Consider the following 230,686-nt stretch of genomic DNA (forward strand, 5'->3'; position numbering starts at 1 on the left):
ACCCGACAGGCTACGGCTATTGGTCCATTGCCAACAGGGTATCTTACCTTTTTGATTTCCAAGGGCCGAGCATTGCCGTTGATACAGCCTGCTCCTCTTCTTTGACTGCCATTCATCTGGCGCTTGAGAGCATATACAGCGGTTCAAGCGAATGCGCGATTGCCGGGGGCGTAAACATAGTGACCGACCCGATCCATTATATGAATCTGTCAGTCATGAACATGCTTTCCGCAGGCGGCACGTGCAAATCGTTCGGAGACCGCGCGGATGGTTTTGTCGACGGAGAAGGGGTGGGCGCGGTCGTGTTAAAGCCGTTAGACCGAGCGATTGCCGACAACGATCACATTTACGGTGTGATTAAAGGAAGCACCATTAACAGCGGAGGCAAAACGAACGGATACACGGTTCCGAATCCGAATGCGCAGGCCGCCTTAATAAAAGAAGCTTTCGAAAGGGCAAACGTCCCGGCGCGCACCGTCAGTTATATTGAAGCCCACGGTACGGGGACCGCATTAGGAGATCCGATTGAAATCGCCGGATTAACGAAAGCATTTGAAGAGGATACAACAGACAAACAGTTTTGCGCCATCGGCTCCGCAAAATCAAATATCGGCCATTGTGAGAGCGCCGCGGGCATTGCGGGTCTGACAAAAATATTATTCCAGCTCAAAGACCGCCAAATTGCGCCGTCCCTGCACGCGGAACAGCTGAATCCAAATATTGATTTCGCGTATACGCCGTTTGCCGTTCAGCAGGAGCTCGGTGAGTGGAAACGTCCCGTCATCGGCGGCAAAGAGCTTCCGAGAAGGGCGGGGTTAAGCAGCTTCGGCGCGGGAGGAGCAAACGCCCACCTCGTCATAGAAGAATATACGGCAGACAAAGAGCCTGATGAAACGCCGGCAGATCAGCCCGCCATCATCGTCCTGTCTGCGAAAAACAGCGAACGGCTCACTGAAAAAGCAAAACAGCTTAGAGACGCCATCCGTGAAAAAAGATACAGCGGCAGCGACCTTATGAGCATAGCTTTTACTCTCCAGACGGGCCGGGTGCCGATGGAAGAGCGTCTCGGCTTTATCGTTCATTCACTTCATGAACTTGAGGAAAAACTGAATGGATTTATCGCCGGACAAAACAGCGCCGGACTGCACCGTGACGGCACGGAAGAAAACAAACGGATGCTTGCCGTATTTTCGGCGGATGATGATATGGAAACAATCATAGACGCTTGGATCAGCAAACGGAAATATTCTAAGCTGCTTGAGCTTTGGGTAAAAGGATTGGACATCGATTGGGCGAAATTATACGGAGACCGTCCTCCGGCCCGCATCAGCCTGCCTGCTTATCCGTTTGCGAAAGAACGCTTCTGGCATCAGCAGCCTGTACAAAGCAAGGCCGCGCCCGTTAACGCGCCGGCTGATGAAAGTGATCCGGCGGAACAATTTGAAGTAATGGCTTTTAGAGAAGTTCTTAAAGAACAGGCTTTGCCGGCTGCCGGAGAAAAGCAAGTCAAAACGGTGATTTCTTTCTTATCTGATCAGAAGAAGCAGCAGGAAGCCGTCTCTGTGGTCAAATCGTATGACAGTGACATTGACGTTATTTTTATCGCTCAGGGAGACCGGTATGAGGCTTTGTCCGCCGGCCGCTGCCAAGTGGTGCGGGAAGATCCGCAATCATATGTGAACGCTTTTGCGGATATTCAAAAAGAGTACGGTGAGGCTTCTGCCATTTTGTATTTATGGGCGCTTGAAGATAAAAGCTGCATCGAAGATTATTCATGTATCGTCCATATTCTCAAAGCAATGGCTGAGACCGGTCTGCAGCCGGAAAGGCTGTTATTGGCGGGGGAATATGCATCCGGTCTGGAAAGGTGCTACTTGGAATCATGGATCGGCTTTGAGCGTTCGCTCGGCATTGTTCTCCCGAAAACAAGTGTTACCGGCCACTTCAGAAAAGCCGGTGCGGCCATAACGGACTGGGTGAGAACCATTTGGGACGAGCTGAAAGCTGAAACAGACCATACTGTTTTCTTGGAAGAGGGAAAACGATATGTCTATCACACCGAACCAACCGGACTAACGAAAGAAAACAGCAGGATCAGAACCGGCGGAACATATCTCATTACAGGCGGATTAGGAGGGCTCGGCTACTTATTTGCCCGCCATCTCGCCCGGAACTACCAGGCAAATGTCATTCTCACGGGGCGGTCGCCGATCAATGAAGAAAAGAAAGAAAAAATGAAAGATCTGGAAAATCTCGGTGCGGGTGTTCTTTACGCCGAAGCCGATGTTTGTGATCCGATCGGAATGGGCGACTGCATCAAGCGCGCGAAAGAACGATTCGGAGCCATTCACGGCGTCATTCATGCGGCGGGCATCGAAAGCAGAACATCCGTCTTTGAAAATGAAATCGGGAATTTCCGCAGTACGCTTGAACCGAAAATAAACGGAAGCCTGCTTCTTGACGAGTGGCTGAAAAACGAAACGCCTGATTTCATCTGCTACTTTTCATCCACATCGGCTGTTTTAGGGGATTTCGGCTGCTGTGATTACGCGGTCGCGAACAGGTTCCAAATGGCGTATGCCCGCTATAAAAACGAACAATCCGAAAGCGGAAACGTTTTTGTCATAAACTGGCCGCTCTGGAAAAACGGCGGAATGGCCGTCGGCGGTGAAGAGACGACGGGCATGTACCTGAAATCAAGCGGTCAGCGCCTGTTAGAAACAGATGAAGGCATTGAGCTTTTTGAGCGCATCATTTCTCAAGACAACACCCAGTGCCTTGTCATTGCCGGTGAAAGAAGCCGTGCCGAACGATTTTTAGGCATACGGCGGGACGATTCATTAAAAACGGATGCGCTTTTGGAAACCGTGAGCCGCCGCATCCCGGAAGAAAGCGCGGAAAAACGGCTCGAAGCGGATTTGAAAGAGCTGATACACAGTCTGCTGAAAATATCTAAAGATAAACTCGTCCTGCATAAAAACTGGGCGGAATTCGGATTTGATTCCATCTATTTAGCCAAATTTGCCGCTCTTTTGTCGAGTCATTACGGCATTGAAGTCACTCCGGCGTTATTTTACAGCTATGCCACGCTCGGAGACGTCATCAGCTATTACCTGACAGAACATAAAGAAACGATCGAAACGTTTTACCGAACGGAAGAAACCGAAACAGAAGCCGCCGCTCCGGATAACAAGGAGTATACGGATCAGGAGATCATCGCCATGATGAAACAGGTCTCTGAGGGGACATTAGATTTTAAAAGAGTGCAAGACATCATAGAAGGGAGTAAGACCTATGAATCATAAAGAACTTCTCGATGCCTACAGATCAGGAACGCTCACCATCGCTGAAGTAGAACAAAAGCTTCAGGCTTCTAAGCGGACAACTGCAAAACGTCCGCTTTCAGAAGGCCAGAAAGGTTTGTGGATGCTTCAGAAAATGTTTCCGGAGATGAGCGCATATAACATTCCGTTATGCTTTCGTTTTCAAAAGCTGGATGTCGAGACATTCAAAAACGCCCTTTTGTCCGTGCAGCGCCATCATCCTATTTTGACCAGTGTGATAAAAGAGGAAAACGGCCTTCCGTATCAGATAGAAGATACGGATCGGCATTTTCCGATTGAAGAAATGGATCTTTCCGAATTAAGCGAGCGTGATGCGCTTACGTTTATTAAAGAAAAAGCAAAAGAACCGTTCGCGCTTGAAACCGGGCCGCTCCTGCGTGTTCAAGTATTCCGGCGGGCGAAGCGGGAGCCGATTGTGTTAATCACCATTCACCATATCATTTTTGACGGCGTCTCTCTTATGACGTTTATGTCGGCGCTGCTGGACGCTTATGTAAAAGCAAGTGAAGGCAAAGAACCTGTCATGCTTCAGCAGGCCGCAGATTATCATGACTTTGTGAAATGGGAAAAAGAGCTGCTGGAAAGCGAAGCGGGAAAAACGCATCTGTCTTATTGGAAAAAGCAGCTGAAAGGACCGCTGCCGGTGCTTGAGCTTCCGTCGGATTATCCGAGATCATCGGTTCAAACGTGCAGGGGGCAGGCGTATCAGTGCTTGCTTCCTGATGAACTGAACCGGCAGATTAAAGTTTGCGCCCAAAAACATAATGTCAATGAATCCGTTGTGTATCTCGCTATTTTTAAAGGACTGCTCTATCAATATACGAATCAGGAAGATGTCATCGTCGGCATGCCGACGATGGGGCGTTCTGAGGCTCAATTTGAATCTGTCATCGGATACTTTATTAATATGATCGCGGTCAGAAGCAGGGAGACGGGCGCCAAATCTTTTACGTCGTTTTTGAAGGAGCTGCAGCTGACACTGGCAGAAGGGCTGGACCATGCCGCGTATCCGTTTCCCGCGCTTGTCAAAGAATTGAAGACGGAACGCTCGCCTGCGGTGTCGCCTGTTTTTCAAACCGCGTTTTTCTATCAAAACTTCTTCCGGACGGAAGGAGCGGAAAAGCTGGCGGAACTATATCAATCACTCGGCATTGAAATGATAGAAGACATTCATCAGGAAGGCGAATTTGAGCTTGCGCTTGAAGTCTATAAAAAAGAAACGGGAACGGTCCTGCAATTTCTGTACAACCCGGATGTCTACAGCCCTTCTTTCATCGAACGAATGGCGGAGCATTATATGAAACTGGCGGAGAAGGTGCTTTCTGATCCGGAGATCGCTTTTGAAGCCTGTTCCGGCCTGCTCAATCAAAAACGGGATGAAAGCCGTTCATCCCATCAGCCGAATGAGCGCTGCATTCATGAAGTGTTTGCGGAAAAAGCCGGCCGCCATCCTGACAGAGAAGCCGTCATATTCGGTGAAAACAGTCTTACATATCGCGAATTAGATGAACGAAGCACGGCGCTCGCTGTGTACCTGCAAGAAAAGGGTGTCACACCGGAATGCCCGGTCGGCATTTGTACGGAGCGTTCTTTTGAGATGGTCATCGGCATCCTCGCCATTTTAAAAGCGGGAGGCGCGTATGTGCCGCTGGACCCGGCTTTTCCAAATGAACGGATGGCGCACGTGTTGACTGACAGCGGCGTGTCAATCGTATTAACGCAGGAAAAGACGCGCGGCATGATTGAACAGTTGGCCATCGGCGGTGTGAGCACGGTGGAAATTGAAAACAGCGGACGTTCTGTCAGCGGGGCAAAACTGACGCCGCGTTCAAAATCGCATCATCTCGCTTATATTCTATATACGTCCGGAAGCACGGGAAAACCGAAAGGCGTCATGGTTGAGCACAGGGCCATCATGAATACGCTGCAGTTTTTGGAAGCTGAGTATCCGGTCGCACAAGAGGATGCCTATTTGTTAAAAACGAATTACGTATTTGACGTTTCGATTTCTGAATTATTCGGCTGGTTTATCGGAAACGGACGGCTAGTCATTTTGCCGCCTGGCGCAGAAAAAAATCCGCAGCTTTGCATGGAATATATTCAAACCCACCAGGTCACGCATCTGAATTTTGCGCCCGCCGTGTTTAATGTATTTCTGGAAACGGTAAAGCGGCATACGGCATTTACAGAAGACGGCCCTGTGAAGTATGTGATGGTGGCCGGTGAGGCGTTTCCGAAAGATTTAGTCAAAAAGTCAGTTTCCATCTTCAAACATGCCAGAATTGAAAACATATACGGCCCGACGGAAACATCCATTTATGCCGCTTACTACAGCTGCGGCCAAAAGGAAATCACAAGCAGGAATACGCCGATCGGGAAACCGATTCACAATACGCGGCTTTATATCGTCGATGAAAAGCTCAGCCCCGTCCCTGACGGTGTGGCCGGGGAGCTTTGCGTGGCCGGCGCCGGTCTGGCCAGAGGATATTACAATCAGCCTGAGCTGACGGCGGCATCATTTATTGATAATCCGTTTAGTGAAGGAGAAAAACTTTATAAGACAGGTGATTTGGCCAGATGGCTGCCTGACGGAAATATAGAATATGCCGGCCGGATTGACAGTCAGGTGAAAATTCGCGGCTTCCGCATCGAATTGGGAGCAATTGAAACGAAATTGAGCGAACATCCGGATATCCTTGACCAGGCGGTTGTTGTTCAGGAAAAGAACGGACATAAAAAGCTGATTGCTTATTATACGGCCCGCGCCGGTCATACGGCCGACGAAAAAGCGCTCCGCAACCATCTTTTATCGAGTCTGCCGGATTATATGGCGCCTGCCCATTTTATCCGCCTGGATGCACTGCCGTTAACACCGAGCGGAAAAGTGAACCGCAAAGCCCTAAAACAGCGCAAGGTAATCGTTCACCGGTCTGAAAAGACGGGCAGACTGCCGTTATCAGAAGCGGAAGCGAAAGTGACCGCAATATGGGAAGACCTGCTGAATACGGCGGGCATCAAAATCGAAGACGGCTTTTTCGATGTGGGAGGCGACTCGCTTCTGGCTGTTGCGGCGGCAGAACGCATTAAACAGGAGCTGGAATGCGATTTTACCGTCACGGATTTATTCGAACACTCTACCATTCAGGCGATCAGCCGATTTATTGTTGAAACAAAACAGGCGGCTGATTCAGAGGCGCCCGGCCAAGATGAGAGAGAAATAGAACAAATACCGCAAAACGGGGTGCCGTCTTACTTTGATAACAGTGTGGCGATAGTGGGGATTTCCTGCCAGTTCCCCGGCGCGAAAAATCATCATGAGTTTTGGAAGCAGTTAAGAGAAGGAAAGGAAAGCGTCCGGTTCTACTCGGAAGAAGAACTTCGGGAAGCCGGCGTGCCTGAAGATTTGATCGAAAATCCCGACTATGTGCCTGCATTATCGACAATAGAAGGAAAAGATCTCTTTGACCCTGAGTTCTTTCACATTTCTCCGAAAGACGCAGAATTTATGGATCCTCAGCTTCGGCTTCTGCTGCTTCATTCTTGGAAAGCCGTCGAGGATGCGGGATATGTATCGAAAGAGATTCCGAAGACAAGCGTATATATGTCGGCAAGCAATAATTCGTATCGGTCGCTTTTGCCGGAAAAAACAACAGAAGGCCATGATTCTCCCGACGGCTATGTGTCATGGGTGTTAGCGCAGAGCGGCACGATTCCGACGATGGTTTCCCATAAGCTCGGATTAAAAGGGCCAAGCTATTTCGTTCATTCCAATTGCTCATCATCATTAGTCGGTCTTTATTCGGCCTACAAAAGCATAACGAGCGGAGAATCGGAATACGCGCTCGTCGGCGGAGCAACTCTGCATGCAGCGACCGGCATCGGCTATGTGCACCAAAACGGATTGAATTTTTCAAGCGACGGGCATGTCAAGGCATTTGACGCTTCAGCCGACGGTATGGCGGGCGGAGAAGGAGCGGCCGTCATTCTGCTGAAAAAGGCGTCACAAGCCGTTCAGGACGGAGATCACATATACGCCATGCTCAGAGGCATCGGTCTGAACAATGACGGAGCGGATAAAGTCGGTTTTTACGCACCGAGTGTAAAAGGTCAGACTGACGTCATCCAGCATGTTTTAGACAGCACGAATATTCACCCGGAGACGATTTCCTATATCGAAGCGCACGGCACAGGAACGACATTGGGTGATCCGATTGAAATGTCCGCGCTGCAGCAAGTGTATAAACGTTACACGGACCGGGAGCAGTATTGCGGGATCGGCTCCGTAAAAACGAATATCGGACATTTGGATACAGCAGCAGGTCTGGCCGGGTGCATCAAAGTCGCCATGAGTTTATATCATCGGGAGCTGGCGCCTACCATTAATTACACGTCACCGAATCCGAATATCAAATTCAGCGGTTCGCCGTTTTATGTGGCGGATAAGAGAAAACCGCTTCCGGAGAGAGAGACGCCGCACCGCGCAGCGTTAAGCTCATTCGGACTCGGAGGAACAAACGCACACGCCATTTTTGAACAGTATGAAAACAAAACGATCAGCGGATCAAATGACGGACAGCCGCCTTACATCGTTCCGCTGTCAGCGAGAAATAAGCAGCGTCTTACTGCCTATGCATCCTGTTTATCCGGCTTTCTGGATGAAGCCGAAAACGATGTTTCCTTGCATGATCTGGCATTTACGTATCAGACCGGACGTGAAGCGATGGAAGAGAGAGCCGTTTTTATCAGTCATGATCGTCACGATTTGAAGCGTCAGCTGCAGGATTTCATCAATGGCAATGACCAAAACATCTTACGGGGCGAAAAAGTGAGAAGCAGAGAAGTGTCAGCTCAGGAGATGGAAGAGCTTGCGGCATGTCAGACACGGGATGAAAAGCTGAAAGCACTGGCGGCACTCTGGGTTGAAGGAGCGCGTGTCGATTGGGGCTTATTGTATCAGGATTCCGCGCCGCAAAGAATCAGTGCGCCGACCTACCCGTTCGCAGAGGAGCGCTTCTGGCCGGAGGAAACGGTGAAGCAAACGGATACCAAGCTTTTGCATCCGCTGGTACATCAGAATACATCCGTCTTGCAGGAGCAGCGGTTCAGTTCGGAATTCACGGGAAAAGAGTATTTTATTGCCGAGCATATCATTAAAGGAATGGCGATCGTGCCGGCTGCCGTTACCCTTGAGATGGCACGGGCCGCGGCGGAGAAAAGCATCGGCGGGGCAACAGAGGAATCTCTGGGCCTGCGCTTAAAGAATATTGTATGGGTCCGTCCGGTGATAGCCGATCAGGAGGCTGTCCGTGTCCATATCGGACTTTATGAAGAAGAGGACGGACAGATTCAATACAGAATGTACGGGGATAACGATTCTATCGGTGAAGAAGCTCCTCTTTATAATCAGGGCATCGCTGAAATCATCCGGAAGGAACCGGAGGAAGCGGCGGATATTGAGCAGCTGAAGCGCCGGTGCACACAGGGAACAATCGAATCTCAAGCGTTTTACAAAGGAATGATCGGTGCTGATTACGGGCCGGGTTACAAAGGGGTGCAGCTTGTATACAAAGGCGAAGACCGGCTGCTTGCTAAATTGAAGCTTCCTGAATCCGTCTCTCATACAAAAGCTGATTATATCCTTCATCCGAGTATGATGGACGGTGCGCTTCAGGCCGCCGAATATTTGCAAAACGTGACGAGAGCGCTGCTTGCAGAAAGCGGGGAACCATTCAAAGCCGCATTGCCGTTTGCTTTAGAGGAGCTGGACGTTCTGAATCCGTGCGCTGATGATATGTGGGTGCACGTCACGTTCAGTGCGAACAATAAAGCCGGCGATCCTATCCAAAAAGCCGATATTGATTTATATGACAATAACGGCGGGCTTTGTGTGCGGATGAGAGGTTTCTCAACACGGATCATGGAAGAAAACGCGGGTGCAGGCGATCCTGTCAGCCGTACGGACACATTGCTCGCTGAACCGGTCTGGAAAGAGCAGCCGGAACCGGCCGATCACGAGCCTTCGTATGAAGAGCATATTATTTTCCTTTGTGAGTACGATGAAGCCGTAAAACAGGCCGTGGAAGCAAAGCTTGAACATGCAAGCGTCATTATCTTGGACGATCGTCCCGCATCTATTGCAGAGCGGTATCATTCTTATGCGGGCCAGCTGTTTGACCATATCAAAACCATAATGAAAAGCAAGCCGAAGGGCCGCGTTCTTTTTCAGGCTGTTACGCGGTCAGCAGGCTTACAGCGGGTTTTCTCAGGCATTACCGGACTCTTCAAAACCGCATGCCTTGAACATTCCAAGCTGATCTGTCAAATGATCGAAGCCGAGGAGGAAGAAAGTGCTGAAGGCATAGCGGAAAAAGCGTCCGAAAACCGTATGCATGCCGAAAGCGTCCATGTGAAATATGAAAACGGCAAGCGCTTTGCCGCTGATTGGGAAGAGATGGATATTTCTCAAGCGGAGCCGGACATTCCGTGGAAAGACGAAGGTGTTTATCTCATTACAGGAGGTGCGGGAGGTTTAGGTCTGATCTTTGCAAAAGAGATCGCAAACTGTACAAAAGACGCCGTCATCATACTAACCGGCCGGTCCGCTCTCAGAGAAAAGCAGAAAGACATGCTGGAAACAGTACGTGCTGCCGGCGCTTCTGTTTTCTACGAGCAGACCGATGTCACGGATGAAGCAGAAGTATACCGATTGATCCGCAATATCCGCAAACGGCATGGCAGGCTGGACGGGATTGTTCACAGTGCCGGCATTATAAAAGACAACTACATGGTGAAGAAGACGGCAGAGGAATACCAACACGTTCTCGCTCCGAAAGTGAAGGGCCTTGTGTATCTTGATGAAGCGTCACAACAGGAGAAATTAGATGTCTTTATTGTCTTTTCATCCTTATCAGGTGTGCTTGGAAGCGTCGGCCAGGCTGATTATGCGTCTGCAAATGTCTTTATGGAGATGTATGCCGAGTACCGCCGTTCTTTACAAGCCGCAGGACAAAGATACGGAAAGACGCTTTCTGTCAGCTGGCCGTTATGGAAAGAAGGCGGAATGCAGGCAGGAAATCAGACGGAAGATATGCTGATGCAGGAGGCGGGAATCGCACCGCTCGGCACAGATGCCGGCATCAAGGCTTTATATCAAGGCTTGATGAGCGGGACAGCCCGGATGACGGTTGTTGAAGGAGATGTGAAACACATGAAAGCAAAACTGTTCCGCAAAGAGAATGATCATCCGGAAGCAGAGACCGGCGTACGTCATGACATTGATGCTGACAGCCTGCTTGAAAAAGTGAAGCATCTGTTAAAACAGCAGACGGCCTCACTGTTAAAAGTAAACATTGACAAAATTGATCCTCATGAAGAAATGACAAAATACGGGCTGGATTCTATCTCGATGACTGAGTTTACGAACCAGTTAAACAAAACGTACCGGCTTACGTTAACGCCGACGATTTTCTTTGATCATCCGACAATCCATGAATTTGCCGTTCATTTAATCAGTGAATACGAAGAGGAATTTGCCGGACGGTTTGCGGTAAATACAAAAACGGTTCAATCGGCAAGACCGGTAAAAGAGACTCAAATCACGCGCCCGGCCGTTAAGCGACGACGCACTCTGCCTGAGACACTTCCGCAGACAGTGCAGCGGGGCCAAGGGCCGGAACCGATCGCAATCGTAGGCATCAGCGGGATTTTCCCGATGGCAGAAGACATTGAAGCTTTCTGGCAGAACCTGAAAGAAGGCAAAGACTGCATGACCGAGATTCCGAAAGACCGCTGGGACTGGCGGGACTATTACGGGGATCCCGCAAAAGAAGCCAATAAAACAAACGTCAACCAAGGCGGGTTTATTGACGGGATTGCTGAATTTGATCCATTATTTTTCGGGATTTCACCCCGGGAAGCGGAGCAAATGGACCCTCAGCAGCGCCTCTTGCTGACGTATGCGTGGAAAGCGATCGAAGATGCCGGGTATGCGTCAAAGAGTCTCTCAGGCACAAAAACAGGTGTGTTTATCGGGACCGGAAATACCGGCTACGGTTCTCTTTTAGCCAATGCCGATGCGGAGATTGAAGGGTCATCCGCGGCGAATACAAGTCCGTCTGTCGGACCGAACCGTGTCAGCTATACGCTCAATCTGCACGGGCCGAGCGAACCGATTGATACCGCCTGCTCAAGCTCGCTCGTTGCCATACACCATGCCGTTTCTTCAATTGAAGAAGGAACGTGCGACATGGCTTTGGCGGGAGGAATCAATACGATTGTTCTTCCGGATGTGTATATCAGTTTTGACAAAGCGGGCGCGCTGAGTAAAGAAGGAAGATGCAAAACGTTCTCTGATCAGGCTGACGGTTTTGCCCATGGTGAAGGAGCAGGGCTCTTTTTCCTCAAAAAGCTGAAAGCCGCTGAGGCGGATGGGGACCATATTTACGGCGTCATTAAAGGAAGCGCGGTGAATCACGGCGGCCGCGCGGCATCTTTAACAACGCCTAACCCGAAACAACAGGCGGAAGTCATTAAAGCCGCATACAAAAAAGCGGGCATTGATCCGAAAACAGTCTCTTATATCGAAGCGCACGGCACCGGAACAGAACTGGGAGATCCCGTTGAAGTTAACGGACTGAAACAAGCGTTCAGCTCGTTTGCAGACGGAAAAGAGAAAGCGGCCGGCTATTGCGGCTTAGGGTCGGTCAAAACGAATATCGGCCATTTATCCCTTGCCGCGGGAGCAGCGGGCATTATTAAAATTTTGCTGCAGATGAAGCATCGGACACTAGTAAAAAGTCTCCACTGTGAGACGGTAAATCCGTACATTCAGCTTGAAGACAGCCCGTTTTATCTGGTGCGGGAGACAATGGAATGGAAGACGCAGACGGACGAACGCGGAAACGAACAGCCTCGCCGCGCGGGCATCAGCTCATTCGGCATCGGAGGCGTAAATGCCCACGTCGTCATCGAAGAATACATTCCAGAAGACAGAGAGGAAGCAGATGATTTTCATATCGACCCATGTCTTTTCGTTCTGTCCGCCAAAAATGAAAAACGCCTGAAAGAGCAGGCAAAACAGCTGAAACGTGCGCTTACTGAAAAACGGTACGATCAATCCTCCCTCGTTTCTATGGCATATACCCTCCAAATCGGAAGGGACGCCATGGAAGAACGCCTGGCGGTTATTGCCGGATCTGCAGAAGAACTGCAGGAAAAACTGTCACAGTTTATCACTGGAGATAAGCACGCGGACTTGTACAGAGGAAGAATAGACAAAGGCACGCTGCAAATGCTGACGGAAGATGAAGAAATTCAAGAAGCCGTTGAAAAATGGATGGCACGCGGCAAATACGCGAAGCTGCTTGAATTATGGGTCAAAGGGCTGAACGTCGATTGGGCGAAGCTGTATGGAGACCGTCGGCCTAAACGCATGAGCCTGCCATCGTATCCTTTTGCAAAAGACCGCTATTGGGCGTCAAAAAGCACCGGAAAACACGAAAAAACAAGCACTGTATCTGCCGGAAAACAAGACGCGCTTCATCCGCTTCTGCACAGAAATACTTCAAACCTTGCAGAACAGCGGTTCAGTTCAATCTATACAGGAAAAGAATTTTACCTTGCGGACCATGTTGTAAAAGGCGTACCGATTTTACCGGGAGTGGCACATCTTGAAATGGCGCGCGCAGCAATGGAACAGGCATCTGAAGTTCCGGCCGGACAAGGAAGCGTCAAGCTTAAGAATACGGTTTGGGTGCGGCCGATCACCATTGAAGACGAGCCGGTTCATGTCAACATCCGTCTCATTCCTGAAACGGCAAATGACGTTCAATTCGACATTTACAGCGGCCGGGAAACAGATCAGCCGTCCGTTTACAGCCAAGGGGCAGTATCAGTCCGCCCTGATGCAAAGGCACCGGTCATTGATCTCCAAAAGCTGAGATCACAATCCGCCGAGACACCGTTTTCTGCAGATGAAGTGTACGATATGTACCGCAAAATCGGTTTTGATTACGGCCCGGCTTTCCGGGGTGTCAAAGCGATTTATACAGGTGATGATTTCGTATTGGGCAGACTGTCACTTGATGCGGCTTGTGCGGGCACAGTACAGGAGTATGTCATGCATCCGGGCTTAATGGACTCTGCATTGCAGGCATCAAGCATATTAACCGGAACAAATGATGAAAAACTGATGCTTCCGTTTGCGGTTCAGGAGCTTGAAGTATTCAGCGCATGCGCTGCCGAGATGTGGGTTTACGCCAGACTTTCTGAAGACCACAAAGCCGGCCAGATTGAAAAACGTGATCTTGATATTTGTGATGAAAACGGCAAGGTGTGCGTAAGGCTGAAAGGTTTGTCATTCAGAACGGCTGAAAAAGAACCTGAGAAAAAAGAAAAAGCTCCGGAAACGCTCATGCTTGAGCCGGTATGGAGCCGAAGCGATAAAACCGCCGTTCAAACGGAACCGGTTTTTGCCCGGCATATCGTGTTGCTTTGTGACACAGACGCCGGATTGAAACAAGCCGTTGAAGCCGCGGGAGCTGAATGTATTGAAATGACCTCCCAGCATGGGAAAGCGGCGGCGCGCTTCCGTGATTATACAGGACGGATATTGGAGACGCTGCAAAAACTGCTGAAGGAAGAGACGGATGGAGACGTCCTCATCCAGACGGTTCTCTCTAAAACTGATAAGCATCAGCTGCTCTCAGGGATTTCAGCTCTGTTAAAAACAGCCGGCCTGGAACATGTAAAACTGAAAACCCAGCTGATTGAAATAGAACCGGCGGAAAACGGAAGAATCACAGACATCATCAGAGAAAATAAAACACGGGCTGATGACAGCCATGTCAAATATGAAAACGGCATCCGATACAGCGCAGATGTCAAAGAAACGGCCGTGTCCGGCGGCAAAATACGCATTCCGTGGAACGACGGAGGCATTTATCTCATTACCGGAGGAGCCGGGGGCTTAGGCTTTATTTTCGCGAAAGAAATCGCCCGCAAAGTCAAAGAGCCGACACTGGTTTTGACAGGCCGTTCCGCTTTAAGCGAGAATCAGCGGATGCAGCTGCAATCGCTTGAATCACTCGGAGCAAAAGCGGAATACAAGCAGGCTGACGTAACAGACGCTCAAACTGCGGCAGACCTGGTCAAAACAATTGAAACGGAATATGGCGGCCTTCACGGCATCATTCATAGCGCGGGTGTGATGAAAGATCAGTATATCGCAAAGAAAACAACCGAAGAGTTTTACAGTGTATTGGCTCCTAAAACGGACGGATTTGTCAACCTTGATGAAGCAACCGAGCATTTAGCGCTGGACTTTTTCATTGTTTTCTCATCCATTTCCGGCGTCACCGGGAATGCGGGACAGGCGGATTATGCGGCGGCAAACGCATTTATGGACAGCTATGCGGCATACCGCAACGCGCTGGTTACGGCAATGTACCGCCACGGACATACATTGTCGGTCAATTGGCCGCTTTGGAAAGACGGCGGAATGCAAGTCAATGAAGAAATGGCGAAGCTCACCGAAAAAAGAACCGGTGTAACGCCGATGCGCACTGAGACCGGAATAGAAGCTCTTTACAAAGCATGGAGCACGGGGAAAACAAGCGTGCTCGTCATGGAAGGAAACCGCGCCGTAATGCGGGAAAAGCTGCTTCAAAAGACTCCTGCAGCCGCTTTTGCACCGGTTAAGAAAACGGATGAAACGCCTGCGCCGAAAGACCTGACGGCAAAACTTCAGGAATTGCTGGCAAAAGAGGTTTCCGGGCTTCTGAAAATAAACATTGAAGAAATCGATATCGAATTGGAGTTTAATCAATACGGATTTGATTCCATTACGCTGACGGAATTCGCCAACAAGCTGAATGACACTTATCAGCTTGATCTGACACCGACCGTATTTTTTGAATATGCGACGATTCAAGCCCTGGCGCATCATTTAGCAGAAGACTATCAAACACAATTTGCCGGCAGCACACAGCCAAAAGAAGAAAAACAAAGCGGCGTAACTGATGATGGCGGCATCAGACTGGCAGGGAACAAACGATTTGCAAAAACTGCCGTACAGCCTGTTCAGACTGCGGCTGAACATAAACCGGAACCGATCGCTATTGTCGGCATGAGCGGAGTGTTTCCGAAGGCCGCAAATATTGATGAGTATTGGCGCAACTTAGAAGAGGGAAAAGATTGTATAACAGAGGTTCCGGCGGATCGCTGGGACTGGCGTGAGTATTACGGTGACCCGCTTAATGAAGCCAACAAAACAAATGTAAAGTGGGGCGGGTTTATCGACGGAGTTGCGGATTTTGATCCGCTGTTCTTCGGAATTTCACCGCTGGAAGCCGAACAGATGGATCCCCAGCAGCGCTTGTTAATGATGTATGCGTGGAAAGCGATAGAAGATGCGGGATATTCCGCTAAAAGCCTTTCCGGCACGAAAACAGGCCTGTATATCGGCACGGGGAATACCGGATACGGCTCACTGTTTTCCGACCTGGATATCGGCGGTGCGTCAGCCGCAAATATGAGTCCGTCAGCGGGGCCGAACCGCGTCAGCTATATGCTTAATCTGCACGGGCCGAGTGAACCGATCGACACGGCTTGTTCCAGCTCGCTGGTCGCGATTCATCACGCCGTATGCGCCATTGAAAACGGGAACTGCGATATGGCGATCGCCGGCGGCGTGAATACCGTCGTCACTCCGCAAGGCCACATCGCTTATGACAAAGCGGGTGCGCTGAGCAAAGAAGGGAAATGTAAAACGTTCTCCGACAGGGCGGACGGATTTGCCGTCAGTGAAGGTGCCGGAATTCTGTTTTTGAAAAAGCTGTCAGAAGCGGAAAAAGCGGGCGATCATATCTACGGTGTCATCAAAGGCAGCGCGGTCAACCACGGCGGACGCGCGAACTCCTTGACGACACCGAACCCGAAAGCCCAGGCGGAAGTCGTCAGAACGGCTTATGACAAAGCAGGCATTGATCCGAGAACCGTCACTTATATAGAAGCGCACGGAACCGGAACGGAGCTTGGCGATCCGGTCGAAATCAACGGCCTGAAATCCGCCTTTCAAAAGCTGTACGAAAAAACAGGCGATTCCGCCGTTTACGCGAGTCACTGCGGTCTGGGATCGGCCAAAACCAATATCGGCCACCTGTCACTGGCAGCCGGTGTCGCGGGTGTGATCAAAGTGCTGATGCAGATGAAGCATAAAACACTTGCAAAAAGCCTCCACAGCGAGGTCATCAACCCATATATCAAGCTGAAAGACAGTCCGTTTTACATCGTACAGGAAAAAAGAGAATGGACGGCATTAAAGGACGAAAACGGCAATCATCTGCCGCGCCGTGCGGGAATCAGTTCTTTCGGCATCGGCGGCGTAAACGCCCATGTCGTCATTGAAGAATATATCCCGAAGGAAGAAAGAAAAACAGCTGTTTTCACACACCCTCAAATCTTTGTGCTGTCGGCCAAAGAAGAAGAGCGTCTGCAGGAACAGGCGCAGCAGCTGGCGCAAGCTTCTTTTACGGATGCGGATCTTGCCAATGTTGCTTACACGCTTCAGCAGGGACGTGACGCGATGGAAGAAAGAGCGGCTATTATCGCTTCCTCGGCCGAAGAACTGCGGGACAAGCTAAAGAGCTGTGCGAAAGGACGTTATGATATAGCGGGCATTTATAAAGGAAAAGCGGGTAAAACCTCCCTGAAATCCATTCTGGCAGGCGCAAACGGCGAAGCGGATATCGAAGAGCTGATAAGCCGCCGAGAGAATGATAAGCTTGCGGAATTATGGGTGCAGGGCGCGGATATCAAATGGGACGGCTTATATTCAGATATCAAGCCCCAACGGATGAGTCTTCCTGCTTACCCGTTTGCGAAAGAGCGGTACTGGATCACGGACAATCGGCCGAAAGCAGAGAAACCGCAAGCTGTGCCGACGTCGCGGGTGCTGCACCCGCTGCTTCACGAAAATGTATCAGATTTAACAGAGCAGCGGTACCGATCCGAATTTACGGGACAAGAGACGATTTTCACCGATCATCTTATTAAAGGCAAGCCGGTTATGCCGGGCGTCGCCTACTTGGAAATGGCTAGGGCGGCGGTTGCTCAGGCAGTCAAAGGGCAAAAGGAACGTCCGTCTGTCACCCGCCTGAAAAACATCGTTTGGGTTCGGCCGATCGAAGCGGGAAACCGCCCGATTGAAGCGCAAATCAGCCTGAACCCGAGGGAAAACGGTGAAATCGTGTATGACATTTACACGGATTCACAAACAGAAGCAAGCGGCAGGCAGATACACTGTCAGGGGGCTGCCGGCATTCTCAGCGCCGGGGAGGCTCCGCACCGTGATATAGGCGCACTGAAAGCTCAATGCGGCCTCAGTATACTGACTTCTGAACAGTGTTACGGCTTATTCAGCAAAATCGGCATTGACTACGGTCCAGCACAACAAGGAATTCAGCACATTCATATCGGAAGCAATCAAGCATTAGCTGAGCTCCGGCTGCCTTCCTTTCTCGAAGAAACGGCAGATCAATACGTTCTTCACCCGTGTATGCTTGATTCAGCTTTGCAAGCGACAATCGGTCTGAAGCTGCACGCAGATGATAACCAGCTGTCACTGCCGTTCGCCCTTGAAGAACTGGACATTTTCAGCCCGTGCACGACAAGCATGTGGGCGTACGTCAGCTCCCGGGGAACGGATGAAAAAATACAGCGTATGGACATTGACTTATGCGATGAGACCGGCCGGGTCTGTGTCAGAATTAAAGGGATTTCTTCCAGAATGATGGAAGGCTCCGCGCCGGAAACATCATTAAATGGAGCAAACCTTCTGGCTCCGGTGTGGGATCTCGCGGAATTCCGTGATCAAAGCCCGGCATATAAGACGGAAGAGGTTGTCTTTATCGCGGGGGATGAGGAAAGCGCGGCTTTTCAATTGCATCATCCTTCTGCGAGAAGGCTCCATATCACCCCGGAGGATGAAATAGAGGCTGTTGCGGCTGAACTGAAAGCAACAGGGTCTTTCGGGCATATCGTATGGATCGCTCCTTTTCACAGCGCTGACGACATGGTAAAAGCTCAGGATGCGGGCGTCATCCAGATGTACAGAGTGATTAAGGCAATGCTTGCTTTAGGATATGGAGGCAAGCGAATCAGCTTGACTGCAGTCACAATAAAAACACAGTCCGTACAGCCGGCGGACATTATTGATCCGGCTCATGCAGGCATTCACGGTTTGGTCGGCTCGCTCGCAAAAGAGTATCCGAACTGGCAAACAAGGCTGATTGATGTCGGATGTCCGGAAGATGTTTCAAAGGCGGAGCTGTTCTCAGCGCCGTTTGATGAGCAAGGCAATACATGGGCGTACCGGAACAATCACTGGTACAAACAGCGCCTTATTCCTGTACAGCAGCCGGTGTCAAGCCGGCCCGCTTACCAACAAGGCGGCGTTTATGTCGTCATCGGCGGTGCGGGGGGCATCGGCGAGGCATGGAGCGAATATGCCGTGAAAACATATCAGGCGCGAGTCGTTTGGATCGGCAGACGAAAACATAACAGCGCCATCCAGGAAAAAATCGACAGACTCAGCCAATTCGGCCCGGCGCCGATTTATATTGAAGCTGACGCGGCAAATCCGAATGAGCTCACACGGGCGTATGAAACGATCAAACGCACGCACCCGCAAATTAACGGAATCATCCATTCCGCAATTGTTTTAGAGGATCAGAGCCTGAAAAATATGCCGGAAAGCCGTTTGAAAAGCGTGCTCGCTGCAAAAGTCAATGTCAGCGTGAATATGGCCCGCGTGTTCCAAAATGAGCCGCTGGACTTTGCTTTGTTCTTCTCATCTGTACAATCATTTGCACGAGCGGCCGGACAAAGCAATTATGCTGCCGGATGCAGTTTCAAAGATGCCTTTGCCGCTCATTTGGCTAAAACGCGGCCGTATTCGGCGGCAGTGATGAATTGGAGCTACTGGGGCAGTGTCGGAATCGTATCATCTGCCGAATATCAAGAACGGATGAAACAGGCGGGAGTCGGATCAATTGAAGCGCCGGAAGCAATGGCGGCGCTTGAACGATTGCTCGGCGGCCCGTTGAATCAGTTCGTCATGATGAAACAGGCGGAAGAGCCGGAGGAAAAACCGGAAGAAATGATAGAAGTATACCCTGAACATCACGGCTCGGCGATGCAAAAACTGCGAAGCTATCAGCCTAAAGTAACAAGACATGTACAACAATTGAGTTAAGGAGGGGACGGCTTTGCAAAACACTGAAGATCTTCTTTACAAACTATTGGCAGGCCAGCTGAAATCTGTCGGATTTTTTACGGAAAACGAAACGCAGCCTGTCATGCAGGGGTTTTACGGCAGGTGGCTGGAAGAAAGCATCTCCATCTTGGTGCAAAAAGGCTTTTTGAAACAGTCAGGCAGTACGTATGTGTTAACGGGTCCGATAGAGCGTGCGGACGTTCTGTGGCAAGAATGGGATGAAAAGAAAGCTCCTTTACTCAAGGACAGCAGCAAACAGGCGATGATCACCTTAGTGGAGACCGCTCTCAGAGCTTTGCCGGATATTTTATCCGGCAGAGTTTCTGCCACTGATGTTCTGTTTCCCGATTCCTCAATGGAATTGGTGGAAGGAATCTATAAAAACAATGAAACGGCAGACTACTTTAATGAGGTGCTCGCTGACACATTGGCGGCTTTCATTGAAGAACGCCTGAAAGAAGACCCGAACGCGGAAATCCGGATATTAGAGATCGGAGCGGGGACGGGCGGGACAAGCGCGGCCGTTTTCAAAAGATTAAAAGAGTACAAACATCATGTGAAAGAATATTGCTACACCGATCTGTCAAAGGCCTTTTTCATGCATGCTGAAAAAGAATACGGTCCCGACAATCCGTATTTGACTTATAAGCGGTTTAATGTGGAAGAGCCCCCGGCTTTGCAGGGTATAGAGGCGGGCGCATATGACGCGGTAATTGCGGCAAATGTGCTTCACGCGACAAAAAATATTCGGCGGACGCTTCGCAATGCCAAAGCGGTGCTTAAAAAGAATGGGATTTTGCTATTAAATGAGATTAGCAGCCATTCGGTTTATTCTCATCTGACATTCGGTCTTTTGGAAGGCTGGTGGCTGTATGAAGACGCCAAACTGCGCATTCCCGGATGCCCGGGGCTGTATCCTGAAGCGTGGCAGTCTGCGCTGGAAAGCGAGGGATATCGGTACGTTACATTTATGGCGGAATCGTCACATCACCTCGGCCAGCAGATCGTGGCGGCAGAAAGCGACGGCGTCATCAGGCAAAAGCAGCCGAACGCGCAGGCGGTTGAAGAAACTGCGGCTTCCAAAGAGCCGGCTGATGTCACAGAACCGTCTTTCTCAGTCACAGACCGGACTGTGCAATTCATAAAAGAAACGTTAGCCAAGTCCATAAAGCTTGCTCCCGAGCGCATTCAGCCGGAAACCAGCTTTGAAAAATACGGCATCGACTCCATTTTGCAGGTGAATTTTATCCGCGAACTGGAAACATTGACGGGCGAGCTGCCGAAAACGGTCTTATTTGAACACACGAATACGAAAGAACTTGCCGAGTATTTGCTGGAAACTTACCCGGATAAGCTGCAACAGGCATTCGGAGCCGAACAAGCGCCTCCTGAAACAAAGCATCCGGAACCTGCAATGAATGAACCGGTGCCGCTTGTCACGGAAACGCGGCGGTTTATCACTGAACAAATAGAGCCAAAAGCGCCAAAGCCGGAAACAGAAACCGTCACCGTTAATCGTTCTGATCGTGACGACATTGCCATTATCGGCATCAGCGGCCGCTATCCCGAGTCTGAAACCCTCGATGAGCTGTGGGAGCATTTAAAAGCCGGAGACAGCTGTATTACGGAAGCTCCGGAAAACAGATGGAAATCCGGTCTTCTGAAAACAATGGCAAAAGAAACACGAAAAGAAGAACGCAAAACACGGTACGGCGGATTTCTGCAGCATATTGACGCTTTTGACCATCACTTGTTTGACATCCGGGAAGACCATGTGATGGAGATGACGCCTGAGCTCCGTCTAAGCTTAGAAACCGTATGGGAAACATTTGAAAACGGCGGTTACTCGTTAGAAAGAGTAAACGAATGGCAGGAATCAGACAGCGGCATCGGTGTATTTATGGGAAGTATGTACAATCAATATTTCTGGAATATCCCGTCGTTGGAAAAATCTGCGCTCAGCTCTAACGGAGGGGATTGGCATATCGCCAACCGCATTTCCCACTTTTTCAATTTAACGGGCCCGAGCATGGGCGTTACGACCGCATGCTCCAGCTCACTGAGCGCCATTCATCTCGCCTGTGAAAGCCTGAAGCTTAACAGTTGTTCCATGGCGATTGCCGGAGGGGTCAATCTCACGCTTGAACCGTCTAAATATGATGCGCTCGAACGGGCGAATTTGCTTGAACAGGGAAGTGAAAGCAAAAGCTTCGGAACCGGCACGGGCCTGATGCCGGGAGAAGGAGTCGGGGCGGTGCTCTTGAAGCCGTTCTCTAAAGCGGTTGCCGACAAAGACCATATTTACGGGGTCATTAAAAGCAGCGCGTTGTGCCATAGCGGTGGAAGGCAGATGTACACGGCTCCGGATCCGAAACAGCAGGCGAAGCTCATGGCGGCTTCCATCGACAAGGCCGGAATCAATCCGGAAACAATCAGTTATGTTGAATCAGCGGCAAACGGCTCTGTATTGGGAGATCCGATTGAGGTCATTGCCCTGACAAATGCGTTCGCGCAATATACTGATAAAAAACGTTTTTGCGCGCTTGGATCCGTCAAGTCAAATCTCGGGCATTTAGAGGCGGCTTCCGGCATGTCCCAGCTCGCGAAAGTGCTGCTGCAAATGGAGCGGGAAACATTAGTCCCGACGATTAACGCAAAACCGCAAAATCCGAATATCGCGCTTGAACAAACGCCTTTTTACCTGCAGGAGAAAACCGAGTATTGGGAACGTCTGAAGGATGCCGAGACGGGAGACATCATACCGCGGAGAAGCATGATCAATTCCTTCGGGGCAGGCGGGGCATATGCAAATCTCATCGTAGAAGAATATATCAGACCGAATTCCGATCAGGCCCGTCACGGCGATGAGGAATATATTTTCCCTGTGTCAGCGAAAACAAAATGGAGTTTTGAAGCCTATCTTGACAGACTGGCGGCCTTTTTAGAAAAGACGCCATCTCTTCATCCGGCCGCCATCGCATCCGCGCTGCAAAAAAGAACGCATCATTCGGAGTATCGTGCGGCATTTACGGCTGCTTCCGTTCTGGAACTGCTGGAAAAGCTGGCCGCTTACCGCATGGATCAGCGGAATCTCAATTTCTCCGATTCTGATATTGGCCGGCGTGCGCGGCAATGGGAAAAAGGAGAGAATATCGCGTTTGATCAGTTGCGGCAGGAGCACGCCGTTCATCTGCCGGCCTACGCTTTTGACCACGGGACTTCTTTTCAATTCGGTGAATCAGAAAACGCTGCCGGCGTTCAGGCGGTATACAGTGATGTCGACCCATACGTGAAAGGGCATCAATTCAGCGGAGAACCGGTACTCGTCGGCGCTACATATAACAGTCTGGCAGTCGATCATTTTTGTGATCTTTTTCCTGAAGCGGAAGGAGGACAAATTAAAAAACTGAATTACGCGAGCCCCATTACCGTAAAAAAAGGCGATCGCATCGAGCTGAAAACTGAATCGAAACAAAACGGGGATGGATTTGAACTGAGCATAATGCACCGCAGCCGCACGTCTCCTGATTGGAGCATAGCGGCGTATGCCGAGTGCAGCCCCTATCCGTTTCAAAAGCAGCACGCGGATCTGGCGGCCATTCAGCGCTCTTACCGGGAAGTGGGCCGGATAGATGAGTTATACGGAGACGGAACGGGAACCGTCGTGTGGGGAGAAGAATTTAAAACGATCACCCGCCTGTACAAAGGCTCTGATGCCGTTTTAGCGAAAGTGAACCTGAACAATAGCGACTCACAACAAGCGCATCATTATGCCGTAAATCCGTTCATCGCCAACAGTGCTTACTTGGCCTCGCTTTCTTTATTGGATCAAACGGAGGCGGAAAGCTATCTGCCGTTCGGCATTAATTCCGTCACCTTCAGCAGCCCGGAAGATCTTATCGATTGCTGGCTGCACATCAAGCTGGCCAAACAAACGGGGGAAATGATTCTGATTAACGCAGATGTCATCAGCAGCCGATCGGAAGTGGTGATGCGTTTTGAAGGCTATGCCCTGAAACGGTTCCGCCCGAAAACCGAACAGATAAATCAGCCGGCCCGAACGGCTGTGAAGAATGCGGGAGCACCGATTTCTGCCGGCAGTCTGACAGATGATATCCGCAGCTACGTCCTTGGCAAGCTCGCCAAGATGATGGATGAACCCGCGCCATCTCTCCCGTCTGACGCGAATATCATGGAATTGGGACTTGATTCAGCGAGCCTGATCGGGCTGACAAAAGAGATCGGCCAAGAGGCGGACATCGATGTGAATCCAACATTGTTTTTCGAGTATCCGACCGCGGAGGAGCTGACCCGCCACTTCGCGTCAGCATATAAGAGCAAGTTTTCTCAACTGCTTGCCGATCATAAGCATTCAGAAGAGGCCAGGGTCACGGAAACAGAAGAGCGCACTTTACCGAAGAAACAGCATCCGCCTTGTGATAACGCCGATATCAAGCAAGGAATCGCGATTATCGGTATGTCAGCTCAGTTTCCGCAATCCCCGGATATCCAGTCTTTTTGGGAGCACATCGTAAACGGGGATCACTGTATTACCGAAATTCCGGCGGACCGCTGGGACTGGCGCCGTTACGCCGGTGATGAGAATGACACGAGTCTCAGATGGGGCGGTTTTATTGACGGTGTCGGCGAATTTGACCCGCTCTTTTTCGGAATTTCCCCTAAAGAGGCATCACAAATGGGGCCGGAGCAATTTCTGCTTTTGATGCATACATGGAAGGCAATGGAGGATGCGGGCCTGACAAATAAGGCGTTATCAAGCAGACCGACAGGCGTTTTCGTTGCCGCGGGCAACAGCGATCCGAACAATGGAACAGCCATCCCGTCCATCATTCCGAACAGAATATCATATGCCTTGAATTTACAAGGACCGAGTGAATATTACGAGGCTGCCTGCACGTCAACGCTGGTGGCATTGCACAGGGCGGTTCAATCAATCCGTCATAACGAATGTGAGCAGGCTGTCGTGGGGGCCGCCAATATTCTGCAATCGCCGAAGGGCTTTATCGGTTTTGACTCAATGGGATATTTAAGCAAAAACGGCCGGGCGAAATCGTTCCAAAAAGATGCCGATGGCTTTGTCAGAAGCGAAGGGGCGGGCGTGATCATCATCAAACCGCTTGAGGCGGCAATTGAAGACGGCGATCATATTCACATGGTCATTAAAGGAACAGGAGTGTCTCACGGCGGTAAAGGCATGTCGCTTCACGCACCGAATCCGGCGGGAATGAAGGCCGCGATGAAAAAAGCGTACGAAGACACCGATATTGATCCGCAAACCGTCACTTATATTGAAGCGCACGGCATTGCCTCCGAAATGGCAGATGCGCTGGAGTTTAATGCAATCAAAGCGGGTTACGGCGAGTCTGCAAATCAAGGGGAAAGCGCGCCTTGTTATATCAGCACCGTGAAACCTTGCATCGGGCACGGCGAACTCGCTTCCGGACTGGCCGCCCTTATAAAAGCGGCGATGGCCATGAAGCATCATACCATCCCGGGCATTCCCGGATTTACAGCTGCAAATGAGCAAATGGCCATTCAGAAAAGCCGCTTCCGTTTCACCGAAGACAATCAGGAATGGACACAGCTCACCGACCATACGGGCAGACCGATTCCGCGCCGGGCCGCAATTAACAGCTATGGCTTCGGCGGCATGAATGCGCATGTCGTCTTGGAACAGTACAGCCCGAGCCATAAAGACAAAGAATCTGCGTGTGAACCGCAGCTTATCGTGCTTTCTGCTAAGAGCGAAGGACGTCTTAAGGCGGCCGCAGGTCAGCTGGCTGATTTTGTGCAAACTGGAGATACTCCGTCATTGCGGGATATTGCTTATACGCTTCAGACCGGCCGTGAGGCGATGAACTGCCGCCTGGCACTCGTTGCCCGCAATCAAGATGAATTGCTGGAAAAACTGAAAGAGTACAGAGCATTTTCCGAAGAAAGCAATGGAATGAAAAGCTTCTTTACAGGCAGTCAGCAGACTGGATCAGGAGATATCGGCGTTTTACTGGAAGGGACTCTCGGTACAGTCGTCACGGAGACGCTGTTGGCTGAAAACAATCTGGAAAAACTTGCATTTTGCTGGGTGAAAGGTGCGGATATACCGTGGGACAGACTCCACCAAGGCAAATCTGTTCAAAGAGTGCCGCTTCCGACATATCCTTTTGAAAACCATAAGTATTGGAACGGCGGTCAGTCAGAAGACATCAGCCTTGCACCGGTATCACAGAATCCTCAGATCCGCTGCGAGAGCGCGGCTGACATTGTGGCAGACATTTTGGGGATGGAGCCAGCGGAAATTGATCAAAATAAGCCGCTGACTGAATACGGCTTCGATTCAATCTCCTCTATTCAGCTGTTGAAGAAACTTGAGGACGGAGACAGCCGCATCAGTCTGGAGGCTCTTCAGAAATGCAGCACTGTTCAGGAGATTAGCATGCTGTTAAAAACGAACCAATCGCAGGAGGCGGGCCGAAATTTTCCAGAACTCGTCAAGCTGAATGATAGAGAAAAAGGCCGTCCTGTTTTTTGGTTTCACGGCGGAACGGGAGGCGTTGAAGCATACCAGCCATTCGCCAAAAAGAGTCAGCGACCTTTTTACGGCATCCAGGCAAGAGGTTTGACAGGGAAAGAGCCGCTGCAAGGAATCGAAGAGACGGCCGCTTCTTATATGAGAATCATCCAAGCGGTACAGCCGAAAGGCCCTTATGACCTCGGCGGATATTCCTTAGGCGGAATGCTTGCATACGAAACCGCGCGCCTCTTGCAAGAGGAAGGTCATACGGTAAAAAGCGCCGTCATGATCGACACCCCGTACAGTGAAAAATGGAAAGAAAGAAAACCATCTGTTAAGTCGGTCATGCTGCAAACGATCAATACGATGCTTACAGCATATCTTAAGCCTGAAAACCTTGAAGAGGCATTAATCAGCAGAGAAGACATTACCGTCCAGGCTGAGGAAGAAGAAGTATTGAAAGAATTGATCGGCCTTGCCAAAAAGCGCGGTCTGCCAAAATCCGAAGAAGCGATCCGGATGCAGCTGGAGCAAATGATGAAGACGCAGCTCGCTTACGGAATGGAAGAGTATGATATGAAGCCGCTGCCTCATCCGGAAGCGCTGCAATGCTACTACTTCCGTAATAAAAGCGGTTTGTTCCTCGGAGATCTTGAACGTTATCTGACAGCAGAGGAAGAACAAATCCCGTTAGACCATGATGCGTATTGGAAAGAATGGGAACGCCAGATGAAACAGTTTCACCTGCTGGACGTTCACTCTTCCAATCATGTCACAATGCTGTCGGAACCAAAGCCGCAAAACGCCATTAAGGCATTCTGCGAAAAACTGTACGCAAACAAAGGAACGATCAGCGCAAATTTCCTTAAATCTTTCAGAAAAAAGCTGGACGAAACACATGAGTTGGTAAAACGGTAATAGAGAACGGCCGGAGCAATCCGGCCGCTTTTTTTATCTATATAGAACTAAATTCACTATGTACTAAATATTCACTACTGTATTGATTTCCGTTTATAAGACATTAAAAAAACCCCCGAAACAGGGGGGCGATATTAAAATCTGACAGGCAATGTTTCAAGCCCTCTCAAAAACACATTTTTTCTCCATGTTACATCCTCGGGTGCGCCTTTCAGCTCTATATTCGGAAACCGTTTTAAAAGCGCGGTAAAGGCAATAGATGCTTCCATCCGGGCGAGCGGAGCCCCGAGACAAAAATGAATGCCGAATCCAAAAGAGATATGACGGTTCGGTGTTCTCGCTATATTTAATGTATCAGGATCATCGAAATATTCCGAGTCCCGATTGGCTGAACCGATGCCGATAAATATCATATCACCTTTTTTAATAGAAACATCTTTATAGGTGAAATCTTCAATCGCCCATCGATTTGCCATCATGATGACGGGAGAGGTATAACGCAAAAGCTCTTCGACCGCCGTCTGGATATTTTCCGGCTGCCGCTTTATCTTCTCCATCTGGTCTTTGTGCAGAAGAAGCGCCAGGGTGCCGGAGCCGAGAAGGTTAACCGTTGTTTCAAGCCCGGCAACGACTAACAAAAACAGCATGGAATACAGCTCTGATTCACTCAGCTTTTGGCCGTCCTCTTCAGCGTAAATAAGCTTGCTTGTCAGATCTTCAGCCGGATGTTTTCTTTTTTCTTCGATCAGTGTTTTCATATATTGTTTAAATTCTTTGAGAGCCTGGTTGGTCGCATCTTGTCCGCTTTCTGACGTGTCGACCATTGCGTTTGTCCACACTTGAAATTTGGCGCGGTCCTCTTTCGGAATCCCGAGCAGTTCGGAAATGACGATAAACGGAAGCGGTGCGGCGAAATCTCTCATGATATCAGGGTCTGCTTTTGTTTCCATTTCATCCAGCAGCTCTTCTGTGATCTGCTCTATCCCGGTGCGAAGCTGCTCAATCATCCGGGGAGTGAACCCCTGATGCACCAAAGATCGAAGACGTGAATGATCCGGAGGGTCTTTTGCCAGCATATGCTCTGAGACAAAATCGATATCTTCACTGACATTCAGCTTCGCGATCAGCTCCTTCGGCATGACCCGTTTTACATCTCTCGTAATTCTGCCGTCTTTTAAAAACGCCATACAATCATCATAACGCGTGATGAGCCAAGCCGGAAAGGTGCCTCCGAAACGCTGCAGTTCGAATTTATGTATGGGGTCCTGCTCTCTGAATCTGCTTAAAACCGCAAAAGGGTTTTCGTGAAACTCGGGTGAGTGTGGGTGAAACATTGTTTTTTCCATCTGGATTTCCCCGCCTTCATGTTTTTGAAAAGACATAACAAACAGCCGGTGCCTGCCGACCGGACGGCATTCCTCCTTTTATCTGCCGAAGACACTGATCACAACGGCTCATAAGTATGACTAAAATATATAAGGAAACAGAAGCCGGTTCAATAGACAAATCGTAAAGCCGCCATTTTCGTTGATTATCAACAAAACAGCAAACTTTTTTTTCCATTTCATCATGTGTGTTAAATCCGGCTAATATACATATTTACGCTTCATATCAACTTCTTAAGGAGGATGTGAATGAATGCGTTTATGAAATGGGCGGCAAGTCTGCTTTTGGTGATCTCTCTTCAGGTCGGCCTTACGGGCGCCGGCATCCATTCGGACAGTGCTGCTCGTGCCGCATCCCGATACGATCAGGTGCTGTATTTCCCGCTGTCAAAATATCCGGAGACGGGAAATCATATAAAAGACGCCATTTCGGCAGGTCATTCTGAGATTTGTACAATTGATCGGGGCGGAGCGGAGAATAGAAGGAAAGAATCATTGAAAGGAATTCCGACAAAGCCCGGGTTTGACCGTGATGAATGGCCCATGGCAGTCTGCACAGAAGGCGGGGCGGGGGCTGATATCAGATATGTAACCCCGTCGGATAACCGCGGGGCCGGTTCATGGGTTGGAAATCAAATGAGCGGATACTCCGACGGCACGAGAGTACTATTTATCGTTCAGTAGCTTCTCCGGTTCGCCGGAGTTTTTTTATGCTCTGAAAAAGCGGCACGCCGGCTGGACATATGAAATGGCAAAGAGTAAACTTATATGTTGGAATCAGCATGAGAAAGGATTGGATCACATTGACAGTGACTACATACCGAAATATTGCACTTTTACTTCTTTGTTTAACAGCGGGAATTGTGGATGTGATCGGTTATTTAAGCCTGGGACATATCTTTACCGCCAATATGACGGGGAACATCGTTCTGTTCGGCCTGGCGATCGGCAACTCATGGCACCTTGCCGTACTCAAATCATTAACCTCGTTAATCGGATTTATTGCCGGCGTTATTGCCGCGGCCCTGCTTGTGGGCAATAAAAAGAAATCATTCTGGCCCTCTGCGGTAACTGCCGCTTTAGCTATTGAAGGAGCCGTTTTGCTGCTGTTTGCTTTGTTCTCCTGCTTTTTTGCAGACGCCATTTCTGTTTATGTGCTGATTATGCTGCTCAGCTTCGCAATGGGAATGCAGACGACAGCCGCGAGAAAACTTGGTGTAGCGGGGATTTCCACGACCGTATTAACGGGAACGCTCGCTAATTTTTTTGAAGATCTCACCGCAAGGTTTTACAAAGCGGACAAGCGGAAGCAGTTTACGAGAGATGCTGTTTTGCGCGCGCTTGCCTTGGTTCTGTATTGCTTTGGGGCGGTCATCGGCGCTTTTGCCGAACCGGATTATAAGTTTGCCGTGATCTGGCTTCCGATTATCATTATTTTAGGCATTATGCTTTGCGCATTCACGATGTTCCACGGATATTCTGAAGAAAAAAACCAATAAAAAAACGCCGCTGGTTCAGGGCGTTTTTTCTTTTTATTGCTCTTTCCGGGTCCCGATTGTATACACGGCCCGATCTGTATGTACTTTTAATCCGTCTTGCTCCTTTTGGATGGTAATATCGCCGAGCAGAGGGATTTCATACGCATCTTGAGGAAGCGGGACATTTCCTTCCTCCGTATAGGTTGTGCCGTGCCCTTTTAAGACGAGCTCTTCGTCCGCTACATAGTCATCGGGATGGTTTGTCCGGCGGACGAGAACATCATCAAGGTGAAGCATGATCTGGTCCATATCAGAAATCTCGTTTCGGCTGTCTGTCAGCTCTCCTTTTCTGATATCAAGCGTTTGTCCGATCTGTTTTTGCAGCCATTCAGACAATTCGGTGTTTGTAAGTGCCATTGTGATTCCTCCTTTTATCTACACCATACTTATTCCCTATTTTTTTAGAAATACACTGCCTTGATTGATCTTTTTTTCTGACAGCCGGTTCTGAAGCATTCCGAGTTCCTTCATTATAAATGTTTCATCTGTTCACCTGAAAAACGGAGTCATCTGCAGGTTTAGACGACCCCGTTCTCATGATAAAAAGATTACTCTTTCGCCACGGCGTTTTCAGCGTTTACTGCGCCCGCTCCGTAAATGTTCGGATCTTCATTTGTCCATTGATCCGGACTTTGTTTGATCAGTGTTTTCACTTCGTCAGGCGAAAGCTGCGGGTTCTGCTGAAGGATTAAGGCGGCAATGCCAGCACAGATCGGAGTGGCCATGGACGTGCCCGACAGACTGAAATACAAGGAGCCTACACGGTTTGATTTCTGTAATTTGTCAAGATATGAACGCGGAGAACGGAGAGATACGATATCGACCCCGGGTGCAAGAATGTCAGGCTTCTCTTTTCCGTACACCGTCGGGCCGCGGCTTGAGAATGAAGCGACCGTATCGTCCTCATTGCCGGCCGTATTATTGTCATCATAGGCGCCTACCGTGATGACCTTCTCGCTGACACCGGGGCTTGAAATCGTTTGAGCTTCCGGACCGGAGTTGCCCGCGGCGACGCAGACGACGATTCCTTCATTCCATGCCTCTTCAACGGCCTTGACGAGCGGATCGTCCGTTTCTTTATCATATCTGAGCGCATCTCCGCCCAGTGACATGCTGATGATTCTGATCGGATTCTTCGTGTGTTCTTTATTATATTGTATGCACCATTCCACACCTTCAATGATATCAGCCAAGGTTCCTGATCCTGATTTGTTTAAAACCTTGACTCCGATCAGATCGGCTTCCGGCGCCGGCCCCTGATATTTACCGGAAGATGAAGCGCCGCTGCTTGCAATATCACCGGCGCAATGGGTGCCGTGCCCGTTGTCGTCATACGGTTCTGTCTTTTGGTTGACGAAGTCCGCAAATCCGATAACTCTGCCTTCTAAATCGGGATGCTGATAGATTCCGGTATCAATAACGGCGACGGTTACGCCTTTTCCTGTTAATACGGTGCCGTTACGGGTCACTTCTTTTGCATGAGACGATTCAGCTGCCGTATCAAGGAGCGCTTTTACTTCACGGTTTAAATAGATTTTACGGATATCCCGGCATTGCGAAAGAAGCATGTGAAGGGCGGACGGAGTGACTTCGGCGCTGCAGCAATTGATTGTTTGAAACTGCTTTTTTATGGTGCAGCGTTTTTCTTTTGATAAGACCTGTCCTGTGCTGTGAAAACCGGATTCATGACAGCCCTCTTCAAATTCAATGATGACTGACATTTTCTTTCTGTTTTTCACCTTTTTTTCGAAAAACTTGTGTAAAAAGCAAGGTGTCCATTTGAAAGGTTTATATAACTGTAAGACGTTTTCTCTGAGCGGCCAGTCCAGCTTATGAGCATTTGACCGCACCATTTGTACCATTGAGTAACCAAACATATATACTTTTCCTCCCATTCTGGCGATTCTCTCTATACCATATGAACAGGCCGTATGTTCGGTCAGTTTGTTTGTCCTTCAGGAGAGCTGGTTACTTGCGGCTTTTTCAGGAGAAGAAACCGAGTTGAAACGGAACGCGTTTATAATGAAGCCGGCGGAAGGAGGTATATACATGAACATAATATTGAGACATTCCTTGGAAAAACAGCTTCCGATTGATATTATATATATGAAAAAAGACGGCTCCATTTCAAAACGGACCATTATTGTAAAAAAAGGGGATGAGCGGGCTGTAACGGCATTTTGCTGTACAAAAAGGCAGATGAGAACTTTTTTGACGGGCTCCATTCTGTCCTGTGCATTTGCTTCGGGAGGCGGATATTCATTTTTAAAAGCGTATTCTTGATGCCGTCCGTTTCCGGCCGTGAATCTCCCGCCCCTGAAAATTCGGGCGTTCCTCCCTTTTTTTTTGCCCTCTCTCAACCTTTTTTCACTGATGCCCGGCATTTGAGCGCTTGAACCGTGACAATCCATTGATTTTTCGAAACCGGGAAGTTTTTCACTGATGATAATGTTAATAGAATGTTAAGATAAGACCTATTGACAAAAATCCATATAATGAACATGTCATTTTTCAGAAAGGAGCAAAGAAGGAGAGCTGATGAAAAGAATTTTACTTAATGTCATCATTATCGTAGCAATGGTCTTACTAATAAGATGTGCTCATTATGCGTCAGACCCTGATCCCTCGAATTCTTCTGATACATACACAGATTTTAAAGATCTGGCTGAACACGAAGACCCCGATGATTATCATATATCGTACAATAAGCGAAAGGGGAGCCCCGTATTGATCATGTCGCCGCACGGAGGGAGAATTGAGGGCGGGGTGAGCGAGATCGTCCGCTCTTTCAGGGATGATTATTCAACCTACCTGTTTGAGGGATTAAAAGCGCATGATAACCAGACTCTTCATATTACGAGCACCAAGTTCGATGAGCCTTCAGCAGTCGAAAGTATTAAGCAGCACCATTATGTTATCGCAGTTCACGGTTATAAAGGCGACGAGAAAAATACTCTTGTCGGAGGAAGCGACCGGAAGCGGGCGAAAAAATTGGTGAGAGCTCTCGAACGAAACGGATTTTCTGCAGAATTGGCAACCTCAAAAACCGGTCTGGCCGGGGTTGACACCGAAAATATCAATAACCAGGCGCAAACCGGGCTGAGCATACAGCTTGAGATCAGCAGAAAACAGCGGGAAGCGTTTTTTGATAATTTTGATTACCGCGAAAGGGAATTCACAAAAACGGAGGAATTTTACCGGTTTGTCCGTACGATAAAAAGAGTGATCAATCAAGAGTATTCGTGAGCTTAAAAAAAGACAAACCAGTGAAAGATGAGTAAACTGAAAAAAAGGAGGTTTGTCCCTTGGCAAAACATCACTTTTATTTAAAAGCAAATTGGCCCGGAAATCGCAACGACGTCGGCGATATTAAAAGCGGCCGGCTGGAGACGGCTGTGTCCATTCCTAAGGAAATGGACGGACCCGGAGAAGGCACAAATCCTGATGAAATGCTGCTTGGAGCGGCCGCGACCTGTTATATTATAACGCTTGCGGCGATGATGGAAAGAAGCGGCCTGGATAAAGAAGATCTACATATGGAATCTGAAGGAATTGTAGACGTCACGAATGGTGTGTTCACGTACCAGAAAATCATTCACCGCCCGTTTATATTATTAAAGCCGGATGCAGCCGAAACGGATTTTACGCTCGCCAGGAAGTTAGCGCAAAAAGCGGAGTCCTCATGTATGATTTCACGAGCGGTCCAAGGAAACGTGGAGATGGAGCTTGAGGTTGAAGTAAAAGCTGCCCGCGCTTGACGAGTTCAAACGGTCAGCTCCGGGCCGTTTGATTTTTTTTAGCTTTTTGAGACTTGGAACGGTTCAGCAGGATGACGCCCGTGATGACCAAAACAAGCCCGATCATCATTTTGACTGTCATGGCCTCCTTAAAAACAAAAAAGCCGACAATTGCCGTTAAAGCGGTGCCGACACCTGACCATGTCGCGTATGCGGCGGATAAATCAAGGCTTTTCAATGAGAAGCTCAAAAACATAAAAGAGGCTCCGATTCCGGCAATGACGCCGAGAGCGGGCCACAGGTGCGTAAAACCGTCCGACAGCTTCAGCATCGTGCTCCCGAACACTTCTGATACAATGGCTAATGCCAGGCAGAGTAATCCTTTCATCAGCATGCCTCTCCTTTCTACCAATTCATCAAAATGACACCGGCCAATAAGAAAAAGAGTCCGATGACGGCCTGCTTGTCCAGTTTTTCATGAAACCATTTCGCTCCGATAATGGATGCGAGCACCGTTCCGGCTCCGCTCCATGTTGCATAGGATAAGCTGAGCGGAATGAGATTCAGTGTCAGTGAAAGCATATAAAAGGCCAATGAATAGCCTGCCACTACAAGCGCGCTCGGCAAAAACCGCGTAAATCCGCGGGAGACTTTCAGCATGGCCGCGCCGATTGACTCTGATAAAATAGCAATTGTGAGGAAGATATAACCCAGAATCATATCAAATCCCCCTCTCATCATAATCCTTATGCCTTTTGTTTAAGGCAGTAAAGTAAAATAATATCCGAACTTTGCCCGCCAAGTCAAGACATTAGACCTATACAAAAAGGCCCCCGGGGAGGAGCCTTTTTGATTCGTCAATAGAAATACGGATAGCCGTAGCCGTAACCCCCGTACAAGTACGGATTGAATAAAGCGCTTCCGACAAGCCCCCCGACAAGCCCTCCGAAAAACGGTCCGCCGTAAAAACCAAACGGCCGTCCGAATCCATAACCAAACCAAGGCCGGCCAAATCCAAAACCAGGCCGTCCGAATCCAAATCCGAATCCGGGCCGTCCGAATCCGAAGCCCGGCCGGCCGAACCCAAATCCAGGCCGCCCAAACGGTCTCATATCACTATCTACTGCGTATGTGTATTCTTCATTCATAATTAAGGTACCTCCAAGAATAAATTTGAGATGATAACAGAGTATTCAGCCCACCAATTTTTGATTGGGCGTTTATCAAAAAAATAAAGGAGTGAGCTTTTGTGGGTCTGTATCAGTCCGATTGGTCAAAAAAACCTCCGCACACACACGCATACCGGGCGGTTACGGATGTTGTGCAGGGGCATTACCATTTGATCGAAGGCTTTTCGCAGCCGGAGAACGGCAGCAATACAGATGAGCATACACATTTCTATACGGGCATCACCTCGTTTGAAAACGGCCATTTTCATAGGTATTACGGCATTTCCGGCCCTGCCATCCCGAGGGTTGACGGAACACATTACCATGAGCTTTCAGAGACCACCTTTGCCGCCTACAATGAGCCGATTCAGATCCAGCACGGCGGCGTCGTTTACGATCCGCGGGAGGAAGGACGGAAAACGCACCGCCATACACTCAAAGGAAAAACGAGAGAGGTTGTCGGAAACGAGCCGATCGGGTGGTAGTGGACGTTTAGCGCTCAGGAAAAAGGGCAAAATGGATAGGTGCCTGAAGAAATGAATGCTATAATTAGGGGGAGATTTATAAAAGAGAGTGATACATATTGAAAAATAAAAAACAGCCTGTCGTCATACTCGTCGGACCGACGGCAGTCGGAAAAACAAAACTAAGCATCGGACTCGCGAAAATGCTGAATGCGGAAATCATCAGCGGAGATTCCATGCAGGTATATAAAGGGATGGACATCGGAACGGCCAAAGTCACCGAAGAAGAGACAGAAGGCGTACCGCATCACCTGATTGATATTTTGGAGCCGTCCGACACTTTTTCAACGGCGGATTATCAAAAAATGGTGAGAAGAAAAATCACCGAGATTGCCGATAGAGGAAAGCTGCCGATGATTGTCGGGGGGACGGGTCTGTACATTCAGTCCGTGCTGTATGACTATACGTTCACGGAAAACTCCGGCGACCCTGTATTCCGGGAGCACATGGAGAAACTGGCAGCTGAAGAAGGGGCGGAAGCGCTTCATGCCAATCTTGCGGCAGCCGACCCGGAAGCGGCGGCAGCCATTCATCAAAACAATACGCGAAGAGTCATCCGCGCGCTCGAAATCCTGCATGTATCGGGAAAAACAATGTCAGAGCATCTTAAAACCCAAAAACGGGAGCTGCTTTACAATGCGGTTCTTATCGGTCTTACAATGGACAGAGAAGTGCTGTACGGCCGGATTAACGAGCGCGTTGACCTGATGCTGGAAACCGGCCTTCTTGACGAAGTAAAGCGGCTGTATGATATGAATATCCGGGACAGCCAATCGATTCAGGCGATCGGCTATAAAGAGCTGTATGAATATCTTGATGGAAAAGTGCCGTTCCCTCAGGCTGTGGAGCAATTAAAACAAAATTCTAGGCGATATGCGAAACGCCAGCTGACCTGGTTTCGCAATAAAATGCCCGTTTCATGGACAGATATGACGCCGCCTGTTGATATTGAGCAGAAAAAAAAGGAAATTTTCGAGTGCATAGCAGGAAAACTGGAAATTTAATCGAAACAGTATTGTATTGAGAACCAAGGAGGACGAAACATGAAACCGATTAATATTCAAGATCAGTTTTTGAATCAAATCCGAAAAGACAATACGTTCGTCACGGTGTTTTTACTCAACGGCTTCCAGCTTCGCGGCCAGGTAAAAGGCTTTGACAACTTTACCGTTTTGCTCGAAACGGAGGGGAAGCAGCAGCTTATTTATAAACATGCCATCTCCACGTTCGCCCCGCAAAAAAACGTCCAGCTTGAGCTTGAATAGACTTTTTGAAAAAGACCATGAACAATGGTCTTTTTCTATGCGCATCTGTATATTGCAGGCTGTATATCGGAAACATAAAAGGGGGTTCGGAAAATCGTGTTCGAAAGTGAAAATGAACTGAGAAGAATCAGGATTACGCTCGTTTGGATCGCTGTTTTTTTGCTGTTTGGAGCTTGCAGCAATCATGAGACGGTGGTGACGGATGATGACGGCGGCTTGGCGGATACCGAACCGCAGACAGAAGGCATGGTGCAGCTGGAACATAATCGTTTCGGCATCGTTGAGGACGGTTACTTAAAAATATACCGCTATGATGAAAAAACGAATAAAATCGAACTGAAAAAAGAAACGGCGCTGGATGAGCTTGAATAAATTTCACAAGCGTTCGAATTTACAAAGCGGGCCGCACAAGCTACACTAAGTACTGACATTGATCATGCAGAGGGTGAGACGATTGAAACACAAGGTGATAATCAACCATTGGGAAGAAACTTGTGAAGATGATTCCTGCTATGAATATGGAACCAGCATCATCGTTGACGGCAAAGAACTGATCAGAGAGGCTTCCATCACAAGCGCTCTGAAAGCCGTGCTGAAAGAAATCGGTGCTGATGTGGAGATTGAAGAAACCGTTGAAAGCGAAAAAAAATGTGATTCTTACAAAAAATAAGAATAAAAGTCTAGACTACTAAGCAGTTTTTTTTCATGTTATGATAGACATCGGCTTACACATGACACCTTGAGTAGGATGAGAGATGATTCTCGTTCTGCTCTCTTTTTTGGGCGTTAATCGGGCCAGAGCCAAAGTCCGCTCTTTCAAAAATATGAATTTTTTATAAATCGATCTCAATATGTTGTGTTTTTCTGAGAGGTTAGTATACTATATATAGTGTTAAGAGATTCATTATTTTTGATAGGTCGTGATAAGGATGGTTCAAATCATATTTGATTCAAAGACAGGGAATGTTCAGCGTTTTGTGAATAAAACAGACTTTCAGCTGATCCGCAAGGTGGACGAAACGGACCACGTGGACACTCCGTTTGTTTTGGTCACCTACACGACAAACTTCGGCCAGGTACCGGCATCAACACAATCATTTCTCGAAAAATACGCCCATCTCTTATTAGGAGTCGCTGCGAGCGGCAACAAAGTATGGGGCGATAACTTTGCAAAAAGCGCCGATACCATTTCAAGACAATATCAGGTGCCGATCTTGCACAAATTTGAACTCAGCGGCACATCTAAAGACGTTGAATTGTTTACTCAGGAGGTAGAAAGACTTGTCACAAAATCAAGTGCCAAAATGGATCCAGTTAAATAACGAAATCATGATCCAACAAGATGGAAAATTCCAGTTTGATAAAGATAAAGAGGCTGTACATAGCTATTTTGTTGACTATATCAATCAAAACACAGTTTACTTTCACGATTTAAAAGAGAAGCTGGATTATTTGATTGAAAACCAATACTACGAAGAGGAATTCTTAAGCCTTTACTCTTTTGAAGACATTAAAGAAGTGTTTAAGACAGCTTACGCAAAGAAGTTTCGTTTTCCTTCCTTCATGAGTGCGTTTAAATTTTATAATGACTATGCTTTGAAAACGAATGACAAGAAAAGAATTCTCGAGCGTTATGAGGACCGAATCTCAATCGTCGCGCTGTTCTTCGCAAACGGCGACACTGAGAAAGCAAAAGAATATGTAAACCTGATGATCAACCAGGAATATCAGCCTAGTACACCGACATTTTTGAATGCCGGCAGAAAACGCCGCGGAGAACTGGTGAGCTGCTTCTTGCTCGAAGTCAATGATTCCTTAAACGATATTTCACGGGCGATCGATATTTCCATGCAGCTGTCTAAATTGGGCGGCGGGGTTTCTCTTAATCTGTCCAAGCTTCGCGCGAAAGGCGAAGCGATTAAAGATGTTGAAAACGCCACAAAAGGTGTTGTAGGCGTCATGAAGCTTCTTGATAATGCGTTCCGTTACGCTGACCAAATGGGCCAAAGACAAGGCTCAGGCGCGGCGTATTTAAATATTTTCCACCGCGATATCAATGATTTTCTTGATACGAAAAAGATTTCTGCGGATGAAGATGTGCGCGTCAAAACGCTTTCTATCGGTGTCGTCATTCCGGATAAGTTCGTTGAGCTTGCGCGTGAGGATAAAGCGGCTTATGTATTCTATCCGCATACGATTTATAAAGAATACGGCCAGCATATGGACGAAATGGACATGACGGCGATGTATGAAGAGCTTGTCGACAACCCGCGTGTCAAAAAAGAAAAAGTGAATGCGCGCAAATTGCTTGAAAAGCTTGCCGTTCTCCGTTCTGAGTCAGGTTATCCGTACATTATGTTCCAGGATAACGTAAACAAAGAGCACGCGAATAACCACGTATCAAAAGTGAAATTCTCGAACCTTTGCTCTGAAGTGCTTCAGGCGTCACAGGTTTCGGCTTACACAGATTATGACGAGGAAGACGAAATCGGCTTGGACATTTCCTGCAACCTTGGTTCATTAAATATACTGAATGTCATGAAACATAAATCGATTGAGCGCACGGTGAAACTCGCGACGGATTCCCTGACTCATGTATCTGAGACGACGGATATCCGCAACGCGCCGGCAGTCAGACGCGCGAACAAAGCGATGAAGTCAATCGGTTTAGGCGCCATGAACCTTCACGGCTACCTGGCCCAAAACGGCATCGCGTATGAAAGCCCGGAAGCAAGAGATTTTGCGAATACGTTCTTTATGATGGTGAACTTTTATTCCATCCAGCGTTCAGCTGAGCTTGCGAAAGAAAAAGGCGAAACGTTTGAGCATTATGAAGGCTCCACTTATGCAACGGGAGAATATTTCAATAAATACATCGAAAAAGAGTTCTCACCGGCATACGAAAAAATCGCTGCGCTCTTTGAAGGCATGCACATTCCGACAATCGAAGACTGGAAAGAGCTGAAGGCGTTTGTCGCTGAAAACGGCATGTACCACAGCTACAGACTGTGCATCGCGCCGACAGGCTCCATTTCCTACGTCCAATCCAGCACGGCGTCCGTTATGCCGATCATGGAACGGATCGAAGAAAGAACATACGGAAATTCAAAAACGTATTACCCGATGCCGGGGTTAGCGTCTAATAACTGGTTCTTCTACAAAGAAGCTTATGATATGGACATGTTCAAAGTGGTGGATATGATCGCGACAATCCAGCAGCATATCGATCAGGGAATCAGCTTTACCCTGTTTTTGAAAGATACGATGACAACTCGTGATCTGAACCGTATTGATCTGTATGCCCACCATAGAGGCATCAAAACCATTTACTATGCAAGAACGAAAGATACCGGGCAGGACAGCTGTCTTTCTTGTGTCGTTTGATTAAAGGAGAGTTTACAGTGACAAAAATTTATGACGCAGCAAACTGGTCAAAGCATGAAGATGATTTCACCCAAATGTTTTACAACCAAAACGTAAAGCAGTTTTGGCTTCCGGAAGAGATCGCATTAAACGGCGATCTTCTCACTTGGAAGTATTTGGGTAAAAATGAGCAGGATACGTACATGAAGGTGCTCGCCGGCCTGACACTGCTTGATACAGAGCAGGGGAACACGGGCATGCCGATTGTGGCCGAGCACGTCGAAGGCCATCAGCGAAAAGCGGTTCTTAATTTCATGGCGATGATGGAAAACGCGGTGCACGCAAAATCATATTCAAATATTTTTATGACGCTTGCTCCGACTGAAACGATTAATGAAGTATTTGAATGGGTTAAACAAAATAAATATTTGCAGAAAAAAGCGCAAATGATTGTCGGGCTTTACAAAGCCATTCAAAAAGATGATGAAATTTCACTGTTCAAAGCGATGGTTGCTTCCGTCTATCTGGAAAGCTTCCTTTTCTACAGCGGTTTCTATTATCCGTTATATTTCTACGGACAAGGAAAACTGATGCAAAGCGGTGAGATCATTAACCTGATCCTTCGTGACGAAGCGATTCACGGCGTGTATGTCGGTCTCCTTGCTCAGGAAATTTATAATAAACAGACAGAAGAGAAAAAAGCAGAGCTTCGTGAATTTGCGATTGACCTTCTGAATCAGTTATATGAAAATGAGCTTGAATATACAGAGGACTTGTACGATCAAGTCGGACTCTCACACGATGTAAAGAAATTCATCCGCTATAACGCCAATAAAGCTTTGATGAACTTAGGGTTCGATCCTTACTTTGAAGAAGAGGATATTAATCCGATCGTATTAAACGGATTAAACACCAAAACAAAATCACATGATTTCTTCTCCATGAAAGGGAACGGCTACAAAAAAGCGACGGTAGAACCGATTAAGGACGAAGATTTTTATTTTGGCCAAGATGAAGAGCAGATATAATATCTGCTCTTTTGGCTTGAATGGAGAGGTAAGACAGGAGGAACGGGCATGAATAAAATGGATGAAATCATCTTGGCTGCACCGCGGAGTGACGTCTTTCAAAACGAAATGCTGACATTTCAGGGAGTCAACAGCGAGGATGAACGTATCGTAAACATTATGGCTCAAATTGAGGCGCATTTTTTTGAAATCAGAAGAGGCGACGCGGAAGAGGACCCGCGATTTAAACAGCCGATTCCGTATGTCGTCATCCGCCGCGATGATGAGGTGTTTGTGTATGAACGGCTTGCGGGCGGAGGGGAATCGCGCCTCCATAATAAGCTTTCTCTCGGTTTCGGCGGACACATGAACCCTATGGAAGGGGCGGCTTCATTTTCGGAAGTACTGAAACAGAATACCGACCGGGAGCTGGCGGAAGAACTGTACATTCGCGAGGAGGACAAACAAAACATTGTCACACTCGGCCTGATCAATGATGATGAAAACGATGTAGGGAAGGTGCATATCGGCATCCTTTCTGCGCTCCAGTTAGCGTCTGCGGCACAAGTCGAAGTGAAAGAAAAAGATCAAATCGCCGGGCGCTGGATGAAACTGAGCGAACTGAAAGAGGAAAATGTGTATCAGCGTCTTGAAGCTTGGTCTCAGTTTGTCGCCGATATACTTTAATAACAAAAAACCCCCGTTCGTCCCAAAAAAGGGAGAGCAGGGGTTTTTTCATTTAGTCTTGCACAATGAAGGCATCAAATCCGGCTTTTTCGGCCCGTGCTGCCAACGCTTCAGCATTATCTCTGGAAGAGAATGCGCCGATCTGCACTTTAAATAAGCCGCCTTTTGGAAGCACAATCGCGTCAAAACCTTTAGACACCGCATCGGCGGCAAGCGCATCAGCATTTGCTTTCACTTTGAATGCACCGATTTGCACTTTATATAAGTCAGCCTTTTTTTTTAGACCGAAAGCTTGCTCCAAGCCCTTAGCATGTCCTCTTGCAAGGCTTTCAATAAAACTGGCTGTTTTCAGTTTGTTTGCATCAGCTGACGTATCAACAAAACCATTCTCCGTCAAAATCGCCGGCATACTTGTCTCCCGCAGCACATGGAAGTTGGCTGTTTTTTTTCCTCGGTCATTAAAACCTGATGCTTGAATCACTTGCGTGTGGACGGCTGATTGGTAAGTCGAGGTCGGCGCTCCGACACCGGGGTAAATATAGCTTTCGAATCCGGTTCCGCCTCCTGAGTTAATATGAATGGATAAAAAATAATCTGCGCCCCAGCTGTTGGCGGCATCCGTTCTTTCCGTCAGGCTGACCGTCTTATCGCTTGTCCTGCTCATCGTGACAGAAACTCCTTCATACTCATTCGTCAGAATCGTGCGCAAAGCCAGCGCGATCTCCAGCGTGACCGCTTTTTCCTGAAGTCCGTTTCCGGTTGCACCTGAATCAGTTCCGCCATGACCGGGGTCTATAAAAATTTTAACCATTCTCCATCACCTCATTACAGCATATGATGATATTCAAAAGGTGCTTGTACGGCTGTCATTCATGAAAAAAATGAGAAATATACCCAACATTTCCCGGAAAATAAAAATAAATGGTTTGTCCTCCCGTTTCTGCTGAATACAATAAGAAATGAAAAATATTTCTCGGGAAAGCGCAGGATTCAACATCATTCCCGAAGAGAACGGAAAAAGTGACAGATAAAGAGGAAAACAGGTCTCATGATGATAGGCGGATGTCACGGAACCGCTTCATCATGAGTAAGATAAAGAGAGAACAGAGAGGTGAGCATGTTGGAGCGCGCTGTAACCTATAAAAATAACGGACAAATTAACATCATTCTTAATGGCCAAAAGCAAGTGCTGACAAATGCGGAAGCTGAGGCGGAATATCAGGCCGCCCTGCAAAAAAATGAAGCCAAGCACAGCATTCTGAAAGAAATTGAAAAAGAAATGAACACATTAGTGGGTATGGAAGAAATGAAACGCAACATTAAAGAAATTTACGCGTGGATATTCGTCAACCAAAAACGGGCCGAACAAGGGCTGAAAGTCGGAAAACAAGCTCTTCATATGATGTTCAAAGGGAACCCCGGCACCGGGAAAACCACCGTCGCGAGACTGATCGGCAAGCTTTTCTTCGAAATGAACGTGCTTTCCAAAGGACATCTGATCGAAGCGGAACGTGCCGATCTGGTCGGTGAATACATCGGACACACGGCGCAAAAAACGAGAGATCTGATTAAAAAATCGCTCGGCGGCATTTTATTCATTGATGAAGCATACTCACTTGCAAGGGGCGGAGAAAAGGATTTCGGTAAAGAGGCGATTGATACGCTTGTCAAGCATATGGAAGACAAACAGCATGAATTTATTCTGATCCTGGCAGGGTACTCGAGAGAAATGACACATTTCCTGTCATTAAATCCCGGCCTGCAATCGCGTTTCCCTATCAGCATCGATTTTCCGGATTACTCTGTCACTCAGCTGATGGACATTGCAAAGCGCATGATAGCAGAGCGGGAGTATCAATTAAGCCAGGAAGCCGAGTGGAAGTTAAAAGATTACTTAATGACAGTGAAAAGCACGACAAGCCCCATTAAATTCAGCAACGGGCGCTTTGTCAGAAACGTGATTGAAAAATCGATCCGCGCTCAGGCTATGAGACTTTTAATGGGAGACCAATATTTAAAAAACGATTTAATGACGATCAAGAGCCAGGATTTACTTATAAAAGATGAGGCGGCAGCTCACGAATAGGCCTCTCAGCCGGTCTGAGGGGTCTCTTTTTTATTTCTCTCTTTAAAACCCGCCGGATGTGTGGTATACGCCCTGCGGGTTTGGTATGATAGTACTACTGCCCAATACGACACAGAAAGGAACATCCATTTGAACGAACAGGAAGGAAAAAAAGAAACGGTCATTTTGGTCGGCTGCCAGCTTCCGCACATGACAGATGAGCACTTTGAACATTCCATGGAAGAGCTTGCTTCATTGACAAAAACGGCTGACGGAACGGTGCTGACCCGGATTACGCAAAAACGGAACAGAGCGGATGCCGCTACATATATAGGCAAGGGGAAAGTAGACGAGCTGAAGGCGCTGTGTGAAGAGCTTGAAGCGGATCTGGTCATTTTTAATGATGAACTGTCACCGAGCCAGCTTAAATCACTCGCCACTGCAATTGAAGCGAAGATCATCGACCGCACGCAGCTTATTTTGGATATTTTCGCAAAAAGGGCGAAGACGAGAGAAGGAAAGCTTCAGATCGAATTGGCCCAGCTTCAATACGCGCTGCCGCGTCTGAGCGGACAAGGAATCAATCTCTCAAGACAAGGCGGCGGAATCGGGACGAGAGGGCCCGGTGAGACAAAGCTTGAAACAGACCGGCGCCACATTAGAAACCGCATACACGAAATTAACGTGCAGCTTTCAACGGTTATCCGCCACAGAAGCCGTTATCGGGAGAGACGAAAAAAGAACGGCGTGCTTCAGGCTGCACTCGTCGGGTATACCAATGCCGGAAAATCAACATGGTTCAATCAATTAACGAGCTCAGACAGCTATGAAGAAGATCTGCTGTTTGCAACACTTGATCCGATGACGAGAAAGATGGCGCTCCCAAGCGGCTACAGCGTCCTTTTGTCTGATACGGTCGGCTTCATTCAGGATCTGCCGACGACGCTGATTGCCGCTTTCCGCTCAACGCTTGAGGAAGTGAAGGAAGCAGACTTGATCATTCATGTCATTGATTCATCCAATGAAGATTATGCCGGACATGAACAGACGGTCCTCGATCTGTTAAAAGAGCTTGAGGCAGATGATATTCCGGTGCTGACCGCTTATAACAAACGTGATGAGACACTTCCTGACTTCATCCCGACAGCGGGAGAAGGCCACATCATGATCAGCGCCAGAATCGCCGGGGATGAAGCAAAACTAAAAGCGGAAATCGAATCTTATTTGCGCCGGGAGCTGATGACGCCGTATGAAGTTCATGTGCCTGCCGCCGAAGGCAAATTGATGTCACGCATCAAATCAGAGACCATGATCGACAGCCTTTATTTTAATGAAGAAAATGAACGCTATGAAGTCTCAGGTTATGTACAGGAAGAACAAAGCATACTCGGAGAACTGAAGAAATTCATGTAAGGAAGGTATACACAACATGTTTGACACACTGACCCACGGCGCTCTTTTACAAAAAACCGCCGAAGAAACAGAAGCGGAAATCTCCGCCGTTCATAAAAGAATAGAAGAAATCAGTGAACGGAATGAATGGAGAGTCCTGCAAAGCTACAGAAAACATAAAGTAAGCGATACGCATTTTACGCCTACAACCGGATACGGTTATGACGATATCGGACGAGATACACTGGAGAAGATCTATGCTGATGTGTTCGGAGGAGAGGCGGGACTCGTGCGGCCTCAAATCATTTCCGGAACGCATGCGATTTCAATCGCGCTTTTCGGTGTGCTGAGACCCGGGGACGAATTGCTTTATATTACAGGCAAGCCTTACGATACACTTGAGGAAATCGTCGGAGTAAGAGGCGGGGAGTATTCAGGCTCGCTTAAGGAATTTCAAATCGGATACAATGCAGTCGATTTAACATCAGAAGGCAGAGTGGACTTTGAAGCGGTCCGGGCTGCAATCCGGCCGAATACAAAAGTGATCGGCATCCAGCGTTCAAAAGGATATGCGAATCGTCCGTCTTTCAGAATAAATGAAATTGAAGAGATGATTCGTTTCGTAAAGGAAATCAAAGAAGATGTCATTGTTTTTGTGGACAATTGCTACGGAGAATTTGCAGAAGAGCGGGAACCCTGCCACGTCGGAGCGGATCTTATGGCCGGCTCCCTGATTAAAAACCCGGGCGGCGGCCTTGCTAAAACGGGCGGCTATCTTGTAGGGAAAGCCAAGTGGATTGAGGCCTGCTCTTACCGGATGACCTCCCCGGGAATCGGAAGTGAAGCCGGGGCTTCGCTTTATTCACTGCAGGAAATGTATCAAGGTTTCTTTCTCGCTCCGCATGTAGTGGCGCAAAGCTTGAAGGGAGCGGTATTTACCGCCCGTTTTCTTGAAAAGCTCGGCTTTACGTCAAACCCTGCATGGAATGCGCCGAGAACGGATCTGATTCAATCAGTTGAGTTTCAGGACCCTGAAAAGATGATCGCTTTTTGCCAGGCGATACAATATGCTTCACCGATTAATGCGCATGTGACGCCTTATCCGAGCTATATGCCGGGATATGAAGACGATGTCATTATGGCAGCGGGCACTTTCGTACAGGGAGCAAGCATTGAATTATCAGCAGATGGACCTATCAGACCGCCTTATGTTGCGTATGTCCAAGGAGGATTAACCTACGCGCACGTGAAAAATGCGATTTGCAGCGCCGTAAATGCTTTAATGGAAAAAGAACTGATCTAGGCCGTTTGCAATTTTCAAAGAATTTGATGTTAAGATTCCTCACATTGTGTTGACACAAAATATAACATCACCTATAATGAGACTAAGATAAGAAAAGGAGGAAATTGAGATGAGTGATAACATTCGCCGCTCAATGCCTTTATTTCCAATTGGGATTGTCATGCAGTTAACAGAACTTTCTGCCCGGCAAATTCGATATTATGAGGAAAATGGATTGATATTTCCAGCGAGAAGCGAAGGAAATAGACGATTATTTTCATTCCATGATGTAGATAAACTGTTAGAAATCAAAAATCTGATTGAACAAGGCGTCAATATGGCGGGGATCAAACAAATTCTGGATAAGGCATCTGCCGAACCGGAAGAAAAATCCGAAAAAACCGCCAAACCGATGAAGCACGATCTGTCTGATGACGAACTCAGAAAGCTTCTGAAAAACGAACTGATGCAGGCAGGCCGTTTCCAGCGGGGAAATACTTTCCGCCAAGGTGACATGTCCCGATTCTTTCATTAATCCGTTAGCAACTGTTTTGCTATATACATTTACCTTTTAGAGGAGGAGTTTTACGAAATGGCAAAGTACACAAGAGAAGACATCGTAAAATTAGTAAATGAGGAAAACGTAAAGTATATCCGCCTTCAGTTCACAGACATTCTCGGAACGATTAAAAACGTGGAAATTCCTGTGAGCCAGCTTGAAAAAGCACTTGATAATAAATGCATGTTCGACGGTTCTTCCATCGAAGGTTTTGTCCGTATCGAAGAGTCTGATATGTACTTATATCCTGATCTGAACACATTTGTAATCTTCCCATGGACTGCTGAAAAAGGTAAAGTAGCACGCTTCATCTGTGACATTTACAATCCGGACGGCACGCCGTTCGAAGGTGACCCGCGTAACAACCTCAAACGGATTCTGAAAGAAATGAAAGAACTCGGTTTCAGCGATTTCAATCTTGGACCTGAGCCTGAATTCTTCCTGTTTAAATTAGATGAAAAAGGCGAACCGACGCTTGAATTGAACGATAAAGGCGGATACTTCGACCTGGCTCCGACTGACTTGGGAGAAAACTGCCGCCGCGATATCGTGCTTGAGCTTGAAGAAATGGGCTTTGAAATCGAAGCATCTCACCATGAAGTTGCTCCGGGTCAGCACGAAATCGATTTTAAATATGCCGGTGCCATCCGTTCTTGTGACGACATCCAAACTTTCAAACTGGTTGTCAAAACGATCGCCCGCAAACACGGTCTGCATGCGACATTCATGCCAAAACCGCTGTTCGGCGTAAACGGTTCCGGTATGCACTGCAACCTATCACTCTTTAAAGATAGCGTTAACGCATTCTTTGATAAAGACGCTGATCTTCAGCTGAGTGAAACAGCAAAACATTTCATTGCCGGTATCGTAAAACACGCGACAAGCTTTACGGCTGTTACAAACCCGACAGTGAACTCTTACAAACGCCTTGTTCCGGGCTATGAAGCACCTTGCTACGTGGCATGGAGCGCGCAAAACAGAAGCCCGCTGATCCGTATCCCGGCTTCCCGCGGCATCAGCACGCGTGTTGAAGTCCGCAGCGTAGACCCGGCGGCAAACCCGTACCTGGCGTTAAGCGTATTGCTTGCAGCAGGCCTTGACGGAATCAAAAACAAACTTGAAGCACCGGCTCCGATTGACCGCAACATCTACGTCATGAGCAAAGAAGAGCGCATGGAAAACGGCATCGTAGATCTTCCGGCGACACTGGCGGAAGCTCTCGACGAATTCAAATCAAACGAAGTCATGGTTGCAGCGCTCGGCGAGCACCTGTTCGAACACTTCATCGAAGCAAAAGAAATCGAATGGGATATGTTCCGCACACAGGTTCATCCGTGGGAGCGCGAACAGTATATGTCTCAGTATTAATCTCTCAATCCCTTGGCACTATTGGTGTCAGGGGATTTTTTGGTTTTGGTCATAAGGGGTAGTTGGAGGGTTGGTGGTCAACTTGTCCACTATTTGACCACCAAAAATACTAAAAAAAATTAAGACAAAAGAGAGTTCATATATTCTTCATAACCGTCAACTGACGAATTTTCAAGTTTCTCTGAGATATGAGAGTACACGTCAGAAGTGATGGTTATATTTTTATGCCCAAGTCTTTCTTGTACAAACTTCATTGTTGCACCAGATTCAAGAAGAAGAACAGCGTGAGTATGTCTTAAACCATGTATAGGCATTTTATTAAGCCCAGACTTTTTAAGAATTCGATTAAGTGCATTGAAGAGGGTGGATTTCGGTAATGGTTTGCCGTCCTCTCTGCAAAAAACAAGGTCTAATTCATGCTCATATACTTCATTAAAAACTATTCTATTATCATTTAAATATTTCATATGAGCTGTTAATTCCTTCGCCAAAGAATTGCTTATTTTAATACGTCTCTCGGATTCATAAGTTTTTGTTTCTCCGAATCTTTCTTCGCCTTCTTTAACTTGAAAGTCTAAAGATTTGTTAATATGGATGTAATTATTCTTTAAATCAATATCCTTTCTTTGTAATGCAGCAGCTTCCCCCTTACGCATTCCAGTTTCAAGTAGAGTTTTAAAGAAAATGTAGTAAAGATAGTTATCCTGTCTTGCAATTTTGAGGAAGAAGGAGATGTCGTCTGAGTTAATGTACGCCAGTTTTTCTTTTTTCTTAGGTATCTTTGGGATAGTTACTCCTTCACAAGGATTCTCCTCGAGTTTCTTTAATGGTTTTACAGCAGTAGATAAAGCATTAAACATTGTCCCGTGAATGATCTCGATCGTTCTCTTACTGTAACCTTGTTCTGCTAAATGATTGATGAATTTTTGGTATCTCAAAGGCTTGATATCCTTAAGCTTAATATCCTTAAAATAGGGCAAGATCTTTGTTTTAACATTACGTTCATGAAGGATATATGTGTTTTTCCTAACAGTTCCTTGTTTATATTCAGTGAGCCAATCTTTAAGATAGTGTTTTAAAAGAACGTCACCTCCATTGATTTCTAAATCGCTATTCAGCCTCAGTTCTTCTTGTCTTGCTGCTAGTTGTGCTTCTTTTTTTGTTTTAAATCCGCCTTTAGAGACCTCAATTTGTTCATGAGTCAAAGGGTCTTTATGCTTTATTCTGTATTGCCAAGTACTACCTCTTTTTCTGAAACTGGCCATCTTTACTCCACCTTTCTTAAATTAACATATCCCATTTTAGCACTTAGTTTTTCGGGGGACAATCAAAAATTTCAGATAATTGAAAGTTAACGTTATCAAAAAATACTATAAGTTTGTGTTTATTTTCTGCTCTTGATATAAGATAATTGAAATTGTGGTGAATTATGGAGTGGGGGCAAACTTAAAATTTTATGGTCAAATGGATTTAAACATTCTCGTATAAAGTATAGTGTAGTCATAAGGGGCTGTAACATATGAAAAAGAAGAAAATGATTATTTTTTTCGGGATTGTGGCTATAGCAATAATAGCATTGTCTATAACAATTCCAATGTACATAAACAGGCTAGATACAACCAATTTAGATGCTATAGCTACTAAAGTAAAAGAAAACAAAAAATTAAACAAACACTTTGATTCAGTATGGTTGCGTAAAGTAAAGGATACTAAAAATCAATTTGATTTATCTTTAAAAGCTAAACCAGCATTTACTACTTTATCCGACAAAGAAAAATTGCTTTTGGCTGGAAAGGTGATGGAAGTTGTACAAGAGAATTCCCATTTAAACGAAATTAAATGTGGAAGGAATAAAACATGTTCTATTAATGAGATTTTTATTTTGCCGAGCGATGAAGACGATAAGACGTCCAGTTATGAAGTTAAATATAGTCCATTAAATCATCCAGAAGAGAACGTTTTAATCGTAAGTGAATACCAAAATGATGACCCTAATTCTCATATGCTTGAAACAAGAGAAGTGAAGTACCAAGAAGACGGGGACGAAGGTGTAGACACTCTAGACGAAGATTATCAGGGGAAGACAATTGCAATTGGCATGACCAAGCATGAAGTTATCCAACTTAAAGACTGGGGTAGGCCTAAGTCTATTCATAAGACAACGACAGCATCAGGGATAAATGAACAATGGGTTTACGGTATTAGCAGATACCTATATTTCGATAATGGAGTATTAACAACAATACAAGAATAAAATTATTAGCCCTTCAATCCAAACATTAAATAAAATCCTCATTTTAACGAAACATTTTAGACCAACTTGCTTATTAGTCTAATTTAAAGTATCCTAATTGATGTATCATAGGGGTTTAATCAGCCACTATAGACCACAGAGCTCCCTCACATGCTCTGTGGTTTTTTGTTTAGACAGGAATATACCCAAATAAAAAAGAAGCCTCAGAGGGCTTCAAAATGATTAATTCTTCTCGCATGCAAAGTTGTCATTATCCCTATCCATCTTAGATGTATAGGCAGGGTGAGTGCTTGGTACACCATGTGGATATTTCTTTCTCAGCTCTGTGCAGTTTGCAAAGTGCTCTGTTCCTCCAGAAGAAGGGGAGGCTTGTGTAGAGTTAGAAGAGCTACTTGATGCTGAACTACTTGAATGTGAACTGCTTGAGTTCGATTTATGTGTCTCAGATTGGTGTGTTGTAACTGACTTTTGAGCCGGCTTAGATACACTTACTGATTTCTTCGGTTTCGTTACGCAGCCATTAAATCCTTTATCAGTCGCATATCCATTCTTACTCCAAATCTTCAAGTCCTTATCTTTCGCGGCTTGTTCATCCTTCTTATACGTGTCTAAATACTTTGTGTTTGGCTCATATACATAAGCTACTCGTGCTAATCCTTCTTTAAGCAGTGTTTCTTGTACTGATTTGCCATCTGCATAAACATAAGCCAGCATTCTGCCATACTTGTCTGTACGATCTCCTTTATCAAACTCCAGTTGAAGTTTTCCCTTGTTAACCAGCTGTTTATTTCTTGCTGAAGCATCCTCACCATATGGTTGTACGCAAGAGTTTGGCTTTTTAGTTTCAGGAGTGTCAACAAGCAAGTAACGAACAGTTTTGACTTCGCCTTTATAGTTAACTTTAATCGTATCCCCATCAACTGTTCTGTTAAGTGTTACATCGACCAGCTTTTTCTTCTTGTCAGATGCCTTTTTATCCGACGAATCCTTCTTTGAATCATTTACGGCTTTTTCACTCTTATCATTATTGCTTTTGTCGTTTGATTGAGAGTCTGTCTTTGTCTCTTTTGTATCCTTTTCTTCTTGCTGCGTTGTTTTAGCCTTATCTGAATCTGTTTTATCTGTAGAAGCAGAATCAGACCCACATGCAGCCAAAGAAAAGCTTAGAGATAATGCGCCAATACCTAATAACCATTTCTTCAATGTAATTCCCCCAAATTTGTTTATTCTGTCTTTATATCGGACAAACCTTCCTAATTATAATTATAGAACCAAAGATTGTAAAATTAATTTTAGGTAAACATCTGATTTTGAAAATCGAAGAGCCTAAAACTATGGTAAAATTTAGAAGAGATTAAGTGGAAAGGAGACAGATATGAAAGTATTTGAAGCATCCTCGTTAATCTCAGCAGCGGAGAAACGAGCAAAAGAATACGATCAGATTAGAGAACAATTTATCAATCTCAGAAAAGCGTTTCAGGGAATGGCTGACTTAGACGATAGTGAGTTTTCAGGTAAAGGTGCTGACAACATCAAAGCATTCTTTCAAGATCACGCCGGTGTTACTGACAGCTGGCTTGATCTAATAGATATGAAGATTGCGTTTCTTAACAGCATTTCTGGAAAAGTATCTGATGCGGGATTAGCCGATTCGTTTGTGGAAGAGTCATTTTTAGAACATGAGCTGATTCATGCGAAGAATAAATCAAAAGCCATCATGCAAGAGCAACGTAATGAAATGAGGGATATTCTTAATGAGATAAGTGATATCATTCATCTTGATGTTTTCTCTACAGAAGATGTCGATCAAAAGCTGGATTCAGCAGACAAGAAACGGGACAATACCATACATAAGCTCGGTAAGCTCGATCATGATCTAACGAAGGAATATGCAGAAACCGAGGCAAATGAACATTTCATTCAGGCTGACTTTCAGCAGCTCCAAAATGCTACAGGCAAAGGAAAAAACGCAACACCACTTCACTATAACGCCAAGGCATACAGGGAAAGCGACATCCATAAGAAAAAAGGCGAGATTGCAAGACATTCGGATGCTTATTTGACGATTAAAAAGGAAGAAGCGAAAGAGCGGGAAATCAAGGATCTGAAGAAAAAGCTCGCTGATGGAGTAACTGATCCTGATGAATACTTGGAGATTGCGAAGAAGATCGGCTATGAAAACCTTGAACCTTCCCAGCAGCAATATGTCATTCAGCTTGAACAAGCAAAACAGCTGGAAGAAGCCGGAGAAGTGACTTGGGATATTTTAAAAGGAGCTGGCGTTGGTTTATATGATGTCGGGAAAGACACGGTAACCGGCTTATGGCAACTGATCAGCAAGCCTGATGAAGTTGTCGAAGGTATCATAGGGGCAGTTGCTCATCCAATTAACACGTATAATGCCATTTCAACAGCTATTGAGGAATCGTACCAAAAAGACATGGTGAATGGAGATGCGTATTCCCGATCAAGATGGGTGACATATGCGATAGGTACAGTAGTTACCTCTGTAGTAGGCACAAAGGGAGCCGGTTCACTTACAAAAGCAGATGTAGCTGGAAAAGTCACCTCTAAAGTCAGCAAAGCAGGGCAAAAGCTGAAAGATGCCTCAATTGCTGATTTATTGCCTTATAATCCACGTTACGATGTTGTTCCAGCTGGAGGAGTTCCTTATAATGTAGTTAACAGTGGAGGATTGAAAGACAGTATATTAAACTTTGCCAAAAAACAAAACAGTATCTTCGGCACTTCCCCGACTGGTAGAAGGCTCCCAGTACCTAAAGTACCTCCTGTAACTGTTAAATACGGAGAACATTATGCGAAATGGTCGAGAAGAAAGACACTAAAACCCAATGTTATTTATAAAACAAAAGAAGGCTATTCCTATAAAACCGACAACTATGGCAGAATTACAAATGTTGATGCTGATTTGCAATTAGGTGAGGGAAAAAGAAATCAATATGCTCAGTCCAATGTAGGTAAGCCTCAAGATAGATTACCAGATGATGATGGAGGTCATTTGATTGGCAGTCAATTTAAAGGATCAGGAGAAATTGATAATCTAATAGCCCAAAACAGTCAAGTTAACCGTTCTGGCGGGGAATGGTACAAAATGGAGACTGAATGGGCAAATGCATTAAAAGAAGAACCTCCAAGAAAAGTTAAAGTGAAAATTTCACCTGTTTATAAAGGAGATTCACTAAGGCCAGATTCTTTTGAGATAATGTACCATATTGAAGGAAAAGGGTTTTATGAAAAAATTATAAAAAATAAACCTGGAGGTTGAGCACGTTGGAGACAAAACTAAACAATCTATATAAAGAGATTGCAGAAACAATAAATGAAATGATCCCCGAGCAATGGGAAAAGTTTTGGTTTTATGCACAAGTTTCGGAAACAGGAGGAGGAACTTATTTTTATTACAATACTCCTGACGAGCCACAAAATTACAAGTATAGCTTAGAAGTACCTTTTATTTTTACAATTGATGAAGATGACTTTACTGAGAAAAAGAGAAAGTTGTTTGACCTGAGTGAGAAGCTACGAGAAGTATTCGAGGAGAACGACCAAGAATTATGGTATTCGTTTACGCTAAGCCTTGAAAGAACAGGCAAATTAAATATCAGTTTTGATTACACTGATTGGTTCAGCACTGATTATAGCTTCAGTGATCAACACATCATATGGAAACATAAGTATCTAGGCGAGGAACCGTCTGATGTGTCTCTAAAAGGGATAATTGAGAAATATAAAGCTGATTATCCTGAAAACCCGATCTAAGTGGGGATTTTGGAATGAGCATACACATATCACTGAAAAGATGAACAAATTTAATGATTTTAACGCCATGCTAGCTGATGCATTGAAAGTTAGTTTAGACAACTAAACAAAAGTATTGCAATTGTATGGGATGATGAAAGAGTAAGCATTCGCAATCAAAATAAAATAATGGTTTTATCCATAAACAAAGTTTTGCAAATCATTTCAATGGTTTCATTTAATGTGCTATAATCAAACTGTAATATACAGAATGGTTACAGTGTATTTCTTTAACCAGAAATGCATAAAATAAAAAGACCAGGGTGCTACCAACACCCCGGTTCTGTACAAAAAGCTACCCATCAAAGGGCTTGCTCAGCGGTTATTCGTGATAGACCTGTCCCTTCAGGATTCCAGTCTCAAGGGAGGTCTATTTTTTATTTATATACGTCAACAGGGCAATTATAAACGACCCGAATGCAAGCATTAACATTAATGCCTGAAATGTTGACATAAGCATCACCCCCTTTCGTAGGGGATGAGCAAGACTCCCTTGAGTGAGCATGCTTTAATGTGCAGGAATCATTATACACTAATTCCAAATATATGTCTGTGATTATAGGAATCAGATTACCAAGCTGAAACAGTCAATTGAAAATCAAAGTTTGATGATTAAGACAATATCATGTAATCTTTATTGTGTAAGTGCATCATGGCTCTTATGATTTTAAATTGTTGAAATTAACTAAGGGAGAATCTGGCGTTGGAATTTACTTTAGCTAAACAGGTTTTAAAGTTTTCATTAACAAGTGGAAAAAGGGCAGAAATAAATGTGCCACCAGTGCTCAATAAACAAGACATTAAGATATTAAAAAGCCAATTAAGTGTTATGGAGATGCAAACAAAAATATCTAATGAAGATATGAAAAGAAAAAGGATTAGAAAAACTAAAATAAGCAGGATATAAAAAATAGCCCGTCATTTGCGTGATCCGAAAGAAAAGGAACACTTTGTGCCGGAGTTTTTAAGTGTGAAAATAAATTACTATGTCCCCCCTTACAAGCATACATTGTGATATGTAAGGGGGGATTTTTCTTGCCTAGATACCGGAGAGCTCTTCGCAAGAGAGGGCCTTTGCCTTTTCGGTATGTGCTTCTTCTGTCGTTTTCTTTTTTTATCATATCGACGGTCATCAGCCTCTGGATGATCAACTCCTCAATCAAACCGGTGCTGATGAACATAGGAGAAATGGAAACCAAACGGGTGGCGACAGAGGTCATTACGGAATCCATTGAAGAATACATGTCTCACAGCGACAATGTGAAAGATATGGTCGATATGAAAACGGATGAAAACGGAAAAGTCACAACGATGGATTTTAATACACAAATGGTCAACAGCATGAAGGCGAAAGTGACAAAGCAGCTTCAGGCTCATTTGAAGGAAGCGGAGTCGAACAATAAGCAGCATGAAACGGAGAAAGGCGCGAAAACGGCCGATGAAATTATGATTAACATCCCTTTAGGGCAGGTCACGGGAAACAGCATTCTCGGAAATCTGGGGCCGAAAATCCCCGTGCGCTTTAACCTGATCGGTGATGCGTTAACTGATGTGAAAACAAAAATAAAGCCGTACGGCATTAACAATGCCCTGATCGATATCAGTATTTTTGTGGAAATTAAAGTGAAGGTCATTATTCCGTTTGCCAGTAAGACATCAGTCGTCACAAATAATATTCCGGTCTCCATTAAAGCGATTCAAGGAGAGGTGCCGCAGTTTTATAACGGAAGCGGCGGATCAGGTGTGACGCCTTCCATTCAGCTACCGAATGAAAAACAAGAGAAACCCGGAGCTGATAAAGACAAATAAAGACACACAGCTGCCAGAAAAGAATGCGGCTGTGTGTTTACTTTTCCTGCGGATTTCTTTTTGTTTCCATGCCTATTGGAGAGAATTCAATGTCTCGACTAGAGTAGACCATAAGGATATTTAATGAATAATCATTTCCAATAATTACATCGAACGATTGTTCCTGTTTATATTGAATAAAGAACGTTTGTTCTGTTAATATTAGATCAATAAAGGAGTGATTCAAAATGCTTAGAGATCGAGGAGCGATCAAATGGACTTCCATGATGCTTCCAGAACATTTAACGCAACTAAAACAAGACTTGTTAGATGTTTCAAAAATAAAGAGACCGTCTTTAGATGAACAACAAATTGAGGAGATTGACATCTTGGTTTCTGAAGCAATGGCGTTGAATAAAGAATTGAAGTTTAAGCTCTTTAAAGAAGGGGTTGCTGAGGATTTAATCGGTACAGTTCAATATCTCAATTACGAACAACACAAATTACATGTAAAAGATCATCACGATCAAACCGTATACATCACCATGAATGACATCATAGGAGTTGCTTACAATGATTGATTACTCACAGTTTCCACGTAAAAATATACTTTGTGTAGATATGAAATCCTTTTATGCTTCAGTATCGGCTGTAACAATGGGATTGAATCCAATGACATGTTATCTCGCTGTAGTCGGAAACACGGATAGACAGGGAAGTGTTGTCTTAGCAGCGTCTCCTGCACTTAAAAAAGATTATGGAATCAAGACTGGCTCCCGGTTATTTGAGATTCCAGATGATCCAAGAATTCACATAGTTAATCCGCAAATGAAACTTTTCATCAGAGTTTCAACTGAAATAACTAAATTGTTTTACAGGTTCGTTCCTGAAACATGTGTACACACGTACTCAATTGATGAATCTTTTTTAGATGCAGGAAAAGAAAATCCTGAAGTCATGGCAGAAGCAATTCAGAGCAGTATGAAGAGAGAGTTCGGCTTAGTTTGTACTGTTGGCATTGGCGACAATATGCTGCTGAGTAAGTTAGCTCTTGATTTAGAGAGCAAGAAAACAAAGACTGGGATTGCACGGTGGAGGTATGAAGATGTTCCGAAAAAACTTTGGCGTGTTCATCCGTTATCTGAAATGTGGGGAATAGGAGGGAGGATGGAAAGGAATTTAAACCGAATGGGGATTGCGACTGTTGGCCAATTAGCCAATTATCCATTAGAGCTGCTTGAAAAACGTTTCGGCATTATGGGGAATCAGCTTTATTATCATGCCCATGGAATTGACCTTTCTGAAATTGGAGCTCCTTTAATGCAGGGGCAAATAAGCTACGGGAAAAGCCAGATATTACTTAGAGATTATACGAAGAAAGAGGATATCAAAGTAGTCCTCTTGGAGATTTGTGAAGAGGTTGCACGAAGAGCACGAACACATAACAAAGTAGGGCGTACGATCAGCTTAGGAATTGGTTACAGTAAAGATGAGTTCGGCGGTGGCTTTCACAGATCTAAAACAATTGATTTACCTACAAATATCACAATGGATATTTATCGATATTGCTTGATGCTTTTTGATAAATTCTATACAGGAAAAACAGTAAGAAGTATTTCAGTTACCTTATCCAATATTGAAGATGATGTAAATCAACAATTAAGTCTGTTTGAAAAGGATAATGAGAAGAGAAGAAAGCTTGGATTTGTTATGGACGGGATAAGAAACAAATACGGATCTAAAGCGATCTTACGAGCTGTTTCCTATACACCTGGAGGCACGGCATTGCATAGAGCAGGTTTGACTGGTGGACATAAGTCATAAAAAATACCCCCTTTATGGGGGTACCAAAACATTTATGCGGTTTGCCCTCTACGTTCCACTGAGAAGTCACTATGGTGATCAAGAGCAATTTGGATACTGGCTGTGTGGCCTCTTCGAGCTTCCTTTAAAACCTTGTGGTCGTCAAGAAAGTGATGTCCAACAATGCCAAGTAAGATAACTAAAAAGATAAAAGCTGATGGAAATTTAAATTTCATAAAGACAATCCCCTCTCTGAATTTGTTTTCGGGCATAAAGCACTTTCTCATAAAAGGCGGTAGCTACTTTATGGTCTTCATTTACATTATAATACATTGCTGCATCAGTCGCTAGGTCTTCCACATCTGAAAGCATAGCTTTTGATTCTAAGTAATCTAAGATTTTAAAAAGTCGGTCTTTGTCATTCCCAACGAATAAACCCATAAGAAAATCAAACATTTTTCCTAATACTTCATCGTTCAATTCCTTTGATAGCATGAGACCTTGTTCACAAACCTGTTTTCCCTCAACCATGTTGAACAATTTAAAGTGCGTTTTTGCCAACATTAGAAGTATGTCTAGTAGTCGACTATAATTGTGAAGAGAATTACTTTGATAAATTGAGACGCCTTCTTTAAAATACTCCAATGCTTTCTCCATATTTCCTGTTGTAAATGAGCATAAACCGAGATTGTACAAAGAAGAACCTATTAACCGTGGCATATCAATTTCTTGTGCTTGTTTTAATGCATTCATGAAATGCGGTATTGCTTTTTCTGGATACTCCATGTCTAAATAATTCAGACCGATGACGAATGAACATTGGATTACTCTTATTGAGTACGTTTCGTGTGCTTTGTAGGTTTCTATTGCTTGAACGATATGATGCATAGACATGTGGGTTTGCTTCATGTGATAGTACACTTCAGCAACTTTATAGTGAAATTCAGCTCGCTCTATTTCATCTGGGACAACGGCTAACTTCTTTTCAGCTCGGTTGTAAAAACTTATTGCCTTAAGATATTCGTATTGTTCAAATTCATACATCCCATGAAAAAAGTTAAAATAATATTCAAGAATTCCTTTTAGATCATTTTGTTTACTTTCGATCTTTTCTAATAAGTCTGAAACTTTCGGGCGTTCTTCATTCATGGTTTTTGGTTCAAGATAATCAAGCATTAATTGATGTCTAAAACACATGAGCGAATAGTACAACAATAAATCTTGATCTTCTTCCATATGCTCTATTTCTTGTTCAACTTCATCCTTTAGAATTTCTGCATCTGCAACACTGAACAATCTTATGTATTTGTACCATTCATTGATTTTTAAGCCAACTTTTGAAGAAGAGATCAATTGCTCCAAAAAAATCACCCTCCTAGCATTTCGTCTGATTATGTAATATTTTATCATAATGTAATAAGTTGGGAAGGGTGTTTTTTCTTATTTATCAATTTAGATATGAAATGCGAAAAAAATACCCTCCTCGTTAGAGAAGGGATATGATCAGTTTGCTGTTGCTTTAAGAGAAGCAAGCCACTCATCTAATGTTCCAGTGAATCCTTGTTGAACAGCTAATTCATATGCTGATTTTCCATCTTTACCTGCAGCACCAGTAGCTCCTTTAGCACCGGTTGCACCAGTATCACCTTTGTCTCCCTTAGCACCAGTGTTGCCTTTTTCACCTTTTAATGATGCTAGCCATTCCTCTACAGTTCCTGAAAAACCATTGTCCACTGCAATATCATAAGCAGACTTCCCAGTGACAATTGAGACATTAACCATCGGATTGAAGAAACTCATTTATGCGCCCCCAAAAAATTATATGTTATTCCTGACTCAGAAATTTTGAAGCTTGTGATAGGTGAATCGTGAGCGTCCATTTGAAAGCCTTGTCCTGCTCTTAAATAGATAGGATTTCCACCATTGATTGATACGTGGCATTCCTGATCATTTGAAAAGCTGAATTTATAGAAAGAATATTTAATCGTCCAGGTTGCAGGTGGGGAAGGGATCACTTCATGGTTAGATTCTGACTTCTCAAGCATTGGACTCCCGATATATCCAGATCCTATTTGCATGACCAACAATCATTCCTTTCTTAATTAAAAATGAAAAAAAGGGGAGATGAACTCCCCCGAGTTATTTTGGTTCTGTGTATTCCATTGCTTGATCACTATCTGAGATACCTGTAGTGGTTGGATCCACTACAATTCCCATGGCAGTTAAAAATGTCAGCAGTGCATTAAATTTCTCTGTGAGATCATCACTAAACACAGAAATATCGTATCCAAAAGCTGATGCAATTGCTTGTGCAAACAAAAGAGTTGCAGAGAAGATTGCAACCAGGAATGTTTTCTTTTTAAGTCTTACTTTCCAGTTAATTTTAGTCATTAAATCGTCTCCTTATAAATTAGCTAATTTGGTGATATCAACACCAGCAATCTCTGCGCCAAGCAGTATGAGGATAATTAAAACTAAAATCTTTAATGTCTTGCCAAAGGTTCCTTCTAACAAGCTCTGAAGCCATTTTGTTTGCGACTGATTAACTTGCTGAAATTCATTTCTTAGTCCAGCTATCTCAGTGGTGAACAAATTTTTTGTTTCAACAAGATTTTTTTCTTGGTTCTCAACAACAGTGGTAAGCCTAATAAGTGATTCACTTGTTGTTTTTTGTGTTTCCAACATGATTTTTCTATCTTCTGCTTGTTCTTTAAGACGTTCTTTTATATGAGCGACCTCAGTCTTTAAAACTTCATAGTTTTCTTTTTCAGCCACAATGCAATCATCCTCCATAAAAAATAGGAGGTAATGTCACATCACCTCCTAAATAATCATTGATACACTTTGAGCTACACTCATCCTCAAAAATATTTAAATATATTTAGATTTTTGAGCCAAATTGTCCTGAAATGTAGCCGCGTTTACCTTTGTAGATAACTTCCCAGTAACCCTTAGCATTGTTTGACCCTTTCACTGAGCCAGAAATGCTGACGGTATCACCTAGCTCCACAGTGCCGAGATTCTTCGCTTTGTTTTTATCAGGTCTGTCCATTACGATAGCAGCGCTTTTTACTCCGACAACTTTAATCTTGCCTACAGATTTGATTCCACTGTTATCAGGCTTAGAAGTGGGTTTAGGCTTTGGGGTTGATTTTCCAAGCTCAGCATCACTTTTAATGTATTTCACATTTACATATCCGCTGTATGTAGCACCTTTAGAATTGGTGTATTTAATATAACCCCAACCATTTTGAGTTGATCCTTTTTGGTATTGGACAGTGGAGCCTTTAGGAAGAGCAAGTACAATAGAGGAGTTTGCATTGCGTTGGGTTCTCACATTAAGACTGTCAGCTATAACTGTGTTCTTAACATAAGAACCATTTGTTTTAACTACTTTTGTTGGCTTTGAAGATGAGGAAGATGTTTTTCCGCCGAGTGCTTTTAATTCTGAAGCAATGGCCGCTTTCACTTCATCCCAGCGGCCTTCAGACAAAATGCGGTGCGGGCAGTACTTTCCGTTCCAGTCCTGATGCTTTCTGATTTTGTCAACGCCCCATCCGCGCTCTTTGAGAAGTTGCGCCACAAACTTGATAGCCAGCGCTTCTGCTGCGCGGTACCGCGCGCCACCTGACTTGCTGTAGCAGATTTCTACTGCGATAGACTTACGGTTACCGGTTCCATTCCTTCCATCGCCAGAGTGCCAAGCGTTCCGATCCAGCGGAATCCCCTGAATGACTTCTTTATCATCGATGGCAAAGTGATAGCTTGTCGATTCGCTGTTTCCCGTCATATAACTGATTTCATTGGCGGCTGATGCGTCGTTTGCTGTGTTATGAATAGTGATATACTCCGGTGTCATTGGGTTCGGACATTTCAGAGCGTATTTTTCACTTGGAACTAATCTCTTTTTCACTGCAATTGTCATATTGAGCATCTCTCCTAAAAATTAAATTTGAGCACAAAAAAGAGAGAAGGGGGTAAATTCCAATCTCTCTTTATCTCACGTATGCTCTTGTTATCTCTGTTTTTGAATGCTGTAAATTGAATAAAATTTATATTTTAACTAGAACATAACCACCTCCTTTAATTTTGAGGGATTACTTAATTAAGCAGATGGCAATGCCATAGCCAAGCTTGTCTGAATATGGGGTTACAATCTCCATAGCCTTCCAAGAGTAAAACCTGTCTTCTGTTTTTGTGCCGATGCCATAATTACCTTCAATACGATCTCCCACAGAAACAGTGCTGTCCACTTTCACATAAACCTGTCCAAGTAAGCCGACTATGTTCCATTCAGGGCGTTCTTCACGGGGGACGTAATCTATTTTTTCAATCCATTCAGGGTTTACTTTAGGCAGTTTCTTAACATCACCGGTTTCTGGGTTGACTACATCTTCATATATGTATCCACCAAATTCATTCTTTAAATATCTACCTTGCCAGTGAATATCAGCTCCGCCTAAAATAGTTCCTGCAGTTTCGGAGATTACTCCGTGTACATCTTCACCTTTTCTCGCTGGGCGAATTTTAGCTCCTTCAAGAGTGACAATTGTTCCTGTCGGAATTGCTTTTCCGTCAAGGCTTTCAAAATATTCAGCGTAATCACTGAAAGTGGCTCCACCATTCATCTTGCCGGTAGATGTTATATCTCCGTTCATGGAGTTTAGCATCCATTTGATATTCGCTCTTGATGGGGTAGAACCATATCCACCAACCACCATATAGCGATCATTTGTACCGAGTTTGACTCCTCCCGAAGATAAGATAGTTCGTGAGACATTATCGCCTTCAATGTGGGATTCGTTTGAAGACATGACTGTGCTACGCGAACCGCTAACGGAACTTGCTCCGGAAGAGGAAAATACTCCTGTTCTGACCCCAGTTGCTTTTGCTCCACCTGTGGTGCCTATAACAGCAGAAGCTTCACCTGATACTTCAGGCTGTCCAGTAGATGCTGCTATTAAGCCTGTGCTAGATTTGGGTACTCCAGAAGAGGTTGCAACCTTTGTCCCGCCTTTTATATTATTTGGTACAAAAGTGTAATCAACTCCTGAAATTCTGGCAGCCTTTTTGTATTTTTCCACTGAAATTCCCATTAGGCTTGCCTGAGAATTAGAACAATACACACCAATACTGTCAGCTTTCCCGTCACCTATCAAACTTGCATTAATAAGCTTTACATTTTCTGTGCCACTGCCAATACGCACACCAATTCTCGCCGATTCAAAACAATTTACATTTGAAATATTTACATTATCTGATTTTTGATCCCCACCGTATACATAAATGTCAGCTCCAGCTGTTTTGAAGTTAGAAATAGAAAGATTGTTTAAATTAATGTTTCTTGATTTAAATTGCGTAGCGATTGCGGGATTTCCTTTGTAATCATAAGAAGGGTCTCCAATTGCGTTAAAGTTTGAAATGTTAACATTTCTGTAAGCTGAGATTACTAGTGCTCGTGGGCTCAACTCTTTATAAAGGTCACTAAAGATTGGAGACTTCGCAGTACAGTTAACAGCATTAATGTCGAATGCACTAGTGGAAATTTTATCAGAAGCACGATGAAAGCCGATGTGTCTAAAATCAAATGCACGAATGTCATTCTCTGAGTAGCAGTTGATTAAATTAACATTTCTTGCTGCAGGCGCTCTATTGTGGGCTTTAACTTCAAAACCTCTGCAGTTTTTCTGACTGTTGCAGTTCACCAGCCATACGTTTCTAGAACCGTCATCAATTTCAAAACCATTTGAATTTGATGAGCCTTTGTCATGAGCAGACCCATTGGCATTGTATGCGTGACAGTTAGTGAAGTAGATGTATTCAGAATAGTGAGTTGTGAAGCCATCGTCACCGAAATTAGTTGCAGTACAGTTTTCAATCCAAACATATCTACTGCCCTTCGGTTGATAATAATCAGCACCATCTGAAGAAGTGTTCCAAATAGGAGAGCTTACATCAAAACCATGAAGACCTGGATTTCGAGCATTGACGTTTCTAACCCGAACAAATTTAGAGTTAACAATACCCACACAGTTTGCATTTGTTCCATTTGTAATGGTGTTGTCCTTTTTGTCTAAATTCCAATCGAGGTCTAAGTCTTCAATTAAGATATATTCATTTCCGTTTGTGTAGTCGCTATTGGTTAACACACAAGATGTTCCGGTAGCAGTTGGGTGAAGCTTGATAATAGATCCTGATCCAACACCGTAAAGTCTGACATAAGAAGGGATATGTAATCCTTGAACCATATAAATACCTGCGGGTACAAAAACTTCTCGCTTCCCGCTGGAAAAAGCAGCTTTGAAAGCTTCAGTGTCATCAGTAACACCATCACCCTTAGCCCCAAAATCCTGAACATTGACACTTCGTCTGATAAACTCATTTAAGACTTTATCAACAATTGTTGCACCAGCTGCAGGGATTTTTGAAATATCTCCAATAGTGTTTGTGATATCTGTTAAACCAGAATCGACTGTGCTTATTACGTTTTTAATATCCTTAGAAGCTTTATCAAAAGCCTCTTGAATATCGTCTGCAGTATATCTGATATTATTTGATTTTAACCCTATAGCATCAATGGGTATCCATTGCTCTGTTTCTTCGTCCATATAACCCATTGTGTTTACGGGAATTAAATTGTCGCTCAATATATACTCCTCCTTATCCTTTTCTAATCCAAACCATACTTCCGTCAGGGGGTTCTGCAGAAGGTTTTATCCTCATCTTTTTGGGAGCATTGTTCGTTCTCAACCATACTGATCTGATGTTGTAAGGCTCTACATAGCTAGAAACAATGTTGAAACCGTCATACTTATCTGAGACGCTAATATTTATCCAGTCAAAACCATCCCATCGATATTCAATTCCTGTTTCTTTTACAGTGACAGTCCAACCAATTTGAGGGGAAGGATAAGTGTTTAATAAATCCTGATAGGTGTACACAAACGGCAAGTAAATCTTTCTAGTGTTCTCAACTACATACTCATAATCTGATGTTGCTTGTCTGCACCAATTTGTTATTTCAATACATCTCTTGGTGACACGTTCACATTCAGCAATACGTTCGTTGATACGAATAATGGCATCTTCAGCATCATCAATTAAGCCTTGAAGTGTTTCAATGACCATATTTCCTTGCCGTTTAATCCAAATCCTTGAGGCAGGGAAGAAGGATGCACCTTCTCCTTGATATGTAAAAGTAAGTGATTTACCTTCATTCGAATCATTGAAAAAGACAACCCCCATAAGGTATTCAACCTTAAAGTAGTTGTCTTCTAATTCACCATCTTCAATTTCTCGCCATTCCTTACTGTCACCACTAACTATAACTCTGTACTCGGGGTTTGGTATTTCAGTAAGTACGGCTCGGCCGTTATAAACGGTTAAAGTTTCACTATAACTTAAATAAGGATCATCGTTTGAACCTTTCCTTTTTCGAGAAAGGATAGGGTTGTTATAGAGCTGAGGAAAATCCAAACTAAATTCACCGCCCTTTCTTATTGTGTAATTGATTTGAGCAATTCTTCCAAGTGCGCGACTATCTCTTCTTTCTCTCTAAGCCTTTTTCCATGTGCTCCTAACAATTCCCATGATCACTATGTATACAATCGCAATACCAACAGTTACACCCTCAATTTTTATAAAAAAACTATTCAAAATTATTAATAAAAGCGCTAGTACTGACGCAAACCAGTGTATAGATTCATATTTTTTTTCACTCATCGATGATCCCCTCACTCTTTCTGTTAAACACTTTATATACCAAAATCCATCATGACACAACTTCTAATATGGAATCAAGTGGTAAAGTTTTTTATAATTTACAAGGTATTTTTAAGTGAAAAAGGGGTGTTATCGTATGAAAACGGTCAAGTGTTTGCATAAAGTAGAATTTTATTTAGAAAGAAAGTTGAAATAAAAAAAGACGCATCCAATAAGGGTACGCCTGTTTATTTTACATGCCTATATACTTCCCAGATGTACTTTGTATTTAATTTATTCCCTCTTTGATTGCTATCTGAGCCTGTTATAAACCCAAGTTCGTTTATACTTCCGTATGTAGAGTTTCCCCCAACCAGGGATATTCCTATTTCATTTATCTGATACGTATAACCCCCTGTCTCATCAATTAATAGCATAGAATCATTAGGAGACACTGGCCACACTTTCACATGTGTTGGAGTGAAAGGCAGCAATATTTGTTTGCTAATTGTTCCATCGCCCACATACGTTCCTTTAGCTATCTGAGGAACATCAGAGGATAGCGCATATTCTGAGTGTGGTTTACCGCCAAGAAACTCAGCGTTTCCATCTATGGAACCTGTAATGATTCCCTGGTCATTACGTACAGGTATTGAATTAGGCGTGGATAGCGTTGAAGTCGTGTAACCATTTAATGAATCAGCCGAGCCCGCAGAAGACACAATCCACTCTTCACCATTAAAAAGCTCTTGTTTATTAGTCTTTGAATCAATCCAAATCGTTCCTGCATCTGGCGAAATAGGCTTTGTTTCGGTGGATATTGTATAAAGCCCGTTAACTTTTCCGCTTAGACTTCCTTTCACTTCAACAGAATTAGAAGGGAGGTAGGGGTTTTCTGAAGGGGATTTAGGCTGTACAATATCAGATAGTATTCGACCACTGCTATCAATGGATGTCTCTACTGTGCGATAGGCTTGTACTCCAAATGTATAGTGTTTATTTGAAACTTGACCGGTTAATGTTGCAATTCGTTTATCATAACTAACTGATAAATATTGTTCAGATGACATCTTTGAACCAAAAAGATAGGTATCATCTGATGTGTCGGAGTAGCAATGGATAAGGAAACCATCGATATTGTATTTATCCTCATCGGAGTCTGGAAAATCCCATTCAATTGATACATCTACAGATCCATTATCATTTACAACGTGAGTTATAGCAGTCCCGTCATTTCGGATAGTTGGGTTTGCTACGGGTGCAGATATACGATCATTTCGTGCATTGTAATTGGTCAGTAGGGTATCATAATCAATCTTTTTCTTATTGAATTCAGTTGATGCTTTCTTAGCAGTATACAATGAGCGTGCAAAGTCTTGTTCTATCGTAGTAGCTCTTTTTCCATTCGAGAGTGTTACTTGTATACTTTGCTGCTCAAAATCAAAATTCATTCCTGTAAGTGTTGCTTTGACATCAGTTCTAAAATCGTCATTAACTAATCTGATTATATCTCCCAGGTAAATTCTACCCCAAAAATCCTTTTCTTTGTTGACAGTAAATAAGTTGACAATGTTTGTTCTGATGTCTACCGGAGGTGTATTTTTCTCCCCAAGTTCCTCAAGGCCTTTTTCATACAGCTCTGTTTCATCAAAAATGTTGTCATTAGACCAATCATCTTGACGGATAAAATAAGACAACTTTTTCATTAGCTTTTCACCGAGAAACTTATCCATAGATAACCGATCTTTTAACACTGCTATTTCTTCAGTTATCTTGGAAATCTGATTGGCAGTGGTGGATATTTCAGCTTTCTTTGATGTAACTTCAAGTTGTTTGGCATCTCTTTGCTTGATAAGGTCTTTCGTGTCATCTCCAGCTTTTTTTGCTACTGTGATCTTATCTAAGATTTGTTGTAATTCAATTTTTTCTAGGGTGAAGAGGGTATTCTCCTGTGTTGTTTTTATTGCTTCCAGATCTTTTTTCTGATTTAAAAGGAGGTAAAAAGAAGAGCCTTCATTATTTACAAGTTCATTGTAATCTAAAATTGCATGGCACAAATCATCATCCATGTAATCACTATGCTTAATTACATTTCTCTTTTCATCACGTTCAAAAGGGTAGAGGAAATAAGAGAAATCATCCAAGTAACTCTGTCCAGTAGGATTGACTGAATTAATAACAATTCCATCTTTACCGGTAATGTCTAATCGTGTTACAACTTCATCAATATCAATGGTATCTTCCATATCAATCATGAACCTTTTAGGAGAGAATTGGACACCTTTATACTTGGACACAGTTTCTTTTTTATAAAATGATACTGTGTTGTTAACAGTATCAAATATAGGCACAGCCTCAAAAGTTTCTCCAATGTTCTTTAAAAACTCATATCGGGTAGAGGTAACATCAAAGGAGCGGCGTTTTTCATTAAAAGAGGGGTCAATAAAGTCTACAGTAAAGCAAGTTCCTTTAAGACAATCTGTGGCAACTTCCAACAGATTTTTAGAGATGCCTTCATATGATTTGATTTTGCTTTTATGAAGAATGTAGGGAAGCCCTTGAGCTCTAACTTGTATTGTTTGTTCCTCATTTTCTGACTTTGTCAATCCGGTTATTACAAACCATTCAACTCTGTTTAAGAACTCTGCCTTAATGAGATACCAGCCTTTTATGAGCTCTGCCACATGGTTTGACTTCATCTTGAAATTATATCTTGCTTTAAGTGGGATATTAAAAGTTAGATCGTGGAGTTCAACAAAATTCAAATTTAGAGAGGCGTTAGAGAAATCTACTATATTAGCGACTTTCTTTTTATTTGGTTTTGCTAAAGAAAGTTTGAGATGGCCTGGTTTAAAATCGTAAATCAATAAAACATCCCCTTACAAATACTTATATCTGTATATAAACCGGATATAGCATTCGCCCGTTATTTTAACTCTGTTTATCCCTCTTGTTAAAAAAACATACTGCTCATTGACTTGATCATAACACTCATACCCAGTAACACTGGAGGTGATCAGCTCTTTATTGGCATCTACATTAATAACTTCCTGATGTTTAATTGATGTGAATTTTAGAGGTTCTTTGTAAGATGTCAAGTTTTCAATTGTGATGTCTCCATCACCAATTTTTTTGAATTCAAGAGAGAGTGGGATATCTAAATCCCCTATATTATTAATTTCTATATTATTAGAACCTGATGATATGTCATACCAATGGGTAGTTGTTTCTCGTCCATACCTATAAGGAAAAACTTTCATTGTCAGCTTCACATATCCGTCATTAGAGCAGTTGTGTACCAAATCTGTTGCATTCACTGGCAGAGCAAAATAAATGATATCTAAATTACTACTGAATGAAAGAGGCTTATAATCATCTACATTTAGCCAACGTGCAACTCTTCGAATATTTTCTTCATCTAAATGATCTTCTATGTAAAAGTTTAAAGGGATCTCATAGGGTTCACGTTTAACACTGTCTACATATGGCTCAGAAGCTGATCGTGTATATGTTTCATTTACTGTTCTATTCGCTATGAATGTCTCTTCCATTAGTCCGCCATCTGTGTTTACATTCACTGCCCCAATTTCATAAGAGGGGATATCATCGAACATGAAATATTGACTTTCTCTAATCATAAAATTCCACCCTTACCAATCAAAAAGCAAGCTGAAGAGCCTGCATTATACAGACTCTTACATGCTTCCATTTAATTTTATAACTTCTTTCTTGATGGTTTCGAGCATTGTTCTTGCTCCAGTTTCCCCACCTGTAAGTTTATCAACATTGAAAATAATTGGTGTGTTAATTGTTTTATCACCATTAGAATTAACGGTTGTGGTAGGAGGGAGGCTAGTGGTTTTAACATTTGGTATCAAACTATTAGAAAGACTCGATTGATTAATATTCGGAATTATTGATGGAATAGAGGTAATCCCTTTGTTAATCAAAGCTGCTAATTTCCCACCTTGCCCCCATTTAGGTGTTTCATTATTCAAATCGTTATTAGACAGATTGCGAACTTGCTTTACAGTTTCAAGCATATTTTCAGTATCTGTTTTATTTAGGATAAGCTCTTTATCATGAAGGAAGGCGAGCTTACCAGCGCCTAGTCCTGTTCCTGTATATCCGCCCGATGCAAAAGAAGATACCTTTTTCCCAGTTTTATTACCCTTGGTCACAGTATTAAGGGCATTAGAAGCTTCTTTAAGCTTATCGATAAGGTTATTAGAGATGCTTTTCCCAATGGACTCCATATTGCTGTTAATGAACTTAGAGAATTCATTCAGTTGTTTAGCAATATCAGTAATCTTCCCATCCATTAGCTTTTTCTCAAGTTCCTTAAATCCACGCTCATCATTGACGAGATCATCATATTTCTTGTTAATTGAATCTTCGTCTTTTTGAAGCTGATCTTGCAACGCTTCTTTTCGTTTGCTACTTTCACGATCTTTAAGAAACTCATCTAAATCTAACTGTTCCTTTTGTAGCTGCTCAGTCAATTCCTTAACCTTTGACTTGCCAAATTCTGAGTCATCAAGAGAATACTGATTAATTTGATCAGTGAGTTTTTGGATACTGTCTTGCTTCTCTTTTAACTGTTTTTGAAATTTAGCTTCATCATCAGTTTTATCAATCTCATCAATCAAGTCTTGTGTAGCTTTTTGGTGCGCTTTTAATTCGATATCACGCATCTTTTCGTACATCTCTTTGTAGATAGAGACAACTTCATCAGCAAGAGATTTATACACATCTTTGATTGATTTCTTTGTGTTGTAAAGCTCTAGGTTGTAATCCTTCTGCTTATCTTTCCAGTTCTCGATCTCTTCAGTAATTTGTTTCTGAATATCCGGGAACCCTTTAGCAGCTTTCTTTTGTGCTTCCAACTGTTTGATGTACTTCTTCGCTTCAGTCTGTTGTTGCTGAATAAGCTTAATCTGTTGGCTATAATATTTAACCTTGTCTTTATCTTCCTCGGTCATGGATATTTTGTTGCTAACATCTTTTAGCTTGGATTCAGTTTTCTTGGTTGATTTCTCAATACCGTTAAGCGTTTGATCAACCTCAGACTGAATGAGCTGTCCTCGAAGTTCTCTTACTTCTTCTTGAAAGTTGATGAGATCAATCTTAGCTTGTTTTAATTCCTCAGCAAGCTGTGCTCTTTGAGCAGCATTCAAAGTTTTGTTTGTTTTGATTTCTTTTTCAATAAAAGAAACCTTCTGACTCTGAATCTTTTGCTGTTCAGTTAAAGCTTTTTTCTGATCATTTGTATACTTACGGAACTCTTTACTGTCGCTCAGATAATGACTTGCGAGTGCTTTGTCTTTAGCGATTCTTACATCAAAATCACCAATACGTTTGTCATATTCATCAAGTTTCGACTGAACGATTTCATATCTGAGTTCTTGGATCTGATCGTTTACTGAGTCAATGTCGCCTTGGAGGGAGAGGAGGTCGGATTTAGCTTGTGCGATTGCTTGCTGTCGCTCTGCTTCAGCTTGAGATGCATCTGAAATAGATGTACCGACACCTTTTAAATACTTCTCAGGGTCAATCGTCTTTCCGTTTTCCTCAATTTGAAGATGAAGGTGATTTCCTGTTGAATTACCCGTACTGCCAACTTTACCAATGGTCTGGCCAGCTTTAACAGTTTGACCGGCTTTAACAGAAGGGGTATCAAGCATATGCATATACTTAGCAACTTTTCCATCATCCTGTTGAATGACAACCCAGTTACCGGCAGTTTTACTATAGCCAGCAATTTGAACTTTTCCACTTTGCAAAGACTTAATTGCTGTACCGGCTTTTGCGGCAAAGTCTGTCCCTTTATGTGGAGTTGATCGGTAAGCGCCATCTTTCGCATTATATTTAGAACTTATTCTAAACGCACTATTCTTCGTGTAGTAGCTTGCAATGGAGGAATTAGCAGAAGTCATTGACTTAGTGTAATTTGACATGATCTTCTGAACATAATTCTGAGTTTCCTTGAAAGGAGGGACGCCACCATATTTAATTACATTACCAGGCCCTGCATTATAAGCAGCAAGTGCTTTCTCAACATTGCCGCCAAATTTGCTTAGTTGTTGGGCTAAATATTTCGTGCCACCCATAATGCTCTGATAAGGATCATAAACATTGCTTACACCCAAACTCTTAGCTGTGGATGGCATCAAGTAGAGTAAGAACCCGGCGCCTTGGCATATCTCTATGCTAGGTTTCCAAGAACTCCTCTCCGAACCGTACGTACACCTCTCGATGTATACGGCTCTCCACTTATCAATCTAGCTTTCCGTTGTGCAATTTGAGATGACAGTCTTTACAAAGCGCCATGGTTTTACGTTTTCTTTCAACCATGCGCTTTTCCCATCTTTTCTTGCCTTTTAGGTCTTTTAGCTTCCTAACGTGATGAATTTCAAGTGGCACGTTTGTACTATTGCACCATTCGCATTTTTCCGCTAAAAGTCTATCAATCAAACTGGTTCTATTATAAATAATTCCTCGTCCCATCGGGACGGCGTCTATAGAGATATCTTTGGAAATTTCGGTTTGCTTTCTAAACCCATCATTGTAAAAGTAGGAAATTCTTTGCCCATTCTTCGTCTGATACCTTACGGCAAATTTGCCATTCACACTATACTTACTGATGATTTTGCTAACGCTTGATTTGTACTTACAAGCAAATGTTTTGTACATGCTGTATTCCATAATGTAACTAAAGCGATGAAGCTTGTATGCATTATTTGCTAAGCGATAATAGTTGTATAACCCTCTGATTTCAGCATTGTATATCGCAAGGATCTCTAAGTCATCATTTTGAAGAAGATGGGATCTGTGCATTGATTTCCATTTCTGATTCTTCGAATCTATTCTTATCGCTTTGTATTCAATAAGCTTGTTTCTCCACGCTTCATGAGGGACAAGAAGTTCACAAACCATTGATCTGGTTCGTTGCTTGTGTCCACTACTGGTGCGTTTTGAAGTTAAAGGATCATGACTGACCTTTATGTCATATCCCAAGAATCTTGCTCTGTTGGATGAGTGGGTGATTAGTGTTTTCTCTTGAGATAGCTCGACTTTGAGCTCTTGGATAAGATATTCTGTGATGTCTTTTTTAATTCTTTCACAGTCCTCTTTGCTACCAATAACACCGATAATGAAATCATCAGCATATCGCACGTATTGCAACCTTTTAAAACCATCGTCCATAGGGTCTTTATATGGTAATTCCATCATTTCATTTTTAAGTTGTTTGAGGTGAACTATTGCATCTTCTTTTTCTTGTTCGTTCATGTCGTCCCAATTGTTTTTGTATTTATTTCTCGCTCGGAAGAGCCGCGTTTCTTTTGTGCGGTACTCTGTCAATCTCTTGCGAGAATTACCTTTGTCGAAAGATGTTTTATATTTCTCGATGAACTGATCCAGTTCATTCAAGTAGATATTCGACAGTATGGGGCTTATGATCCCACCTTGAGGTGTTCCACTGTAAGTTTTACGATACACCCAATCTTCAAGAAAGCCTGCTCTGAGGAATTTCCATATGAGACTAATAAAGTTTTCGTCATTAATTTTCCTTCTGAGAATGTTTATAAGGATATGATGATCTATGTTGTCAAAGAAACCTTTTATATCGCCTTCTATGAACCACTTAGTACCAGTGAATTTATTTTTTGCCTGGGTTAGAGCAGTATGACAACTTCGATTAGGCCGAAACCCGTGGGACACTGTGGAAAACGTTTTGTCATAGATGCTTGAAAGAAGCATTCTCACTACTTCCTGTAGCAACTTATCTTCGAATGATGGTATACCCAATGGACGTTTTTTCCCGTTCTTCTTTGGGATATATGTTCGTTTCGATGGTTTTGGTTGATAGCTGTGATCTTTAAGACTGTTAATCAAATTCTCAATGCGTTCTAGGCTCATACCGTCGATAGTTTGACCGTCGGCACCTTCTGTCATATTTCCTTCTTTAGAATAGATGTTTGAATAGGCTAAGAGATAAAATTCCGTGTTGTACAAATTTCTATATAGACGTTTAAATTTATAATCCGAACGAGTTGTTTGTCTCGCTAGACTGTCTAACACGACTTGTGGACTTCTCATAGAGCCTCACGCTCCTTTCCATTTTTGTGTAAGACATGATAAGCTGTTTCCCTTCGCCATGTGGTAGGCTTTCCCTACCTCGGACTACTACGGAAACTCCGTTACCTTATTGGATATTCAGGCACTAAATGCCATAGCTATTAAGCATTCCAACTTAGGTAATCACCGTTTAGCACATGTAAGAACAAGCGCGTTGTAATTTCGGATGCGACGTTCGTCCTTTTCTTCTTATTGAAGACGGTCAACCTTTAGATCACTCCCGATTGACATGCAATTAATCAATAGGGTATTGGTTGTATAACGTTTATAAATACCTTCCGTTATAGATGGCCCTTTAATCACCTCGGACTATCGTTTAAGCAGTTTAGCTTTCATCCTTGTTTACAACTTTTCATCTTGCCATTCAGTCGTACCGTGGTATTTCGATAACTTATGGCTTTCTCAACATGCTACACTCCCCGTTCAGTTTCCTTCCCGGATAAGTTGAGTGATGACAGGAGACGTGATCGTACCTGTTTCTTGCTAAAGAAAATTTCTTACATGACCTTACGGTCGCACCTGCATCAAACCAGCAGCTCCGGCTCCAGAACGAGCTCTTGCATTGAATCCTGATTCTTGTTGGATTACAGCTGCAATTAGAGCTGGATCAACACCGTATTTACTTGCGGCAGAATTAATGTAGCTGGAGTATTTACCGGAGTAAGACCCGCCACCCGAAGTGTAAGAACTACCAGAAGATGAACCAGTGGAGAGGGAAGAGGTTACGATACCGTATTGCGCAATGTTCCCTGACTTAATTTGATCCTTGAGGAGTTTTGCTTGCTCCTGCATAAGCTTTTTCTTTTGTTGGAGTGCTTTAATTTCTTTCTGCAGGGCATTTCGATAACTTTGAGAATACTTTGGATAATCGTTTACCTGCTTATTGTACTTTTCGACTTCAGCATTAACTTTCTCTAGAGCTTCCTTGTATTTATCAGCCACGAACATGGACGTTTTGGTTTCTTCATTTGCTTTCTCTTGCTCGTCTGTCCATTTTTCAAGGGAAGTACCTGATTCTATTAACGCTTGTTTGTTTGTTTCCTGAGTAGATGTAGCTTCTTCTGATGCTGAGATATACGATTTAAGAGCAGCTCTAACGCTATCCATTGCAGAGATTTGGCTGTTAGAAAATCCACCAGGTTGCAACATTTTTTCTTCAATCTTATGTAATTCTTTCTTCGCATCAACTACATTATTAATTGATTTAACTTCGAGCTGAGACAATTCTGCCTCGGATATATCGAGCTTACGCTCTTTCCGAAGCTTTCTAAGGCTGTCAATTCGTAAAGAATCAGCGTTTAAGGTTTTAATGGCATTATTGACTTCAGTTTTCATTAGCTTATTACTATATTGAACCATGTCATTATATGCATCGAGCTTAACTTTTCGCTGACGAATTACTTCATCTCGGTTAACCTTTATAACACCATTTTCATAACTTATTGCTTTGGCTAATTCTTTATCTTTTTGGATTAGAGCATTAGCTTCATTGGCAGAAATGCTCTTTCCTTCAGCCATCTTTTCTAAAAGTTCATTTAAAGGAGCAACTTGTTCTTTAGTGTTATTAAAAATATCCCCGTTAAGAATGCCTTGAACAGAGTCAAACTGCATTGATTCTGACATGCCTTTGATTACATCTTTAATCTGACTGATATCATTTGCGTCGAGTGCTTCTTTGAGCTTTTGACCAAAATCTTCAGCTTCGTTACCTGCCTCAGCAAGAGTTTCCCCTAAATCACCAACTTCAGATTTAACAGAAGAAATGGCTTTGTCGCCATCTTTAATGTTCTTTTGTGCCTTATCAAAACTCAACTTAAAGACATCAATTGATGAACCAGAGTCAGCATAGGTCTCTAAAAGAGTTTGCAGGTCTTTTTTTGCGTTATCAAATGCTTTTTCATCGTTTGAATTCAACGCCGTTTGCATTTTCTCTTGGAGTTTACCCAGTGCAGAAGAGAATTTATCGAGATCATCAGGATTCAAATCATCTTTTAAAGTGAGTTTACCTACAATATCATTGATACTCGTCTTTAAAGTGTTGCTGATATCTATAGAACTGTATGCTTGGGCGATTGAGAGGACACTGTCTCTAACCTTTGCATTTCCACTTGCTATATCAGACTGCGCTTTAAGCATTCCTTGTTTCGCTTTGTCAGCTGCAATTTTATAATCGTCATCATCAGCAAGGAAGTCCCATTTTGGTCTACCTTTATCATTATAATCAGCGATTTGTTTGTACTGCTTCAGTTCATCCTTAGACTTTTTGATTTCTTTAGCAGCGTCTTCGAATGTTTTCTTAGAGCTATCTTTAGTTTCCGTCTTTTTAAGTTCAAGATATTCTTTAGTATTTGCAATAGCCTCTTCTAAAGCTTTATTACTTTTTAAAATAGCATTTCCTTGAGAGTCATAACCTTGAATTAAAGCGGGGAAGGTCTGAGCCAATTGCTGAGTAACTTGAAGGTATTCTTGTTCTTCGTCTGATGAAAGGGTTCTTGATTCCTTAGCTTTTTGAAGCTCTTTGTACTGTTTGATCAGTTTATCTGTGGAGTCTTTGCTGGTTGTAATTGCTTCAACATTAGTCTGTTGACTCTGTTCAAAATCATCTTTAGCTTTTTTGGCATCTGCGAATGATGAAACTACGCTTTCTAAAGCAAAACCCAGTGCAACAAATGCAACCCCAACCACTGAGGAAACCAGAAGCCCTCTAAGAGCAGTTTTCAAAACCCTTGATGCAATAGCAGCGCGGGTCATACCTGCTTCTAATCCGATGCTAGCTAATGCTTCTTGTCTCATTGCTTTTGAGCCAAATATAAGAGTAGTAGCTAAAGTTCGAGTGTTTTTACTGAGTAACAATGTAGCGGTGCTAATCGTTACAAAAAGAGGGGGGAGGAAACCAACAGTGTTTATTATTCCAGTAGATGCTTTTAACAAAGAACCCAGAGCTTGAGTGAACTCAATCAATCCGTCGCTAATAAAGGCATCCGATGAAGCTATAGCCAATTCGGTGAAATTGTTTTGAAGTTTATTTAATCTTGCTTGTAAGCTATCTGCGTATTTCTGTTGTTCGCTCCAAGCGCTACCTGCAGAATTAGAAGCAGTTGTTGCGGCATTTTGGGCGATAGAGAAGTTGTTCATTAAGGCATTAAATCGAGACAATTGATGGATATTCGCAACGCCAATAGAAGTGTTTTGTCTTTGAGCATCAGTTAATGTGTTCCATTTGGCTGCTACCTCATTAATCAACTCACTCGCAGATTTTGCTTCTCCACCTGCAGTCTTTACAGAAATTCCGATTTCATCCAACGCTTTGATTGCGCTTCGGTTGTTTCCTATCCGGGCAAAAATAGTTTTAAGTGAGTTACCAACAACGTTTCCTGATTCACGAGTGGTACTTGCAATTGCTGTAGTATAACCAATCAGATCGTTTAATTCAACGCCGAAAGTCGAAGCGGTGCTTCCTGCTTTCCGAATAGAATTGGCCAGATCAAGAGTAGTTACTGCGTAATTGTTATCCACTTCATTTAGCTTGTCTGCAATTGAAATTGTATCATTGGCTGCAATATTGAAGTTTAACATGGCGGCAGTTAAAGTGTTAACTGTGTCATCAGGAGTTAAGTCAGAGACGTTTTGTAGAACCTGGGCGGTTTTTGTTAGAGTGGACAATTCACTTTCATCGAAGCCCATACGCCCGAAATCACCGGTCATTTGGAGAATGTCAGTGATTTTGTTTGAAAGTGTGTCACCTAAATCGATTGACTCTTGAAGAAGTTCATTGTACTTGTAATCAGGCTCATTCATCACACGTCTGATGTTTGTCATTAGAGTATCAATTTCAACAGCCTGAGATACCATTTCCTTGAGTCCAGATATAGCGCCGTAGAACAAAGAACCAGAGATTAAATATGTAGACATACTTTTGAAAGCTTGTGTTAGCTCCGCGCCGAAAGAAGAGGCTTGACTAGCTGCTGATTGCGCATTTGAAGCCAATTCCCTGAATTGCATGTTCAAGCTTTGCATTTGAGATCTGATATTGCTTCCGCCGACACTTACGTTAAGACTATTAACTGCATTCAGATATTCTTGGATAGCTTGTCTACTTCCAGCGCCCATCGTATCGCCATAACGCGTATTAAGGTTTTGTACGTTTACCTGCGCTTGCCGTTGATAAAGCTCAATAGTTTTTCGGAGTTCATTATTTTTAGCTACAGCAGCAGACTTATCATCGAGCATTTTAATTCTGTTTTGTAATGCTTCAATTTGTTGAGCTGTTTGAGCAGTGTTTAATTTCCGTCCAAGAGAAGAGAGGGTGGTGTCAGTTACAATTCCTTGCTGTCTAAGTTTTTCTAAATCTAGCTTTAATTGTTCAATAGCTTTTCGTTGTTGATCATAATTCGTTGTTACTTTTGACGTAGTAGCGTTTGTTTTTGGATCAGTCGTATATGTTATATCATCGAACCCATTGCGGTTCTTTTGAGTAACCCTCGTTGTTTGTCCTTGAGAATTCTTCTGTTCTGTTCTTTTCTGTACCTGACCTAGTTTTTCAGTCGCTTGAGCAAGCCTGTTAACTTCTTGCGTTTGTTCTCGTAATGATTGATTGCGATTGTCTATGGTCTTTGTTTCACGCTGAATGATTTCGCCATTTTTCTTATACTGCTGCGTAAGTTTTTCAACAGTGCCATCAGCATTTCTGGTAATCATTGTAGTTTCTTTAATTGTTTGATTGAAGGATTTGAGATGTTTTTGGTAAGTGTCAACCGCAGAGGAGAAGTCGTTGAGAGTCTTTAAAGCAGAGGCATCAATATTGGTCTTTAAATTAAGGGAATTAAGCTTTTTCTCTAAAGATTTAATTTGCTGATTTAACTGTTCGACAGTCTTTGAGGAGGTATCAGCTTTTGGGGTCAATATTATTTTTAAATCTTGACTCAAAAATAAGTCACATCCTTTCAAGTGGGGCTAATCAGAGCAAATAAAAAAGCCACTCAAATTATTGAGCGACTGTACTTGTTTTCTTGATAATTACATCCATAACACTTTGCCAATATTCGGCGTTTTTCAAAGCCTGTTGAATTATATTACCGTCTTTTTTATAACCTTGAGGTTCATATCCATCATCCTCACGAGAAGGAAGGAAGTGGATATAGTGTATAGGATTTTTGAGGTTTTCGACTGTAATTTTAAGCGTAATTGACTTCACCATTTCTGTTTGAGTAGAGGAGGCTGACAAACCGCCAATTGCTGCACCGATTCCACCACCTAATAATCCTCCAGCAATAATCCCTGATTTGGCAACCTTCGAAATCACCTGATCATCCAGTGAGATTTCAGATTGAATAATTTGGTCAAAAGGGATAACATGCTCGTTTATTTCTTCGCCATTAAGCTGATATACCTTAAGAATACCCTTATCTTCATTATAAGCAATTTTGGTTTTATAAGTGCTAAAGAAATTATCAGGATTAAATTCGCTATCGTAGGCCTTTAGCATTTCAGCATTTTTTCTAATCTTATCTGCAAGTGCTGCGGATTTTATCCTGTACGGTTCAGTAGCTAATATAAGTAAGCCTAGGATTGTCAAGCAAACTCCCAGAGGTTTCCAACCATCCATTAAACAGAAGAAAAGGCTGAATAAAAAATAGCCGCCATAAGCCATAATCTTATAACCCATCCAACCACCACCAGTATTATTTTCCTACATTATATCATGGTTTCCAGTAAGTTAGAATAACTCAACATTAATCCTTATCTGACTTAATTTGAATCAACAATTCCTTGAAAAAGCTTGCCGTTACTACTTTTTTTCTTTCTTTTTGCATACTTAATAAGAATGATAAACACACAGCCATAGCCAACAAAACATAGTACAAAGCGTTAAGATAGTTGTCTTTATCTATTTTTGTTATATTCACTTTTAATATGATTTGTAGAGCAATAAAAGAGGTGGCTACTAATAAACTTCCAACAGGCCAAAGTTTGGTGTGATCGTGTATATTTTCAATATTGGTCATTCTAGCTATTGCTAAATTTAATTCTGTGTCATCTAAGGTGCTCAGTGCCTCTATTTTTTGTTTGTAAGTATTATAAGAACTGATAGGCTTTCTAGGGAATTCTTCTTCGATAAATTTAAGGAGCTCTTCATTACTGGAGCATATTAATTTTTCAGCAAATTTATGTTTATAAATATTCTTATAGGCCTTAACTGCTTCCATACAATCACCTCTCCATATTATCGTCAAATATGGAAACATGTTTAAGTTTTATCCATAAGCAAAATCCCTCAATTGAAGGATTTTGATTCTGAATAAAGGAGGGATTTCATTTACACTTCAAATTTTGCTTTCTTGTCTTGAATAGCATCTTTGTTTACTTCTAGATAGTGATTCTTTGTTACGTCAGTGCCTTTATGGTTCAATAATTGAGACACGTCCTCTAGACTCATGCCACTGTGATAAAGAAGGTTACTACCACTGTGCCTTAAATCATGACAGTGTAATTCAGGAATCTCAATTATTTCTCCGATTCTCTTTATCCAATACCCTTGCAGAGTTCCAGTTTCAGCTTTCTTCCATGTGCCTCCGTACTTTGTTATGAAAAGGTATTCGCATTCAATTCCGTTTTCGGATCTGTACTCCAGCCATTCCTTAACAAGATCAATAGCTCTTTGAGAAGGGAAGAGGGTGACTTTGTATCCTTCTTTTTCAATGACATCTTCCACCCGAAGTCTTTCAAAGTCAATTTGTTCAACTTTAACGTTGCTTATGGCATTAGCTCTGGCCATCGTGGAGAGACCGAATTCAAAGAAGAGCTCTAACTGAATATTTTCCTTCTTTTTAAGTCCTTTTCTGATTCCTTCAACCTGTTCTTTTGTTAGGAAGGTCTGTTTAATTTGAAGTTTTTCACCAGTTCCGGCCTTAGGTCTGTCTAAGAAGTCAACGGGATTTTCTTTGATCTTACGTTTTTTCCTTAAAAATAAAAAGAATGAGCTAATGCTACTCATTCGTCTCTGAATTCTTCGTTCATTATTGCCTAGAATACTGGTACAGAATGCAACAAAATCTTCAATTAAATCAACCATATCATCAGGATCCTCTTTAATAATATCCACAATGTGCCGATTATTGTAATTCTCTAAAATGTATACCAGCCATTGATTGAAATCTGATTGATACCCAACTTTACTGGATTCCGAAAGGTTCATGTTTTTAAAGACAAAATACTTCCGGATTAATTCCGCATTTTTGGGGTTAATTTTGTTGACCTTTTCTTTTGTTGCATATGCTATCTTTTTTCTGGCCATTAATACACCACCGTTATTCTGTTTTAATACCATTTGCATTTAAATCTTTTTTCATAGCAGCAACTAATCGTCCATCTTTTAAGGATTCAGCAGTATTCTTCATGACTGGGCGAGGTTTTCCGTAACCATAACCGTATTTATCTGGATACGTGTATCCTTGACCAGTCTCAACAACCGTGGCAACATCCTTACCGTTGTCTTCACGGGTATTGTCTAATGAAATTCCGTTAGATTCGTTTTGAACGACAAAGGAGTCCTTCAAAAGAGATGTACGTTCATATTCAAGGGGATCGTATTCCTCATATACATCAGATTGCACATGCTCTTGACCAGTTTTAATCATTGTATTTTTTGTGCTTGATTGTTTTTGTACGGCTTGCTTCGCGGCAAATTCAATTAGTGCTGCTATTTCTTTTATATTCTTGGCCATTATTCAGCCTCTTGTTCATTTTCAATCTCATCGACTTTATTAAGGATGAGGTTATTTATTTCTTCCTGAGACATATTTGAAAGTTTGTCTAAATTCTCTTGCATCATCTTTGTTGCTTTTCCAAATTTCTTCATACTTTCTTCGGGAAAGCTGTTAATAATCAAAGGGAAAAATTCAGAGTCCACAAGTTTAACAAACCACTTAACTTTGTTTTTAATATCACTTGGAATACCCAATTCTGTAAATTCCTTAATTAATGAAAAGAATCCCCATTGAACAGGATTAATATCTTCAAACTTAATTCTTGCTTCTTTTGCCTCTTCTTGATCCGTAATAAATTCAGTAAGCATTTTGGTCAAGCGGGTAGGGGAGAAGTAAGGGTAAATAAAAACATGAACGTCATCAGTAAGTTGTACTCGTTCTTTCTTGTCATATTTACTTACACTTTCTTCAATCAACCCAAGATTTAATTTTTTCGATGCCATCTCATTTCCTCCTTATATATCCTCTGCACACATTAAAAAAGACACCTCAATAGGGGAGAGGTGTCTAAATAAAACTTGTATTTTATTTATAATCTTCTTTTAGAACTTTCTCTGTATAAGCTGGGTTATTTGTAAATAGTCCATCCACTTTCAACTTAAGCATTTTGGATGTGAGTGCTCTTTCTTTATCAGCGTTAAAAAACACATGTACTTTCATATTGTTTTTGTGGACTAAATCAACAAAACCTTTATCAACAAATTTTGCATTAGGGCCAACAACATTAGAATATTTTTTTATTTCGTTTAGCTTTGATTTGCTCATCGGCTTAATGTCTTCATCTTTCAAAAGTTGAACAAGAGGAACATCACTGTTTAGCTTATGTAACTTCTTTAGACTTTTGTCACTAAATGACTCTAAAACAACTTTGTTATTAGCGATTAGTTTATTTTTAGAGAGTATGTCAATTAACTTTTTCTCCATTACCAATTTGCCTTTGTTGTTTGTTCTAGTCTCGATATAATACTTTGTTGTTTGTCCAAACTTTTTAATGATTTCTTCAATCGCTAAGATCTTTTGTCCTTTTCCAGTACGCAGCTTTTTAATCTGATCTAATGTAAGATCTTCAACTTCCCCTTTACCGTTTGTGGTTCGATCAACAGTCTTGTCATGGTTTGCGACTAGGTGACCGTCTTTGGTTTGTCGTAAATCAATTTCAATGTAGTCTGCTTTGTCTTTTATTGCTCGTTCATAGGAGAGTAGGGTGTGTTCTGGCTCAATTTCCGAGGCGCCTCTGTGTGCAATCATTAGCGGCTCGTATTTTTTACTGCTTCCTTTCCCATAGCCTAAAGCTGATGAATCAACTTCGTTAAATGAACATCCTCCTAGTATGACTAAAGCAATAGTTAATGTTATCAATTTTATTTTTTTCATGATCTAAAATTATCATAATTAGGTAGTTGGTTCAATATATTTCTTTCCAACAATTTCTTCGTACTGTTCTGGTGTAATTTTTCCTTTTACTACAGCTTGCGCTACTCGATATTCATCCCACACGCCATTACCGTCGTTGTAATAATCTTTTATAAGTTCATACCAATTCATTTAAAGTACACCATCCATCATTAGTTGATATGTTAAGTCACTTAATTGTTTTTTAACCTTTTCAGCTTCCGATGGCTCGGGGTCAAGTGGTTTTAAGCTGTCAATGTATTCTTTCGATGCTGACTCAATCCATTTTTTTGTTTTAGGGTTGAATTTGGGAATATAAAGACCATCGGATGGAGCTATTATAGTGCAATTATCAGGAATTGGACTATCGTCTTCAAGCACAACAGGGGATTCATAAATATAATTTTCGTCATATTTGTATACTTGCATCATAATATTCTCCCTACACGGCCTTAAAACTAAAGCCGAAACTAATGTAATCATTGGGTTTGGAGGTATTTGTACAACTTTCTATAATAACTCTTCCTTCAGTATCAACAAGCGTTCTGTGAGTCTGAGGTATTCCTGACATTCCTGCTTGGGAAGCTACACCAACCCATTGAAACGCTCTTCCAGGCCTGTATCCTTCAGGCAAAGTGAATGCTGCCACTCCAAAACCAATCGTTCCTTTTGCTATAGCTCCCTCTACAAAAACAGTCCCCGTTGCATCCTTTGTATACCGAGTTTTAAACACTGTTTGGTCTGTTGAGTTAACATCTGTGTAATTAACCCATCCATTCTGTAAAGTAGGAGTGTACCATGTTATTGAGGAAAGCTTGGTATCAGTATAGGTTTTAGCTGAGTTGAGTGCAGCAGTAGCTCGGGTCTGTGCTCCGTCAGTCGTTTCATGTGTTTGCCACGTAGTCCAAGTTAAATCGCTTTTCCTAAATCGGAAATAAGTATGTGTTCCGTAATATGCTTCTAAAGCAAATTGGGCTACTGAATCACCATAATTCATGACAACTAAATAGACATTGGACAAGTTAGCAGGGGAGTGAAGACCCTGGTTGGCGATTAAATAAAACCCGGTGGTAATCAAATCGTTGTATTCGGTTTTTTCGGAGCTACCTTTGTAGAATACTTTCCCATCATCGGCAGTGAGTTTGAAAAGTTGAGCAGCGTCCCATCTATCCCGATCAGATTTATTGATATGGACATTAGTGTCATTTAGGTGATCATCAAAATCACTTTTAGCAGCTTGTTTTACGTTGACTACATTCCCAAGCCCAACCTGTTCAGCAGTAACCTTATGAGGATTTGATTGATCGTTAGTATGTTCAGCTAAAATGGACTTTGACCTTTCATCAGAGCTGTTCCAATAACTGCGCTCATCCTTTGTGATATGTCGATCGAGGTCTGCATTGTGAGCGTCAAAATCAATTTTTGCTGCTTGTTGAACATTATCAACCTTAGACAAACCAACTTGGCTTTTAGTAACTGCATGAGGATTTTTCTTATCGTTAAGATGGTCATCAAAAGCAACTTTTGTGGCTTGCTCTTCATTTATTACATTTGATAATCCGACTTGTTCTTTAGTCACATGATGTGGATTCTCACTGTTTTGAATATGCATTTTTAAATCAAAATTCTGCTTTTCCATAAACTCATCAACTTTGTCATTCAAGCGTTTTTCATGATCAGACATATGAGATTCAGTTCTGAAAAATTGATCTTTAAGATTATTAATTTGCTCATTGTTTTGTTTGAGCTGACCTACAAATTTACTACTACTCATTAACTCACCGCAATTCCTTTAATCGTTACATCTCCATTTACGGAAACAACCTCAACCATGAATTTGAAAAGCCCTGCAATATCAAAATCCCAGATTTCATTTGTATTCAATGTGCCCGTACCTAATTGAAAATCAGTTTTGTTTGTTCCAGCAATTTCTGTCTTTTCGCCATTTTCATCTACAGCAAAGAATTTTATTTCTCTTGAAGTTGAGGAACCAGAGATCTTAACAGTAATATCCCGATAATGTGATACTACAAATTCTTCACCTTCAGACGGGTCAGTTGTTGCTTCGTGGAATATAAAGGTTGCTTTATCTGGAATGGTTTTTAAAATAGTTTCATCGGTTTCTGTCAACAACTCCACCTCCTAAATCTGTTTAAAAACTGACTTTTATTTAAAAAGGAGAGGGGAAGTATCCCCTCAAATTATTTAGCTTCAAATACTCTTACATCTCTGTCAGTACCGTCATTAATCACATAGACATAAAGTGTTTTGCCAGCAGCAACAGGCACCGAAAAAGGTTTGTCGTCGGCTGTCAATGGGATACCTGTATCAGCGGTCACAGTAGAGTTTCCAATGTAAATCGTGCCTTCTGCAGGAGGGTAAATAGTAAGTGCTGTTCTGTCAGTGATACCGGCGGTAACTTTTTGAGCTGTTGAAGTGACAGTAAATTTATCCGTCTTAAAAGAGGAGAAACCGGGGTCTCTTTCATTCAAGGTCACGGAAGGGGATTGTACTTGGATCCCTTTGATAGCATCCAACCCAGCTTGAGGGAAGTCAACTTGTAGAGGCTTTTCTTGTGATTTGAGATGAATGTCAGTTACTAAACCGCCGTTTCCATCATCTCTAGCTGAAGATTTTACGCCATCGAAATCATTAAGTTTTGCTGCCATTAAAAATCACTCCTGTAAAATTAATTGCCAACGTCTACGGATTTAGTTTGTGTTTCTGTGTCAGGGTCAGGATCTGGAGTGGTTACATTATCATCTCTGCTCGCTTCAATAACAACGGCCATCTCGTCTGTGTCAGTGTCGGCTAGTGCTTCAAATTTAATTTCTGGAGCTAATGCATTACCGTTTTCGAGAGACATTTCAAACTCACCTGAAGGGGATACGTTAGGGAATTGAATGTAGATATCGCTATAGACCTCTTCGGTATCAGGGTTATACGCAATTGTGCGGTATCCAACTTCATATCGCTCAGAGAATTTACTTGCTTTAATAGCGAGCCGTCTGCCGATTTTGTTAATCTGATATACGGCTGTTAATTTCTCTTTCGTACCAGCAAAGCCAGTAGGAATTAAATATGTGCCATCTGTAGATACAGGCGTCTTATAAGTTAATCCTTTTTTGTTGAAGAAGGTTACATCACTTACCGGTTTACCTTTAAGAGTAACCGCATTTTTATCATCAACAATTAGACCATGTTCACGGTCGAAAACCTGAACTTTTGCTTCTTCTTCAATTGTTTCACCTTGTGTCATTGCTAACCACTCTAAGTCGAAATATGCATTCTTGACAGTAAGATTGATTTCTTTTTCAGACTTCAAGATATAAAGTGGTTTATTTCCGATACCACCACGAAGTTTTTCTTCGGAGATGGCTTGGGAGAATGAAGCTGTTTGTGCTTCTGCTGTGAATACAAGCTGACCATCAGATTTTCTTCTGAAATAAACATCAGCTGTATCTTGAATAACTGTTTTCATCTATAGATTTCCTCCTTAAAATAAAAAAGGAACAGCTATTAGCTGCCCTTAGAAAAACCTTTGGTCTCTTTCATAAATTTATCTCGGCTTATGTAATGTTTCTCTTCCTCAAATAAATCAATGTGTTTATCCCAGTTCACAATGTTTTTACCTGCTTCTGGTGAAACTGTGGCAAAGAGGGTAGAAGTGTCATATTGCTTGAATTGAGCAATCCGGTGATAAGTCATATAAAGTTGAAACAGGGTCATGTCATTAATGTCTTTATAAAGGTAGCCTGTATAAGTCGACACTGTGCTAATGATATCCGCCATATTAACTGGATCCACATCTTGACTCTTGACTCTTTTGCTTCGCTCATTAGCTTTTTGAATCTCAGGATTGGAACTTATTTTTTCTTCCTTCAAACAACACATTTTTAATACAAGTTCTCTAATGGAATCGAAGTTGTCTGGAGTAAGCTTATCCAGTATTTCTTCTCCATTGAACATTTTAGAAAACACTGTGCTATAGGCTTCTTGAAAATTAGGAAGGGTACCCGAAATTTCATAAAGAGTCATTTTTTTTAATTCAGCAATAAGCTCATCAAGTTCCCCAAAACGATTAACATCTTCTTTGCTATAAACATAAATGATCTCTTTTTTGGACATTTTGATTAGCCTTAAATAATTGGCTAACTGACCGTACTCTTTAACTTTAATGAATCTGCATTCACCAAGTTCTGTAGAGATAGGTTCTCCAGTAATGAAAAACTCCATATCAATCATTTCATAATCAATCATTTCATAGCTCCGAAAGTGAATATTAATTTGTATCCCAAATACCCTTCAGGTGCGTTCGATATGAGCAATCTTGTGTATTTAACATTTTTACCGATACCAGCAAAATTTTGATTGAAGAGCATGTCACAAATACGATCAGTAATTTTCAGGTTCCTGAATTCGGTCTCCTCATAAGTGTTAATGTGTGTATAAACATCAATCATCAAATCTTGATCTAGCAGCATCACACTTTGGGTTGAGGGTTTAGGGATTCCATTGCCAAGATAAACACAAAGTCTGCATATTGGTTGATCGGTTAAATCATCAGTTTTGGGAGCACGTTTAATTATTGAGCTTAATATTGATGGGGAATCATCAACTGGATCATAGTAATTTTCCAACGTCTGAACGTCAGGGAGAGAAGAGGAGAGAGGGTCATCCTTATAATATAAAAGACGATTCAATTCTGTATCATTCATAATGGTTCTGAATACAGCTGTCATATGTTCGACCATCATACTCATTCGCTATCACCTCCAACTTTCTTTTTGGCTATAAGTCTAATTGTTCCGGTGTCTCCATAGACCTTGGAATAGTCTATATCATCAACACGGAATTCCTCGCCATAAAAAGAAAGAAAAAGACCCTTCTTTAATTTTTCATGTTTTAAAAAGGGGATGGTGACATGTGCTTGTCCTTCAGGAATGTTTATGGCTAATTCGGATCCAATTATTGAGGTTGTGCGCTCAAAGACACATGGAATTTCAAGCTTTTCACCAGGAACTGTAATCATAATTGGTTTTCCTGTAATTTCATTAATCTTTCCAGATGGAATTTTACGATCAGATGATGTTAGTGAAATAGATGAGTTACATAATTTAGCCTTGGCTATGGGATAAAGTCTGTTTGTATCAAACTCTGTAATAAGAAAAGGGGAATCGTTTATCTCCGCAATAGCTCCCTTATGGGATTCATAATCAGGTCGAAACAGTAATGTTTTATCTTCGGAGGTTTTCCCCTGATTTATTATTACATCGGTTAATTCACCGTTGATCGGAATGCTCTCAGAGAAGAGTGAAGAATCAAATGACTTATTTATTGTGTCTTTCGTGTTATTAATTATAACTTCATCAGGAGTAGAGCCGTATGCAAGTAACCTCTTTTTATATGTTTCAAAAGAGTTCAATGTTCCATTCTCCCCATTATTTTTTCAATGGTTGCAAGAACTTTAAACACTTCTTTTCTAACGACATGAAAACTGTAGTCATGTGATGAAATATTCAATCGAATGGACTCTAGAGTAGCAAGCATTACAACATAATCAGAGCAATCATGTGCAGATTTAATAGTATCCTGAGCTCCATATAATTCGAAGATTAGTGAACTGACATAATTATTAATACCATAATTACTTTCTTCTAGGAGGGGAATGATTTTAAAGATGCGTGACTTTAAAAAGTTGAAGTATGCTAACTGAGTTTTTGAATCTGTTATCATCTTCATGATCTAAAGCCTCTCATACTTATATTTGAGTATGTATATTGCACCATTAAATCTTCAGCTTCTTTTTTGATTAAATTACGTAGCTCTCTAATCTCCTTAATATGGTTCGCTTGCGAATACAATTTGAAGTCCTTAGAGCTCAGAGTTTGATGTAAAAGGTCAGCAGTAACTATTTTGGGAGTGAGATATTCTACAACCATAAAGCAGGCTAGAATTTCTTTTTCTTCATCAGATAGATCTTCATTGAATTGTTTGAGTTCTTGATCCCTGTCAGTTAAGTCCTTTTTACACCTTCTAAATTTAATAGATGACGACCTTAATAAAGGCTCTAAGGTATCAGCCAAATCTTGGTCGGAAATGTTTAAAAATGAGTAATCAGTTAACTTAGGAAGGAAAAACCCGTAGATTTCTTCAAAAGGAGTAGGCAAATATTACGCCTCCTAATCTGCTAATGAAAGAATGTCCAAATGGAGCTCTTTTTCCAATAGCTTAAGAAGCTGAAGATTATTAAATTCTCCACTTTCAACACCTTTTCTAGCTTTGTCAGCAATCAATTCCTTCATTCCTCTAGGTAATTTAAGTAAGATATCTTTGGCATCTGTGACTGAAAGATTGAAGAATTCTTCAACTTCATCAATAGGAATAATGTGTTGATAAACCTTGGTTAAACCTAAGTAATGTACAACTTCCTCATCATCGATAAAAATCCAAGGCTCTGTTAGAAACTTAGGCTGAGACGATTTCATTGTTAACAATTCAGATACCTCTATGTATTCTTCATCTCCATACGCACTCCATACAGTTTCTAGCCCAGTTTTTTTTGAGATGTATTTCAAACTTCCATTCGTAACATTGAAACATGACACCAACTGATTACGATTTATTTGTTTCTTTTTCTTAACTGTTTTCTTTTTTGGTGCTTCTTTTTCAGTAACCACTTCATTAGATTCAATTGCAGTTTCTTTTGTTGCCATTTAAAACTCTCCTTTTTCATCAAAAATATATGAGGGCTATTTAGCCCTCATATTATGCAAATTGATACATGCCGTACATTACGTTAAATACTGTGTCCACTCCGTATTGAGTAATGAATTTGTACTCCATAGACATATCTTGGTTGGTTGTACCATCGGATACTTCTTTAATAAAAGGAGTTCCTTCTTTGACAACCTTAATAGGTTTGGCGTTGGCTGGTAGAACCATCAAACGATCATTTGCAATTTGGAATTCAAAAGTGTTTGGTTTGTGGCTTTGAGGGATAGGAAGGAGGGAGTATCCGTTCCAAACGGAGAGAACACCGTTTTTGTTAATTTGATCTTTCATATTTTCACTCATGAGAGTAGTAGCACCGGATAGTTTAGACAATGCTGTGCGTGTTCCAGCAATAATGATTTGAGATCCTTGGTTTGCTGCTTGAACATGCTCTGCCTGCTCAATTAGTGTTGCGTCATTATAGGTGCCAGTCTGTTTGAACTCAGCAGGTAAGTATGCCATAGAAGCCATGAATTCAGTATAGATACGTGAATTCAACTCCTGAGTGAATGCTTCACTTACTTTTTTGATGAAAGCGTCCCAATCAATGCGACCGGCTAAGAACCGTTTGAAGTCAGTGTAAATTGCAATAGCATACGGCTCAGTTTGTACAGTAAAGGTATCCCCAATATTCAATTTTTGCCGTCTGATGCTCCAATGGTTACCTGAATGGCGCGCTGCTACCAGCATTGTTCTATCTTCAACATAAAATTCATTGGTATCACCAAGAGCTAAATCACGGTAATCCACGAATTGTTCGAAGAAAGGGCTGGCAATCATACCATCGGTAATTGTTTGGTCAAGTACCTCTTCAATAATTTCGAAGATATCATTCTTATAGCGTCTAAATTGACTAAAGTTTGGTTTGTCAGTACCGATAATCTCTACAAATGCTTTACGGATAACATCATTTGCCTGATTATTTGAGTAATCCGTAACTCTGTTTTTATATAAATCAATACCCAATTTCACAAGATCTTGTTTCATTAATTAACCTCCAAGTTATGATTATTAGTTTTGTTCTACTCTGATAACGACTAAATCAAGCATTCCGCCCACATAACCAGGTTTCCCGGTTACTGTTTGAGTGCCAATCTTTTCGATGGCTTCGATTCGCCCTACAAATCTTTGATCGGCTACATCTGCCTCTGCAATCTCTTTATATTTGAAAGAATTAGCTTGTAAGGTGACCTTATTTCCAATTACAACTTGTTCACCAAGAGCATCAATTAGGTCTGGTGAAACAGAAAAGATGTCGCCTTCAACAAGGTCGTATACTCTAAAAATTTGACCGGCGTCAATTTTGAAATACTTTAAATTGTTTTGTGATCTGCGAGTCTGGTCATACATAATCTCATCTTGTGCTACAATAGCAGCTTTTTCTTTGGCTGGATCTGTAGCTCTTTTAAATAGGCGCAACTCTCGTTCACCTTCATACGGAACTCCAACCACACCAACATTACCATTTTCAACATTAAGTTTTGCTTTTACAGAATGAATATGGGCGCCGCCGTATACGGCAGCCAAATTATCTAAACGAACAACTCCTGACATTTAAATGCCTCCTCCAAATGTTATTTAGTTTGAAAACTTTTCGAACAACCCGCCATAAACCAGTTGTGTATCATCATTTTCTTTATTAAAAGGTATTTTCACAGTTGTATCTTTTTCTTTTTTCGAAGATGAAAAATTTGCTTTCTTTTTTCCTAAAAGAGTGAAGAGTTTCTCTTCAATCTGTTGAATAGATAAACCTTCAGAAATCGCTTTAACTGAATTGATATCATCTTCAGATAGTTCAAGATTGAACTTTTCATAAAGCTCTTTTTCTTTTTCCTTACGTTGTGAAGAAAGAGTGTCAGCTTTAAATTGTTTGAGCGCCTCATTTTCTTCTTTAACCGACGCGTAAGTATGTTCAACCTCTTTTTCCATTGCTTCAAGTTCATCTTTTAGTTTTTCAACAGGCACCACAGAAAATTTTGATTCATTGCCTTCGATAAAATCTACAATTTCAAACTTCTTTCGGTGTTTTGTTGAAAAATCAATTGCCACCTTGTCTTCTGAAATGGAGAATTTGAAGCCATACAGTAATCCGTCTTCTTTGTTATCAAATGCAAAAACTTCATCGTCTTTTTGATCTGCGTAGTAATAACGAATGCGCTCTTCAGATTCACCCCAACTATAAGTTTTCACAAACTTTTCTTCACTAAGGGCACGTTTTAATTCAGCTTCTAACTGATTAGCTGACAAGGAAAAGCTACTGTCAACTTTGTATGCTGTTTTGAGTTTTTGATTTAACTCTTCATATGAAAGTGCTTCAAAATTGATTCCGTTTGCGTCTAACTCTTCTTTAGTAACAGAGAATTGTTTTAAAAGTTCTGTTTTATCCAAAGTCTTTATACCTCCTTTATCAGTGTTGATGGATTTAAACAGTTCCATTTTTTCTTGAATACCTTTGAACATTTTGTCTTCTGAGAATTGAGTTTCGATAGTTGCAGACTGCATAGCAGGGAGGACATCAGTTCCTAATGCACAAGCACCAAAAAAGCTAAATTTAGTGAAATGGAACACTTCATCAATCCATTCCCCTTCAAAATCATCATGGAGTTCCATGGACTGTGACTTCACGCTGTTTCTGTTGAATATTTCGATTGGATCGTCCCATTTTTGCCATACAAGTCCTTCGCAAGTAAGGAATTCTCTTTCTATTCCGTCATCACAAACTCGTTTTTCAAACTTTGCATTGTTTGACTCAGGAATGAGCCCGATAGCTTGTCCGATATACTTAACTTTAAAGTGACCATCCTCTTTAATTAAAACCATGCGGTGGTCTGAAAAATCAATATCCCCATCAGAGTTCTCTTCTATGTAGGATAAAATAGGAGTATTAGCAAGAGAGGGGATAGCGGCTTGAACTGCTTCTTTATTAAAATAGCTTCCATTTAGGTTTTCCCCTAAATGCATCAGCCAAATTTTCACCTTTAAGAATCGAGTGTCTTCTGTTTCAAATGAATCCAAGCTCTGAAAGAGAAGAGGCACATAATTATCTACCGTTTTGTCCAAATTTTCACCTCCTTTCAAAAATCATTTGATTACTCTCGATTAAGGTTTCCTTCATTTTCCCTCGTTTCAACACCTTTATCGGACAGAGCATCTTCTTTTTTCTTTGGGGCGCCAGCGGATTTAACGCTTTGTGTGTGAGAGCTGGACAAAGGTATTAAATTATCTGGCAAATTCATAATTTCATTCTCAAGAAATGCCATGTTGTTTAAATTGCTCTGTGTAACACCCAATGTAGAAGCTAATGCAGACTTAACAGGCATTCCATATTGAGCTGCTTGCAACAAACTGTCTCGTACAGTTTCAACATTCAATTTTGTAGTTTCTAATAGCTCAATTCTAAATTTATATTCACTATCCATTTTTTTGAGCTTCCTATTTAGCCATCGTTCCAATTGTTTTAACACTCTAAAAGCGACTTGTTCATCTGTGATTATCGATTTAGATAGGCCTGTTCCACTCATTCCATCACTGTTGAATAATATTTGACTGACTCCGGCCGCATTATAATAATCTCTTTCAGCTTTTGCGACAGCATCCGCATCATTGCTTTTTCTTTCAAGCTTAATTGCTTCAATTTGCATAGGAGAGGTTACTAGACCAACTTCTTCTGGCAGAGCATTCATTGCCATATTGTGAAAATCAATGGCTGTTTCCATGTTCAATAAAAGCTTGTCTGCTTCTCCAGATTTCTCATCCATGGGGATTTTTTGTGTTAGGATCATATAATTGTCCATCTTGTTTTTCACATTGCGAAGTCTTTTGGTTTCATCTATATCAAGAACTGATTCAAAAACTGAAGAGAAGGGGGGAAGTAGATATTCAAGTTCCTCATTTACCTTGATACATATAGTGTTTTCGGAGCTCAGTTCTTGCCACCTTAAGCCTGTTTTGTCTTTGGTGTATTTCAGATACTTAACCCTAAATTCTTTAGGATAATCCTTTAAGATGTCCTTATTAGAATCAAAATAAGCAAAGTCAAAACTGTAGTTGAAAACTCCATCTTCAATGGAACTTATCCTACAATAATCTGGGTCAATTTTTTGAATGAAATACGAATCAGATGTTGTATGCTCATATCCATAAAAGACGTCTTCTTTAAAGGCAATTAGCAATAGTTTTGTGAATTCGTGCTGAAGATTCATTGTTTCAATAAGTTTTAATATGCTGGAATATTGATCTTTAAAGGGTTTTTCTTTGAATTTTTCTATATTTAAATCGAAAGGTTTGATTATGTAATCAAAGCGGAGCATAGTTGCAAAATATTGAACCAGGCGTTTATAGTTAGGCGAGGTGTTATATAAAAAACGGCTAACTCTTCTCAATTCTTTTTGGCTTTTTTGAGGGTTTTGAAGGTACATAATGATATTTTCTTTAGTGAATTTTGAGGAAATAGCTGATTTGTTATTATTTAAGCTCATGTCGTTGAGAAGTAGCTTGGACAGCTGCGCAAAACTTATTAATTGTTGATCCATTTGTTACAAATTCAACTCCTTTCTTTTAAGAAATTTGCGGTTGTTTAAACAGGAACATTTTATTCATATCAATTTTGGGATGCTCTTTTTTTGTTATGTTTTCACGTCTTAGTTGCTTTAAGTACCAAGCAAGCATTGCAATTGTATATGCACGGTCGTCGTGAACTTTACTTTTCTTATCAGGAGGCAAGTCATACCTTACTTTGCTACTACTCCCAGAAGAAAATTTATAGATGCTGACAAGCTCTTCTTTTGCTAAATCAATATTTGTTAAAGACAAAATTTCTTCATCGGTTAGCTTGTACTTTTTTCCTTCACCGTTATCAGTAGGTAAAGTGATTTCTCCCTTATAATCATAGGTTTCAGTAAAAGATATTAAGTTTAAATCCATCATCTCAATTAAAGATTCAAACATGTCGCTTTTTAGTTTTTGAGGTGAGAGGAGGGAGAGTTTGTCACTGGCGTTTGGATACTTGGAAATGTAAGATTTGTACTCTTCGTGTTGTTTATCAATAAGACCCCTGTGTTTAACACCCTTAGTATCTGTCCAGTCCTCCAGTAAACCATCTGCCCAGGCATTCATACCGCCACCGCCAGCACCGGCATCTAAGAGAATTCTTTCGATATTTTCATAATCAGCTGCCTTTGTTCCATTGTAATTTAGAAGCATCCTTTTAAAATCCTTAACTTGATCAGGAGTCTTAATTGGGGTTTTCTTTTTCTTTTCTAGATCAGTCCAAGAAACATTATTAGAAATTTCAAGCCGGTAGCCTACATTCTCATCATTAATTAGCTCTGCAACTGTGCATACTGAGTTGTCATGGTTTCTTGCAGGGTCGATTGCCATTAAAAATTTTCTGGAGCCATCATTAGCAAGAACAGGGGGGCGCGTTACAGAATTTCTGATAATCATTGCACGTTTGATGATTTGATTGTCTGATCCCTCGGTGGTGAATATGTTCTTATATTCACGCATAGCTTTTTCTTTGTTATCTCTCATTGCTGCATCCACAGTTTCTTGGGATAGCAAAGACACAGGGTACAGTTTTCCATTAAAGGTGGCATTTATAACAATGTCTGAACTGATATCTGCGACAAAATATCTTTTGTCTCCTAAGAACATCTTTTTAGCAAAATCGCTATATTTTCGATAGAAGTAGGTATCTGTTGAAGAGGCTGACGAGGCATAAATCAGTTGGTTGGGCATTTGTTTAGGAAATAGAGTGACATCAACATCTCCACCTAGTCTAAAATCACTGTTCTGAACAGCAAACGGTTCAGAAGTCGTAAAAAGCTCATCAGGAGCAAAACCACTTTCATCATAGAAATTTAGATTAGAACGCTTCGAGCGGTTGTTGTCAAAGGATCCGTTTAATGAATTTACAATACTTCCGTTATAAAGTTTGTATTGAAATGATGCGGGGTTGTGGGTGAAGCCATCAGTGTTTGCTGCACTCTTAACGGTTTCGTTATAAAAAATGTCTGTAAGGCCGGTAAAGGACGCAATCTCTCTTTTCGCTATTTTTTCAATTTTTAAGAACATCTCTTGCGATTGTGAACCAACACCAGCCAAGATATACGCTTGGAAATTGGGGATCAGGAGACTTTTGGCCATAATAAAAGGGCTTCCCAGTGTTGTTTTTCCTGAGTTTCGCCCCATGCACCAAAGAACATATTGCTTGTACCAACTTTCAGTAAAAGCGTACTTTTGATAATCTAAAAGTTCCATGCCGAAGAATCTTTCTACAAATTTGACCGGGTTTTTTCGCCCCCACTGAATGACTTCGGCAAGCTTAATAAATCCATCTATTTTCCGTTGAGACATATTAGCTTTAGTCATTTGTCAAAGTTCCTTCTGTTTTTCTCAGGCTAAATAATTCTTTCTTAAGCTTCCGGTTTTCTTCTTCAAGAGTAATTGTTCTTGCATCTAAGCTCTGAATAATTTCTCTTTGTTCCATAATCATTGAAGTATAATCATTCTCGTCGAATTGCAATTGATCCATAATACTTTTATTGCTTAAATCAGCTACTTGTCTTATCCCTTGTGCTGTTTCAATATCAAATTGATTAACTTCTCCTTCTTCAAAGCCTTTCTCCTGAAGTGTTTTAATAATTCCAGAAAGAGTCCCGGCACCTTTGCTTTTATTGTTGTTATGGTTTACCGAGATACCATTGTCTTTAGCTAAAGCCAGCATGGATTTGAGAATCTTTTCTTTGGAGTCAATTAAGGATTTAATGCCGCCTGCCTGATTAGACATATTAGCTACGTCACTTGTAATTGTCGCAATTGCTCGGTTTATTTTATCAATTTGATTAAATCCTTTTACAATTTCAATTACAGCGGGTAGTTTGAAATTGTCCTCTAATGTTCCTTCGTCAAGGAAGTTGACTAGGTTATTGTAAAGAAGACGTTTATCACTCTCAATTTCTCCTTCGAACGGATCATATCCCAACATCCTTAATACATCTTTTTTATTGGTATCATCTAACTGAATGCCATCATCTTTAGATGGATGATCTGCGTTTATTTCTTGCTGTGTTTTCGTGCCATCTTCGTCGAACTCACTGTCTTGCCATGTTTTCATGCGGTTATGTCTTAGACCTAAATTCTTCATGTAAATTGAAAATAAATGCCTATTTCTATTTGCTGCTTCTTCAATTGAAGAAATCCAGGTAGTGTGTAAGTATGGTTTATCAAGCATTCGTAAGAGATTTTGTATATGGATAGGACTTTCTATGTCTGAGTCAGCAATTTTTAATAAGCATTGTTTACAGACGTGTAGCTTACCTGTTGCAGCGTGAAAAGGGGAGGCAGAGGCGTAATATTGCCCTGCGTCTCTTTCTTTTCCACAACAGGAGCAAACAATTTTTTCAATATTCATCTACTCACCTCCGTTAATTTCTAAAAACACGTTTTATAAAACGCCCAGCAATAGAGCGGAAGGGGGTACCGCAATCATCCTGGGCGTTCTAAAAAGGTGTTTAAACTAAAGAAGAGAGGACTTCATCATGATGAAATCCTCCTTTGATCTCAATTCCTAATTTTTTAATTGTTTTGAGTTGATCTTTAGTAACAGTACTGTCGATATAAACGCCATTCGGAAAATGGTTACCTTCTAAATAATTGGCTGAGAAAATAGTACAACTAATTCCTTTTTCTTTGGCTAAGTCTTTGTAAACCTTTTGATGAGCACCTACAAGTAAAGGAATATTATTCTCTTGTGATAGCCTAAGAAGAAGAGTTGTTTTACCTTTACCTCTCTGAGAACCATTTACCAGCAGTATTTTGGGTGCATTTTTATGAAATTTTTCTTGTAGTGATTTATCCACGTCATTAAAAACAACTTTCATTCGCTTGGATGGAGGTTGGATTTTCTCTCCAAAAATAGTTAAATGAATAGCTTCTAATACACGCTTAATCTCAGAATCGCATCTGTATCCAGACTGTTTTAACTCTGAGAGGGTTTCTAAATGTTTATTTAAGTATTTAAAATCTTCATTCGTCATTTTTCGTCTTCATCCTCAATCGTTTTTTGTATTACTTTAATAAACTTTCAATAGCTCCTAGGCTCACAACTGTCTCATAAGGTGAATAGTGTTTTGCTGCCACACTCATGTTTCTTAAATCATCTATGGCAATTCTTTTATTTATAAAAGCTTCTCTATGAGTCTCAATAACATATTTAGGATCAGCAAATGGCTTACTTACAGTATTACAAGTCACTTCTTCATAAACAGCAGGAATTGAATCCAACAGATACTTATAATCACACAGCTCTTTCATTAATTGTTCTTTGTTAATATTTCCTGTTCCATCTTCAATGATTTCCTTCCAGAAAGACTCGTAAACATCTTTGTAATCAGTCACTTACACTGCCCCAATCCGAATAAAATTAAAGTTTTATCAATAGTGAATTTTAAAGAATTCGTTATCTTGTGGGTTTACTTTGAAAATCAAATCTAAACCTGAAACTTCTCCACTAACACCTTTAAGTTCTGCTCTAGAAATAATTTCGACATTGTTAAATTCTAAAGTAACCTTGTGTGACTTTGTTGTCTCAATATGGCGACCAATTGTTTCAGCTAATAGTTTGAATTCAGAGCGAGGAGTTTCTTTTAAAACTGAAATATATTGTTTCTTCCCTAACTTTGATTCAAAGGAGGTAGGGGCTTTATAATCGCCTAAAAATTTAAGTACATCAAAGTTTAACAGAGCGTTCTTTGCAAAAATCAAATACGTTTCATGTTCATCGCTATAAAAGATTTCAACATCTTGAAGAGATGTTAAATCAATTAAAGATTCCTCAGTTGTTTTATCATACAAGTGAAGGTTATAAACTTCGTGCATTGCTAATTCCAAATTTATTCTCTCCTTTGAAACAAAGACTCAGTAATTGTCCTCTTAAATTCTTCCGAAAATTGATCCCAATGAATAGACAATTCGTTAATAAATGAAGCAGCGCTCAATATTTAACCCCCTTTTTTAACGGATTATGCAGTTCCTCAATAAACAAAGTTAATAGGAGCCTACATCGAGGCTCCCTTAGTTGAAAAAATAATGTCCTAATACTTCGATTAGGCTCTGTTGTGTGTATCATTCTTAAAGCGAATTATGTATGTAGCCTCAATACCTGCATCATCAAAAACCATAAATTTTTGAGAAGGTTTTGTTCCGAACCGACCTTGCATAGCATAATCATCCGCACCGACAAGCGCTCCGTTTACTACAACTGTTGTGCTGCCATACTCTTTTTCATAATTGTGATGAATATGACCACCGAATATGTAAGAAGGGATGTAGCCAAGTAATTGAGGCAATCGTGTTACACACTGATCAACACGATCGTAGTGTCCGTGTACAAACACGACTTCCTGATTGTTGATTTTAGCGGGGATGAAACCGTCTTGCTCAGGTTCAATGGAGATGTTCTTTATGTTCTTCAATCTGGCTTCGAGGTACCAATTAATGAGGTATTCAAAGTTTTCTTTAATCCCTACATCATTTTTAGAAGGGGAGAGGCGACCGTGATTTCCTGCCACGTTGTAGAACTTAACCTCTTGAAACTCACTTGCCAACATAGCTAGCACTTCTGCAAGCGTTTCTGATACATATTTAATTTGTTCTACAGCATCTTCATTGGCCTGAACTCTTGTAGACACATGAATAAGACCTCCGATTAAATCACCGAGATTTGCTACGTGCAGTGTGGAAACATGATTCTGTTTACCATACTCAATCACTTTGTTGGTTAGATGTTCTACACGCTCATTGAAGATTTCTTTGTTGAATTTATTAATGCGGTTATCGATTTCCATTCCGAAGTGCCAATCACTGAATAGAGCAAGTCCATGTTTTTCAGCAATAGCGGGGGATGGGAAGGTGAAGCGAAGGGGTCTTTTTGACTCTAGAGATGCAATAGCTTGAACAACATCATCTTTAATTTGTTCAAACCGTGCTTGATTGGCAATGAATTTCCGGAATTCTCTTTTTTGATCTCGTGCTTTGATTGTTTGTTTTTCGGATTCAATGCGAATTTCTTCATGTTTTTGTTGAACTTCTTTGTTCATATTCTTTGAGATAAAGTAATCGTGCCAGCGCTCAAATTGTTTAAAGTCTTTACGCCATTTGCTTTCATCATAGTTGGTTCCCTGATCTTTATTTAATAGTGTAGCAATTGTTTTTGTGTCAATGTGATAAGTATCTTTGTTTTTGAAAAGTCTAATATGATAATCAGTAAATGATTCGTCTTTTTCTCGCTGTAAAACAGTATCTAAAATAGCTGTCATTCAGTCACCACCTACTCATTGATTTGTGGAAGTTCGTCTTCTTCGGTAATAGAAATCTTCACTTTCCGACCGTCAAATGATTTTAAAATTGAATTCAGATCATAACGCTCGATGTCCGTTTTTGTTTCTTCTTCAATAATCCCATCAATGTAAGTATAGTTACCTTTTAAATTTACTGTATGAACTTTCTTAGCCAAATTAAATTCCTCCAATATGTGTTTTATTTTCGTTCAATAAGCTCCTTCGGAAGCCCGATGATCCGAAGCATCGGTAACGTCCGAAAAGGGGATATAAAGGAGATGAAAAGATAAGTCGGATAGGCGTTGGGGAAACGCCCGAAGGAGATTATTGATAACTTGCGTACCGGAAGGCTCTTAAGCACATTCCGGCTGATCGGTAAAGTGAAACGCAAGCACAAAAAGACCTCCGCCGTAGGGTGCGGAAGCCTCGTTCTGATTGCGTTTGGTAGTTGCAAATCTTAATTATTTGATTTGAGTGAAAAGATTATTAAGAAAAACAGGATAATCCAAAGGGTTGACAAAAAAGAAGCACAAAGAGATGCTAACCAGAAATTTAAAAGTATCATAAGGGAATTACTAAAACTTCCGTTTAAGCAAAATAACACAATCAGGGACAAGAGTGATAAAATAAACATATAGGCAATAGCTGTCATTAGCCAAGATATGATTTTTTTATTTGTTCCTAACGCAACTAAATGTTTATAGAATTTGCTTATATTAGATGTCTGTAATATCGAAACACTCGCAATAAAAAAACCAACGGAAGTTGACCCAAATGCGATTGAACCTAATAAAACATCCTTTAAGTTCACAATTTTGTCGTAACTGGGATGGATAATAAAAGCTATAATCAATGGTATTACAAAAAGAAAAATTTTAATAATAAACCCACCCAATTTAACACCGCCTTATTGTTAATTATTCGTCGCTGCTTATATACATTGTCTCTATTAATGTTTTTTGCTTTGAAAAGATGGTCTTTAAAGATTCCATTATCAAAGTAGCTGTTTCTTTTTGATTCTTGTCTAACTTTACACGAATAAAATCAGTAAAACGATCACTTAGTAAATCAAGCGGCTCTGTGATATCTCCATGCTTTGATACTGCTTTAAGGGATGATACATTTTCACCTAATTTAATCAGGTCATTGATTTTCCTAACAGTATCAAACACTTTCATGCCTTGTTCTTTTGCACTAACAGTAACTTTAACCCGTTCTCCACCAAGGAAATGGGCTAAATACATATCGCCTAAAATTGGTCTATTCTCTAACTTTTTAAAGTTTAAATTTTTTGGAAGGGAGAAAGAGTACTGAACTTCTTCAATTCCTTTTGCATTCGAAAGTCTTAATAGCTTTTTAGCATCGGGCACTACATCCATTTTAAACTTGTTATGCTGAGAGCATATGCCAGTATGCTTTAGAAGCTTTCGAATAAAAACTCCAAAAGTTTTGTCATTAACTCCACCATGCTTTTTATGAAGTAAAAGGGTTTTAGTAAGAGGATAATACAAAAAACCTGTATTAACGATAGTTCCTTCATCAGGCCCATCAGCATATTTTGTTCTTGTACCATCAAGTTTGGCTATTTCGCCTTCAGAAGTTACATCAAGCTTTTCTAATACCCCCACCCAAAAGTGACGTTGAGATGCTTCATTTTCTTTGTTTTTTTCTAAAAAAGTAATCCGTAAAACATTTCCACCCGCCTCTATATTATCTACTTTTTGCTGATCGATAATTCCTTTCTGATGTTCAAACAGCTTGTCTATTCCATTTTCTTCGCCGTTTGGTTCGGAAAAGTTAAAGAAATTTCCTCTAATAGTTATTACTTTAGATGACAAAAGACTCACTCCTAGTTTATATTCAACTAGGATATTTCGACACGAATGCCATTTTTCCTTCATAAATAACAAAAATTGAAATAATTTAATTTGCTTTTTGAGTTGGTATTGTCTTAAGACAAATAAACATCATGATTATTAATAGTTGGCAATAGTATGACAAAGCAAAAAAGCTTACAAGGGCATTATTTAAAGGGAAGGAAGACGCATCTTCCTTCCCTAAGTGCAAGCCGAAGCAGTACACCGCAATTAATATTCAAGCTACATGTCACCCATAGTAAGACTGTGATGGGATTCACCCTACATAAACAGCAATTTTTCAGCTTGAGTAGCAATGGTCTTACCGACATTTTTAGCCCGATAATAGCCATTTACCTGTCTCTTTTTAGATACAGACATGCGAGTTAACCTCGAACCCTCATAAGTGACCATTATCCGACTAACCACAATGTCCAGTTGTAGCTGTAAAGTCGAATTTAATGCTTTTGTTTGTATGAAAGTGAGAATAGACATTTTTAGAAAAAGCTTCATCCACGATGGGGCAACACCCCGCTAATATCCACTTATCCGAAACCCTGGCATTCCAAGTCCTCAAACAAATGAATATTAGCCGAGAACTGATATCCCACATATCAGTAAACAGCTTATTATTGACGACACCCCCATGCCATCAATAAAAGAACTCTAATTAATTAACCTGGAGCTGAACACATGCGGAAAGAGGAGAGGGCGACAATTTCCTCCACAACATCTAACTCTGCCACTTTTAGGAGCATAAGCTCTATGTGACATGACAAAGCGTGCAGGAAGCCTTTCCTGTCGTCCTCATTAATTTTATTAAGCTTTTACTGCGTCTTTTAGTGCTTTAGCAGGCTTAAATTTCACTACTTTTGAAGCAGGGATTTCGATTTCCTCACCAGTTTGAATATTCCTCCCTTTACGAGCTGCACGTTCACGAACTTCAAATGTTCCAACTCCAGGAATCTTGATTGATTCACCTTTTGCCAATGTTTCTGAAAGTACTTTAAACACTCCATCTACATTAGTCGTAGATTCTTTCTTAGTAACTCCTAATTTTTCTGCAACTTCTCCTACAAATTCTGTTTTGTTCATGTTTTAATTCCTCCTAGTGATATTGTTTATTTTTGTGTTAAAGTATAATTACGGTAACGTTTATGCTTCTTTTGAAAAACGGGAGAGGTACTCACCCTTATATGTGGAAATTAGCTTTCTTTCTCCCTTATGGCGATTATCTCAAAAGGGGCTTTCAGACCAGTCATATCAAGGGTTCAAGGCACTTTTTTTGTTAAACTTTTTCCGGTAAAATCGCTGTACCCCTTGGGGGAGTAAGGCTCAAGGCACTTTCTATTTTATCGCTTTTTTGCTTTATACTTTTTATCAGCTATTCTTCTTTGCTCCCTTTTGGCATTTTGAGCACACTTTTCGCAATACTTTTTCTTATTGGACTCACTTCGCAAAATCTTGGAGCATCGAGCACATAATCTAAGTGTGGCTTGGTTTTTAATTAAGTTATTTAAAATAACATTTCCAAAGCACTCCCACAATGTTGATTTGAATTTGCTTTTCTTTTTATATAAATGCTTAACCAAAACATCGGCAACATATTGCTCGTCTTCGTGTATCTTCAGCAATCTGTCTTTGATAACCTTATAAACATAAAGTTTTTGTCCAGGCTTAATGTCTTCATCATTCATGAGCCATTTCTTGTGTTGGTCTAATCGTTTGTACTCACTAATAATTGCCTCGTCCAACTTAATCTCTTTGTTCTTGAGCAGGAAACGATAATCGAACTTTCCTGCAACAGCTGCGAAATTAATTCGGTCAGAAGGGATAATGGAGTCTAACTTGTTTACTGTGCTTTCATTAATTAACTCAACGCCATGTTCTTCTTTATCCTTTGCATTGATGAAGAAGTGGGGTACTTTATTTTTTATGTAATCTTTGATTTTTTCATCGACATGATCAGGTCGGGTAGGCATGAATAAGGTTTTTGCGAACTTTGATACCCTCGGTTTCCCGATATTTTATTAGGGAATAGACCATATCATCATCTGTGCTAGACAGATGGTCAGCGCTTCATAATAAGGAATTTCACCTTATTATTACTCCATAAAGGATGGTCGTTGCACCTTCATTTACAAGTGCTTCCCAGCATGATGTAAACGCTTGGCACAGGGTTATCGTATCGATAAGGACTTAGAATTCCCCTGTTAGCACACTCATTGACGATCATTTCCTATCGCTGCTTTTCGCTGAATGCACACCCTAGATTTCTAGGTTCACTGACTTTTCATCCGCATATCGCTATGCGACGCGACTAAAAATTTAATCGATAGTAAAGTTATTTTCCATACATAGCCATTTGATCACGTCCATATTTATGTTGTCACTGTTCCATATCTTAGTGATGTTGTTGCTGTACTCCCCGATATTGATCCCATAAGCAAGAGTTAGTGCTTCATAGATGTTTTTGCTATTAATCTCTTGTTTCTGAGCTACAGACATTTCATAATACAACGGAACGATGTTTTCCATATTACGTTTGGCAATATTAACGATTAACTCATCAGCAATAATTAAGGCCTTATCCCCGTCATTATCAAACTGTAGCAACTTAGATATCGGATCATGAATGCTTGTGTAAACACCTGGGGTAATGAACCACTTTTCATATTTCTTATCTTTTTTGTTCCACCTAACACCATGCTCTCTGAATAGGTGAGGGGAGCGGAGGATGTCAATATACCCTTCATCATATAAAGAACAATGGACATCATTTCCTGAAAGCAGTCCTTTTGGATTCTGGATATTCAGAAATAATTTTTCGCAGAAAGCATATAGATCAGGGCATAAGTATGTATAACGAGCACCATCAACAAGCAATTTTCCTGATTTGGCATCTTTAATCATGCTTTTCTTTTTATTTTTAATAATTTCTTTCGTGTGATCATCGTTAAGAAGTTCTGGATATAGAAGTAAAGCGTCCTGAAGAGCTGTCCGATGTTTCTTTTTCTCCGTAGCTCCAAGAACTCTTAACATGGTTTCTTTGTCAGTTCCCAATGTGGTAATCTCTTTTACAGTCTTTGAGCTCATTTGAATTAATTCTTCATCGGAGATATCTGTAAGTGTCTGGAGCATTTGATAAGTGAGTTTACCTTCAACAGAAGGATCTTCTTCGTTGAGTTTTGCCCCTAAGCATCCATATTTTTTATAATTGTATTGATATTCTTCCCACGATGAATAATACTTCCACATTTTAAACTGGCTTTTAGTGAAGATAATTTGAACATCATCTTTCACTACGTCCCATTCCTTGCCGTATATATCAGTTACTTTAAAAGCTTTGTTTTCCTCAGCAAATTTACGAAAATCAAAAGGGACTAATAAACCCTTTACCCATGGGAGCCTTACCATGAAGCTTTTACGACTTAGAGTGGGGAGTATCATTCCGCAGCCATCTGTATGTTCAATGGGAATGTTCATTGTTTTTCGTGTGATCTCGTATGTGTCTCGATCAATGTAGTCAACGAGACTCGACACATCAGTTTCTAAGTCGTTGACAACAATAGCTTTATCAATATCAATCTCCCAAGGACTGCTGGCGCTGTTAGATAAGGCCATATAGCTATTCCATTTGTTAATGCTGCTACCACCAAGGGAGTTAATCTTTTCAATACTCAAGCCGCATGTCAAAGCATCCTGATACTTATCGTAGGTGCTTTTTTTAATGAAACATGACTTCTTTGTACGAATTTGACCGGCGCTGCTCGTGAAATAAACGTATTTTTCATTGTTATGTAAAAATCCCTGATCAATAATGTCCTTCAATACTTCAAAATGGTAAGTCTGTACAACCATGATTTCCTCAGAAAGAGTGTTTTCTTTAATTCCTAATGTTCGGGTCAACACTGAATCAAATAAAGAAATCACTTTATTGTCCCTTAAACTGTCAGTTCGAAGTGTTCTTATGTTACTATGTTCTCCGAATGCGGAATAGAGGCATTCTTTAAGGTATGTAATTCTTTGTGATATGTATTTCTTATGTTTATTATTTACATTGTCTAATGTCTTAAGATAATCTCTATATCTATAAGACTTCAAAATCTTATTATGTAATGAGTTTTCTTTGTCATTATAAAATGCTGATGTATCCACACTGTAAATGTGAACTTGCTTAGACAGTCCATCCTTTTTTCTTTTCAATCAATCCCCTCCGTTTAATACTTATATTTCACTTTTTAATATTAATAATTACTCCTTAAATATTTATAAACCAGTCTTTTATATGTAATCGATTCTTTATCAATAGTACCGAAGAGTTTGAAGTCCTCATAAAGCTCGCATTCGCTTTGTGTAGCCCAATCATTTTGCACAATTGATTCTAGAAATTCAATTACGTGAGTAGTCATGTATGTTTTCCGCATATCACACCTCCTTTTTCTTGTTTATATTATATACTTATATTTTATTTTTGTCTATGGTTTTCTGAGCCGAAAAATTAATTCAGCTCAATAAGCTCAAAAATTTCTTTGATGTCGCAATCCAAGACTTTTGAAATGACAAGAGCATATGAAAGTGAAGGGGTATACTTACAGAAACCACTCTCATCATTTTTAGACCATCTAGAAATCTGCTGTTTTGTTACACCGGTTTTTTCTGCAAGCCAAACTTTTTGAATACCTCGTTCTTTTAAATAAGGTTCTAAATTGGTTTTTATTTTGTATTTCAATAATAACCATCCTTTCTTATTTAAAAGATACAACACTAATACCTTCATCTCAATCGAGTTATTGATTTTTTAAATGTAATGTTCTTTTTGTAATCATTAATGATTACAAAAGTTGCAGAAAATGATTACTTCGGATATTATCATATTGGGTAATCTTTTATCCAGAAATATCAAGCCTGATCATTTTGTGGAGGGAGTAATTTTGGGGAATTATTTTGAGTTGATAACTTCCAACCTAAATTTTGATGACTTGTCAATTTTGACTTTTCTTTCGGAAAGGGGAGCAGACATTAAAGTTAAAGCAATTTCCAAAAATGAAATCAAAGATATAGCTATTGAAGCAGGTACGCCTTTGACAGAAGCAGCTTTAAGAAAGGCATTATATCGGCTTGAAGCTCTTATGTTTATAAAAATTGTGGCTGGGGCGAGATCCCACAAAGTAATGTTAACTGATTATGGATACGAAGCTTTGAGATATCAATTAGAAGGGGAGAGGGTTTAATGTTTGGATTTATTGGAGTAGGTCAGGCAGGTGGAAGTGTTGCAGATGAAGCGATGAAGAGAGGATTTCATTCTGTTGCAATAAATTATTCACTTTCAGACCTTAATTCATTGGTCAATATTCAAGATAAGCTGCATTTGGTCGGAACAGAAGGAGTTGGCAAAGAAAGAAGTGTAGCAGCGAAACATATGAAAAACAACTGGGAATCTTCTATTGAGTTTATAAAGAACACAATGGAAAAGCCTTCAGTTCAAGTCATTTTTGTTGTTTTCTCTGCAGCTGGTGGAACCGGTTCAGGGGTAGCTCCTATATTATTAGAATTGTTAAACGAATACCTTGCTCATAAAACCATAGTCGCTGTTCCAATCCTTCCTGACAACAATGAGGTACTGGTTAACCAGATGAATTCACTGGAGTTACTAGATGACTTATCTATGCCAGAGACATGTGTTTTACCTTTGGATAATCAAATGGTTTTGAGTAAATACGAAGGAAAGATTTCAGAGAGCAGGCTTTACAAGGAGACAAACAAGCTGTTCTTGGATTTAATCGAAGTCTTACTCAATTACACGGACAGAGGATCAAAGATCAGTACATTAGACAGGAAGGATTTAAATCAGCTTTTTGATACACCAGGAATTATGACTATTGCTCAAACAGACCTCAATGAATTTACAAATGAGGGCAAGTATTTTGATAAACTGCATGACGATATACAAAAGTCTTGGAACAAATCAATTTTCACACCAGTTGAGTTTGAAAATGTGATGAGAGCAGGAGTTATTCTGGATGTTCATGAGTTCTTAACGGAGCATATATCGTATAATGAGCTGTTTAATATCTTTGATAACAAGATGCCCCTAGATTTATTTAAAGGACATTATGATAAAGGGAATAGGGCGATAACGATTCTTAGTGGATTAACCTGGATCAATGAACGGATGAAACAATTAGATGATTTAATTGAAAATGGGAACACTGAAGTTAAAGAAACAACTGTTTATAAAGCTAAGAATCGACGTAGAGAGGATTTATTTAAACCGAAGAAACTGGAGAACAAGGAATCGAAAAAGACCTCGTATATGGAGGCACTGAAGAGACTAAAGCGCTAATTTTAAAGGAGGCTGCCTACTAAGGTGGCTTTTTTATTTTGATTTTTTATAACCCCCCTTGGTGATCGTGAGTTAAAAAAGTGCTTATCGTAAATGAAGGTCGGAAAGGGTTATTTAGTTGATATAGCATTGTTTTAGAGCTGTCAAAGGGGATAATAGGTGTTTTGTGATCGTAAAACGTAGACAGGAGAGAGGAAAAGTGGTCGTTGAGTTAAAAATCTAATGAAAAAGGGGAGAATGAGGGGTGGAAAAACATTGATATTATAGGCTTTTACGATAGCGATTACGATATGAAAATAGGCTGAAAATGTGAAAGTGAAAAAATAAGTTGGGTGTGGAAATGGAAGTGCTAGGGGTACATTTGTTCCTGTTTTTTGGTCTTTAGATGTTAATATACCCCCATATACTGGTAATATAATACACGTATAATATCCGTTATACCTGCATTTGATGATTTCAGCCGTTAAACTGAGTCTTTACCATGATTGCAAGCGAAAAACAAGATTAATTTTTTAAAAATTAAATAAGAGTGGTTTTGAATATGAATGACCGTTCATTAAAAATAATCGTGTGTATAACGAGAGGAAGCAAATCGAAGTCTTATATTTTTTATTCTTCATCATAATACTCATTCCAATTCTCCGCATTAATCACATTCATAGTCTTCCTTCATCCTGTTTCCACTCTCACATATCCATTACTGCAAATTATCCTATATCATTCCTAACCTTTCCACTATCACAACTCACCAACATCTCTTCAGAAGCATTCTAATCCCTTTCTCAGCCTTCCTATTTCGGTTCTAATGTCATAAGTCTACTTAACTCCACATCCTCATATACGCAATTATAATGGACAATACGCTATTCACTAATACGATATAAAAATAAAAAATAAGTATAATAATTGTATACATTTAGTATGGAAAATGTTATAATAGATACATAGGGAAAGGAGGTGTACATAAGTGCTTGAGAAAGTGGGTATAGCAATTGCTTTTCTTATTCCTATCACGGTTTTGATCATCAACTGTTTAACAATAGTTGAGAAATTCCAAAACATAAAGAAGAATAAGAAAGGCGAAAGAGATAGACAAAAAAAATAAAGCGTATACGCAAGCGTCTCCGACCAAAGAGACAACGCAAACGTACACGCAAATAACATCTCTAAAGGGGATTAATTTCCCCTTTAGTTGCTACCCATATTATAACATGATCAAGCACTTTGTAAACATGAAACGATTCTCATTGTGGTTTACGAACATTACATTTGTTATTTTATTCTTATTGTTCCTCTTCATCAAAGATTACTTCAGCAACGGAATACAGTCGCTTATTACGATTGTCTTTATAGTAACGTGTATCATCATCATTTTGTTATGGATCATTTACTTTGTTTTACGCGGAAAGAATGTAGACAAGTCCAACTAACATCCCACTATACGGTGCTTATTAGAGATGAGCGGGACAAATAAATGGACTGCCACAAATGTACCTGGAGAAATTGCATCTATGTTGTTATTATAAAAAGTGATCAACAGTGCAATAATGATTCATTTTCTAGGCTGGAAGGATACTTTAATGATCTTAAAGAGAGAACTAACAATTGAATTTAAGACATAAGAAGGGGCGGTAAATTGTTTATCGTTCCTTTTTTAAAAAGAAAATATAAGGAGGATAAATGAAAAAGATTAAAGTGATTGATTCCATTATGGGATCTGGTAAAACAACATACATTATTAAAATGATGAATGAGGCGCCAAAAGATGAACACTTCATATTCATCACACCTTATCTTGACGAGGTAACAAGGATAAAACGGTCATGTACCAATAGAAAGTTTTATGAACCGAAAATACATAGTGAGGAGGGCGAAACACTCTATAAACTGGACTCATTGCACAAACATTTAGCGGATAACAATGACATTGTGACAACTCATGCTTTATTCAGTATGGCTAATGAAACAACTAAAGAATTGATTTATTCGGGAAATTATACGCTTATACTTGATGAAACAATGGAAGTAGTAAAGAAATTAAATATATCTAATGATGATTTAGATATGTTGTTTCAAAATGAATGGATTAAGAATCAAAACGGAATAATCATATGGAATGATGATCAAGAAAAGAATCTTAATAGGGAGTATAGAGGAGAATTCCAAACGCTTAAACAGTTAGCCAAGAGTAATAATTTAATTCTGCACAATGATTCCGTACTTTTTTGGCAATTCCCAGCTGACATTTTTACTCAATTTAAGCAAGTATATAACCTTACATATTTGTTTGATGCGCAGATACAGAAATATTATTATGATATTCATGGAATTGAATATGAACTTTATGCCGTAGTTAAAGACAATCACAGCTACAAATTGATGCGATACAATAAGCAGTTTGATAAAGCAAAGAAGGATAAACTTAAGAATAAAATTAGAATATATGAAGGTGATTTAAATAAAATCGGTGATGACTATTACGCATTATCAAAAACGTGGTTTGAAAAACGGTCAGTGTTACATAAAAGACTAAAGAATAACATACTTAATTATTATCAAAACATCATTAAATCAAAGTCTAAGGACAATCTATGGACAACGTTTAAATCACATAAGAGCAAGCTAAGTGGTAAAGGATATACAAAAGGGTTTTTAGCCTGTAACATCAAGGCAACAAACGAATACAGCCATAAGAAAACATTAGTTTATTCAATAAATAGGTTTGTCAATCCTGCAATTGACGATTACTTTAGATCAAAGGGAATTAATATCGACGAAGATAATTTTGCACTTTCTGAAATGATTCAATGGATATGGAGATCAGCAATAAGAAATGGTCAAAATATCGACATTTATGTTCCTTCATCACGAATGAGAAAGCTGTTAAAAGATTGGCTTGAAAACAAGATATGAATAAGACGTATGAAAAAAAAAGCAATAAATCGTTTTTGAAACCCTTGATGCGTAAGGGTTTAAAGGGGGTATCTCGTAGAAGAAAAGAGGTAAATAATTTTAATAAATAAAATAAGAGAATGGGGGTGCTGCTAATTGTTCAAAACGGTTCGTTCCTCACCTGAACAATTTTTGCTCACACCACCCCCAAACCCCCTCATGAGCAACATATTTGATAATATTAAAAATAAAAAATAAGTATTATATATGTTGATTTATTAAAGTATTCAAGGTATAATGTAATTAATAAATATAAAAAATATGTATTCTGAAATGGAGAGATTGAAAATGACAGCTGTTTTAAGAATTAACGAAGAGTTAAACGGAATTGAACTTTATTTTGATAGTAAACCAGAACAAGAGGTTTTAACTCATCTTAAATCAAACGGTTTTCGATACTCTGGATTCAAAAAATGCTGGTGGAGCAAACGGACAGAAAAATCAATGCAGATCGCTAATGGTGTTACTAAACAAGAAATCTCATCTTCTAAAACAATCACTAAAACCAAAAAGAAAGCTAAGGGTGTAAAAATGAGTCTGTGGGATGCAGCACAATGGAGTGAATTAGAAGTAAATAAGGAACAAGAAGTAAAAGAAATGGCAAAGGAAATAAGAAAGCATTTGAGACAACGTTTCCCACAATGCAAATTCTCTGTTACTACTGGGGGAAGCTATTTACATAGCACTATTAACATTAAAATTAAATCAAGTCCTTATGAAAAAGGCTCAGCTTATTTGACTGCGATTTATGATTATTGCAACAGTCTTTTAAACAATTATCGCCATTGCTACAGCCCAGCAGATACATATACTGATTACGCAGGTAGCTACAACTTTTATGGTCATGTTTCATTAGATTGGGAATATACAGTGACAGAACAAACAGAAGAAACTAAAGAAGATATGGCACTGTTTGATTCAAAGATGGAAGAATTCGAAGAAGCCGAGAAAGCGAGAAAAGAAAAAGAACTTCAGGAATATTTAAACGAGCAAGAGCTCAAAAATGCTAAATATAAGAGACAACAACAAGAAGAAAAGGAACAAGTCGAAAATATCTATAGCAGCATTGTAGTAAAACAACTGTATGAAGATCAGGAGTATTTTGTTATTGATGCACAGTTTGCCAACTTAAACAAAAATCAAACACTTGATCAATATAAAGACGAGGTTGCTAAAGGTGACTACAGACTTGAAAATGTGAAAATTACAAAAGAAGTACATTTCAATACTGAAGAAGCTTTAAACAACTTTTCTAACTTGCTTTTGAATGATTTTGATTTTCTTGCGGAAACCGGTGGAAGCTTTACCGAAGACAACAGAATTAACTCAATGATTGATTATTACAATATGGACGATTTAGAAAAGAACACAGTTAAATGGAATTTATATGGCGTAGGAGTGTACTACGATGGGAAATTGCAATTTATTGTAGATGCTCAAGGCTATTCTTATGCAAGGTATGTTGGTTTAGTGGACAATGCAAAAATTGAAAAGTCAATTTCTCATAAACAAGCGATAAAAGAAGGAGAATTAGACGAGTTAAAATATCAAGCGGAAAAAATAGAAGATCTTTCTAGCTCAGTCATTGAAGAATTAAATATATTTCTAACCTGGAATAATGAAGACTGGGACAATTATAAAACTTCACTCAAAGAAAAATTGAAATTGAATAATTTAAATTTGAGTAAAAAGGTTATCCAACGAGCAGATACAGAAAAATTAAAAACTGCTTTATACAGAATTCTCCATGAAGTTGACAGCATTCAAGAACAATTTAAAAGTGCTGATCTTGAAAAAGGTGAAAAATATACTCTGTTTTACATATCTGATCTCGGATCTTTAATTACTGAAAAAATAAAGTATGACAGTTGCCAGTCAACTAAATATGCTCAATATGATAATGCAGTGAAGTTAACATACAGGCCTGAAAATAAAAGAAAGTTATATTACCGACACTTCTATTCAGAATTATTGATGTTCAAAGGGTGGCACTCGCTGCCCGAAACAGTATTGAATAATGTAGAGGTTAAACCAGATGGGACTAAAATAATTCACAGTAAGTACTACTCGTGTGACAAAAGACAATTTGACGAGGTTTTAGGTTACTTAAATAAAAAAAGCTTCAAACCAATAATCAACACATATAAGCCTAATCTATAAACTAATGAGGGGATGGGAAAACATCTCATTCCCTAAAAAGGGGAGCTCAAAATGCTTAAAGATAATCCGGATTTTTATCCAACACCACCACAGTTAATCCGAAAAATGACATCTAAAGTAGAATGGAAGTACATAAACTCTGTTCTGGAGCCGTCAGCAGGCAAAGGGAACTTAGTAGAAGCCATTTACACTCAATTTAAAAACACCAGCAACTATAGAAGGAATTCGAAATATGACATTGATACAATTGAACAAGATGAAAACTTGAGACACATACTTAAAGGAAAAGAGTACAGAGCAATAGCTGATGATTTTCTGACGTTTAGAACATACAAGAAATACGATTTGATTTTTATGAATCCACCTTTCAGCAGCGGCGTTAAACACTTATTAAAGGCGATTGAATTAATTGAGGGGCAACAAAGATCAGGTCAAATTGTTTGCTTATTGAATGCCGAAACATTAAAAAATCCGTATTCAAACGACAGGAAATTTCTCATACGTAAACTAGAAGAAATAAATGCAGAAGTCGAATACATTCAAAACGGTTTCCAGGGTTCAGAGCGAAGTACAGAAGTTGAAACAGCACTAATTTACATAAGCATTGAAAAACAGGAATATAGCAGCGTTCTAATAGAAGAATTGACAAAAGATGAGTCCCATAAAATCAGTGCCGATTATAAAGCAACACAGTTAGTGAATGCAGACTTTATAAAAGGAATTGTAGAACAGTTCAATTATGAAATCAAAGCGGGTTTAAAATTAATCAATGAATACAACAGTTTAAAACCATTAATGCTGGATAGTTTCAATGATAACAGTGCTCCAATATTGAAGCTTCAGATTGATAAGAATACCGAAGAAAATGATATAGAGAATGCATATATAAAACAAATTAGGGCGAAGTATTGGGATACGTTATTTAACAATGATCAATTCATGGGGCTCTTCACAAGCAATCTGAAACAAAAGTATTTGCAGCATGTCGAGGAATTAAAAGATTATGATTTTTCTTTGTTCAATATCTATACATTAAGAATTCAGATGAGCAAAGAAATGACACAAGGCGTAGAAGATACAATACTTAATCTTTTTGAAGAATTTAGCCACAAGCATTACTATGATGAATCATCAAAAAATGTGCACTTATATAATGGGTGGAAAACAAATAAATCATACAAAATAAATAAAAAAATTATTATTCCGTTGAATGCGTATAGCTGGCTAGATGGCAGGTATAATCCAACAGACTATAAGGTCTTAGAAAAGTTGAAAGATATCGAAAAAGTTTTCAATTACCTTGACAATGGGTTAACAGAAGACATTAACATAGATGAAACTTTAAAGCTGGCTGAGCATTACGGCGAAACGAAAAAAATAGAATTAAAGTACTTTTATGTAACTTTCTATAAAAAAGGAACATGTCACATCGAGTTCAAAGATATGGAAATTCTAAAGAAATTTAATATCTTTGGTAGCCAAAAGAAAAATTGGCTTCCTCCTTCATATGGCAAGGTAAACTATCAGGATATGACGGCAGAAGAAAAAGACGTAATCAATGATTTTGAGGGTGCGCAATCTTACAGTGATACGGTAAATAACGCTTCTTATTATATCTTGGATACATCGAAGCTTCTCATGCTTACATCATAACACTAGTGCGGGGGAAGCAATGCTGTATTTTTAGTGAAAAAATAAAATAAAATGCATATTTTAAACAGAATGGAGGGCGTTTTAAACAGATGGCTTCCGTACCAAAAAGAAGAAAAGAACGTGTGCAATTCTTAATCAACAAGTTTGGAGAAAAAACAGTTTCAATCACTATAGCTGTCATGACTGATCGGGAAGTTAAAAGTTTCTTTGATGAAATGTATCCTTTATACAAAGATAAAGAAGATTATTCACCTCCTGATTACCAAACCCCAATTTGTTTAGTTTGCGAAAATCAAACATTTATACAGTGGGATTGCAACTGTGGGAACGCTATTATTGACGAGACTGATCCAACTCTTCAAGAGTTAAAGAACAGTGGAGAATATGAAAAAATAAGAAAACAATATTTAAACGGAATGGAGAGGTTAAATAATGCTGGAAAATTTATATAAAATTATTAATGGGGAATGGAAGGGTTACTATGGAGTATTCCAAAAAATAGGAGCAAGCGGTCAAATGATCAAATTGAATATTTATGAGACAAACCCTGATACCCCAATAATGATTTCTTGGTTTAACTTGAATGATGTAGAACAGGTCGGATAAAACAACAATACTTTAAACAGAATGGAGAGATTTAGATGGCAAACGAATTAAAACTATTAGAAGGAACAAAAAAAGATAGAGATAAGTATATTAAAAGAACTGATGTTTTGGATAAAGTTAAAAAAGTCATCTTACTTAAAGACGGTGAGCATATGACTGTTAAAATGGTGGCCGACTTTTATGAAGTTGAATTGAAAACCATACAGTCAGTAATGAATAGAAATAAAGCTGAACTTGAATTTGATGGTGTTGAAACCCTAAAAGGTCAAGGATTGAAAGTGTACAAATCAACATACCTTCAAGGTGAAGGTATGTATAAAAAGATTGCCAGATTAAATATTATCCCAAGACAAGCAGTTTTAAGAATAGGAATGTTATTAACTGAATCTGAAGTGGCTAGCAAGGTAAGAAATTACTTATTAGAGATAGAGAAAAATACTGCTCGAAAAGTTAAAGAGAACACACTGAAATTCCTGGGAACTTGGAACAAAGAGTTAGACGACTTCGTATTTAACCATATTCAAACAGGAATTAAAAATTCAATCCCAATTCGTAAGTCAATGAAAGAGTTGTCTTCCATACTAGAAGTCAATTATGGTCTTTTACATTCTAGGTGGTATACAGGGGATAAAATATTAAAACCACTGCGTCATCGTCTCGATAAACAAACTTTAATAAAGGTATCCAAAGGTGAGCATCTGAAAAATAACAATCAATATACCTATGATTGTTTCAATCATTCAAGTAGGGTTAATGAGCAGATAGCTAATTCTAACGAACAATATCAAGAATTAAAGCAGGTGTGCAACAAACTATTGAAAGGGATTAACTCTATATATAGTCAAAATGAAAGGAACTATGCTAGAACAGTCAATATTTATAAGATAATTAATCAAATTAAAACTACTCAAGAGCAACATAGCAAATCCTTTGATGAGATTCATAAGAAAATTGACCATATTGAAGAATCACTCGACGAAAGAAAAGAAGATAAAATTATCGAACTTAATAAAGAACTACATAAAGTTAAACAGAAGCTTAAAACAGCTAATAAAGATAATAACAAACTTTCTATGCATATTTCTCGGCTTACAATTTTAAATGAAAATACTAACTTTCAAAAAGACATTAATTCATCAGCTTTCAAAATGGAACGCAATGGGAACTTAACTAAGATGTAAATGAGGAGAGATTAGATTGACTCAAGAGGAAATTATTAACATCGGACAACTTTTGAAACAGCAAAGAATATCAAAAGATATTACCGGAGCTAAGTTAGCTGAGTGCTTAGGACTGAGTCAAGGGACTGTATCTAACATTGAAAACGGGAAGTTTGGGCAAAGAAAAAACAGTTTGCAAACTATGAAAAGAATTGCCGATTTTCTCGGTTTAGATATTGAATTACCAACAGAAAAAATGTTATATGTATTTTCTTGTGATTTTGGGAAATTAACCAGAGGGGAAATTAGAATCAGTGCTGTAAAAAGAGAAGAGGGTTTACAAAACAGCGAAGATTCAGCGTACAAATTAGAATCCCATTGGATAGAAAAGGCCATTAAAGAATGGCTAGATGAACAAAAAACAGACTTAAAAAAGTATGTAGAGAATTACATAAAGAACGAAGTAAAGAAGTTATTTAGCTATTATGAGAGTCGAGTATGAATATAGCGGAGGGGGAAATGTTTCGGATGAATCAACTAAATTTCAAAAATTTAGATGAGTTAAAAGACTACATTAGAGTAATGAGAGCTTATAAAAACATTAGCTCAACAAAGCTCTCTGAAATGATTGGAAAAAACAGAGCATATATCAGCCAAATTGAAAATGGACATAATAAAAATCCTGAATATGAAACAATGTTCAATATGCTTAAAATTTTTGGGGTTGATGAAGAAGAAATTGACAATGTTTTAGGGAATTATGGAATATGCTCCAATCGGCATATTACTAAGCAAGTAAAGGTTCATAATAAAATAGAAACACATTTTTTGTCTCAAGAAGATATGGAGTCAATAAACCAAAGATTAAAAAATGATGCTCAAAAGATAGCTCAAGAGCTTGAAGGGTTAAACGGTACATCTAAAGGATATCTCATTGAGCTTTTACAGGAACAGCTATCTAAATAAAACAACAATTTTAAAGAGAGGAGAATAAAGCATGACAAAATCAAAATTAAATGAAAACATCCTTCAATTCTTACTGGACAACGGCTTTAAACTAAAGGAATATGAAGATCAGGGGTTGACATTTTATTCTAAGGAAATAAAAGACGGTCAAACATTGAAAAGATTAATTGAACATCATTATGAACTCGAGGAAGATGAAGAGATTAATACAAAAGGAGTAAGCTTTACTGTAGAGATACAGACAAATGGGGAGTCACCTCAATGGGTCTTTACTGGTAGGCATGAAATGTTTGGCATTCTTGAAGGTCAACAGCAGTTTTTTGAATATGTAAAAGAAATTAAGCCATTAATTAGTTAGGCAACTGAGACTAAGGAGAGATGAACAATGGATGAGCTACTGATCAAGTGTGAAGAGTGTGGGTATAAATGGATTGGCGATGACTTTGATGAAGACTGTCCATCTTGTGAAAGCGAAAATATCAAAGCTATTTGATGAAACGTTAGTATTCCAAAGCCTATTTTAAATAAAAACACCATTTCATGCTAAACAGGATTCGGGCTGCCTACATAAGAACAGCCCTTGCAGTTAGCTCGCAATCCTTGTTTTGACTGGTTTGTTTTTCTTGATATTACGTAATTTAAGAGCGGGTTTTTCCACTATTCTGTACGAAAGAAATGCGGATGCAGCAGTAACAGCAATTAGGGCTATGATCAGCGGGTAATCAGACAATGTTTTATTAATTCCAGTGTATAAGAAGATGTTGATGATCACCATGTGCCATATGAAAATCCCCATACTGATATCATCTAACCGGTTCAGTTGCCACAATATCTTCGGCCCATTGTACCCGAACCAAATAATTGCATAGCTCAAAGGAATGAACCATAAAAAGCTCCATAATGTGTTGTTTATTGAGATGAGATGTAGAAGATCAAATTTAAAGAATAAAAATAAAATTATAGAGCAGAAAAATAAAACGATATGCTGCGGTGACTTGCTCCATGCCTTAGCCCAGAAGATGCCCAAAGTGAAATAAAACATCTGCGGCAGGAAAGAATGTAGGTAAAGCCCACCGATTACACTGCCTTGTGCGAACTTTAAAATTATGAAAGAAACCAACACACTGAGGGTGCAACAGCAAAAGAGCAAAGAATCATATTTTGGAATCCGAAACGTTTATAAAACCAATAAATTGCGGGTAACACCAGGTAAAAGCTAATCTGAACAGGAATTGTCCAAAGTGAATCGTTAAGGCGACCTGTACCAATGTGATGAAATATATCAGGGAAGTATTGAGGATATAACATAAGATTGCTAAGAAGCCATATCCAGTAATCTTTTGTAGTGAATACTGTTAATGAAAGAGCTCCTAGAACAATTAGCAGTACAGTGGAGGCAATAGCATAGGTGTATATTGCGGGTGCGATCCTGATAATTCGGCTCCAATAAAAATCAGTTACATTATTCCCTTTAAGCTTGGATCTTTCATAGGAAGTGAAAAGAAAAAATGCACTTAGAAAAAAGAAGATTGATATGCCGGTGTGAAATATTGCTTTGCTCTCTGGGGTATAACCAAAGACAGAAATATTTAGATCTCTTGTAGCATGACCAATCAACACACAAAGAGCAGCAAAAAGCCTGACAACAAAGAAACAATTAGAGTGTTTTACATTCATTAAAAGAACCTCTTTCCTATACCATATGGCGAATAAGCAGTAAGGCTGCCTATAAGCAGTGATGATTATATCATAAAAATGGAAGATTTGTTCTTAAAAATGAACTAAAATAAATATTTTTGTTCTCAATAGGACATATTCGTGTGATATATGGAAATGTAGATATGTATAAATACATGTAGATATTCATAGATGCATGTATATCTAGCTTTATCATGAAGAATACAGATAAAGAAGAAGTTTCATTTTCTAGGCTAAGTGTCGATATTAACCATGGAAAAGAAGCATTAAGGACAAATGTATAAAAATATAATGGGAAGGTTTTTAAGATGCAATTATTTTAATTGCATCCAGAAGGCGTTAAAGATTAGGAGTTAAAAAAATAGGAATAAATATAAAATAAGAAGTTGACTATTTAAAGTGTTTGGTGTATACTTAATTTACAGGATAAAAATAAAATTATCGAATGGAGCGGTTAACATGACAAAATACAAACTTTTCTATGGTGTAGGCGGTTCAATTAACGATATCACAAGAGATGAGGAAGCTTTTGATTTTGACAGTTATGACGAGGCTATTAATATTGCCAGGCAGCAAGCCTTTGAAGCGTTTGAAGATTACGAAGTGATTTGCAGAGTATTAAGTGTTGAAGAAAGAATGCAGCAAGAAGGTTTAACGGAAGAAGTAGCCATTGCTGAGTACGAAGAAGATGTTGAGTCTTTTATTGAATATGGCGCAGAGGAAGTAGAATAAAAAAATCTCAATGATGACATCATAATATAGACTGCCCCCTTTTTGGATGTAGTATAATTTGGAAGAAGGGGGTAGGGGAAATGAAGAAGTTAATCGTACTGACTTTGATTTGCGCAGGTTTCTTATTGAGTTTTACCACACCAAGGGCTGAGGCGAAGCTTACATTAGACTACAAAAATGTGAATTTTCACATGAGTGAGGATTCAGAGAGTTTTTCAATGGCAGATTATTTTGATCGGAACTATGATCGCACTTGGCTCTTCTACAAATTCACAATTAGCAATGCAGAAGGGTGTACTCTAAATATGAAAATCAGTAGGATAACTCTTGCTGGCTTGGTATTTCCACGTAGTGAAAAGCAGTTTGTTGGAAACTATGCTGACTATACTGCTACAGATCGAGTAGAGGGGGACGCTAATCGTAATCATGTGTTAGAGATTACAAAGAATCCAGGCTGCGGAGATGTGTGGATTAAAGGTATTTATGGATTTGAACATGAAGATTCATTTGATTGGTAAGCTTAATACATAGTCAAGGTATATCCTTGACCTTTTTTATGCATATGATGATAATTTAAAGTGATCATACATAATGAATGTGAGGTAGTTAAATTGATTAAATCAAATCTAAAGCCGATATTAGACGAAAGGAATATCAGTATTCGAAAGCTGTCCAATGATATTGACCATGGTTTTAACACAGTTAGGAAGCTTTATCATGATGAAATGGAGCGGTATCCAAGGGATCTGCTTGATAAAGTCTGTACATATTTAGACATTGAGCTGCATGAGCTGTTGATTTACAAAAAAGATTAAAAAGATATTGAACACTTAAAGTGATCGAATTATGCTAAGGTTACAAGAACAGTAAATACTTACAAATTTTCTAGGTCTACATAAAATCGTACTTTTAATCAGAAGGGAAGTGACACTATGATAGTGGCTCATTTAATAGGTGGAAATGAAATAGAAGGTATTAGTAACGGGGTTGTAATCATTAACGGCGAAAAGTTAGACGCGAGCTATGAGGATTTAGCTTCTGTCTGCGGGAGTATAGAATTGGGAGATTTAAATACAAGTATTACTATTCATAGGAGTAGTGAAGATGTACTAAGAGATTATATTAAGTTGGTGCAAGATTTTGATGCCGAACTAGGCGAAGAATTTGTAATTAACAATCATTTAACAGCAGAAGTTCGTTGTAGCACATATCAAGTTAATTTTGAAGATAAAACACTAACATTGATAATTGATACATATGAATAAAATGTTGATTGACTATGAGTGATGGAGAGTTTACTACGAAACGAACCTTGGTAAGTTAGTTGAAAGGGAATAAAATTAAGGATGATTCTTTATAAAATCATTCTTTTATGTGGAACTAAGACAACTGTGGAACGAAAAACAATCATCAGAACATGAAAAGGTGTTTAGAACGCAGATATGAAGGAGTGAATTAATGAACCAGTTTACAGATACAACTAATAATATTTGGAGGGTAATCAATAGACATAAGAGATTGATAATCGCTATTGTTATAATCGCTACTGTTGGGTACCTCGTGTTTGGCAGAAGCTCAGGATTAACACAGGATAAGTTTCAAGATAAAATATACAAAGTTTCAAACGGAGTTATTGATATTAATGATTCGAAAATTGAGAAGGTTAATGATGGGTCATCTGTCTATATGGCCAAATGGAATGGTTTCACAATTACGGCATCTGTAGATAGTAAAGACCGTATCATTTTTCCCTATGGTGTTATTGGCATTCCTTCAAATCAAATGGATGAAATTTCCTTAGGGCAATACCAAGAAATAATGAAAGCATTAAGTAGTGTAGCAGATTCAAAACTTTCTGATGAAGATAAGGAACGATTAATTTTAAATGAATTGAATTTTAATAATGTAATTGAGACAGGAACAAAACATTCCGCCTCTAAAAATGGAATAAAGTATGAATTGATTGGCACAGAGGGTGCCTTATTATTTATGCTTGGCAATAAGAAATAATTGTGAAAAATCATAAATGCACAATAAGGGAGAGGATGACTTATGGTAGCCAAAATGATAACTGTCTGGTACAAATATGATGATAAGGGCAACGAAGCCAAACTAAATCATATTGAAAATGGTTGGGTAAATGGAGACTATCCAAAACCAAAAGATCCATCATACTCAAATCAAGAAGCATGGAAGAAAAGTGATTGGGAAAGAAAGTATGCTTATTTAGATGAACAATATCGAGTATTGAGCGTTCCACCAGCTTTTTGGATTAAATAATGAACCAGCAGGGGGAGTATGCAAATGATCAAGGTTTATACAAGAGGTCATAAGATACCAGAAAAGATTAAGTCTTGCATCTCTGAATGGAATTATTGGTCTTGGATTGTTGCTGCAAATAGTGAAAAGGGCAATAAAAGTGCAAAGCGGCTTATTGAAAAGATTGAATCGGATCCAGACAAAATTGCGGAATATAAAACTGAAGACGGAATTGAAGTATATGTAAGCTACATGGATCCAGTGAAATAAAAAAGAGCATTAAACTAAATGCTCTTCTTCATACCACATTTGCGACACTCACGTAAAAACACACCACTTTTCACTGAACTCTTGAATAAAGCGTAATCACAGTTGTCGCAGCGTCCATATTTAACATCAGGATACTCCTTATAATCATACACAATTGTTACATCGTAGCCATTAGTCTCAAAATCTTTCTCTTCCATTAAATTTCACCTACACAAAGTATTTAACACTACTATAATACCAGACGATGTATATAAGGAGGGGTTTTATTTGATTGGAATAGCATATTTCTTAATACTCTGGCTGGGTATTGGCTTTCTGACAGGATTTAAGGCCTTATTCGTTGATCAGGTTTATGATGAAGAGTTTAAGCAGGAACTGATTGATTCATTTTCACCAGGTATGGAGCAGAATATGATTGAACTGTTCTTTAAGAATAAAATAAATATCATGGTGTTTTACATATTAATTGGATTGCTGCCACTGGCCATAAAAATTGCTGGTCTGCTGAAGAGGAGTTAGCTATGCCGGTTATCGATACCTTTTTTGTTATTCAATTTGAAATGATGATTACTTCAAGTCATTTAAATTAGATGGAAGTGGTTATAAGACATCTAAGGGGCTTCATAGCGCTTCTAAGTTCACTACAATGTCAGAAGCCTTAGCGATCGCAAATGAGCTACATATGGAGTTTAAAGCCACTTCTGCTATAAGACAAATTGAAGTTATTACTAGGTGAGGAGTGTTCAGGTGTACTGGATTGAATGGATTGAGGATGGGGAGAAGAAAAGCATCGTTGCGGACGGCTGGGTGGAATGGGTCACAATCCTGGAAGACCTTTATCAGCAACGATTTGAGTATGTTGAATGGAAGAGAATTTAAAAAACACAAGTCTAAATAAAATTAATGTAAAGGGAGAAGGTTTTTAGAATGGAAGAATTAAATCATTATAGAAAATGCCTTAATGTGAATTACGAATCCATTATTTTATTGGTAGCAACCCCAAAAGGGAAATATCCTTCAAAAAGTGTTGATTTAAAAACAAAAGAATTTGTTAATGAGATATTATATAAAGAGTATTACATTGATATTTATGAAAAAGGTAAAAAAGAAATTCTTCAGGATACAGCGTTTAAACTTTTTACATTGCCATTAATCGGAGATTCATTTGATCACAAAGTAAATAGGACTGTTGCGAATAGCAGGGCATCTGAAGATAAAGTTGAGGCATTTTTTGTGTTACAAAGTATTAATAAAGAATTTCAAGAAAACAATTCAAATATCAACATAGATAAAGCAATAAAGAGAGGAGAAGAAAGTGCTAAACTCTTTTTAAATTGTTACCCATTAGGTACACATGATGTTTCCGTGATACCGGTTGAAAGAGGGAACGAAGGGGTAGAGCTATTACTTGACATGAAGTTTAAAGATAATGCCTCTGAGTACTATTTTGATTTCACATATTTTGGCGGTTGATGGACATGGATGAAACATTTATCAATAATCTAAATAAGAACAAATTTGATAATGAAGAGTTTAAAAATGGTTTTAGTGCAGGAGCTGAATACAAAGATCAAATGGAAAAACGGATACGTGATCTTGAATCAGTGTTGCTTGGGTTTATTGGGTATGAAGACGAGTGGCTACTAACAAAAGCAGGTTTAAATAAACGTACTAAGTCAGTCTTAGTCAACATGATTATTGATCAGCGAAATCTTACCCGTGCTCTTTATAAAAAATTAGATGAAGAAACAAAAAAGAAATTAAAAAGTGAAATTGAGATGTGCATTTGGCCGGGAGAAAGTGAGCAATAAAGACAAATACGTTTAATTATACGTATCGAATTTGCAAACTTTTTAAATGTATTTATAATCTTCAATAAGGAGTTGATTATAAATGAATTGGGTATCTTACCCCTCTATTTTACACTTTGCAAATGATGGTATTACAGTAACCTTTCCAGACCTTCCTGGGTGTGTAACCTGTGGATCGAATGACACAGAGGCAATTAGCATGGCAAAAGAAGCTTTAGGGCTTCATTTATATGGGTTAGAAATGGACGGAGAGAAGTATCCTGGCCCTTCACCGTTTTCGGAAATTAAGACAGCGGAAAATAAAGTTGTGTGCTTGATTGATATACCTATGCATGCATTCCGCGATGAATATAGACGTAAATCAGTCAAGAAAACATTAACTATTCCTGCGTGGTTGAATGAAGTGGCTGAAGAAAAGAACATTAATTTTTCTCAGGTGCTGCAGGATGCATTAAAAGATAAACTCGGACTAAATATCTTTAAGGCACAATAAGAATCCTTATTGTGCCGGTTTACATAAAATACGAATTTTAAACACAAAAAAATAAAAAATAAGTATAAACCAGTTGACTTAATTGTGTTTGTTCTGTATTATAAGAATATAACAAAGAAACATATGAAAAGAGGGGAAACAAATGGAGCTTATAAGAATAGCTATGCGAAAAGATTTAGAAAATGATAAATCTCTCATGAGTAAATGGGCGAAAATAGCTGGTCTTAAAAATCCGAACCCCCTTTACGATTTTTTAAATCATGATGGAAAAACCTTTAGTGAGTTTTCAGCGATTGTCAATATAGTTAAAAGCCAATACCCTGAAAGAGAATATGAATTTATGTCAGATTATTGCTTGAAACTCGACGTTAAAACAAAAGCTGCTAGAAGTGCGCTGGAGTATGCCGACTCTAATAATTATCATATTATTACTGATAATTTAATTGAGAAGATGATAAATTGCTCAAATAATAAAAGTAAAGAATATGGACAAGTATACAGTATACATAGAAAACTGTCGAAATCTGAAATTGGAACTATTGAAGCATCAAAAGCTTTTGGGAAATTCAAGTTTAAAACAGAAGAGATGAATACCTTTGAAAAAATTGCAATGCTTTACTCCCACTTAAATAATGGAGATTTTGCACCGATGTTTTCCTTGATGGAGAAAATTGATTTAACTGATATGAATGAGAATCAATTCATAAAAAGTTCATACACGACTAGATTATATGTTTTAAAAGCTAATATTTTTTTATTCGAGAATGATCTGGAACAGTGTAGGAAAAACGCAAAGTTAGCGATAGACAACACCAACGTTCTTAGATTTAAAGTCTTTAGCTATCTAACTTTAGGGAATTCATATGTATTTGAAGATTACTCGAAAAGTAGGGACTGCTATGTCAAAGGCTTAAACATTGCAAAGGAAAATTCTTTTTTTGCTGAATTTTTCAAAAAGAATCTAAGTTTTGTTTGCAATGTGTGGAATAAAGAGAATGACTGGTTAAATAAAGACTCGTCAAACATTGAGGACATGCAGGCCTTGGCTCACTACTACATTAATAAACAGAAGATTGATGAAGCTACAGACCTTTTGAATAGTCTTAAAACAAAAAAACAAAATGAAAATGAACTGGGGTTTCACTATTACTTAATGGGGTTGCATGAAGATAACATTGATTATTTTTTTGATTCTGTAGAGTTTTACAAAAAATCGCACGATAGATTTCTAATAAAGTTGCCGTTGATAGCGCTTGAAAACAGAGGAGTAAGTAAGAGAATATTAGATATCATGGCAATGTGCTGAAAGGAGGTGAGAGTATGAAAAAAATGTTAATGGTGATGACAATCATTAGTGTGCTAGCAATTTCTTTTGCTGTAAGCACACTCGAAACAAATAATGAAGCATCGGGAGAAATTGATGTAGCAAGCATGGTTAGGGGCGCATAAATAAGATTTGACACATAAGACAAACAATATTATTATTTACTTAATAAAATCCATCTGATTAACCAAAGACGTTTGGCTCTTTTTGAGCTAAGCGTCTTTCGTGGTTTTAAGGGTTTCACGAGAAAGTTCTGATATAAAAAACTCTAGTGATTACTTTCCTTACATATTTAAATAGCTTCCTTTATTAAAAACAAAATAGTTCCACAACGCACATTCGAAAAAAGATTAAAAAGAATGTGCTATTTGTCGTTAAAACATCTTTACTTATTAGGATTAATGCATTAAAATGAACTTAGAAATAAAAAGAAAAAATAAGTATTGGTTCGGGAGGAGAAATTATGTCGGCTATAAAGTATTTGCAAAGCAGCATGACATTACATAAAACCTTATATCAGAATAAGTTTGAAAATATTGCACATAACGATTTCTTTGCAAACGAAAAGGAATTAGAAAAAGAAAAAATAAAGAGAGGAGAAATCGTTAGGAAGGAAATGACTAAGGGTTATATGAAATTATTGAGCGTGTGTAAGGAGGGTTAGTACCCATGCAAGTAGTGGATTTAAAGGCTACTAAGAAGAAAATTAGCAGTACTAAGAGCATTGACGAAAACTTTACTAATATGGCTGTTGAGACATATCTAAATAGTATATTGGACATCAGAAAAATCATACTTAACGCAAAGACTCAAAGCGACCTATTTAAAGCAAAAACGGAAGTGAAAGCATTGCTCCAGGATATAGAGCGCGTTCTCAGAGGCGGAGATGCACTGTCTAGAACTGCAGAATCTAATCCTCATTATGCTACGCTTATAGCTTTTATGGAGAATTTAAAAACACATATCTCAATTGAATTTGAGCAATTTATTTATAAACCGCAGCTCTAGGGCGGACATATCCTTATTATACATAACTTATAAGGAGGATCCTATGTCAAAGCGAATTAAAAAGCTAATGGAAGAACGCAGCATCACAATGGAACAGATTGCAAAAGAAACAATGATTAATATTGATAAACTCAAGAAAATCATTAATGAACCGCATGAGGGAGATGTAACTTCCGTTAAGCTGATCGCTTTGGTACTGGATGTTTCCATTGATGATCTTATTGATGATAACGAATTTAAACGGAAGGAGGAACTGGACGATGAGTGCAGAAATTAAACCTATTAAGGAATACAAGGTGTTTGAGGATATTATGAGCTTTCTCTACACCAAAGACATAGCCAGTAGCTCAGGTAACTCAAAGTACCAGACTCGGGATTTAACTGCTGTTTCTAATACGCGAAAAAATTATGCATGTGATATAAAGCAATTTTTCAGAATCATAAAAGAAAAAGAAATCGAATATTTGTCTGAAAATGATTTAGTAATCACTAAAAGCGACCTTGCGGGGTATATAAAACACCTTCAAAGTAAAGGACTTGTGAATAAGAGTATTAAAAGAAAATTAGCATCCTTAAGAATGCTATATAAATACCTTAGCCACGATTACAATGAGTTTATTGATTTAAGCGTATTTGACTCTGTTGGAAAGTTGAAAACAGTTGAGAAGAATTGGGGAAGAACAAATAAAGAAGAAGCTGATCTTATAGCAGAAGATATGTATATTAACGAACGTCAAAAACCATTACACAAAAAACTGTGTGTGAAGGCAGCAGCAAGAACTTCTTTTCGTCTTAGCGCATTATTAGTATTAAGATGGATTGATTTTGAACTTGATCCGACGACCGGTCATTATGTGGTTTCAGTTTTAGACAAGGGCTCTAAAGTGGTGTCTACTGGGATCAATAAATCTTTTTATGAAGAGCTTTTAGAACTAAGAGATGAAAACGCAGTCGACACGGATTATGTTTTTAAAGGTCTATCTGAGCAATCTCTAAGACATTCTCTAAAACGGTCTAAAGAAAGGCTGGGAATTCCGCCTGAGAGGGACTTGAAATTTCACTCTTTTAAGGGCGTGGGCATTGACTATGTTTACGAACACACTGGTCACGACATATTAGCTGCAAGGGAGCAAGGTAATCATAGCAGTGTAGCAACCACTGAACGTTATATGAGTAAAAGAAAAGATATATCCAAGGCTGCAGGCGTTATTATGGATGAGGACATTGAAATTGACATTCTTTATAAAGCTAAAAAAGAAGATTTTATTTCTTTTTTTGAAACAGTGGAGCCGTCAATACTGAATAAATTCATTAAATTCCAATCGGAATCAAAAGAGAAATAATTAAAATAATTATTATTTATTTTTCTCTTGATAATAAAGTTTCCCTTTGGTAACTTTATTTTAGCAACATAATATGAGGTGATATAATGACGGTGATATTTGACCAATCTGCAAATGAGAAATTGCTCACCGAAATGAGAGACGTATTTTCTGAAAAAAAACATATACGCTCTTTTATAAATGATGTCCAAATAGGTATGGCGGAGTTCAAAATACCTCCTGGTACAACACAAAAAATAATTAACGAATTAGAAAATCCAGAGTTAGACCTTTCTAAAGAATACATGTATTTTTTAGCTAAATGCCTATTCAAGATTCTTGAATCAGAAAGGTTTAACCCTGCCAATTATTTTACTGAAGCCGATATGCAGGATATTGAAACGCTTTGGGAAGGTGAAGTGGAAGACGAAATTAAACTTCCTTACACCTTTAAAAACGCTGTTAAATACTCAGATAGCAATTTAACATTCCAGATTACTGCTGAAGAGCTTTATCGTCTATTTGAAAATAAGCTACTTCATTATAATCCGAATGCTCAAAGAACAAATAAAACCAAGAAACTTGAAGGAACTGATATTGAAATACCCGTTCCTGAATTAAATAAAAAATCAGTAGATGAAATTAAAGAGTTGTTTAAAGAGGGAAAATTAATAAGCTCAATGTTCACCTTTAATGCACGTGTAGGCAGCGCGGATGAAGGAATTGAGTTAATATATGACGAAGAAAATATGTCTTTAACAGTAACTGAAGGTACAATTTTGGACGTGCTGGACGGGTATCATAGACTTATCGGGATAACCACTGCTATTAGACAACATCCTGAATTAAAGCATTTGCTAAAGCGTGTGTTCAAAGTAGACATATACAATTACACTCAAAAACAGGCTAGAGAGCATTTTGGACAACAGAACACTATAAACCCAGTGAAAAAATCTAAGGTTGCTGAGATGAGTCAGCATTATTACTCGAATAAGATCGTTAAGTTTATTCAAGATAACAGTCTCATTGGCGATTACATTAAGACCAACAGTGATTGGATCAACCGCGGGCAAAACCTGTTAATTACTTTTTCGGAGTTCAAGAAAGCTGTTGAACGCAACTATTCTAAAAAGGATTTTAGCAATCAAGCAGACATCTTGAAAACCGGGAGATACTTAAGTGCCTTTTTTGATGCTATGGCCAATATTTATATTGATGAATTTTTAGGCAGTATTGCAGACGAACGGAAGCGATCTCTTGTTAACGCCAATTTGTTTTTTAACGGCTATGTTCAATTAGCGAAACGATTACAGGAATCAGATGTATCGATTGATGATGTAGAAAATAAGGTCGAAGAGATACTAAAACCAATTGATTTCAGAAAAGACAATCCTCTTTGGAAGGAGCTTGGGGTCATTGATAATAACGGTAATCCGAGAGCTCCTCAAAAAATTTGTGACTTCTTCAGAGAAATAGAGATAGAGCAGCAATTTAATTAGCTTAGGAGATGTTTGATGCAATGTTCAATAGTGATATTAAGGAAAAGTATTTAGATTCTGTTACAGAGGCAGTAGCTCATCAGTTGAGACCCCTGTTCTCAAAATCAGAAATAACGGAAAATCTTTATAAAAAAGATATTTATGATTTCACTTCAGTACAGATTTTAGAGCTAATACGATCATTCGATCAAACAACAATTGGGAGTGTAAAAAGAACATTATCATTATTGTCAATGTATATCGATTGGGCAGCATCTTATAATTTGAGCAAGGGTACTGTAAATTTAGCGAGAACTATATCGAATGAAGAGCTATATGGGTGCTTAGGTGGTAAAAAATTATACATCTCCTATAGTGAACTGGAAGAGATGCAAGAAAAACTGCTCAATTATCAATCGAAAGCAGTTCTAAGATGTTTGTTTGAAGGCATCTCAGGCATGGCGCACTCCGAACTTCTTAGTCTTTCACGGCAACAAATTGAAGAAGCAATGCTAAACGATAATGTTTTAACATTGCATGACATAAAGAATGGAGATCGCAAATTAAAAGTTAGTAGTGATTGTCTCATAATTGCATTAAACGCTTCAAAGGAAACCATGTATCAATTGAAAAATGGTAGAGGTGAAGGTTGGGCAAAAGCAGTGTCACTGGTGGACAATGATTATGTAATCAAAACCAAAATAACCCGGGGAAAAAATGAAGGGCAAGCCGGTAGACACATAATTACGAATTTAATTACGGATATCTCAGAGTTCTTTAAAATAAACTTTCTTACGCCTAATACAATTGTAAGGTCAGGCCATCTGTATCGCGCATATCAGCTTTATAAGGAAAGAGGCGTTATAGATAATGCCGTTAGATACCAGATCATTGATGATTTTAATTTAGTTGTTAGTAATAGGTCTAGGGCTGTTTACAGTATGAAAGATTACGTTAATGAAGAAGTGGTAAAGAAGCTTTATGCAGAAGAATTAGATTTAAAAGAAGAATTGATTTAAATATTTATTTCCCCGCCCAGCTTAAGGCTGGGTGTTTATTTTGCAATAAAAAGAGAAATATAAGTATATCGATAATGATAATACGAAAATTTTTGACATTCGACAAAACTAGACACAATACGCCAAAATAAGCTCTTTCCACCAATGGTAACATGTAGTAAAATAGTTGTGTAAACCGTATGGTTTACTCAGGAGGAGACCAAGACATTTGTCTTAGTCGAAACTCAATGCCGTTCAACCTTGAATTCATAGAGGTCTTCCACATTACAATCTAATGCTTCAGCGATCCTTTTAGCTGTTCTGATAGTCATCTCGACTTTTTTCATCCGGTTATAATCGCTCAATTGCTGCTTTTTGATCCCGGTTATTTCAGCAAGTTCATTAATTGTAATGTCTTTCTTTCTACAAAGTTCAGGTATCAAGCATTGCCCGATCTCAACTTTAATCATTATCGGACATCCTCCTGCTAGTTCTGTTATGGAAAGACATAATACATATCATACCATACGATGACTTCAAATAACCACTAGCGTTACACTCATATTAATTGTATAATGTTATCAAACAAAACAGAACGCTTGTTCCCTTGTAAGGCTGTCGGAGAGAAAAAACATAGTATAGGAGAATGAGGATGGCAGGTTATTTGAACAATGTATCACTACATCTAGAAATTGTACTTAAAAACAAAGCAAAAAACGAAGAGGTTTCTCAAAGCCTTGCTGAAAGACTGTGTGAAAAATTAATGGTCGCCAGGGAAGTGTGCTTTCTACAGGCAGACGGGACAGTTGAAAAATTTAAATTGAATGACATTGATTATGAGATTTCTAATACTGAAGAAATACTTTAAATAAAAAAAATAGGAAGACTCCATGAAATTACAGCATGAAACATTGCAGCAGCGTAGTTGGAGCTTGTAGGTGAACACGTGAAATTGTTTGTTGATCTTCAGGATTACAACACCGTTAATCTCAAACTAACTAAAAAGATTTTAACATCAGAGCAATATCAATTCCTTTTAAACTTTAATGGCAAACATGTAGACGTAACAGTGTCCGTCACACCAGAAAATCTGGTGAAAATAAGGGATCATATCAATGAAATAATATTTAAATTTGCAGAATGAAAAATCAAATTCGGTCATCCGGAAAAAATATGATCGAATTTGATTGACAAATATTATTTTGTGAGTTAACTTATAGTTAAATATAAAAAATAAGTATATGGAGGTTAATTGGGAAAGCGATGCTCCTTGATGAAAAACTGAATAAATTAAAAGAAGCATATGATACACTACTCGCACACAAAAACAAAGGAGAAATGCGCAGAGTTGTAGGTTTGTTTCATTCCATAATTGATTATGCGTATGAAGGTATGTACATAGCTGAGATTCAAATCGACCAAGAAGGGGAGACCGATGATTAGAACAAAAAGCTTTTTAAACAATACAATTTCATTAACCGATTTTAGTAAAACAAGTTTAGTTAAAAGAATTATAGAAAAAGAGAAGATGGGTTATGTGTGTACTCATCCAATAAAGGAAAAATACTTTGAATTTGTTGCTGCCGGATCTGATAAGAAGGGAAGCAAATACAAAAGGGAATACATAGGGTACACAAAATTCTTCATCAAGATGGCACTTAATAAAAATGAAATATAAGTATTTGAAGTGTAAGTTTTATTCAGACTTAAATTGTGGGAGGGAATAACGTGAAGCTAGAAAAAATGTTTGAAATACAAAAGACGCTTGATGATCGGATCATCAAAGAAAAGGGGCTTGAGGGGCAGGACTTGCTGCCGAATCTCATCCTTGCTCTACAGGTGGAGCTGGCCGAGTGTGCGAATGAATGGCGCGGCTTTAAGCATTGGAGCAATGACCGGGAGCCAAGAACAAAACATCCGTTAGAAGTTTCACCTAATGGGGCTTTCAGAAGGGGCGGGAACCCTCTACTTGAGGAATACGTGGACTGCCTGCATTTTATCTTGAGTATTGGGAACAAAATCGGAGTTAAAGAGTATGTTCCGTTTAAATACATAATGCTTACCAATGATATTACTGGTTTATTCAATTCGATTTTCAAACTGATTGGTCAATGGGATAGATTATTTTTATTCATAGATCACGACCCGTACCATATTGTGTTGTACCAATTCTTGCAATTGGGAGAAGTTCTAGGCTTCACACCGGAACAGATCGAAGCGGCTTACATGGAGAAAAACGCCGTCAATCATCAGCGGCAACAGGAGGGGTATTGATGAACCACACTGACAACCCGATCACTTCAGACATCCAAACAATTGAAGGGGGAAGAACAATGAAATTCTATGAAATCCATGATCCATATTACGCGCTCCTCAAAGCGACAGACAAGGCGGAAGCTGAGAAAATTTACATTCAGGAAGTCGCTTATACGGACGATTACGACAATTTTCAAGATGAAGAAATCAATGAGGTAAGCCGTGATTATGCCCTTAGCGAATACAAAAGAGTGATGAAAAAAGAAGGCGAAACCGATCATCATCTGATTATGGAAACGTTCAATGTTCCGGCGAGTGAAATGCTTCTTTGGGATGGTTCACTAACATGACAAAGACAAATATCACAATCAAAACAAGCGATAAGGTTGAGGTCACACGGGCGCAGGCGTGGGCGATTGAAAGAGCACATCATCATTATTTAGAAATTGCAAAAAAAGCAGATCGGGAAGAAGTTATAAAAATGTGTGGAGATTGCACCCCTGTGGAATATGCAAGGCTTCTATTATTGAGGACGCATTTCGCCGTTAAAATAGGCGATTTAGAACCTTGGTTCGGTTTATATGGGCCACTCAACAGCATGTCCGCTGATGAATTGAATATGGCCCTTTTAAATGGCTATGTCATGAAGGAGGGCGCGGAATGATTGGAGTCATAGTATTCCTGCTCCTGTTTTGGGGGTTTATAGTCTGGTGGAGAAATTATTGAGGAGGGCGTGGCGTGAACCAAAATAACAAGGTACTTACAAGCTTTATCTATTATACGAGTCTGCACAAACTAGCAGAATCAAAAGGATTTAAAATCCTCCCACAGAAAGACCATTTAGAGATTTTTGCGCCATTCTATGGGAGTGAGCAAGGCGTCAAAATTAAAACAGATGAAGATTTAGCTGAAGTTATTCAAGACATCCTTCAGTATAAAATTTAAGCCAATAAAAGATGCATTTTAAACAAATAAAAATCAGAAAGGTTGATAGAATTTGAGAACATTAGTGTTATTAAGAGGCTGCCCCGGAGTGGGGAAATCAACTTGGATCAAAGAAAATGGACTTGAGCAATACACACTTTCTGCGGACAACATTAGGCTATTGTTTCAGTCACCAGTATTAAACAAAAGTGGAAAATATGAAATCTCTCCAAAACATGATAACAAGGTGTGGGATTTATTAATGAAATTGCTTGAAGACAGGATGGATCGAGGTGAATTCACAATTATCGATGCAACTCATTCAAAGCAAAGTATGATTTCAAGATATAAGCCATTAGCTCAAAAATATAGATACCGTGTATATGTAGTTGATTTTTCTGATGTTGATGTTCGGAGAATCTTAAAAAGAAATAAAATGAGGGCTGAACATAAGCATGTTCCTGAAAGCAGTATTCTAAACATTTATGAAAGAATGACAACAGAAAAAGTGCCATCTTGGGTAACCGTTCTAAAGCCGGATGAGTTTGAAAACACGATGACTTATAAGCCGAGATGCTTTGACGATTATAAAAAGATACATATTTTCGGAGATGTTCATGGGTGCAATACTGTGCTTCAAGAGTACCTAAACGGTGATTTAAATGAAAATGAACTATACATCTTTGTAGGAGATCTTATTGACAGAGGTATTGAAAATGCACAGCTGTTAGAATTCATGATCAAAATTAAAGATAATAAAAATGTGATTATTCTGGAAGGAAATCACGATAGGTATATCAATATGTATGGGAATGATGAAGAAACACCTAGCAACACATTTAACAACAAAACTAAGCCAGAAATCGAACAATCCAACATTGATAAAAAAGACATTAGGCAGTTGGCCAGGAAGTTTCATCAGTTAGTTTACTTTACATATAAAAACACTACATACATTGTAACCCATGGAGGAGTTTCAACCGTACCTGAAAATCTTTTAATGACTGCAACAACACAATTCATCAATGGAGTTGGAGATTATTCAGACGATATTGATTATGAATTTGCAAAAAATACTGCTGGCCAAAATGTTGTACAGATTCATGGACATAGAAACATGTACCGTTTACCTGTGTTAGCAGCAGAAAGATCTTATAACCTGGAAGGGCAAGTGGAAAGAGGAGGTCATCTTAGAGTCGTTACACTGTCTGAGAACGGAATTGAAACGCATGAAGTGAAGAATAAAGTCTTTAAACAAATTTCAAGTGATGTGCAGAGTAACAGTGTAACTGTTGGAACAATTGATGATTTGGTTTCTCACTTACGTAATCATGAATATGTCCAAGAGAACAAGATGCCAAACAATATCTCATCATTTAATTTTACAAAGCAAGCATTTAGAAAGAAAAAGTGGGATGAAACAAATATTAAGGCAAGAGGTTTGTTTATTAACACTGAGAGCAATGAAATTGTAAGCAGAAGCTATGATAAATTTTTCAACATTGGAGAACGATCTGAAACAAGAATGCATCATCTCGTAGATACGATGAAATTTCCAGTAACAGTCTTCGATAAGGCAAATGGATATTTAGGAACTGTAGGGTATGACTCTTTGTCAGATCAGTTGGTATTCACTTCTAAATCCTTTACGTCACAAATATCAAATGAACATGCGAAATGGGTCGAAGAACTGTTTTTCAAATCTTTTAATGAAAATCAAGTGTCTTTTATCAAAACTTACCTGAAGCTTAACAATGTTTCATTCGTTTTTGAAGTAATACTTCCAGAAAAAGACCCGCATATCGTTGAATACGACAAAGATAAACTGGTGCTTTTAGATATTGTTAAAAGGCAGGTTGCGTATACAAAACTTCCTTATTGGGAATTGAAAGCTGTAGCCGAGCATCTAAACATTGAGTGCAAAAAACAAGTTGCAGAGTTTAGTAACTGGACAGATTTCTATAGATGGTATCTGGACGTGTCACAAGATTTTTCAATTGAGGAAGAGGGTTATGTAATTGAAGATGCTGCCGGCTTCATGACAAAACTTAAGCTCCCTTACTATAACTTTTGGAAACAAATGAGGGGATTAAAGCATAAGATCAGCAACAAACATGAGCATATGGTTAACACAGGAAGCCTTTATACTCCTTTACACAATAGATTCTTTGCGTGGGCTAAGACAAAGGACAGAGGGTATTTAAAATCAACCTCCATTATCAAATTGAGAAACGATTTTGAAAAAGAAACTGTGGCCCAGGAGACAAGGTGAATTAGATTAAAAGTAAAATTTTAAAGAGAATCGGAGGATGGAAGATGGAGAATAATGTTTTATACGGAGTTTACAGTACTAGATCACGAAAGTTTTGCTTTGGAATTGAGGAGCCTTCAAAAACAAAAGCAAGAAAAGAGCTATTCAATCGAATTGGTACAGATGCATACAAATGGCGTTTTGAAATAAGAAAAATTACAAGAAAGTAGATGGAAAAATGAAATTTGCACCAATGGATAAAGTTAAATTTAAAACAGCTAGTCATCTCAACAAACTTCGAACTTTAAAAAAAAGAGTTCCTGAATTAGACGATCCTTTACTCGGCGAATGCTGGGAATTTGAAGAAGATGGGTTAAAACAATTTGATTGGGAGGAGAATTACGAATTTGTCGCTAGACCCAAACATTTTAATTGGGATTAAAAATAGGATCTAATAAGATTTTAATGAAAAGGAGCTGTTATAAAGTGAAAGATATCCGAGTTGTTTATGACAGAAACAAAACTTTAGAAGCGGTCGTAGTCCAGTTTGGGGACTATATGTGTGAGCTAACGGATTCACAAGTGATTGATGAAGAAACTAAAGAATTCGACGTACTTAATGATGAATATCAAGGAATTTGGAAATATGAAAAAGGGCAACACTGCGAAGTCGAAATTTATGATGGGGTAGACAAGTGGGTTTGTCAAGCATTATTAAACTGAATAAAAAGTAAAATGTTCTTCAGATGATATAAAGGAGGGGAAATAAAGATGACGGAATCACAATTAAGGGAAGAAAATGAAAATTTGAAAAGGCAAGTAGATCATATGAAAGATGTCTATAAAGAAAATATGTATCTTCATATGGCAGTAAGACAAGGAGAACAGTTAAAGGCTAACCTACAAGCTTATTTGCGACAAGATGACCGAGTATATAGTCCTCATTTCATTACACCAAAACAAAAACAATATATCGTGACTCTGTTCAAAAAACATGGCTTGTCTCCACTCAGTAAAGCAAAACGAAAAATAGTTAGGCGATTTAATGGGGGCGGTCTGATTTCAGAGCACGAAGCACATCAAGTTATACAAATGTATGAAAGAAAGTAATAGTTAATCTTGACTCGGCTGTTTCAACTGAACCAAGAAGTAAAGAGATTTTTAATTGGAGCTACAGAATTACAATAAAAAGACTGTTTTATATAGAAAGGGGATGAACTACTTAATGGATGGAAATCTTGCTATGGCTGATTACATAGTTTGGGAAACCGAGCTAGGAAATAACATTGGAATGGATATTGTTACATATATGGAGCAGCATGGTGTGTCTAGGGGCGAAGCCGAAAAGGCTATTCTACCTTTGTATGAAGAAGAATTAAAAGCGTTGGAAAATAAATCACACTAAAAGGATTATTTCAATGAAATGAGGTGGGAATTTGAGTGAGAACTATAAAGATCCGAGACAAGTTGCGCTTGAGCTTGTAAAGAAAGCAAGTGATCAGATTCGCTATACCAATGATGATGAATTTACATTTGAAGTGGTTGATAAATTGGAGGAAATTGAGGATATGCTTAAGAAAGATATTGATAAAGAAAAGAAGAATTCATTGAAAAATTAGTTGAAAGGATGTCGTTAGCATAGGATACATCAAATACATAATTGATACAGCCTGGTTTAACTTAGTTTGGTTTAAGTGGCATCTTGGAGCGGATATAAGCATATTTGATGGCTGCGGATGGAATACATATAAACTTTTAAAGAATAAAAATAAAATAATTGGAGGTTATTCGGGTGATAAAGAGGAATCTGCTTAGTAACCATGTTGATGAGATTATTGGTGAATATTACGCTGGCAAAGGATATTCAGTCCATAGCATTGAACACCAGGAAAATGGACAATTGATTGTTGTTACGGAACGAATAGCAGAGGAGAAGCAACCGGTAAAAGTTGATATCGCATTTGATTTCATACATAGAAGACCACATAAGAAGAAGTATTTAGCTTAAAAAAGGCAAAGAGTCAAAGCTCTTTATCATTAGGTGTTTTCCTTAACCGATTCGCAATGTACTTCATTACGTTTACTGCAATCGACACTAATGCAATAATCAATGCTATTTCAAATAAGAGAATGTATCCAAAATTCACATTAAGCTTTTCAAAGTAATCGCTGGTAATAGAGAGGATTTTATAAATCCCTAGCATAAAAATAATAAAGGAAACTCCTAAAATTACAAGTGACTTTTTAGAATAATCTTTAGCGTGTTCAAAATTATAAATCATTATTGATACAAATAACAAACCCGTAGCAATCCTGTGGGATAACGAATCATCGGCCGAAAATGATTGCACTACTATGCTGATGATTAACCCAGTAATACCGATTGTTTTATTCAAGGAATCACCCACTCTTACGTAAGTTAGGTATGAGTTTACCAATTAAAGGGGATTTTCTCAAGATGATACACATTAAAGTTAAATTAAAATCGTGATTTTAAACAGAAAGAGGAGGCTCAATGAAATGAGTAAAAATAATGAATTGTGGATGGTATTTGAACATGAGCTTGGTCTTATTGGGGTTTATGATGATGAAGACGAAGCAAATTTAGCATATGAGCGGACTAAAGATAATCTAAATGAGGACACCCAGATCAATGGAAATGAAATTTATGGCGACGAAAGGGTAATCTTAGCCAAGGTTAAGAAGAATTATTATTCGTTCAATACTGAAGAGTTTGAAATGAAAGAAAATGATAATGAGAATAAATCAAACGCCACATTATGGGATTTCAAAGAAGATATATACGAATAATCACAAGTTGGAGGATGCTCAATTTGGAATGTGAAAAAATTATAGTTGATGCTAATTTGAAGCGTTTCAGCTTAAATTACAAAAATCAAAAAATTATAGTTGATGCTAATTTGAAGCGTTTCAGCTTAAATTACAAAAATCATTGGAAGCAGGCAGTTGGTCACGAAGTATTTGTCGGTGGATATAGTTTTTGTGTGACACCATTAGATGATACCTTAAAGGTTTCAGAGATAACGACAGGTGCATTAGTTATGGACTTACCAATACCTAAAATGGACATAACTAAAAATGAGTCTATGAAAATATTAGAGCAAATAGGGAAACAGTTACTTGAAAAATTGATGAAATCGAAAAATTTATCAATGGCATTTAAACAAATGCGACAAAAATCATACGCCTTGTTAGGATCAACTCCGCCACCACAGCCATTTAACTTTGAGGGTGATGGAGTTGTGCAATATTTCAAATAAAAGATAGTTTTTATTTTAATAACTTAGGAGGATAGTTAAATGAACAAAATTGATGAGTTTCGAGGCAAATATTATTTTTTGAGTAACTTTTATAATTCACCAGTTACATACGAAGGTATCACATATCAGAACAATGAAGCAGCATTCCAAGCTATGAAAGTCACGACTGACGAAATTAGAAAACAATTCGCAGACCTCCCACCAAATCTTGCTAAGAGAAAAGGACGTAACGTTCAGTTACGGAATGATTGGGAAGAAGTTAAAGAACAATATATGTATGAAATTGTCCTAGCTAAATTTAAACAAAACAGAGACCTTAAAAAACGTTTGCTCGCAACAGGAACGTCTGAATTAATTGAAGGAAATACATGGGGAGATGTTATTTGGGGCATGTGTAAAGGCCAAGGTGAAAATAAACTTGGAAAGATTCTGATGCGGATTCGAAATGAATTAAAAAGCGAAAGGGAGGCGGAATAAATGACGAAATCTAACGTAAACATCCACGTACTGGCTGACGAAACACTAGGCGGTATCAAGCGGGAATACATCGAGGTCGATCGGAAGGCGGAGGTTGGCGAAAGAATAATTATTGTTAAGGCGGACTGTCAATCCGAATATAGAAACGGTGATATGGCGTTTGTCAGTCGATTCGTAAAAGACGACTCAAGACTCGGTTATTATGTGGAATCTATACTCGCAAATGGGCAATCGATCGCCTTATATGATCGCGAATACCACGTACTCGAACCGACCAGCATTGTCCACATTGACGGTGAGCGCTATAAAATGGTCGACCGAAAGGCAAAAGTAGGCGAGAAGATTATCATTGTTAGGCCTGACGGAGTAATAGGGGACGATTATGATACAGGGAGAGTTGGAACGGTAAAATCACGCCATTCTGCTGGAGACGTAAGCGTAGAAACTATTGGGTTGGTGTTTGGCGATGAATACCGTGTCCTCGTCCCACTAGATAAACATGAGAAGACCCTTGAAAATAAAAATAGTGTATACAAAGAAGTCAAAAACTACATACATAATGAATTAGGTATTTCAAGGCAAGACGCACAAGAAATGATTAGTATTGCGGTTTCTAATGAAGTTCAGAAGATGTCTGAGTCAGGAAAACTGGATAGAATTGCGGGAGAGAAGATTGAATCACTTATTGAAGAAGGTTTTGAAAACGGAGGTCAGCTACTACATGGATTTAAAGAAAGGGTGTCACAAACAGTTTCCGATGAAGTAGGTAAACGAATTGCGAACGTATTGAATATTAATGTGGAATTAAAGGAGGAAGGTAATTGAGAGTTCGAATTACAAAAGGAAGCAGCTGGTATGAAAAATTTGTTGGCAATGCTTATGAATTAATAAATGTAGATACTTCAAGCTCCTGTTTTATTGTAAAGACATGGAGGGAGACAAACACTGATATTATACTTGATCCGTTGCCTGTGCGCTTTGAAGATTCTGAGGTAGTTGAAGAAGGGGTGAGCGAGAAAAAAGAAGTTAGTTTTTTAAAGAATAAGCATCGCTTATTTTGTTATTACTATCTCACCGGACACAGTGCAACGCAGTCTGCCATTAAAGCAGGTTATTCAGAGAAGAGCGCACATGTAACGGGACATCGTTTAGGGAAGCAACCCCAAATAGCTAAAGTAATAAATAAAGTAAAGCTTGATTTACACAATTTCATTGCTGAAAAATTGGATATCGGTTCTTGCTTTGAAGATGAATCATTGATTTTAGAAAGAGATTATTTAGTTCAGGCTATGGACGAGCTAATTGAGGCTACAGAAGAACCAGTTATAGATATGTTTAAAGTAGAATCACTAATTTAAAGATCAAAATAAAATAGTTATTTTACATTGTTTGATCAAAGCTGAAAATCCAAAAGAAAAGGGGTATGAAAAATGAAAGAATTATTTAATTGGCAGAGAATAATGTTTTCTCCTAGGGTGTTATTAAATCACTCGAAATATAAGAATAGTCATACGAAAGTCATTGAGGATGGTTGGCGCTTTGATTGTCATATAGGGAAATATTATAAGTGGATTGAGATGGAATAGAACTAACTTAAAGTGTTAATGTAATGGATTTTGAATTTTGGTAAGAAAGTAGCATTAAGGAATTATGTAACGGAGAGATTAGACTCTCCAGGATTCAAAGGAAGGTATGCGGAGTTTACCATGCTTAGTCTTAAATCTGTGCTTAACTTTACATAAGATCGGTTCTACAAATACATATTCATCAGATTCAGACTTTACTTGTTTCATAGAGTGGAACTTACTTCGTTCTGCGTTTGGCATGAATTCCATAAATCCAGCTGCCGTACCATTAGGATAAGACAGAAGAAATTTTATATCCTCTTTGGTGTAGCCAGTGATAAGGACATCTGTGTAATCATAGTTAATCACTTTCAGCCAGTTATGGGAACGTTTATTGATTTCATAAGGGGAGTTAGCTTTCTTTAGTACGATTCCTTCAAGATGCTTTTCTTTGGCCAGATTAAAATAAGCTAATCCGTTTCCTTGCAGGCATTCAATAACAAATACATTATCGTGGTCAAGGTTTAGGTCTGAAAGCATACTCTTACGTTCAGTGAGTGGCTTAGTAGCGATTGAATGTCCATCAATATAAACTACATCGAATACACAGTAAACCACCTTATGGGCTGATTTCTTAGACATAAAGCGTTCCATTACAGCCTCGAAATCAGGAGCACCGCCTGGGGCAGCAACAATGATTTCACCGTCTAAAACAGTTCCATTGGGTATATCGAGATCCAAGAGTTCTGGGAACTTACTTGTTACCTCATTGTTGTGACGAGTATAAAGCTTTATCTGATCATTAAACTTGGAGAGAATCAGTCTAATTCCATCAAATTTCAGCTCGGAAATATAACTATCGTCATCAAATGGTTCTTTAATTGAATGTAATAACATTGGCGATACAAACAAAATATCACCTCCTACTTAGAACATAATAGCTAAGCGAAGGTGATATATAAAGCAAAATGACTGTGGTACTTAATGGGATTCAATGAGCTCAGGTGAATTGTTTTTTGGTGAGTTAACTAAGGATGAAACTTGATAAGCTTCCATGTCATCAGATTCATACGGCAGCAGTAAGCTTTGAAGATAATCAGGATCGGTGTTTTTGGGGTTAAGCCATTCCTTTTTGTTCTCATCAGTAAGGATAACTGGCATCCGATCATGGATGTCTTCCATAAGCTCATTGGGCTTTGTCGTGATGATTGTACAGGTGTATAACGGATTGCCTTCTGGCGTATTCCACCTTTCATATAAGCCGGCAAATGCAAAGAGATTGGATGATTTAAGCTTAATCCGCATAGGAATCTTAGTCTTCGGATCGAGGCGTTTCCATTCATAAAAACTGTCCGCAGGGATGATGCAGCGTTTGCTGACAAGCGGTTTTCTGAAGCTAGGTTTCTCGGCTAATGTTTCAGCTCGAGCATTGATCATCTTGTATCCGATCTTTTCATCCTTAGCCCAAGGAGGAATAAGACCCCATCTCAGCTTACCCAGACGGTTGTTTGATCCATCATTAATGATTGTCAGGATGTTCTGTGAAGGAGCTACATTATAACTTGGATGGTATTCGTCTTCAGACAAAAATTGATCTATATTGAACTGTTCGATGATGTCGTCAAACTCAGAAAATAAAGTGAACCTGCCACACATGTTCATCATCCTTTAGGGTTTTTGAATATTGTACAGGCTTAATGCACGAAAATCAAAAGGAGGAATGTGATGCAGCAGCAAACAGTTGAGGTTAAAGAAGTTGAAGTGTTGATCAGAGGGATATGGACAAAGAAGAAGTTCACGGATATCCAAAAGGGGCAAACTTTTAAGATTGTGGAGAATGGAAAAGCAACAAAATATATAGCAAGAACAGACCCTTATTGGGATGACATGTATGAGACTTACCTAATTGATTTATTAGATAAAAATAAAATAAGTGTACGAGAATTAGCGAGAACAGATAGCATCGATGTAGATAAAAAACAGAGATTTTATAAAGATAAAAATAAAATTAAAAAAGGGGAATTTTGATGAGTTATCAATTTGAAAAGAATAAACTGTATGCATATTTAGGTGAAGAGTTAGTTGAAGCACTTAAAAGGAATGAAGCTATTATTGCAGGTGGGGCAATTACAAGTCTATTTAATAATAAAGAGATAAATGATGTGGATATCTATTTTAGAAGTGATAAAAAAGCATGTTCATTCTTAGAAGAGTGTTGGAATAGCAATGTCTATGTAACGTCACACACTAAAAAAGCCACGCTGTTCATCAAAAAAGGACTAAAGCTACAAATGATCCACTTTAAATTTTTCTCTGATGCTGAGTCAATTTTTAATACATTTGATTTTACAGTCTGCATGGGAGCTTTTGATTTTAAGACCGAAGCTTTTACTCTACATGAAGATTTTTTGAAACATAACTCGCAGAGAATTTTAAAGTTTAATAGCCATACTGCTTTTCCAATTGTCTCATTGTTAAGAGTGCAAAAATACACAGATAAAGAATACACAATTTCTAAGCCAGAATTCATTCGTATTGTGCTAACATGCATGGACTTAACCATTAATACATATGAAGAATTGAAAGATCAAATGGGAGGTATGTATGGGATAAACTATGACAAATTGTTCGAAGACGAAAAAGAAGAAGATTTTAACCTACGAGAAGCTGTAGACAAAATTGCTGACATGGTTTTAGACGAAGACTACTTTAAAGAGCCGGTTAATTTAGAGTTTAATGACTTAGACGATCTTTTAAATGACATTAATAAGAGCCCAGTTATGACGTTGAAGATTAATGGTGATCAGTACAGAATTGGTCTTGACGGGTTTCTAAAAGAATCTGTATCAGCGCCATGTACTGAAATTAAATTAGACGCAAAGGATTTCTTTGATAAAACTAATTTTTATAAATTTGTAAGAAAACAGGACGGGAAATTGACGAGTTTTTATGACAAAAGCTTTGAGTATCTGATTGGAGAAGTGGCTAAAGCGAAAGGAACATTGAATGATTGGTCGAACAGCGGAAGGTTATATTTTAATGAAAAGGCAGCGATTGAACAATCAACTTACTACGGAAAGGAAGACGGAGTGCTTATTGAGGTAAAAATTAAGGATAAAGATTTTGTGGATGCGGAAAATGGTAGGGTTGATGCCACATCATGTCACGTTATTAGAGAAGTTCCAAGAGAAGAATGGAAACAATACATAAGCGCAATTAAATCTAAATAAAAATACAAATTGAAAATGGAGGCGGAAGAATGAGAGAGATTAAGTTTCGGGCTTGGGACGATGTCAAAGACAGAATGCTTTATTTAGGCGAAGAAGATGACATTGTTTTTGATTTTGGTGGAAGCGGTATTGTTGCTACAGACATTACAGAAGACGAACCTAATTTTAAAACGTTGCACCATCTAATTTATTTGCAATATACCGGATTAAAGGATAAGAACGGTCTTGAGATTTACGAGGGGGATATTTTAAAAAGAACAGTCACGGTTGTCATGTACGGTTCAGGCAAACCACCTGAAGATATTGATGAATACTTGGAAGTTGAGTATCGAGAAGATTATGCGGGCTTCTATATCGGAGAAAGGCCACTGTTTGCTTATGTGGACAATACTCGTGATATCGATACTGGCTGCAGATGCACCAAAGCAGAAGTCATTGGAAACATTTACGAAGATCCTGAGCTTTTGGAGTCTAAATAAAAACGATATTTTACAGAAAGAGGAGGAGTGAAAATGTTTACCTGCTTCTGCAACGAATGTAAAAAAGTAATCGAAAAAGATGAAGTTGATTATGAGGTTGATTTGGTAGAAGTGCCTTGGGAAGGAGATTGGGAACACGTGCATCTAGAATGCGGTAGTACTGTGTCTTGGGTTTAACGTGTATGTCTTTATTTAAGGGGGTGATAACGATGTGATCGATCTATATGATTTGAGTTTTAAGAATAAAACAAAAATAAAAAGGAGTGGTTATTGATTGTTGAGGATTAAAAACAGAATAGAGGAACTGTTAAAAAAGATTAAAAGAGTAGAGAAGGGCAACTTTGGCGGGTCACACCTTCTCCACCTGACACTTCGCAAGGTTACGAAGCTATTAAAGTATATCACAGAAAAGAAGTCTTTTCCAGTATTGGTGACAGCTTTGGTTTCGTTCATGAATCCAATCAGTATCTTAGCAGCGGACAAGTATCGGAACTTTGAAGAGCTTAAAGCGAATGAATCACCGTTCAATTTTGCCATATTTTCAAAAGAGCAAGACACTGATGTATTAATTCTAGCTCCACATGGAGGTGGCATAGAAGGGGGAACAAGCGAGCTTGCAAAGGAATTAAGCGAAACATACTCTACATATCTTTTTGAAGCTTTAAAGACACCAGGAGCATTTGATTTGCATTTAACCAGTACAAATTTCGATGAACCACAAGCACTTGAAATGTTGAAGGGACATGAGTTCACATTGTCACTTCATGGCTATGCAAGTAATGAGGAACATGTTTTAGTTGGCGGCACAGATCGGGATAAAGCTGAAGCGATAACAAGCACATTAAATAATGCCGGATACTCTGCAGAGCTTCTTGATGAGGGGACGAAGTTATCCGGTAGCAGTCCAAATAATGTTGCCAATAAAAATAAATCAGGAAAGAGCATTCAACTGGAATTGAGCACTGGACTGCGCAAATCAATGTTTAACACCTTTTCTCTAAAAGGACGCTCAGACACAAGAAACGAGAACTTTTATAACTTTATTGATACTCTGTCAGGGTTTCTCAATGAAAATGTTGAAGGGAAGGGTTTGACAACATGAACATGCAGCAGCCCTTATACTATTTTGTTGATGCTCTGGATTGGGGAATTGATGATAAAGGGTCAAATGCAATTGAAACAACAGAAGGATTAAACCGAGCTTTAGAATACGCAAGCTCAAAATCATTTTATAAAGTACATATTCCAAAAGGTATCTATTTGATCGATGCTGTGAATACGACAAAGCGGTTACCTGAATTCGGTGGAGGTATCAACGTTCCTTCGAATATTGAGCTAATACTTCATCCAGAGGCTATATTTAAAGTGCAGCCAAATGATTATCAAGGTTACTCCTGTTTTTATATCGGCCAAGCAAGTAATGTTACGATTCGTGGCGGTCAAATTATTGGTGACCGATATGAACATGATTATTCAAAAATCACCTCAATTAAGAAGACGCATGAATGGGGCTATGGTATTCATATTCATGGCAGCAGTAATGTGTTAATTGAAAATGTACAAGTCTCTGACTGTATTGGAGATAACATTTGGATAGCAGCTGATGGAATGATGAATACTTCAGGAACATATACGCCTTCAAAGAATGTGACCGTTAGAAAGTGTACGCTTTTAAGAGGGCGAAGAAATAACCTAGCTACCAATGGTTGTGAAGGTCTTCTTGTCGATGACTGTGATATAGAAGAAGCTGGAGGAGATACAATTGGGCCACAATTAGGGATTGATTTAGAGGGCTTTGGAGAAAACGGAATTAAATACGATCACCCGTATAAATTAACTGTGCGAAACTGCAGGTTTAAAAACAATGGACGTGGATCCGTTACAGCGCACACAAGCGGCAAGGTAATTATTGAAGGAAACTACAGTGACCATGTTATTTCCTATGGATATAGCACGGATGTCAGTATCAAAAATAACAAGATCATCAATGAAAATGAAATTAAGACATATGGGATTGACTCGGTAGGCGTTTCAAGTACGGAGTCGGGAAACAGAGTTCAAATTGATGGCAATACGATAAGTGGCTTTGAAGTGGGTATTTGTGTAAGAGGAAAGGGTGGTGCAGTATCAAATAACACTTTTGAAAATATAAAAGCATGTCCTATTACAACACATCAAGCAGAGGACTTTTTGATTACGGACAACAGAGTAGAAAACAGTGATTGTGTTCAAGTCCAGGTTAGAAACTCAAATGATATTAAGGTTGTGAATACCAAAGGAAAAGGAACGAGCTCATCATATGCTGCAAAGATAATGGATTCTAGCCGAATCAGTCTCATTAATAATGAGTTTGCTAATGTATGCGGTGGAATTTATTGCGAAAGGTCTCAGTCAGTTCGTTTAAAGGGAAATGACTTGTTGTTAAGTGGGAGTGGATACGGCATCTTTTGGGATAAGGACTCTTCTGTCTCGCTGCAACGAAATGAAATTCATGAGCCTAGGAACGTTGCAATTAAAGGTACTCCTGAGAAGTACAGTTGTCAGATTAGTGAGAATCAGATTTATTTCTGTAAAGCATTAATCGCTATTCAACTGACTGGTGGATCAGAGCACATGCTGAAGGATAATGAGATTATGTTTAATCGTTCAACAGACCAGGGATATGGAGTGTATTTGGAGAATACGGACAAAGTACGGCTTGTAAGAAACGATGTGCGGGGAATTGGAGGCAAGTTATTATCTCACCCTTATTGCACAGATAAAGCAAAGAATACAACGTTAATTCATAACACATATGATAGTGGAACGCTGAAGACAGCAGAAGGAGATATTGTAGTCTAAATAAAATTGTAGTTTTAACAAGAATGGGAGATGGATATATGGCCAATATTTTAAGTGAAGAACAAGATGAAGCAATCCGGTATTTCAAGAACAAGCTGAGCTTATCTGAAAAACTGTACATATCCCTAATTAATTTTAATCTGCTTAGAGATAAACACGAAGACTTTGGTAATAGACTATATGAGCTTTATAAGGCAGATCCTTATCTGTATATCAGAGCGCTTAAAGAAGGTTATATGGTGGATCAGCCAATTGAATTTAATGAAGCAATTGTGCGGTTCTATAATGGTGAAGAACTTGCTGTAATTCATAAGACCACTGGGAAGAGATACAATGTGAATATAAAAATGAAAAAGCTTCCTGATGGGTTTACGCTGCAAACAATGAACATGTGGTCTTGGAGTGAGGTTGTATAATCATCCATTTTAATTGCAGGGTTTCGATAGATATCTGAAGCCTTGCAATCCTAACAAATAAATAAAAATAAAAAATAAGTATAAAATTAATAGACAAATATAAAAAATAAGGATATAATAAAATCAAGTTAAAGGAAAGGAGGTACAGCCGTGTTATTACTCGGAATTACTGAGAAAGCTTTGGCTCAATATCGAAAGACGGTCAAAAATAATCACGCTACTTCATCGGATCAAGTGTTATTAAAGATGATTCGAAATGTCACTCTCGTTAAAGAAACACATCCTAGTCGAGTGAGGAAACGGTTATTTTACACGGAGTATGCATATGGCAATTTAATCATCAAGGTAAATAGAAAAAAGCAGGTCTTTGAAATTTTAAATAAGAAAGACCAAGAAGTTGATCAAGTGAATTGGAAATTTCCTAAAAGGAGATACATAGAGTTAAATAAAGAACTCGGGATTAAAGATTGTAAGTTTAGTAAAACTACATATTCAAAGAAAAAATGAACTTAAAAATAAAAGAAGAGGATGATGGTTTTGTTGGAAAATAAAACAGTATTACGTGAAGCATCAAATGTTGTAATTATTGAGGGAACACTGGCTGAGGTTAAACACACTGAATGGAAAAGTGGTAAAGGGCTAAATATTGAACTAGATATTGAAGTTGCACCAAATGAAGTGCATACAGTAAAAGGCTTTTCAAAGTATAAGAAAGACGACGGCACCGACAATGCTATTGCAAAAGGTTATCAAACCATTATCAGTGAATATAAGTCCATTGCAGAACATGGGAGAGATGAAGCTGACAAAGTGAGAATTACCCAAGGAAAGATTGGATTGAACGAATATTACGCCCAAGGGATTTTCAAATCATACCCACAATTAACAACTAATTTTGTAAACAGGCTAGATGCCAATGAAGAATTCAATCCAAGAGCTGAATTTGATGTTGAGCTGTTTGTAAAGAATGTAACCGAAGAGAAAGTAAAAGGTGAAGAAACGGGCAGAGTTAATTTAAATGGTTATATTCCTTTGTATGGTGGGAAAGTAATTCCTTTTGAATTTGTAGTCACAAAAGAAGGGTCTCAATACGTTGAAAATAATTATGAAAAAGGGTCTACGGTTAACGTTTTTGGAAAGATTATTAACTTTAAAGAGCAAAAAGTAACGACCAAAACAGCAGCATTTGGCGAAGACAAGAAAGAAATCACTACTAATTCGAAAAGAGAGTACCTAATTACAGGTGGCAATGATCCATATGACGAGGATAGCAAAAATGCTTTTAATGCAGATGCAATTAAAAAAGCGTTGACTGAAAGAGAGATTTACCTAGATGGGCTTAAGAATGAAAGTGGCAATGAGAATAATAAAAAGTCTGGGTTTGGCGGAAGCGCCCCTAATAACAAGCCTTCAAAGCCGGTTGAAATTTCAGATGATGACCTCCCTTTTTAATGGATAAAAATAAAATAATTTAACTGAAAATACATAACTGGGGTGGGCTTTGACTCACCCATCAAATCAAAATTAAAGGAGAGTTTAAATGACAATCGATATTTTCAACCCTCAAATTTCAGTAGTAGCACAAGGACTTGAAGGAAAAAAAATACTTATTTACGGCAGTAACAACTTAGGAAAAACATATCAAGCTTCAAGAATGGAGAAGCCTTACTTCATCGCTTTTGAAAAAGGATTGGCAGCGAGAGATGGCATTCCGTTTTACCCAATTAATCGATGGTCTGATTTTTCAAAAATTGTACGACAATTTGAGAAAAATGCAGAAAAAGCAAAAGAAATATATAAAACAATTGTAATTGATGGTGCAGATATTATGGCAAGATATTGCTCTAAATATATTTGTGATACATACGGTGTAAACAGACTAAAAGAAGGTAATAGTGGGTATGGATTGTGGTCTGAATATGAAACTGAATTATGGGAACAAATCGATAAACTAATATCACTTGATTTTACAATCGTGTTTATCACTCATGAAACTGAAGATGAAAATGGAAAGATACAGCCAAAAGGCGATAAGAGGTTGATGCCAACCATTCGTGATAACTGTGAATTCACTATTTATCTTAAGTCGAATGGAGTAGATGAGAATGGCACTGTAATTAAGTCAAGCGCATACCTTGCTGAAACTGATGAATTCTTCGCTCGATCAAAATTTGACTATGTGCCAACCTTTATTGAGGAGTTTACAGCGGAAAATCTTACAAAGGCTATTGTTGATGGGATTGTTAAACAAGGAGAAATGGAAGGCATTAAACTGGTAACTGAAGAAGAGAAAAAAGAAGTGTATTCCATTGGGGAAAATAATTATGAAACGCTTATGGCTGAGATTAAGGAAGTCGGGATTCGCCTAAATGAAAAAGGCAAACTAGAGGAATTAAATGAAATAGTTGAAAAGCACTTAGGTAAAAATGCAAAAGTAACTGAATGCACTAAGAAACAAGTTGATGTAATGTCAGTTATTTTAGATGATCTTAAAGATCTTCTTGAGGATTAAAAATGAGGGAGTCATCTCCCTCTCTTTATGAGAGGTGATTAAATGGGTAGGCAGGTAAAGTGTCCCTATTGTGAGACTAAATTAGATAAAGATTTAGCGTTACCTTATAAAAAAAGATATTACCATGAACAGTGTTTTAGCACGTGGAGACAAGAATCAGACCATCGAAATGAGTTACTTCAATACATATGCAATTTATATGGCCTTACATCGCCGACCGGTATGATGTTAAAACAGATCAAAGAATTTCAAGAGGACTATGGATATAAGCTAAAAGGAATCGAGCTTGCGCTTAAGTACTTTTATGAAACACTGGAGAATCACCCAAGAGAAGGTGACGGTATTGGAATCGTCCCTTTTGTATATGACGAGGCCAAGCGACATTACATAAAACAAAAGGCAATTCAAAAATCAGCTGAAGACCCTAAGAATCACAAAAGAGAAGAAATCACGTTAATTATAAAAAAGGGGTTGAGAAAGAAAAGGGGACTTGTTGACATCTCAACACTATAGGAAGGAGAGTCCATTTGCTACAAGACAAAAAAGCAATTATTCAGGTTTTAGGAAGCATACTCAAGGATCCCACAATCTTGTCTGAAAGCAACAAGTATAGGATTACTTCGGATGATTTCCCTTCAAGATTTCACTCAATACTGTTTTTTGCTATGAGTAACTTATTCCAGCAAGGGACGGAAGTATTGAATGAGGTTGAGATAGATGGATATCTAAAAGATTACGACATCCAATATAAGATTTTTCATGATAACAATGGCCTTGAATACATCGAAAGAATTCAAGATCTGGCTGTAGTCGAAAACTTTGATTACCACTACAAAAGACTAAAAAAGTTTAGTTTGCTCAGAGAAATGAGTGGCTTAGGTTTCGATATCAAGGAGATTTATGATGAAACTATAATTGATCCAAAAGAACAAGAAAAAATGCAGGAACAGTTTGATAAGAAATCGATTGACGAAATTCTAGCAGCTTATGAAATGAAGATTGTAGAAGTAAAAGAAAAGTTTCGAACCTCGTCCGAAAGTGTGGGAATTCAAGGTGGGGAAGGCATTGATGAATTATTAGATTCTTTTGAGGAGTCGCCAGATATTGGAGTGCCATTAAATAGCGAAATGCTTACGTCAATTTTCCGCGGATCTCGTAAGAAAAAGTTTTACATTCGCTCAAGTATTACAGGCGGAGGTAAAACAAGGAATATGGTTGCTGATGCTTGTCGATTAAGTGCAACTGAGTTGTACGACCTCAAAAAGAAGGAATGGGTTAAAAATCCTTGGAATGAAAGTTCCACGGTCATCTCAACGGAAATGATGGCAGAGGAATTGCAAAGCTTGGCACTTGCCTATATTAGTGGTGTAGAAGAGAAAAAAATACTCAGAAATACTATTAATGAGCAAGAAAAACAGCTCGTGCGCAAAGCTGCTAAAGTTCTTCAAGAGTCCAATATTTGGTTTGAGCATCTTCCAGATTTCAATATCCAGGAGATCGAGAGAACGATTGAAAAGAATGTAATTAAAAATAATGTTGAATACATTTACTTTGATTATATTCACTCATCGGTGACAATTTTTTCGGAGATGAGTAAAAAAAGCGGAGTCAACCTAAGAGAGGATCAAATCCTTTTGCTTATGTCTGATAAGTTAAAGGGCTTATGCAATAAGTACGATGTCTATATGATGAGTGCTACTCAGTTAAATGGTGAATGGAAAGAGGCATGGCAAAAAGGACAAGTTATAGATGCATCTTACCTTAGAGGAAGTAAAGCTATTGCAGATAAGACTGATGCTGCAATGATTATTCTCCCTTTAAGCAAAAAAGAGAAGGATGCTATTGATCCGATTTTAAAAGCAGGTTTTTATTCAGAGCCAAATTTTGTTACACATGTGTTTAAAAACAGGGGGAATGAGTACGACAAAGTAAAAGTCTTCTCCTATATAAATATGGGAAATATGCGCATCAAGGATTGTTTCACAACAAATCTCGATAACGAATTAATTACAGTTGAAAAATTGAATGTTAAAGCAGGATAAGGGGTGTAGCACCCTTTGAAATATGATAAGGACAGAATAAAAGAAAGTCTTACGCTTGAGGATATACATAAAATATTAAAAGAATTGGGTAGCGAAAATAATCAATGGGATCAACAAGGAAACCCAATATACAGAACCGTTTGCCATAACGCTTCTGGGGGAAGCTACAAGCTGTATTACTATCACGAAGCAAAGCAATTTCATTGCTATACAGAATGTGGAGACACATTCGATGTCTTTGAGCTTGTTATACGAGCAAAAAGTCAAAAAGGAATCAATATACCTTTCAATCAAGCCATTGAGTATGTTGCAAGGCTGGCTGGGAGAACATTTGGTTTCGGTAATAGAGAGACATTCACGAATAATGATTTAATTGATGATTGGGAATGGATGGGGAAGTTCAAAAAGAGGAAAAAGATAGATATTGAACTTCCCAGCTTCAATGAAACTGTTTTAGATGTGTTTATGCCTTATCCTCATCAAATGTGGTTGGACGAGGGAATAAGCATGCAAACATTAAATGACTTTGAAATTGGATACTATTTTAGAAGCTACACAGAAGGTATAACCATTCCACATCGAGATTTAAACAATAGATTGATTGGCATACGTAGACGATCTCTTATTAAAGAAGAAGTTGATGCCGGGTATAAATATATGCCTTTAAAAGTTGGGAACACCTTGTATAATCATCAGACCATGATGAATTTATATGGATTACATAAAACAAAAGATTCTATTGAAAGGTTTAAAAAAGCTTTAATTTTTGAATCAGAAAAGTCAGTATTAAAATGCCAGGACTTTTATGGAGAAGCAAATTTCACATGTGCAGTCTGTTCAAATAACATTTCAAATTTTCACCGAGATATCTTACTTTCTCTTGGTGTGGAAGAAGTGTTTATTGCTCTCGATAAATACCGGCCACCGAAAGACCATGAAACGGAGGAAATGTATCAACGTAAACTGCTTGAGTATCAGAAGAAAATCCTGCGGCTTGCTGCAAAATTCACACCGTATGTTCGTGTGTATGTTTTATGGGATTTCGAAACCATGTTGGATTATAAGGACAGTCCAGCTGATAAGGGGAAAGACGTTTTAGAGGAGTTGATGAGAAGGAAAATTGAAATCAATACGAACGAAGGAGGAATTTAGTGGCTTATAAGCTCATTGGTAACAATGATTATAATTTCAACCCATTATTGACAATCTTAAAAAACAGAGGGATTGAAAATCCCAAGAGCTTTATTGATGTGAATCAGAGCTCAGTCATTCATTTTTCAAAACTCAATAACATTGATAAAGCAGCTGATTGTTTAATAAAGCATTTAGAGAATAAAAATAAAATATTTGTCCAAGTGGATAGCGACGTAGATGGGTACACATCCAGTTCAATCATTATCAATTACATAAAAGCAATTTATCCGAAAGCTGATATACAATACCGGATTCATGAGAGTAAAGAGCATGGCATTTTCATTGATACAATTCCGGACGATGTTGACTTAGTTTTAATTCCGGATGCTGGATCAAGTCAATTTGAAGAACATGAGCAGCTTAAAAAGAGTGGCGTAGATGTGATTGTTATTGACCACCATGAGTGTGAAAGAGAATCTGAGCACGCTATAGTGGTCAATAATCAACTCTCAAATGAGTATTCAAACAAAACATTAACGGGTGCTGGAATGGTATATAAGCTTTGCCAGGCCATTGATTATAAGCTAGGTAAAAACAAAGTGGAACAATTTTTAGATCTTGTTTCTATTGGTAACATAGCCGATTCAGCTGATTCAAGAAATCTAGAGACCAGACACTTTATGAATGAAGGTTTGAAGAACATTAAGCACCCATTAATCAAAAAGCTGTTTAAGAAGCAAGAGTTTTCAACTAAGGGTTGCAAAAACATTCAGAATACACAGTTCTATATTAATCCATTAATTAATGCAGCTATAAGGGTCGGTAGCAGTGAAGAAAAAGATCAATTGTTGAGATCGTTTCTGTTGTCTAAAGAAAAAGTTCCATACAAAAAACGTGGACAAGATGAAATCAACCTGGTCTCAATTCACGATGACACAGCTAGGGTATTGGGAAACCTTAAAGCTAAACAGAAACGCATTGTTGATGCAGCTACTGTTGAAATTAAAAACAGAATTGAAGAAAAGAATTTGGCAGCTAATAAAGTGCTCATAGTCTATACTGAAGGGATTTTGGACAAAAGATTAACTGGACTGGTGGCAAATGTACTTGCAGACGAATATAAAAAGCCAGTTTTGCTGGCTAGAAAAAGTGATGAAGAAGGGGTATTGAGCGGGTCTATTCGAGGGTATGAGACTGGCTACATCAAAGACTTTAAAAAAGAGCTAACAGATACAGGGCTGTTTGGATTTGTTGAAGGCCATCCAAATGCAGCCGGATTTGCAATCAAGCGTGAAAACTTGATTTTGGTTAATGAAGTTCTAAATGAAAAATTTAAAGATGCAGAGACAGGTGAAGAAGTTCAAAATGTTGACTTTGAGATACCGGCTAATCAACTTAGAAAGGAATTTTTAATTAAGCTGTATAGTTATAAAGATTATTGGGGCTATAAGGTCGAAGAACCATTAGTAGCAATAACAGAACTTGAAATTGATGCTGATCAAATTGAACACATAGGGAAAAAGAACAAGACAACAGTAAAATTTAAACATGGTGATGTTGAATACATACGCTTTAAAAGCGATACAGAATACTTTGAGACACTTACTCAATCAAATGGAACTTTAACACTTAATGTTGTTGGTAAGGCAAGGGTAAATGAATATAAAGGTAGACAAACACCTCAAATTGAAATTTATGACTTGGAGGTGGTTCGCACAAAGAAAAAAGAGCTTGTGTTTTAAGGGGGATGAAAATTGATTGGATGTCACTGTCACACTGATAAAAGTAACATAAGACTACTCGATTCAACAAACTCAGTTGGAGAATTGCTTAAGACAGCGGTTCAGATGAATTATAAAGGATTAGCTATTACTGACCATGAGGTTCTTTCAGCGCACTTAGAAGCGATTAAGACTGTCAGAGAAATGAAGAAAAAAGGGGATATGCCTACAGATTTTAAACTCATATTGGGGAATGAAGCATATTTAGTCGATTCACTGGAAGAAGTTCGTGATAACTATAAGTCAGGAAAGACAAAGTTTCCGCACTTTTTAATGTTGGCAATTGACCCTATAGGACATGAGCAGCTAAGAATACTGTCTTCACAAGCCTGGGAAAATTCATTTTACACAGGAACAATGGAAAGAGTGCCGACAGTAAAAAAGGATGTAGAGGAGCTATTAAGTAAAGATCCAGGCCACATCATTGCTACCACAGCTTGCCTGGGGTCTGAGGTAAACATTCACCTGTTAAAGATAAAGGCTATTGAAGAAACTGGTGATTCTCAGTCAATTAAGCAGCACAAACTAAAGATTCATGAGTTTATAACTTGGTGTATAGAGGTTTTTGGGAAGGATAAGTTTTTTATCGAGCTTCAACCTGCACTGAGTGAAGAACAGATTTACTGTAACAAGAAGCTGATAGATATAGCCAACGGGTATGACTTGCAAATGATTGTTACAACAGATGCTCACTATCTAAGACCAGAAGATAGAGCAATTCATCAAGCCTTTTTAAACGCTAAGGATGGAGAAAGAGAAGTTGATTCCTTTTATGAAGCCTGTTTCGTTCAAAACGTTGATGAAATTCATGAGAGAATGGATTACATTGATAAAGAAGTCATCGATCAGGCCATAAAAAATACAATGCTCATTGGTGAGATGATTGAAGACTATACTATAGAGCACGAACCAATTATCCCTAAGATGGAGCTTCCAAACTTTAAATTAAGACATTTATTTAAACCGGCATATGATCAATATGAATATATAAAAAAGATGTCTGAATCAGCAGATGAACAAGATAGATATCTTCTTAAGTTAATTGAGGACGGATTTGAAGAGAAATTAAAGACAAGCGAACTAACGAGAGAAGCTTTTCATAAAATATTGAACAGGATTAACGTTGAGCTGTGTGAACTTTGGGAAATCAGCCAAAAGCTGAATCAGTCTATGCCTTCCTATTACATATCAGTTAGAGAAATCATTAATATTATTTGGGATGATGAGTGTGGAGGAGATAGTTTAGTTGGGGCAGCCAGGGGAAGTGCTGCAGGTTACTTAGTTAATTATCTACTCGACAATACTCAAATTAATCCAATGCAATATGATTTACCACATTGGAGACATATACATAAATCGAGACCTGACCTTCCAGATATCGATATTGATACTGAAGGATCAAAAAGACAAAAAATTCTTAAGGCACTTAGAGAAAGGTTTGGAGACAAACGTGTTCTTCAAATTGCTACTTTTGGAACTGAGGGTTCAAAATCAGCGCTTCAGACAGCATGTAGAGGCTTAGGAATCGATAATGATATATCCCAGTATTTAAGTGGAATGATTCCGTTTGAAAGAGGATCTAACTGGCCTTTGAAGCATTGTTTTTATGGCGACAAAGAAACTGACAGAAAGCCGATTAAAGAGTTTATTAGGGAGGTTGAACAATACCCTAATCTTAAAGAAACAGCTCTGAGAATTGAAGGATTAACTAATAAGCGGTCTTCTCATGCAGCCGGGGTAATTATTTTTAATGATGAATATACAAAGTCAAATGCTATGATGAAAACTCCCAAAGGAGCTTATATTACACAGTTTAATATGGGTGACAGTGAAGCCATGGGCTCAGTAAAGTTTGATCTTCTTACGATCGAGGCTTTAGATAAGATTCGAGTAACCTTAGACCAATTAATTGAGAATAAAGAAATTGAATGGCAAGGAAGCTTAAAGAAAACATACAACAAATACATCCATCCAGACGTAATTGAGTATGAAGATGAAAAGCTATGGGAAATGGCAGGTAATGGGGAGATCATGGATTTGTTCCAGTTCTCAACTGAAGTTGGTCATCAATCAGTTGTCAAAGTAAAACCTAAGAACTTACTTGAAGCAGCAGTAACCAATTCTTTAATGAGGCTTATGTCAGACGGTGAAGAACAGCCAGTAGATACATATGTTAAATACAAAAATAACCTTAATAAATGGTATGAAGAAATGAGGCGGTACGGTCTAAGCGAAAAGGAAATCAGAGTAATGGAGAGGCACCTTAAGGACATTTATGGTGTTGCTGATACTCAAGAAGTGGTTATGCAGATGGTTATGGATAAAGATATAGCTAACTTTGACATTAAAGAATCAAATTATCTTAGGAAATCCATAGCAAAAAAGAAAGAAGATGTACTAAAAGAAGTGGAAGAATTGTTTTTTAAAAAAGGAAAGGAGATCGGCACTTCCGATAACCTGTTGAATTATGTCTGGAATGTTCAATTTAAAAGACAGTTCGGCTACAGTTTTAGTTTACTCCATACTTTGGCATATTCAATTATTGCGTTACAGGAATTGAACTTAAACTATCGATATAATCCTTTATACTGGAATACTGCTTGTTTAACGGTAAACAGCGGAGGAATAGATACCGAGGATACAAAAGACAACAAAAAGACAGCTGCTACAAACTACGGCAAAGTTGCTTCAGCCATCGGAAACATCAGACAAAGAGGGATTAAAATAGACCTTCCAGATATAAATAAGGCTGATTTTGGTTTTAGGACTGATATTAACAACAATTCAATTTTATTTGGACTTAAAGGAATGAATGGAATTGGAGACGATGTTATTCATCATATAGTTCTAAATAGACCATATAGTGACTTTAACGATTTTATTGAAAGAATGTTTAAGAGCGGCATTATTAAGAAAGGACAAGTAATCCAATTAATAAAAGGAGGCTGCTTTGATTCTTTTGGAGACAGGCAAGAAATCATGAAGGCCTTTATTAGCTTAATATCAGAACCGAAAAATAAACTTACGTTGTCTAATTTAAAAATGCTAATTGAAAACAACATTGTTCCTTTAGAATTTGCACAAGAAGTGAGATTCTTTCGCTTTAAAGATTACATCAGCAAAAAGGTGTACAAAACATTAAAGTCGCCAAAAGATAAACTTCTTTTATTGGATGATGTATCAGCTTCATTTTATAACCAGCATTTCAGTGAGGATAGTGTAGTTGACATGTTAAACGGGCAGCTTGTCATTTCTGAAAAAGCTTTTAAAAAAGAATATGATAACAAGATGTCTAATATAAAGTCCTGGATAACAACAGAAGAACCACTGAAGAAATTGAATGATTGTTTATTAATAAAAGAGTGGGAAAAATACGCCAATGGATCTCTTGGTAAATGGGAGATGGATTCATTGAGTTATTATTATAACGATCATGAACTTGCTGGTGTTAACTTTGCTAAGTATGATATTGCTGATTTTTATGAATTGCCAGAAGAGCCGATCAAAGGGAAACCTTATCAATGGCGAGGAAAAACTCTATATGAATATGAAACGACTCGAATTATAGGAACCGTATTAGACAGGGATAAAAACAAGCACACAATCACACTCCTTACACCTACAGGAGTGGTAACAGTTAAACAGTGGGCTGGTAGCTTTGGACATTATAATAAACAGATTTCTCGACCTGTTGCCGGCGGCAAGAAAGAGGTTGTTGAGAAGTCCTGGTATACCAGAGGAACTTTGCTCATGTTCACTGGATTCAGAAGAGGCAATAACTTTATTCCTAAAGTATATAAGAACAGTATCTATAGTCACACGGTCTGTAGAATTGATCATGTCGATAGTGAAGGCAACTTAAGTTTGACTTCAAAACGGGTAGATATCTAATGAGAGAGTGATGAAAATTTTCAAAAAACCCATAGACAAAAATAAAAAATATGTATATTATAATATCAATGGTATTAAATTAACAGCAACCGTAATGCTCTTGTTTGCTGGGGTAGTGGTAAGTGTAAAGAATATCAACAGTGAAAAAAGTGAAGTTGATGCGAAAGAAGAACCATTACACAATAAAAAGCAAAAAGAATTATTAATTGAAAGCCTTACGCATCAAAGGGAACATAACTGCACACCACTTCCTAAAATTAAAAGCAGCATGGATATACGTATCGAAAGCCAAGAGAAGTATATCAATGCAAAAATAATACAAACAAAAAAGCTCAAGAAGGTGCAGCATAGACGATTGCCTATAAAAACTAAAAATAAGTATCCAGTAGGTAAAGAAGATAAAGCTGTAATAAAGGCTGCTGAAAAAACACGGAGGCCTTCACATTCATTGCATTCAATAAACGTCGTAGCGACAGCTTACACTGCATTTTGTTCATCTGGGTGCATTGGGAAAACTAGGACAGGCTATGATGTATCAAGCACATCATTTTTCAAAGGGAAGAGGATAATTGCGGTCGATCCTAAAATAATTCCATTAAACTCATTAGTTGAGGTTAGCTACAAAGGAAACAGCTTTCAAGCCTATGCAATTGATACTGGTGGAGATATAAAAAACAACAGAATTGACATCCTTATGAATACAGAAGATGAAGCAAGGTTATTCGGAAGAAAGGCAGTTAAGGTGAAGGTGTTAAAAAACTAATGATCAAGGTGTGGTAAATGTAACCAATGGATAGAATGCTGTAAACATTTTGAAAGTGTGGACGATGCAATAAATACATAGAAAAATATTACATAAGAGAGTGTGGGATACTCATGTTTGCTCTAGATCAGGAAGTATGTGTGAAATCAACTGGTGAATCAGGAATTGTAGTAGACATTTATCACGAAACAAATAGTGTGGAACTTTGGTATTACGATGGTACATATGATGAACGGAAATTTGATGACATTATAGGAGGTGATTGCCCACAAAAATCTAACGATTAAAAATAAATTATAAGGGGATGATCAGGTATTAGAGGGGATTTGAAAGTCGAAATGTCGTTCACTGATGAATATAACCAAACAACGAAACTAGAAAGAGTCATTACTTCATGCGCTTTAGATGATCATCAAGATGGTACCCTAGGATTCCTGTTAGATGAATTTAAAAAGTTCTTGTTAAGCTCAGGTATTTCTTTTGAAGATATTTCAAAAATCAAGTTGAAAGATTAATAGTTGGAAGCGAAAGGAGGTGGTTAATTGCCTAAGTTTTGGTCTTATCCAGAAGGGTTAAAAGTTATCATAAATGAGAATGTAAAGGGCGCTTGTCCTCATCATGTGGGACGGAAAGGGAAAATTATTGAGTTGTTTCACTCTGCTACATATGATTACGCAGTCAGTGATGAGACAGGTGATATCACATTCTTCAAGGAGCATGAATTAAATCCAGCTAAAGGAGGTTAATTGTATGTTTAAAAAGGGAGAGAAGGTGATTGCAGGTTTCACAGGAGAGATTGGTGTTGTTGCACAAGTTGATAAAGGACATGAGCAGTTAGAAGTTGAGTATCCAGACGGCTCATATAGAGTGCTTGGCTTCAGCAATGTAAGAAGGGTGGAAGATAAATGACGATGATAATTTTAGAAGGCACTGACTGCTGCTACAAATCAACAGTAGCAGAAAAGCTAAGCAAAGAACTCGGATACCCGGTAATAAAAGGATCCAGCTTTGAATTGGCCAAGAGCGGAAATGAGAAGCTGTTCGAACACTTTAACAAACTGGCCGATGAGGACAATGTAATTATTGATCGATACATATATTCAAATCTGGTTTATGCGAAGAAGTTCAAGGATTACTCAATCTTAACAGAAGAGCAACAAAGGGCAATTGAGGAGAAGATTAGAGATAAAGCAAAAGTGATCTACTTACACGCTGATCCAAAAGTTATTAAGCAGCGTTTACGTGAACGTGGTGACGAATACATAAATGACCGAGATATTGAACCAGTCTTAGAACTTTATAACCAGGTGATTGATGAAATGGGCTTACATATGAACTTTTGGGATACAAATGAGTGGAATAGTGATGAAATCGTAGAGGATATTATTCATTTGATTGGATAGGAGCGTGATTAATTGAAAATATATGAAACTAGAAAAAAAGAAGTCGAAGTACCAACAAAGATCGTATGTGATGCTACAGGCCTGGAAATAGATCTACAGCAACCTGAAAGTTATCTTGAAAGAAATAAAATGCATAGTTTCACACTCCACTTTGGATACGGATCTGATTTTGACTACGACGTTTGGGAAGTAGATCTATCAGAAAAAGCAATGCTTGAATGGATAAAAACCTTTGCATCACGGCCTGATGGATTTGCAGCCAAAGAGAAATATCCAGACCAAGTCTTTAAGGAATGGCAAGAAACAGGGGAATATAATTGGCAAGCTGGATGGACAAAACAAGACTTTTTACTTGAAGAGAAAAGAAATGAAGAACTCAACAAACGATTAGATCAAATGAAAAGACAAAAACTCCTTTGTGGAGAAAACGGAGAAAACAGTCATAAATCTAAATGAAATATCTCTTTTATCAGACAGAGAGGATGAAGAAGTGTTGCTTAAATTAAAATTTAGAGATCGAACACTGGAATTGCGTAGAAAAATGTCCTTACAATTACACCGTTTATTAGAAGACACAGCATCTTGGTCATTTAATGAAAATGAAGCTCAAAAATACATTGATGAATATTCATTAGAGTTAGTTGAGAAGAGTGAAGACAATAAATTTAAGCTTCAAATAGTAGACAAGAATAAAAATGTTTGGGGTGAATTAAAGCCCAAAGAGCCAGGGTATATTGGGCATTTTGTACAGACTGAATAAAAGATCAATTTTATTTAGAGTAAAAATAAAATATATGGAGGGGATTGATTGAGTAAACTACGTGTAATGAGTCTTTTTAGTGGAATCGGTGCATTTGAAGCTGCGCTAAGAAACATTGGGGTTGAATATGAACTGGTTGGCTTTAGCGAAATTGATAAATATGCTATCAAATCGTATTGTGCAATTCACAACGTTGATGAGCAATGTAACTACGGTGATGTAAGTAAAATCGATAAGAAGACACTGCCTGATTTTGATCTTTTAGTTGGAGGGTCTCCTTATCAAAGCTTTAGTGTAGCTGGTTATCGGAAAGGGTTTGAAGATACAAGGGGAACGTTGTTTTTTCAATACATTGAGACTCTAAAGGAGAAGCAGCCAAAGTTCTTTGTTTTTGAGAATGTTAAAGGATTAATTAATCATGATAAAGGCAACACCTTGAATGTGATGGCAGAAGCTTTTAGTGAGGTTGGTTACAGAATTGACCTAGAACTGCTTAACTCAAAATTCTTCAATGTCCCTCAGAATAGAGAGCGGTTATACATAATTGGAATTAGAGAAGACTTAATTAAAAATGAAGAATGGGAGCTGGATCTTAACAGAAAGGATGTGTTAATTAAGGGGAAAAAGAGATTAAAGCAATTAAAGATTAAAAGCTTTAACTTTAACTGGTCAGAGCAAGTTTCTGCTAGTAAGAGACTTAAAGATTTATTAGAAACTTATGTCGATGAGAAATACTATTTGAATGAAGATAAAACAGCGAAGCTAATTGAAGAATTGTCGTCAAGAGGTCTTAATATGAAAGAAACTGATGAATGTCAGCTTATTGGACGAGTTGAATTACGAGGGCATGATGCAATCAGGCGAGTCTATTCGACTGAAGGGGTATCTCCAACATTAACTACAATGGGAGGTGGTCACAGGGAACCTAAAATTGTTGTTGAACAAGTAGGTAACATCAATCCATCCGGAAACGGAATGAATGGTAACGTATATAATTCGTCTGGACTAAGCCCCACTATTACCACAAATAAAGGAGAAGGTTTGAAGATAGCAGTAGAGTACTCCAGAAAAAACGGGCTTGGCAGAGAACTTAATGTATCTCATACACTTTCAGCTTCCGATTGGCGAGGGTTGAACAGAAATCAAAAACAAAATGCTGTCGTTGAGGTAAGACCAGTTTTAACTCCTGAAAGAGAAGAAAAGCGACAAAATGGAAGAAGATTTAAAGACGATGGTGAACCGGCATTTACGGTAAATACTATTGACAGGCACGGGGTAGCAATTGGAGAGTATCCAAAGTACAGAATTAGAAAATTAACACCGTTAGAGTGCTTTAGACTACAAGCTTTCGATGATGAAGATTTTGAAAAAGCTTTTGCAGCGGGAATGAGTAACTCACAATTATATAAGCAAGCCGGTAATTCAATTACTGTAACTGTGCTTGAGTCAATATTCAAGGAATTAATACATACATACGTCAATAAAGAATGTGAATAAAATTTGTCTTTTACAGAGTAAAAATAAAATATAAGAGGTGAATCCTGCGGTGAACTATCCAGAAAGCTTAAAAGAGAAAGCCGAAAAGATTAAAGACGAAGTAAGAAGCGGAAAATTAGACGAGGAGAAAATAAAAGCGATTGCTAAGTCTGCAGTTGAACTTTTAAGATCCGAAGAGAAGAGCCATACACATTATGCAGAAGTTGTCGGTGCAATTGCTGCAAACCTAGAAGAGTTTTTTAAGACTTACCTAAAAGAGGATTAATACAACAGGATAAAAAGAAAGGATAAAGGGATGTTTATTGAAAAGGTACTATGTTAGATGTAAAGATCACAAAGGCGAAAATGCGTCTTTGGTAATTGAAGCAGAATCTGTAGAAAAGGCTAAGCAAAAAGCATTAGACATACATAAGGTAAAGACTGTTTATAACGTGAGCATTGGGGAAGGTAGGGGAACAAATCACCTTCAGAGAAAACATTCGCCGTACATAAAGAATGACAACGGGAAAGCTATAATCATATTCTCGTAGAGGAGGAAATAGCAATCAATGAAATTAGAAACGAAATGATTGGCAATGATATTGATAATATTGAATCATTGCTAGACAGGCTATATGTTTATTTGGAGAACAACATCCGGTATGAAGATAAACACGTATGGGAAAGAACAGAGAAAACGCTCTTACAAGCATTTACGGCTCTAAAAAACATCAAAGAAATAATTTGAAAAACAGTAGACAAATATAAAAAATAAGTATAGAATAAAATTACTAAGAAGTGGATGGAGAGGATAAATGAACAGAATATGTGATATCTGTAGCGAATACATAGAAGGCCAAATCATATGCCTCAGAGTAAGTGACTTGAAGACTTATGTAGATTTCAATTGTTGCAATGATTGCGCACAAGAACAATCTAAGCGCATTAAGAACGAATGTAGTGAAATGACTGTTTCAAAAACTTTGAATCATTTAAATTTAAAAATAAAATAAGAGTATAAAATATTCCTTTTATCGAGAATGGAGAGATGCTAAATGGATAAATTGAAAGTTTGTTTACATAAAAAAGGTGCTCATACGTTAGAAAGAACTGTTAATGGGGCCTGGATATTAGATTCAAAACCAATTACTCAGGATCAAGCAATTAATGAACTAGTTGAAGCGGTTAGTGATTTAGGATATTGGTGCCAAGTAGCAAAAGATGTTTTAGATAAAGAAGATTTTAATGCAGTTCAAGAAGCGTATGAATACAAAGAAGAGGTATAAATGGCGAAATCAAGATTAAACGGTTATTGGGATAACAAGTTGGATGCCAACGAAACAGTTTATGTTGAGAGGGTTTATAAGAAAGGATATGTAACTGGATTTAAGTATTTACAAGTTGGTGAGAAAGAAGTTACTTCACCATTTAGGGCTACATATGAAGAGTTAGAGGGGAATTATAATCAACGGAAATATTCATAATTTCCCGGGCAAGCGCAGCGCAAGATGCGACAAATCAAAACAAAATAATGAGGAGTGGGAGTATGCAAACCTTAAGTGCACCGATTTATGAAGTTAAACAGGAGAGCGATTGGTATAAAGCAGAGAAGAAACAAAAAGAGGGCATTAACACTTTCTTCGACAAGTTTAAAGAAAAGTATGGCGTCGAGGAAGGTTTCGCGTTTTATCACTCTGAATATTTCGGAGTCTATGAAGGAACTGAAGCATATGAAGTATTTAAAAATGATATTGTTAAAAATCCAGAAGCCGGATTTTACGCTATCAAAAAACGATCTAAGCATTTTAAAGAAATAAAAGCTATGATTGAGCAAATTGAAAAGGTGAGTCCTTTTAGGTCTCATGATGAACTTGGATTAAACAACATGACTGGTCGCCAATGGATAGATGACAGGTGGTTCTTCGGAGTTAAAAGTGAACGCCCTGTTAAGGGAAACAGTGTGGTTGCTATTGATTATAAGGATTATCTGAAAATTGTAATGGAGCATTTAAATTAAAATTCAATTTTTATAGAGAAACGAGGAATGAACATGAAGCTCAAAAAAGCAGACTGGACTGTTGTCCGAGAAGCTGAAGAACAAGGCTTAATGGTTGGTATGACAGGTCATATTGAAAGAAAGCGAACCAATTTAAACAATGAATTAAGTGATTATTTTAGAAAGCAACTCCCCGACTATACTGGCAGCTTTGATGAAAATGAAGGGGAAGAAATCCTTTATTCAATTAACGAGTACATAACAGAAAACAATATTGATATGTATCCTTTAGACTTTCCAATTACAGAAGGAACAGACGTTCATTTGATTCCTATAGAAAATATTCAATTAAAAGTAGTTGTGGCAGATGAATATTATGGCGATGGTGACTATTCAAAATATGTTATGGCAGATTTCTTCCTGATCAATGACAAAGCAACTACAAAAGACGTTGATACCCTCATTCAATTTGTAAAGAAACATCTTTTACAAGGAGGTGAATAAGTGGGACGGCATAAAGCAACATTTGAAGGGTTGGTTATGAAAGAAAGTTATTACGCACACCGTACACCAGGCACAGAGAGATGGATTACTCAGCCTGTGAGTAAGGCAATTCGCACTGAACCAATCTTCGAGGGATATATAGATATTGAGCCCATAGAAATTGGAGGTAAAGTTTATATCCCCGGACTTAATGAATATGTCATAGTGACTGACAGGCAGCGAAACATACATAACGAATGGACATATCAAACTGACAGAGTGATTAAGACAATTGTAGATGAAAAAAGCTTAAAGGAATGCGAAGAACTTAATGAGAAGCAAGCAAAAAGCAATGATGGTCGAAATCAAAGGCTGATAAAAACTTCCTGGTGGAAGAGGCTAACTAAAAAAGACTAAAGGAGAGATATTTATTGAATAAGGATACAAAAGATATTTGGAACGGTTTCTTTATCGGATCAGGTTCTCTAATTGTAGTTGGGTTACTCATTTTTGTTGAAGCATTGACTATGTCACTAGTTGTCTATTATGGATTGAATCACGTATTAAATCCTTTGCTTATTGATACATACAACATTCAAAATGTCCATGTCACTTTACCTCATTCATTTGTTATTGGTGTTTTACTCAATATATTTGTCAAAGGTGTAAAACAGTCAGATCAAGAAAAAACGAAAACATCTTCAAGAAAGCAGGCAAGTCTTTACTGTATTCAGCTTTTGCGTTGATCATTCTGTATGTAAGCACACTGTTTATTTAACAAGGAGAGATTAGGAAAATTCAAAGCGAAAGAACTCCTTTCGTCAATCACATTTAAAATGAAATTAAATACATGGAAGGTGATGTTATGGAATTAACAAAGAAGATTACAACAACTAGAGGCACGTATGAAATTAAATTAGTTGCTGAAGAAGGAAAGGGGCTAGGATGGGACATTCTAGAATGGGAGGTTAAGGATCTTGTTACAAAATGCACACTGGCTGCAGGCAATGGAATGCCTTTATCACATGTTCCTTATCCCTTAAAACGATTGACGTTGGTTGATAAAGTTAAGCGAATTGTTAGTCATGTCGAATCAGATGAAACAACAAAAAAGAGAAAAGCAAATGACATTAAGGAATTCAATGAATGGAGCGGAGTTCTGAACGCGTAACCGGTTAAAAGTTTTATTTTATTCAGAAGAGAAACAGTTTTGTAATAAAAAAAATTATACAAAAATTTAGTGGGGGATGACCAAACAATGCTTTCTATAGAAATGCCTACTCATAAGCAACTTCAAATAATCGGGTATATTGAAAAAAATCTAAATATTGTCTTTACTGGAGGCACTAAGCCTGAAGCACAAGCATTTATCAGTAATAATATAGATGAAAGCAGGAAAGCTGCAAGAACATTTAAAAAGGCTCGAATAGAAGAAAGGCAAGCAGTTCGGTATGCGTCAGGTGGCTATGACTCATCTTATTATCCTATAACTGATGCTAATATTGAAGATAGCAACAAAAGATTAAGGGACTCGGACATACAAGAAATGAAGTCGGGGATATTTGGCGGTATTATTAGTAGCGATTATTACCCTTATGATGACGATGATTTTAGACCGTTTTAGAATTTGCAATTTACAGGAATATACGATTCTGATAGCCCTAGACACGAAAAACAAAGGCCATGTTTTACGGGTTAGAACCATATGTATTACAAATCTGATTTACGTGTAATTAGATAAAAGGATGATTTTAAGGAGTTGATTAGACATTAGTATAAGTCAAAGGAAGTCTCAACGTATTCGAGAAGCTCTGATAAATTCAAACACAACTGCTGAGGAAATTGGAATGGATAAAGCATTATCAGAAGTTTTCAATCTACTCAAGAGAAGAATTTTGGAGCTGGAATCCTTGTATTATCCAGAGTGGGAATATGAAAATGCAAAAGTGAAGCTTGAAGAGCTTAGAGAAATGGTGAATAGAATTAATGAACTTCGAGGAACCGGGAAGGGTGAACTAAGTGAATTTGAAAATGCAGGAAGCGGTTTTACATCTCAACAAATATGACAGCAGTTCAAAAAGTACTCAGGATGCACAGAAGTTGTTGAATGCTTTGAAGGATACATACGATGTAGTTGGTTTCCGGTTTAGACATTATAAAGGCGGTCTGTATAAGGTTATTGGAGAGGCTATTCACACTGAAACAGAAGAAAAGCTGGTTATATATGAAGACCATGACGGAGTTCTTTGGGCAAGACCTAAAGATATGTTCTTTGGAAAAGTGGTTGTTGATGGTAAAGAGATTAAGAGATTCACAAAAATAAACTTAAAGGATGATGAAAATGAATAAAAAATACGGACTTTATTGCATGGGAACACTTGTTAACACTTATGAGGATGCTATTGAGGCTCACGATGATGCTGTGTATGCTCAAGAAGAAAGTGGAGTACCGCATGAGGCAAGAGAGATTGATGAAGTAACTGATTTAAACGAATTTAAATTTAAGCTATCAGAAGAAGCTATTGCTGTAGTCAGCAATACTGTATACACAGCGTACAACCGACAGTACTCTTACTTATACAAAATCAGATATAGACAAGTACATCAAAAACAATGTTTTGGTTTTAGTTTAAATAAAATCACAGTTTCATAGGAAGGGGAAGTAGTATGAGTGCAGCAAGAAAGTGGAGAGATTTGAGAAGCAAATTAATTGGATATAAGGTCTACGGTAAGTTCAGTGATGTTGTTATTGACCATATTCTAAATGATATGGATAAGTTGGACATAAGACACGAAAAAGATAAAAACAAAAAATAGAGAAAAGGGAGTTGTGGAATGGGAGCTGTTAGACGTATTGATTCAACTCAACCGTATGTAAAAAAGAAAAACATTATTACCTTTACAATAGCCACTGAGAATACTCATATTCATTTAGCTGATGGGCAATCTTTTCCTGTGATCGAAGGAGATATTATTGCCACTGACCAACAGGGTAATCAATTTGTTGAATTAGAAAAAAATCTAGAAGACTATGTTCCTGTTGTTGAAGAAAAGAAGAGCTCGTTATATGAAAGTATGGCTAATGGTTACGTGGAAATGGGAGACATTAATTTAGAAATATCAGAAGCATTCCATCATGCTGAAAATGAAGCAGAAACAACCACGAACAGCGTAGTTAACGGAGTATATAAAGAATATTGATTATTACATATGAAAGCAAGACAGGTAACGTGAAAAGATTTGCTCAAGCACTGCAAAGGGAGTTAAACTTCGACATCATTGAAATTACAGATGATTTAATTGTGGAAGAAGAATTCATACATATTACATATACGATAGGCTTTGGGGAAGTACCTGAAAGGACTTTGAATTTTATTGTTAAGAATAAAAATAAAATAAAAGGGGTTGCTGTGAGTGGTAACAAGGTTTGGGGTGATAACTATGGTTTAGCTGGGGATAAGCTTTCAGCAATGTTCCACGTACCATTGTTATTAAAGTTTGAACTAAGTGGAACAAAACAAGACTTACAGAAGATTAATCGGGAGGTACAACTTATTGACAAACACAATACCAAAGTGGATCAAGCTCAATAATGAGATTATGATTCAGAAAGACGGTAAGTTTCAATTTGAGAAGGATAAGGAGGCAGTACACAGCTACTTTGTTGATTACATTAATCAAAATACAGTCTTTTTTCATGACTTAAAAGAGAAACTGGATTATCTGATTAAAAATGATTATTACGAAGAAGAATTCTTAAGCGAGTACACATTTGAGCAGATTAAATCAATTTATAAGATTGCTTACAGTTACAAATTCAGATTCCCATCTTTCATGAGTGCCTTTAAGTTCTACAATGACTATGCATTGAAGACAAACGACAAAACAAAGATTCTGGAAAGATATGAGGATCGTGTGTCAATTGTAGCTCTGTATTGTGCAGATGGTGATTATGAAAAGGCTATTGAGGAAGTACACGCTATGATGAGACAAGAGTATCAGCCGGCAACACCTACTTTTCTTAATGCGGGACGTAAGCGAAGAGGAGAAATGGTGAGCTGTTTCTTACTTGAAGTAGGCGACAGTTTGAATGATATTTCACGTGCTATTGATACCTCTATGCAGCTTTCTAAGCTAGGTGGAGGAGTAGCATTGAATCTAAACAAACTAAGAGCCAAGGGTGAAGCAATTAAAGACGTAGAGAATGCAACTAAAGGTGTCGTAGGTGTTATGAAGCTATTGGATAATGCTTTTAGATATGCCGATCAAATGGGACAAAGGCAAGGGTCTGGAGCAGCTTATCTAAGTGTATTCCATCCAGATATTACAGATTTCCTGGATACCAAAAAAATCTCAGCAGATGAAGATGTCCGAGTTAAAACACTGTCTATTGGTGTAGTGCTTCCTGATAAATTCATTGAATTGGCAAGAGAAGATAAGGATTTTTACATGTTCTATCCTCATTCAGTTTACAAAGAATATGGACAGTATCTTGATGAGATGGACATCAATAAAATGTATGATGAGCTTGTTGAAAACCCTAGGGTTAGAAAAGCCAAAGGAAATGCTCGAAAGCTATTGGAGCAATTGGCCATTTTAAGAAGTGAATCTGGATATCCTTATATCATGTTTGCTGACAATGTAAATAAAGTGCATCCAAATGAACATATTTCAAAAGTGAAGTTTTCTAATTTGTGCTCTGAAGTCCTCCAAGCATCACAAGTGTCAGTCTATACAGATTACGATCAGGAAGATGAAGTTGGATTAGATATTTCATGTAATCTTGGATCCATGAACATTGTAAACGTAATGAGTAATCAATCAATTACTTCAACGGTCAGAATTGCAATTGACTCGCTGACAACTGTCACAAGGAAAACAAACATTGTAAATGCCCCAGCTGTTGCGAGAGCAAATACGCTAATGCGATCAATTGGTCTAGGGCAGATGAACCTGCATGGTTTTTTAGCTCAAAATAAAATCGCTTATGAAAGTGAAGAGGCTAAGGACTTTGCAAATACATACTTTATGATGGTTAACTTCTACTCCCTGCAACGTTCAATGGAAATTGCAAGAGAAACAGGGGAGACGTACTACAAATTTGATGGATCAACTTACAAATCAGGCGAGTATTTTGATAAGTACGTGAAAAATGATTACAGCCCTAAATATGAAAAGGTTAAAATCCTGTTTGGAGATCAACATATTCCTAACATTGAAGATTGGTTGAAGCTTAAAGAGGATGTAATGAAATATGGCTTGTATCATTCATATAGGCAAGCTGTTGCACCTACAGGAAGCATCTCATATGTTCAATCATCTACTGCCGGTGTAATGCCTATTATGGAGAGAATCGAGGAACGTACATACGGAAACAGTAAGACATATTATCCAATGCCAGGTTTATCGGCTCAGAATTGGTTCTTCTACAAGGAAGCGTACGACATGGATATGTTCAAAGTCGTCGATATGATCGCAACGATTCAGCAGCACGTCGATCAAGGAATCTCATTTACGCTGTTCTTGAAAGATACGATGACGACGCGCGATCTGAATCGGATTGACTTATACGCTCATCATAAGGGAATCAAGACGCTTTATTATGCACGGACTAAAGATACGACACAGGAGGGGTGTTTGTCATGCGCGGTTTAAGTGAGGAGAGACAGAAAAGTATACGACGTGGAGACATAATTATCTACTACTTCGGGGGTACATTAATTAGTGCGAAAGTTATTCAAGCGTATGAAGGTGGGTACCTCAAAGTTCGCCATAAAGACTCCCCGATACTGAACTGCTTATTAGGATACCGGGACGAGATCAAGACATCGGAAGTGTTGGGTGTAGTTAAGCATAAAGGCAAACGGGGAAAGGAGGACGAATAATTGACGAACGCAAACGAAATCCATACGGCGGCCGATTGGTCGCGGCACGAAGACGACTTTACGCAAATGTTTTACAACCAAAACGTAAAGCAGTTTTGGCTTCCCGAAGAGATCGCATTAAACGGCGATCTCCTCACTTGGAAATACTTAGGTAAAAATGAGCAGGATACGTATATGAAGGTGCTCGCCGGCCTGACACTGCTTGATACAGAGCAGGGGAACACGGGCATGCCGATTGTGGCCGAGCACGTCGAAGGCCATCAGCGAAAAGCAGTATTAAACTTTATGGCCATGATGGAAAACGCTGTCCATGCGAAGTCTTACAGCAACATCTTTCTTACATTAGCTCCAACCGAGCAGATCAATGAAGTCTTTGAATGGGTTAAAAACAATAAATTTCTTCAAAAGAAAGCAAAAACAATTGTTTCGATTTATGAAGCAGTTCAGAAAAACGATGATATTTCCTTATTCAAAGCAATGGTTGCGTCTGTGTTTCTGGAGAGTTTCCTTTTCTACTCAGGGTTTTATTATCCACTTTACTTTTATGGACAAGGGAAACTCATGCAGAGCGGGGAAATTGTGAATTTAATTATCCGTGACGAAGCCATTAAGTGCTAGTGGCATTTAGCAGTAATGTTAAATGAAAACCTATCTAAAAAGGGGAAATCTTTAGCTAAGATAATCCTTTGCTAAATTCTAATCATCATTAAATTCAATATTTAGGAGTGTTGCCTTGTATTATGTCTATATGATAATGAATAAACAAAATAAGAAGATTTACATTGGCTTAACCAAAAATGTTAACAACGCTGACGATAGATTTAAACAACATATTCGCTATTTAAAAGGAAACTATCATCATAATCATAAATTGCAAAGAGACTTTAACTTGCATAAATGCACTGATATGTATACACATCACTTATTATGCAAATGTTCTAGCATCAAACTTGCTGAAAAAATGGAGAAGTTTTTCATTGCATACTATAACAGTAAATATTGTGGATTTAACCTAAATGACGGTGGGCTTTCAAATAAAGGATACAAGCAATCTGATTATGCAAAAAAGGTTGCAAGTGAAGTTCACTCTAAGCTAATTGGAGAAAAAAATCCTTTCTTTGGAAGACGACATTCTGAGAAAACAAAAATGATTATTTCTAAAAAGAACAAAGGGAGAAATAAAGGTATCCCTAAGAGCGATAGTCATATAAAGAAAATGATTGAAAATAATGCTAGAGCAAAAAAAGTCTTCGTTGGCGGTCAAATATACAGCAGTTGTTCGCAAGCTCAATTACATACGGGCATAGATAGGAAGAAAATATCAAAGCTTGCATCAGACGATTCAATAACAAACATATACTTTATAAAATAAAAGCAATTTTAATGATGATTAGATAAATGCCCAACGACTATTCCATTGGCGGTGGAATTCCGCAACAGAAGTAGGGCGCAAGTGATTGGCGTGGGTGAGAATCCCTTAAATCGAAACGGTAGGAATCCTAAAATAGGATTGTGATATAGTCTGCTCTGCATGGCGACATGCAGCTGTGGTTAGTCCACGCTTTAAGTATAGCGAACTTAAGGGAACATCAAGGACATGGAACATATATCGGTTTATTAGCTCAAGAGATATACAAGAAACAACCTCCTCAGAAGCAAAAAGAACTGTTTACATGGGCTTTAAGCTTGCTTCAAGAGCTTTATGAAAATGAATTGGAGTATACAGAAGATATTTATGATCAGGTTGGCTTAGCCCCAGATGTAAAGAAATTCATCAGATACAATGCAAATAAAGCATTAAACAACTTGGGCTTTGATCATCTGTTCGAGGAAGAAGACGTTAACCCAATTGTTATTAATGGATTGAGCACAAAGACTAAATCCCATGACTTCTTTTCAACTAAAGGAAATGGATACAAAAAAGCAACTGTTGAACCATTAAAGGATTCTGATTTCATTTTCGATAACAAAGGAGTTATTTCATGAGACTAATTAAATTAGAACAACCGAATTGCAATCCCTGCAAAATGGTGTCCAATTACTTAGAACAAGCAAATACTCAATTTGAGGCAGTTGACGTTACACAGGAACCAGAAGTAGCAGCTAGATTTGGTGTCATGGGAGTACCGGTAACAATTCTCCTGAGCGATCAAGGAGAGGAAGTAAAACGAAGTATAGGTTTTAAGCCGGATGAATTAGAAGATTTGATTAGGGTTATGGAGGGAATGTGAGCTTATTATGAATGACAATCGCATGTACATATTAGTAAACGAGAATATCAAAATAAGCAAGGGGAAATTAGCTGGTCAAGTTGGACATGCCGTTATGAGTTATGTTTATTACAAAGCAATCAAACCGTTACAAAATGGAGATGAGATCGAGAGCTTGGACGATTATATGTACGAACAAAAGAAAATCATCTTAAATTGCCCTCAGTACAAACTTGAAGAGTTAGAACGTGCAGGAGGATATACTGTTATTAGAGATAAAGGTTATACACAGCTTGAGCCTAATACTCTGACTTGTATTAACTACGGCATTAAGACACCTGAAGAGCTTCCTGAATGGGTGAGAAATCTTAAACTCTACAATTAAAATATTGATGGGCAAACTAAATTATAAAACAAAAGGAGAATATTAAATGGGGAAAATGGATGAAGTAATTGTTGTAGCACCTAGAGATAAAATATTTGATAATGGAAAGCTGGACTTTCAAGGGATTGAAGCTGATCCAAATGTAATTGATCAAATAATTAAAAACCTTGCTGAGAATATGCTCACTATGAGGAGGGGAGATGCCGAGAAGGATCAGAGCTGTAAGCAACCAATCCCTTATGCCGTTTTACAAAAAGGAGACCAAGTATTTGCATACGAGCGTTTAAGGAAAGGCGGGGAAAAGAGGCTTCATGATCAATTATCAATTGGTGTTGGTGGACACATGAATATAACTGAAGCAACAAATTTTTGGGAAGCCATTGATGAAAACTTAAGGAGAGAGCTTTCAGAAGAATTGTTTATCTCAACTTCTAATTTAAATTTAGAAGTTGTGGGATTTATAAATGATGACTTAAATGAAGTGGGGAAAGTTCATTTAGGCATAATGATTATTGTTAAACTGCCCGAAAATACAGAGGTATCAGTAAGAGAAACAGATCAATTAAAAGGCTTCTGGTTAAATGAACAAGATTTTGATAATCCAGCAGTATTTAATCGTTTAGAATCTTGGTCTAAATACGTGGCTGATATTATTTATTAGTTTAAACCCCTGGCTTAGATCATGATGTTTGTCCAGTGAAGGGTCTTAGCCAGGGTACAACTTAACTTAAAATACTCAAAAAATTCAACAATTATACCTACAAAGGAGATGCTGGATGAAAAAAAGATTACGCAAAAAGGCGTGGATGACAGGGAATATAAAACAGGGCGAATTCATGTTTAATGTAATTGATAAGGTAAATGCAGATGGATATATATATTATCCAAAAGGACGCTATCATGTAGACAGAAAAGGGAACATGTACAAGTTTAAAATTTAGAAAAAAGCGAAATTGTGATGCCTGAAGTTTATAAAGAACTTAGGGATACCAAAGGGTGTCGATTGAACGAACATCTCTATAAAAGAAGACTTTTATACAAACTTTAAGGAGGAAAACCATGAATAAAAGAACTGAATACTTAAATCCAAATGAACAGATTGCCTTCTTTTTTAAAAGAAGCGGTTATTTAGATGATTATCATGGAGACTTAAAGAATCTTAAGCTTGGGCATGTGTCTTATGATAAAAGTGTTAACGAAGAATTTGATTATAAGCTGACTGCAAATAGCACACATGATGGGACTCTGTTATTTGAAATTCAAACTATTGAAGAGGCACTGATTAAATTGATAAATCGAAAAACATATTACCCAAACACTTTTCCAGTTGATAAAAAAATCGAAGAACTTAAAGACATTAACTATGTAGTTGGTGACATTGAGATGGTGAATGATTTTTATAGAGCTAAGCAGAAAACTGCAGTCTCAATCCCAGTTGTGTGCAGCTATGTGTTTTAGATAAAGATCCATTGAGTGAGACAGAATCAAATTAAAACAAAAAGGAGCAAAGATATGGAGAATACTGATCGTTATTGTGAATTAAACAAAGAACTACAGGCTGTGAAAGTTGTCTCTGGGTTGTTTCCTAAAGAAAGCGAGGCTTATAGAGAACTGATTAAAATTGAAATTGGAATTTTGGAGGAAAAAAGAGAGCTTCTTAATGACAAAGGAAAAATGAACAAACTGGATCAGGAACAAACAACAGACCTAGGAAGACAGCTAACAGATAAGATCGCTGAAGTTTTAGAAATTGTTGAAAGGATTAGCCATCATGAATAAACACATAGAGAAAATAAAAGCCCATCTAAAAGGAATAAACAACCTTGAACAGGGTCTCAAACTTTTCAATGAAGATGAAGAAGAATACATAAGCTTATTAGCTAAGATTCAGGAGCAGTTTTATTTTATATCCGACGAAGCAATGGAGGTCTTTAAAGAATTAACATTACAAATAAGAAATACAGGTCAGAAAAGAATACAACGGGGAATTGATCAGTTGCCTCATGCAATCGAAGAAAGTGTAAGTGAAGAAATCAAAAACATGAAGAGAGCCGGAGAGTTGTTTGATTAGTTATAATTATTTATAGAATAAAAATAAAATAAGGGGATGTATTAGGATTACATACTTTACGTTATTACTTGCAGCATACTTATTTGCACTAAACATTAATGAAATTAGATTAACTACACGAGGAGAACAGAACGTATACGCTAAAGTTACGCATATGCTTTCTAACACACCTTATAAAGAACTGAAGAAAAATAAGAACTTAGTGTATGTCATCACATTGTTCAAGGGGATTTCGTTCATTATCCCCTTGGCTACTATTGGACTGATTACGCACGGTAATTTGCTAATGTTAGCTTGGACAGCCTTTGCTTTAATCTATACCGGTTTAACAATGTTTAAAATTCTTGATGTTTTGGACGGTGACTCAAACAATAAACAAAACAAGTTCGTGTACATTTTGTTTGTTTGCGGTAATATAGTTTTTTCTCTAATTTTTATTTTTCCTTTTTAGGTCTCTTAAGTGTTAATCACCATCTAAAGCCGAATTTTTTTGGCACTTCATAGCATTTTAGACACTGAGGTTTTACATTGTAAGCATAGTGTCTAGGATTTTTCTTATTGGTCAGAAGGGATGAGTATGGTTTATCCTCACTGGTATGCATGCATGTCGCATAGACGTTTGCTTGATTTGTGGAATTAAATACATCATGTACAGCTTGTCTCTGAATATTGTAGTTCATTTGCTGGTGCTTTAACATTGAAGGTCTACCTCCCCAAGCACATACTACACGTTCAGAAATATCTAAGTGTTTTTCAATAAGTTTATTATTTAGATATAGAATTTTATAATACTTTTTCCCGTAAGTGGCTTTACATTTTTCTAATAGTTCTCCCAATTTGTTGGCGTCTGAAGCATAAAAAGGGAATAAGTTAAGTACTCTGATTTCACCAGCATATTTTTTTGAAAAGAAAAATGAAATAATATTATCAATAGTTGGATCAGATTTTGTTGCTGTTGCTCTAGAAGGATTCATAAGAATAATAGTTATAATGTTTCTTAAATTGTTATTTAATTTTATTTTCAATAAAAATCTAAACGAAATATTAGCACCTAAATGAAAAACTTTGCAATGAACATTTTTAACAAAATCATTATTGGCAAAGGGTATAGCCAAATTAAATCACACCTTTTTTAGAAGTGAAAAAATTATACACTAACTGGAGGATGAAAGCCATAAGCAATTTCACAGATATTATTGTAAAAGAAAATTTAAAGCGGGTTTTAACTGAAGGGAAAACTGAAGCGGGTAGTTCAGTAAGACCTAAATGGAAAGATGGACTTCCAGCTTATTCATTAAAAACCTTCGGAGTTGTTAATCAATACGATCTTCAGAAAAGTTTCCCAATTTCAACACTAAGACCCACTGCTTGGAAAAGTGGATTAAAAGAGATAATGTGGATTTATAATGACGCATCAAATGATGTTGATTTACTGGAAAGAAAATATGGAGTTAAATATTGGAGGAGTTGGGCCAATAGTGAAGGGAATTTAGGATTAGCTTATGGAAGACAAATGCAATATGAGCACAGGTATAAGGAAGGCTATTTTAAACAAATTGAAAGACTGATTTGGGATCTTAAAAAGAATCCGTATAGCAGGAGAATGATAACAAACTTGTACAATCATCAAGACTTATTTGAAATGACTCTCTATCCATGCGCATTTTTAACAATGTGGGACTATGACGGAGAGTATCTGAATATGACATTAGTCCAACGATCTTCAGATTATCTAGTAGCTGGTAACATAAATGTCACCCAGTATGCTTTATTGCAACACATGATTGCACAATCAGTAGGCTACAAAGTGGGAAAATTTCATCACTATATTAATAACCTTCATATTTATGATCGACATGTTAACGTTGCAAAGGAAATTGTTTCACGGGAATCTAAAGATACTCCTAGGCTTATTATTGACGATTCAATAAGGAACTTTTACGATTTTAAACCAGAACATTTTTCTTTGGAAGGGTATAATCCTCATGAACAAATTACGCTTGAGGTAGCAGTATAATGCTGTCTCTTATTGCTTGCTGCGACAAATCAATGGCCATCGGGTATGAGAATAATTTGCTGTACCATATTCCTGAAGACATGAAACGTTTTAAAGAACTCACTACAGGAAAGCTGTGTATACAGGGAAGGCTTACATACGAATCAATCGTAAACATTACAGGAAAACCACTTCAAAACCGAAGGAATATCATATTGACCAAAAATAAGGATTTCAAGCCTGATCATTCTTCATTTGTTTATCATTCGGTTAACGATGTATTAAAGCTTATACGTGGTCAATTGGATACAAATGAAGAAGTAATGGTCATTGGAGGAGGCGCTATTTACGAGGCATTCTTACCACATGCAGACAAGGTTTATTTAACAATTGTTGATTCAGTCGCTGCGAAGGCAGATTCATATTTTCCCAGGTTAAATGACGATTGGAGAATAATTGAAAAGGATCATCGGATTGCAATAACAACAAAAGGACAAGATTATTCATTTATTACTTATGAAAATTTCAGAAAAGCATAGACAAAAATGAAATATAAGTATATTATTATCGTATATTCAATGGAGATGTTGCATTGTAATAAGTTATAAAAATAAAAAATAAGTATAGAGGTGATTAATTGCAACAAAAAGAGCGAGAATTGTTGTCAAAGAAAGAACAGTTTGAAATTGATGTTTTAGAAAAGGAAGCAGCTTTACTCCGGCTAGAAGTGGAACAAGAAGATTCCAATCTCCACAAAATTGGGGAGATTGGATACCTTAAAAATATTCTTCTTTACATAAAAAAATACAGAGAAGTATTAACCATTGAGGAAGCAGAAGAAATTAGAAATATGGATGACCGAATGAAAGAAATTATCAAAGTCCATGATGAACGAGTTATGGTTGATGAAGCAGCTTTAGAGGGGTTTATTGAGGAAATTGAGGATCAAATTAATTTAATTGTAAGTGGAGGAGATAAGGAATGGAAAACGTAAATCAAACGGTGATCAATAATGCGAATACGGTATTTGAAAAGAAGGACGATAAATATTTCGGTTATAAATCTCGTTTTGGAGATATTGTTATTGGCGGCGCGTATTCTTATAGATTCGTTGTTCACTATGCAAAAACGAATCAAGATGTTGTTATTATATCTGGCGATGTAAATACGGTAACGACTCGGGTCTGTACAACACTAGAGGAACGTTTATGGAAGCCGGAGAAAAGCGCCCAAGCCCTACGCGATGAAATCGTTGAGCAGGCAAAGGCGGACGTTGAGGATTTATTCAAAAGAGACATCGGATATAGACACGATTTTATCGTAAACTCCGAAAAAAGAACCGTTGTCGCTTTGAGAAAGTCGTTCGGGGAAGGATACGTACGCGATAGAGGAATCACCAAAGCCACACCTGACGACTGTTTCAACGTTCATATCGGAAAAGCGATTGCGCTGAGACGTGCGCTAGGCTTGGCGGTGCCTGACGAATACTTGAACGCTCCGCAGCCGACTGAGGTTCGTGTGGGCGATGTTATAGAAGTTACATTAGATAGCGGAGAAATAGAGAAAAAGCCCGTTATTTCTTTAAAAGCAGGAAGTCTAAATGCGCATTTGCCGGGAAGGATTATACAGTACCCATCGCATTATGTAAAAATCATCAACGACTCAGGTGAAGAGGTGGGAGGTGAGTGACGTATCATAGACGCCTGAAGACGGCGGTGTTTAAAAAGTATAGCGGATATGATTGGACTTGCGATGGAATGTTTGAAAAACCAAGAGTGAAAGGCAGCGATAAAAGAAAGCGATCGAAGCATGAGCGAATAATCCGAAAAGTGATGGATAAAAAAGAAATTAGTTATTACGACTAAGTTAATATGAAATCTGTATTTTAAAGAGAATATGAGTTATCTAGAGGCTGAAAAAGGAGGTGGAAAAATGGGACAGGTGCTACACAACCCTGGACGGGGAGCTTAATAGCAACAGTATAAAAGGAGGTGAATACAATGCCAGTAGTACTTATGGATTTGGAAGAGGAGCATAAAAAGAGAGGGGTAATTCACTTATACAAATATAATTTTGAAGATGGAAAATATGCTCTAAATATAGGCAGTGATGGGTCTGCCAACTTAGACACAAAGGCATTTAGAATAATGTTAAATCAATGCGTAGGGCATCCTAATATGACGCTATTTGATGAGAAGTCTAAAAGGGATAAGAGGTATGAAAAAGCAAGAAGAATACTTTTAGATGCGGGATATATAATAGAAGAAAAATACACAAAGTGTTGATTTTATGCAGAGGTGATCAGAAAATATGAGTAAATTAAAAATGGCAGATATGTTGAAATTGCATATTAGAAATATTGATAATGAATTAGATAAGGTTGAAGAAATTGAATATAGAATTGAGTTAATTAAGGAAAAGGGCGAAACGGTAAGGAAATTAACAGACTTAGCTGGTGATTTCATTTAGTGGGAATAAGCTCAATGAAAGAGATTGAATTTGAAGAAGTTAAGAAATTTGTTGAAGTAATGTCTAGACAATTTCGATCAACATAGGTGATAAAAATTCACATTAGTTATGCTGAATGGTTAGTTGCTGAAGTTGAACGCTTAAGGGGGTTAGTCAAAAGTGAGCAATAGTTTAGAGAGTGAAATTAATATTCATTTCAGTAATGGCTCACATATCGAGTCTAAACAACTTTCTAATACACTAAGAGGATACAATAGCAATTTCTTATGGGGGCAAATGCAAGAGAGTATTAAAAAGGAGTTTAAATGGTGGGGAGTCACCCTGACTGGAAATCAGAAAACCGTAAAAGCTCTAAGTGAGTTAATGGGCATCAACAAAACACTGTTCGAGAATTTGTACAAAGTGCACGCAAACACAATTGAAGAACATGTAAACAAATTATATGAACAGGTTCCTGAGTATGAGAAGAAGTTCTTGAAGTTTGTCAATGAGCAGTTACCTAATTTGAAGAGGCACTTACAGTTCGAGCTACCTTATAATCCTCAACTAATATCCAGCATAGAATATGAAATTTACATATCGGGTGCCGAAATTGATTGCGAATATCCACATGATGCTAGGGATTGCATTATTACATTCTTTCAACGGGTACCAGAAATAATCGATTTCTATAAGGAGGGATAGAATGGAGAATACAATGTCCTGGTTTGATTTAGACTTTGAGTTTAAACCAGACAATAAAATTGATGAAGCTCTATTGCGATTATTTGATCTCATGAAGAAGAGTCTCCATATTTATTTCAATATTGAAAACTCTTCTGATATTCATGAGTTTTTAAAAATCGCAGCAGCAAAAAACAATGTTGATTATTCCTTTATTGAATGGATTAAGGGGAAAGGTATCCCGAGATTAAAGAAAATTAATTTCGAAAATTTACCAAGCAATGATCAATTTCTTGCAATGATTGAGTTCGATGAATACTGTTTTAAATGTGAGATGGATTTTAAAGAACCAGAAGAGGTAAGGAGCTGTATCATCACGATTATTAATAGTATTCAAGAGTATATTAATATCTGCAACCAGTTAATTAAAGGAGGACGAGTGATCTGATTGTAACAGCATGGATCTTGTTGATTATGTTTGGTTTATTCGCTTTTTCAGACTTGAACTTAACTGAGAATGAAACAAAGCATATCAAATTCTTCATAATAATGAAATTTATTTCTGTCTTTATAGCTTCTTTAGCTGCTGGAGTGATTTGGGGAGGGTTATTTCAATGAAAAAAGTTTTCAAATGCCGTACTTTTCCTAAGGAAGACAGAATTACTTTTGACAAAGGAAAAGATCATGTCTTAATAACTATCGAAGACAAAAGGCACAACAAGAGAGTTTCGATATGTTTGAATAATGATGACTTAAAGAAAATAACAGATTTTTTAGGAGGTAAATTTAATTGATCGTATACACTACACTAGGTTATTTCCCTGTGTTGAGAAGAAAATTGTCCAAAGAATTTAAACGTTTAGGTTTTAATAACCTGAAAGAAAAGCGTTGGTTTTTAGCTAAAGTCTTAGGATATGCACCAAATTTTAGTGAAATGTCTATTGTTGAGTTGGAAAGAGTAATCGACGAACTTACTAAATACGAAAACTTAAATGAAATTACATAAATAAATCCAAATAAAATCGGTCATTTATTTAGAGTGAAAATAAAATAAGTGGAGGTAATATGTGGGGATGTTAAAAGATGAAAAAAGAAAAACTGGTGATTGTGGAGAGTTTCTAGTTTTATATGACTTAACTAAAAAGGGGTTTGAGCTTTTTGCGCCAATGAACAACGGAAGCTTAATTGATATTGTAGCTATAAAAAATGATACATCCTTTAAAATTCAAGTAAAAGCTTCTAATAAGATTTTGAATGATAAGTTGGTATTTGATATTCGAAGATCTAACAATGTCTATTCAGAAAATAGTTTTGATGTTCTAGCATTAGTTGACACTGTAAACAATAAAGTTGCTTATTTAAAGTGGGAAGAGATGTATAGCCGTAGCACAATAAAAATGAGAACTAGTGACTATAATAGAAATTTCCATAGTCCGCATACCACAGTACATTACTTTGATGATCACTTAGAATTCCCATATAGAGTGAATGAGCCTGATATACTTGTTGCCCATTAACTAATTAAAGACAAATACTAATCAAGAAATGATATACATAATGCATAAAATTGATACCATAATAAATCCTTAATTTAAAAAGGAGAGTCAAATGAACTTAAAAAATATTGATGAAAGTCGCTACAAAAAGACATACTCGGTGCAACCAAATGATATCTTTTTTGTTGTTAGAAAGAATGGGACTCAAACACCTTATCTGATTTATAAAGATAAAAATAAAATGCTGAAATTAATCAATTTACAAAGTGGTGCATCTAATTATTGTGCTGATACTATAGATTCTTTAGTCGGTATCTATATTAAAGAAAATCAAGAATCACCAGCAAATAAAGTTAATCCAATTAAAGAATATTTTTTTGCAAAAAGCCATGAAACATCCATTCATGTACATAACACATTTAATTATAATCCAATCAAATAAGGAGCGAGGTCAGAAATCTTGTGAATGTACATATGAGAAAGAAGTGAGAAAAATTAACGAGACTTATCATTCAATTCAAACACTGTTTAACAAGATGGATAGACAAATGAAAACAGTAAAGGAGGCAATTGATGAAAAAGATCTGCAAAGAGCGCATCGTAACTTAATTAACTTAGCTGACAATAATGAAGAATTAATGCAGGAAATTAGGTGGATCAAAAAGGGAACCACCATGTAATTTATTTGATCAATTGTCTGCGCTCTTTAAAGTTCCATGCATACAGCTCTTCAATAGAGCAACCTATGGCATCAGCAAATGTCATTGCTGTTCCAATATTCATATTTGATTTAAAACCACTTACATAATCATTAATACGTTGTTTAGGTAATCCAGTACGTTCAACAAGGTCTTCAATTGAAACGCTATATTCATGCATAAGCTCATTGAGTCTTGGATCAACTGGTTTCCATTGTTTTTTCACTATGAACACCTCTTCAGCAACGATTTTAGCACATACATAATTTACCTTCAATATAGATTAGGAGAGTGATTGATTGGGAGCAAACAATCAAGGGAAAGTTTTTGAAGCGAACATTGAAAAATCAGCAGCGGATCAGAAGCTGTTCTTTTACCGGATTAAAGACGTTAATCCAATGTTTTTGAAAAAGGGAGCTGCAGTATCAAAAAACAAATATGACTGTTTCCTGCATTATAACGGATACTTGTTCCCTTTTGAGCTTAAGTCTACAAAGAACAAGTCCATTTCCTTCAGTGAGAAGATCATAAAAGTACAGCAGATTAAATATTTAAAGGAAGCAACACAATATCCAAACATAATCCCTGGTTTTCTGTTTCAGTTTAGAGAGCCGGAAAATAAAGTTTATTTCGTACATATTAATGATTTCCTTACATATAAGAATGTAGCTGAAAAACAGTTGAAACATACATATAAGAATAAAGTAAACAAATCCAGCATTCCGATCTCCATATGTGAAGAGATCGGCACAGAAGTCCGTTCGATGAAGAAAAAAGTTAACTATACATATTACTTGAACAAGCTTTGCGATGATTTGATTAAGAAGTTGAAATAAGTGAGGAGGGTTATATGCTAGAAGTTAAGGTGAATGAATCGGAGATTAAAAAATTATACCTTGAAGAATTGGAGAAGCATTTAAATAAGCTGGATAATGAAATGCTTTTCTGGGATACTGATGATTTAATTAAAAATACAAAAATGTGTTGGAATACAATACAGGAGAAATTCTTCTTTGACCCAAGATTTCCAAAAAGAAAAGTGGGGAGAAAGTGGATGTTTCCTGCGAAACAAACAAAAGAATTTCTTCTTGAATGGTTATTAGAACAGCCGACTGAATAGGAACGAATTTTGTTAAATCCCTCTTGAAAAATAGAGGGATTTTTTGCTTACCTTTAGTCGGAGGCTTGACCACCGTTTGACCACTGATGACCACCATCATTGACCACCGTTTGACCACCGGAACATTATAATTAATGAAATTCGATGAAAATATGACCTCTACACAATCTTGCAAACCTTGTTAAATCAACTTTTTTGAACCTTGATAATATAAAAAGATATGTTCCGCACACAGGTTCATCCGTGGGAGCGCGAACAGTATATGTCTCAGTATTAATCTCTCAATCCCTTGGCACTATTGGTGTCAGGGGATTTTTTGGTTTTGGTCATAAGATTAAAAGAACAACATTTTTGGTCCTTGACCAAAATATGACCAAAAAAAATTGAAGTTATGAATCTAACTCTACAGCAGAATTCCTGCTTATAGTCATCATGTAACATTGGTTTATTCTCGAATTTGTTCTTGTAAAGCAGCAGAAAGAGAAGGCTGGTGGCGCACGATACCGGACACCGACGGGGGGCAACGCACATCGTAAAGATGGGTATTTATCGATCTTGCTTGATCAGCAGTTAAGCTTGTTTGAAAAAGATAATGAAAAAAGGAGAAAACTTGAATTTGTGATGGACGGAATAAGAAATAATACAGATCAAAAGCGATCTTACAAGCTGTTTCTTAAACACCTGAGGCACCGTATTGCATTGGACCAGGTTTGATAGGTGAACATAAGAATTAAAAAATGAAAATCAAGTATTTAAAAAAGACCTCCAACATTCAGAGGTCTTTTTCTTATTCGACTTAAAGAGTTATTGATATACGGATATTGGTTAAGATTTATGTTTTCTATACATTTTGTTACAGACATATATGATTAAAATAAACAGAGCATTATACAAAATAGTAGTGGTGAGATATTGAGTTCCTGTGACACCCTTATAACTCCACTCAGGGTCTTTTTTTATATCAAATATATATCCTTTGTCATCTGCTGTTTGAAGTGTGATATATGTATCGCTGCCCTTGGATTTTGTAATATTCACCCCGTAATCAATGAAGTTTGTATCATTATAATGAATGGGTAGGGAAGAATAATCAGCAAATAATTGTTTTATTAGATTAGAAGGCACAGAAATATAAAGTTTTATCGAATCATCGCCTCCTAGACTCGTTAGATATTCTTCTGCTTTTATAAAGCGGGTTTTTTCTGGAAAATGTATATTGAAATTTCTTTGAAATTTTGCAATATCAGAAGAAGAAATGTTGTTTTTTTGATAATATTCCGGAGCGCCAAAGGAATTAAAGAGATGCCAACCATTAAAAACTAAAAAAGCAGTACCTATAAAAATAAATAAAAAAACCTTGAAGAGCTTTTTCACTCTATTCACCTCTTAAGAATTGTAACATATTCTTGTTTTGATTTTTGTAAACCAATAATAAGATAGAGTCCCCCTTCAAAATAAAAGAAAGAAAGGGGATAGGTATTTAATTTGTTGCTTATTAACAGTGCCATCAGCATTTCTGGTAACCGTTGTGCTTTCTTTAACTGTTTGATTGAAGCATTTGAGATGTTTTTGGTAAGTGTCAATAAAGCAGAAGCGTCAATATTGGTCTTTAAATTAAGGGAATTAAGCTTTTTCTCTAAAGATTTAATTTGCTGATTTAACTGTTCGACAGTCTTTGAGGAGGTATCAGCTTTGGGGGTGAGAATGATCTTTAAATCTTGACTCAATTATAGGTCACATCCTTTCGAATAGGAGAGAGTAATTTTTAAGGCATATAAAAAAGCCACTCATTATTGAGCGACTTTGTTTGCTTTCCGTATTGCTATCTCCATAATACCTTGCCATATTTCAGCATTTGATAAAGCATCTTTAACTTTTGGATCATCCTGTCTAAACCCTTTAACATTCTCTAGGCCAAAATCATCCTTACTCGGTAGGAAATCAAATCTGAAAATAGGGGAGGAGAAATCATCGAGCTTTAATTTCAAATCAATTTTCTTGAAGAATTTAGTTTCTGTCTTGTTAGAAGATAGCCCGCCAACTAAAGCTCCAATACCTCCTGCAGCTAACCCACCAACAACGGCACCTGTTATCTGGCTTCCTTTGGACACTTTAGTAACTGTGTTATCATCAATGGAAACCTCGGCTTCAATTATTTTTTCAAAGGGAATGATTTTTTCTTCCAGTGTTCCACTTTGGCTGAATCTATGGATTACAAATTTATCTTCTGGCTCAACCAATGTAAGTTTTGCTGTCTTATCCGGATTTAAGATAACCTTGCATTGAGTAGGGAAGCTTCCAGCAGTTTCAATTTCAACCATCTTTTTTTTCTCAATTTCTTTCTGTTTATCTGTTCCAAAATCTCCAATTATAAAAAAAGCAGCAATGATCAATAAAATAACTATTGCCCAGATCATCAAACCACCACCAGTATTATTTTCCTACATTATAGCATGATTTCCAATGTGTTAGAACTAACAATATGAAGCGAGTGATTGCTTACCATCTCTCAGGTATAACTCTACATTAAAGAAAATTTATTTATCTGACTTAAGCTCTTCGAGCAAGTCTTTAAAATAAGCTGCTGTATTTGAAATTTTAATATCCTTTTTGGCAGAATTATATATAATCTTACTTATTATCATAGCAACAATACCGTACAATAAATAACTTATATAGTTTTCGTCTGAAATTTTTGCAAGGTTTACTTTAAATAAGATTTGTAAAACAACAAGCATTGTACCAATAAGTACAGCGGAAACAGTCCATAATTTGGTATGGTCAAATTTCCGTTGAATTCTAGACAGTCGGGCTATCGCAGCTGATAAGTCTGTTTTAGATAATGTTTTCAGAACTTCAATTTTTTTTCGGTGAAGATCATGATCATATTCCACTTCTTCTGGAAATTCTCTTTTAATAAATTCTATAAGTTCTGAACTTCTTAATTTAATTAAGCTCTCTTCTAAATATTTTTTGTAGTATGCTTCATTGTCCAAAATGTTCACCTCAAGGTGATTATCGGACACAAATGGCAATTTTAAAAGGGGGAGGGCTACAAAGCTTATTTCATACATAAGCAAAATCCCTCAATTGAAGGATTTTGATTCTGCATAAAAGAGGGATTTCATAAAGAGTGCTGCCTAAAGCAAATCAATTGATATGTCTCCCAACAGGCTTTTCTTAATCTTTCCGTATTCAAGTTTACCGGTGCTTGCGTTGTAAACAAGAACTTTACCATCACTGATTTTGGATTCATCAATCTGTTTAGACCCGAATTGATTCTTATCTGCTTTAGTATCAAGCAGCCTAGTTAATTCAGCAACAGCTTCGGCCAATTCATCAATTTGCTGTTGCATTTTCTCAATTGAACTTTGGTGAGGATTGAAGAGACTCATAATGTTTACGAGAAGATTTGATTCTTTTCTTCTTTAAAATCACGAAGGTCGTAATGCTTAATTGTTGTAGACACGTTATTATGCTGTGCAACATATTTACTCACGAGCTCAATCTTAATTTTCTTGACTTCAAGAAGGTAGGTAATACAGGAGGCTTAAAAGAGGTGAGGGTTAATGCGGCGGCCGAGGATATCAGAAAGAACATCAGAACAAAAATAGTCAGCCCAACCCTCTGACATTTGTCTTGGTTGACCACCGTACTGTGTAGTAAATAGATATTCATGGTCATATCCCCGTTGTTCATGCCAAAGCTTCAAATATTCCAGAGCTTCTGTGTTAATCATGTAGTCGAGGGGTTTTCCTTCGCCTTTTCCTTTTCCAAGAACTTTGTGAGCCATGACATAAGATTGTCTCTTTTAAATTGAATGATTTCAGCTCTTCTGGCACCTACATTATAAACCGTTTTTGGACACAGAAAACCGCGTATGACAAGTGAAATAGCACAACAGCTTGAATCAAAAGGACATACAATGGAGGTGTTGCTGCAGAGAGTCAATCATATTATTTCAGACCGATTCAAATTCTCTGAAAAAAGAGTTGAAAAAGCAGAAAAGATTTTATAATATGAAATCAAGTTAGTTTGTTCGGTCAACAAACTAATAAAACCACTTTAATTGTCCATCATGTAAAGATCTTAAATGGGAGGGGGATAAGAGGCTCGATTTAATTGGAGGTATATAAAAAGCGAAAGCCAAGCTTTTATCCTGTTCACTGCTATCTGATCACCATTTGGATGTTGAAAATGCTCTGTGAAAGTAAACCGCTGTCATTTTTTGAAAGCGCTTTTATACACCGCTCACTGGCCGATAATTTTAAATAAAATGTTATACCATTTCATCATGTTCCTTATGTAAAGGATCGAAAAGGGGAGAAATCATGCTCAGTGAAAATGTAAAGAAGATCAGCATGGTTGAAAAAGTTGGATATGCGTCTGGAGATTTTGCATGTAATTTAATTTATGCAACAGTGTCTACGTATCTTTTGTTCTTCTATACAGATGTTTTTGGTTTATCGGCAGCAGCAGCCGGTACGATGTTTTTAGTGGTTAGAATCATCGACGCTCTCGCTGATCCTTTTATTGGAACAATAGTTGACAGAACAAACAGCAGGTTTGGCCGCTTTAGACCGTATCTTTTATTCGGAGCTTTTCCCTTTGTCATATTGGCAATACTCTGTTTTACAACCCCGGATTTTTCGGATATGGGGAAATTAATATATGCTTATATCACCTATGTCGGCTTATCGCTTACATACACCATGATAAACGTGCCATATGGCGCGTTAACATCTGCAATGACCAGAAATAATCAAGAAGTTGTTAGTATAACGTCTGTCCGTATGTTATTTGCGAATCTTGGGGGACTTGTCGTTGCATTTTTTGTTCCCTTACTGGCTGCTTATTTAAGCGATACTTCCGGCAGCGAATCTCTTGGCTGGCAGCTAACCATGGGTATTATGGGAGTTATAGGCGGGTGCCTTTTAATCTTTTGTTTTAAAAGCACAAAAGAGCGTGTCACGCTTCAAAAATCCGAAGAAAAAATTAAATTTTCGGATATATTTGAGCAATTTCGTGTGAATCGGCCTCTAGTTGTATTAAGTATTTTCTTTATTATTATTTTTGGAGTGAATTCAATCAGTAATTCGGTTGGCATCTATTACGTAACGTATAATTTAGAAAGAGCGGATTTGGTGAAGTGGTACGGTTTGTTGGGAAGTTTGCCTGCTTTGGTCATTTTACCGTTTATTCCAAAGCTTCATCAATTATTAGGGAAGAAGAAATTACTAAACTATGCATTATTACTGAATATGATCGGCCTCTTAGCTTTACTTTTCGTTCCGTCAAGTAATGTATTCCTCATACTTTCCTTTCGATTACTGGCCGCTGCCGGAAGTCTCACTGCCGGGGGATATATGTGGGCGCTTATTCCTGAAACAATAGAATATGGAGAGTATAAGACCGGGAAAAGAATGGGCGGTCTCATATACGCTATTATCGGATTTTTCTTTAAATTCGGTATGGCCTTGGGAGGGGTTGTACCGGGTTTGGTTCTAGATCAGTTTGGATATGTGGCAAATCAGGTGCAAACGCCGGAGGCATTGACGGGAATTTTAATTACAACAACCATTATCCCCGTGTTCTTACTGGTTCTGGCCATGATTGATATTAATTTCTATAACTTAGATGAGAAAAAATACAAAAGCATGGTTCGAGAATTAGAGAATAGAGACAAAGTTTATTTGGATCATATTGACGATTTCAAAGCTTAAAACATGATGAGTCAACAGAAAATAGCTGAGGAGGAGTTCAAAATGAAGATTATCAATCCAGTACTTAAAGGATTCAACCCCGATCCGAGTATTTGCAGGGTTGGAGAGGATTATTATATCGCTGTATCTACATTTGAGTGGTTTCCGGGAGTCCAGATACACCACTCAAAAGATTTAGTCAATTGGCACTTAGTTGCACATCCATTAAAGAGAGTTTCGCAATTAGACATGAAAGGAAATCCTAATTCAGGCGGGGTCTGGGCGCCATGTTTAAGTTACAGCGACGGAAAGTTTTGGCTGATCTATACGGATGTTAAGGTCGTAGATGGCGCCTGGAAAGATTGCCACAATTATTTAGTGACTTGTGACACGATTGATGGTGATTGGGGGGAGCCGATCACATTAAACAGCTCGGGTTTTGATGCTTCTTTGTTCCATGATACGGATGGGAAAAAATATTTATTAAATATGCTATGGGATCAGCGTATTGATCGGCACTCCTTTGGAGGCATTGTCATGCAGGAATATTCTGATAAGGAGCAAAAACTAATCGGTAAACCGAAAGTGATTTTTAAAGGAACTGAAAGAAAGCTGACAGAAGCGCCGCACCTTTACCGTATCGGGAACTATTATTATTTATTAACCGCAGAAGGAGGAACGCGGTTCGAACATGCTGCTACAATTGCCCGTTCTGCAAATATTGAGGGTCCATATGAAGTTCATCCCGATAATCCTATCTTAACGTCATGGCATGCGCCGGAAAATCCGCTGCAAAAATGCGGACATGCATCCATTGTACAAACACATACAGGTGAGTGGTATTTAGCTCATTTAACGGGACGTCCCATTCATCCGGACGATGATTCAATTTTTCAGCAGAGGGGATATTGTCCTTTGGGCAGAGAAACTGCTATTCAAAAACTCTATTGGAAAGATGGCTGGCCATATGTAGAAGGCGGAAAAGAAGGGAGCTTGGAGGTGGATGCGCCTTCTATACCTGAAACAATGTTTGAAGACACGTATCCGGAAGTTGATGAATTTGAGGATGCAACATTAAATATTAATTTTCAAACGTTAAGAATCCCGTTTATGGAGAAATTAGGTTCATTAACTCAAGCGCCAAATCATTTACGATTATACGGCCGTGAATCCTTAACTTCGACATTTACTCAGGCATTTGTAGCAAGACGCTGGCAAAGCCTCCATTTTGAAGCGGAAACGGCTGTTGCGTTTTATCCGGAAAATTTTCAGCAAGCCGCTGGTTTGGTGAACTATTACAATACAGAGAATTGGACGGCTCTTCAAGTCACGTATGATGAAGAACTTGACCGTATTCTCGAATTAACGATATGTGATAACTTTTCTTTTTCACAACCGTTAAAAAATAAAATTGTGATTCCTCGTGAAGTCAAGTATGTCTATTTAAAAGTGAATATTGAAAACGAAAAATATTATTATTTGTATTCATTTAACAAAGAAGATTGGCACAAAATCGACATTGCATTAGAATCGAAAAAATTATCAGATGATTACATCCGCGGCGGGGGATTCTTTACAGGAGCTTTTGTAGGGATGCAATGCCAAGATACGAGCGGTCATCATATTCCGGCCGACTTCAGATATTTTCGTTATAAAGAAAAATAATTAGCACATGAAAAAGGAGATTTCTATTTTAGAACTCCTTTTTCATATTAGAAGGTGCCTATGTCAGTATTGATTAAGAAATACTCCTAGAATAAAAAAACCCATCTTTAAAGATGAGCGTAAAACATAGAAGTATGTACATTCAGTTATGAACCATGTCGAGAAAATGATCAATAACAATAGAGGACATTCCTAGAGCAGGGGCATTTTTTCCTAAGATAGATGGTAATAATTCATAGCTATTGTCTAAATGGGAATAAACCCTGGATGACACTTCACTTTTAATTGAATGTAAAACCATAGGATGCGATTCAATGATGCTGTTTCTTAAAATGATGGCTTGCGGATTAAATGTATTTAGAATATTGGTCAGGCCTATTCCTAAATAGAAACCAAAATTTTGTAATGCCTGTAAAGTTCCAACATCATTCAGATGGGCGAGGTCTATGATATCTTGGCTGGACACTTTTTTCTCTTTCGTCTGAAGAGATGTTAATAAAGCCTTCTCTGAAGCATACAATTCCCAGCAGCCTCGGTTTCCGCAGCTGCATTTAGGACCCTTAAAGTCTATTGTCATATGTCCCATTTCTCCAGAGAATCCGCCAACCCCTCTATATAAATGATTGTTGATTATAACGCCGATCCCTATTCCTGTACCGATACTTGCATAAATCATGTTATCGTGATTTTTTGCAGCTCCAAATACTTTCTCTCCATATGCGCCGGCATTTGCCTCATTTTCAATAAAAACGGGCACATTGAACTTCTCTCGGATGAAAGATTTTAAGTCAATATCTCTCCAGTTGGAGTTCGGAGTGAAAACAATTTTTTGATTTTTGTCAATCAGCCCGGGCACGCAAATACCTATACCAATAAGCCCGTACGGAGATTGGGGCATATGCGTAATAAAGTGATGAATCATCTCAATTAAAATATCTTTAGTGATTTCTGGAGAATTGCATTCCAAACGATGGTGTTGATCAAGGACGATCGTCCCTTCAAGATCTGTTAAAATGCCATTAACATAATCCACGCCAACATCTATTCCTACGGAGTATCCTGCTTTTTTATTAAAAACAAGCATGACAGGTCTTCTGCCGCCGCTGGATTGTCCCTGACCTATTTCAAATACGAGGTTTTCTTTCATTAATGTGTTTACCTGTGACGAAACAGTTGATTTATTTAATCCGGTCATTTCAGATAATTTTGCTCTTGAAATAGGAGAATTCTTAAGTATTTCGTTTAGTAATAACTTTTGGTTAACTTTTTTGACAAAGGCTTGATCAGCGATATCCACTTCATCCACTCCATTTGTATAATCTTTAAATTAAGTTGAACGTTCTGTGTTATCGTGCGAAACGCAGTACATAGCGAATCCAACCTTTATTATATCTAATGTGTTCGTAAAAAACTAAAAAAATATTGAAAATACTGATGAGGTTATATAAGATGAAAATAAGTTAGTTTGTTTGGGCAACAAACTAATGCGCAACATGACATAAAAGCATCTGTATTTGAATGATCATGTTTAGAATTTATTTTTAAGGGGGAAATCACACATGGCTCACTCTCATTCCGGTTCGGTCAACTATTTTGAAAGCGCAAACAAAGTGATTTACGAAGGGAAAGAATCCACGAATCCTTTAGCATTTAAATACTATAATTCTCAAGAAGTAATTGGCGGAAAAACGATGAAAGAGCATTTGCGATTTTCTATTGCCTATTGGCATACATTTACCGCTGACGGCACAGACATTTTTGGCGCAGCTACGATGCAGAGACCGTGGGATCACTATAAAGGCTTGGATCTGGCGAGAGCGAGGGTAGATGCAGCGTTTGAGCTGTTTGAAAAATTGGATGCGCCATTTTTTGCTTTTCATGACCGGGATATCGCACCGGAAGGAAGTACGTTAAAAGAGACAAATCAAAATCTGGATATAATCGTGGACATGATAAAAGACTACATGAGAACCAGCGGCGTTAAGCTATTATGGAATACTGCAAATATGTTTACGAATCCCCGTTTCGTCCATGGTGCGGCGACTTCTTGTAACGCAGATGTATTTGCGTATGCCGCAGCCCAAGTAAAAAAAGGATTAGAAACAGCAAAAGAGCTTGGCGCCGAGAACTATGTATTTTGGGGCGGACGTGAAGGGTACGAAACTTTGTTAAATACCGATTTAAAATTTGAGCTTGATAATATGGCCAGATTTATGCATATGGCAGTGGATTATGCGAAGGAAATCGGGTATACAGGGCAGTTTTTGATTGAACCAAAACCAAAAGAGCCGACCACCCATCAATATGATACGGACGCAGCAACAACTATTGCCTTTTTAAAGCAATATGGCTTAGACAATCATTTTAAATTAAATCTCGAAGCCAATCATGCCACATTAGCCGGGCATACATTCGAACATGAATTACGCATGGCGAGAGTGCATGGCCTTCTTGGCTCTGTTGACGCGAATCAGGGTGATCCGCTTTTAGGCTGGGACACAGATGAATTTCCGACAGATTTATATTCTGCGACATTAGCAATGTACGAAATCCTGAAAAATGGCGGTCTTGGAAGCGGAGGATTAAACTTTGACGCAAAGGTCAGGAGATCTTCTTTTGAGCCTGATGATTTACTATATGCCCATGTTGCAGGGATGGATACATTTGCAAGAGGATTGAAAGCCGCCCACAAATTAATCGAAGATCGTGTGTTTGAAGATGTGATTCAACACCGTTACCGCAGCTTTACTGAAGGGATTGGGCTTGAAATTGCAGAAGGAAGAGCTGATTTTAAGACACTTGAGCAATATGCGCTGAACAATCAGCCAATTAAAAACGAATCAGGTAGACAGGAGCGGTTAAAAGCGATATTAAACCAATACATTTTACAGGTATAATGAAAAAAGAAGCTCCAGATCCCGCTGTAAAAAGATGCAGGCAGCCAAGTTCCCGGAATTGCCCGTCATGAAGTTACTGTTATGGCGGGTCATTTCAATGGGGATCTATTTAGAGAGGAAGGAGTGAAAAAATGAAGTATGTCATTGGAATAGATCTTGGTACGAGTGCCGTTAAAACCATTTTAGTCAATCAAAATGGCAAGGTTTGTGCAGAAACGTTCAAAAGTTACCCGCTCATCCAAGAGAAGGCGGGATATAGTGAGCAAAATCCTGAAGACTGGGTGCAGCAAACAATTGCAGCATTGGCTGAATTGATTTCGATATCCAACGTTCAACCCGGGGATATTGACGGGATTAGCTATTCAGGACAAATGCATGGGTTAGTGCTGCTTGATCAAGATCTTCAGGTGCTGCGTCATGCGATTCTTTGGAATGATACCAGAACGACGCCTCAATGTAGCAGGATAACCGAGACATTTGGCGATCGTCTGCTTGATATCACAAAAAACCGTGTCCTTGAAGGGTTTACATTACCTAAAATGTTATGGGTGAAGGAACATGAGCCTGAACTTTTTCACAAAACCGCTGTTTTTTTGCTTCCGAAAGACTATGTGAGATTCCGCATGACTGGCGCCATTCACACCGAATACTCCGACGCGGCGGGAACGTTACTTTTACATATGACCCGCAAAGAGTGGAGCGATGAGATTTGCAATCAATTTGATATTTCAGCGGAAATTTGTCCTCCGCTTGTTGAATCCCATGACTGTGTAGGATCGCTGCTTCCGAGCGTTGCGGCGAAGACTGGTCTGTTGGAAAAAACAAAAGTGTACGCCGGGGGAGCAGATAATGCTTGCGGTGCTGTCGGAGCCGGTATTCTTTCTTCCGGAAAAACATTATGCAGTATCGGGACGTCAGGAGTCATACTTTCCTGTGAAGAAGACAAAGAAAGGGACTTTAAAGGGAAAGTGCACTTTTTTAATCATGGAAAGAAGGATTCTTTTTATACGATGGGAGTCACGCTCGCTGCAGGGTACAGCTTGGACTGGTTTAAAAGAACGTTTGCGCCGAACGAATCGTTTGAACAATTATTACGGGGGGTGGAATCTGTTCCGATAGGAGCAAATGGACTGCTGTACACTCCTTACTTAGTCGGTGAAAGAACGCCGCATGCTGATTCATCTATTCGGGGAAGCTTGATCGGAATGGACGGAGCCCATAAAAGAGAGCACTTTTTGAGGGCGATAATGGAAGGCATCACATTCTCTTTATATGAATCAATTGAGCTATTCCGCGAAGCGGGAAAATCAGTTGATACGGTTGTCTCTATTGGCGGGGGAGCTAAAAATGAAACGTGGCTTCAAATGCAGGCTGATATTTTCAATACGAGGGTTGTTAAGTTAGAGAATGAACAAGGTCCCACCATGGGGGCTGCGATGTTAGCTGCCTTAGGAAGCGGGTGGTTTGACTCTCTTGAAGAATGTGCAGAGCAGTTCATTCATGAAGCAGCTGCATTTTATCCAAAAGAACAAAATGTTCAAAAATATAAAAAACTATTCGAGTTGTATAAGAACATTTACGTTCACACAAAAGATATCAATACAGCTTTAAAGAGCTTTCGACAAAAATGAAGAAAGAACCTCGCCAAATTGGCCAGGTTCTTTTTATATTGCACAAAAACAGACACGGTGATATAATCAGAACACGCGCGCTTTTTGTGTGAAAATTCATAGTTATCCATCTTATATTATGATTATATCATGCTGAAAAGCTCTTGTCAAATTTTTTTGAAGGGGAGATATAGAATGAGTTCTTTGGTTCTCGGCATTCACGAAATTGAAAAAACACAGCCTTTGCTCGTTGGAGGAAAAGGGTTACATTTAGGGGAATTATCAAAAATTCAAGGAATACAAGTACCGGAAGGATTTTGTGTCACAACCGCAGGATATCAAAAAGCCATTGAACAAAACGAAACGTTACAAGCGCTGTTGGATCAACTGACCATGCTGAAAGTGGAGAATCGGGATCAAATTGGTGAAGTCAGCAAAAAAATCCGGCAAACCATTATGGAAACAGAAATTCCTTCAGATGTAGTCAAAGCAGTTGCTTGCCATCTCTCCCGGTTCGGCGAAAAACATGCCTATGCCGTACGTTCCAGTGCGACAGCTGAGGATTTACCGCATGCCTCTTTTGCCGGTCAACAAGACACCTATTTAAATATTACCGGCGTCGATGCGATCTTGCAGCATATCAGTAAATGTTGGGCGTCCCTATTTACGGATCGCGCGGTCATTTACCGTATGCAAAATGGGTTTGATCACAGCCAAGTTTATTTATCCGTTATCATCCAAAAGATGGTGTTCCCTCAGGCTTCGGGGATTTTATTTACCGCTGATCCGATGACCGGAAACCGAAAGCTGCTATCCATCGATGCCGGTTTTGGACTTGGTGAAGCACTTGTCTCCGGCTTAGTCTCTGCCGATTGTTATAAAGTACAGGACGGGCAAATCGTCGATAAGAGAATAGAAACTAAAAAATTGGCTATCTATGGACGAAAAGAAGGCGGAACAGAAACACAGGAGATCGCTCTTGATCAGCAAAAGATTCAAACACTGACTGATGAACAAATTTTACAGCTGGCACGTATCGGGAGACAGATCGAAGCTCATTTCGGCCAGCCGCAAGATATCGAATGGTGTTTGGACCGCGATACTTTTTATATTGTCCAAAGTCGTCCGATCACAACGTTATACCCCGTTCCTGAAGCGAACGATCGAGAAAATCACGTCTATATCTCTGTCGGTCATCAGCAAATGATGACGGATCCCATAAAACCCCTTGGATTGTCTTTTTTTCTGTTGACGACTGCTGCACGCATGCGTAAAGCCGGCGGAAGGCTATTCGTTGATGTCACACATCAACTGGCATCTCCTAATGTCAGAGAAGTTTTCTTAAAAGGCATGGGGCAGCACGATCCGCTCTTAAAAGACGCACTTATGACCATAATAGAGCGAGATGATTTCATTAAGCCGATACCTGATAAAACGGCACCGATTCCCGGCAAAGGCAATGCAGATATGCCGGATCAAGCTGAAAACGATCCGGCAATTGTTTCTGATTTGATTAAGAGCAGTCAGGCATCAATAGAAGAGTTAAAACAAAACATCCAGACGAAATCAGGATCTGATTTATTTCGTTTTATTTTGGAAGATATCCAGGAATTAAAGAAGATTCTATTTAACCCGAAAAGTTCGGTGTTGATTCGAACTGCAATGGATGCTTCATCATGGATTAACGAAAAAATGAACGAGTGGTTAGGTGAAAAAAACGCAGCAGATACGCTTTCTCAATCTGTACCCCATAATATTACCTCAGAAATGGGGCTTGCGCTATTGGACGTCGCTGATGTGATCCGCCCTTATCCAGAAGTAATTGCCTATTTAGAGAATGTAAAAGATGATCACTTTTTGGATGGGCTGGTGAAGTTTGAAGGCGGGCGGGAAACCCGTGACGCTATCTATGCTTATCTCAGCAAGTACGGAATGCGATGTGCCGGAGAAATTGATATGACAAGAACTCGATGGAGCGAAAAACCAACTGCACTTGTCCCTATGATTCTTAATAATCTCAAAAACTTTGAGCCAAATGCCAGCCAGCGGAAATTTGAGCAAGGGCGGCAGGAGGCGTTGAAGAAAGAACAAGAGTTATTAGACCGATTGAAGCAATTACCGGATGGTGAACAAAAAGCCAAAGAAACCAAACGAATGATCCGCATCATCCGGAACTTCAGCGGGTTCAGAGAATATCCAAAATACGGCATGATCAGCCGCTACTTCGTTTATAAGCAGGCTTTACTGAAAGAAGCCGAACAACTCGCAGAAGCGGGCGTTATTCATGAAAAAGAAGACATATACTAACTCACTTTTGAAGAACTTCAGGAAGTCGTACGCACACATAAATTGGATTACCAAATCATCAGCACACGAAAAGGCGAGTACAAAGTATATGAAAAACTAGCTCCGCCGCGTGTTATCACATCTGACGGTGAAATCGTTACAGGCGAGTACAAACGAGAAAATCTCCCGGCCGGTGCGATTGCAGGGCTGCCCGTTTCCTCGGGAGTCATAGAAGGGCGGGCACGGGTTATTTTAAACATGGAAGATGCCGATTTGGAAGATGGAGATATATTAGTTACCTCCTATACTGATCCCAGCTGGACGCCATTGTTTGTATCCATAAAAGGCCTGGTCACTGAAGTTGGCGGACTGATGACCCATGGAGCGGTTATCGCGCGTGAATACGGCTTACCTGCAGTTGTTGGAGTTGAAAATGCAACCCAATTGATAAAAGATGGGCAGCGAATCCGCGTTCATGGAACAGAAGGCTCTATTGAAATATTATAATAGCGGGTGTGTGCAGCACGTCACCAGATATTTCCTGTATTTTACTAAGAAAAGCCGGAACCTCTTAGAGGAGGAATCCGGCTTTTTTTATGTGAAAGCCATTTTGCTTAACAATTATTTATATGAATGGTAGCGTTTTATTAAAGAGAGAAGGTGATTTATGAGATGGTCTGTTTGATATGTAGTATTGGTGCCGAATGACAATTATTTTTTTACAAAGGGGTTATTTTCATGAACAAGTCTTGTGTTAAAGATGAGACAAGTCTGGTGTCTTTGAGACAGAAAAGTCTGCAGAAGATAAAACGGGCTCATCATCAAACATGATGAGTGCTAAGGGTTGGACTGGATGTGTATCAGATTGTTTATGCGATAAGAATATTAGCCAATGGGCAATCACTGGTTTAACTATTTTATGTGGAACTGCTTGCTATGCTTGTATAAATACTGCAGGTATTATTGGTGTCAATGCAAGCTTTGATTGGGAGAAATGTAAATGATTAATATTTTAAGTAAGATACTATTTATTTTGTCTGGTTGCGCATTGTTGATCTTTGGGATCATTTTAAAGAATGGATCAATGGCTTTTGGATTGTTCGCCTTAATATTCATAGCGGCAATATTAGTCCGAGTATTTCATAAAAGATCTGAAAAGGATTAGCAGCCGTAGGCAGGGGAAGAAACTCTCCTGCTTATGAAAAAACTTCAGAGTAAAAATAAAATGTTTATTTTAAATGGATTTGTTTTCAAAAGTAAAAACGCCATAAAACTTCTTATGGCGTCTGTCCGAACTAAGGGATGCAATGTTTGGGAGACGAATATGAATCGTCAATGTGCTAAAAAAGGAATGCAGCACCTACAATGATTAACAAAATGAATAGTACAACGATCAATACGAAAGAGTTTCCGCCATAATTTCCACCGTAATTCCCACCGTAGTATCCCATATTGCCACCTCCTGTTGTTAGGATAGTACATAATATGCCGGACGGTAAATTTCGACATAGATTTAAGTCTAAATAAGAAAAAATGGATGTTATGTCTAAAATGAAGAGCTTCTAAGACAATAAAATAATGGGAGGTTAACTGAAAGAGAGAAATGGATGGGACGGTTTGCTGTTTAAAGAGGAGGGATATGGCTAAACATGCAATAAAACTGTGTATGAAAGTGGCTCTGCATGAAGTTACTTCATCATGCAGAGCCACATACGAAGAGATTCAGGGAAATTATAGTTAACGAAAATATTCATCATTTCCCGGGCAAGCGCAGTATACGACAAATCAAAACAAATCACAAAGGGACGGAAGGTACGATACAAGGAGCCTGCTTGCGGGTTTGTGGTGCTGATAAAGTTATAGGCAACGATGACCGGGGCGGCTGCGGATCAACTGAAACGAAGTATATTCCCAGGCAAGGAGTATTTATTTAACCTGAAACTTTTATAAAGCATTAACGTATTACTTTATAAAGGTAAGTAAGGAGGCTTCTGGATGGGATTAAAAAATTTCTTTAATACTGAGTTAAAATGCTCTATCTGCGGAAAAACATTAAAATCAGGGGATGAGATAACAGCTTATCTTACACTTCCGAGTGAGAAGAAGATGCCTGTGGGGAGAATGGACAAAGTGTTAAGCAAACACTCTGATAAGGTCTGCTGTAAAGTGTGCAGTGAGTAGGTTTAGTGTTATGAGGAACCTCTGGCGGGTTTCCTCATAACAAATATCAACCAATTAAATTAGAAAAAAGCGAAATTGTGATGATTAAAGTAGATAAAGAACTGAGGGATACCAAAGGGATCATTTTCCGTTTACTTTGTTTTTTTGAAGGTTTGTTTAGCTCGTGGATCACTGCACCCCATAAAAGCATGGATGCTAAAATGATAAGACTCATATGTAACAACACTCCTTTGTTTGTTTTTATAAATTTCACCATATATATATCACAAGGATGTCGATTGAACGAACATCTCTATAAAAACAAGATTTTTATCTAAAATTGTTGAGAGATTCAGTGAACTATTATGTAGATTAAATTGGGCCTCAAATTACTCAGTGAAGATGAAGCTGTATACATAAGCAAAGGTTCAACAGGCGTTTTATTTTATATCAGATGAAGCAATAGAAGGGTTTATCGGTGTCGCAAAGTATAAAGCATATGGTATTCGCGTATTATGCGGTTAGGTGGAAAAATTAAGCTTTCTGCGTGGTTTCTTGAAGTGACAGGAGGTGAGCGGCAGTGTCAGAGCAAAAAGAGCACTCCCAACTCTAATAAGGAAAGGAATTGAGAATTGAAATTAGAACGTTTGTTATCAATCATATTCAAGCTCTTACATAATGAAATTTTATCTGCTTCCAGTTTAGCTGATGAATTTCAAGTATCAACGCGGACAATTTATAGAGACATCGAAGCGATTTGTGCAGCTGGAATACCAGTCGTTTCATACCAAGGGGCTAACGGCGGTTTTGGGATAATGAGAGGATACAAATTTGATAAAAGTTTAATCGGTTCTCATGATGTATTGAATTTAATTACAGTATTAAGCAGTTTGTCGAGTGTTTTTGAAGATAAGGAAGTTGAACACACGATAGATAGATTAAAATCTCTGGATACAAGCGAAAGCAGCAGGACTTTGTATGTTAACTTGGAAAGCCTTAGAACAGAACCGAATTCATTAATCCGGCTGCGAAAAGCTATACAGGAAAAAAAGGCAGTACGCTTTGATTATGTCAGTAATAAAAATGAATTTACATCACGTGAAGTAGAACCTATCCACCTTCAGTATAAGTTTCGTAGTTGGTATGTATATGGCTTCTGCAGAGAACGTCAAGAAGATAGAGAATTTAGAGTATCACGTATGATGAATATAACGCTTACTCAAGAAGAGTTTTTGCGCAGTCACAAAGTGAAAGATGAACCATCTTATTCAGAATCCGACCTGGGAGGGTTTGCGGATGTAGTCATTTGGGTTAATCCTAATTCCATAGCTAAAGTATTAGATCAATTTCAGAACGCTTCAAAAGTCATGAACAGAGATGGAAGTATGACGTTTACAATCTCTGTGTATCGGCCTCAGCATGCCGGATGGCTTAAATCAATTCTTTTGAGCTTTGGCAGTGGCGCTAAAATTATAAAACCGGTGGAACTTCAATCAATTTTAATGGATGAAGCTGAAAAAATAATGAAAATTTATAAAGATGTATGACAATCTGCTGTCATATATCTTTTTTTATAATCACAAGTATCAACTTTAAAGGAGAGATGTTAAATGAACCATGCGAAAAATATGTATCAGTACCATGTTTGGGCGAATAAAGCGTTATTAGAAAGAATAAAGGAATTACCAAGTAATGTCCTTTATGAAGAGGTTCACAGTTCATATCCTACAATTGCTCAAACGTTCAGTCACATCTGCGCGGTGGATGTTATGTGGCTGCAAGTACTTAAAGGAATAGACATGCAGGAAGCATTGGAAGGTTCTATGGCTTATGCAGAAAAGGCTCATTTATATTCTGCAGATGAATTTGCGGCGTCTTACGAAGAACTGGCTTCACAGTTTGAAGAATGGATGAATAGCCAAACAGATTTAGAACAAAAAAAGAACTTAAATAATCCTTGGTTAGGTTACAGAGAAACTGCTTACTCAGAAATTTTATTCCATGTTGCCAATCACGGAACTTATCATCGGGGCAGCATAACAACTATGTTAAGACAGCAGGGCTACGCTTCGGCAATGAATGACCTTGTATTATATTGGTATCAGGATTAGTTCAGAGAATACTTGCAAAATGAATGACCGCCGAATGGTCTGTAAAATTTCTTTTCTGAACTAAATGACAAAGTCTCATTCAGTCTGGGTGGGGCGCTGAGCAAGAATCGAGATCAAAGGCTGCCGTATCATTCCCGGCAGCCTTAATGATTAGGAAGTAAAATCGATAACCATGCGGCCGGTCACTTTGCCTTGCTCCATTTCTTCAAAAATATCATTCACATCTTCAATCGGGCGTTTTGTCACTTTAGGTACAACTTTACCGTCTGCGGCAAATTGAAAAGCTTCCTTCAAATCTTCTCTGGTACCTACTAATGAACCTACTACCTGAATCCCATCTAACACGAGACGGGGAATATCTAAATCCATTTTGTCCACCGGTAAACCGACAGCGACTACACGGGCTCCTGCTTTTACAACATCAATCGCTTGATTGAAAGGGGTTTTAGAGACAGCCGTGATGACCACAGCATCAAGCCCCAAATCGTTAGTCACTTCTTTTGCCTTAGCGACGGGGTCTTCGTTTAAACTGTTTACAACCGCATCAGCGCCTAAGCTCTTAGCAAAATTCAATTTTTCATCGCTAATGTCGAAAGCAATCACTTTAGCGTTAAAGACGTTTTTTGCATATTGAACAGCCAAGTTGCCTAAACCGCCGACTCCAAATACACCGATCCATTGACCTGGTTTAATTTCACTGACTTTAACCGCTTTATAAGTTGTTACACCTGCACAAGTAATGCTGCTTGCTGCTGCAGGATCTAAATTTTCCGGCACCTTTATTGCATAATCAACCGCTACGATTGCTTCTTCAGCCATTGCGCCATCAACTGTATAGCCGGCATTTTTTACATCCCGGCACAAGGTTTCACGGCCAGTTAAGCAATATTCACAGCAGCCGCAGCTTTCAAACATCCAGGCAATAGAGACGCGGTCGCCCTTTTTCAGGCTTGTTACACCTTCACCAATCTCAGTTACAATGCCGATTCCCTCATGACCTAAAGTGACGCCTGTAACATCTCCGAAATCAGCATTTTTAACATGTAAGTCAGTATGACATACACCGCAGTATTCCATCTTAACTTTGGCTTCACCATGTCGCAAAGGACGTAATTCTTTTTGTACGATCGCTATACTTTTGTCTTTTGTTGCTACTACTGCTTTCAAATCATACACCCCTTTCAAATATTAGCAGAAAATTTTTACTTATCTTACAATTTAGCATACTGCTCTTCTTTTGAAAGCCCTTACATTTTTTGCGGACAAGTGTCTCTATAAAAATTGAGGGAGCTATGCAGGGAGGATTCTATGGATGATTTGTCATCTCCAAATGCACAGAATTTACATATATACATGAATAGATACGTTTTCAAAGGAGGCCTTTTTTTGAGCGATAAAAAGCTGACGGAAGATAAATTTGACAATCACCGGCTCACTAAGTTTTTGCCCTTTATCAGCTTATATCGGAAACAATGTAAGTGTCGGACATGATGCTCTCATTCATGGCCCTCTTGGAAATCACACGTTCATCGGTTTTAAGGCAATCGTATACAATGCAATTATAGGAAAAGGATCATTTATCTCATACAATGCTGTTATCACAAATGGTGTACGAATTGCACCGAATCGGTTCGTTCCTCCAGGTGCCGACATAGATACACAAAAAAAGCTGACAGACTCAGACGAGTGACAGAAGAGGAACGTGAATTTACATTGGAAGTGCAGCGCGTAAATCAAGAATTCCCCGCTTCTTATAAAGCGTTATTCAGCTAACAGAAAAGCAAAATACGAATATCCTGGATTAATTAAATTGATGCATGAGAATTGGCGCTCCACGATGCAAGGCCAGATAAGTTTTGGGAAGAGTCAGATTTCACACAGGGATTCACAAAGGGAAGAGGTGAAAGCTGTTCATCTGGATATTTATTTGTGGGGAAGCTGCAAGAAGGTTCGAAGGTGAGCAGGGCGGCGGATTAAAACTAATCTTCCCGCAAATTTATTCCAGTAAGACTGACAGGAGTATACAATCATAAAAATAAAATGATAAAGCTTCGCGAATGAGCCTAAAATCGGCTCTTTTATAATTTTCCTTTAGCGCTTTAATGGGAAATGCAGCACTCGTGGTTCTGCTGGAACAGACAACTTTTCTTATACAATTAGCATATTACAGTTACTTATTTTTACATAACTGTTGGAAATCGTCTTTCCATCTGAGATAATAAAATTTATATTGATTGATACATGGGGAGTAAGGATGGGCTGTTTTTATCAAGCGGCAGGCAAACCATTTTACAAACAAATTCCTCAAGCGGTTTTTATAACCGAAGAAATCAGTGCTTTGGATAAACGCTGTAAGAAAGACTTTCTGTTTAAATAAACGAGGTGAAAATCAATGAATGGTATAGAATTCTTAGAATCTGTGTCGCGACTTGGACAACTCATTTTGGTGTTTTCCTGCTACGCCGTTTATTGGAAATTAGGTAAAACGAAAAGGGAGCGAAGACTTACAAAATTCGAAGCTTTGCTTAGGTTCTTTGTAATGTTTGGTCTATCTGCATGGGGGCTGTCGTTTCTTGCTTTGAATTTGTGGTCATAATCTTTCTGCCGATATTTGAGCTTAAACTGCAGAGAATTACACTGGCAGGATATGATTTTACCCTTAGTGAAAAGAATTTCACGGGTAATCATTTGAACTTGAGCGCGGCTGATAAGGTGAATGGTGATGCAAACAGAAATCATTACTTATTGATCACAAAAGGAGCCGGCTGCGGAGAAGTGTGGATTAAAGGCTTTTACGAATTCGAACACGATGAACCGGATGCAGATTGGTGAGCGATACACAGTCAAGGTATTTCCTTGACCTTTTTTTAATGGCAATAAAATTTCTGGATATTAAGATAGTGAATTGATGATCTGCCAAAAAACATAGATCTTTTAAAGTGATGGATATATATTGATTTTAAACAGTAGGAAAAAATGAGAAATGTATTTTGATAAAAAGTAGGTGAACTATATGGAAGCAGCGTCTTGGAGCAAAAGTCAAAGCTGTACCTACACATTGGCTTTTTCAAGTTTGTCGTATGGTTTGATCTTCGGACTATATATGTTTGTATACTCGGGTTTTGTGCCATTTGCATTGGTTACTGTGGTTATCATTGCTTTTTACGCATTCATTACTTACCTTTTGTTTGCTGTTCCTGTGCAACTATGGCTAAGAAAGAAGCCTAAAAAGTTTAGTTTGGTTCATCTTTTCATTTATACAGCAGTCGCTTTTTTAGCTGTGTTCTTGTTCTGGTACATAGATAATCCGCCAATTGATTTCTCAGTTTAATGAGCATTGTTGCTGCGTTCATATATTGGTTCTGGGACTCTATATTTCTGAGAAATTACAATACTCCCCAGAAGTAAAGCTGATGTTCTAAAAAAGACCGACTAGCGCCATGCCCAGTCTGCATTGTTCAAATTGAAATTCATGTGATGAATCCAGAAAGCGGGTGAGGAAAAATGGAATACATTGAGTTGACTAGGGACAATATTGATGACAATCATATTTGCTGTGCATTAGGTACGAAACAATATGAGGATGCGGTAAATGAAAAGAAGAGCTGGCTCAAAGATCGGATGAGTGATGGCTTGGTGTTCTATCGCCTAAACGAACGGGCAAAAGTTTTTATTGAATATTTACCTGCAGAAGAAGCGTGGGTTCCGGTAAGCGCACCTCATTTTATGTTTATTAATTGTCTTTGGGTCTCGGGAAAATATAAGAATAACGGACATGCGAAACACTTGTTAGAAAAATGTGTGTCAGATGCAAAATCCCGCGGTATGGATGGGATAGTTCATATAGTGGGGAAGAAAAAACTCCCTTATTTAAGTGATAAGCATTTCTTTGAACATATGGGATTTGCTGTGCAAGATGAAGCAGAACCCTATTTTCAGTTGATGTCACTGACGTGGAATAAACATGCACATCCTCCTGTATTTAAAAAACAGGTGAAAAGTAATTCCGTTAATGATGAGGGAATCACAATATTTTATACAGCCCAATGCCCATTTGCAGTTGGATTGTTAAAGGATGTAAAGGAACTGACTGAAAAGAAAGGACTTCATTTTCAGGCCCGGCGAATAACGACAAAAGATATGGCGCAAAAATCCCCGGCAGTTTGGACGACTTTCAGCGTGTTTTATAATGGGACATTTCTCACTCATGAGATGATGAGCGTGAATAAGTTTGAAAAAATACTCAATAGCTTAATTTAAACTATCTTAAGAATAACTTCGAGGGAAATGAATTCTGTAATGACCTTTACTGCGCTGTTAGCTGTTTATGGCATAAATAATATTGGATTGTCACATATGAAGGCATCTAGGTGTACTCGTTATCTCACTTCCCTGCATTTAAGACTGGGATCCATACTCTTTATAACCATCAGCCGATGCATTTTCCCCGATTTGACTTGCGGGAGAAAACATCAGTTTTGATGGTTATTTTTATGAACGGAGAAAGTTTAACGCAACAAAAAAGAAGTTCTTCAGGCATTATATCCTATGGTAAAATTTAGACAGAAAGAAGCGGAAAGGAGACGTAAATGAAGGTATTTGAAGCATCCTCGTTCATTTCAGCAGCGGAGAAACGAGCAAAAGAATACGATCAGATTAGAGAACAATTTATCAATCTCAGAAAAGCGTTTCAGGGAATGGCTGATCTAGACGACAGTGAGTTTTCAGGTAAAGGTGCTGATAACATCAAAGCCTTTTTTCAAGACCACGCCGGTGTCACAGACAGCTGGCTTAATCTGATCGATATGAAGATTGCGTTTCTTAACAGTATTTCAGGAAAAGTGGCTGATGCCGGATTAGCTGATTCGTTTGTGGAAGAGTCATTTTTAGAACATGAGCTGATTCATGCGAAGAATACATCACAAGCCATCATGCAGGAGCAGCGCAATGAAATGAGGGATATTCTTAACGAGATAAGCGATATTGTCCATCTTGATGTTTTCTCGACAGAGGATGTCGATCAAAAGCTTGAGTCAGCAGATAAAAAACGGGATGAGATCATACATAAGCTCGGAAAGCTTGATCACGATCTAACGAAAGAATACGCAGAAACCGAGGCAAACGAACATTTCATTCAGGCAGATTTTCAGCAGCTCCAAAACGCAACAGGCCAAGGAAAAAACGCCACTCCGCTTCACTATAACGCCAAGGCATACAGGGAAAGTGACATACATAAGAAAAAAGGCGAGATTGCAAGACATTCGGATGATTATTTGACGATTAAAAAGGAAGAAGCGAAGGAGCGGGAAATCAAGGATCTGAAGAAAAAGCTCGCTGATGGAGTAACTGATCCGGATGAATATTTGGAAATTGCGAAGAAGATCGGCTATGAAAACCTTGAACCTGCCCAGCAGCAGTATGTGATTCAGCTTGAACAAGCAAAACAGATGGAAGAAGCCGGAGAAGTGACTTGGGATATTTTAAAAGGAGCCGGCGTTGGTTTATATGATGTCGGGAAAGACACGGTAACCGGTCTATGGGACTTCATAACCGATCCGGGGGAAACGCTGTCAGCACTGGGGAATGCAGTACTTCATCCTGTTAAAACATATGATGCTGTTAAAGCGGCAATTGAAGAGTCGTATCAAAAAGATATGGTGAACGGAGATGTGTATTCCAGATCAAGATGGGTGACATATGCGGTCGGTTCAGTTGCTGTTGCTGTTGTTGGAACAAAAGGCGCAGGAGCCGTTAACAAAGCTGATGCGGCGGGGAAGGTCATAAACAAGGCAGGACAGGCAGGTCAGAAAATTAAGGACATTAAGATTTCAGATTTGCTTCCTTATAACTCTAAGTATGATCTTGCTCTGGCTGATAACGTACCATACAATGTGGTTAACAGCCAAAACCTTAAAAATGGACTTTTGTCCAATGCAAAGAAATTGGATGAAAGCAGAAAGCCATTTACTGGTCAGAAAGTAAATGTCCCTTGGTTAAATAAAGAGAAGTATGAGGCCTATGAAATAGACGGCAAGGTAAAAGTTAAAGGAGAGCCTAGAGATGTAAGCCGTAGAGTATACACAATGAAAGATATTGACCTTAATCAAAAAAATCGTAAAGGCTTTACGAATCTTCAACTGATGAAAAATGGTAATGCTCCTTTTGCTAAAGATGGCACGCAAATAAATTTACATCACTTAATTCAAGAAGAGCCTGGTACTATGCTGGAGATACCTGAAAGCTGGCATAATAAGTACAGTGATGTTTTGCATGGATTAAAAGGGAATGGACAGAGTTTTAGAAATGCTCCTGTGCTTGATAAACAATATAAAAGTTTCAGAAGAAGGTATTGGAGATGGAGAGCTCAGCAATTTGAGAATCAAGAATAAGAGGTGAAAGTTTAATGGATTATTCGAAAATAAAAACTTTCTTTGATGAAAATAAAGAAAATTCAATTCTCACGGGGGGAGTCACTGAAGATCAGATTAGAGAAATAGAAGAGGATCTCAATGTAACCCTTCCAGACAGCTATAAGTGGTTTTTAACTGAGTATGGTTCAGGGGGAGCATATGGAACAATGATACTCGGATATGACTCTCACGGTGCTGAAGTTGTCGAACAGACTAATGAATATAAAAAATATTATAACCTTTCCGATGGTCTTGTAGTGATCGAATATGTAGATGAATTTTCTTATTGTCTTGACACTAACAAGTTGAAAAATGGTGAATGCCCTGTCATTCTTTGGGACAACCAAGAGGGATATGGTAAACAAGTTGGTAGTACATTCCTTGAGTTTTTAATAGAAGAACTTGAAGAAGCGAAAGACGACTGGATCGATGATGAGGACTGGGACGATTAAAACTAAAAAGAAGGTCTATAACTTGTTTTTCCATAGCATATGAAGGAGTATTAAAATGAGCTTCACTAAGATCGAACAAAAGTTGAAAGAGTTTACGATTGATGCTGGCACAGATCCTAGCATTAATACAAATGAACAACTCAAAGAGCTTGAAATGAACATAGGAAATCAATTACCTTCCGACTATAAGGATTTTTTGAAGGGATATGGAGGCTGTTATTTAGAAAGTAAAAAAACAACAGATGAGATTGAGTATGACGTTTGCTACAAACCTATAGAGAAAGATCCTTGGATGGGTAAGGGAGATGATACACAATTGTTAGAGGGTTTTTATGGTTTAGCGAACGATCATAACAGTCTTCAGAAAGCAATCGATACATATTCTGATCGCTTTCCTAGAAATATTATTCCTATCGCAAGCTCCGCAGGCGGGAATGAAATATGCATGGATATCGATAATGAAAAGATATTGTTTTGGGATCATGAATTAAGTCACCCCGATAAAGACTTTTTCCTAATTGCCAATTCGTTTGAGGAGTTTATCCTAAGTTTAGTAGACGAACCAATTGAAACTGATGAACATGGGAGTGATGTGGAAATTGAGATTTTGGAAAATTGCTCTTTGATAAGGACAATTAGCTTTCGTTTTTAGGAAAAGTATTGCAAAGTTAAGCTCTCAGAAAAAGAGCTTTTTTATTTTCGATAGAAACTAATTATAAAAAGGAGAGAGGCTATGGATTCGTACCAAATAAAGAAATTAAAACCTGAAGACTACAATAAGTGTAATAATATTTGGGACATGGAAAAGAAAAAGAAAATGGCTAAGGTGTTTTATGACGAATTAGTAAGCGGAAACAGAATTACTTTTATTTACTCAGTGAATGACGAGTTTATAGGAGAAGGATCGTTAGTTTTTCAAAACGATGACCCAGATTATACTATTCCAGATAAACGCATTTATCTATCTCGTATGATTGTTAAAGAAGGATATCGAAATTGCGGGATAGGTGGTATTATTGTTGATTATTTGATTGATTATGCTAAACAACTTGGATATGAGGAAATAACACTTGGTGTAGATACAGATAACTTAAACGCAAGACATCTATATGAAAAGAAGGGCTTTACAACCGTATTATTTCTTGGTGAAGATGAATATGGTGAATATGTAAAACTCCTAAAAGTATTAAAATAAAATTCCTGAGAATTATGGTGAATGTGTGGGAGGTTAGTTTCTCAAACGGTGATAGACGGTAACTTAAACTAATCTAATTGGATCGTTATTTAAGATGCGGATTAGCATTTATTCTCTCAAAACCAACCCGTAATGAAATAGGATACTGTTGGTTGAGGAATTGTTTTTTTCCATGTATTGTATTTTGTGGTATTCTTGAAATGAAAGGAGGAGACAATGAAAAAGAAATTAATTGGGGTCTTGATCATTGTTTGTTTTTCTGTGTTCATGTATGGCGCAGTTACACATTCTTTTAAACATCAAAAATCCACTGAGGAAGTATTAGAAAGCGCATGGGATGAATTTGACTTATTTAGCCTTGGAATTGGAGAAACAGACCCAGTCATATCAATTGGTATGGATAAAACAAAAAGTGAAGAAGAATTACGGCGCTATTTAAACGATAACTTATCTGAGGAAGTTAAAGAAGAATATAAAGTTGAGATCCTTAAAAAGGATATTAATGTTTTAGAAAGACAACATGAAAAGTATTTGGAAAGTGTTGAAGCACATTGATACATTAAAGTTTCTTCTCGGCTCTAAATAAAATAACGGTGATATCCAATAAACAAAAGTATTGCAAATCATTTCAATGGTTCCATGGTACAGTGTATTTCTTTAATAAGAAATGCATAATAAAAAGACCAGGGTGTTGGCAGCACCCCGGCTCTGTACAAAAAGTTGCCCAACCCTTTAAGTTTCCAGGCTCAAGGGAGGTCTATTTTTTATTTATATACGTCAACAGGGCGATTATAATCGACCCGAATCAAGCATTCACATTAATGCCTGAAATGTTGACATAAGCATCACCCCCTTTCCATAGGGGATGAGCAAGACTCCCTTGAGCGTAAACGCCTAATATTCAGAAAACATTATACACTAGTTCCATTTATATGTCGTTAAAAACAATATACAGTTACCAAAACGAAAAGAACCTTGTTAGAGACAGGTTCTTTTTGTATTTGAGTTGAATTTATCAATAGAATTACCGATAAATAACGTGAGAAATAATACCAGGTAGTTACAGAATTGAAAAGTGCTTAGGTGTGTAATACTTGCACTAGCTGTCACTTTGATACAGAAGCTGCTGAAGCTTCAGTCTTCAGATTCTTCCGTTACATCTTAAAGTCCCCCTTATGGGCTATACAAATTCAACCGTCATTAAAGCCAAAGACGGAAGGAATTTGTTATACAAAGGTGAAGCAAACATATACAAAAATGATGCTATACTTGGGCAAAACAGGGTAGTGATAGGATGGGACAAATACATTGAAATTCCAATGAACGAACTTCCTTCAAATGAGATTCAAGTTGAAGGGCTTGAAAAAAATGAAAATCATTTATAGGAACGTTGTAAAATTAGAGAGAGGATGAATAATACCACCAAAGTCCAAAGTTTTTAGCGTTTTGCAGTTTAGCGACAAAAGGTGCAGGAAGTCATTCGAATCAGTAATGTTCAATTCATTTTGATGAATTGAAAGAAGCGCTCGAGAATGGAAAAGTGGTTGATAATCAAAACCTTAAAAGCAGTTCAGAATGAAATCACCAGTTTGATTATTTGATTACTGGAAATCCAGAATAACTAGTGGACAAGCTGTAACTGAAACCGATAATCAAGTGCTGGATATCATCAAACAAGCATACAATCTCGGAATGGTTACGAAAGATAATATGCTTTTGAGAAATCAAGCAATTCACGCTTATAAAACATCTATTTAATTTTAAATCGGCGTTTCAGGTGAACTTTATATCATTTCTGTTTTATTAAACATATTTAAAAACGAAATAAGAATTAAAATATGCAGACAAAGCGGCGAAGCATATCGCATAAAGGTGTTATCAGATGTATGACCGTGCCTAAAAATAAAACTTAGGAAGAAAGGAACTCTAACTTGAAATCAAATTTAGTTTCGTTTCTATTAGCATTGTCAGGATTTATATTCAGTATTTATATGCAGTCAATGGCTTACTGGAGCAATGACTCTATGTTGTGGTATTGGGTCGGTGCGGTTTTGTCGTATCTATTTGCTGCAGGATCAGTGGTTACTCTGATTCTTAACAAAAACAAAGACTCAATTCTAACAATAAGTTGTCTCATTTTAATGATTGTAACCGTTATGCTTATTTTAGTCACAACTTTTTGGACGACTTTTATCATTATTGCATGGCAATCTGGGATGTGAGGCTAAGGGGAATATGATCTTCTTAGTATTTTTTTATTCCTGGGATTAGAATCCCTTTTTATTATTCTTTCAAATTAAATGTAACAATTCTAATATTCATACGTTCTAAATGATAAAGGCGGGATGTCATGAAAAAACGTAAAGTCATTAAAACATTGCTGGTTATTATCACTGTTCTCATAATAGCAGCCGGATGTGCACTGTTTTCTTTAATTTCAGGAGAAAAAGTTAAATATATCGGCTATAGCCAAAGCAAGACGTGGGAAGCGTCAATCGAAAAATCAGGCAAGACCTCTATCGGCCCTAACTATTTCTTGAATTTGTATTACAGAGGTAATAAAGTGAATGAAAAGAACACGGTGATTAAGAGATTAATATTATTTGTTGACGGCCGGAAATATGGTGAAGATAAAGACTATCATCTTTCAGAATACACCGGAGAGAAATTAGAAGGCGGCGGAACGGGAGAAGACCATATTCAGACGTTTGAATATATGCCGGAAAATGAAGTGATCGGTCATGAAATCACTGTTGAAGCAGTATGGAAAACCGATCATGAGTCCTATTCAGAAAAATTCAACCTGAAAAGAACGCATTGGTATGACTGAAAGAATAAAAAGAGGGCGGTATAACCCTCTTTTTGACCAGAGCCTTTATTTTTGTTTGCTTTTCCTCGATTTGCTGAAGTCGATAAAAGAGGCATTGGAGCCGATAAAATTACTTACTAAGACATACATAAAGAAACCATTAAAAGCTCCCTGCCGGCGTCCGTTAAAAAGAATGGATAATGAGATAAGCAATACAGCCGTAAGCAAGTCTGCAGCCAGACTTATTTTACGGTGAGACCGGAAATATTCTCTTAATCTTCTGATGTTGTTCAAAGCGGATACCTCTTGATGCTTATGTATAAGAAAATAATACCATTGAAATATATGTAACATCAATGAATAAGGTTGGAAACGGAGGGGTTCAAAGTTGGGGCGATCTTGTGTAAAAGAAAGGATCAGGATGAATGTGACCAGCATCCACCCTGATCAATGGGGTTCACAGTGTTCCATTTCATTGTATTCCAATCGGAATAATATTACAAGGGTGAAAAAGAAATAAGCGGAATGTTTTCGGCTTCTTCTGCTTCTTGAGCGGGAAACGGAAAGTGAGATGTTTGTATGAAAATAAATGATTATCTGAAGGAAAGGTTCCCGACTTTAAAATTAGTGCCCGGCATTTATCATCAATGGGATGTGGGAATTCATTTTTCTCTCGGCGGCAATATGTATCAATTTAATGAAAGCGGTGCTTTGAATCTTGAGTATTTTCAGCTTGTTCATCATCAAACCGCCGCACTTTTCAATGAGCTGTTTGAACATAGCGATGACTTGTTTCTTGTTGCAAACGTGTATAAGCACAAAACTCAAGGTAATTACGCGAGAAAATTAAAGGTTTATCAGCCGTTTCTGAAGTGTAAGGATGATTTATATCGGATTCAAGTGAAGACCTGTCAATGCCCGGTCGAAGAAGAATATGAAATGCAGCAGTTTTCTTTATTATGTAAACGGAAAGATCTGCGTATCCCCCAATTACTTAAGGCAGCCGTCCACGAAGATTTTCCGCTGAAGCCAAGGTTCGGGGGCTGTTCCGTTGGATATCCTGATGTTTTCTTTGTGAATATGACAAAAGATATTATTTTCTTTCTGTATGATGACAGAGGGTGTGAAGTCATTGCTCTTGATGCCGGAAGAATACGAAAGCTTTATGATCAATATTACGATTGGATTGAATTGGACTGAAAATGAACACATGAATTCGAATCCGCTTGTGCCGGCTTTGTTCTTGCCTAGTCCGGCTGCATGAGTGTAATGGGCTGAATTGAAGGGCGCCGGAAACTTTTTTTCCTCTCATACCGACCTTCTGCATGTTAAGCTTCTGTATTTATTTTGAACGAATTCCTATTTGTAAAACGGCTGAATAGAATAACATAAAAGCTTTTTTACACAGTGCAGGAGGAGAGAAATGTGAGGGCTGAACACCGTGATTGTATGGAAATTGGAATTTATTCATTTGCAGAATTATATCCCGATCCTCTGACAGGGAAAACAGTCAGCGCAAAGCAGCGGATAGATGAATTGATGAAGCTGGCGAAACTTGCTGACGACGCAGGGCTTGATGTATTCGGTGTAGGCGAGCATCATCGTCTTGATTATGCGGTATCTTCGCCGCCGGCCATCTTATCAGCGATTTCACAGATCACTGAAAATATTAAGCTGACCAGTGCCACGACTGTATTATCCACCGCAGATCCCGTCCGTTTATTTGAGGATTTTGCAACGCTTGATCTGATTTCAGACGGCCGGGCGGAAATCATTGCGGGACGGGGCGCATTTTTAGACTCGTTTCCTCTTTTCGGTTATGACGTAGGCCATTATAAAGAACTGTTTGAAGAACATATTGACCTTTTTTTAAAATTAAATTCCGGGGAAGAATCGGTTACCTGGAAAGGACGTTACCGGCCGCCGCTGCGCGAGGCAGAAATTTCTCCTCGGCCTTTTCGCGGAAGCATTCCGCTATGGTTAGGTGTTTCGGGGACTCCGGAAAGCGCAGAACGGGCCGGGCGTGCAGGTGCGGGTTTGGCATTAGCTGTACTGAGTGGTGATCCGGTGTCATCTAAGCCGCTTGTTGACAAATACCGGGAAGCGGCTTCTAAAGCCGGTCATCCTCCGGAAAATGTGAAGGTTGCCGTAAGCGGACATATGTTCATTTCAAAAACGAATGAACAGGCAATACAAGAATTTTACCCGTATCATTCAAATTACTGGTCTCATGTTCATTCATATCACGGGATCGATGAGCCTTTAACGAAGGAAGATTTTGAACGGGCGTCCGGAAAAGAAACAGCTTTATTTGTGGGAAGCTCACAGCAGATCATTGAAAAAATCATGCATCAATACGAGTTATTCGGACATCAGCGATTTCTCGCGCAAATCGATATAGGAGGTATGCCGTTTAAAAAAGCCGCGGAAAACATCGAACGATTAGCAGCGGAAGTAGCACCGGTTATCCGAAAAGAAACCGGCAAATCCAGCGAATGAAGTTCTGAGCAAAAGGGGCGGGCCGGTTTTTGGCAATCGCGGATTCGACAACAGAATCGGCCCGGCTTTTTCTTTATGATTATAAAAAACAAAGGGGAAAGCGCGAACCTCATTGCTTTTTCCTATCAAGAAAAGGAAGGTCATTTCATCCTCCATCGTGAAGTGTATATACCGAAAGGTTTTTATTAACAAAAGAGGGAGGATGATGAAGTAATGAAGGGTTTAGTCAAAGCTGCAGTTTTAACTGTTACTCTTGGTATTGGAGGCGCTTTCTATTCAAGTGATGCATCTGCGCACGGGTATATAAAAGAGCCCGTCAGCAGAGCGTACATGGGAGCATTAGAGAAACAAACATTGGGCTGGACGGCCGCTGCCCAGAAATATGGCTCCGTCATTGATAATCCTCAGTCTGTAGAAGGGCCGAAAGGATTTCCGGCTGCAGGTCCGCCGGATGGAAGAATTGCATCTGCAAATGGGGGATCGGGACAAATTGACTTCGGTTTAGACAAGCAGACTGCAGATTATTGGGTAAAACAAAACATCCGCGGCGGTTTTAATACCTTTACTTGGTACTACACGGCCCCTCATGCGACATCAAAGTGGCACTATTATATCACCAAGAAAAACTGGAATCCGAATAAACCTTTGTCAAGAGATGAATTCGAATTAATCGGAACGGTAAACCACGACGGTTCCAAGGCAGATACGAATCTGACTCATAAGATTTTTGTGCCGACTGATCGAAGCGGGTATCATGTCATTTTAGGGGTATGGGACGTTGCGGATACTTCCAATGCCTTCTATAACGTCATCGATGTAAACCTTACACAATAATCTATGAATTACTGATCGGCTGCATGTTGATACATCGGCCGATCTTTTTAGTTTTTATGTGTGAATGAAAAGGGGAAAAACAGCAGAGCGCCATAAACATTTCATTTATGGCGCCGTACGATCATGGAGGTGCTGCTGACATGGATGCGGAGGTAAGAGGATTCTTAATAACCGCCGAGGAAAGAAGCCCCAACGATGATTAATAAAATGAATAGCACCACGATTAACGCAAAGGAGCTACCATAACCACCTGAGAATCCCATATAATCTCACCTCCTAAAGAGGATTAATACATATTATGCCGAAATGAAAAGTTTGATAGGGATGCTAGTTTACTTTTTGAAAAAAGGGTTTTAGTCTATATTTCCTTTACATGACCATCCGTTAAAATGAGTAAAAGGAGGAATCGTACTGCTTCCTGTAATAGAAACGGGTAGGCTCATACATTGAGAAGTTGCGAAGAGGGTGCGCAGTTGGCTTGTTTTTTAAAAAATGAAAAAGTAACAAGCTATTAGGATTGGAACCTTTTGATTTAACGGAACAGGCTGAAGAAATGATTGGTTGGTTTCAAGAGCAGTAGCGGAATGTGATGAGGAATAGAGAAAAAAGATGCGATGGGCATAATCGGAACCATGTATCAAAACAGATTGCCTGATGATACACGCGTATACTCCATTCCGAATGGGAACGTTAACGATCTAAATAGAAGAGCTTCAAGTGTTCTGCGGTAAATAAAAAAAGCCGATGAAGGCTTAACATTGATTAGACGCTGTAAAGCATTCTTTCCGCTGCGCTTTCTGCAGACGGTGTTTGATTGTAAGAAACGATTCCGATAATCACTAACAAGATGATGAACACCAATATGCTCCACAACATTATTTTTAAAGACTTTGACATGGCATACCCTCACTTTGAAAGACTTTACCGGGGCTGCGATCGGAGCCCGCACTTCAAGTATAGTCGTTATAACGGTGAAAAATGTGCAGTATCCCGTTATCAAAATAAAAACTTGCGGGCGCTGCCGCAAGTTTTCTCCGTATTAAGGTCTGTGGAATTCAATATGCTGATTATCACGATCGAACCATCCTCTGAATGCCCAATTGATCCAGCCTCCGTCCCCTTTGTTATCGAAGGACCCGTCTTCGAAGACCCAGATTCCGTAAGTAATGCCGTCATAAACGGCTGATCCATAAAACTGAACGCCGTTAAACCGGTCTTCATATTCTTGATTTAAATTGAACACCATGACGTTGTACTTCTGTCCTGATGCGTAAAATGTTGTTTCCATGACATTTTTTACCCAGCCGGTTCGGTTTTGATCTGACTTAACTGCTTCAGCAATGCGATCTGAGATTCCGAGAACATCTACGTTTACGTTCAGCCCGGCATCAACCCCTGCTGCTTTTACGTTTTGGTCTGCTGTTTGGGATAATTTACTTTCTAACGGATTTGCAACGGGTGAAACGTGAGGCGCGTTTGCGTGTTCAGACTGACTGGCTGCTGAGGCACTGGCTGTGAAAGGAATTGTTAGAGATAAAGCTAAGCATGATCCGACTACCGTTCTGGCGATTTTCATGGCTATGACCTCCTGAGGAAATTTTTTAAAATTGTTGCAAATTCATGGTATCGCAGAAAAATTGACCAAGCAAAGAGTAGATTTTCTCAAAAGTCATGTCATTCTATTTGTGTTGTTTTCTGTAAATGAAAACCTTTTAATTAGGCGAAAAGGGAAGAAAATAATAGAGTCTTTTTATGTATTGTGATAGGATGACCTGATTTTGGGTGAAAATAGCCCGAAGAAACGCCATAATAAGAAAAACACCCGGAGTTTACCGGGTGTAAAAAGTGTTGATATGTCAAGTTAGCAGCATTTTTTACATTTTTTGCATTTTCTTTTATAAACAACGATGTAATCATAATCAAGATGCTTTTTATCTTGTTTCTTCTTTTTTTGTTTAGGCTGCTTTGGGTGGTGATCATAATGTCCGTTCATGTCCATATCCATACCCATATCCATACTCATATTCCTCCTTTTTTCATCTGACGGTAGTATTCTATGACAGAAAGCATGGATGGCTTGGACAAATGAAACGGTATGCTGAAAAAGAGGCATCTCATTCGGTATAAAAAACAAGATCATACCCGCCCGATAGAAAAGAGAGGAGATGATCCTGATATTGAGTCCCTATTTGATAACCGCAATTGCAATGCCGTACCCTTTTTCAGAACTGTACAAGGCCGTCAGTTTCAATACCTTCCAGCCTTCCGCGGCTTTAGTCCCGATTCCGTTATGGGCCGTGATATAATCTCCCGGGCTGACCGTACCGTCGACCCGTACGTAATGCCGGCCGTTGAGTCCGACAATGTGCCATTCGTCTCTGGCCGCGCGTGCTTCATAGTCAGCTTCAAGAGCCGGACTGCAGTCTGGGTTTTGTTTCGGCACGCGTACCGTTTCTCCTGTTTCTTCGTCAGTCACATTTTCGTATATGAAACCGCCGAACTCGTTTGTCAAAAAGCGGCTTTGCCATCCGAAGCTTGCCGCTCCTGAGATAAAAGCGGCTGTTTCTGAAATGACGCCGAGCATGTAATCTCCGACGTGAGCCGATTCAATTTTTTCGCCTTTCACTGTGACGATCGTCCCGGCGGGAATTGTCTGGCCGGTTACACTTTCAAAATATTCTCCGTACCCTGACAGGGAAGAGGTGACAGCTCCGGCGAACGTACCGTGGCCGCCCGCTGAATCCAGTTTCCATTTGATGGACTGATGCCCTCCGGCAACCGTGTATGGTTCTTCCAATGTAATGCTTTCTGATGACAGAATCGTTCTGGAGACTTTGCTGCCCGTAATATGGACATTGTTTGAAGCGGCGATAAATGCCCTTGAACCTTCAGAACTTGAACCTCCGGAAGAGCTGATGATCGCATTTCTGTCACCTCTGGCCGTAATATCGCCTGTTCCCGCAATAACGGCGCTTGTCGGGTTGAATGCAAAACCGGAGCTGGTCGCGAGCTGTGCGCCTCCCTTTAAATTGACGGGGATCTGCTCATAAGTCTGTCCTTTTATAGATGCGGCCGCGCTGTAACCTTCCGCTTGCACCCCGAGAATGACGGCCTGACTGTTAGGGGACGTAATTCCGACCGAACCGCCGTCTCCGATCATCGTACCGTTCATAATATTTACGTTATATTGGCCTCCGCCGATTGAGATGCCTTTAGGAGAAGACTTGTATATATCAAAATTTGAAATTTTAACATAATCGGTTTTATTTGATCCGCCGGATATATTGATGTCAACACCGGCTTGTGTAAAGCCGCGTATTTTAATACCGTTAATCGTAATATTTTGACTGCGGTATTGAAGAGCCACGACTGGATTCCCGCCATAGTCGTATGAGGGATCACCAATAGCTGTGAATCCGTTTACATTAACGTTTTTATAGGCAGAGATGACCAGCGCCCTCGGGGTCACACCGTCATAGAGAGCATTAAATACCGGTTCAATCGCGGTGCAATCGGTTAAAGTAACATCATAAGCCGTCGTGCTTTCGGGGTCTGAGGCCTGATGATGGCCGATATGACGAATATCAAATGAACGTACATCACGATACGAAACATGACCGATAATATGAACATTTTGAGAAGCCGGCCAGAGGCTGTGCGCCTTTACCTCAATCCCGCGGATATTTCCGCTCGTATAGTTATTTAAAAGCCATACATGTTTAGAGCCGTCGTCAATTTCAATGCCGTTCGAGTTTGCGCTGCCCTCAGCATGCTCTGTGCCGCGGGGGTTTCCGGAATGGCAGTTGGAAATGAAAATATACTCGCTGTAATGGGTGGTAATGCCGTCGTCTCCGGCGCCGTATGCCACACAGTTATCAATCCATATATATCGGCAGCCGTCTTTCGTCCATTCTGTTTCAGGCAAATGATCGTAAGTCGGAGATGTAATATCAATACCATGGAGACCCGCGTTAACCGTTTCAACATCTTAATCCAGCCGTATTGCACATTAGCAAACGTTAAACAGCTGGAAAACTGTCCTCCGGGGTTCCTGACCCCGCATTGACGATCAGGATTCCAGTCTAAAGTCATGTTCTGGACAAAAATATTACGGTTTCCATTATCGTAATCATCGTTAGTAATGACCCATTCGTATGCGGGAGTGTCCTCATGAAGCTTAAGCACGGTAATCCCCTGTCCCTCACCGGAAATGGTAGTCCATGAGGGGAGTTTTATCCCTTGAACCAAAAATTCTCCTGCGGGGACATTTACTTTGACCCGGCCGTTCCCGATCGCTCTCCGAAAGGCTTCCGTATTGTCCCGGCCGTCAGGGACCGCTCCGTAGTCCTCCACATTCACTTCCCGGGTGATTTTATTCATAAGCATTTCGTATTCTGTATCAAGCCGTTCTTTTAAAAGTGAGGTGACCATTCCTTCCGCCGTCACCCGGGCATCTGCGATCTCAAGATTATCATCCGTTGCGGAATGCTTAATAAAATTCTGCATCCTTGCTTTGAGATGCTCCAATTCAGAGGGCTGTGCAGGGCGAGACTGCAATGGGGCGTTTAAAGACGGATCAGGAAAGTTTTTAAATTGAACCATTCTAAAGACACCTCTTTCTTTTGATATAAGCGCCTGAGGCAGGGGACAGAAAAGAGTCGCGCACCCTTAAAGCGCTTATTCTTCAAATTCTTTTCAGAACGAAATTCCTTTTGAAACCAAGGTGAAATTTTAAAAAAGCTCTGTTGAAAGAACGGATATAAAGCTTTGCATTATTGTAATTGAAGCTGTCATGTGAAAATGGAGGAAAAAACTGATAGGAAGGGCCCTCATTTTAGGTTTATTCTCATTGACTTCGCCGCGCTTCCTCTTCGGCTGCATATACACCAAAATCAACATTCTTATCAGTTAAATGGTATAATGGGGCACGGATTGGTCATCAATACGACTGAAATAGGGAAGCAAAAGGAGCAGCGAACATGACTTTACAAATCAAAATTAAATATTCAGATGATACGCAAACGAGAATCAGTAAAATTGAACAGGGCGATTGGATTGATCTGCGGGCAGCTGAAGATATCACAATCAAAAAAGGTGAATTCAAACTTATCCCGCTTGGAGTTGCGATGGAACTGCCGGAAGGATATGAGGCCCATGTCGTACCGCGTTCAAGTACATATAAGCATTTCGGTATCATTCAGACAAATTCAATGGGAGTCATTGATGAATCATATAAAGGCGACAATGACTTTTGGTTTTTTCCTGCATTCGCACTTCGGGATACCGACATTTCCAAGGGGGAGCGGATCTGCCAATTCAGAATCATGAAGAAAATGCCTGAAGTGGAGCTGATCGAAGTAGACAAGCTCGGGAACAATGACCGCGGCGGACTGGGATCAACAGGCACGAAATAAAACGAAAAAAGACTGCTAAACAGCAGTCTTTTTTTTATGGAAACAGCAGTTACATTCAATTTGTTTCGGTGATTCTTGAATTGGGAAATCATACGTCACGTTCGAATTTGACTTCGAAATAAGCGGCCGCTCCGTAATCGTTTATGCCGGGAGCAAATATTTGAGCCGGACGCCAGCCCAGCTCAGCATATTGATAAAATGATTTCCCTGCAGTCCTCACTCTCTTCCAAAACTAAGGAGAAGGGTTTCATTTTTATCATTTAAGTTTTTGTCTCTTTGACAGAAAGACTTTTTTAGGTTAAAGGATAGAGGTTGTTTTGATGTTTTTATTCTCCAAGATGAACGGAGGTTTTGTCCAACGTATATAATATTGTGACAAAAGTGTAAACAAAAGAAAGGATGATGTTATGGCAAAAAGGGTTAGAAGAGTAGAGCGTAAAGCAGCTGGCAAAGAGGCAGAGCAGAAGAAACCGTCCAAAGTCACCCTGTTCTGCCGTTCGCTTCAAAGGCTGAAGCATTTGTATTGTAACATAAACATACAAATGCCATCAATAACCAAAAAAGGAATTTTAGTTTTAATTTTACCGTTTTTGCTCCTGCCGTTCTTTCAGGCTAATGCCGCTTCAGATATTTACGGCGGTTTCGAGGAATTAAAGCTGAATGAAGATCCTTCCGATTTTTCCATTTCAACGCGAGAGCATGACCCTTCTGTCCTCATATTAGCTATACACGGCGGAGGCATAGAGCCGGGTACCAGTGAGTTATCTAGAGAAATTGCCGAAAACCGGAGTTTATATTTATTTGAAGGGTTAAAATCAGCCGGTAATGCGGCTCTGCATTTGACAAGTTCGCATTTCGATGAACCGAAGGCCGTGCAAATGGTGAAAGAGCACTCTAATGTCATTTCATTGCACGGTTACGGCAGTGACGATAAAAAGATAAAAATCGGCGGTACAGACAGAGAACGGGCCGAACTTTTGACCGATGTGCTGAAACGACACGGGTATCCTGCCGTTCTTCTTGGCATAAATGATAAATATGCAGGCGTCAGTCCGAACAACCTTGCCAATCAATCTTCATCCGGATTGAGTATTCAAATCGAAATGAGCACCGGCTTCAGAAAATCACTATTTGACACTTTTACGCTGAAAAGCAGAGCATCCACACAAAATGGGACCTTTTATCAATTTACAAAAACGATTTCTGATTTTATCAGTGACAATTATTAATAAGCACGCCTATTTTGCCGGCGGGGCTTTTTCTTTTGAAATTTATGAAACTTTAAGTTCTTAAGATCGTATACATAATTGACAGGATGAAAGAAAAGAGGTGGGCAAATGAAAGTGATGATCGGGTCTATCATTCTTCTTGTCATCATCGGATTCGGTTTATGGCTGATGCTTAGTCCAATCTTTAAACAAGTGGGAAGCGGAGCCAAAAAATTCAAAAAGTCATGGGAGGAAGAAGATCAGCATGAGCGAAAATAAGCGCGGAAACACAAAAAAAATTATCGGCGGTGTGATTATAGGTGCAGCCCTTTTAATTGCGGGCGTTACAGCGTCACTATTCATTGAAAAAATACCGAACGGTTATGTCGGGGTTGTATACTCACCGAATGGCGGGGTAAAATCCGACACATTGGACCAAGGCTGGCACTTAGTCGGATTATTTAATAAAGTAACGGAATATCCGGTGCGTATGCAGACAGTGAATAATGAAAATATAAAAGTGGCAACCTCAGACGGTAAAAATATAGAAATGGATATCGCTTACAACTATGTCGTGCAGCCTGATAAAGTAGTCGATCTGTTTAACAAATTCGGCGCGGTAGACGTTGAAACGATTGAAAATACATATTTAAAAACAAGGCTGTGGGATGCGGCGCGAAAATCAATCAGCAAATACTCGGTTATTGACACATACGGGCAAAAATCTGCAGAAGCCGCTGCTGATGTCCAAAAACGGTTTGCTGATGATATGAAGAGTCTTGGATTTTTAATTGATGATCTGACGCTTGGCGTACCGAAGCCGGATAAAGCCACACAGGAAGCCATCGATGCAAGGGTGAAATCTTCACAGGAACTTGAACGGACACAAACTGAAATTAAAATAGCCGAAGCCGAAGCGAAAAAGAAAAAAATTGAAGCGGAAGGGATCGCTGATTATAACGAAATCATAAAGAAATCAATGTCCGATGAAATGATCAAATATAAATGGATTGAAAAATGGGACGGAAAAACGCCGAAAGCGACAGGCACAGACTCACTGCTGCAGCTGCCGCTGGACGATCAGAAGCAAAAATAAAAAGAGAAGGAGGCGATTGCCTCCTTTTTATGTTTTTTCCTGAGGGTCTTTTTCCGGCACTAATTCTTCAGACGCCTCGGTTTGATAGCTCCATAGCGTGCTATCCGTCTCTGTTGTGTCCTGATAATCTTCGGGAAGTACATATTGCTGCAAATACCGGTGAAAAAATGCCTCGAAAACAGAAATGCAAAGTGCAGAGATAACCGATGCCGCGGCAGGCGAGACATTAAATCCGCCAATGTTCATAAGGAATATCCATAATACAATGAATGAAATTCCGAAATCAGCTGCAACGGCTGTGAAATTGCTTGTTCTCGGCAGAATCATGCAATCACCCGCAAAATAAGTGATTAAACTTAAGATCACTGTAATAAACAGAACGTTTAAAAAGGTTACTTGGTACATAAGATCCAGAACAATGTACAGTAAAGCAAGTGTGAGCGCCGTTTTAGAAGCGAAAGCAATTACGTGTTTCATTTGAACCACCTTCGTTATTTCGTTTAGTCTTCATTGTAAGCAATCCGCAATTTTTTAAACTGGTATATAGCGGTTATAGAGTATACGTTTTAATAAAATGTGAATAGACATCACAGGATTCACAAGTTAAAATATGTAAAAAGGGGGATGCAAATGAAAAAATACTGGATTTGTATTGCTGTTTTTTTATTATGTTTTAGCGGAATACACTCAGCTAAAGCGGCTACCACTGAATTCGGATCAAAAACAAGCTTCACTTTGGAGGGAAATGCAAAAGAGTTTCATATTGAAAATCCTGGGGCTGTAGCTGCCGACGATTACTTTTTAGGATATAAGTTCACCATAATGAACAACTCTTCGTGCGGTTTAAGCATGAAACTCCAGCGGATGGCGCTGAACGGAAATTTTTATACATTAAGTTCTAAAAGCTACAGCGGCAGCTGGTTAAACCTAAGTGCCCAGGACAAAAAATCAATTGATCCGCATCACAAATACAGGATTCTGATTGAAAGCTCTTCAAACGTCTGTGCACCTGTTCATATTAAAGGGTTATACGGCGTGGAATATTATCATTTTGATTGAAAATAGATACCCGCAAAGGCAGCGGGTTTTTTTACATCTCGTCAAAACTTATTGTACTATGCACTAAATATTCATGAATAAAATGTAATCCGTCCGCTCCAGATGAAGATAAATATATATCAAAATCAGCCCGCACAAATACAAAAGTTGAAAAATGGATAAAAAGTTTCCTTGGAGAAACATTATTTATTGACTTCAAAAGTGAGATGCCGGATAATAAAAATGTAAGTTTTTCCTCCTTAGCAGGTTCGTTTCTTAAGCCAGGGCGAATCTGCTCTTTTTTATGCAAAAGAAAAACCCCTCTGAAAGGGGCTTTACGATAAATAAAGTTTAATAGAATTAATGAACGGCTCTGAATACGCCGATCACTTTCCCTAAAATACTTACGTTTTGCAGGATAATCGGTTCCATCGTCGGATTTTCCGGCTGCAGCCGCACATAATTGTCTTCTTTATAGAAGCGCTTGACCGTGGCTTCATCATCTTCGGTCATAGCCACCACGATTTCCCCGTTATTGGCCGTGTTCTGCTGTTTGACAATGACGTAATCTTTGTCAAAAATGCCGGCGTCAATCATACTCTCTCCCATGATTTCTAACATGAATACGTGTTCTCCCGGAGGAACCATCCGGTCAGGAAGCGGAAAATACTCGTCGATATTTTCAACAGCTGTAATCGGGATACCCGCCGTCACTTTTCCGATGACCGGAACGTTGACAACCTGGCTTTTCGGAATTTGGACTTCTTCTTCATCCAATACCTCAATCGCTCTCGGTTTAGTAGGGTCCCGTCTGATCAGGCCTTTTGTCTCCAGCCGCGCCAAATGTCCGTGCACGGTTGAACTGGAAGCCAGTCCTACTGCTTCTCCTATCTCTCTTACAGAAGGCGGATATCCTTTCGTTTTTACCTCTTCTTTAATAAAACGCAGGATATCAAGCTGCCTTTTTGATAGCTTCGTCATATTTCGCACCTCAAAACGTCGATTTTAAGTAGATTATAGCATGATTTTCCTGACAGTACAAACATAGGTTCGAAAAAAACGATTGACAGAAACATTTGTTCGTATATACTGAAAGGTATAAAAAGCGAACAAACATTCTGGAGGTTGTTTAAATGGCGAAGGAATCTATCATATTTGTCGGACTGTTTACTGCGATTTTAAGTGCCGTTATTTTACTTGTTTCATGTGCGGGAAATGATCAGGCGCTCAGCCAATATGTTAAAATAAAGGTTCAGGACGGAGATACTCTGTGGTCACTTGCGGATCAAGTAGCAGAGAAGAAAAATATTAACAAAGAAGATTTCATTGAGTGGGTGACGGAGAATAATCATCTCCAAACTGCTGATATAAAGCCCGGAGACGAACTTATTCTTCCGGTTAAGAAGGAGAATCCGGCCGTATATCAGCTGGCCATTGTCAATTAGAGAGGAAAGAGAGAAATGAAGGCGCTCATTTATGCCCGGGTAAGCACAAACAAAGAACAGCAGCAGACGTCTTTAAAAAGACAGGAAGAGGAGCTCAGTGAGATCGCTGCGGCAAACGGCATGGAAGTCGTAAAAGTCATTTCAGAGAAAGCCAGCGGTTACGAAATGGACCGCGACGGAGTATTTGAAATGCTTGATGAAATTAAAAAGTCACATATTGACGCGATATTGGTGCAGGATGAAACAAGACTGGGAAGAGGAAACGCCAAGATCGCGCTTTTGCATTGTATTTACAGGGAGAACGTAAAAATATATACGACGGCTCATAAAGGCGAGCTGGAGCTTTCCGAAGCTGATACGATGGTACTCGAAATCGTCAGTATTGTGGAGGAATATCAAAGGAAAATTCACAATATGAAAATCCGGCGGGGAATGAAAAGAGCCGTAAAAAATGGCTATAAACCTGAACGGAATCTGAAAAACAGACATGAAAACAGCGGAAAAGAAAAAAAAGAGGTTCCTGTTTCGGAAATTATCAGGCTGAGAGCCAACAAGCTTACCTTTGCAGAAATCGCGGCCACCTTAAGAGGATTCGGCTATGATGTATCCAAAGCCACGGTTCACCGGCGTTTTCAGGAATATATCGCAGACAGCGAAGGCAGCTGACATGCTTCAGTTGTAAAAAAAACTATGTTTTAGTAGTATATAATCAACACGCACCAAAGGAGCTTATTATGATTTCTAAAGAAAAAATCGCAAGAATTAACGAATTGGCTCAAAAAGCTAAATCAAACACGATAACCGATGAGGAGAAAGCCGAACAGCAAAAGCTTCGCCAGGAGTATTTGAAAGGGTTCCGCTCCTCAATGAAAAATACGTTAAAGAGCGTAAAAGTTATTGATCCAGAGGGTAATGATGTCACTCCTGAAAAATTAAAAAGGGAACAACAGAAAAATAATCTTCATTAAACAGAAAGAATACGGCAATACGTATTCTTTTTTGTATATACTAATATCAGGCTGTGATTTGCGACAATTTTCAACAAGTTTATCTCAAATTTAAGCTGAAAGAGTTGAGAAAAAGTCAGCATCGCTTTATGATGAAAAGGTACAACAATAAGGAAGGGGATTATAATGGATACAATTGAAAAGAAATCAGTTGCCACCATACGTACACTATCTATAGACGCAATTGAAAAAGCTAATTCCGGACACCCGGGCATGCCGATGGGAGCTGCTCCGATGGCTTACACGCTGTGGACGAAGTTTATGAATGTAAATCCGCAGAATCCGGGATGGTTTAACCGAGACCGCTTTGTTTTATCAGCAGGACACGGTTCAATGCTTTTGTACAGCATGCTGCATTTAAGCGGGTATGACCTCAGCATTGAAGATCTGAAACAGTTCCGTCAATGGGGAAGCAAAACACCGGGACATCCGGAGTTCGGGCATACAGCCGGAGTCGACGCAACGACCGGGCCTTTGGGACAGGGTATCGCTATGGCAGTGGGAATGGCAATTGCAGAACGCCATCTGGCTGAAACATATAACCGTGATTCATTCAACGTAGTTGATCATTATACATATAGTATTTGCGGAGACGGCGATTTGATGGAAGGCATTTCT

At 39.1% G+C, this 230,686-nt stretch carries 246 protein-coding genes and 23 pseudogenes (2 of these 269 cut by a window edge); 182 read left to right on the plus strand and 87 right to left on the minus strand.

What is annotated here, in order from left to right; translation table 11 throughout:
- The 3 genes in view from NYE50_RS09530 to NYE50_RS09540 are tightly spaced (at most 13 nt apart) and all read left to right on the plus strand, a layout consistent with a single transcriptional unit that may run on beyond the window.
- A protein-coding gene (locus NYE50_RS09530; protein WP_159354187.1) for a type I polyketide synthase crosses the window boundary here: on the plus strand, positions 1–3,305 show its end. 7,231 nt of this gene lie to the left of the window's left edge; only the last 3,305 of its 10,536 coding nucleotides appear in the window; its start codon lies off the left edge, out of view; the stop codon is at positions 3,303–3,305.
- Positions 3,295–19,596: a non-ribosomal peptide synthetase gene (locus NYE50_RS09535; protein WP_159354188.1), complete on the plus strand. Its 16,302-nt coding sequence runs from the start codon at positions 3,295–3,297 to the stop codon at positions 19,594–19,596. The genes NYE50_RS09530 and NYE50_RS09535 overlap by 11 nt, the downstream gene beginning before the upstream one ends.
- 13 nt (positions 19,597–19,609) lie before the next feature.
- Complete coding sequence (locus NYE50_RS09540) at positions 19,610–27,067, plus strand: beta-ketoacyl synthase N-terminal-like domain-containing protein (protein WP_159354189.1); 7,458 nt, start codon at positions 19,610–19,612, stop codon at positions 27,065–27,067.
- A gap of 134 nt (positions 27,068–27,201) precedes the next feature.
- On the opposite strand, the gene NYE50_RS09545 is transcribed toward NYE50_RS09540, so the two are convergent.
- The gene (locus NYE50_RS09545) at positions 27,202–28,413 is read right to left on the minus strand and encodes a cytochrome P450 family protein (protein ID WP_128496646.1); all 1,212 of its coding nucleotides are present in this window, start codon (positions 28,411–28,413) and stop codon (positions 27,202–27,204) included.
- A 288-nt stretch (positions 28,414–28,701) separates the two neighbouring features.
- Here NYE50_RS09545 and NYE50_RS09550 point away from each other — a divergent pair, with 288 nt between their 5' ends.
- Positions 28,702–29,136 (plus strand): NucA/NucB deoxyribonuclease domain-containing protein, encoded by a 435-nt coding sequence (locus NYE50_RS09550; RefSeq protein WP_021493650.1) that lies wholly within the window; start codon positions 28,702–28,704, stop codon positions 29,134–29,136.
- A 59-nt stretch (positions 29,137–29,195) separates the two neighbouring features.
- On the plus strand, positions 29,196–29,951 hold the full coding sequence (locus tag NYE50_RS09555; protein ID WP_022553315.1) for a YoaK family protein: 756 nt from the start codon (positions 29,196–29,198) through the stop codon (positions 29,949–29,951).
- Between the two features lie 33 nt (positions 29,952–29,984).
- Here the strand turns inward: NYE50_RS09555 and NYE50_RS09560 are convergent, their stop codons facing one another.
- The gene (locus tag NYE50_RS09560; protein ID WP_007410383.1) at positions 29,985–30,347 is read right to left on the minus strand and encodes a hypothetical protein; all 363 of its coding nucleotides are present in this window, start codon (positions 30,345–30,347) and stop codon (positions 29,985–29,987) included.
- A 191-nt stretch (positions 30,348–30,538) separates the two neighbouring features.
- The gene (locus NYE50_RS09565; RefSeq protein ID WP_128496648.1) at positions 30,539–31,867 is read right to left on the minus strand and encodes a S8 family peptidase; all 1,329 of its coding nucleotides are present in this window, start codon (positions 31,865–31,867) and stop codon (positions 30,539–30,541) included.
- Positions 31,868–32,039: 172 nt separating this feature from the next.
- On the opposite strand from NYE50_RS09565, the gene NYE50_RS09570 reads away from it, so the two are divergent.
- The 3 genes from NYE50_RS09570 to NYE50_RS09580 all read left to right on the plus strand — a co-directional run bounded on the left by NYE50_RS09570 (position 32,040) and on the right by NYE50_RS09580 (position 33,748).
- Positions 32,040–32,273: a hypothetical protein gene (locus NYE50_RS09570; RefSeq protein WP_095272140.1), complete on the plus strand. Its 234-nt coding sequence runs from the start codon at positions 32,040–32,042 to the stop codon at positions 32,271–32,273.
- A gap of 255 nt (positions 32,274–32,528) precedes the next feature.
- On the plus strand, positions 32,529–33,236 hold the full coding sequence (locus NYE50_RS09575; protein WP_014417828.1) for a poly-gamma-glutamate hydrolase family protein: 708 nt from the start codon (positions 32,529–32,531) through the stop codon (positions 33,234–33,236).
- 59 nt (positions 33,237–33,295) lie between these two features.
- Positions 33,296–33,748, plus strand: coding sequence for an OsmC family protein (locus NYE50_RS09580; RefSeq protein WP_014305039.1), 453 nt, complete (start codon positions 33,296–33,298; stop codon positions 33,746–33,748).
- A gap of 13 nt (positions 33,749–33,761) precedes the next feature.
- On the opposite strand, the gene erbB is transcribed toward NYE50_RS09580, so the two are convergent.
- The 3 genes from erbB to NYE50_RS09595 form a co-directional block, all read right to left on the minus strand.
- Positions 33,762–34,115: an SMR family multidrug efflux transporter EbrB gene (gene erbB / locus NYE50_RS09585; RefSeq protein WP_007410379.1), complete on the minus strand. Its 354-nt coding sequence runs from the start codon at positions 34,113–34,115 to the stop codon at positions 33,762–33,764.
- A gap of 17 nt (positions 34,116–34,132) precedes the next feature.
- On the minus strand, positions 34,133–34,447 hold the full coding sequence (erbA, locus tag NYE50_RS09590; RefSeq protein WP_007410378.1) for an SMR family multidrug efflux transporter EbrA: 315 nt from the start codon (positions 34,445–34,447) through the stop codon (positions 34,133–34,135).
- 137 nt (positions 34,448–34,584) lie between these two features.
- A complete protein-coding gene (locus NYE50_RS09595) occupies positions 34,585–34,839 on the minus strand; it encodes a hypothetical protein (protein ID WP_370530899.1) in 255 nt (84 codons plus the stop codon).
- A gap of 137 nt (positions 34,840–34,976) precedes the next feature.
- Here NYE50_RS09595 and NYE50_RS09600 point away from each other — a divergent pair, with 137 nt between their 5' ends.
- The 9 genes from NYE50_RS09600 to NYE50_RS09640 all read left to right on the plus strand — a co-directional run bounded on the left by NYE50_RS09600 (position 34,977) and on the right by NYE50_RS09640 (position 41,742).
- On the plus strand, positions 34,977–35,381 hold the full coding sequence (locus NYE50_RS09600; protein WP_014417831.1) for a YmaF family protein: 405 nt from the start codon (positions 34,977–34,979) through the stop codon (positions 35,379–35,381).
- Positions 35,382–35,479: 98 nt separating this feature from the next.
- A complete protein-coding gene (gene miaA / locus NYE50_RS09605) occupies positions 35,480–36,424 on the plus strand; it encodes a tRNA (adenosine(37)-N6)-dimethylallyltransferase MiaA (protein WP_159354190.1) in 945 nt (314 codons plus the stop codon).
- Between the two features lie 39 nt (positions 36,425–36,463).
- Positions 36,464–36,685, plus strand: a complete 222-nt coding sequence (gene hfq, locus NYE50_RS09610; RefSeq protein ID WP_003154064.1) for an RNA chaperone Hfq — start codon at positions 36,464–36,466, stop codon at positions 36,683–36,685.
- Between the two features lie 96 nt (positions 36,686–36,781).
- Positions 36,782–37,057, plus strand: a complete 276-nt coding sequence (locus NYE50_RS09615) for a YmzC family protein (protein ID WP_017417823.1) — start codon at positions 36,782–36,784, stop codon at positions 37,055–37,057.
- Between the two features lie 82 nt (positions 37,058–37,139).
- The gene (locus tag NYE50_RS09620; RefSeq protein WP_003154062.1) at positions 37,140–37,355 is read left to right on the plus strand and encodes a hypothetical protein; all 216 of its coding nucleotides are present in this window, start codon (positions 37,140–37,142) and stop codon (positions 37,353–37,355) included.
- 259 nt (positions 37,356–37,614) lie between these two features.
- Positions 37,615–38,007, plus strand: a complete 393-nt coding sequence (gene nrdI / locus NYE50_RS09625) for a class Ib ribonucleoside-diphosphate reductase assembly flavoprotein NrdI (protein WP_014417834.1) — start codon at positions 37,615–37,617, stop codon at positions 38,005–38,007.
- The gene (gene nrdE, locus NYE50_RS09630) at positions 37,967–40,069 is read left to right on the plus strand and encodes a class 1b ribonucleoside-diphosphate reductase subunit alpha (RefSeq protein ID WP_007611605.1); all 2,103 of its coding nucleotides are present in this window, start codon (positions 37,967–37,969) and stop codon (positions 40,067–40,069) included. The genes nrdI (NYE50_RS09625) and nrdE (NYE50_RS09630) overlap by 41 nt, the downstream gene beginning before the upstream one ends.
- 17 nt (positions 40,070–40,086) lie before the next feature.
- On the plus strand, positions 40,087–41,076 hold the full coding sequence (gene nrdF / locus NYE50_RS09635; protein WP_012117608.1) for a class 1b ribonucleoside-diphosphate reductase subunit beta: 990 nt from the start codon (positions 40,087–40,089) through the stop codon (positions 41,074–41,076).
- 48 nt (positions 41,077–41,124) lie between these two features.
- Positions 41,125–41,742: a hypothetical protein gene (locus NYE50_RS09640; RefSeq protein ID WP_017417824.1), complete on the plus strand. Its 618-nt coding sequence runs from the start codon at positions 41,125–41,127 to the stop codon at positions 41,740–41,742.
- A gap of 52 nt (positions 41,743–41,794) precedes the next feature.
- Here the strand turns inward: NYE50_RS09640 and NYE50_RS09645 are convergent, their stop codons facing one another.
- Entirely contained in the window at positions 41,795–42,553 is a 759-nt protein-coding gene (locus tag NYE50_RS09645) for an N-acetylmuramoyl-L-alanine amidase (RefSeq protein WP_053284973.1), read from the minus strand.
- Between the two features lie 306 nt (positions 42,554–42,859).
- Here NYE50_RS09645 and spoVK point away from each other — a divergent pair, with 306 nt between their 5' ends.
- The 5 genes from spoVK (at position 42,860) to glnA (ending at position 48,408) form a co-directional block, all read left to right on the plus strand.
- Positions 42,860–43,828: a stage V sporulation protein K gene (spoVK, locus tag NYE50_RS09650; RefSeq protein ID WP_015417523.1), complete on the plus strand. Its 969-nt coding sequence runs from the start codon at positions 42,860–42,862 to the stop codon at positions 43,826–43,828.
- A gap of 129 nt (positions 43,829–43,957) precedes the next feature.
- Positions 43,958–45,220, plus strand: coding sequence for a GTPase HflX (gene hflX / locus NYE50_RS09655; RefSeq protein WP_021493446.1), 1,263 nt, complete (start codon positions 43,958–43,960; stop codon positions 45,218–45,220).
- Between the two features lie 16 nt (positions 45,221–45,236).
- Positions 45,237–46,502 (plus strand): methionine gamma-lyase family protein, encoded by a 1,266-nt coding sequence (locus NYE50_RS09660; protein WP_159354192.1) that lies wholly within the window; start codon positions 45,237–45,239, stop codon positions 46,500–46,502.
- Positions 46,503–46,611: 109 nt separating this feature from the next.
- Positions 46,612–47,016 carry a transcriptional repressor GlnR gene (gene glnR, locus NYE50_RS09665; protein WP_007611631.1) on the plus strand — a complete coding sequence of 135 codons (405 nt, stop codon included), beginning with the start codon at positions 46,612–46,614 and terminating at the stop codon, positions 47,014–47,016.
- Positions 47,017–47,073: 57 nt separating this feature from the next.
- On the plus strand, positions 47,074–48,408 hold the full coding sequence (gene glnA, locus NYE50_RS09670) for a type I glutamate--ammonia ligase (RefSeq protein WP_007410365.1): 1,335 nt from the start codon (positions 47,074–47,076) through the stop codon (positions 48,406–48,408).
- Positions 48,409–48,527: 119 nt separating this feature from the next.
- Here the strand turns inward: glnA and NYE50_RS09675 are convergent, their stop codons facing one another.
- On the minus strand, positions 48,528–49,673 hold the full coding sequence (locus tag NYE50_RS09675; protein WP_013352364.1) for a site-specific integrase: 1,146 nt from the start codon (positions 49,671–49,673) through the stop codon (positions 48,528–48,530).
- 254 nt (positions 49,674–49,927) lie between these two features.
- Here NYE50_RS09675 and NYE50_RS09680 point away from each other — a divergent pair, with 254 nt between their 5' ends.
- Entirely contained in the window at positions 49,928–50,662 is a 735-nt protein-coding gene (locus NYE50_RS09680; RefSeq protein ID WP_224988047.1) for a DUF2845 domain-containing protein, read from the plus strand.
- A 222-nt stretch (positions 50,663–50,884) separates the two neighbouring features.
- Here the strand turns inward: NYE50_RS09680 and NYE50_RS21975 are convergent.
- A pseudogene (locus NYE50_RS21975) lies at positions 50,885–50,989 on the minus strand (excalibur calcium-binding domain-containing protein); the annotation flags it as partial.
- Between the two features lie 183 nt (positions 50,990–51,172).
- Positions 51,173–51,619: pseudogene (locus tag NYE50_RS21980) on the minus strand (thermonuclease family protein); the annotation flags it as partial.
- 418 nt (positions 51,620–52,037) lie between these two features.
- On the opposite strand from NYE50_RS21980, the gene NYE50_RS09690 reads away from it, so the two are divergent.
- Together NYE50_RS09690 and NYE50_RS09695 are read left to right on the plus strand one after the other, a co-directional pair.
- Positions 52,038–53,948 (plus strand): T7SS effector LXG polymorphic toxin, encoded by a 1,911-nt coding sequence (locus tag NYE50_RS09690; RefSeq protein WP_224988051.1) that lies wholly within the window; start codon positions 52,038–52,040, stop codon positions 53,946–53,948.
- Positions 53,949–53,953: 5 nt separating this feature from the next.
- Entirely contained in the window at positions 53,954–54,442 is a 489-nt protein-coding gene (locus NYE50_RS09695) for an antitoxin YezG family protein (protein ID WP_224988053.1), read from the plus strand.
- Between the two features lie 409 nt (positions 54,443–54,851).
- On the opposite strand, the gene NYE50_RS09700 is transcribed toward NYE50_RS09695, so the two are convergent.
- Positions 54,852–54,941, minus strand: a complete 90-nt coding sequence (locus tag NYE50_RS09700; RefSeq protein ID WP_076982784.1) for a putative holin-like toxin — start codon at positions 54,939–54,941, stop codon at positions 54,852–54,854.
- Between the two features lie 243 nt (positions 54,942–55,184).
- Here NYE50_RS09700 and NYE50_RS09705 point away from each other — a divergent pair, with 243 nt between their 5' ends.
- From NYE50_RS09705 to NYE50_RS09720, 4 genes are all read left to right on the plus strand, one after another.
- Complete coding sequence (locus NYE50_RS09705) at positions 55,185–55,388, plus strand: hypothetical protein (protein WP_021493638.1); 204 nt, start codon at positions 55,185–55,187, stop codon at positions 55,386–55,388.
- 128 nt (positions 55,389–55,516) lie between these two features.
- Positions 55,517–56,290, plus strand: a complete 774-nt coding sequence (gene yunB, locus NYE50_RS09710; protein ID WP_224988055.1) for a sporulation protein YunB — start codon at positions 55,517–55,519, stop codon at positions 56,288–56,290.
- 227 nt (positions 56,291–56,517) lie between these two features.
- A complete protein-coding gene (locus tag NYE50_RS09715; RefSeq protein ID WP_224988058.1) occupies positions 56,518–56,850 on the plus strand; it encodes a YolD-like family protein in 333 nt (110 codons plus the stop codon).
- A complete protein-coding gene (locus NYE50_RS09720) occupies positions 56,843–58,093 on the plus strand; it encodes a Y-family DNA polymerase (RefSeq protein WP_224988060.1) in 1,251 nt (416 codons plus the stop codon). The genes NYE50_RS09715 and NYE50_RS09720 overlap by 8 nt, the downstream gene beginning before the upstream one ends.
- A 32-nt stretch (positions 58,094–58,125) precedes the next feature.
- Here NYE50_RS09720 and NYE50_RS09725 read toward each other — a convergent pair whose 3' ends face one another.
- From NYE50_RS09725 to NYE50_RS09965, 49 genes and pseudogenes are all read right to left on the minus strand, one after another.
- On the minus strand, positions 58,126–58,308 hold the full coding sequence (locus NYE50_RS09725) for a hypothetical protein (RefSeq protein ID WP_224988062.1): 183 nt from the start codon (positions 58,306–58,308) through the stop codon (positions 58,126–58,128).
- Positions 58,298–59,434: a Rap family tetratricopeptide repeat protein gene (locus tag NYE50_RS09730; protein ID WP_318248541.1), complete on the minus strand. Its 1,137-nt coding sequence runs from the start codon at positions 59,432–59,434 to the stop codon at positions 58,298–58,300. The genes NYE50_RS09725 and NYE50_RS09730 overlap by 11 nt, the downstream gene beginning before the upstream one ends.
- Before the next feature lie 141 nt (positions 59,435–59,575).
- A complete protein-coding gene (locus NYE50_RS09735; protein WP_021493632.1) occupies positions 59,576–59,872 on the minus strand; it encodes a hypothetical protein in 297 nt (98 codons plus the stop codon).
- Positions 59,873–60,211: 339 nt separating this feature from the next.
- Positions 60,212–60,463, minus strand: coding sequence for a phage holin (locus tag NYE50_RS09740; RefSeq protein WP_014417851.1), 252 nt, complete (start codon positions 60,461–60,463; stop codon positions 60,212–60,214).
- 12 nt (positions 60,464–60,475) lie between these two features.
- Positions 60,476–60,847, minus strand: coding sequence for a hypothetical protein (locus NYE50_RS09745; RefSeq protein ID WP_031303970.1), 372 nt, complete (start codon positions 60,845–60,847; stop codon positions 60,476–60,478).
- 666 nt (positions 60,848–61,513) lie between these two features.
- Positions 61,514–61,997 (minus strand): annotated as a pseudogene (locus NYE50_RS09750) (peptidoglycan recognition protein family protein); the annotation flags it as partial.
- A 172-nt stretch (positions 61,998–62,169) separates the two neighbouring features.
- Complete coding sequence (locus NYE50_RS09755; protein ID WP_224988064.1) at positions 62,170–64,719, minus strand: peptidase G2 autoproteolytic cleavage domain-containing protein; 2,550 nt, start codon at positions 64,717–64,719, stop codon at positions 62,170–62,172.
- Positions 64,720–64,732: 13 nt separating this feature from the next.
- The gene (locus NYE50_RS09760) at positions 64,733–65,548 is read right to left on the minus strand and encodes a hypothetical protein (RefSeq protein WP_127010479.1); all 816 of its coding nucleotides are present in this window, start codon (positions 65,546–65,548) and stop codon (positions 64,733–64,735) included.
- 473 nt (positions 65,549–66,021) lie between these two features.
- Positions 66,022–68,640, minus strand: coding sequence for a DUF7359 domain-containing protein (locus tag NYE50_RS09765; RefSeq protein WP_224988066.1), 2,619 nt, complete (start codon positions 68,638–68,640; stop codon positions 66,022–66,024).
- A gap of 12 nt (positions 68,641–68,652) precedes the next feature.
- Positions 68,653–69,411 (minus strand): phage tail domain-containing protein, encoded by a 759-nt coding sequence (locus tag NYE50_RS09770; protein WP_110124736.1) that lies wholly within the window; start codon positions 69,409–69,411, stop codon positions 68,653–68,655.
- Positions 69,412–69,468: 57 nt separating this feature from the next.
- Positions 69,469–71,967: pseudogene (locus NYE50_RS09775) on the minus strand (peptidoglycan DD-metalloendopeptidase family protein); the annotation flags it as partial.
- A gap of 82 nt (positions 71,968–72,049) precedes the next feature.
- Positions 72,050–73,873: a reverse transcriptase/maturase family protein gene (locus tag NYE50_RS09780; RefSeq protein ID WP_224989084.1), complete on the minus strand. Its 1,824-nt coding sequence runs from the start codon at positions 73,871–73,873 to the stop codon at positions 72,050–72,052.
- A gap of 549 nt (positions 73,874–74,422) precedes the next feature.
- A pseudogene (locus NYE50_RS09785) lies at positions 74,423–78,838 on the minus strand (phage tail tape measure protein); the annotation flags it as partial.
- Between the two features lie 58 nt (positions 78,839–78,896).
- A complete protein-coding gene (locus NYE50_RS09790; protein WP_224988293.1) occupies positions 78,897–79,577 on the minus strand; it encodes an immunity protein in 681 nt (226 codons plus the stop codon).
- Positions 79,578–79,644: 67 nt separating this feature from the next.
- Positions 79,645–80,118 (minus strand): hypothetical protein, encoded by a 474-nt coding sequence (locus NYE50_RS09795; protein ID WP_046559818.1) that lies wholly within the window; start codon positions 80,116–80,118, stop codon positions 79,645–79,647.
- 110 nt (positions 80,119–80,228) lie between these two features.
- Positions 80,229–81,206, minus strand: a complete 978-nt coding sequence (locus NYE50_RS09800; protein ID WP_224988292.1) for a tyrosine-type recombinase/integrase — start codon at positions 81,204–81,206, stop codon at positions 80,229–80,231.
- A 13-nt stretch (positions 81,207–81,219) separates the two neighbouring features.
- Positions 81,220–81,636, minus strand: coding sequence for a hypothetical protein (locus NYE50_RS09805; protein WP_224988291.1), 417 nt, complete (start codon positions 81,634–81,636; stop codon positions 81,220–81,222).
- Entirely contained in the window at positions 81,636–82,121 is a 486-nt protein-coding gene (locus tag NYE50_RS09810; RefSeq protein WP_021493614.1) for a hypothetical protein, read from the minus strand. Before NYE50_RS09810 ends, NYE50_RS09805 begins: the two co-directional genes overlap by 1 nt.
- A gap of 82 nt (positions 82,122–82,203) precedes the next feature.
- Positions 82,204–83,052 carry a glycerophosphodiester phosphodiesterase family protein gene (locus NYE50_RS09815; protein WP_029974486.1) on the minus strand — a complete coding sequence of 283 codons (849 nt, stop codon included), beginning with the start codon at positions 83,050–83,052 and terminating at the stop codon, positions 82,204–82,206.
- Positions 83,053–83,070: 18 nt separating this feature from the next.
- Positions 83,071–83,223: an XkdX family protein gene (locus tag NYE50_RS09820; protein WP_014470095.1), complete on the minus strand. Its 153-nt coding sequence runs from the start codon at positions 83,221–83,223 to the stop codon at positions 83,071–83,073.
- Positions 83,224–83,502 carry a hypothetical protein gene (locus tag NYE50_RS09825; RefSeq protein ID WP_029974487.1) on the minus strand — a complete coding sequence of 93 codons (279 nt, stop codon included), beginning with the start codon at positions 83,500–83,502 and terminating at the stop codon, positions 83,224–83,226.
- 10 nt (positions 83,503–83,512) lie between these two features.
- A complete protein-coding gene (locus tag NYE50_RS09830; RefSeq protein WP_110124742.1) occupies positions 83,513–84,844 on the minus strand; it encodes a pyocin knob domain-containing protein in 1,332 nt (443 codons plus the stop codon).
- Complete coding sequence (locus NYE50_RS09835; protein ID WP_224988290.1) at positions 84,844–85,200, minus strand: hypothetical protein; 357 nt, start codon at positions 85,198–85,200, stop codon at positions 84,844–84,846. Before NYE50_RS09835 ends, NYE50_RS09830 begins: the two co-directional genes overlap by 1 nt.
- Positions 85,201–85,271: 71 nt before the next feature.
- Positions 85,272–85,739: a hypothetical protein gene (locus tag NYE50_RS09840; RefSeq protein ID WP_132105213.1), complete on the minus strand. Its 468-nt coding sequence runs from the start codon at positions 85,737–85,739 to the stop codon at positions 85,272–85,274.
- Between the two features lie 20 nt (positions 85,740–85,759).
- Positions 85,760–86,551 carry a hypothetical protein gene (locus tag NYE50_RS09845; protein WP_224988289.1) on the minus strand — a complete coding sequence of 264 codons (792 nt, stop codon included), beginning with the start codon at positions 86,549–86,551 and terminating at the stop codon, positions 85,760–85,762.
- A 38-nt stretch (positions 86,552–86,589) separates the two neighbouring features.
- On the minus strand, positions 86,590–87,315 hold the full coding sequence (locus NYE50_RS09850; protein ID WP_318248542.1) for a hypothetical protein: 726 nt from the start codon (positions 87,313–87,315) through the stop codon (positions 86,590–86,592).
- A gap of 11 nt (positions 87,316–87,326) precedes the next feature.
- On the minus strand, positions 87,327–87,833 hold the full coding sequence (locus tag NYE50_RS09855; RefSeq protein WP_029974494.1) for a hypothetical protein: 507 nt from the start codon (positions 87,831–87,833) through the stop codon (positions 87,327–87,329).
- Complete coding sequence (locus NYE50_RS09860) at positions 87,830–88,495, minus strand: hypothetical protein (RefSeq protein ID WP_029974496.1); 666 nt, start codon at positions 88,493–88,495, stop codon at positions 87,830–87,832. Before NYE50_RS09860 ends, NYE50_RS09855 begins: the two co-directional genes overlap by 4 nt.
- Entirely contained in the window at positions 88,492–88,812 is a 321-nt protein-coding gene (locus NYE50_RS09865; RefSeq protein ID WP_029974497.1) for a hypothetical protein, read from the minus strand. The genes NYE50_RS09860 and NYE50_RS09865 overlap by 4 nt, the downstream gene beginning before the upstream one ends.
- Positions 88,809–89,240 carry a hypothetical protein gene (locus NYE50_RS09870; protein ID WP_224988287.1) on the minus strand — a complete coding sequence of 144 codons (432 nt, stop codon included), beginning with the start codon at positions 89,238–89,240 and terminating at the stop codon, positions 88,809–88,811. The genes NYE50_RS09865 and NYE50_RS09870 overlap by 4 nt, the downstream gene beginning before the upstream one ends.
- 12 nt (positions 89,241–89,252) lie before the next feature.
- On the minus strand, positions 89,253–89,786 hold the full coding sequence (locus NYE50_RS09875; RefSeq protein ID WP_029974500.1) for a hypothetical protein: 534 nt from the start codon (positions 89,784–89,786) through the stop codon (positions 89,253–89,255).
- 52 nt (positions 89,787–89,838) lie between these two features.
- The gene (locus NYE50_RS09880) at positions 89,839–90,831 is read right to left on the minus strand and encodes a hypothetical protein (RefSeq protein WP_014417872.1); all 993 of its coding nucleotides are present in this window, start codon (positions 90,829–90,831) and stop codon (positions 89,839–89,841) included.
- 24 nt (positions 90,832–90,855) lie between these two features.
- Complete coding sequence (locus NYE50_RS09885; protein ID WP_014417873.1) at positions 90,856–91,398, minus strand: hypothetical protein; 543 nt, start codon at positions 91,396–91,398, stop codon at positions 90,856–90,858.
- A gap of 24 nt (positions 91,399–91,422) precedes the next feature.
- On the minus strand, positions 91,423–92,904 hold the full coding sequence (locus tag NYE50_RS09890) for a hypothetical protein (RefSeq protein WP_224988285.1): 1,482 nt from the start codon (positions 92,902–92,904) through the stop codon (positions 91,423–91,425).
- Positions 92,905–92,933: 29 nt separating this feature from the next.
- A complete protein-coding gene (locus tag NYE50_RS09895; protein WP_224988283.1) occupies positions 92,934–94,376 on the minus strand; it encodes a hypothetical protein in 1,443 nt (480 codons plus the stop codon).
- A gap of 25 nt (positions 94,377–94,401) precedes the next feature.
- Positions 94,402–96,216 (minus strand): hypothetical protein, encoded by a 1,815-nt coding sequence (locus tag NYE50_RS09900; RefSeq protein ID WP_014417876.1) that lies wholly within the window; start codon positions 96,214–96,216, stop codon positions 94,402–94,404.
- Positions 96,209–97,258, minus strand: coding sequence for a hypothetical protein (locus NYE50_RS09905; protein WP_022553081.1), 1,050 nt, complete (start codon positions 97,256–97,258; stop codon positions 96,209–96,211). The genes NYE50_RS09900 and NYE50_RS09905 overlap by 8 nt, the downstream gene beginning before the upstream one ends.
- A 100-nt stretch (positions 97,259–97,358) precedes the next feature.
- A complete protein-coding gene (locus tag NYE50_RS09910; RefSeq protein ID WP_224988281.1) occupies positions 97,359–97,883 on the minus strand; it encodes a hypothetical protein in 525 nt (174 codons plus the stop codon).
- A 31-nt stretch (positions 97,884–97,914) separates the two neighbouring features.
- Complete coding sequence (locus tag NYE50_RS09915; protein WP_022553083.1) at positions 97,915–98,244, minus strand: hypothetical protein; 330 nt, start codon at positions 98,242–98,244, stop codon at positions 97,915–97,917.
- Positions 98,245–98,280: 36 nt separating this feature from the next.
- Positions 98,281–98,736 carry a hypothetical protein gene (locus NYE50_RS09920; protein WP_224988279.1) on the minus strand — a complete coding sequence of 152 codons (456 nt, stop codon included), beginning with the start codon at positions 98,734–98,736 and terminating at the stop codon, positions 98,281–98,283.
- 215 nt (positions 98,737–98,951) lie between these two features.
- A complete protein-coding gene (locus tag NYE50_RS09925; RefSeq protein WP_021493595.1) occupies positions 98,952–100,163 on the minus strand; it encodes a metallophosphoesterase family protein in 1,212 nt (403 codons plus the stop codon).
- Between the two features lie 11 nt (positions 100,164–100,174).
- Positions 100,175–100,360: a YonK family protein gene (locus NYE50_RS09930; RefSeq protein WP_019712268.1), complete on the minus strand. Its 186-nt coding sequence runs from the start codon at positions 100,358–100,360 to the stop codon at positions 100,175–100,177.
- Between the two features lie 281 nt (positions 100,361–100,641).
- On the minus strand, positions 100,642–101,079 hold the full coding sequence (locus NYE50_RS09935) for a hypothetical protein (RefSeq protein ID WP_224988277.1): 438 nt from the start codon (positions 101,077–101,079) through the stop codon (positions 100,642–100,644).
- Between the two features lie 22 nt (positions 101,080–101,101).
- The gene (locus tag NYE50_RS09940; RefSeq protein ID WP_046559803.1) at positions 101,102–102,022 is read right to left on the minus strand and encodes a hypothetical protein; all 921 of its coding nucleotides are present in this window, start codon (positions 102,020–102,022) and stop codon (positions 101,102–101,104) included.
- A gap of 151 nt (positions 102,023–102,173) precedes the next feature.
- Positions 102,174–102,266, minus strand: a pseudogene (locus tag NYE50_RS09945) (hypothetical protein); the annotation flags it as partial.
- Positions 102,267–102,859: 593 nt separating this feature from the next.
- Positions 102,860–103,135 carry an HU family DNA-binding protein gene (locus NYE50_RS09950; protein WP_224988275.1) on the minus strand — a complete coding sequence of 92 codons (276 nt, stop codon included), beginning with the start codon at positions 103,133–103,135 and terminating at the stop codon, positions 102,860–102,862.
- A gap of 257 nt (positions 103,136–103,392) precedes the next feature.
- A pseudogene (locus NYE50_RS09955) lies at positions 103,393–104,040 on the minus strand (hypothetical protein); the annotation flags it as partial.
- Between the two features lie 334 nt (positions 104,041–104,374).
- A pseudogene (locus NYE50_RS09960) lies at positions 104,375–106,246 on the minus strand (RNA dependent RNA polymerase); the annotation flags it as partial.
- A gap of 295 nt (positions 106,247–106,541) precedes the next feature.
- Complete coding sequence (locus tag NYE50_RS09965) at positions 106,542–106,772, minus strand: helix-turn-helix transcriptional regulator (protein ID WP_224988273.1); 231 nt, start codon at positions 106,770–106,772, stop codon at positions 106,542–106,544.
- Between the two features lie 202 nt (positions 106,773–106,974).
- On the opposite strand from NYE50_RS09965, the gene NYE50_RS09970 reads away from it, so the two are divergent.
- The 12 genes from NYE50_RS09970 to NYE50_RS10025 all read left to right on the plus strand — a co-directional run bounded on the left by NYE50_RS09970 (position 106,975) and on the right by NYE50_RS10025 (position 118,241).
- Positions 106,975–107,274: a hypothetical protein gene (locus NYE50_RS09970; protein ID WP_061520678.1), complete on the plus strand. Its 300-nt coding sequence runs from the start codon at positions 106,975–106,977 to the stop codon at positions 107,272–107,274.
- Positions 107,274–108,386, plus strand: a complete 1,113-nt coding sequence (locus tag NYE50_RS09975; protein ID WP_224988271.1) for a tubulin-like doman-containing protein — start codon at positions 107,274–107,276, stop codon at positions 108,384–108,386. Before NYE50_RS09970 ends, NYE50_RS09975 begins: the two co-directional genes overlap by 1 nt.
- A gap of 967 nt (positions 108,387–109,353) precedes the next feature.
- A complete protein-coding gene (gene yonT, locus NYE50_RS09980) occupies positions 109,354–109,491 on the plus strand; it encodes a type I TA system toxin YonT (protein WP_340764367.1) in 138 nt (45 codons plus the stop codon).
- Positions 109,492–110,066: 575 nt separating this feature from the next.
- Positions 110,067–111,299, plus strand: coding sequence for a hypothetical protein (locus NYE50_RS09985; RefSeq protein ID WP_340764370.1), 1,233 nt, complete (start codon positions 110,067–110,069; stop codon positions 111,297–111,299).
- A 327-nt stretch (positions 111,300–111,626) separates the two neighbouring features.
- On the plus strand, positions 111,627–113,498 hold the full coding sequence (locus NYE50_RS09990) for an LPD29 domain-containing protein (RefSeq protein WP_224988268.1): 1,872 nt from the start codon (positions 111,627–111,629) through the stop codon (positions 113,496–113,498).
- A 51-nt stretch (positions 113,499–113,549) separates the two neighbouring features.
- Positions 113,550–115,151, plus strand: coding sequence for a DNA N-6-adenine-methyltransferase (locus NYE50_RS09995; RefSeq protein WP_224988267.1), 1,602 nt, complete (start codon positions 113,550–113,552; stop codon positions 115,149–115,151).
- Between the two features lie 89 nt (positions 115,152–115,240).
- On the plus strand, positions 115,241–115,603 hold the full coding sequence (locus tag NYE50_RS10000; RefSeq protein ID WP_224988265.1) for a hypothetical protein: 363 nt from the start codon (positions 115,241–115,243) through the stop codon (positions 115,601–115,603).
- Positions 115,584–115,757: a hypothetical protein gene (locus NYE50_RS10005; protein WP_224988263.1), complete on the plus strand. Its 174-nt coding sequence runs from the start codon at positions 115,584–115,586 to the stop codon at positions 115,755–115,757. Before NYE50_RS10000 ends, NYE50_RS10005 begins: the two co-directional genes overlap by 20 nt.
- Before the next feature lie 35 nt (positions 115,758–115,792).
- The gene (locus NYE50_RS10010; RefSeq protein ID WP_224988261.1) at positions 115,793–116,938 is read left to right on the plus strand and encodes a hypothetical protein; all 1,146 of its coding nucleotides are present in this window, start codon (positions 115,793–115,795) and stop codon (positions 116,936–116,938) included.
- A 16-nt stretch (positions 116,939–116,954) separates the two neighbouring features.
- Positions 116,955–117,419 (plus strand): helix-turn-helix domain-containing protein, encoded by a 465-nt coding sequence (locus NYE50_RS10015; protein WP_224988259.1) that lies wholly within the window; start codon positions 116,955–116,957, stop codon positions 117,417–117,419.
- 26 nt (positions 117,420–117,445) lie between these two features.
- A complete protein-coding gene (locus NYE50_RS10020; RefSeq protein ID WP_224988257.1) occupies positions 117,446–117,883 on the plus strand; it encodes a helix-turn-helix transcriptional regulator in 438 nt (145 codons plus the stop codon).
- Between the two features lie 31 nt (positions 117,884–117,914).
- A complete protein-coding gene (locus NYE50_RS10025) occupies positions 117,915–118,241 on the plus strand; it encodes a hypothetical protein (RefSeq protein WP_014417894.1) in 327 nt (108 codons plus the stop codon).
- Positions 118,242–118,987: 746 nt separating this feature from the next.
- Here NYE50_RS10025 and NYE50_RS10030 read toward each other — a convergent pair.
- Entirely contained in the window at positions 118,988–119,560 is a 573-nt protein-coding gene (locus NYE50_RS10030) for an acyltransferase family protein (protein ID WP_224988255.1), read from the minus strand.
- A 480-nt stretch (positions 119,561–120,040) separates the two neighbouring features.
- Between NYE50_RS10030 and NYE50_RS10035 the strand changes: the two genes are divergently transcribed.
- The 7 genes from NYE50_RS10035 to NYE50_RS10065 all read left to right on the plus strand — a co-directional run bounded on the left by NYE50_RS10035 (position 120,041) and on the right by NYE50_RS10065 (position 122,842).
- On the plus strand, positions 120,041–120,313 hold the full coding sequence (locus NYE50_RS10035; protein ID WP_060964978.1) for a hypothetical protein: 273 nt from the start codon (positions 120,041–120,043) through the stop codon (positions 120,311–120,313).
- Between the two features lie 80 nt (positions 120,314–120,393).
- On the plus strand, positions 120,394–120,831 hold the full coding sequence (locus NYE50_RS10040; protein ID WP_224988253.1) for a hypothetical protein: 438 nt from the start codon (positions 120,394–120,396) through the stop codon (positions 120,829–120,831).
- A 93-nt stretch (positions 120,832–120,924) separates the two neighbouring features.
- Positions 120,925–121,128, plus strand: coding sequence for a helix-turn-helix domain-containing protein (locus tag NYE50_RS10045; protein WP_014470137.1), 204 nt, complete (start codon positions 120,925–120,927; stop codon positions 121,126–121,128).
- Between the two features lie 117 nt (positions 121,129–121,245).
- Complete coding sequence (locus tag NYE50_RS10050; RefSeq protein ID WP_127010674.1) at positions 121,246–121,578, plus strand: hypothetical protein; 333 nt, start codon at positions 121,246–121,248, stop codon at positions 121,576–121,578.
- A gap of 193 nt (positions 121,579–121,771) precedes the next feature.
- Positions 121,772–122,323, plus strand: a complete 552-nt coding sequence (locus NYE50_RS10055; RefSeq protein WP_224988251.1) for a hypothetical protein — start codon at positions 121,772–121,774, stop codon at positions 122,321–122,323.
- Between the two features lie 42 nt (positions 122,324–122,365).
- Positions 122,366–122,593: a hypothetical protein gene (locus NYE50_RS10060; protein WP_021493569.1), complete on the plus strand. Its 228-nt coding sequence runs from the start codon at positions 122,366–122,368 to the stop codon at positions 122,591–122,593.
- Between the two features lie 24 nt (positions 122,594–122,617).
- Positions 122,618–122,842, plus strand: coding sequence for a hypothetical protein (locus tag NYE50_RS10065; protein WP_021493568.1), 225 nt, complete (start codon positions 122,618–122,620; stop codon positions 122,840–122,842).
- A gap of 14 nt (positions 122,843–122,856) precedes the next feature.
- Here the strand turns inward: NYE50_RS10065 and NYE50_RS10070 are convergent, their stop codons facing one another.
- Positions 122,857–123,039: a hypothetical protein gene (locus tag NYE50_RS10070; RefSeq protein ID WP_224988249.1), complete on the minus strand. Its 183-nt coding sequence runs from the start codon at positions 123,037–123,039 to the stop codon at positions 122,857–122,859.
- Between the two features lie 70 nt (positions 123,040–123,109).
- Here NYE50_RS10070 and NYE50_RS10075 point away from each other — a divergent pair, with 70 nt between their 5' ends.
- The 13 genes from NYE50_RS10075 (at position 123,110) to NYE50_RS10135 (ending at position 131,297) form a co-directional block, all read left to right on the plus strand.
- Entirely contained in the window at positions 123,110–123,361 is a 252-nt protein-coding gene (locus NYE50_RS10075) for a hypothetical protein (RefSeq protein WP_021493566.1), read from the plus strand.
- Between the two features lie 228 nt (positions 123,362–123,589).
- Positions 123,590–123,721: a hypothetical protein gene (locus NYE50_RS10080; RefSeq protein WP_224988247.1), complete on the plus strand. Its 132-nt coding sequence runs from the start codon at positions 123,590–123,592 to the stop codon at positions 123,719–123,721.
- Between the two features lie 48 nt (positions 123,722–123,769).
- Entirely contained in the window at positions 123,770–124,315 is a 546-nt protein-coding gene (locus tag NYE50_RS10085) for a hypothetical protein (RefSeq protein ID WP_021493563.1), read from the plus strand.
- A gap of 5 nt (positions 124,316–124,320) precedes the next feature.
- Positions 124,321–124,653, plus strand: coding sequence for a hypothetical protein (locus NYE50_RS10090; RefSeq protein WP_021493562.1), 333 nt, complete (start codon positions 124,321–124,323; stop codon positions 124,651–124,653).
- 82 nt (positions 124,654–124,735) lie between these two features.
- The gene (locus tag NYE50_RS10095; RefSeq protein ID WP_224988245.1) at positions 124,736–125,146 is read left to right on the plus strand and encodes a type II toxin-antitoxin system HicB family antitoxin; all 411 of its coding nucleotides are present in this window, start codon (positions 124,736–124,738) and stop codon (positions 125,144–125,146) included.
- Positions 125,147–125,288: 142 nt separating this feature from the next.
- Complete coding sequence (locus NYE50_RS10100) at positions 125,289–126,452, plus strand: AimR family lysis-lysogeny pheromone receptor (protein WP_224988243.1); 1,164 nt, start codon at positions 125,289–125,291, stop codon at positions 126,450–126,452.
- 14 nt (positions 126,453–126,466) lie between these two features.
- Positions 126,467–126,595, plus strand: coding sequence for a lysogeny pheromone AimP family peptide (locus tag NYE50_RS10105; protein ID WP_224988241.1), 129 nt, complete (start codon positions 126,467–126,469; stop codon positions 126,593–126,595).
- Positions 126,596–126,933: 338 nt separating this feature from the next.
- Positions 126,934–127,134 carry a hypothetical protein gene (locus tag NYE50_RS10110; RefSeq protein WP_224988239.1) on the plus strand — a complete coding sequence of 67 codons (201 nt, stop codon included), beginning with the start codon at positions 126,934–126,936 and terminating at the stop codon, positions 127,132–127,134.
- Positions 127,135–127,139: 5 nt separating this feature from the next.
- Positions 127,140–127,478: a hypothetical protein gene (locus tag NYE50_RS10115; protein WP_224988238.1), complete on the plus strand. Its 339-nt coding sequence runs from the start codon at positions 127,140–127,142 to the stop codon at positions 127,476–127,478.
- Positions 127,479–127,521: 43 nt separating this feature from the next.
- Complete coding sequence (locus NYE50_RS10120; protein ID WP_224988237.1) at positions 127,522–127,755, plus strand: helix-turn-helix domain-containing protein; 234 nt, start codon at positions 127,522–127,524, stop codon at positions 127,753–127,755.
- Positions 127,739–128,821 (plus strand): tyrosine-type recombinase/integrase, encoded by a 1,083-nt coding sequence (locus tag NYE50_RS10125; protein WP_224988236.1) that lies wholly within the window; start codon positions 127,739–127,741, stop codon positions 128,819–128,821. Before NYE50_RS10120 ends, NYE50_RS10125 begins: the two co-directional genes overlap by 17 nt.
- An 86-nt stretch (positions 128,822–128,907) precedes the next feature.
- A complete protein-coding gene (locus tag NYE50_RS10130) occupies positions 128,908–130,299 on the plus strand; it encodes a DNA sulfur modification protein DndB (protein ID WP_224988235.1) in 1,392 nt (463 codons plus the stop codon).
- A 20-nt stretch (positions 130,300–130,319) separates the two neighbouring features.
- Positions 130,320–131,297 (plus strand): phage lytic cycle repressor MrpR family protein, encoded by a 978-nt coding sequence (locus tag NYE50_RS10135; protein ID WP_014470161.1) that lies wholly within the window; start codon positions 130,320–130,322, stop codon positions 131,295–131,297.
- Between the two features lie 224 nt (positions 131,298–131,521).
- On the opposite strand, the gene NYE50_RS10140 is transcribed toward NYE50_RS10135, so the two are convergent.
- Positions 131,522–131,746, minus strand: a complete 225-nt coding sequence (locus NYE50_RS10140) for a helix-turn-helix domain-containing protein (protein ID WP_102422180.1) — start codon at positions 131,744–131,746, stop codon at positions 131,522–131,524.
- A gap of 182 nt (positions 131,747–131,928) precedes the next feature.
- Here NYE50_RS10140 and NYE50_RS10145 point away from each other — a divergent pair, with 182 nt between their 5' ends.
- The 15 genes from NYE50_RS10145 (at position 131,929) to NYE50_RS10215 (ending at position 138,715) form a co-directional block, all read left to right on the plus strand.
- Positions 131,929–132,144 carry a YopT family protein gene (locus NYE50_RS10145; protein WP_014470163.1) on the plus strand — a complete coding sequence of 72 codons (216 nt, stop codon included), beginning with the start codon at positions 131,929–131,931 and terminating at the stop codon, positions 132,142–132,144.
- Between the two features lie 395 nt (positions 132,145–132,539).
- Positions 132,540–132,719: a hypothetical protein gene (locus NYE50_RS10150; RefSeq protein WP_139890183.1), complete on the plus strand. Its 180-nt coding sequence runs from the start codon at positions 132,540–132,542 to the stop codon at positions 132,717–132,719.
- A complete protein-coding gene (locus NYE50_RS10155; protein WP_102422182.1) occupies positions 132,712–132,954 on the plus strand; it encodes a hypothetical protein in 243 nt (80 codons plus the stop codon). The genes NYE50_RS10150 and NYE50_RS10155 overlap by 8 nt, the downstream gene beginning before the upstream one ends.
- Positions 132,955–133,004: 50 nt before the next feature.
- A complete protein-coding gene (locus tag NYE50_RS10160) occupies positions 133,005–133,550 on the plus strand; it encodes a dUTP diphosphatase (protein ID WP_224988234.1) in 546 nt (181 codons plus the stop codon).
- A complete protein-coding gene (locus NYE50_RS10165; protein WP_224988233.1) occupies positions 133,550–133,882 on the plus strand; it encodes a hypothetical protein in 333 nt (110 codons plus the stop codon). Before NYE50_RS10160 ends, NYE50_RS10165 begins: the two co-directional genes overlap by 1 nt.
- The gene (locus NYE50_RS10170) at positions 133,879–134,196 is read left to right on the plus strand and encodes a hypothetical protein (RefSeq protein WP_129003920.1); all 318 of its coding nucleotides are present in this window, start codon (positions 133,879–133,881) and stop codon (positions 134,194–134,196) included. The genes NYE50_RS10165 and NYE50_RS10170 overlap by 4 nt, the downstream gene beginning before the upstream one ends.
- A gap of 74 nt (positions 134,197–134,270) precedes the next feature.
- Complete coding sequence (locus NYE50_RS10175) at positions 134,271–134,477, plus strand: hypothetical protein (protein WP_224988232.1); 207 nt, start codon at positions 134,271–134,273, stop codon at positions 134,475–134,477.
- Between the two features lie 52 nt (positions 134,478–134,529).
- Complete coding sequence (locus NYE50_RS10180) at positions 134,530–136,728, plus strand: RNA ligase (RefSeq protein ID WP_110124773.1); 2,199 nt, start codon at positions 134,530–134,532, stop codon at positions 136,726–136,728.
- Between the two features lie 44 nt (positions 136,729–136,772).
- Positions 136,773–136,937, plus strand: coding sequence for a hypothetical protein (locus NYE50_RS10185; RefSeq protein WP_087961568.1), 165 nt, complete (start codon positions 136,773–136,775; stop codon positions 136,935–136,937).
- 8 nt (positions 136,938–136,945) lie between these two features.
- Positions 136,946–137,149, plus strand: a complete 204-nt coding sequence (locus NYE50_RS10190) for a hypothetical protein (RefSeq protein WP_019712303.1) — start codon at positions 136,946–136,948, stop codon at positions 137,147–137,149.
- Between the two features lie 44 nt (positions 137,150–137,193).
- Positions 137,194–137,430, plus strand: a complete 237-nt coding sequence (locus tag NYE50_RS10195) for a hypothetical protein (RefSeq protein ID WP_224988230.1) — start codon at positions 137,194–137,196, stop codon at positions 137,428–137,430.
- Between the two features lie 48 nt (positions 137,431–137,478).
- Entirely contained in the window at positions 137,479–137,817 is a 339-nt protein-coding gene (locus tag NYE50_RS10200; protein ID WP_069007476.1) for a hypothetical protein, read from the plus strand.
- Positions 137,818–137,872: 55 nt separating this feature from the next.
- A complete protein-coding gene (locus NYE50_RS10205) occupies positions 137,873–138,112 on the plus strand; it encodes a hypothetical protein (protein WP_224988228.1) in 240 nt (79 codons plus the stop codon).
- 31 nt (positions 138,113–138,143) lie between these two features.
- Complete coding sequence (locus NYE50_RS10210; protein WP_020954117.1) at positions 138,144–138,326, plus strand: hypothetical protein; 183 nt, start codon at positions 138,144–138,146, stop codon at positions 138,324–138,326.
- Between the two features lie 173 nt (positions 138,327–138,499).
- Complete coding sequence (locus NYE50_RS10215) at positions 138,500–138,715, plus strand: hypothetical protein (RefSeq protein WP_032721713.1); 216 nt, start codon at positions 138,500–138,502, stop codon at positions 138,713–138,715.
- Between the two features lie 13 nt (positions 138,716–138,728).
- Here NYE50_RS10215 and NYE50_RS10220 read toward each other — a convergent pair whose 3' ends face one another.
- Complete coding sequence (locus NYE50_RS10220; RefSeq protein ID WP_032721714.1) at positions 138,729–139,103, minus strand: YoqO family protein; 375 nt, start codon at positions 139,101–139,103, stop codon at positions 138,729–138,731.
- Between the two features lie 124 nt (positions 139,104–139,227).
- Between NYE50_RS10220 and NYE50_RS10225 the strand changes: the two genes are divergently transcribed.
- Genes NYE50_RS10225 through NYE50_RS10245 form a run of 5 tightly spaced genes read left to right on the plus strand, consistent with a single transcriptional unit; the run spans position 139,228 to position 141,823 of the window.
- On the plus strand, positions 139,228–139,518 hold the full coding sequence (locus NYE50_RS10225; RefSeq protein ID WP_041338533.1) for a hypothetical protein: 291 nt from the start codon (positions 139,228–139,230) through the stop codon (positions 139,516–139,518).
- Positions 139,519–139,541: 23 nt separating this feature from the next.
- Positions 139,542–139,988 carry a hypothetical protein gene (locus tag NYE50_RS10230; RefSeq protein WP_224988226.1) on the plus strand — a complete coding sequence of 149 codons (447 nt, stop codon included), beginning with the start codon at positions 139,542–139,544 and terminating at the stop codon, positions 139,986–139,988.
- A 39-nt stretch (positions 139,989–140,027) separates the two neighbouring features.
- Positions 140,028–140,465 (plus strand): NADAR family protein, encoded by a 438-nt coding sequence (locus tag NYE50_RS10235; RefSeq protein WP_017697060.1) that lies wholly within the window; start codon positions 140,028–140,030, stop codon positions 140,463–140,465.
- On the plus strand, positions 140,466–141,290 hold the full coding sequence (locus NYE50_RS10240; RefSeq protein ID WP_017697061.1) for a hypothetical protein: 825 nt from the start codon (positions 140,466–140,468) through the stop codon (positions 141,288–141,290).
- Positions 141,287–141,823: a terminase small subunit gene (locus NYE50_RS10245; protein ID WP_017697062.1), complete on the plus strand. Its 537-nt coding sequence runs from the start codon at positions 141,287–141,289 to the stop codon at positions 141,821–141,823. The genes NYE50_RS10240 and NYE50_RS10245 overlap by 4 nt, the downstream gene beginning before the upstream one ends.
- Before the next feature lie 306 nt (positions 141,824–142,129).
- Here NYE50_RS10245 and NYE50_RS10250 read toward each other — a convergent pair whose 3' ends face one another.
- Positions 142,130–142,942 carry an ATP-dependent DNA ligase gene (locus NYE50_RS10250; protein WP_224988224.1) on the minus strand — a complete coding sequence of 271 codons (813 nt, stop codon included), beginning with the start codon at positions 142,940–142,942 and terminating at the stop codon, positions 142,130–142,132.
- Between the two features lie 69 nt (positions 142,943–143,011).
- Positions 143,012–143,686: an SOS response-associated peptidase gene (locus tag NYE50_RS10255; protein ID WP_224988222.1), complete on the minus strand. Its 675-nt coding sequence runs from the start codon at positions 143,684–143,686 to the stop codon at positions 143,012–143,014.
- Between the two features lie 69 nt (positions 143,687–143,755).
- Here NYE50_RS10255 and NYE50_RS10260 point away from each other — a divergent pair.
- From NYE50_RS10260 to NYE50_RS10495, 48 genes and pseudogenes are all read left to right on the plus strand, one after another.
- Positions 143,756–143,962: pseudogene (locus tag NYE50_RS10260) on the plus strand (hypothetical protein); the annotation flags it as partial.
- A 95-nt stretch (positions 143,963–144,057) separates the two neighbouring features.
- Positions 144,058–145,260 (plus strand): hypothetical protein, encoded by a 1,203-nt coding sequence (locus NYE50_RS10265; protein ID WP_224988220.1) that lies wholly within the window; start codon positions 144,058–144,060, stop codon positions 145,258–145,260.
- A 29-nt stretch (positions 145,261–145,289) separates the two neighbouring features.
- Complete coding sequence (locus tag NYE50_RS10270) at positions 145,290–145,739, plus strand: YopX family protein (RefSeq protein WP_224988218.1); 450 nt, start codon at positions 145,290–145,292, stop codon at positions 145,737–145,739.
- A gap of 274 nt (positions 145,740–146,013) precedes the next feature.
- Complete coding sequence (locus NYE50_RS10275; RefSeq protein ID WP_224988216.1) at positions 146,014–146,841, plus strand: poly-gamma-glutamate hydrolase family protein; 828 nt, start codon at positions 146,014–146,016, stop codon at positions 146,839–146,841.
- Positions 146,838–148,580 (plus strand): right-handed parallel beta-helix repeat-containing protein, encoded by a 1,743-nt coding sequence (locus NYE50_RS10280; RefSeq protein WP_224988214.1) that lies wholly within the window; start codon positions 146,838–146,840, stop codon positions 148,578–148,580. Before NYE50_RS10275 ends, NYE50_RS10280 begins: the two co-directional genes overlap by 4 nt.
- A gap of 38 nt (positions 148,581–148,618) precedes the next feature.
- Positions 148,619–148,996 carry a hypothetical protein gene (locus NYE50_RS10285; RefSeq protein ID WP_224988212.1) on the plus strand — a complete coding sequence of 126 codons (378 nt, stop codon included), beginning with the start codon at positions 148,619–148,621 and terminating at the stop codon, positions 148,994–148,996.
- A gap of 150 nt (positions 148,997–149,146) precedes the next feature.
- The gene (locus tag NYE50_RS10290) at positions 149,147–149,503 is read left to right on the plus strand and encodes a hypothetical protein (protein WP_224988211.1); all 357 of its coding nucleotides are present in this window, start codon (positions 149,147–149,149) and stop codon (positions 149,501–149,503) included.
- A 30-nt stretch (positions 149,504–149,533) separates the two neighbouring features.
- On the plus strand, positions 149,534–150,448 hold the full coding sequence (locus NYE50_RS10295) for a hypothetical protein (RefSeq protein ID WP_224988210.1): 915 nt from the start codon (positions 149,534–149,536) through the stop codon (positions 150,446–150,448).
- A gap of 88 nt (positions 150,449–150,536) precedes the next feature.
- On the plus strand, positions 150,537–151,508 hold the full coding sequence (locus tag NYE50_RS10300; protein WP_022553130.1) for an ATP-binding protein: 972 nt from the start codon (positions 150,537–150,539) through the stop codon (positions 151,506–151,508).
- Between the two features lie 42 nt (positions 151,509–151,550).
- Positions 151,551–152,021 (plus strand): hypothetical protein, encoded by a 471-nt coding sequence (locus NYE50_RS10305; protein WP_224988209.1) that lies wholly within the window; start codon positions 151,551–151,553, stop codon positions 152,019–152,021.
- A 14-nt stretch (positions 152,022–152,035) separates the two neighbouring features.
- Complete coding sequence (locus NYE50_RS10310) at positions 152,036–153,550, plus strand: replicative DNA helicase (protein ID WP_224988208.1); 1,515 nt, start codon at positions 152,036–152,038, stop codon at positions 153,548–153,550.
- A gap of 15 nt (positions 153,551–153,565) precedes the next feature.
- On the plus strand, positions 153,566–154,702 hold the full coding sequence (locus NYE50_RS10315; RefSeq protein ID WP_224988207.1) for a hypothetical protein: 1,137 nt from the start codon (positions 153,566–153,568) through the stop codon (positions 154,700–154,702).
- On the plus strand, positions 154,702–156,426 hold the full coding sequence (gene recJ, locus NYE50_RS10320; RefSeq protein ID WP_224988206.1) for a single-stranded-DNA-specific exonuclease RecJ: 1,725 nt from the start codon (positions 154,702–154,704) through the stop codon (positions 156,424–156,426). The genes NYE50_RS10315 and recJ overlap by 1 nt, the downstream gene beginning before the upstream one ends.
- Before the next feature lie 12 nt (positions 156,427–156,438).
- The gene (gene dnaE, locus NYE50_RS10325) at positions 156,439–160,356 is read left to right on the plus strand and encodes a DNA polymerase III subunit alpha (RefSeq protein ID WP_224988205.1); all 3,918 of its coding nucleotides are present in this window, start codon (positions 156,439–156,441) and stop codon (positions 160,354–160,356) included.
- A 10-nt stretch (positions 160,357–160,366) separates the two neighbouring features.
- Positions 160,367–161,119 (plus strand): 3D domain-containing protein, encoded by a 753-nt coding sequence (locus NYE50_RS10330; RefSeq protein ID WP_224988203.1) that lies wholly within the window; start codon positions 160,367–160,369, stop codon positions 161,117–161,119.
- Positions 161,120–161,232: 113 nt separating this feature from the next.
- Positions 161,233–161,406, plus strand: a complete 174-nt coding sequence (locus NYE50_RS10335) for a hypothetical protein (RefSeq protein ID WP_224988201.1) — start codon at positions 161,233–161,235, stop codon at positions 161,404–161,406.
- A 255-nt stretch (positions 161,407–161,661) separates the two neighbouring features.
- Positions 161,662–161,865, plus strand: a complete 204-nt coding sequence (locus NYE50_RS10340) for a YorP family protein (RefSeq protein ID WP_224988199.1) — start codon at positions 161,662–161,664, stop codon at positions 161,863–161,865.
- Between the two features lie 4 nt (positions 161,866–161,869).
- On the plus strand, positions 161,870–162,028 hold the full coding sequence (locus NYE50_RS10345) for a hypothetical protein (RefSeq protein WP_165882056.1): 159 nt from the start codon (positions 161,870–161,872) through the stop codon (positions 162,026–162,028).
- Positions 162,025–162,522, plus strand: coding sequence for an AAA family ATPase (locus tag NYE50_RS10350; protein WP_224988197.1), 498 nt, complete (start codon positions 162,025–162,027; stop codon positions 162,520–162,522). Before NYE50_RS10345 ends, NYE50_RS10350 begins: the two co-directional genes overlap by 4 nt.
- Before the next feature lie 12 nt (positions 162,523–162,534).
- Complete coding sequence (locus NYE50_RS10355) at positions 162,535–162,978, plus strand: hypothetical protein (RefSeq protein ID WP_224988195.1); 444 nt, start codon at positions 162,535–162,537, stop codon at positions 162,976–162,978.
- 37 nt (positions 162,979–163,015) lie between these two features.
- On the plus strand, positions 163,016–163,282 hold the full coding sequence (locus NYE50_RS10360) for a hypothetical protein (RefSeq protein WP_224988193.1): 267 nt from the start codon (positions 163,016–163,018) through the stop codon (positions 163,280–163,282).
- Between the two features lie 48 nt (positions 163,283–163,330).
- Complete coding sequence (dcm, locus tag NYE50_RS10365; RefSeq protein WP_224988191.1) at positions 163,331–164,779, plus strand: DNA (cytosine-5-)-methyltransferase; 1,449 nt, start codon at positions 163,331–163,333, stop codon at positions 164,777–164,779.
- Between the two features lie 49 nt (positions 164,780–164,828).
- Complete coding sequence (locus NYE50_RS10370; RefSeq protein ID WP_124692950.1) at positions 164,829–165,044, plus strand: hypothetical protein; 216 nt, start codon at positions 164,829–164,831, stop codon at positions 165,042–165,044.
- A gap of 769 nt (positions 165,045–165,813) precedes the next feature.
- Positions 165,814–166,044: a hypothetical protein gene (locus NYE50_RS10375; RefSeq protein ID WP_224988190.1), complete on the plus strand. Its 231-nt coding sequence runs from the start codon at positions 165,814–165,816 to the stop codon at positions 166,042–166,044.
- The gene (locus tag NYE50_RS10380; RefSeq protein WP_124692954.1) at positions 166,045–166,242 is read left to right on the plus strand and encodes a hypothetical protein; all 198 of its coding nucleotides are present in this window, start codon (positions 166,045–166,047) and stop codon (positions 166,240–166,242) included.
- Positions 166,239–166,775, plus strand: coding sequence for a hypothetical protein (locus NYE50_RS10385; protein ID WP_404978206.1), 537 nt, complete (start codon positions 166,239–166,241; stop codon positions 166,773–166,775). Before NYE50_RS10380 ends, NYE50_RS10385 begins: the two co-directional genes overlap by 4 nt.
- A 33-nt stretch (positions 166,776–166,808) precedes the next feature.
- Complete coding sequence (locus NYE50_RS10390; RefSeq protein WP_224988188.1) at positions 166,809–167,258, plus strand: hypothetical protein; 450 nt, start codon at positions 166,809–166,811, stop codon at positions 167,256–167,258.
- The gene (locus NYE50_RS10395; protein ID WP_224988186.1) at positions 167,259–167,654 is read left to right on the plus strand and encodes a hypothetical protein; all 396 of its coding nucleotides are present in this window, start codon (positions 167,259–167,261) and stop codon (positions 167,652–167,654) included.
- Positions 167,655–167,668: 14 nt separating this feature from the next.
- A pseudogene (locus tag NYE50_RS10400) lies at positions 167,669–168,015 on the plus strand (hypothetical protein).
- 87 nt (positions 168,016–168,102) lie between these two features.
- Positions 168,103–168,408, plus strand: a complete 306-nt coding sequence (locus NYE50_RS10405; protein ID WP_053574324.1) for a hypothetical protein — start codon at positions 168,103–168,105, stop codon at positions 168,406–168,408.
- An 87-nt stretch (positions 168,409–168,495) separates the two neighbouring features.
- Complete coding sequence (locus NYE50_RS10410) at positions 168,496–168,861, plus strand: hypothetical protein (protein WP_224988184.1); 366 nt, start codon at positions 168,496–168,498, stop codon at positions 168,859–168,861.
- A gap of 223 nt (positions 168,862–169,084) precedes the next feature.
- Positions 169,085–169,303 (plus strand): hypothetical protein, encoded by a 219-nt coding sequence (locus NYE50_RS10415; RefSeq protein WP_224988182.1) that lies wholly within the window; start codon positions 169,085–169,087, stop codon positions 169,301–169,303.
- Positions 169,257–169,586, plus strand: a complete 330-nt coding sequence (locus NYE50_RS10420) for a DUF1653 domain-containing protein (RefSeq protein WP_224988180.1) — start codon at positions 169,257–169,259, stop codon at positions 169,584–169,586. Before NYE50_RS10415 ends, NYE50_RS10420 begins: the two co-directional genes overlap by 47 nt.
- Positions 169,579–169,707 (plus strand): annotated as a pseudogene (locus NYE50_RS10425) (hypothetical protein); the annotation flags it as partial. The gene NYE50_RS10420 and the pseudogene NYE50_RS10425, both read left to right, overlap by 8 nt.
- Positions 169,708–169,904: 197 nt before the next feature.
- Complete coding sequence (locus NYE50_RS10430; RefSeq protein WP_156524413.1) at positions 169,905–170,054, plus strand: hypothetical protein; 150 nt, start codon at positions 169,905–169,907, stop codon at positions 170,052–170,054.
- Between the two features lie 18 nt (positions 170,055–170,072).
- Positions 170,073–170,438: a hypothetical protein gene (locus tag NYE50_RS10435; RefSeq protein ID WP_104679053.1), complete on the plus strand. Its 366-nt coding sequence runs from the start codon at positions 170,073–170,075 to the stop codon at positions 170,436–170,438.
- Positions 170,435–170,830: a class Ib ribonucleoside-diphosphate reductase assembly flavoprotein NrdI gene (gene nrdI, locus NYE50_RS10440; RefSeq protein WP_142387640.1), complete on the plus strand. Its 396-nt coding sequence runs from the start codon at positions 170,435–170,437 to the stop codon at positions 170,828–170,830. The genes NYE50_RS10435 and nrdI (NYE50_RS10440) overlap by 4 nt, the downstream gene beginning before the upstream one ends.
- Positions 170,793–172,892 (plus strand): class 1b ribonucleoside-diphosphate reductase subunit alpha, encoded by a 2,100-nt coding sequence (gene nrdE / locus NYE50_RS10445; RefSeq protein ID WP_224988178.1) that lies wholly within the window; start codon positions 170,793–170,795, stop codon positions 172,890–172,892. Before nrdI (NYE50_RS10440) ends, nrdE (NYE50_RS10445) begins: the two co-directional genes overlap by 38 nt.
- A 230-nt stretch (positions 172,893–173,122) precedes the next feature.
- Positions 173,123–173,731, plus strand: a pseudogene (locus NYE50_RS10450) (ribonucleotide-diphosphate reductase subunit beta); the annotation flags it as partial.
- Positions 173,732–173,855: 124 nt separating this feature from the next.
- Entirely contained in the window at positions 173,856–174,494 is a 639-nt protein-coding gene (locus tag NYE50_RS10455) for a GIY-YIG nuclease family protein (RefSeq protein ID WP_021493480.1), read from the plus strand.
- Positions 174,495–174,700: 206 nt separating this feature from the next.
- Positions 174,701–175,108: pseudogene (locus tag NYE50_RS10460) on the plus strand (ribonucleotide-diphosphate reductase subunit beta); the annotation flags it as partial.
- A complete protein-coding gene (locus NYE50_RS10465; protein WP_224988176.1) occupies positions 175,105–175,353 on the plus strand; it encodes a thioredoxin family protein in 249 nt (82 codons plus the stop codon). The pseudogene NYE50_RS10460 and the gene NYE50_RS10465, both read left to right, overlap by 4 nt.
- 7 nt (positions 175,354–175,360) lie before the next feature.
- Entirely contained in the window at positions 175,361–175,717 is a 357-nt protein-coding gene (locus NYE50_RS10470; protein WP_224988174.1) for an aminoacyl-tRNA hydrolase, read from the plus strand.
- Between the two features lie 46 nt (positions 175,718–175,763).
- Positions 175,764–176,378, plus strand: a complete 615-nt coding sequence (locus NYE50_RS10475) for a hypothetical protein (protein ID WP_224988173.1) — start codon at positions 175,764–175,766, stop codon at positions 176,376–176,378.
- A 115-nt stretch (positions 176,379–176,493) separates the two neighbouring features.
- Positions 176,494–176,658, plus strand: coding sequence for a hypothetical protein (locus NYE50_RS10480; protein ID WP_224988171.1), 165 nt, complete (start codon positions 176,494–176,496; stop codon positions 176,656–176,658).
- Positions 176,659–176,776: 118 nt separating this feature from the next.
- Positions 176,777–177,175, plus strand: coding sequence for a hypothetical protein (locus tag NYE50_RS10485; RefSeq protein WP_103526874.1), 399 nt, complete (start codon positions 176,777–176,779; stop codon positions 177,173–177,175).
- A 54-nt stretch (positions 177,176–177,229) separates the two neighbouring features.
- Positions 177,230–177,496: a hypothetical protein gene (locus tag NYE50_RS10490; protein ID WP_224988169.1), complete on the plus strand. Its 267-nt coding sequence runs from the start codon at positions 177,230–177,232 to the stop codon at positions 177,494–177,496.
- Entirely contained in the window at positions 177,489–177,788 is a 300-nt protein-coding gene (locus NYE50_RS10495) for a hypothetical protein (protein ID WP_224988167.1), read from the plus strand. Before NYE50_RS10490 ends, NYE50_RS10495 begins: the two co-directional genes overlap by 8 nt.
- A 467-nt stretch (positions 177,789–178,255) precedes the next feature.
- Here the strand turns inward: NYE50_RS10495 and NYE50_RS10500 are convergent, their stop codons facing one another.
- Complete coding sequence (locus tag NYE50_RS10500; protein ID WP_014417963.1) at positions 178,256–178,903, minus strand: DUF1643 domain-containing protein; 648 nt, start codon at positions 178,901–178,903, stop codon at positions 178,256–178,258.
- A 50-nt stretch (positions 178,904–178,953) separates the two neighbouring features.
- On the opposite strand from NYE50_RS10500, the gene thyA reads away from it, so the two are divergent.
- The 15 genes and pseudogenes from thyA (at position 178,954) to NYE50_RS10575 (ending at position 185,092) form a co-directional block, all read left to right on the plus strand.
- Positions 178,954–179,805 (plus strand): thymidylate synthase, encoded by an 852-nt coding sequence (gene thyA, locus NYE50_RS10505; protein WP_014417964.1) that lies wholly within the window; start codon positions 178,954–178,956, stop codon positions 179,803–179,805.
- Complete coding sequence (locus NYE50_RS10510) at positions 179,805–180,323, plus strand: dihydrofolate reductase (RefSeq protein WP_224988163.1); 519 nt, start codon at positions 179,805–179,807, stop codon at positions 180,321–180,323. Before thyA ends, NYE50_RS10510 begins: the two co-directional genes overlap by 1 nt.
- Before the next feature lie 98 nt (positions 180,324–180,421).
- The gene (locus NYE50_RS10515; protein WP_224988161.1) at positions 180,422–180,778 is read left to right on the plus strand and encodes a hypothetical protein; all 357 of its coding nucleotides are present in this window, start codon (positions 180,422–180,424) and stop codon (positions 180,776–180,778) included.
- Positions 180,766–181,473, plus strand: a complete 708-nt coding sequence (locus tag NYE50_RS10520; protein ID WP_224988159.1) for a hypothetical protein — start codon at positions 180,766–180,768, stop codon at positions 181,471–181,473. Before NYE50_RS10515 ends, NYE50_RS10520 begins: the two co-directional genes overlap by 13 nt.
- Positions 181,474–181,784: 311 nt before the next feature.
- Positions 181,785–182,069, plus strand: coding sequence for a hypothetical protein (locus NYE50_RS10525; protein ID WP_224988157.1), 285 nt, complete (start codon positions 181,785–181,787; stop codon positions 182,067–182,069).
- A 25-nt stretch (positions 182,070–182,094) separates the two neighbouring features.
- The gene (locus NYE50_RS10530; RefSeq protein WP_181461930.1) at positions 182,095–182,253 is read left to right on the plus strand and encodes a hypothetical protein; all 159 of its coding nucleotides are present in this window, start codon (positions 182,095–182,097) and stop codon (positions 182,251–182,253) included.
- Positions 182,254–182,267: 14 nt separating this feature from the next.
- Positions 182,268–182,423 (plus strand): annotated as a pseudogene (locus NYE50_RS10535) (hypothetical protein).
- Positions 182,413–182,937, plus strand: coding sequence for a hypothetical protein (locus NYE50_RS10540; protein WP_224988155.1), 525 nt, complete (start codon positions 182,413–182,415; stop codon positions 182,935–182,937). Before NYE50_RS10535 ends, NYE50_RS10540 begins: the two are co-directional and overlap by 11 nt.
- 1 nt (position 182,938) lies before the next feature.
- Complete coding sequence (locus NYE50_RS10545) at positions 182,939–183,364, plus strand: hypothetical protein (RefSeq protein ID WP_224988153.1); 426 nt, start codon at positions 182,939–182,941, stop codon at positions 183,362–183,364.
- A complete protein-coding gene (locus tag NYE50_RS10550) occupies positions 183,361–183,534 on the plus strand; it encodes a hypothetical protein (protein ID WP_224988301.1) in 174 nt (57 codons plus the stop codon). Before NYE50_RS10545 ends, NYE50_RS10550 begins: the two co-directional genes overlap by 4 nt.
- Positions 183,531–183,710 carry a hypothetical protein gene (locus NYE50_RS10555; protein ID WP_129137702.1) on the plus strand — a complete coding sequence of 60 codons (180 nt, stop codon included), beginning with the start codon at positions 183,531–183,533 and terminating at the stop codon, positions 183,708–183,710. The genes NYE50_RS10550 and NYE50_RS10555 overlap by 4 nt, the downstream gene beginning before the upstream one ends.
- Positions 183,707–183,922 (plus strand): hypothetical protein, encoded by a 216-nt coding sequence (locus NYE50_RS10560; RefSeq protein ID WP_224988151.1) that lies wholly within the window; start codon positions 183,707–183,709, stop codon positions 183,920–183,922. Before NYE50_RS10555 ends, NYE50_RS10560 begins: the two co-directional genes overlap by 4 nt.
- A gap of 67 nt (positions 183,923–183,989) precedes the next feature.
- Entirely contained in the window at positions 183,990–184,433 is a 444-nt protein-coding gene (locus tag NYE50_RS10565; protein ID WP_224988299.1) for a group I intron-associated PD-(D/E)XK endonuclease, read from the plus strand.
- A 91-nt stretch (positions 184,434–184,524) separates the two neighbouring features.
- The gene (locus tag NYE50_RS10570) at positions 184,525–184,854 is read left to right on the plus strand and encodes a hypothetical protein (protein WP_116316033.1); all 330 of its coding nucleotides are present in this window, start codon (positions 184,525–184,527) and stop codon (positions 184,852–184,854) included.
- Positions 184,855–184,906: 52 nt separating this feature from the next.
- Positions 184,907–185,092 carry a hypothetical protein gene (locus NYE50_RS10575; RefSeq protein ID WP_224988297.1) on the plus strand — a complete coding sequence of 62 codons (186 nt, stop codon included), beginning with the start codon at positions 184,907–184,909 and terminating at the stop codon, positions 185,090–185,092.
- Position 185,093: 1 nt separating this feature from the next.
- Here the strand turns inward: NYE50_RS10575 and NYE50_RS10580 are convergent, their stop codons facing one another.
- Entirely contained in the window at positions 185,094–185,336 is a 243-nt protein-coding gene (locus NYE50_RS10580; RefSeq protein ID WP_224988150.1) for a helix-turn-helix domain-containing protein, read from the minus strand.
- Positions 185,337–185,409: 73 nt separating this feature from the next.
- Between NYE50_RS10580 and NYE50_RS10585 the strand changes: the two genes are divergently transcribed.
- The 3 genes and pseudogenes from NYE50_RS10585 to NYE50_RS21985 form a co-directional block, all read left to right on the plus strand.
- Positions 185,410–185,946 (plus strand): hypothetical protein, encoded by a 537-nt coding sequence (locus NYE50_RS10585; RefSeq protein WP_224988149.1) that lies wholly within the window; start codon positions 185,410–185,412, stop codon positions 185,944–185,946.
- Positions 185,947–185,960: 14 nt separating this feature from the next.
- Positions 185,961–186,230 (plus strand): group-specific protein, encoded by a 270-nt coding sequence (locus NYE50_RS10590; RefSeq protein ID WP_213420284.1) that lies wholly within the window; start codon positions 185,961–185,963, stop codon positions 186,228–186,230.
- A gap of 558 nt (positions 186,231–186,788) precedes the next feature.
- Positions 186,789–186,907: pseudogene (locus NYE50_RS21985) on the plus strand (DNA polymerase); the annotation flags it as partial.
- 148 nt (positions 186,908–187,055) lie between these two features.
- Here NYE50_RS21985 and NYE50_RS10595 read toward each other — a convergent pair.
- The 6 genes and pseudogenes from NYE50_RS10595 to NYE50_RS10620 all read right to left on the minus strand — a co-directional run.
- Positions 187,056–187,604, minus strand: a complete 549-nt coding sequence (locus NYE50_RS10595) for a hypothetical protein (RefSeq protein ID WP_109566957.1) — start codon at positions 187,602–187,604, stop codon at positions 187,056–187,058.
- Positions 187,605–187,706: 102 nt separating this feature from the next.
- Positions 187,707–187,957 (minus strand): annotated as a pseudogene (locus tag NYE50_RS10600) (transglycosylase); the annotation flags it as partial.
- 63 nt (positions 187,958–188,020) lie between these two features.
- On the minus strand, positions 188,021–188,647 hold the full coding sequence (locus NYE50_RS10605) for a hypothetical protein (protein ID WP_159354194.1): 627 nt from the start codon (positions 188,645–188,647) through the stop codon (positions 188,021–188,023).
- Positions 188,648–188,767: 120 nt separating this feature from the next.
- A complete protein-coding gene (locus tag NYE50_RS10610) occupies positions 188,768–189,304 on the minus strand; it encodes a hypothetical protein (RefSeq protein WP_224988148.1) in 537 nt (178 codons plus the stop codon).
- Between the two features lie 66 nt (positions 189,305–189,370).
- On the minus strand, positions 189,371–189,586 hold the full coding sequence (locus NYE50_RS10615) for a hypothetical protein (RefSeq protein ID WP_109567370.1): 216 nt from the start codon (positions 189,584–189,586) through the stop codon (positions 189,371–189,373).
- Positions 189,587–189,630: 44 nt separating this feature from the next.
- Positions 189,631–190,088, minus strand: a pseudogene (locus tag NYE50_RS10620) (site-specific integrase); the annotation flags it as partial.
- 473 nt (positions 190,089–190,561) lie between these two features.
- On the opposite strand from NYE50_RS10620, the gene NYE50_RS10625 reads away from it, so the two are divergent.
- Positions 190,562–191,953 (plus strand): MFS transporter, encoded by a 1,392-nt coding sequence (locus tag NYE50_RS10625; protein ID WP_021493442.1) that lies wholly within the window; start codon positions 190,562–190,564, stop codon positions 191,951–191,953.
- Positions 191,954–191,995: 42 nt separating this feature from the next.
- Positions 191,996–193,597: a xylan 1,4-beta-xylosidase gene (gene xynB, locus NYE50_RS10630; protein WP_159354195.1), complete on the plus strand. Its 1,602-nt coding sequence runs from the start codon at positions 191,996–191,998 to the stop codon at positions 193,595–193,597.
- Between the two features lie 142 nt (positions 193,598–193,739).
- Here the strand turns inward: xynB and xylR are convergent, their stop codons facing one another.
- Positions 193,740–194,894, minus strand: coding sequence for a transcriptional repressor XylR (gene xylR / locus NYE50_RS10635; protein ID WP_017417839.1), 1,155 nt, complete (start codon positions 194,892–194,894; stop codon positions 193,740–193,742).
- A 262-nt stretch (positions 194,895–195,156) separates the two neighbouring features.
- On the opposite strand from xylR, the gene xylA reads away from it, so the two are divergent.
- The 3 genes and pseudogenes from xylA (at position 195,157) to ppsA (ending at position 200,897) form a co-directional block, all read left to right on the plus strand.
- Positions 195,157–196,494, plus strand: a complete 1,338-nt coding sequence (gene xylA, locus NYE50_RS10640; protein ID WP_098081429.1) for a xylose isomerase — start codon at positions 195,157–195,159, stop codon at positions 196,492–196,494.
- A 131-nt stretch (positions 196,495–196,625) separates the two neighbouring features.
- Positions 196,626–198,125: a xylulokinase gene (gene xylB / locus NYE50_RS10645; RefSeq protein ID WP_159354196.1), complete on the plus strand. Its 1,500-nt coding sequence runs from the start codon at positions 196,626–196,628 to the stop codon at positions 198,123–198,125.
- 174 nt (positions 198,126–198,299) lie between these two features.
- Positions 198,300–200,897 (plus strand): annotated as a pseudogene (ppsA, locus tag NYE50_RS10650) (phosphoenolpyruvate synthase).
- Between the two features lie 833 nt (positions 200,898–201,730).
- Here ppsA and NYE50_RS10655 read toward each other — a convergent pair.
- Positions 201,731–201,841: a YjcZ family sporulation protein gene (locus NYE50_RS10655; RefSeq protein ID WP_076983618.1), complete on the minus strand. Its 111-nt coding sequence runs from the start codon at positions 201,839–201,841 to the stop codon at positions 201,731–201,733.
- Positions 201,842–202,385: 544 nt separating this feature from the next.
- Here NYE50_RS10655 and NYE50_RS10660 point away from each other — a divergent pair.
- The 3 genes from NYE50_RS10660 (at position 202,386) to NYE50_RS10670 (ending at position 204,661) form a co-directional block, all read left to right on the plus strand.
- Positions 202,386–202,571 (plus strand): hypothetical protein, encoded by a 186-nt coding sequence (locus NYE50_RS10660; protein WP_021493434.1) that lies wholly within the window; start codon positions 202,386–202,388, stop codon positions 202,569–202,571.
- 611 nt (positions 202,572–203,182) lie between these two features.
- Positions 203,183–204,097, plus strand: coding sequence for a helix-turn-helix transcriptional regulator (locus tag NYE50_RS10665; RefSeq protein WP_159354197.1), 915 nt, complete (start codon positions 203,183–203,185; stop codon positions 204,095–204,097).
- A 63-nt stretch (positions 204,098–204,160) separates the two neighbouring features.
- Entirely contained in the window at positions 204,161–204,661 is a 501-nt protein-coding gene (locus tag NYE50_RS10670; protein ID WP_159354198.1) for a DinB family protein, read from the plus strand.
- Positions 204,662–204,811: 150 nt separating this feature from the next.
- On the opposite strand, the gene adhP is transcribed toward NYE50_RS10670, so the two are convergent.
- Positions 204,812–205,828: an alcohol dehydrogenase AdhP gene (gene adhP / locus NYE50_RS10675; protein WP_020955863.1), complete on the minus strand. Its 1,017-nt coding sequence runs from the start codon at positions 205,826–205,828 to the stop codon at positions 204,812–204,814.
- 670 nt (positions 205,829–206,498) lie between these two features.
- On the opposite strand from adhP, the pseudogene NYE50_RS21990 reads away from it, so the two are divergent.
- The 15 genes and pseudogenes from NYE50_RS21990 to NYE50_RS10750 all read left to right on the plus strand — a co-directional run.
- Positions 206,499–206,618, plus strand: a pseudogene (locus tag NYE50_RS21990) (hypothetical protein); the annotation flags it as partial.
- A gap of 297 nt (positions 206,619–206,915) precedes the next feature.
- Positions 206,916–207,038, plus strand: a complete 123-nt coding sequence (locus NYE50_RS10680) for a hypothetical protein (protein WP_263633370.1) — start codon at positions 206,916–206,918, stop codon at positions 207,036–207,038.
- Between the two features lie 15 nt (positions 207,039–207,053).
- On the plus strand, positions 207,054–207,257 hold the full coding sequence (locus NYE50_RS10685) for a hypothetical protein (RefSeq protein WP_017417852.1): 204 nt from the start codon (positions 207,054–207,056) through the stop codon (positions 207,255–207,257).
- A gap of 92 nt (positions 207,258–207,349) precedes the next feature.
- On the plus strand, positions 207,350–207,493 hold the full coding sequence (locus NYE50_RS10690; RefSeq protein WP_223204375.1) for a hypothetical protein: 144 nt from the start codon (positions 207,350–207,352) through the stop codon (positions 207,491–207,493).
- 181 nt (positions 207,494–207,674) lie between these two features.
- A pseudogene (locus tag NYE50_RS10695) lies at positions 207,675–208,069 on the plus strand (UPF0715 family protein).
- 96 nt (positions 208,070–208,165) lie between these two features.
- A complete protein-coding gene (locus NYE50_RS10700; protein WP_159354199.1) occupies positions 208,166–208,921 on the plus strand; it encodes an N-acetyltransferase in 756 nt (251 codons plus the stop codon).
- Between the two features lie 329 nt (positions 208,922–209,250).
- Entirely contained in the window at positions 209,251–211,050 is a 1,800-nt protein-coding gene (locus NYE50_RS10705; RefSeq protein ID WP_159354200.1) for a T7SS effector LXG polymorphic toxin, read from the plus strand.
- A 14-nt stretch (positions 211,051–211,064) separates the two neighbouring features.
- On the plus strand, positions 211,065–211,523 hold the full coding sequence (locus NYE50_RS10710; RefSeq protein WP_061862235.1) for an SMI1/KNR4 family protein: 459 nt from the start codon (positions 211,065–211,067) through the stop codon (positions 211,521–211,523).
- Positions 211,524–211,578: 55 nt separating this feature from the next.
- Positions 211,579–212,175, plus strand: coding sequence for an SMI1/KNR4 family protein (locus NYE50_RS10715; RefSeq protein ID WP_224988146.1), 597 nt, complete (start codon positions 211,579–211,581; stop codon positions 212,173–212,175).
- Positions 212,176–212,256: 81 nt separating this feature from the next.
- On the plus strand, positions 212,257–212,718 hold the full coding sequence (locus NYE50_RS10720; protein ID WP_159354201.1) for a GNAT family N-acetyltransferase: 462 nt from the start codon (positions 212,257–212,259) through the stop codon (positions 212,716–212,718).
- Positions 212,719–212,934: 216 nt separating this feature from the next.
- The gene (locus tag NYE50_RS10725; RefSeq protein ID WP_061862238.1) at positions 212,935–213,273 is read left to right on the plus strand and encodes a hypothetical protein; all 339 of its coding nucleotides are present in this window, start codon (positions 212,935–212,937) and stop codon (positions 213,271–213,273) included.
- Between the two features lie 620 nt (positions 213,274–213,893).
- On the plus strand, positions 213,894–214,103 hold the full coding sequence (locus NYE50_RS10735; protein ID WP_022553293.1) for a DUF4879 domain-containing protein: 210 nt from the start codon (positions 213,894–213,896) through the stop codon (positions 214,101–214,103).
- Between the two features lie 113 nt (positions 214,104–214,216).
- A pseudogene (locus NYE50_RS10740) lies at positions 214,217–214,476 on the plus strand (hypothetical protein).
- 233 nt (positions 214,477–214,709) lie between these two features.
- Complete coding sequence (locus tag NYE50_RS10745) at positions 214,710–214,940, plus strand: hypothetical protein (protein WP_228842256.1); 231 nt, start codon at positions 214,710–214,712, stop codon at positions 214,938–214,940.
- Positions 214,941–215,068: 128 nt separating this feature from the next.
- Positions 215,069–215,548 carry a DUF4944 domain-containing protein gene (locus tag NYE50_RS10750; protein ID WP_159354202.1) on the plus strand — a complete coding sequence of 160 codons (480 nt, stop codon included), beginning with the start codon at positions 215,069–215,071 and terminating at the stop codon, positions 215,546–215,548.
- Positions 215,549–215,593: 45 nt separating this feature from the next.
- Here the strand turns inward: NYE50_RS10750 and NYE50_RS10755 are convergent, their stop codons facing one another.
- A complete protein-coding gene (locus NYE50_RS10755; protein ID WP_032864005.1) occupies positions 215,594–215,821 on the minus strand; it encodes a hypothetical protein in 228 nt (75 codons plus the stop codon).
- 285 nt (positions 215,822–216,106) lie between these two features.
- On the opposite strand from NYE50_RS10755, the gene NYE50_RS10760 reads away from it, so the two are divergent.
- From NYE50_RS10760 to NYE50_RS10770, 3 genes are all read left to right on the plus strand, one after another.
- A complete protein-coding gene (locus NYE50_RS10760) occupies positions 216,107–216,727 on the plus strand; it encodes a DUF3885 domain-containing protein (RefSeq protein WP_014418007.1) in 621 nt (206 codons plus the stop codon).
- Between the two features lie 225 nt (positions 216,728–216,952).
- Positions 216,953–218,026 carry an LLM class flavin-dependent oxidoreductase gene (locus tag NYE50_RS10765; protein WP_029973859.1) on the plus strand — a complete coding sequence of 358 codons (1,074 nt, stop codon included), beginning with the start codon at positions 216,953–216,955 and terminating at the stop codon, positions 218,024–218,026.
- 213 nt (positions 218,027–218,239) lie between these two features.
- Complete coding sequence (locus NYE50_RS10770; protein ID WP_003154023.1) at positions 218,240–218,860, plus strand: lytic polysaccharide monooxygenase auxiliary activity family 9 protein; 621 nt, start codon at positions 218,240–218,242, stop codon at positions 218,858–218,860.
- 164 nt (positions 218,861–219,024) lie between these two features.
- On the opposite strand, the gene NYE50_RS10775 is transcribed toward NYE50_RS10770, so the two are convergent.
- The 5 genes and pseudogenes from NYE50_RS10775 to NYE50_RS10795 all read right to left on the minus strand — a co-directional run bounded on the left by NYE50_RS10775 (position 219,025) and on the right by NYE50_RS10795 (position 223,462).
- A complete protein-coding gene (locus NYE50_RS10775) occupies positions 219,025–219,123 on the minus strand; it encodes a YjcZ family sporulation protein (protein ID WP_003154022.1) in 99 nt (32 codons plus the stop codon).
- Between the two features lie 499 nt (positions 219,124–219,622).
- Positions 219,623–219,757 carry a hypothetical protein gene (locus NYE50_RS10780; protein WP_257722394.1) on the minus strand — a complete coding sequence of 45 codons (135 nt, stop codon included), beginning with the start codon at positions 219,755–219,757 and terminating at the stop codon, positions 219,623–219,625.
- Positions 219,758–219,899: 142 nt separating this feature from the next.
- Complete coding sequence (locus tag NYE50_RS10785) at positions 219,900–220,436, minus strand: hypothetical protein (protein WP_007611706.1); 537 nt, start codon at positions 220,434–220,436, stop codon at positions 219,900–219,902.
- Positions 220,437–220,721: 285 nt separating this feature from the next.
- Positions 220,722–220,877 (minus strand): hypothetical protein, encoded by a 156-nt coding sequence (locus tag NYE50_RS10790; protein ID WP_164512107.1) that lies wholly within the window; start codon positions 220,875–220,877, stop codon positions 220,722–220,724.
- 168 nt (positions 220,878–221,045) lie between these two features.
- Positions 221,046–223,462: pseudogene (locus tag NYE50_RS10795) on the minus strand (peptidase G2 autoproteolytic cleavage domain-containing protein).
- Between the two features lie 377 nt (positions 223,463–223,839).
- On the opposite strand from NYE50_RS10795, the gene NYE50_RS10800 reads away from it, so the two are divergent.
- Positions 223,840–224,274 carry a dUTP diphosphatase gene (locus NYE50_RS10800; RefSeq protein WP_003154017.1) on the plus strand — a complete coding sequence of 145 codons (435 nt, stop codon included), beginning with the start codon at positions 223,840–223,842 and terminating at the stop codon, positions 224,272–224,274.
- An 88-nt stretch (positions 224,275–224,362) separates the two neighbouring features.
- On the opposite strand, the pseudogene NYE50_RS10805 reads toward NYE50_RS10800, so the two are convergent.
- Positions 224,363–224,470 (minus strand): annotated as a pseudogene (locus NYE50_RS10805) (DUF4177 domain-containing protein); the annotation flags it as partial.
- A 211-nt stretch (positions 224,471–224,681) separates the two neighbouring features.
- Between NYE50_RS10805 and NYE50_RS10810 the strand changes: the two are divergent.
- From NYE50_RS10810 to NYE50_RS10820, 3 genes are all read left to right on the plus strand, one after another.
- On the plus strand, positions 224,682–225,503 hold the full coding sequence (locus tag NYE50_RS10810; RefSeq protein ID WP_032875039.1) for a poly-gamma-glutamate hydrolase family protein: 822 nt from the start codon (positions 224,682–224,684) through the stop codon (positions 225,501–225,503).
- Positions 225,504–225,611: 108 nt separating this feature from the next.
- Entirely contained in the window at positions 225,612–225,761 is a 150-nt protein-coding gene (locus tag NYE50_RS10815; RefSeq protein WP_007410334.1) for a hypothetical protein, read from the plus strand.
- On the plus strand, positions 225,748–226,578 hold the full coding sequence (locus tag NYE50_RS10820; RefSeq protein ID WP_007410333.1) for a prohibitin family protein: 831 nt from the start codon (positions 225,748–225,750) through the stop codon (positions 226,576–226,578). Before NYE50_RS10815 ends, NYE50_RS10820 begins: the two co-directional genes overlap by 14 nt.
- Positions 226,579–226,605: 27 nt before the next feature.
- Here NYE50_RS10820 and NYE50_RS10825 read toward each other — a convergent pair whose 3' ends face one another.
- Positions 226,606–227,055 (minus strand): YndM family protein, encoded by a 450-nt coding sequence (locus NYE50_RS10825; protein ID WP_017417873.1) that lies wholly within the window; start codon positions 227,053–227,055, stop codon positions 226,606–226,608.
- A 153-nt stretch (positions 227,056–227,208) separates the two neighbouring features.
- Here NYE50_RS10825 and NYE50_RS10830 point away from each other — a divergent pair, with 153 nt between their 5' ends.
- A complete protein-coding gene (locus NYE50_RS10830; RefSeq protein ID WP_224988143.1) occupies positions 227,209–227,637 on the plus strand; it encodes a hypothetical protein in 429 nt (142 codons plus the stop codon).
- Positions 227,638–227,668: 31 nt separating this feature from the next.
- On the opposite strand, the gene NYE50_RS10835 is transcribed toward NYE50_RS10830, so the two are convergent.
- Together NYE50_RS10835 and lexA are read right to left on the minus strand one after the other, a co-directional pair.
- The gene (locus NYE50_RS10835) at positions 227,669–227,926 is read right to left on the minus strand and encodes a hypothetical protein (RefSeq protein WP_224988141.1); all 258 of its coding nucleotides are present in this window, start codon (positions 227,924–227,926) and stop codon (positions 227,669–227,671) included.
- A 50-nt stretch (positions 227,927–227,976) separates the two neighbouring features.
- Positions 227,977–228,597, minus strand: coding sequence for a transcriptional repressor LexA (lexA, locus tag NYE50_RS10840; RefSeq protein WP_007611720.1), 621 nt, complete (start codon positions 228,595–228,597; stop codon positions 227,977–227,979).
- Between the two features lie 152 nt (positions 228,598–228,749).
- On the opposite strand from lexA, the gene yneA reads away from it, so the two are divergent.
- From yneA to tkt, 4 genes are all read left to right on the plus strand, one after another.
- Positions 228,750–229,061: a cell division suppressor protein YneA gene (gene yneA, locus NYE50_RS10845; protein ID WP_224988139.1), complete on the plus strand. Its 312-nt coding sequence runs from the start codon at positions 228,750–228,752 to the stop codon at positions 229,059–229,061.
- A 15-nt stretch (positions 229,062–229,076) separates the two neighbouring features.
- Positions 229,077–229,727 carry a YneB family resolvase-like protein gene (locus NYE50_RS10850; protein WP_016935979.1) on the plus strand — a complete coding sequence of 217 codons (651 nt, stop codon included), beginning with the start codon at positions 229,077–229,079 and terminating at the stop codon, positions 229,725–229,727.
- A 68-nt stretch (positions 229,728–229,795) separates the two neighbouring features.
- Positions 229,796–230,029: a DUF896 domain-containing protein gene (locus NYE50_RS10855; RefSeq protein WP_003153997.1), complete on the plus strand. Its 234-nt coding sequence runs from the start codon at positions 229,796–229,798 to the stop codon at positions 230,027–230,029.
- Between the two features lie 165 nt (positions 230,030–230,194).
- Positions 230,195–230,686 carry the start of a transketolase gene (gene tkt / locus NYE50_RS10860; protein WP_224988137.1) on the plus strand. It continues 1,512 nt past the right edge of the window, so 492 of the gene's 2,004 nt are visible here — the first part of the coding sequence; it begins with the start codon at positions 230,195–230,197; its stop codon lies beyond the right edge, outside the window.

The sequence above is a fragment of the Bacillus sp. EU55 genome (assembly GCF_038005925.1).
Taxonomy (GTDB): Bacteria; Bacillota; Bacilli; order Bacillales; family Bacillaceae; genus Bacillus; species Bacillus velezensis.

What these genes read in the sequence shown, in the direction of transcription:
- NYE50_RS09535 (WP_159354188.1), top strand. Translation starts at nt 3,295, where the DNA reads ATGAATCATAAAGAACTTCTCGATGCCTACAGATCAGGAACGCTCACC.
- NYE50_RS09545 (WP_128496646.1), bottom strand. Translation starts at nt 28,413, where the DNA reads ATGGAAAAAACAATGTTTCACCCACACTCACCCGAGTTTCACGAAAAC.
- NYE50_RS09550 (WP_021493650.1), top strand. Translation starts at nt 28,702, where the DNA reads ATGAATGCGTTTATGAAATGGGCGGCAAGTCTGCTTTTGGTGATCTCT.
- NYE50_RS09555 (WP_022553315.1), top strand. Translation starts at nt 29,196, where the DNA reads ATGAAATGGCAAAGAGTAAACTTATATGTTGGAATCAGCATGAGAAAG.
- NYE50_RS09560 (WP_007410383.1), bottom strand. Translation starts at nt 30,347, where the DNA reads ATGGCACTTACAAACACCGAATTGTCTGAATGGCTGCAAAAACAGATC.
- NYE50_RS09565 (WP_128496648.1), bottom strand. Translation starts at nt 31,867, where the DNA reads ATGTTTGGTTACTCAATGGTACAAATGGTGCGGTCAAATGCTCATAAG.
- NYE50_RS09570 (WP_095272140.1), top strand. Translation starts at nt 32,040, where the DNA reads ATGAACATAATATTGAGACATTCCTTGGAAAAACAGCTTCCGATTGAT.
- NYE50_RS09575 (WP_014417828.1), top strand. Translation starts at nt 32,529, where the DNA reads ATGAAAAGAATTTTACTTAATGTCATCATTATCGTAGCAATGGTCTTA.
- erbB (WP_007410379.1), bottom strand. Translation starts at nt 34,115, where the DNA reads ATGAAAGGATTACTCTGCCTGGCATTAGCCATTGTATCAGAAGTGTTC.
- erbA (WP_007410378.1), bottom strand. Translation starts at nt 34,447, where the DNA reads ATGATTCTGGGTTATATCTTCCTCACAATTGCTATTTTATCAGAGTCA.
- NYE50_RS09595 (WP_370530899.1), bottom strand. Translation starts at nt 34,839, where the DNA reads ATGAGACCGTTTGGGCGGCCTGGATTTGGGTTCGGCCGGCCGGGCTTC.
- hfq (WP_003154064.1), top strand. Translation starts at nt 36,464, where the DNA reads ATGAAACCGATTAATATTCAAGATCAGTTTTTGAATCAAATCCGAAAA.
- nrdI (WP_014417834.1), top strand. Translation starts at nt 37,615, where the DNA reads ATGGTTCAAATCATATTTGATTCAAAGACAGGGAATGTTCAGCGTTTT.
- NYE50_RS09640 (WP_017417824.1), top strand. Translation starts at nt 41,125, where the DNA reads ATGAATAAAATGGATGAAATCATCTTGGCTGCACCGCGGAGTGACGTC.
- NYE50_RS09645 (WP_053284973.1), bottom strand. Translation starts at nt 42,553, where the DNA reads ATGGTTAAAATTTTTATAGACCCCGGTCATGGCGGAACTGATTCAGGT.
- spoVK (WP_015417523.1), top strand. Translation starts at nt 42,860, where the DNA reads ATGTTGGAGCGCGCTGTAACCTATAAAAATAACGGACAAATTAACATC.
- NYE50_RS09660 (WP_159354192.1), top strand. Translation starts at nt 45,237, where the DNA reads ATGTTTGACACACTGACCCACGGCGCTCTTTTACAAAAAACCGCCGAA.
- glnR (WP_007611631.1), top strand. Translation starts at nt 46,612, where the DNA reads ATGAGTGATAACATTCGCCGCTCAATGCCTTTATTTCCAATTGGGATT.
- glnA (WP_007410365.1), top strand. Translation starts at nt 47,074, where the DNA reads ATGGCAAAGTACACAAGAGAAGACATCGTAAAATTAGTAAATGAGGAA.
- NYE50_RS09675 (WP_013352364.1), bottom strand. Translation starts at nt 49,673, where the DNA reads ATGGCCAGTTTCAGAAAAAGAGGTAGTACTTGGCAATACAGAATAAAG.
- NYE50_RS09680 (WP_224988047.1), top strand. Translation starts at nt 49,928, where the DNA reads ATGAAAAAGAAGAAAATGATTATTTTTTTCGGGATTGTGGCTATAGCA.
- NYE50_RS09690 (WP_224988051.1), top strand. Translation starts at nt 52,038, where the DNA reads ATGAAAGTATTTGAAGCATCCTCGTTAATCTCAGCAGCGGAGAAACGA.
- NYE50_RS09700 (WP_076982784.1), bottom strand. Translation starts at nt 54,941, where the DNA reads ATGCTTATGTCAACATTTCAGGCATTAATGTTAATGCTTGCATTCGGG.
- NYE50_RS09715 (WP_224988058.1), top strand. Translation starts at nt 56,518, where the DNA reads ATGCTTAGAGATCGAGGAGCGATCAAATGGACTTCCATGATGCTTCCA.
- NYE50_RS09720 (WP_224988060.1), top strand. Translation starts at nt 56,843, where the DNA reads ATGATTGATTACTCACAGTTTCCACGTAAAAATATACTTTGTGTAGAT.
- NYE50_RS09725 (WP_224988062.1), bottom strand. Translation starts at nt 58,308, where the DNA reads ATGAAATTTAAATTTCCATCAGCTTTTATCTTTTTAGTTATCTTACTT.
- NYE50_RS09735 (WP_021493632.1), bottom strand. Translation starts at nt 59,872, where the DNA reads ATGAGTTTCTTCAATCCGATGGTTAATGTCTCAATTGTCACTGGGAAG.
- NYE50_RS09740 (WP_014417851.1), bottom strand. Translation starts at nt 60,463, where the DNA reads ATGACTAAAATTAACTGGAAAGTAAGACTTAAAAAGAAAACATTCCTG.
- NYE50_RS09770 (WP_110124736.1), bottom strand. Translation starts at nt 69,411, where the DNA reads ATGATTAGAGAAAGTCAATATTTCATGTTCGATGATATCCCCTCTTAT.
- NYE50_RS09780 (WP_224989084.1), bottom strand. Translation starts at nt 73,873, where the DNA reads ATGAGAAGTCCACAAGTCGTGTTAGACAGTCTAGCGAGACAAACAACT.
- NYE50_RS09790 (WP_224988293.1), bottom strand. Translation starts at nt 79,577, where the DNA reads ATGGGTTATAAGATTATGGCTTATGGCGGCTATTTTTTATTCAGCCTT.
- NYE50_RS09795 (WP_046559818.1), bottom strand. Translation starts at nt 80,118, where the DNA reads ATGGAAGCAGTTAAGGCCTATAAGAATATTTATAAACATAAATTTGCT.
- NYE50_RS09800 (WP_224988292.1), bottom strand. Translation starts at nt 81,206, where the DNA reads ATGGCCAGAAAAAAGATAGCATATGCAACAAAAGAAAAGGTCAACAAA.
- NYE50_RS09805 (WP_224988291.1), bottom strand. Translation starts at nt 81,636, where the DNA reads ATGGCCAAGAATATAAAAGAAATAGCAGCACTAATTGAATTTGCCGCG.
- NYE50_RS09810 (WP_021493614.1), bottom strand. Translation starts at nt 82,121, where the DNA reads ATGGCATCGAAAAAATTAAATCTTGGGTTGATTGAAGAAAGTGTAAGT.
- NYE50_RS09815 (WP_029974486.1), bottom strand. Translation starts at nt 83,052, where the DNA reads ATGAAAAAAATAAAATTGATAACATTAACTATTGCTTTAGTCATACTA.
- NYE50_RS09820 (WP_014470095.1), bottom strand. Translation starts at nt 83,223, where the DNA reads ATGAATTGGTATGAACTTATAAAAGATTATTACAACGACGGTAATGGC.
- NYE50_RS09825 (WP_029974487.1), bottom strand. Translation starts at nt 83,502, where the DNA reads ATGATGCAAGTATACAAATATGACGAAAATTATATTTATGAATCCCCT.
- NYE50_RS09830 (WP_110124742.1), bottom strand. Translation starts at nt 84,844, where the DNA reads ATGAGTAGTAGTAAATTTGTAGGTCAGCTCAAACAAAACAATGAGCAA.
- NYE50_RS09840 (WP_132105213.1), bottom strand. Translation starts at nt 85,739, where the DNA reads ATGGCAGCAAAACTTAATGATTTCGATGGCGTAAAATCTTCAGCTAGA.
- NYE50_RS09845 (WP_224988289.1), bottom strand. Translation starts at nt 86,551, where the DNA reads ATGAAAACAGTTATTCAAGATACAGCTGATGTTTATTTCAGAAGAAAA.
- NYE50_RS09850 (WP_318248542.1), bottom strand. Translation starts at nt 87,315, where the DNA reads ATGATTGATATGGAGTTTTTCATTACTGGAGAACCTATCTCTACAGAA.
- NYE50_RS09855 (WP_029974494.1), bottom strand. Translation starts at nt 87,833, where the DNA reads ATGAGTATGATGGTCGAACATATGACAGCTGTATTCAGAACCATTATG.
- NYE50_RS09865 (WP_029974497.1), bottom strand. Translation starts at nt 88,812, where the DNA reads ATGAAGATGATAACAGATTCAAAAACTCAGTTAGCATACTTCAACTTT.
- NYE50_RS09875 (WP_029974500.1), bottom strand. Translation starts at nt 89,786, where the DNA reads ATGGCAACAAAAGAAACTGCAATTGAATCTAATGAAGTGGTTACTGAA.
- NYE50_RS09880 (WP_014417872.1), bottom strand. Translation starts at nt 90,831, where the DNA reads ATGAAACAAGATCTTGTGAAATTGGGTATTGATTTATATAAAAACAGA.
- NYE50_RS09885 (WP_014417873.1), bottom strand. Translation starts at nt 91,398, where the DNA reads ATGTCAGGAGTTGTTCGTTTAGATAATTTGGCTGCCGTATACGGCGGC.
- NYE50_RS09895 (WP_224988283.1), bottom strand. Translation starts at nt 94,376, where the DNA reads ATGGATCAACAATTAATAAGTTTTGCGCAGCTGTCCAAGCTACTTCTC.
- NYE50_RS09900 (WP_014417876.1), bottom strand. Translation starts at nt 96,216, where the DNA reads ATGACTAAAGCTAATATGTCTCAACGGAAAATAGATGGATTTATTAAG.
- NYE50_RS09905 (WP_022553081.1), bottom strand. Translation starts at nt 97,258, where the DNA reads ATGAATATTGAAAAAATTGTTTGCTCCTGTTGTGGAAAAGAAAGAGAC.
- NYE50_RS09910 (WP_224988281.1), bottom strand. Translation starts at nt 97,883, where the DNA reads ATGACGAATGAAGATTTTAAATACTTAAATAAACATTTAGAAACCCTC.
- NYE50_RS09925 (WP_021493595.1), bottom strand. Translation starts at nt 100,163, where the DNA reads ATGACAGCTATTTTAGATACTGTTTTACAGCGAGAAAAAGACGAATCA.
- NYE50_RS09950 (WP_224988275.1), bottom strand. Translation starts at nt 103,135, where the DNA reads ATGAACAAAACAGAATTTGTAGGAGAAGTTGCAGAAAAATTAGGAGTT.
- NYE50_RS09975 (WP_224988271.1), top strand. Translation starts at nt 107,274, where the DNA reads ATGTTTGGATTTATTGGAGTAGGTCAGGCAGGTGGAAGTGTTGCAGAT.
- NYE50_RS09985 (WP_340764370.1), top strand. Translation starts at nt 110,067, where the DNA reads ATGAAAAAGATTAAAGTGATTGATTCCATTATGGGATCTGGTAAAACA.
- NYE50_RS09990 (WP_224988268.1), top strand. Translation starts at nt 111,627, where the DNA reads ATGACAGCTGTTTTAAGAATTAACGAAGAGTTAAACGGAATTGAACTT.
- NYE50_RS09995 (WP_224988267.1), top strand. Translation starts at nt 113,550, where the DNA reads ATGCTTAAAGATAATCCGGATTTTTATCCAACACCACCACAGTTAATC.
- NYE50_RS10000 (WP_224988265.1), top strand. Translation starts at nt 115,241, where the DNA reads ATGGCTTCCGTACCAAAAAGAAGAAAAGAACGTGTGCAATTCTTAATC.
- NYE50_RS10005 (WP_224988263.1), top strand. Translation starts at nt 115,584, where the DNA reads ATGCTGGAAAATTTATATAAAATTATTAATGGGGAATGGAAGGGTTAC.
- NYE50_RS10010 (WP_224988261.1), top strand. Translation starts at nt 115,793, where the DNA reads ATGGCAAACGAATTAAAACTATTAGAAGGAACAAAAAAAGATAGAGAT.
- NYE50_RS10020 (WP_224988257.1), top strand. Translation starts at nt 117,446, where the DNA reads ATGAATCAACTAAATTTCAAAAATTTAGATGAGTTAAAAGACTACATT.
- NYE50_RS10025 (WP_014417894.1), top strand. Translation starts at nt 117,915, where the DNA reads ATGACAAAATCAAAATTAAATGAAAACATCCTTCAATTCTTACTGGAC.
- NYE50_RS10030 (WP_224988255.1), bottom strand. Translation starts at nt 119,560, where the DNA reads ATGAATGTAAAACACTCTAATTGTTTCTTTGTTGTCAGGCTTTTTGCT.
- NYE50_RS10035 (WP_060964978.1), top strand. Translation starts at nt 120,041, where the DNA reads ATGACAAAATACAAACTTTTCTATGGTGTAGGCGGTTCAATTAACGAT.
- NYE50_RS10040 (WP_224988253.1), top strand. Translation starts at nt 120,394, where the DNA reads ATGAAGAAGTTAATCGTACTGACTTTGATTTGCGCAGGTTTCTTATTG.
- NYE50_RS10050 (WP_127010674.1), top strand. Translation starts at nt 121,246, where the DNA reads ATGATAGTGGCTCATTTAATAGGTGGAAATGAAATAGAAGGTATTAGT.
- NYE50_RS10055 (WP_224988251.1), top strand. Translation starts at nt 121,772, where the DNA reads ATGAACCAGTTTACAGATACAACTAATAATATTTGGAGGGTAATCAAT.
- NYE50_RS10060 (WP_021493569.1), top strand. Translation starts at nt 122,366, where the DNA reads ATGGTAGCCAAAATGATAACTGTCTGGTACAAATATGATGATAAGGGC.
- NYE50_RS10065 (WP_021493568.1), top strand. Translation starts at nt 122,618, where the DNA reads ATGATCAAGGTTTATACAAGAGGTCATAAGATACCAGAAAAGATTAAG.
- NYE50_RS10070 (WP_224988249.1), bottom strand. Translation starts at nt 123,039, where the DNA reads ATGGAAGAGAAAGATTTTGAGACTAATGGCTACGATGTAACAATTGTG.
- NYE50_RS10085 (WP_021493563.1), top strand. Translation starts at nt 123,770, where the DNA reads ATGGAAGAATTAAATCATTATAGAAAATGCCTTAATGTGAATTACGAA.
- NYE50_RS10090 (WP_021493562.1), top strand. Translation starts at nt 124,321, where the DNA reads ATGGATGAAACATTTATCAATAATCTAAATAAGAACAAATTTGATAAT.
- NYE50_RS10095 (WP_224988245.1), top strand. Translation starts at nt 124,736, where the DNA reads ATGAATTGGGTATCTTACCCCTCTATTTTACACTTTGCAAATGATGGT.
- NYE50_RS10100 (WP_224988243.1), top strand. Translation starts at nt 125,289, where the DNA reads ATGGAGCTTATAAGAATAGCTATGCGAAAAGATTTAGAAAATGATAAA.
- NYE50_RS10105 (WP_224988241.1), top strand. Translation starts at nt 126,467, where the DNA reads ATGAAAAAAATGTTAATGGTGATGACAATCATTAGTGTGCTAGCAATT.
- NYE50_RS10110 (WP_224988239.1), top strand. Translation starts at nt 126,934, where the DNA reads ATGTCGGCTATAAAGTATTTGCAAAGCAGCATGACATTACATAAAACC.
- NYE50_RS10115 (WP_224988238.1), top strand. Translation starts at nt 127,140, where the DNA reads ATGCAAGTAGTGGATTTAAAGGCTACTAAGAAGAAAATTAGCAGTACT.
- NYE50_RS10120 (WP_224988237.1), top strand. Translation starts at nt 127,522, where the DNA reads ATGTCAAAGCGAATTAAAAAGCTAATGGAAGAACGCAGCATCACAATG.
- NYE50_RS10125 (WP_224988236.1), top strand. Translation starts at nt 127,739, where the DNA reads ATGAGTGCAGAAATTAAACCTATTAAGGAATACAAGGTGTTTGAGGAT.
- NYE50_RS10130 (WP_224988235.1), top strand. Translation starts at nt 128,908, where the DNA reads ATGACGGTGATATTTGACCAATCTGCAAATGAGAAATTGCTCACCGAA.
- NYE50_RS10135 (WP_014470161.1), top strand. Translation starts at nt 130,320, where the DNA reads ATGTTCAATAGTGATATTAAGGAAAAGTATTTAGATTCTGTTACAGAG.
- NYE50_RS10140 (WP_102422180.1), bottom strand. Translation starts at nt 131,746, where the DNA reads ATGATTAAAGTTGAGATCGGGCAATGCTTGATACCTGAACTTTGTAGA.
- NYE50_RS10145 (WP_014470163.1), top strand. Translation starts at nt 131,929, where the DNA reads ATGGCAGGTTATTTGAACAATGTATCACTACATCTAGAAATTGTACTT.
- NYE50_RS10150 (WP_139890183.1), top strand. Translation starts at nt 132,540, where the DNA reads ATGCTCCTTGATGAAAAACTGAATAAATTAAAAGAAGCATATGATACA.
- NYE50_RS10155 (WP_102422182.1), top strand. Translation starts at nt 132,712, where the DNA reads ATGATTAGAACAAAAAGCTTTTTAAACAATACAATTTCATTAACCGAT.
- NYE50_RS10165 (WP_224988233.1), top strand. Translation starts at nt 133,550, where the DNA reads ATGAACCACACTGACAACCCGATCACTTCAGACATCCAAACAATTGAA.
- NYE50_RS10170 (WP_129003920.1), top strand. Translation starts at nt 133,879, where the DNA reads ATGACAAAGACAAATATCACAATCAAAACAAGCGATAAGGTTGAGGTC.
- NYE50_RS10185 (WP_087961568.1), top strand. Translation starts at nt 136,773, where the DNA reads ATGGAGAATAATGTTTTATACGGAGTTTACAGTACTAGATCACGAAAG.
- NYE50_RS10190 (WP_019712303.1), top strand. Translation starts at nt 136,946, where the DNA reads ATGAAATTTGCACCAATGGATAAAGTTAAATTTAAAACAGCTAGTCAT.
- NYE50_RS10200 (WP_069007476.1), top strand. Translation starts at nt 137,479, where the DNA reads ATGACGGAATCACAATTAAGGGAAGAAAATGAAAATTTGAAAAGGCAA.
- NYE50_RS10225 (WP_041338533.1), top strand. Translation starts at nt 139,228, where the DNA reads ATGAGTAAAAATAATGAATTGTGGATGGTATTTGAACATGAGCTTGGT.
- NYE50_RS10235 (WP_017697060.1), top strand. Translation starts at nt 140,028, where the DNA reads ATGAACAAAATTGATGAGTTTCGAGGCAAATATTATTTTTTGAGTAAC.
- NYE50_RS10240 (WP_017697061.1), top strand. Translation starts at nt 140,466, where the DNA reads ATGACGAAATCTAACGTAAACATCCACGTACTGGCTGACGAAACACTA.
- NYE50_RS10255 (WP_224988222.1), bottom strand. Translation starts at nt 143,686, where the DNA reads ATGTGTGGCAGGTTCACTTTATTTTCTGAGTTTGACGACATCATCGAA.
- NYE50_RS10265 (WP_224988220.1), top strand. Translation starts at nt 144,058, where the DNA reads ATGAGTTATCAATTTGAAAAGAATAAACTGTATGCATATTTAGGTGAA.
- NYE50_RS10270 (WP_224988218.1), top strand. Translation starts at nt 145,290, where the DNA reads ATGAGAGAGATTAAGTTTCGGGCTTGGGACGATGTCAAAGACAGAATG.
- NYE50_RS10280 (WP_224988214.1), top strand. Translation starts at nt 146,838, where the DNA reads ATGAACATGCAGCAGCCCTTATACTATTTTGTTGATGCTCTGGATTGG.
- NYE50_RS10285 (WP_224988212.1), top strand. Translation starts at nt 148,619, where the DNA reads ATGGCCAATATTTTAAGTGAAGAACAAGATGAAGCAATCCGGTATTTC.
- NYE50_RS10300 (WP_022553130.1), top strand. Translation starts at nt 150,537, where the DNA reads ATGACAATCGATATTTTCAACCCTCAAATTTCAGTAGTAGCACAAGGA.
- NYE50_RS10305 (WP_224988209.1), top strand. Translation starts at nt 151,551, where the DNA reads ATGGGTAGGCAGGTAAAGTGTCCCTATTGTGAGACTAAATTAGATAAA.
- NYE50_RS10330 (WP_224988203.1), top strand. Translation starts at nt 160,367, where the DNA reads ATGAAAATTTTCAAAAAACCCATAGACAAAAATAAAAAATATGTATAT.
- NYE50_RS10335 (WP_224988201.1), top strand. Translation starts at nt 161,233, where the DNA reads ATGTTTGCTCTAGATCAGGAAGTATGTGTGAAATCAACTGGTGAATCA.
- NYE50_RS10345 (WP_165882056.1), top strand. Translation starts at nt 161,870, where the DNA reads ATGTTTAAAAAGGGAGAGAAGGTGATTGCAGGTTTCACAGGAGAGATT.
- NYE50_RS10350 (WP_224988197.1), top strand. Translation starts at nt 162,025, where the DNA reads ATGACGATGATAATTTTAGAAGGCACTGACTGCTGCTACAAATCAACA.
- NYE50_RS10375 (WP_224988190.1), top strand. Translation starts at nt 165,814, where the DNA reads ATGGATAAATTGAAAGTTTGTTTACATAAAAAAGGTGCTCATACGTTA.
- NYE50_RS10380 (WP_124692954.1), top strand. Translation starts at nt 166,045, where the DNA reads ATGGCGAAATCAAGATTAAACGGTTATTGGGATAACAAGTTGGATGCC.
- NYE50_RS10390 (WP_224988188.1), top strand. Translation starts at nt 166,809, where the DNA reads ATGAAGCTCAAAAAAGCAGACTGGACTGTTGTCCGAGAAGCTGAAGAA.
- NYE50_RS10405 (WP_053574324.1), top strand. Translation starts at nt 168,103, where the DNA reads ATGGAATTAACAAAGAAGATTACAACAACTAGAGGCACGTATGAAATT.
- NYE50_RS10410 (WP_224988184.1), top strand. Translation starts at nt 168,496, where the DNA reads ATGCTTTCTATAGAAATGCCTACTCATAAGCAACTTCAAATAATCGGG.
- NYE50_RS10415 (WP_224988182.1), top strand. Translation starts at nt 169,085, where the DNA reads ATGGATAAAGCATTATCAGAAGTTTTCAATCTACTCAAGAGAAGAATT.
- NYE50_RS10430 (WP_156524413.1), top strand. Translation starts at nt 169,905, where the DNA reads ATGAGTGCAGCAAGAAAGTGGAGAGATTTGAGAAGCAAATTAATTGGA.
- NYE50_RS10435 (WP_104679053.1), top strand. Translation starts at nt 170,073, where the DNA reads ATGGGAGCTGTTAGACGTATTGATTCAACTCAACCGTATGTAAAAAAG.
- NYE50_RS10465 (WP_224988176.1), top strand. Translation starts at nt 175,105, where the DNA reads ATGAGACTAATTAAATTAGAACAACCGAATTGCAATCCCTGCAAAATG.
- NYE50_RS10470 (WP_224988174.1), top strand. Translation starts at nt 175,361, where the DNA reads ATGAATGACAATCGCATGTACATATTAGTAAACGAGAATATCAAAATA.
- NYE50_RS10475 (WP_224988173.1), top strand. Translation starts at nt 175,764, where the DNA reads ATGGGGAAAATGGATGAAGTAATTGTTGTAGCACCTAGAGATAAAATA.
- NYE50_RS10480 (WP_224988171.1), top strand. Translation starts at nt 176,494, where the DNA reads ATGAAAAAAAGATTACGCAAAAAGGCGTGGATGACAGGGAATATAAAA.
- NYE50_RS10485 (WP_103526874.1), top strand. Translation starts at nt 176,777, where the DNA reads ATGAATAAAAGAACTGAATACTTAAATCCAAATGAACAGATTGCCTTC.
- NYE50_RS10490 (WP_224988169.1), top strand. Translation starts at nt 177,230, where the DNA reads ATGGAGAATACTGATCGTTATTGTGAATTAAACAAAGAACTACAGGCT.
- NYE50_RS10495 (WP_224988167.1), top strand. Translation starts at nt 177,489, where the DNA reads ATGAATAAACACATAGAGAAAATAAAAGCCCATCTAAAAGGAATAAAC.
- thyA (WP_014417964.1), top strand. Translation starts at nt 178,954, where the DNA reads ATGAAAGCCATAAGCAATTTCACAGATATTATTGTAAAAGAAAATTTA.
- NYE50_RS10510 (WP_224988163.1), top strand. Translation starts at nt 179,805, where the DNA reads ATGCTGTCTCTTATTGCTTGCTGCGACAAATCAATGGCCATCGGGTAT.
- NYE50_RS10520 (WP_224988159.1), top strand. Translation starts at nt 180,766, where the DNA reads ATGGAAAACGTAAATCAAACGGTGATCAATAATGCGAATACGGTATTT.
- NYE50_RS10525 (WP_224988157.1), top strand. Translation starts at nt 181,785, where the DNA reads ATGCCAGTAGTACTTATGGATTTGGAAGAGGAGCATAAAAAGAGAGGG.
- NYE50_RS10530 (WP_181461930.1), top strand. Translation starts at nt 182,095, where the DNA reads ATGAGTAAATTAAAAATGGCAGATATGTTGAAATTGCATATTAGAAAT.
- NYE50_RS10545 (WP_224988153.1), top strand. Translation starts at nt 182,939, where the DNA reads ATGGAGAATACAATGTCCTGGTTTGATTTAGACTTTGAGTTTAAACCA.
- NYE50_RS10555 (WP_129137702.1), top strand. Translation starts at nt 183,531, where the DNA reads ATGAAAAAAGTTTTCAAATGCCGTACTTTTCCTAAGGAAGACAGAATT.
- NYE50_RS10565 (WP_224988299.1), top strand. Translation starts at nt 183,990, where the DNA reads ATGTTAAAAGATGAAAAAAGAAAAACTGGTGATTGTGGAGAGTTTCTA.
- NYE50_RS10570 (WP_116316033.1), top strand. Translation starts at nt 184,525, where the DNA reads ATGAACTTAAAAAATATTGATGAAAGTCGCTACAAAAAGACATACTCG.
- NYE50_RS10590 (WP_213420284.1), top strand. Translation starts at nt 185,961, where the DNA reads ATGCTAGAAGTTAAGGTGAATGAATCGGAGATTAAAAAATTATACCTT.
- NYE50_RS10605 (WP_159354194.1), bottom strand. Translation starts at nt 188,647, where the DNA reads ATGATCTGGGCAATAGTTATTTTATTGATCATTGCTGCTTTTTTTATA.
- NYE50_RS10610 (WP_224988148.1), bottom strand. Translation starts at nt 189,304, where the DNA reads ATGTATGAAATAAGCTTTGTAGCCCTCCCCCTTTTAAAATTGCCATTT.
- NYE50_RS10615 (WP_109567370.1), bottom strand. Translation starts at nt 189,586, where the DNA reads ATGCAACAGCAAATTGATGAATTGGCCGAAGCTGTTGCTGAATTAACT.
- NYE50_RS10625 (WP_021493442.1), top strand. Translation starts at nt 190,562, where the DNA reads ATGCTCAGTGAAAATGTAAAGAAGATCAGCATGGTTGAAAAAGTTGGA.
- xynB (WP_159354195.1), top strand. Translation starts at nt 191,996, where the DNA reads ATGAAGATTATCAATCCAGTACTTAAAGGATTCAACCCCGATCCGAGT.
- xylA (WP_098081429.1), top strand. Translation starts at nt 195,157, where the DNA reads ATGGCTCACTCTCATTCCGGTTCGGTCAACTATTTTGAAAGCGCAAAC.
- xylB (WP_159354196.1), top strand. Translation starts at nt 196,626, where the DNA reads ATGAAGTATGTCATTGGAATAGATCTTGGTACGAGTGCCGTTAAAACC.
- NYE50_RS10655 (WP_076983618.1), bottom strand. Translation starts at nt 201,841, where the DNA reads ATGGGATACTACGGTGGGAATTACGGTGGAAATTATGGCGGAAACTCT.
- NYE50_RS10660 (WP_021493434.1), top strand. Translation starts at nt 202,386, where the DNA reads ATGGGATTAAAAAATTTCTTTAATACTGAGTTAAAATGCTCTATCTGC.
- NYE50_RS10670 (WP_159354198.1), top strand. Translation starts at nt 204,161, where the DNA reads ATGAACCATGCGAAAAATATGTATCAGTACCATGTTTGGGCGAATAAA.
- NYE50_RS10680 (WP_263633370.1), top strand. Translation starts at nt 206,916, where the DNA reads ATGGGCTGTTTTTATCAAGCGGCAGGCAAACCATTTTACAAACAAATT.
- NYE50_RS10685 (WP_017417852.1), top strand. Translation starts at nt 207,054, where the DNA reads ATGAATGGTATAGAATTCTTAGAATCTGTGTCGCGACTTGGACAACTC.
- NYE50_RS10700 (WP_159354199.1), top strand. Translation starts at nt 208,166, where the DNA reads ATGGAATACATTGAGTTGACTAGGGACAATATTGATGACAATCATATT.
- NYE50_RS10705 (WP_159354200.1), top strand. Translation starts at nt 209,251, where the DNA reads ATGAAGGTATTTGAAGCATCCTCGTTCATTTCAGCAGCGGAGAAACGA.
- NYE50_RS10710 (WP_061862235.1), top strand. Translation starts at nt 211,065, where the DNA reads ATGGATTATTCGAAAATAAAAACTTTCTTTGATGAAAATAAAGAAAAT.
- NYE50_RS10715 (WP_224988146.1), top strand. Translation starts at nt 211,579, where the DNA reads ATGAGCTTCACTAAGATCGAACAAAAGTTGAAAGAGTTTACGATTGAT.
- NYE50_RS10720 (WP_159354201.1), top strand. Translation starts at nt 212,257, where the DNA reads ATGGATTCGTACCAAATAAAGAAATTAAAACCTGAAGACTACAATAAG.
- NYE50_RS10725 (WP_061862238.1), top strand. Translation starts at nt 212,935, where the DNA reads ATGAAAAAGAAATTAATTGGGGTCTTGATCATTGTTTGTTTTTCTGTG.
- NYE50_RS10735 (WP_022553293.1), top strand. Translation starts at nt 213,894, where the DNA reads ATGGGCTATACAAATTCAACCGTCATTAAAGCCAAAGACGGAAGGAAT.
- NYE50_RS10745 (WP_228842256.1), top strand. Translation starts at nt 214,710, where the DNA reads ATGCAGTCAATGGCTTACTGGAGCAATGACTCTATGTTGTGGTATTGG.
- NYE50_RS10750 (WP_159354202.1), top strand. Translation starts at nt 215,069, where the DNA reads ATGAAAAAACGTAAAGTCATTAAAACATTGCTGGTTATTATCACTGTT.
- NYE50_RS10760 (WP_014418007.1), top strand. Translation starts at nt 216,107, where the DNA reads ATGAAAATAAATGATTATCTGAAGGAAAGGTTCCCGACTTTAAAATTA.
- NYE50_RS10770 (WP_003154023.1), top strand. Translation starts at nt 218,240, where the DNA reads ATGAAGGGTTTAGTCAAAGCTGCAGTTTTAACTGTTACTCTTGGTATT.
- NYE50_RS10775 (WP_003154022.1), bottom strand. Translation starts at nt 219,123, where the DNA reads ATGGGATTCTCAGGTGGTTATGGTAGCTCCTTTGCGTTAATCGTGGTG.
- NYE50_RS10780 (WP_257722394.1), bottom strand. Translation starts at nt 219,757, where the DNA reads ATGTCAAAGTCTTTAAAAATAATGTTGTGGAGCATATTGGTGTTCATC.
- NYE50_RS10785 (WP_007611706.1), bottom strand. Translation starts at nt 220,436, where the DNA reads ATGAAAATCGCCAGAACGGTAGTCGGATCATGCTTAGCTTTATCTCTA.
- NYE50_RS10790 (WP_164512107.1), bottom strand. Translation starts at nt 220,877, where the DNA reads ATGGATATGGGTATGGATATGGACATGAACGGACATTATGATCACCAC.
- NYE50_RS10800 (WP_003154017.1), top strand. Translation starts at nt 223,840, where the DNA reads ATGACTTTACAAATCAAAATTAAATATTCAGATGATACGCAAACGAGA.
- NYE50_RS10810 (WP_032875039.1), top strand. Translation starts at nt 224,682, where the DNA reads ATGGCAAAAAGGGTTAGAAGAGTAGAGCGTAAAGCAGCTGGCAAAGAG.
- NYE50_RS10815 (WP_007410334.1), top strand. Translation starts at nt 225,612, where the DNA reads ATGAAAGTGATGATCGGGTCTATCATTCTTCTTGTCATCATCGGATTC.
- NYE50_RS10820 (WP_007410333.1), top strand. Translation starts at nt 225,748, where the DNA reads ATGAGCGAAAATAAGCGCGGAAACACAAAAAAAATTATCGGCGGTGTG.
- NYE50_RS10825 (WP_017417873.1), bottom strand. Translation starts at nt 227,055, where the DNA reads ATGAAACACGTAATTGCTTTCGCTTCTAAAACGGCGCTCACACTTGCT.
- NYE50_RS10830 (WP_224988143.1), top strand. Translation starts at nt 227,209, where the DNA reads ATGAAAAAATACTGGATTTGTATTGCTGTTTTTTTATTATGTTTTAGC.
- lexA (WP_007611720.1), bottom strand. Translation starts at nt 228,597, where the DNA reads ATGACGAAGCTATCAAAAAGGCAGCTTGATATCCTGCGTTTTATTAAA.
- yneA (WP_224988139.1), top strand. Translation starts at nt 228,750, where the DNA reads ATGGCGAAGGAATCTATCATATTTGTCGGACTGTTTACTGCGATTTTA.
- NYE50_RS10850 (WP_016935979.1), top strand. Translation starts at nt 229,077, where the DNA reads ATGAAGGCGCTCATTTATGCCCGGGTAAGCACAAACAAAGAACAGCAG.
- NYE50_RS10855 (WP_003153997.1), top strand. Translation starts at nt 229,796, where the DNA reads ATGATTTCTAAAGAAAAAATCGCAAGAATTAACGAATTGGCTCAAAAA.